217 protein-coding genes, 3 tRNA genes, 3 pseudogenes and 1 riboswitch (2 of these 224 only partly in view) are annotated in these 223,959 nt (G+C 71.4%); of the genes and pseudogenes, 152 read left to right on the forward strand and 71 right to left on the reverse strand.

All coding sequences use genetic code 11. The annotated features are described in order from the left end of the window. The 3 genes and pseudogenes from ESZ52_RS01595 to ESZ52_RS01605 all read right to left on the reverse strand — a co-directional run. Positions 1 to 197, reverse strand: partial view of a sodium:proton antiporter gene (locus tag ESZ52_RS01595; RefSeq protein ID WP_131103397.1) — the 5' portion only. The gene continues 136 nt to the left of window position 1, outside the view; the window shows 197 of its 333 coding nt (coding positions 1-197); it begins with the start codon at positions 195 to 197; its stop codon lies off the left edge, out of view. Beyond that, entirely contained in the window at positions 194 to 3,211 is a 3,018-nt protein-coding gene (locus ESZ52_RS01600) for a DUF4040 family protein (protein WP_131103398.1), read from the reverse strand. Before ESZ52_RS01600 ends, ESZ52_RS01595 begins: the two co-directional genes overlap by 4 nt. A gap of 99 nt (positions 3,212 to 3,310) precedes the next feature. After that, positions 3,311 to 4,680 (reverse strand): annotated as a pseudogene (locus tag ESZ52_RS01605) (L-serine ammonia-lyase). Between the two features lie 252 nt (positions 4,681 to 4,932). Here ESZ52_RS01605 and ESZ52_RS01610 point away from each other — a divergent pair. Genes ESZ52_RS01610 through ESZ52_RS01620 form a run of 3 tightly spaced genes read left to right on the forward strand, consistent with a single transcriptional unit; the run spans position 4,933 to position 8,555 of the window. Further along, the gene (locus tag ESZ52_RS01610; protein WP_131103399.1) at positions 4,933 to 6,666 is read left to right on the forward strand and encodes a sulfatase-like hydrolase/transferase; all 1,734 of its coding nucleotides are present in this window, start codon (positions 4,933 to 4,935) and stop codon (positions 6,664 to 6,666) included. A gap of 38 nt (positions 6,667 to 6,704) precedes the next feature. Further along, on the forward strand, positions 6,705 to 7,601 hold the full coding sequence (locus tag ESZ52_RS01615) for a formylglycine-generating enzyme family protein (RefSeq protein WP_238154311.1): 897 nt from the start codon (positions 6,705 to 6,707) through the stop codon (positions 7,599 to 7,601). Between the two features lie 12 nt (positions 7,602 to 7,613). After that, a complete protein-coding gene (locus tag ESZ52_RS01620; RefSeq protein ID WP_131103400.1) occupies positions 7,614 to 8,555 on the forward strand; it encodes an N-acetylglucosamine-6-phosphate deacetylase in 942 nt (313 codons plus the stop codon). On the opposite strand, the gene ESZ52_RS19060 is transcribed toward ESZ52_RS01620, so the two are convergent. From ESZ52_RS19060 to ESZ52_RS01635, 3 genes are read right to left on the reverse strand one after another with little or no spacing between them, the layout of a single operon-like run. Next, complete coding sequence (locus tag ESZ52_RS19060) at positions 8,552 to 9,814, reverse strand: hypothetical protein (RefSeq protein WP_181009790.1); 1,263 nt, start codon at positions 9,812 to 9,814, stop codon at positions 8,552 to 8,554. The genes ESZ52_RS01620 and ESZ52_RS19060 overlap by 4 nt on opposite strands. Further along, positions 9,811 to 10,674: a cytochrome c biogenesis CcdA family protein gene (locus ESZ52_RS01630; protein ID WP_131103401.1), complete on the reverse strand. Its 864-nt coding sequence runs from the start codon at positions 10,672 to 10,674 to the stop codon at positions 9,811 to 9,813. The genes ESZ52_RS19060 and ESZ52_RS01630 overlap by 4 nt, the downstream gene beginning before the upstream one ends. Before the next feature lie 3 nt (positions 10,675 to 10,677). Next, positions 10,678 to 11,448 (reverse strand): DsbA family protein, encoded by a 771-nt coding sequence (locus ESZ52_RS01635; RefSeq protein WP_131103402.1) that lies wholly within the window; start codon positions 11,446 to 11,448, stop codon positions 10,678 to 10,680. A gap of 91 nt (positions 11,449 to 11,539) precedes the next feature. On the opposite strand from ESZ52_RS01635, the gene ESZ52_RS01640 reads away from it, so the two are divergent. From ESZ52_RS01640 to ESZ52_RS01675, 8 genes are all read left to right on the forward strand, one after another. Next, positions 11,540 to 12,061: a hypothetical protein gene (locus ESZ52_RS01640; RefSeq protein ID WP_238154312.1), complete on the forward strand. Its 522-nt coding sequence runs from the start codon at positions 11,540 to 11,542 to the stop codon at positions 12,059 to 12,061. Further along, a complete protein-coding gene (locus ESZ52_RS01645) occupies positions 12,058 to 12,444 on the forward strand; it encodes a BlaI/MecI/CopY family transcriptional regulator (protein WP_131103403.1) in 387 nt (128 codons plus the stop codon). The genes ESZ52_RS01640 and ESZ52_RS01645 overlap by 4 nt, the downstream gene beginning before the upstream one ends. Beyond that, a complete protein-coding gene (locus ESZ52_RS01650) occupies positions 12,441 to 13,457 on the forward strand; it encodes a M56 family metallopeptidase (protein ID WP_131103404.1) in 1,017 nt (338 codons plus the stop codon). Before ESZ52_RS01645 ends, ESZ52_RS01650 begins: the two co-directional genes overlap by 4 nt. Positions 13,458 to 13,563: 106 nt before the next feature. Then, positions 13,564 to 15,129 carry a SulP family inorganic anion transporter gene (locus ESZ52_RS01655; RefSeq protein ID WP_131103405.1) on the forward strand — a complete coding sequence of 522 codons (1,566 nt, stop codon included), beginning with the start codon at positions 13,564 to 13,566 and terminating at the stop codon, positions 15,127 to 15,129. A 297-nt stretch (positions 15,130 to 15,426) separates the two neighbouring features. After that, the gene (locus ESZ52_RS01660; protein ID WP_202865393.1) at positions 15,427 to 16,554 is read left to right on the forward strand and encodes a tyrosine-type recombinase/integrase; all 1,128 of its coding nucleotides are present in this window, start codon (positions 15,427 to 15,429) and stop codon (positions 16,552 to 16,554) included. Between the two features lie 162 nt (positions 16,555 to 16,716). Further along, on the forward strand, positions 16,717 to 17,253 hold the full coding sequence (locus ESZ52_RS01665; protein ID WP_131103407.1) for a TetR/AcrR family transcriptional regulator: 537 nt from the start codon (positions 16,717 to 16,719) through the stop codon (positions 17,251 to 17,253). Then, complete coding sequence (locus tag ESZ52_RS01670; protein WP_131103408.1) at positions 17,250 to 17,594, forward strand: DMT family transporter; 345 nt, start codon at positions 17,250 to 17,252, stop codon at positions 17,592 to 17,594. The genes ESZ52_RS01665 and ESZ52_RS01670 overlap by 4 nt, the downstream gene beginning before the upstream one ends. After that, entirely contained in the window at positions 17,594 to 17,914 is a 321-nt protein-coding gene (locus tag ESZ52_RS01675) for a DMT family transporter (protein WP_131103409.1), read from the forward strand. The genes ESZ52_RS01670 and ESZ52_RS01675 overlap by 1 nt, the downstream gene beginning before the upstream one ends. Here the strand turns inward: ESZ52_RS01675 and ESZ52_RS01680 are convergent. Beyond that, positions 17,904 to 18,842 (reverse strand): annotated as a pseudogene (locus tag ESZ52_RS01680) (IS5 family transposase). The gene ESZ52_RS01675 and the pseudogene ESZ52_RS01680 sit on opposite strands and share 11 nt — an antisense overlap. Before the next feature lie 498 nt (positions 18,843 to 19,340). Here ESZ52_RS01680 and ESZ52_RS01685 point away from each other — a divergent pair. Together ESZ52_RS01685 and ESZ52_RS01690 are read left to right on the forward strand one after the other, a co-directional pair. After that, on the forward strand, positions 19,341 to 19,826 hold the full coding sequence (locus ESZ52_RS01685) for a hypothetical protein (protein ID WP_131103410.1): 486 nt from the start codon (positions 19,341 to 19,343) through the stop codon (positions 19,824 to 19,826). A 51-nt stretch (positions 19,827 to 19,877) separates the two neighbouring features. After that, positions 19,878 to 20,069 (forward strand): hypothetical protein, encoded by a 192-nt coding sequence (locus ESZ52_RS01690; protein WP_131103411.1) that lies wholly within the window; start codon positions 19,878 to 19,880, stop codon positions 20,067 to 20,069. Between the two features lie 244 nt (positions 20,070 to 20,313). Here ESZ52_RS01690 and ESZ52_RS01695 read toward each other — a convergent pair whose 3' ends face one another. Further along, the gene (locus ESZ52_RS01695; RefSeq protein WP_131103412.1) at positions 20,314 to 22,878 is read right to left on the reverse strand and encodes an AAA family ATPase; all 2,565 of its coding nucleotides are present in this window, start codon (positions 22,876 to 22,878) and stop codon (positions 20,314 to 20,316) included. A 265-nt stretch (positions 22,879 to 23,143) separates the two neighbouring features. Continuing rightward, entirely contained in the window at positions 23,144 to 23,356 is a 213-nt protein-coding gene (locus ESZ52_RS01700; protein WP_131103413.1) for a helix-turn-helix domain-containing protein, read from the reverse strand. Between the two features lie 165 nt (positions 23,357 to 23,521). Here ESZ52_RS01700 and ESZ52_RS20060 point away from each other — a divergent pair, with 165 nt between their 5' ends. The 27 genes and pseudogenes from ESZ52_RS20060 to ESZ52_RS01835 form a co-directional block, all read left to right on the forward strand. Continuing rightward, positions 23,522 to 23,953, forward strand: coding sequence for a helix-turn-helix domain-containing protein (locus tag ESZ52_RS20060; RefSeq protein WP_425600060.1), 432 nt, complete (start codon positions 23,522 to 23,524; stop codon positions 23,951 to 23,953). Between the two features lie 249 nt (positions 23,954 to 24,202). Beyond that, positions 24,203 to 24,814 (forward strand): hypothetical protein, encoded by a 612-nt coding sequence (locus ESZ52_RS01710; RefSeq protein ID WP_131103415.1) that lies wholly within the window; start codon positions 24,203 to 24,205, stop codon positions 24,812 to 24,814. A gap of 251 nt (positions 24,815 to 25,065) precedes the next feature. Then, positions 25,066 to 25,734 carry a hypothetical protein gene (locus ESZ52_RS01715; RefSeq protein ID WP_131103416.1) on the forward strand — a complete coding sequence of 223 codons (669 nt, stop codon included), beginning with the start codon at positions 25,066 to 25,068 and terminating at the stop codon, positions 25,732 to 25,734. Between the two features lie 76 nt (positions 25,735 to 25,810). Further along, positions 25,811 to 26,521 carry an SAF domain-containing protein gene (locus tag ESZ52_RS01720; protein ID WP_131103417.1) on the forward strand — a complete coding sequence of 237 codons (711 nt, stop codon included), beginning with the start codon at positions 25,811 to 25,813 and terminating at the stop codon, positions 26,519 to 26,521. 127 nt (positions 26,522 to 26,648) lie between these two features. Then, on the forward strand, positions 26,649 to 27,317 hold the full coding sequence (locus ESZ52_RS01725; protein ID WP_238154313.1) for a hypothetical protein: 669 nt from the start codon (positions 26,649 to 26,651) through the stop codon (positions 27,315 to 27,317). Beyond that, on the forward strand, positions 27,314 to 28,933 hold the full coding sequence (locus ESZ52_RS01730) for a TadA family conjugal transfer-associated ATPase (protein ID WP_131103419.1): 1,620 nt from the start codon (positions 27,314 to 27,316) through the stop codon (positions 28,931 to 28,933). Before ESZ52_RS01725 ends, ESZ52_RS01730 begins: the two co-directional genes overlap by 4 nt. Continuing rightward, positions 28,930 to 29,790, forward strand: coding sequence for a type II secretion system F family protein (locus ESZ52_RS01735; protein WP_131103420.1), 861 nt, complete (start codon positions 28,930 to 28,932; stop codon positions 29,788 to 29,790). The genes ESZ52_RS01730 and ESZ52_RS01735 overlap by 4 nt, the downstream gene beginning before the upstream one ends. After that, positions 29,787 to 30,707 (forward strand): type II secretion system F family protein, encoded by a 921-nt coding sequence (locus ESZ52_RS01740; protein ID WP_131103421.1) that lies wholly within the window; start codon positions 29,787 to 29,789, stop codon positions 30,705 to 30,707. The genes ESZ52_RS01735 and ESZ52_RS01740 overlap by 4 nt, the downstream gene beginning before the upstream one ends. 88 nt (positions 30,708 to 30,795) lie before the next feature. Beyond that, complete coding sequence (locus ESZ52_RS01745; protein ID WP_131103422.1) at positions 30,796 to 30,996, forward strand: hypothetical protein; 201 nt, start codon at positions 30,796 to 30,798, stop codon at positions 30,994 to 30,996. After that, positions 30,996 to 31,418, forward strand: a complete 423-nt coding sequence (locus tag ESZ52_RS01750) for a TadE/TadG family type IV pilus assembly protein (protein WP_131103423.1) — start codon at positions 30,996 to 30,998, stop codon at positions 31,416 to 31,418. Before ESZ52_RS01745 ends, ESZ52_RS01750 begins: the two co-directional genes overlap by 1 nt. Next, positions 31,415 to 31,855: a TadE/TadG family type IV pilus assembly protein gene (locus ESZ52_RS01755; protein ID WP_131103424.1), complete on the forward strand. Its 441-nt coding sequence runs from the start codon at positions 31,415 to 31,417 to the stop codon at positions 31,853 to 31,855. The genes ESZ52_RS01750 and ESZ52_RS01755 overlap by 4 nt, the downstream gene beginning before the upstream one ends. Positions 31,856 to 31,862: 7 nt before the next feature. After that, positions 31,863 to 32,309, forward strand: a complete 447-nt coding sequence (locus tag ESZ52_RS01760) for a pilus assembly protein (protein WP_238154314.1) — start codon at positions 31,863 to 31,865, stop codon at positions 32,307 to 32,309. Then, on the forward strand, positions 32,306 to 35,629 hold the full coding sequence (locus ESZ52_RS01765) for a LysM peptidoglycan-binding domain-containing protein (protein WP_131103425.1): 3,324 nt from the start codon (positions 32,306 to 32,308) through the stop codon (positions 35,627 to 35,629). Before ESZ52_RS01760 ends, ESZ52_RS01765 begins: the two co-directional genes overlap by 4 nt. Before the next feature lie 270 nt (positions 35,630 to 35,899). Next, positions 35,900 to 36,739 carry a hypothetical protein gene (locus tag ESZ52_RS01770; protein WP_131103426.1) on the forward strand — a complete coding sequence of 280 codons (840 nt, stop codon included), beginning with the start codon at positions 35,900 to 35,902 and terminating at the stop codon, positions 36,737 to 36,739. Positions 36,740 to 36,775: 36 nt separating this feature from the next. Continuing rightward, positions 36,776 to 36,988 (forward strand): hypothetical protein, encoded by a 213-nt coding sequence (locus ESZ52_RS01775; RefSeq protein WP_131103427.1) that lies wholly within the window; start codon positions 36,776 to 36,778, stop codon positions 36,986 to 36,988. After that, a complete protein-coding gene (locus ESZ52_RS01780) occupies positions 36,985 to 37,851 on the forward strand; it encodes a hypothetical protein (protein WP_131103428.1) in 867 nt (288 codons plus the stop codon). Before ESZ52_RS01775 ends, ESZ52_RS01780 begins: the two co-directional genes overlap by 4 nt. Continuing rightward, positions 37,841 to 38,149 (forward strand): hypothetical protein, encoded by a 309-nt coding sequence (locus tag ESZ52_RS01785; protein ID WP_131103429.1) that lies wholly within the window; start codon positions 37,841 to 37,843, stop codon positions 38,147 to 38,149. Before ESZ52_RS01780 ends, ESZ52_RS01785 begins: the two co-directional genes overlap by 11 nt. A gap of 1 nt (position 38,150) precedes the next feature. Continuing rightward, entirely contained in the window at positions 38,151 to 38,975 is an 825-nt protein-coding gene (locus tag ESZ52_RS01790; protein WP_131103430.1) for a hypothetical protein, read from the forward strand. A gap of 23 nt (positions 38,976 to 38,998) precedes the next feature. Continuing rightward, positions 38,999 to 40,456 carry a TrbL/VirB6 family protein gene (locus ESZ52_RS19845; RefSeq protein WP_131103431.1) on the forward strand — a complete coding sequence of 486 codons (1,458 nt, stop codon included), beginning with the start codon at positions 38,999 to 39,001 and terminating at the stop codon, positions 40,454 to 40,456. A gap of 70 nt (positions 40,457 to 40,526) precedes the next feature. Then, complete coding sequence (locus ESZ52_RS01800) at positions 40,527 to 42,029, forward strand: SCO6880 family protein (protein ID WP_131103432.1); 1,503 nt, start codon at positions 40,527 to 40,529, stop codon at positions 42,027 to 42,029. Between the two features lie 221 nt (positions 42,030 to 42,250). Further along, positions 42,251 to 43,573 (forward strand): ATP-binding protein, encoded by a 1,323-nt coding sequence (locus tag ESZ52_RS01805; protein WP_238154315.1) that lies wholly within the window; start codon positions 42,251 to 42,253, stop codon positions 43,571 to 43,573. Positions 43,574 to 43,580: 7 nt separating this feature from the next. Continuing rightward, positions 43,581 to 45,143: a peptidoglycan DD-metalloendopeptidase family protein gene (locus ESZ52_RS01810; RefSeq protein ID WP_131103434.1), complete on the forward strand. Its 1,563-nt coding sequence runs from the start codon at positions 43,581 to 43,583 to the stop codon at positions 45,141 to 45,143. A 67-nt stretch (positions 45,144 to 45,210) separates the two neighbouring features. Then, entirely contained in the window at positions 45,211 to 45,660 is a 450-nt protein-coding gene (locus ESZ52_RS01815; protein WP_131103435.1) for a hypothetical protein, read from the forward strand. Next, positions 45,657 to 47,183 carry a type IV secretory system conjugative DNA transfer family protein gene (locus ESZ52_RS01820; protein ID WP_131103436.1) on the forward strand — a complete coding sequence of 509 codons (1,527 nt, stop codon included), beginning with the start codon at positions 45,657 to 45,659 and terminating at the stop codon, positions 47,181 to 47,183. The genes ESZ52_RS01815 and ESZ52_RS01820 overlap by 4 nt, the downstream gene beginning before the upstream one ends. Continuing rightward, positions 47,180 to 47,836 carry a hypothetical protein gene (locus tag ESZ52_RS01825; RefSeq protein ID WP_238154316.1) on the forward strand — a complete coding sequence of 219 codons (657 nt, stop codon included), beginning with the start codon at positions 47,180 to 47,182 and terminating at the stop codon, positions 47,834 to 47,836. The genes ESZ52_RS01820 and ESZ52_RS01825 overlap by 4 nt, the downstream gene beginning before the upstream one ends. 80 nt (positions 47,837 to 47,916) lie before the next feature. Then, positions 47,917 to 48,867: an alpha/beta fold hydrolase gene (locus tag ESZ52_RS01830; RefSeq protein WP_202865394.1), complete on the forward strand. Its 951-nt coding sequence runs from the start codon at positions 47,917 to 47,919 to the stop codon at positions 48,865 to 48,867. A gap of 313 nt (positions 48,868 to 49,180) precedes the next feature. Further along, a pseudogene (locus tag ESZ52_RS01835) lies at positions 49,181 to 49,384 on the forward strand (integrase core domain-containing protein); the annotation flags it as partial. Positions 49,385 to 49,453: 69 nt separating this feature from the next. Here ESZ52_RS01835 and ESZ52_RS01840 read toward each other — a convergent pair. Next, a complete protein-coding gene (locus tag ESZ52_RS01840) occupies positions 49,454 to 50,095 on the reverse strand; it encodes a response regulator transcription factor (protein WP_131103439.1) in 642 nt (213 codons plus the stop codon). Beyond that, on the reverse strand, positions 50,092 to 51,960 hold the full coding sequence (locus tag ESZ52_RS01845; protein ID WP_131103440.1) for a GAF domain-containing sensor histidine kinase: 1,869 nt from the start codon (positions 51,958 to 51,960) through the stop codon (positions 50,092 to 50,094). Before ESZ52_RS01845 ends, ESZ52_RS01840 begins: the two co-directional genes overlap by 4 nt. 118 nt (positions 51,961 to 52,078) lie before the next feature. Here ESZ52_RS01845 and ESZ52_RS01850 point away from each other — a divergent pair, with 118 nt between their 5' ends. Beyond that, entirely contained in the window at positions 52,079 to 52,783 is a 705-nt protein-coding gene (locus tag ESZ52_RS01850) for a hypothetical protein (RefSeq protein ID WP_146040871.1), read from the forward strand. Positions 52,784 to 53,070: 287 nt separating this feature from the next. Beyond that, on the forward strand, positions 53,071 to 54,252 hold the full coding sequence (locus tag ESZ52_RS01855; RefSeq protein WP_131103442.1) for an IS110 family RNA-guided transposase: 1,182 nt from the start codon (positions 53,071 to 53,073) through the stop codon (positions 54,250 to 54,252). Between the two features lie 124 nt (positions 54,253 to 54,376). Here ESZ52_RS01855 and ESZ52_RS01860 read toward each other — a convergent pair whose 3' ends face one another. Further along, positions 54,377 to 54,661, reverse strand: coding sequence for a hypothetical protein (locus ESZ52_RS01860; RefSeq protein WP_131103443.1), 285 nt, complete (start codon positions 54,659 to 54,661; stop codon positions 54,377 to 54,379). A 262-nt stretch (positions 54,662 to 54,923) separates the two neighbouring features. Between ESZ52_RS01860 and ESZ52_RS01865 the strand changes: the two genes are divergently transcribed. Beyond that, positions 54,924 to 55,253 carry a DUF6228 family protein gene (locus ESZ52_RS01865; protein WP_145968817.1) on the forward strand — a complete coding sequence of 110 codons (330 nt, stop codon included), beginning with the start codon at positions 54,924 to 54,926 and terminating at the stop codon, positions 55,251 to 55,253. Positions 55,254 to 55,395: 142 nt separating this feature from the next. On the opposite strand, the gene ESZ52_RS01870 is transcribed toward ESZ52_RS01865, so the two are convergent. Further along, positions 55,396 to 55,902: a GNAT family N-acetyltransferase gene (locus ESZ52_RS01870; protein WP_238154318.1), complete on the reverse strand. Its 507-nt coding sequence runs from the start codon at positions 55,900 to 55,902 to the stop codon at positions 55,396 to 55,398. Positions 55,903 to 56,125: 223 nt separating this feature from the next. Here ESZ52_RS01870 and ESZ52_RS01875 point away from each other — a divergent pair, with 223 nt between their 5' ends. Continuing rightward, on the forward strand, positions 56,126 to 57,247 hold the full coding sequence (locus ESZ52_RS01875; RefSeq protein WP_181009793.1) for a serine hydrolase domain-containing protein: 1,122 nt from the start codon (positions 56,126 to 56,128) through the stop codon (positions 57,245 to 57,247). A 78-nt stretch (positions 57,248 to 57,325) separates the two neighbouring features. Here the strand turns inward: ESZ52_RS01875 and ESZ52_RS01880 are convergent, their stop codons facing one another. The 4 genes from ESZ52_RS01880 to ESZ52_RS01895 form a co-directional block, all read right to left on the reverse strand. Continuing rightward, on the reverse strand, positions 57,326 to 58,426 hold the full coding sequence (locus tag ESZ52_RS01880; RefSeq protein WP_131103447.1) for an ABC transporter permease: 1,101 nt from the start codon (positions 58,424 to 58,426) through the stop codon (positions 57,326 to 57,328). 28 nt (positions 58,427 to 58,454) lie between these two features. Beyond that, a complete protein-coding gene (locus ESZ52_RS01885; RefSeq protein ID WP_131103448.1) occupies positions 58,455 to 59,102 on the reverse strand; it encodes an ABC transporter ATP-binding protein in 648 nt (215 codons plus the stop codon). A gap of 6 nt (positions 59,103 to 59,108) precedes the next feature. After that, the gene (locus ESZ52_RS01890) at positions 59,109 to 60,224 is read right to left on the reverse strand and encodes a peptidoglycan-binding domain-containing protein (protein WP_181009794.1); all 1,116 of its coding nucleotides are present in this window, start codon (positions 60,222 to 60,224) and stop codon (positions 59,109 to 59,111) included. A gap of 124 nt (positions 60,225 to 60,348) precedes the next feature. Then, positions 60,349 to 60,792: a hypothetical protein gene (locus tag ESZ52_RS01895; RefSeq protein ID WP_131103450.1), complete on the reverse strand. Its 444-nt coding sequence runs from the start codon at positions 60,790 to 60,792 to the stop codon at positions 60,349 to 60,351. A 449-nt stretch (positions 60,793 to 61,241) separates the two neighbouring features. Here ESZ52_RS01895 and ESZ52_RS01900 point away from each other — a divergent pair, with 449 nt between their 5' ends. After that, positions 61,242 to 61,715, forward strand: coding sequence for a hypothetical protein (locus ESZ52_RS01900; protein WP_131103451.1), 474 nt, complete (start codon positions 61,242 to 61,244; stop codon positions 61,713 to 61,715). A 295-nt stretch (positions 61,716 to 62,010) separates the two neighbouring features. Here the strand turns inward: ESZ52_RS01900 and mobF are convergent, their stop codons facing one another. The 6 genes from mobF to ESZ52_RS01930 all read right to left on the reverse strand — a co-directional run bounded on the left by mobF (position 62,011) and on the right by ESZ52_RS01930 (position 71,924). Then, complete coding sequence (gene mobF / locus ESZ52_RS01905) at positions 62,011 to 67,734, reverse strand: MobF family relaxase (RefSeq protein ID WP_202865395.1); 5,724 nt, start codon at positions 67,732 to 67,734, stop codon at positions 62,011 to 62,013. A 271-nt stretch (positions 67,735 to 68,005) separates the two neighbouring features. After that, on the reverse strand, positions 68,006 to 68,602 hold the full coding sequence (locus tag ESZ52_RS01910; RefSeq protein WP_022921927.1) for a cadmium resistance transporter: 597 nt from the start codon (positions 68,600 to 68,602) through the stop codon (positions 68,006 to 68,008). Then, the gene (gene cmtR, locus ESZ52_RS01915) at positions 68,599 to 68,949 is read right to left on the reverse strand and encodes a Cd(II)/Pb(II)-sensing metalloregulatory transcriptional regulator CmtR (protein WP_029202581.1); all 351 of its coding nucleotides are present in this window, start codon (positions 68,947 to 68,949) and stop codon (positions 68,599 to 68,601) included. The genes ESZ52_RS01910 and cmtR overlap by 4 nt, the downstream gene beginning before the upstream one ends. A 67-nt stretch (positions 68,950 to 69,016) precedes the next feature. Further along, on the reverse strand, positions 69,017 to 70,480 hold the full coding sequence (locus ESZ52_RS01920) for a hypothetical protein (RefSeq protein WP_238154319.1): 1,464 nt from the start codon (positions 70,478 to 70,480) through the stop codon (positions 69,017 to 69,019). After that, complete coding sequence (locus ESZ52_RS01925; RefSeq protein WP_022921924.1) at positions 70,477 to 70,812, reverse strand: helix-turn-helix domain-containing protein; 336 nt, start codon at positions 70,810 to 70,812, stop codon at positions 70,477 to 70,479. The genes ESZ52_RS01920 and ESZ52_RS01925 overlap by 4 nt, the downstream gene beginning before the upstream one ends. Beyond that, the gene (locus tag ESZ52_RS01930) at positions 70,809 to 71,924 is read right to left on the reverse strand and encodes a tyrosine-type recombinase/integrase (RefSeq protein ID WP_131103452.1); all 1,116 of its coding nucleotides are present in this window, start codon (positions 71,922 to 71,924) and stop codon (positions 70,809 to 70,811) included. Before ESZ52_RS01930 ends, ESZ52_RS01925 begins: the two co-directional genes overlap by 4 nt. Positions 71,925 to 72,325: 401 nt before the next feature. On the opposite strand from ESZ52_RS01930, the gene ESZ52_RS19065 reads away from it, so the two are divergent. Continuing rightward, positions 72,326 to 72,760, forward strand: a complete 435-nt coding sequence (locus ESZ52_RS19065) for a hypothetical protein (protein WP_181009795.1) — start codon at positions 72,326 to 72,328, stop codon at positions 72,758 to 72,760. Between the two features lie 199 nt (positions 72,761 to 72,959). Here ESZ52_RS19065 and ESZ52_RS01940 read toward each other — a convergent pair whose 3' ends face one another. From ESZ52_RS01940 to ESZ52_RS01955, 4 genes are all read right to left on the reverse strand, one after another. Continuing rightward, the gene (locus ESZ52_RS01940; protein WP_131103453.1) at positions 72,960 to 74,369 is read right to left on the reverse strand and encodes an MGMT family protein; all 1,410 of its coding nucleotides are present in this window, start codon (positions 74,367 to 74,369) and stop codon (positions 72,960 to 72,962) included. A gap of 3 nt (positions 74,370 to 74,372) precedes the next feature. Then, positions 74,373 to 76,904 (reverse strand): DEAD/DEAH box helicase, encoded by a 2,532-nt coding sequence (locus ESZ52_RS01945; protein ID WP_181009796.1) that lies wholly within the window; start codon positions 76,902 to 76,904, stop codon positions 74,373 to 74,375. Then, complete coding sequence (locus ESZ52_RS01950; RefSeq protein WP_202865396.1) at positions 76,897 to 78,888, reverse strand: site-specific DNA-methyltransferase; 1,992 nt, start codon at positions 78,886 to 78,888, stop codon at positions 76,897 to 76,899. The genes ESZ52_RS01945 and ESZ52_RS01950 overlap by 8 nt, the downstream gene beginning before the upstream one ends. Positions 78,889 to 79,128: 240 nt before the next feature. Then, entirely contained in the window at positions 79,129 to 80,115 is a 987-nt protein-coding gene (locus tag ESZ52_RS01955) for a hypothetical protein (RefSeq protein WP_131103456.1), read from the reverse strand. Positions 80,116 to 80,337: 222 nt separating this feature from the next. Here ESZ52_RS01955 and ESZ52_RS01960 point away from each other — a divergent pair, with 222 nt between their 5' ends. Next, positions 80,338 to 80,628, forward strand: a complete 291-nt coding sequence (locus ESZ52_RS01960) for a hypothetical protein (RefSeq protein ID WP_131103457.1) — start codon at positions 80,338 to 80,340, stop codon at positions 80,626 to 80,628. Between the two features lie 230 nt (positions 80,629 to 80,858). Here ESZ52_RS01960 and ESZ52_RS01965 read toward each other — a convergent pair whose 3' ends face one another. Both ESZ52_RS01965 and ESZ52_RS01970 read right to left on the reverse strand, forming a co-directional pair. Continuing rightward, entirely contained in the window at positions 80,859 to 81,077 is a 219-nt protein-coding gene (locus ESZ52_RS01965; RefSeq protein ID WP_131103458.1) for a hypothetical protein, read from the reverse strand. Positions 81,078 to 81,234: 157 nt separating this feature from the next. Continuing rightward, positions 81,235 to 81,921: a helix-turn-helix domain-containing protein gene (locus ESZ52_RS01970; protein WP_202865397.1), complete on the reverse strand. Its 687-nt coding sequence runs from the start codon at positions 81,919 to 81,921 to the stop codon at positions 81,235 to 81,237. A gap of 1,137 nt (positions 81,922 to 83,058) precedes the next feature. Here ESZ52_RS01970 and ESZ52_RS01975 point away from each other — a divergent pair. The 5 genes from ESZ52_RS01975 (at position 83,059) to ESZ52_RS01990 (ending at position 85,465) form a co-directional block, all read left to right on the forward strand. Then, positions 83,059 to 83,718 (forward strand): hypothetical protein, encoded by a 660-nt coding sequence (locus tag ESZ52_RS01975; RefSeq protein WP_131103459.1) that lies wholly within the window; start codon positions 83,059 to 83,061, stop codon positions 83,716 to 83,718. Between the two features lie 86 nt (positions 83,719 to 83,804). Continuing rightward, positions 83,805 to 83,960 (forward strand): hypothetical protein, encoded by a 156-nt coding sequence (locus ESZ52_RS19070; RefSeq protein WP_181009797.1) that lies wholly within the window; start codon positions 83,805 to 83,807, stop codon positions 83,958 to 83,960. Then, complete coding sequence (locus ESZ52_RS01980) at positions 83,953 to 84,657, forward strand: hypothetical protein (protein ID WP_131103460.1); 705 nt, start codon at positions 83,953 to 83,955, stop codon at positions 84,655 to 84,657. The genes ESZ52_RS19070 and ESZ52_RS01980 overlap by 8 nt, the downstream gene beginning before the upstream one ends. A 95-nt stretch (positions 84,658 to 84,752) precedes the next feature. Beyond that, a complete protein-coding gene (locus ESZ52_RS01985) occupies positions 84,753 to 85,241 on the forward strand; it encodes a hypothetical protein (protein WP_131103461.1) in 489 nt (162 codons plus the stop codon). Next, the gene (locus ESZ52_RS01990; RefSeq protein ID WP_131103462.1) at positions 85,238 to 85,465 is read left to right on the forward strand and encodes a hypothetical protein; all 228 of its coding nucleotides are present in this window, start codon (positions 85,238 to 85,240) and stop codon (positions 85,463 to 85,465) included. Before ESZ52_RS01985 ends, ESZ52_RS01990 begins: the two co-directional genes overlap by 4 nt. On the opposite strand, the gene ESZ52_RS01995 is transcribed toward ESZ52_RS01990, so the two are convergent. After that, positions 85,446 to 86,375 carry a M48 family metalloprotease gene (locus ESZ52_RS01995; RefSeq protein ID WP_131103463.1) on the reverse strand — a complete coding sequence of 310 codons (930 nt, stop codon included), beginning with the start codon at positions 86,373 to 86,375 and terminating at the stop codon, positions 85,446 to 85,448. The two genes, ESZ52_RS01990 and ESZ52_RS01995, sit on opposite strands and share 20 nt — an antisense overlap. A gap of 92 nt (positions 86,376 to 86,467) precedes the next feature. Here ESZ52_RS01995 and ESZ52_RS02000 point away from each other — a divergent pair, with 92 nt between their 5' ends. The 3 genes from ESZ52_RS02000 to ESZ52_RS20065 all read left to right on the forward strand — a co-directional run bounded on the left by ESZ52_RS02000 (position 86,468) and on the right by ESZ52_RS20065 (position 89,027). Then, a complete protein-coding gene (locus ESZ52_RS02000) occupies positions 86,468 to 86,980 on the forward strand; it encodes a hypothetical protein (protein ID WP_131103464.1) in 513 nt (170 codons plus the stop codon). Next, positions 86,977 to 88,446 carry a hypothetical protein gene (locus ESZ52_RS02005; protein ID WP_131103465.1) on the forward strand — a complete coding sequence of 490 codons (1,470 nt, stop codon included), beginning with the start codon at positions 86,977 to 86,979 and terminating at the stop codon, positions 88,444 to 88,446. Before ESZ52_RS02000 ends, ESZ52_RS02005 begins: the two co-directional genes overlap by 4 nt. Positions 88,447 to 88,511: 65 nt before the next feature. Next, the gene (locus ESZ52_RS20065; RefSeq protein WP_181009798.1) at positions 88,512 to 89,027 is read left to right on the forward strand and encodes a MucR family transcriptional regulator; all 516 of its coding nucleotides are present in this window, start codon (positions 88,512 to 88,514) and stop codon (positions 89,025 to 89,027) included. 242 nt (positions 89,028 to 89,269) lie between these two features. Here the strand turns inward: ESZ52_RS20065 and ESZ52_RS02015 are convergent, their stop codons facing one another. Continuing rightward, the gene (locus ESZ52_RS02015) at positions 89,270 to 89,611 is read right to left on the reverse strand and encodes a histone-like nucleoid-structuring protein Lsr2 (RefSeq protein ID WP_181009799.1); all 342 of its coding nucleotides are present in this window, start codon (positions 89,609 to 89,611) and stop codon (positions 89,270 to 89,272) included. A gap of 762 nt (positions 89,612 to 90,373) precedes the next feature. Next, positions 90,374 to 90,450, reverse strand: a tRNA-Pro gene (locus ESZ52_RS02020). Positions 90,451 to 90,586: 136 nt separating this feature from the next. Between ESZ52_RS02020 and ESZ52_RS02025 the strand changes: the two genes are divergently transcribed. Continuing rightward, positions 90,587 to 92,035, forward strand: a complete 1,449-nt coding sequence (locus ESZ52_RS02025) for an AAA family ATPase (protein ID WP_131103468.1) — start codon at positions 90,587 to 90,589, stop codon at positions 92,033 to 92,035. Here ESZ52_RS02025 and ESZ52_RS02030 read toward each other — a convergent pair. Next, positions 91,926 to 92,924 (reverse strand): metallophosphoesterase, encoded by a 999-nt coding sequence (locus ESZ52_RS02030; protein WP_131103469.1) that lies wholly within the window; start codon positions 92,922 to 92,924, stop codon positions 91,926 to 91,928. The genes ESZ52_RS02025 and ESZ52_RS02030 overlap by 110 nt on opposite strands. 228 nt (positions 92,925 to 93,152) lie before the next feature. Between ESZ52_RS02030 and ESZ52_RS02035 the strand changes: the two genes are divergently transcribed. Then, positions 93,153 to 93,641: a GatB/YqeY domain-containing protein gene (locus tag ESZ52_RS02035; protein ID WP_131103470.1), complete on the forward strand. Its 489-nt coding sequence runs from the start codon at positions 93,153 to 93,155 to the stop codon at positions 93,639 to 93,641. A gap of 113 nt (positions 93,642 to 93,754) precedes the next feature. On the opposite strand, the gene ESZ52_RS02040 is transcribed toward ESZ52_RS02035, so the two are convergent. Beyond that, positions 93,755 to 96,379: a transglycosylase domain-containing protein gene (locus ESZ52_RS02040; protein WP_131103471.1), complete on the reverse strand. Its 2,625-nt coding sequence runs from the start codon at positions 96,377 to 96,379 to the stop codon at positions 93,755 to 93,757. A gap of 48 nt (positions 96,380 to 96,427) precedes the next feature. Next, positions 96,428 to 97,252, reverse strand: a complete 825-nt coding sequence (locus ESZ52_RS02045) for an alpha/beta hydrolase family protein (RefSeq protein ID WP_131103472.1) — start codon at positions 97,250 to 97,252, stop codon at positions 96,428 to 96,430. Positions 97,253 to 97,363: 111 nt separating this feature from the next. Here ESZ52_RS02045 and sp36 point away from each other — a divergent pair, with 111 nt between their 5' ends. Genes sp36 through ESZ52_RS02065 form a run of 4 tightly spaced genes read left to right on the forward strand, consistent with a single transcriptional unit; the run spans position 97,364 to position 99,802 of the window. After that, positions 97,364 to 97,528, forward strand: a complete 165-nt coding sequence (gene sp36, locus ESZ52_RS02050; protein WP_131103473.1) for a Sp36 family protein — start codon at positions 97,364 to 97,366, stop codon at positions 97,526 to 97,528. A 4-nt stretch (positions 97,529 to 97,532) separates the two neighbouring features. Further along, the gene (locus ESZ52_RS02055) at positions 97,533 to 98,024 is read left to right on the forward strand and encodes a RidA family protein (protein ID WP_131103474.1); all 492 of its coding nucleotides are present in this window, start codon (positions 97,533 to 97,535) and stop codon (positions 98,022 to 98,024) included. 6 nt (positions 98,025 to 98,030) lie between these two features. After that, complete coding sequence (locus ESZ52_RS02060; RefSeq protein ID WP_202865398.1) at positions 98,031 to 98,975, forward strand: NUDIX hydrolase; 945 nt, start codon at positions 98,031 to 98,033, stop codon at positions 98,973 to 98,975. Continuing rightward, positions 98,975 to 99,802, forward strand: coding sequence for an MBL fold metallo-hydrolase (locus ESZ52_RS02065; protein WP_131103475.1), 828 nt, complete (start codon positions 98,975 to 98,977; stop codon positions 99,800 to 99,802). Before ESZ52_RS02060 ends, ESZ52_RS02065 begins: the two co-directional genes overlap by 1 nt. Here the strand turns inward: ESZ52_RS02065 and ESZ52_RS02070 are convergent. The 4 genes from ESZ52_RS02070 to ESZ52_RS02085 form a co-directional block, all read right to left on the reverse strand. Then, on the reverse strand, positions 99,799 to 100,713 hold the full coding sequence (locus tag ESZ52_RS02070) for a carbohydrate ABC transporter permease (protein WP_131103476.1): 915 nt from the start codon (positions 100,711 to 100,713) through the stop codon (positions 99,799 to 99,801). The two genes, ESZ52_RS02065 and ESZ52_RS02070, sit on opposite strands and share 4 nt — an antisense overlap. Continuing rightward, positions 100,710 to 101,720 carry a carbohydrate ABC transporter permease gene (locus tag ESZ52_RS02075; protein ID WP_131103477.1) on the reverse strand — a complete coding sequence of 337 codons (1,011 nt, stop codon included), beginning with the start codon at positions 101,718 to 101,720 and terminating at the stop codon, positions 100,710 to 100,712. The genes ESZ52_RS02070 and ESZ52_RS02075 overlap by 4 nt, the downstream gene beginning before the upstream one ends. After that, complete coding sequence (locus ESZ52_RS02080) at positions 101,717 to 103,138, reverse strand: ABC transporter substrate-binding protein (protein WP_238154320.1); 1,422 nt, start codon at positions 103,136 to 103,138, stop codon at positions 101,717 to 101,719. Before ESZ52_RS02080 ends, ESZ52_RS02075 begins: the two co-directional genes overlap by 4 nt. 212 nt (positions 103,139 to 103,350) lie before the next feature. After that, a complete protein-coding gene (locus ESZ52_RS02085) occupies positions 103,351 to 104,028 on the reverse strand; it encodes a Crp/Fnr family transcriptional regulator (protein ID WP_131103478.1) in 678 nt (225 codons plus the stop codon). Positions 104,029 to 104,206: 178 nt separating this feature from the next. On the opposite strand from ESZ52_RS02085, the gene nth reads away from it, so the two are divergent. After that, the gene (gene nth, locus ESZ52_RS02090; protein WP_131106370.1) at positions 104,207 to 104,863 is read left to right on the forward strand and encodes an endonuclease III; all 657 of its coding nucleotides are present in this window, start codon (positions 104,207 to 104,209) and stop codon (positions 104,861 to 104,863) included. Between the two features lie 7 nt (positions 104,864 to 104,870). Further along, entirely contained in the window at positions 104,871 to 105,554 is a 684-nt protein-coding gene (locus ESZ52_RS02095; protein ID WP_238154321.1) for an NUDIX hydrolase, read from the forward strand. Between the two features lie 36 nt (positions 105,555 to 105,590). Here the strand turns inward: ESZ52_RS02095 and ESZ52_RS02100 are convergent, their stop codons facing one another. Further along, on the reverse strand, positions 105,591 to 106,085 hold the full coding sequence (locus ESZ52_RS02100) for a phage holin family protein (RefSeq protein ID WP_131103480.1): 495 nt from the start codon (positions 106,083 to 106,085) through the stop codon (positions 105,591 to 105,593). A gap of 433 nt (positions 106,086 to 106,518) precedes the next feature. On the opposite strand from ESZ52_RS02100, the gene ESZ52_RS02105 reads away from it, so the two are divergent. The 7 genes from ESZ52_RS02105 (at position 106,519) to ESZ52_RS02135 (ending at position 111,402) form a co-directional block, all read left to right on the forward strand. Beyond that, positions 106,519 to 107,388, forward strand: coding sequence for a Fic family protein (locus ESZ52_RS02105; protein ID WP_238154322.1), 870 nt, complete (start codon positions 106,519 to 106,521; stop codon positions 107,386 to 107,388). Positions 107,389 to 107,761: 373 nt separating this feature from the next. Then, positions 107,762 to 108,829, forward strand: a complete 1,068-nt coding sequence (locus ESZ52_RS02110; protein WP_131103482.1) for a TadA family conjugal transfer-associated ATPase — start codon at positions 107,762 to 107,764, stop codon at positions 108,827 to 108,829. Next, positions 108,829 to 109,638 carry a type II secretion system F family protein gene (locus tag ESZ52_RS02115; RefSeq protein WP_131103483.1) on the forward strand — a complete coding sequence of 270 codons (810 nt, stop codon included), beginning with the start codon at positions 108,829 to 108,831 and terminating at the stop codon, positions 109,636 to 109,638. The genes ESZ52_RS02110 and ESZ52_RS02115 overlap by 1 nt, the downstream gene beginning before the upstream one ends. Continuing rightward, positions 109,635 to 110,228: a secretion system protein gene (locus ESZ52_RS02120; protein WP_131103484.1), complete on the forward strand. Its 594-nt coding sequence runs from the start codon at positions 109,635 to 109,637 to the stop codon at positions 110,226 to 110,228. The genes ESZ52_RS02115 and ESZ52_RS02120 overlap by 4 nt, the downstream gene beginning before the upstream one ends. Positions 110,229 to 110,444: 216 nt before the next feature. Beyond that, positions 110,445 to 110,648 (forward strand): DUF4244 domain-containing protein, encoded by a 204-nt coding sequence (locus tag ESZ52_RS02125; RefSeq protein WP_131103485.1) that lies wholly within the window; start codon positions 110,445 to 110,447, stop codon positions 110,646 to 110,648. A gap of 32 nt (positions 110,649 to 110,680) precedes the next feature. Continuing rightward, the gene (locus tag ESZ52_RS02130; protein ID WP_131103486.1) at positions 110,681 to 111,007 is read left to right on the forward strand and encodes a TadE family type IV pilus minor pilin; all 327 of its coding nucleotides are present in this window, start codon (positions 110,681 to 110,683) and stop codon (positions 111,005 to 111,007) included. Continuing rightward, positions 111,004 to 111,402 carry an Rv3654c family TadE-like protein gene (locus ESZ52_RS02135; protein WP_131103487.1) on the forward strand — a complete coding sequence of 133 codons (399 nt, stop codon included), beginning with the start codon at positions 111,004 to 111,006 and terminating at the stop codon, positions 111,400 to 111,402. The genes ESZ52_RS02130 and ESZ52_RS02135 overlap by 4 nt, the downstream gene beginning before the upstream one ends. A gap of 64 nt (positions 111,403 to 111,466) precedes the next feature. Here ESZ52_RS02135 and ESZ52_RS02140 read toward each other — a convergent pair whose 3' ends face one another. After that, positions 111,467 to 112,018 carry a leucine-rich repeat flightless-interacting protein gene (locus ESZ52_RS02140; protein WP_131103488.1) on the reverse strand — a complete coding sequence of 184 codons (552 nt, stop codon included), beginning with the start codon at positions 112,016 to 112,018 and terminating at the stop codon, positions 111,467 to 111,469. A 119-nt stretch (positions 112,019 to 112,137) separates the two neighbouring features. Beyond that, positions 112,138 to 114,507, reverse strand: coding sequence for a DEAD/DEAH box helicase (locus ESZ52_RS02145; protein WP_131103489.1), 2,370 nt, complete (start codon positions 114,505 to 114,507; stop codon positions 112,138 to 112,140). 300 nt (positions 114,508 to 114,807) lie between these two features. On the opposite strand from ESZ52_RS02145, the gene ESZ52_RS02150 reads away from it, so the two are divergent. Then, positions 114,808 to 117,165, forward strand: coding sequence for a sodium-translocating pyrophosphatase (locus ESZ52_RS02150; RefSeq protein WP_131103490.1), 2,358 nt, complete (start codon positions 114,808 to 114,810; stop codon positions 117,163 to 117,165). Between the two features lie 119 nt (positions 117,166 to 117,284). Here ESZ52_RS02150 and ESZ52_RS02155 read toward each other — a convergent pair whose 3' ends face one another. Then, positions 117,285 to 118,208, reverse strand: a complete 924-nt coding sequence (locus tag ESZ52_RS02155) for a GNAT family N-acetyltransferase (RefSeq protein ID WP_238154323.1) — start codon at positions 118,206 to 118,208, stop codon at positions 117,285 to 117,287. 109 nt (positions 118,209 to 118,317) lie between these two features. On the opposite strand from ESZ52_RS02155, the gene ESZ52_RS02160 reads away from it, so the two are divergent. Further along, positions 118,318 to 119,886: a DUF7059 domain-containing protein gene (locus tag ESZ52_RS02160; protein ID WP_425600028.1), complete on the forward strand. Its 1,569-nt coding sequence runs from the start codon at positions 118,318 to 118,320 to the stop codon at positions 119,884 to 119,886. Positions 119,887 to 120,003: 117 nt separating this feature from the next. Here the strand turns inward: ESZ52_RS02160 and ESZ52_RS02165 are convergent, their stop codons facing one another. Further along, positions 120,004 to 120,705, reverse strand: coding sequence for a hypothetical protein (locus ESZ52_RS02165; protein WP_131103492.1), 702 nt, complete (start codon positions 120,703 to 120,705; stop codon positions 120,004 to 120,006). A 148-nt stretch (positions 120,706 to 120,853) separates the two neighbouring features. Here ESZ52_RS02165 and topA point away from each other — a divergent pair, with 148 nt between their 5' ends. Both topA and ESZ52_RS19075 read left to right on the forward strand, forming a co-directional pair. Continuing rightward, on the forward strand, positions 120,854 to 123,586 hold the full coding sequence (topA, locus tag ESZ52_RS02170; RefSeq protein ID WP_131103493.1) for a type I DNA topoisomerase: 2,733 nt from the start codon (positions 120,854 to 120,856) through the stop codon (positions 123,584 to 123,586). 169 nt (positions 123,587 to 123,755) lie between these two features. Beyond that, positions 123,756 to 124,337 (forward strand): hypothetical protein, encoded by a 582-nt coding sequence (locus tag ESZ52_RS19075; protein WP_181009800.1) that lies wholly within the window; start codon positions 123,756 to 123,758, stop codon positions 124,335 to 124,337. 54 nt (positions 124,338 to 124,391) lie between these two features. Here the strand turns inward: ESZ52_RS19075 and ESZ52_RS02180 are convergent, their stop codons facing one another. After that, complete coding sequence (locus ESZ52_RS02180; protein ID WP_131103494.1) at positions 124,392 to 125,564, reverse strand: trans-sulfuration enzyme family protein; 1,173 nt, start codon at positions 125,562 to 125,564, stop codon at positions 124,392 to 124,394. 86 nt (positions 125,565 to 125,650) lie between these two features. Here ESZ52_RS02180 and ESZ52_RS02185 point away from each other — a divergent pair, with 86 nt between their 5' ends. The 11 genes from ESZ52_RS02185 (at position 125,651) to ESZ52_RS02235 (ending at position 134,345) form a co-directional block, all read left to right on the forward strand. Beyond that, positions 125,651 to 126,376, forward strand: coding sequence for a winged helix-turn-helix domain-containing protein (locus ESZ52_RS02185; protein WP_131103495.1), 726 nt, complete (start codon positions 125,651 to 125,653; stop codon positions 126,374 to 126,376). 79 nt (positions 126,377 to 126,455) lie between these two features. Further along, positions 126,456 to 126,965 carry an Lrp/AsnC family transcriptional regulator gene (locus ESZ52_RS02190; RefSeq protein ID WP_131103496.1) on the forward strand — a complete coding sequence of 170 codons (510 nt, stop codon included), beginning with the start codon at positions 126,456 to 126,458 and terminating at the stop codon, positions 126,963 to 126,965. A gap of 42 nt (positions 126,966 to 127,007) precedes the next feature. Then, on the forward strand, positions 127,008 to 127,769 hold the full coding sequence (locus ESZ52_RS02195) for a MerR family transcriptional regulator (protein ID WP_131106372.1): 762 nt from the start codon (positions 127,008 to 127,010) through the stop codon (positions 127,767 to 127,769). 47 nt (positions 127,770 to 127,816) lie between these two features. Continuing rightward, on the forward strand, positions 127,817 to 128,509 hold the full coding sequence (tmk, locus tag ESZ52_RS02200) for a dTMP kinase (protein WP_131103497.1): 693 nt from the start codon (positions 127,817 to 127,819) through the stop codon (positions 128,507 to 128,509). Continuing rightward, positions 128,506 to 129,663: a DNA polymerase III subunit delta' gene (locus ESZ52_RS02205; RefSeq protein WP_131103498.1), complete on the forward strand. Its 1,158-nt coding sequence runs from the start codon at positions 128,506 to 128,508 to the stop codon at positions 129,661 to 129,663. Before tmk ends, ESZ52_RS02205 begins: the two co-directional genes overlap by 4 nt. A gap of 35 nt (positions 129,664 to 129,698) precedes the next feature. Then, positions 129,699 to 131,327: an alpha/beta hydrolase gene (locus ESZ52_RS02210; RefSeq protein ID WP_238154324.1), complete on the forward strand. Its 1,629-nt coding sequence runs from the start codon at positions 129,699 to 129,701 to the stop codon at positions 131,325 to 131,327. Positions 131,328 to 131,392: 65 nt separating this feature from the next. Beyond that, a tRNA-Thr gene (locus ESZ52_RS02215) sits at positions 131,393 to 131,469 on the forward strand. 221 nt (positions 131,470 to 131,690) lie between these two features. Further along, the gene (locus ESZ52_RS02220) at positions 131,691 to 132,356 is read left to right on the forward strand and encodes a hypothetical protein (RefSeq protein ID WP_131103500.1); all 666 of its coding nucleotides are present in this window, start codon (positions 131,691 to 131,693) and stop codon (positions 132,354 to 132,356) included. Continuing rightward, positions 132,353 to 132,655 carry a transcriptional regulator gene (locus ESZ52_RS02225; RefSeq protein ID WP_131103501.1) on the forward strand — a complete coding sequence of 101 codons (303 nt, stop codon included), beginning with the start codon at positions 132,353 to 132,355 and terminating at the stop codon, positions 132,653 to 132,655. Before ESZ52_RS02220 ends, ESZ52_RS02225 begins: the two co-directional genes overlap by 4 nt. After that, complete coding sequence (locus ESZ52_RS02230; RefSeq protein ID WP_131106373.1) at positions 132,655 to 133,566, forward strand: ABC transporter ATP-binding protein; 912 nt, start codon at positions 132,655 to 132,657, stop codon at positions 133,564 to 133,566. The genes ESZ52_RS02225 and ESZ52_RS02230 overlap by 1 nt, the downstream gene beginning before the upstream one ends. Continuing rightward, positions 133,563 to 134,345, forward strand: a complete 783-nt coding sequence (locus ESZ52_RS02235) for an ABC transporter permease (protein ID WP_131103502.1) — start codon at positions 133,563 to 133,565, stop codon at positions 134,343 to 134,345. The genes ESZ52_RS02230 and ESZ52_RS02235 overlap by 4 nt, the downstream gene beginning before the upstream one ends. Before the next feature lie 126 nt (positions 134,346 to 134,471). Here ESZ52_RS02235 and ESZ52_RS02240 read toward each other — a convergent pair whose 3' ends face one another. Both ESZ52_RS02240 and ESZ52_RS02245 read right to left on the reverse strand, forming a co-directional pair. Beyond that, positions 134,472 to 135,995, reverse strand: a complete 1,524-nt coding sequence (locus ESZ52_RS02240) for a DUF3352 domain-containing protein (protein WP_131103503.1) — start codon at positions 135,993 to 135,995, stop codon at positions 134,472 to 134,474. Positions 135,996 to 136,211: 216 nt separating this feature from the next. Then, complete coding sequence (locus tag ESZ52_RS02245; RefSeq protein ID WP_131103504.1) at positions 136,212 to 136,733, reverse strand: inorganic diphosphatase; 522 nt, start codon at positions 136,731 to 136,733, stop codon at positions 136,212 to 136,214. 92 nt (positions 136,734 to 136,825) lie between these two features. On the opposite strand from ESZ52_RS02245, the gene ESZ52_RS02250 reads away from it, so the two are divergent. From ESZ52_RS02250 to ESZ52_RS02290, 9 genes are all read left to right on the forward strand, one after another. Next, positions 136,826 to 138,349 (forward strand): D-alanyl-D-alanine carboxypeptidase, encoded by a 1,524-nt coding sequence (locus tag ESZ52_RS02250; protein ID WP_131103505.1) that lies wholly within the window; start codon positions 136,826 to 136,828, stop codon positions 138,347 to 138,349. A gap of 89 nt (positions 138,350 to 138,438) precedes the next feature. Next, positions 138,439 to 139,596: a zinc-dependent metalloprotease gene (locus ESZ52_RS02255; RefSeq protein ID WP_131103506.1), complete on the forward strand. Its 1,158-nt coding sequence runs from the start codon at positions 138,439 to 138,441 to the stop codon at positions 139,594 to 139,596. Positions 139,597 to 139,722: 126 nt separating this feature from the next. Continuing rightward, positions 139,723 to 140,889, forward strand: a complete 1,167-nt coding sequence (locus ESZ52_RS02260) for a tRNA lysidine(34) synthetase (protein WP_131103507.1) — start codon at positions 139,723 to 139,725, stop codon at positions 140,887 to 140,889. Between the two features lie 71 nt (positions 140,890 to 140,960). After that, entirely contained in the window at positions 140,961 to 141,512 is a 552-nt protein-coding gene (gene hpt, locus ESZ52_RS02265; RefSeq protein WP_131103508.1) for a hypoxanthine phosphoribosyltransferase, read from the forward strand. Between the two features lie 172 nt (positions 141,513 to 141,684). Then, a complete protein-coding gene (gene ftsH, locus ESZ52_RS02270; RefSeq protein WP_425600029.1) occupies positions 141,685 to 143,727 on the forward strand; it encodes an ATP-dependent zinc metalloprotease FtsH in 2,043 nt (680 codons plus the stop codon). Further along, complete coding sequence (folE, locus tag ESZ52_RS02275; protein ID WP_131103509.1) at positions 143,708 to 144,325, forward strand: GTP cyclohydrolase I FolE; 618 nt, start codon at positions 143,708 to 143,710, stop codon at positions 144,323 to 144,325. The genes ftsH and folE overlap by 20 nt, the downstream gene beginning before the upstream one ends. A gap of 29 nt (positions 144,326 to 144,354) precedes the next feature. Next, positions 144,355 to 145,266 (forward strand): dihydropteroate synthase, encoded by a 912-nt coding sequence (gene folP / locus ESZ52_RS02280; protein ID WP_131106375.1) that lies wholly within the window; start codon positions 144,355 to 144,357, stop codon positions 145,264 to 145,266. Further along, positions 145,250 to 146,152: a 2-amino-4-hydroxy-6-hydroxymethyldihydropteridine diphosphokinase gene (gene folK / locus ESZ52_RS02285; RefSeq protein WP_131103510.1), complete on the forward strand. Its 903-nt coding sequence runs from the start codon at positions 145,250 to 145,252 to the stop codon at positions 146,150 to 146,152. Before folP ends, folK begins: the two co-directional genes overlap by 17 nt. After that, on the forward strand, positions 146,149 to 146,646 hold the full coding sequence (locus ESZ52_RS02290; RefSeq protein ID WP_131103511.1) for a DUF3180 domain-containing protein: 498 nt from the start codon (positions 146,149 to 146,151) through the stop codon (positions 146,644 to 146,646). Before folK ends, ESZ52_RS02290 begins: the two co-directional genes overlap by 4 nt. Here the strand turns inward: ESZ52_RS02290 and ESZ52_RS02295 are convergent. Continuing rightward, positions 146,637 to 147,047 carry a glyoxalase superfamily protein gene (locus tag ESZ52_RS02295; RefSeq protein WP_238154325.1) on the reverse strand — a complete coding sequence of 137 codons (411 nt, stop codon included), beginning with the start codon at positions 147,045 to 147,047 and terminating at the stop codon, positions 146,637 to 146,639. The two genes, ESZ52_RS02290 and ESZ52_RS02295, sit on opposite strands and share 10 nt — an antisense overlap. 117 nt (positions 147,048 to 147,164) lie before the next feature. On the opposite strand from ESZ52_RS02295, the gene ESZ52_RS02300 reads away from it, so the two are divergent. Continuing rightward, positions 147,165 to 147,827 carry a class I SAM-dependent methyltransferase gene (locus ESZ52_RS02300; protein ID WP_131103512.1) on the forward strand — a complete coding sequence of 221 codons (663 nt, stop codon included), beginning with the start codon at positions 147,165 to 147,167 and terminating at the stop codon, positions 147,825 to 147,827. Between the two features lie 36 nt (positions 147,828 to 147,863). Continuing rightward, the gene (locus ESZ52_RS02305) at positions 147,864 to 148,634 is read left to right on the forward strand and encodes a VOC family protein (protein WP_131103513.1); all 771 of its coding nucleotides are present in this window, start codon (positions 147,864 to 147,866) and stop codon (positions 148,632 to 148,634) included. Positions 148,635 to 148,701: 67 nt separating this feature from the next. On the opposite strand, the gene ESZ52_RS02310 is transcribed toward ESZ52_RS02305, so the two are convergent. Both ESZ52_RS02310 and ESZ52_RS02315 read right to left on the reverse strand, forming a co-directional pair. Then, positions 148,702 to 149,871 carry an NADH-quinone oxidoreductase subunit D gene (locus ESZ52_RS02310; RefSeq protein ID WP_238154326.1) on the reverse strand — a complete coding sequence of 390 codons (1,170 nt, stop codon included), beginning with the start codon at positions 149,869 to 149,871 and terminating at the stop codon, positions 148,702 to 148,704. 10 nt (positions 149,872 to 149,881) lie between these two features. Next, positions 149,882 to 150,889, reverse strand: coding sequence for an SAM-dependent methyltransferase (locus ESZ52_RS02315; RefSeq protein WP_238154327.1), 1,008 nt, complete (start codon positions 150,887 to 150,889; stop codon positions 149,882 to 149,884). Positions 150,890 to 150,908: 19 nt separating this feature from the next. Between ESZ52_RS02315 and ESZ52_RS02320 the strand changes: the two genes are divergently transcribed. The 6 genes from ESZ52_RS02320 to ESZ52_RS02345 all read left to right on the forward strand — a co-directional run bounded on the left by ESZ52_RS02320 (position 150,909) and on the right by ESZ52_RS02345 (position 156,668). After that, positions 150,909 to 152,150, forward strand: a complete 1,242-nt coding sequence (locus ESZ52_RS02320) for a calcium/sodium antiporter (RefSeq protein WP_131103514.1) — start codon at positions 150,909 to 150,911, stop codon at positions 152,148 to 152,150. A 55-nt stretch (positions 152,151 to 152,205) separates the two neighbouring features. Further along, positions 152,206 to 153,873 carry a DNA-3-methyladenine glycosylase 2 family protein gene (locus ESZ52_RS02325; protein ID WP_272948394.1) on the forward strand — a complete coding sequence of 556 codons (1,668 nt, stop codon included), beginning with the start codon at positions 152,206 to 152,208 and terminating at the stop codon, positions 153,871 to 153,873. Beyond that, positions 153,870 to 154,388 carry a methylated-DNA--[protein]-cysteine S-methyltransferase gene (locus ESZ52_RS02330; RefSeq protein ID WP_131103515.1) on the forward strand — a complete coding sequence of 173 codons (519 nt, stop codon included), beginning with the start codon at positions 153,870 to 153,872 and terminating at the stop codon, positions 154,386 to 154,388. Before ESZ52_RS02325 ends, ESZ52_RS02330 begins: the two co-directional genes overlap by 4 nt. Positions 154,389 to 154,470: 82 nt before the next feature. Further along, positions 154,471 to 155,988, forward strand: a complete 1,518-nt coding sequence (gene lysS / locus ESZ52_RS02335) for a lysine--tRNA ligase (protein ID WP_131103516.1) — start codon at positions 154,471 to 154,473, stop codon at positions 155,986 to 155,988. Then, positions 155,988 to 156,167: a hypothetical protein gene (locus ESZ52_RS02340; protein ID WP_131103517.1), complete on the forward strand. Its 180-nt coding sequence runs from the start codon at positions 155,988 to 155,990 to the stop codon at positions 156,165 to 156,167. Before lysS ends, ESZ52_RS02340 begins: the two co-directional genes overlap by 1 nt. Positions 156,168 to 156,335: 168 nt before the next feature. Then, the gene (locus ESZ52_RS02345; RefSeq protein ID WP_131103518.1) at positions 156,336 to 156,668 is read left to right on the forward strand and encodes a histone-like nucleoid-structuring protein Lsr2; all 333 of its coding nucleotides are present in this window, start codon (positions 156,336 to 156,338) and stop codon (positions 156,666 to 156,668) included. A gap of 89 nt (positions 156,669 to 156,757) precedes the next feature. Here ESZ52_RS02345 and ligD read toward each other — a convergent pair whose 3' ends face one another. Both ligD and ESZ52_RS02355 read right to left on the reverse strand, forming a co-directional pair. Beyond that, positions 156,758 to 157,606: a non-homologous end-joining DNA ligase gene (gene ligD, locus ESZ52_RS02350; RefSeq protein ID WP_131103519.1), complete on the reverse strand. Its 849-nt coding sequence runs from the start codon at positions 157,604 to 157,606 to the stop codon at positions 156,758 to 156,760. Further along, positions 157,603 to 158,586, reverse strand: coding sequence for an ATP-dependent DNA ligase (locus ESZ52_RS02355; protein ID WP_131103520.1), 984 nt, complete (start codon positions 158,584 to 158,586; stop codon positions 157,603 to 157,605). Before ESZ52_RS02355 ends, ligD begins: the two co-directional genes overlap by 4 nt. Before the next feature lie 18 nt (positions 158,587 to 158,604). Between ESZ52_RS02355 and ku the strand changes: the two genes are divergently transcribed. Beyond that, positions 158,605 to 159,645: a non-homologous end joining protein Ku gene (gene ku, locus ESZ52_RS02360; RefSeq protein ID WP_131103521.1), complete on the forward strand. Its 1,041-nt coding sequence runs from the start codon at positions 158,605 to 158,607 to the stop codon at positions 159,643 to 159,645. Positions 159,646 to 159,684: 39 nt separating this feature from the next. Here ku and ESZ52_RS02365 read toward each other — a convergent pair whose 3' ends face one another. After that, positions 159,685 to 160,359 carry a hypothetical protein gene (locus ESZ52_RS02365; protein WP_131103522.1) on the reverse strand — a complete coding sequence of 225 codons (675 nt, stop codon included), beginning with the start codon at positions 160,357 to 160,359 and terminating at the stop codon, positions 159,685 to 159,687. A gap of 158 nt (positions 160,360 to 160,517) precedes the next feature. Here ESZ52_RS02365 and ESZ52_RS02370 point away from each other — a divergent pair, with 158 nt between their 5' ends. After that, entirely contained in the window at positions 160,518 to 163,043 is a 2,526-nt protein-coding gene (locus tag ESZ52_RS02370; protein ID WP_131103523.1) for an ATP-dependent Clp protease ATP-binding subunit, read from the forward strand. Between the two features lie 90 nt (positions 163,044 to 163,133). On the opposite strand, the gene ESZ52_RS02375 is transcribed toward ESZ52_RS02370, so the two are convergent. Beyond that, on the reverse strand, positions 163,134 to 164,423 hold the full coding sequence (locus tag ESZ52_RS02375) for a carboxylate--amine ligase (protein WP_131103524.1): 1,290 nt from the start codon (positions 164,421 to 164,423) through the stop codon (positions 163,134 to 163,136). A gap of 92 nt (positions 164,424 to 164,515) precedes the next feature. Between ESZ52_RS02375 and ESZ52_RS02380 the strand changes: the two genes are divergently transcribed. The 3 genes from ESZ52_RS02380 to ESZ52_RS02390 all read left to right on the forward strand — a co-directional run bounded on the left by ESZ52_RS02380 (position 164,516) and on the right by ESZ52_RS02390 (position 168,015). Further along, on the forward strand, positions 164,516 to 165,601 hold the full coding sequence (locus tag ESZ52_RS02380; RefSeq protein ID WP_181009801.1) for a lipid II:glycine glycyltransferase FemX: 1,086 nt from the start codon (positions 164,516 to 164,518) through the stop codon (positions 165,599 to 165,601). 99 nt (positions 165,602 to 165,700) lie between these two features. Next, the gene (locus ESZ52_RS02385; protein ID WP_131103526.1) at positions 165,701 to 166,882 is read left to right on the forward strand and encodes a DegT/DnrJ/EryC1/StrS family aminotransferase; all 1,182 of its coding nucleotides are present in this window, start codon (positions 165,701 to 165,703) and stop codon (positions 166,880 to 166,882) included. 29 nt (positions 166,883 to 166,911) lie between these two features. Further along, a complete protein-coding gene (locus ESZ52_RS02390; RefSeq protein ID WP_131103527.1) occupies positions 166,912 to 168,015 on the forward strand; it encodes a lipid II:glycine glycyltransferase FemX in 1,104 nt (367 codons plus the stop codon). A gap of 10 nt (positions 168,016 to 168,025) precedes the next feature. On the opposite strand, the gene ESZ52_RS02395 is transcribed toward ESZ52_RS02390, so the two are convergent. The 4 genes from ESZ52_RS02395 to ESZ52_RS02410 form a co-directional block, all read right to left on the reverse strand. Further along, positions 168,026 to 168,919: an HhH-GPD family protein gene (locus tag ESZ52_RS02395; protein WP_131103528.1), complete on the reverse strand. Its 894-nt coding sequence runs from the start codon at positions 168,917 to 168,919 to the stop codon at positions 168,026 to 168,028. Next, positions 168,919 to 169,995: a DNA integrity scanning diadenylate cyclase DisA gene (disA, locus tag ESZ52_RS02400; protein ID WP_131103529.1), complete on the reverse strand. Its 1,077-nt coding sequence runs from the start codon at positions 169,993 to 169,995 to the stop codon at positions 168,919 to 168,921. Before disA ends, ESZ52_RS02395 begins: the two co-directional genes overlap by 1 nt. A gap of 199 nt (positions 169,996 to 170,194) precedes the next feature. Then, complete coding sequence (gene radA, locus ESZ52_RS02405; protein WP_131103530.1) at positions 170,195 to 171,616, reverse strand: DNA repair protein RadA; 1,422 nt, start codon at positions 171,614 to 171,616, stop codon at positions 170,195 to 170,197. 47 nt (positions 171,617 to 171,663) lie between these two features. Next, on the reverse strand, positions 171,664 to 172,476 hold the full coding sequence (locus ESZ52_RS02410; RefSeq protein WP_131103531.1) for a DUF3109 family protein: 813 nt from the start codon (positions 172,474 to 172,476) through the stop codon (positions 171,664 to 171,666). 40 nt (positions 172,477 to 172,516) lie between these two features. Between ESZ52_RS02410 and ESZ52_RS02415 the strand changes: the two genes are divergently transcribed. The 22 genes from ESZ52_RS02415 (at position 172,517) to ESZ52_RS02520 (ending at position 192,482) form a co-directional block, all read left to right on the forward strand. Next, a complete protein-coding gene (locus ESZ52_RS02415) occupies positions 172,517 to 173,476 on the forward strand; it encodes a Ppx/GppA family phosphatase (RefSeq protein ID WP_131103532.1) in 960 nt (319 codons plus the stop codon). After that, positions 173,473 to 174,285 (forward strand): sugar phosphate isomerase/epimerase family protein, encoded by an 813-nt coding sequence (locus tag ESZ52_RS02420; RefSeq protein WP_131103533.1) that lies wholly within the window; start codon positions 173,473 to 173,475, stop codon positions 174,283 to 174,285. Before ESZ52_RS02415 ends, ESZ52_RS02420 begins: the two co-directional genes overlap by 4 nt. An 83-nt stretch (positions 174,286 to 174,368) precedes the next feature. Further along, on the forward strand, positions 174,369 to 175,334 hold the full coding sequence (locus tag ESZ52_RS02425) for a proline dehydrogenase family protein (RefSeq protein ID WP_181009802.1): 966 nt from the start codon (positions 174,369 to 174,371) through the stop codon (positions 175,332 to 175,334). 53 nt (positions 175,335 to 175,387) lie between these two features. Next, complete coding sequence (gene proC, locus ESZ52_RS02430) at positions 175,388 to 176,191, forward strand: pyrroline-5-carboxylate reductase (protein ID WP_131103534.1); 804 nt, start codon at positions 175,388 to 175,390, stop codon at positions 176,189 to 176,191. A gap of 75 nt (positions 176,192 to 176,266) precedes the next feature. Continuing rightward, positions 176,267 to 176,806: a GNAT family N-acetyltransferase gene (locus tag ESZ52_RS02435; protein ID WP_131103535.1), complete on the forward strand. Its 540-nt coding sequence runs from the start codon at positions 176,267 to 176,269 to the stop codon at positions 176,804 to 176,806. Positions 176,807 to 176,923: 117 nt separating this feature from the next. Continuing rightward, a complete protein-coding gene (locus ESZ52_RS02440) occupies positions 176,924 to 178,111 on the forward strand; it encodes an acetoin utilization protein AcuC (RefSeq protein ID WP_131103536.1) in 1,188 nt (395 codons plus the stop codon). A gap of 195 nt (positions 178,112 to 178,306) precedes the next feature. Next, on the forward strand, positions 178,307 to 178,507 hold the full coding sequence (locus ESZ52_RS02445; RefSeq protein ID WP_131103537.1) for a helix-turn-helix domain-containing protein: 201 nt from the start codon (positions 178,307 to 178,309) through the stop codon (positions 178,505 to 178,507). Between the two features lie 160 nt (positions 178,508 to 178,667). Beyond that, positions 178,668 to 178,766, forward strand: coding sequence for a 30S ribosomal protein bS22 (locus ESZ52_RS02450; RefSeq protein WP_003792170.1), 99 nt, complete (start codon positions 178,668 to 178,670; stop codon positions 178,764 to 178,766). Positions 178,767 to 178,810: 44 nt separating this feature from the next. Next, positions 178,811 to 179,227 carry a thioredoxin domain-containing protein gene (locus ESZ52_RS19080; RefSeq protein ID WP_181009803.1) on the forward strand — a complete coding sequence of 139 codons (417 nt, stop codon included), beginning with the start codon at positions 178,811 to 178,813 and terminating at the stop codon, positions 179,225 to 179,227. A gap of 106 nt (positions 179,228 to 179,333) precedes the next feature. Next, the gene (locus ESZ52_RS02460) at positions 179,334 to 180,002 is read left to right on the forward strand and encodes a redox-sensing transcriptional repressor Rex (protein WP_131103538.1); all 669 of its coding nucleotides are present in this window, start codon (positions 179,334 to 179,336) and stop codon (positions 180,000 to 180,002) included. Beyond that, the gene (locus tag ESZ52_RS02465) at positions 179,999 to 181,387 is read left to right on the forward strand and encodes a glutamyl-tRNA reductase (protein ID WP_131103539.1); all 1,389 of its coding nucleotides are present in this window, start codon (positions 179,999 to 180,001) and stop codon (positions 181,385 to 181,387) included. Before ESZ52_RS02460 ends, ESZ52_RS02465 begins: the two co-directional genes overlap by 4 nt. Then, positions 181,384 to 182,391, forward strand: a complete 1,008-nt coding sequence (hemC, locus tag ESZ52_RS02470; RefSeq protein ID WP_131103540.1) for a hydroxymethylbilane synthase — start codon at positions 181,384 to 181,386, stop codon at positions 182,389 to 182,391. Before ESZ52_RS02465 ends, hemC begins: the two co-directional genes overlap by 4 nt. Further along, the gene (locus ESZ52_RS02475) at positions 182,388 to 184,049 is read left to right on the forward strand and encodes a bifunctional uroporphyrinogen-III C-methyltransferase/uroporphyrinogen-III synthase (RefSeq protein WP_131103541.1); all 1,662 of its coding nucleotides are present in this window, start codon (positions 182,388 to 182,390) and stop codon (positions 184,047 to 184,049) included. The genes hemC and ESZ52_RS02475 overlap by 4 nt, the downstream gene beginning before the upstream one ends. After that, positions 184,049 to 185,098 carry a porphobilinogen synthase gene (gene hemB, locus ESZ52_RS02480; RefSeq protein WP_131103542.1) on the forward strand — a complete coding sequence of 350 codons (1,050 nt, stop codon included), beginning with the start codon at positions 184,049 to 184,051 and terminating at the stop codon, positions 185,096 to 185,098. Before ESZ52_RS02475 ends, hemB begins: the two co-directional genes overlap by 1 nt. Further along, positions 185,095 to 185,568: a MarR family winged helix-turn-helix transcriptional regulator gene (locus ESZ52_RS02485; protein ID WP_131103543.1), complete on the forward strand. Its 474-nt coding sequence runs from the start codon at positions 185,095 to 185,097 to the stop codon at positions 185,566 to 185,568. The genes hemB and ESZ52_RS02485 overlap by 4 nt, the downstream gene beginning before the upstream one ends. Before the next feature lie 78 nt (positions 185,569 to 185,646). Further along, on the forward strand, positions 185,647 to 186,969 hold the full coding sequence (gene hemL / locus ESZ52_RS02490) for a glutamate-1-semialdehyde 2,1-aminomutase (RefSeq protein ID WP_131103544.1): 1,323 nt from the start codon (positions 185,647 to 185,649) through the stop codon (positions 186,967 to 186,969). 190 nt (positions 186,970 to 187,159) lie between these two features. Beyond that, positions 187,160 to 187,891 (forward strand): histidine phosphatase family protein, encoded by a 732-nt coding sequence (locus ESZ52_RS02495; RefSeq protein WP_337590184.1) that lies wholly within the window; start codon positions 187,160 to 187,162, stop codon positions 187,889 to 187,891. Beyond that, complete coding sequence (locus tag ESZ52_RS02500; RefSeq protein WP_131103545.1) at positions 187,891 to 188,685, forward strand: TlpA family protein disulfide reductase; 795 nt, start codon at positions 187,891 to 187,893, stop codon at positions 188,683 to 188,685. The genes ESZ52_RS02495 and ESZ52_RS02500 overlap by 1 nt, the downstream gene beginning before the upstream one ends. After that, positions 188,682 to 189,512 (forward strand): cytochrome c biogenesis CcdA family protein, encoded by an 831-nt coding sequence (locus tag ESZ52_RS02505; RefSeq protein WP_131103546.1) that lies wholly within the window; start codon positions 188,682 to 188,684, stop codon positions 189,510 to 189,512. Before ESZ52_RS02500 ends, ESZ52_RS02505 begins: the two co-directional genes overlap by 4 nt. 2 nt (positions 189,513 to 189,514) lie before the next feature. Continuing rightward, on the forward strand, positions 189,515 to 191,194 hold the full coding sequence (gene resB, locus ESZ52_RS02510) for a cytochrome c biogenesis protein ResB (RefSeq protein ID WP_131103547.1): 1,680 nt from the start codon (positions 189,515 to 189,517) through the stop codon (positions 191,192 to 191,194). Continuing rightward, positions 191,191 to 192,240: a c-type cytochrome biogenesis protein CcsB gene (gene ccsB / locus ESZ52_RS02515; RefSeq protein WP_131103548.1), complete on the forward strand. Its 1,050-nt coding sequence runs from the start codon at positions 191,191 to 191,193 to the stop codon at positions 192,238 to 192,240. Before resB ends, ccsB begins: the two co-directional genes overlap by 4 nt. Beyond that, entirely contained in the window at positions 192,240 to 192,482 is a 243-nt protein-coding gene (locus ESZ52_RS02520) for a DUF4229 domain-containing protein (protein WP_131103549.1), read from the forward strand. The genes ccsB and ESZ52_RS02520 overlap by 1 nt, the downstream gene beginning before the upstream one ends. Positions 192,483 to 192,509: 27 nt before the next feature. Here the strand turns inward: ESZ52_RS02520 and ESZ52_RS02525 are convergent, their stop codons facing one another. From ESZ52_RS02525 to ESZ52_RS02550, 5 genes are all read right to left on the reverse strand, one after another. Continuing rightward, positions 192,510 to 193,382: a 1,4-dihydroxy-2-naphthoate polyprenyltransferase gene (locus ESZ52_RS02525; protein WP_131103550.1), complete on the reverse strand. Its 873-nt coding sequence runs from the start codon at positions 193,380 to 193,382 to the stop codon at positions 192,510 to 192,512. A gap of 9 nt (positions 193,383 to 193,391) precedes the next feature. Beyond that, complete coding sequence (locus tag ESZ52_RS02530; RefSeq protein WP_131103551.1) at positions 193,392 to 193,664, reverse strand: PLD nuclease N-terminal domain-containing protein; 273 nt, start codon at positions 193,662 to 193,664, stop codon at positions 193,392 to 193,394. Positions 193,665 to 193,712: 48 nt separating this feature from the next. After that, a complete protein-coding gene (locus tag ESZ52_RS02535) occupies positions 193,713 to 194,834 on the reverse strand; it encodes an AMP-binding protein (protein ID WP_131103552.1) in 1,122 nt (373 codons plus the stop codon). A 13-nt stretch (positions 194,835 to 194,847) separates the two neighbouring features. Beyond that, positions 194,848 to 195,519 (reverse strand): hypothetical protein, encoded by a 672-nt coding sequence (locus tag ESZ52_RS19085; protein ID WP_181009804.1) that lies wholly within the window; start codon positions 195,517 to 195,519, stop codon positions 194,848 to 194,850. A 302-nt stretch (positions 195,520 to 195,821) separates the two neighbouring features. Then, entirely contained in the window at positions 195,822 to 196,763 is a 942-nt protein-coding gene (locus ESZ52_RS02550) for a 1,4-dihydroxy-2-naphthoyl-CoA synthase (RefSeq protein WP_131103555.1), read from the reverse strand. Between the two features lie 116 nt (positions 196,764 to 196,879). Here ESZ52_RS02550 and ESZ52_RS02555 point away from each other — a divergent pair, with 116 nt between their 5' ends. Next, positions 196,880 to 197,413, forward strand: coding sequence for a hypothetical protein (locus ESZ52_RS02555; protein ID WP_131103556.1), 534 nt, complete (start codon positions 196,880 to 196,882; stop codon positions 197,411 to 197,413). 1 nt (position 197,414) lies between these two features. Beyond that, on the forward strand, positions 197,415 to 197,891 hold the full coding sequence (locus ESZ52_RS02560) for a hypothetical protein (protein WP_131103557.1): 477 nt from the start codon (positions 197,415 to 197,417) through the stop codon (positions 197,889 to 197,891). On the opposite strand, the gene ESZ52_RS02565 is transcribed toward ESZ52_RS02560, so the two are convergent. Continuing rightward, positions 197,824 to 198,237 (reverse strand): VOC family protein, encoded by a 414-nt coding sequence (locus ESZ52_RS02565; RefSeq protein WP_131103558.1) that lies wholly within the window; start codon positions 198,235 to 198,237, stop codon positions 197,824 to 197,826. The two genes, ESZ52_RS02560 and ESZ52_RS02565, sit on opposite strands and share 68 nt — an antisense overlap. A 125-nt stretch (positions 198,238 to 198,362) precedes the next feature. Between ESZ52_RS02565 and ESZ52_RS02570 the strand changes: the two genes are divergently transcribed. The 3 genes from ESZ52_RS02570 to ESZ52_RS02580 all read left to right on the forward strand — a co-directional run bounded on the left by ESZ52_RS02570 (position 198,363) and on the right by ESZ52_RS02580 (position 201,462). Beyond that, positions 198,363 to 199,379: an o-succinylbenzoate synthase gene (locus ESZ52_RS02570; protein ID WP_131106382.1), complete on the forward strand. Its 1,017-nt coding sequence runs from the start codon at positions 198,363 to 198,365 to the stop codon at positions 199,377 to 199,379. Between the two features lie 169 nt (positions 199,380 to 199,548). Beyond that, on the forward strand, positions 199,549 to 200,802 hold the full coding sequence (locus tag ESZ52_RS02575; protein WP_131103559.1) for an ammonium transporter: 1,254 nt from the start codon (positions 199,549 to 199,551) through the stop codon (positions 200,800 to 200,802). Positions 200,803 to 200,886: 84 nt separating this feature from the next. Continuing rightward, on the forward strand, positions 200,887 to 201,462 hold the full coding sequence (locus tag ESZ52_RS02580) for a hypothetical protein (RefSeq protein WP_131103560.1): 576 nt from the start codon (positions 200,887 to 200,889) through the stop codon (positions 201,460 to 201,462). A 31-nt stretch (positions 201,463 to 201,493) separates the two neighbouring features. Here the strand turns inward: ESZ52_RS02580 and ESZ52_RS02585 are convergent, their stop codons facing one another. After that, positions 201,494 to 201,964: a MarR family winged helix-turn-helix transcriptional regulator gene (locus ESZ52_RS02585; RefSeq protein ID WP_131103561.1), complete on the reverse strand. Its 471-nt coding sequence runs from the start codon at positions 201,962 to 201,964 to the stop codon at positions 201,494 to 201,496. 109 nt (positions 201,965 to 202,073) lie between these two features. Here ESZ52_RS02585 and ESZ52_RS02590 point away from each other — a divergent pair, with 109 nt between their 5' ends. Further along, positions 202,074 to 204,017 carry an ABC transporter ATP-binding protein gene (locus tag ESZ52_RS02590; RefSeq protein WP_131103562.1) on the forward strand — a complete coding sequence of 648 codons (1,944 nt, stop codon included), beginning with the start codon at positions 202,074 to 202,076 and terminating at the stop codon, positions 204,015 to 204,017. On the opposite strand, the gene ESZ52_RS02595 is transcribed toward ESZ52_RS02590, so the two are convergent. Continuing rightward, positions 203,954 to 204,718 (reverse strand): hypothetical protein, encoded by a 765-nt coding sequence (locus tag ESZ52_RS02595; RefSeq protein WP_131103563.1) that lies wholly within the window; start codon positions 204,716 to 204,718, stop codon positions 203,954 to 203,956. The two genes, ESZ52_RS02590 and ESZ52_RS02595, sit on opposite strands and share 64 nt — an antisense overlap. 159 nt (positions 204,719 to 204,877) lie before the next feature. Here ESZ52_RS02595 and ESZ52_RS02600 point away from each other — a divergent pair, with 159 nt between their 5' ends. Beyond that, a complete protein-coding gene (locus tag ESZ52_RS02600) occupies positions 204,878 to 205,279 on the forward strand; it encodes a cold-shock protein (protein ID WP_131103564.1) in 402 nt (133 codons plus the stop codon). Between the two features lie 4 nt (positions 205,280 to 205,283). Next, complete coding sequence (locus tag ESZ52_RS02605; RefSeq protein WP_131103565.1) at positions 205,284 to 206,027, forward strand: DUF3027 domain-containing protein; 744 nt, start codon at positions 205,284 to 205,286, stop codon at positions 206,025 to 206,027. A 23-nt stretch (positions 206,028 to 206,050) separates the two neighbouring features. Here ESZ52_RS02605 and ESZ52_RS02610 read toward each other — a convergent pair whose 3' ends face one another. Beyond that, entirely contained in the window at positions 206,051 to 206,290 is a 240-nt protein-coding gene (locus tag ESZ52_RS02610; RefSeq protein ID WP_131103566.1) for a DUF2530 domain-containing protein, read from the reverse strand. Positions 206,291 to 206,400: 110 nt separating this feature from the next. Here ESZ52_RS02610 and ESZ52_RS02615 point away from each other — a divergent pair, with 110 nt between their 5' ends. The 7 genes from ESZ52_RS02615 to ESZ52_RS02645 all read left to right on the forward strand — a co-directional run bounded on the left by ESZ52_RS02615 (position 206,401) and on the right by ESZ52_RS02645 (position 213,223). After that, entirely contained in the window at positions 206,401 to 206,823 is a 423-nt protein-coding gene (locus tag ESZ52_RS02615) for a MarR family winged helix-turn-helix transcriptional regulator (RefSeq protein ID WP_131103567.1), read from the forward strand. Positions 206,824 to 206,828: 5 nt separating this feature from the next. Continuing rightward, positions 206,829 to 208,103 (forward strand): MFS transporter, encoded by a 1,275-nt coding sequence (locus tag ESZ52_RS02620; RefSeq protein WP_131106383.1) that lies wholly within the window; start codon positions 206,829 to 206,831, stop codon positions 208,101 to 208,103. 87 nt (positions 208,104 to 208,190) lie between these two features. Beyond that, positions 208,191 to 210,041, forward strand: coding sequence for a gamma-glutamyltransferase family protein (locus ESZ52_RS02625; RefSeq protein ID WP_131103568.1), 1,851 nt, complete (start codon positions 208,191 to 208,193; stop codon positions 210,039 to 210,041). 84 nt (positions 210,042 to 210,125) lie between these two features. Then, positions 210,126 to 210,521 carry a hypothetical protein gene (locus tag ESZ52_RS02630; RefSeq protein WP_131103569.1) on the forward strand — a complete coding sequence of 132 codons (396 nt, stop codon included), beginning with the start codon at positions 210,126 to 210,128 and terminating at the stop codon, positions 210,519 to 210,521. A gap of 2 nt (positions 210,522 to 210,523) precedes the next feature. Beyond that, positions 210,524 to 211,216 carry a pyridoxamine 5'-phosphate oxidase gene (pdxH, locus tag ESZ52_RS02635; protein WP_131103570.1) on the forward strand — a complete coding sequence of 231 codons (693 nt, stop codon included), beginning with the start codon at positions 210,524 to 210,526 and terminating at the stop codon, positions 211,214 to 211,216. Between the two features lie 26 nt (positions 211,217 to 211,242). Then, positions 211,243 to 211,920 (forward strand): metal-dependent transcriptional regulator, encoded by a 678-nt coding sequence (locus ESZ52_RS02640; protein WP_131103571.1) that lies wholly within the window; start codon positions 211,243 to 211,245, stop codon positions 211,918 to 211,920. A 251-nt stretch (positions 211,921 to 212,171) separates the two neighbouring features. Continuing rightward, positions 212,172 to 212,326: riboswitch (cyclic di-AMP (ydaO/yuaA leader) on the forward strand. Further along, positions 212,324 to 213,223, forward strand: a complete 900-nt coding sequence (locus ESZ52_RS02645) for a C40 family peptidase (protein WP_238154328.1) — start codon at positions 212,324 to 212,326, stop codon at positions 213,221 to 213,223. Its footprint overlaps the riboswitch before it by 3 nt. Positions 213,224 to 213,319: 96 nt before the next feature. Here the strand turns inward: ESZ52_RS02645 and ESZ52_RS02650 are convergent, their stop codons facing one another. Further along, positions 213,320 to 214,396 carry a hemolysin family protein gene (locus tag ESZ52_RS02650; RefSeq protein WP_131103572.1) on the reverse strand — a complete coding sequence of 359 codons (1,077 nt, stop codon included), beginning with the start codon at positions 214,394 to 214,396 and terminating at the stop codon, positions 213,320 to 213,322. Beyond that, positions 214,393 to 215,868 carry a hemolysin family protein gene (locus tag ESZ52_RS02655; protein WP_131103573.1) on the reverse strand — a complete coding sequence of 492 codons (1,476 nt, stop codon included), beginning with the start codon at positions 215,866 to 215,868 and terminating at the stop codon, positions 214,393 to 214,395. The genes ESZ52_RS02650 and ESZ52_RS02655 overlap by 4 nt, the downstream gene beginning before the upstream one ends. 232 nt (positions 215,869 to 216,100) lie before the next feature. On the opposite strand from ESZ52_RS02655, the gene ESZ52_RS02660 reads away from it, so the two are divergent. Further along, complete coding sequence (locus tag ESZ52_RS02660) at positions 216,101 to 217,351, forward strand: metallophosphoesterase family protein (protein ID WP_238154329.1); 1,251 nt, start codon at positions 216,101 to 216,103, stop codon at positions 217,349 to 217,351. Beyond that, positions 217,348 to 220,056 (forward strand): AAA family ATPase, encoded by a 2,709-nt coding sequence (locus ESZ52_RS02665; RefSeq protein WP_131103574.1) that lies wholly within the window; start codon positions 217,348 to 217,350, stop codon positions 220,054 to 220,056. The genes ESZ52_RS02660 and ESZ52_RS02665 overlap by 4 nt, the downstream gene beginning before the upstream one ends. On the opposite strand, the gene ESZ52_RS02670 is transcribed toward ESZ52_RS02665, so the two are convergent. Next, entirely contained in the window at positions 220,053 to 220,532 is a 480-nt protein-coding gene (locus ESZ52_RS02670) for an OsmC family protein (protein ID WP_131103575.1), read from the reverse strand. The genes ESZ52_RS02665 and ESZ52_RS02670 overlap by 4 nt on opposite strands. A 124-nt stretch (positions 220,533 to 220,656) precedes the next feature. Between ESZ52_RS02670 and ESZ52_RS02675 the strand changes: the two genes are divergently transcribed. From ESZ52_RS02675 to ESZ52_RS02685, 3 genes are all read left to right on the forward strand, one after another. Further along, positions 220,657 to 221,124, forward strand: coding sequence for an SRPBCC family protein (locus tag ESZ52_RS02675; protein WP_131103576.1), 468 nt, complete (start codon positions 220,657 to 220,659; stop codon positions 221,122 to 221,124). A gap of 73 nt (positions 221,125 to 221,197) precedes the next feature. After that, positions 221,198 to 221,270: transfer RNA gene (locus ESZ52_RS02680), tRNA-Arg, on the forward strand. Positions 221,271 to 221,576: 306 nt separating this feature from the next. Continuing rightward, positions 221,577 to 222,521: a cold-shock protein gene (locus tag ESZ52_RS02685; protein WP_131103577.1), complete on the forward strand. Its 945-nt coding sequence runs from the start codon at positions 221,577 to 221,579 to the stop codon at positions 222,519 to 222,521. Between the two features lie 61 nt (positions 222,522 to 222,582). Here ESZ52_RS02685 and ESZ52_RS19090 read toward each other — a convergent pair whose 3' ends face one another. Next, positions 222,583 to 222,759 (reverse strand): hypothetical protein, encoded by a 177-nt coding sequence (locus ESZ52_RS19090; protein ID WP_181009805.1) that lies wholly within the window; start codon positions 222,757 to 222,759, stop codon positions 222,583 to 222,585. 191 nt (positions 222,760 to 222,950) lie between these two features. Here ESZ52_RS19090 and ESZ52_RS19095 point away from each other — a divergent pair, with 191 nt between their 5' ends. The 3 genes from ESZ52_RS19095 to ESZ52_RS02690 all read left to right on the forward strand — a co-directional run. Next, entirely contained in the window at positions 222,951 to 223,094 is a 144-nt protein-coding gene (locus ESZ52_RS19095) for a hypothetical protein (RefSeq protein ID WP_181009806.1), read from the forward strand. A gap of 105 nt (positions 223,095 to 223,199) precedes the next feature. Next, positions 223,200 to 223,334 (forward strand): hypothetical protein, encoded by a 135-nt coding sequence (locus ESZ52_RS19850; RefSeq protein WP_272948396.1) that lies wholly within the window; start codon positions 223,200 to 223,202, stop codon positions 223,332 to 223,334. Positions 223,335 to 223,512: 178 nt separating this feature from the next. Next, positions 223,513 to 223,959: the start of an NB-ARC domain-containing protein gene (locus tag ESZ52_RS02690; protein WP_131103578.1), read on the forward strand. Its footprint extends 2,022 nt past the window's final position; 447 of the gene's 2,469 nt are visible here — the first part of the coding sequence; its start codon is at positions 223,513 to 223,515; its stop codon lies off the right edge, out of view.

Below are 223,959 nucleotides of genomic sequence, written 5' to 3' on the forward strand. Positions count from 1 at the left end.
GGGTCGGTGGCCAGCGCGGTGTCGACCCGGTCGGGCAGCGGCTCGCCGCGCCAGGCGGTGACGCCGGTGGAGAGCAGGATGAGGTTGGCCGCGTGCCCGAGCATGGTGAGCCCGAAGATGATCCGGATCATCCCGCGCTGCAGGAGCAGGTAGACGCCGCCGGTGACCAGGACCGCGATGGTGATGGGCAGGATCATCGGTCGACTCCTTCCGCGAGCGGCTCGGCGCCTGGGGGCGGCACACCGTCGGCCAGGTAGGTACTTTTGGGACCCACCCTGGGCCGGGTCTTACCGTCATCGGGCGAACCGTCCTCCGCGATCTGCCTGGCACGGTCGCCGGCCCCGTCAACATCTCCGTCGACAGCCCCGCCCGCGGCCTCGTCGACGCTGACCGGTCCCGGCTCGTTGGGCGCCCCGAGCAGGTTGAAGGCGGCCATGACCAGGCCGAGCACGGCGGCGTAGACGCCGATGTCGAAGACGAGGGAGGTGGTCAGCTTGATGCCGAGCACCTCGCCGGCGATGGGCTGCAGGAAGGAGCCGGCACCGAGCAGGCCCCACAGGCCGGTGAGCACGGCGATCGCGACTCCGCCGCCGATGAGCAGGCGCGGCGCGGCCGCCGGGCCGATCGTCCGGTCGCGGGCAGCGGACAGGTACATCAGGGCCACCACGGCCGCCCCGATGAGGGCGGCGATGAAGCCGCCGCCGGGGGAGTTGTGCCCGCGCCAGAAGACGATGGCCGAGATGATCACCAGCAGGGGGGTGGTCGCGTGCACCAGCAGCTGCATCGGGACCGCGTTGCCCCAGGACCCCTCGATCGCCCGGTAGGCGGGGGTGCCGACCCCGCGCAGCGGGATCCGGGGCGGCGGCACGTAGTTGTGGTCCTCCTCGCGGGGCGGGTCCAGGTAGCGCCGGCCGAGGGTGGACAGGATGGCCACCACCGAGACGCCGGCCATGCCCAGGACGGTCAGCTCACCGAGGGTGTCGAAGGCGCGGAACTCCACCAGGATGGTGTTGACCACGTTGTAGCCACCGGTGATCTCCGGGCCCTCGGTGAGGAAGTAGTCGGCGACATCGCTGCGCTCCCGGCGGCCGGTCAGCGCCCACACCCCCAGCCCGACCGAGATGCCGACGGTGACGGCGAGGCCCAGCGCCCACCGCTGGCCGAAGCGGGGCTCGCGCCGGAAGGTCAGCGGTAGCTTCTGCAGCACCAGCATGATCATCAGGATCGAGAGGGCCTCGACGAGCAGCTGGGTCAGGCCGACGTCAGGCCCGCCCAGGCCGAAGATCTGCACGGTCATCGCCACCCCCACCGCGGACAGGCTCACCGCTGCTGCGAGCCGGGAGCGGGAGCGGCATACCCCGTAGACGCCGAGAGCCATGACCACCAGCACGACGGCGTCGACCGCGTGGGTCAGGCCGGGGTGCTGTGGGGCGAGGTGACCGCCGGAGAGCAGGATCAGCGAGCCGACGCCGAGGACGAGGCCGACCGAGCCGACGATCGGTGCGACGTGCCGGGTGGGGTTGTCGGCCCGCACCAGCAGGGCCAGCGACCGCCCGGCGCGGGCGACCCGGACGGTCAAATACTCCAGCACATCGGCGCCGTCCCACGCGGGGGTGGTCGCCTCGACGGCGGGGAAGAGCGTGCGGCGGCGGGCGATGATGACGGCGCCCACGGCGAGGATCAGCAGCGTGGCGCCCAGGGCGGCGTTGACACCGTGCCAGAGAGCCAGGTGCGGCGCGGCAGAGGTATGGGGCAGCCCGGCCCGGACCGCCTGCCCGACCGGCGTGTCCAGGACGCCGACGAACAGGGCGAGAGGAAGGCCGGCGAGGATCGGCAGGGCGGCCGGGATGCCGAGCGTCGGCGGGGTCGCGTGCAGAGGGCGGTCCTCGGGCCAGCGCGCGTGCCCGCGGCCGTCCACGAAGCCGTTGAACACCAGCTTGGCGCTGTAGGCGAAGGTGAGGACCGAGGCGAGAGCGCCCGCGACGAACGCGACCCAGCCCACCCAGGTGGCACCAGGGGCCTCGCCGAGGGCCTCCAGCACCGCCTCCTTGGAGACGAAACCGAGCATGGGCGGGATGCCCGCCATGGAGGCGGCGCCGAGCACGGTGGTCCAGAAGACCAGCGGCATCGCGGTCCGCAGCTGGGGCAGCCGCCGGACGTCGCGGGTGCCCGTCGAGTGGTCGATGACGCCGACCATCATGAACAGCCCGGACTTGAAGAGGGCGTGGGCGATGATGTGCAGCGTCGCGGCCGTCAGCGCCAGCTCGGTGCCGACCCCGATGGTGGCCACGATCAGCCCCAGCTGGCTGACCGTGGAGTAGGCCATCAGCTTCTTCAGGTCGGTGCGCTGCCAGGCGAACCAGCCGCCGAGGGCGCAGGTCAGCAGGCCCACCGTGATGAGCGCGATGTTCCAGACCGGGACGTCGTGGAAGGCGGGGGAGAAGCGCAGCAGCAGGAAGATGCCGGCCTTGACCACCGCGGCGGCGTGCAGGTAGGCACTGACCGGGGTGGCTGCCGCCATCGCGTCGGGCAGCCACGAGTGGAAGGGGAACTGTGCCGACTTGGTGAACGCCGAGATGAGCACCAGGAGGGCCACCGTGGACGCCAGCCCGGGTGAGGTGGTCCACGCGGTGCTGGCCAGCGCCTCGGAGATCCGGGTGGTGCCCGTGGCGGCGATGATGACGGCGACTGCGGCGAGCAGCGTGAGCCCGCCGACGAAGGTGATCAGCAGGGTGCGCATCGAGGCACCCTCGGCGCTGTAGCCGGACCGGGCGATGAGCAGGAAGCTGGCCAGCGAGGTCAGCTCCCAGAAGAGGAACAGGCTGATCAGGTCGTCGGTGAGGACCAGCCCCACCATGGAGACGGTGAAGACCGCCATGAACAGGTAGAACGACAGGTTGCGGCCGGCCTTGAGGTAGGCGGTGGAGTAGACCAGCACGACCGCGCCGATGACCAGCGCGATCAACGTGAACAGCACCCCGATGCCGTCGGCCCGCAGGGCGAGGTCCACACCGAGGTCAGGCACCCAGGCGACCGACCATTCCGGGGTCCTCCCGTCCATCACCTCGACCATCGCGGGCCAGAAGGCGGCGGCGGCGGCCAGGTAGATGACCGCCAGTGGCCAGCCAGCCTGCCGGCCCAGCCAACGGGTGAGGGGGAAGCTGGCCAGGACCGCCACAGCGGCGAGGCCGAGCGTCCACACCAGGCTCACGCGTCTGCCCCCGGCGCACCCTGGCCGCGCCAGCAGCACCCACCGTGGTCGAGCATGCGCGTCAGGTTAGCAACTGGCGCCCCCGCCACAGCGCAGGCCTCAGCACTCGATGACGTTGACGGCCAGGCCCGCCGAGCGAAGTCTCCTTGTACTTCTCGTGCATGTCCCGGCCGGTGTCCGCCATGGTGCGGAGCACCTGGTCGAGGCTGACGAAGTGCTCGCCGTCACCGTGCAGGGCCAGCCGGACTGCGTTGATGGACTTGATCGAGCCCATCGCGTTGCGCTCGATGCAGGGCACCTGGACCAGGCCGCCGATCGGGTCGCAGGTCAGCCCCAGGTTGTGCTCGATACCGATCTCCGCGGCGTTCTCGACCTGGTGCGGGGTGCCGCCCATCACCTCGCACAGACCGGCGGCGGCCATCGCGCTGGCCGAGCCCACCTCGCCCTGGCAGCCGACCTCGGCGCCGGAGATCGAGGCGTTCATCTTGCACAGCATCCCGATGGCGGCCGCGGTGAGCAGGAAACGCACGACCGCGTCGTCGTCGCTGCCGTGGCTGTCGTCGTGCCACCAGCGGCTGTAGTAGTGCAGGACCGAGGGGATGATCCCGGCCGTGCCGTTGGTCGGCGCGGTCACGACCCGGCCGCCGCCGGCGTTCTCCTCGTTGACCGCGAGGGCGTACAGGTTGGCCCAGTCGGAGGGGCCGATCGACGGGTCGTCGGCCATCTCCCTCAGCCGGCGCGCCATCCCGGGAGCCCGCCGTCGCACCTGCAGCCCGCCGGGAAGGACACCCTCGGTGCGGCAGCCGGCGTCGACGCACTTCTGCATGACCGCCCAGACCCTTAGCAGGTAGTCGCGCACCTCCTGCTCCGAGCGCCAGGTCAGCTCGTTGGCCAGCACCACGTCGCTGATCCGCAGGTCGTGCCGCAGGCAGATGTCCAACAGCTCGTCGCCGGTGGAGAACGGGTAGGGCACCTGCGTGGTGTCCTCGACGAGCCGGTCGGACTCCAGGGCGGCCTCGTCGACCACGAAGCCGCCACCGACGGAGTAGTAGGTGCCCTCGGCCAGCACGTCGCCCTCCCCGCAGGCACCGTAGGCGGTGAACCGCATGCCGTTGCTGTGGCCGGGCAGGGAGACACGCCGGTGCAGCACCACGTCCTGGTCCACGTCCACCGGCACGGTATGCCGTCCGCCTAGCTGCAGGCTGCCGCTCTCCCGGGTGCGGTCCACCACGTCCAGGGCCAGGGCCAGGGCGACGTCGACGGTCTCCGGGTCCTCACCCATCAGCCCAGCAGGACGCACGGTCGGTGCCGTGGCCCCGCCCCGTCGCACCCAGCGAGCCGAACAGCTCGGTCCGCACCCGGCATACCCGGTCCAGCTCGCCCGCCCCCTCCAGCGCGGCGACGAAGAGGGCGGCGGCCCGCATGGGCCCGCCTGCCGCACAGGTAGAGCCGTCCGCCTCCCTGGCCAGGTCCCGCGCGCCTTCACCATGTGCCCCTCTTGGTGCCTGTGCCGTGCCCTTGTCGTGCTCTTGTCAGGGTGCGCTGTCAGGGGGCGTTGGCCGGGGACGGCCGTTACCGTGAAGGCACGACAGAGGTCGGGTCACCGAACTTCCGGATGTGCGAGGACGCAGGTGGAGGAGTTCTTCCAGGCGCTGGGCGCGTGGGGTGTGACCATCTTCGTCGTCACCCGATGCTCAACGTGACGAGTCAGGAGCAGTGACATGGCCGACGAAGACACGGTGCGCGATGACCGGCCCAACATCCTGGTGCTGTGCATGGACCAGTGGGACGTGCACATGGACCTGCCGCCGGGCGTGGACCTGCCGGCCATCCAGCGGCTGGTCGGCGCAGGCGTCAGCCTGGGCAACCAGTACTGCACGGTTCCCCAGTGCACGCCCTCGCGGGCCACGATGTGGACGGGCCAGCACGCCAAGAACATCGGGCTGTGGGACAACACCAACTTCGCGTGGACCGACGTCCTCGACGAGGACGTCCCCACCATCGGGACCATGCTGCGCGACCAGGGCTACTACACCGCGTTCAAGGGCAAGTGGCACCTGTCCCACCCCGCCCGCCACCCCGACGCGCTGGAGGACTACGGCTTCTCCGACTACCAGTCCTGGGGCGACAACTGGGGCGCACCCCTGCACGGTGAGCAGCTGGACGGGGCGGTCGCCTTCGAGACCGTCGACTGGCTGCGGCATACCCGGCCCAAGGACCAGCCCTGGCTGCTCATCTCCTCGATGGTCAACCCGCACGACATCATGTTTCTGCGCGCCGGCGAGGAGGAGCAGGCGCACGAGAACGGCGCCATGGGAGCGCTGACCCACGCGCCGCAGCGCCTCGGCTTCATGCGCCAGTACGACGTGCAGCTGCCGGACAACTTCTACGACGACCTCGACGCCCAGCCCTACGGGGTGCGGTCCTACAAGCGCAACGCCGAGTGGAACTACGGCCGGATCCCGGAGGGGCGCGAGCACCTGTGGCTGGCCCGCCGCAACTACCTGATCAACTGCCTGCGGATGGTCGACCAGGAATTTCAGAAGATCCTCGACGAGCTGGATCGCCAGGACCTATGGCGCAACACCGTCGTGGTGCTGACCTCCGACCACGGTGAGATGAACGGGGCGCACGGTATGGCGCAGAAGGGCGCCATCCCCTTCCAGGAGGCCTCGATCGTCAACATGACGGTCGTCTCCCCCTGGTGCCCCAGCGGCGTGCAGTCGGACGCGGTCGGCTCGCACCTGGACCTGGCGACCACCTTCCTGTCGTACGCCGGGCTCGAGGATGGCGAGATCCAGGATCGCTACCCGGCCCTCAAGGGCCGCAACCTGCGGCCCGTCTTCGACGACCCCCGGCGGGCCGACCCGCCGCGTGGCTCCGCCTCGGAGCCCGGCGACGGCGCCCTGCTGATGTGGGACGGCCTGAACATGCTCGACCCCGAGTGGGCGATCCAGGGCGCGCTCAGCGACCTCGCGCAGCTGGGCGACGGCCCGGAGAGGACCTTGGAGGACTGCCTGCGGGCGGGGGAGAAGTACGGCGCGCCCGACATGGACAAACGCACCTTCTACCGGGCCGTCTCCGACGGCCGGCACAAGCTGGTGCGCTGGTTCTCGCCGACCCAGTACGGCATACCGGAGACTGTGGAGGGGCTGCACGCCACCTCCGACGTCGCCCTCTACGACCTGGAGGCCGACCCCGGAGAGATGCGCAACATCGGTGACCCTGGGCACCCGGACTACGACGAGGAGCTGGTCGCCGCGATGCTGGAGAAGCTGACGCGGCTCGTCGACACCGAGGTGGGCGAGGACGAGGCACCGTTCGACCTGAACCTCTTCGGCACCCGCGAGGTGCGCTACCGAAGAGATGACCTCGAGCCGGGGGCGCCGACCGCCGGCGGGTCCGGTGAGCTCCACCACCCGGGCACCGACGTCCAGCCCGAGGAGGAGACCTGAGCACCACAGGCAGCGAGCACGAGGTTCCGCCCGGGTTCGTGCTCGTCCCGGGGGGCCAGTTCGTGATGGGGTCGGACGACTTCTACCCCGAGGAGCGGCCCGCGCACCCGGTCCGCGTGTCGGACTACCTGCTCCAGCAGGCGCCGGTGACCGTGACGGAGTTTGCCCGGTTCGTGGCAGGGACCGGCTACGTCACGGTGGCGGAGCGCGTCCCGGACCCGCGCGACTACCCGGAGGTCGACGACCCCAGCGTGCTCGTGCCTGGGGCGCTGGTCTTCACCGGGACCTCCGGGCCGGTGCCGTTGAACGACCCCGGGCGGTGGTGGTCGTGGGTGCCGGGCGCGTCCTGGCGACACCCGGAGGGTCCCGGCTCGGACGCCCGGACCGACCGGGGTGACCATCCGGTCACGCAGGTCTGCCTGGAGGACGCGCAGGCGTACGCCAGGTGGGCCGGCCTCCGGCTGCCCACCGAGGCCGAGCACGAGCGCGCTTCCCGGGGGGACAGTGGGGAGGCGGCCTACGCCTGGGGCGAGGACCGGTACTCCGAAGACCGTCACCTGGCCAACACCTGGCAGGGATCCTTCCCCTACCGGAACACCGCCGAGGACGGGTGGGCCACGACCTCACCGGTCGGCTCCTACCCGGCGAACTGCTACGGCGCGGTCGACCTCATCGGCAACGTGTGGGAGTGGACCGCCGACCGCTGGACCCGCCACCCCGACGCCGCGGCGTCGCCGTGCTGCGTCCCTGCCGACCCGCGGCGTCCGCACACCGGGCCGGCGCGCCCCCGCGACGCGTTCGTGGTCAAGGGCGGGTCCCACCTGTGCGCCCCGGAGTACTGCCTGCGCTACCGCCCCCCTGCCCGCCAGCCCCAGGAGCGGGACTCGGCCACCACCCACCTGGGGTTTCGGTGCGCCGCGTCCCTCAACGGCTGAGTCGTCCTGATCATGGTGCTGGCTCCTGTGCACATCGACGGCCTGGTCGACATCCACTGCCACGGCGCGGTGGGCCACGAGTTCGGCCGGAGCGGGGCCGGCTCCCGGGCGGCCGTCCGCCACCACCAGACGTCAGGGACCGCGACGGTCGTCGCCAGTCTGGTCTCGGCCAGGCCAGACGAGCTCGAGCAGCAGGTGGACCGCCTCCTCCCCCTCGTCCGGGACAGCACGATCGCCGGCCTGCACCTGGAGGGGCCGTTCCTGTCCTCGGCCCAGCGGGGGGCGCACGACCCGGCCGTCCTCGCCGACCCGGACCCTGACCTGCTCGAGCGCCTCGTGGAGAGGGCGGCGCAGGGAGGCGCGCCGCACGCCATACGCCACCTGACCCTCGCCCCCGAGCTGCCTGGAGCCGAGCGGCTCATCCGCCGGTGCGTGCAGCTGGGTGTGCGCCCCGCTCTCGGCCACACGGACGCCGCCGCGGACCTGATGACCCGGCACCTGCAGCTGATCGCCGACCTGCAGGGGGCACCGGCCCTGGTCACGCACCTGTTCAACGGGATGCGCCCCTTTCACCACCGTGCCGGCGGGCCAGCCGCGGCCGGGCTCCGGGCCGCGGCGGCCGGCGAGGCGGTCGTGGAGCTGATCGCGGACGGCGTGCACCTGGCCGCCGAGGTGGTGCGCATGGTCTTCGAGACCGTCGGGCCCGACGCCGTCGCCCTCGTCTCCGATGCCACGGCCGCCACCGGCCTGGGCGACGGCCGGCACCGTCTCGGCACCCTTGAGGTCGTGGTCGAGGACGGTGTGGCCCGGCTTCGGGCGACCGGCGCCCTCGCGGGCAGCACCCGGACCCTCGCCCACGGCGTGCGCTGGGCGGTGTCCGTCGCGGGCGTCGCGGTGGCCGACGCGCTGCGTGCGGCACAGGTCACGGGGGCTCGTGCGCTGGGCCTGGACTAGGGTGCCGACGGTTCCTCCGGTGCGGTCGCCAGCAGGTGCCGATCGCCGTCGATGAGGCTGGCCGTGCCCAGGGACCCGAACCCCCAGGGCACCACGATCCGACCCTGACCGGCCGGGTCGTAGGCCTCGACGACGTCGCCGCCGACGACGTTCAGCGCACGCACCGTGTCTCCCTCCCGCACGTAGGCGAACACCCCTCCCACCCCGAGGAGGAGGACGTCCGGCGAGACCGACTGTGACCACAGCTCCATGCCGGCAGGGTCCACGCCGCGCAGCGTCGCACCCTCGTGCACGACGCGGACGCCTGTCGCCTCGTCGACGCCGGCCGACGTGGCGGCGGTGCCGAGGACGGTGCCGTCCGCCAGGTCCACGACAACCTTGCCGCCGCCGCCGCCGCCGTCGGCGTCGAGCAGGGCGAGGCCTGGCTCCTGCTCACCGGTGCCCGGTCGCAGGGCAGCGGGATCCAGACCATGGTCGGCCAGTTGCGTCTGCCAGCTCTGCCTGCCCGAGCGGGCGTCGGACGCGTGCAGGGCGCCCTCCTGCACGGTCAGCAGAACGCCGTCGTGCTGGCCGACCAGGCGGGCGCCGGGTGGGGCCGGGATCACGGCGCCCGTGTCAGGGTCCAGGGCGGCCGGGTTCGCGTCCTGGCCCCCTTCCTGGCCCCCTTCCTGGCCCTCGCTCTGGAGAACCAGCCCACCTCCCGGCAACGGCCCCGAGGACTGCACCGGTCCCCACACCGCCTCGCCCGTCTCCAGGTCGTAGGCGTGCACGGCGACGACACCCGGTCCGTCGTCGTGGGCCAGCACCGCGAGCGGACGACCGGTGCTGGTGCGGCTCAGCCAAGCGCGCGACCCGTCGGCCGGCCGCTCGGCGCGCCACAGCACGGTGCCGTGGATGTCCACGGCGATGTACGCCGTGCTGGCCCCCTCCTCGCTCCAGCCGAGGAAGACCCCCTCGGCGTGCAGCGGCGCGGCGTCCCAACCGGGTGCCACGAGCCGTCGCTCCTCCACGCTGCGCGGCAGCCACAGCTCCTCGGTGGCCACGTCGGGAAGCTGCTCGGAGACCACCTGCGGACCGGACACGACGGACGTCCTGGGCGCGGTGGCGCGGTCCGGCTCCTGGGTGTGCCCGGTGTGCCCGGTGTGCCCGGTGTTCCCAGTGCTCCCGGTGTGCCCGCTGTTCCCCGCGTCGCCGGTGCATGCCGAGAGCGCCAGGACGGCCGCCACCGCCGCGGCCGCAGGCCGGCGCAGCGCCCTCATGACGCCTCCGCCTTCGAGCGGCCAGGGGCGACACCATGCCGCGACCGTCGTCGCCGGTCCCAGATGAGCAGGACGAGACCGGCGACGGCGATGATGACCCCGATGTCCAGGACAGGGCCGGCCAGTCGGGCGGAGCGTGCCTGCAGCCAGGCCTGGGCGTCGTACGGCAGCAGTCCGGGTGCCTCGACCAACCCGTTGGTGGCCCAGAAGAGCACCCCCACCGCGATGATCAGCAGGCCTGTCACCACGGAGGTGGTATGCAGCTCGCGCCCCAGCACCGTGATGGTCCGGCCCCGCAGCATCGACTGGCCCCGCCGGCCCAACCGGCGCCAGGTGGCCGCGATGAGCAGCAGCGGCGCCACCATGCCCGCGCCGTAGACGGCCAGCAGGCCACCGGCGCCGAGCAGGTCGCCCCGCGCGGCGGCCAGGGTGAGGACGGCACCCAGGACCGGTCCGGCACAGAAGCCGGCGATGCCGCTGGCGGCCCCCAGCAGCAGGGTCTTGAGCAGCCCGGTGGAGCTGGCCGCCTGGGCCTGCAGCTGGGTGGCGCCCGGCAGCATGCGGGCCGGGTCGAAACCCAGTCCGGCCACCTGGGCCAGCCCCAGCAGGATGAGCAGCAGTGCCGAGCCGAGAACGATCTCCTGCCGGTGGGTGGCGAAGAGCGAGCCGAGGGCCCCGGCTCCGACCCCGAGGGGGATGAGCACGACGAGCAGCCCCGCGTAGAACACCGCGCCGTGCAGGAGCAGCCGGGGGCCGGAGCCGACCGTGGAGGCGAAGAAGGCGGGGAGCAGCAGGGCAGCGCAGGGGCTCAGCAGGGCCAGGGCACCGCCCACGAACGCGCTGAGCAGTCCGACGTCCACGAGCTACCGCGCCCCGGCGAGGGCCTCGTCGACCGCCTCGACGAAGACCTGGCTCGGCTGCGCCCCGACCAGCGGCTGGCCGCCCAGGACGAAGGTGGGGGTCGAGTAGGCGCCGAGGTCCAGCCCCAGCTGCGCGTTCTGTCGCACCTGCTCCTGGGTCTGTGCGGAGGACATGTCCTCGGCGAACTGCTCGGTGTCCAGGCCCAGCTCTCCCGCGAGCGCGACCAGCGCCTCGCCGGTGAGCCCGTCGGGCCGGCGGATCTCGCCGCCCGGGTAGAGCTCGTCGTGGTAGTCCCAGAAGGCCCCCTGCAGTGCGGCGGCGTAGGAAGCGCGAGACGCGCGTTCCGAGGCCTCGCCGAAGATGTTGAGGTCGCGCCACTCGATCCGTAGCTCTCCGGCCTGCGCCCGTTCCATCATCAGCGGCAGGGTCTCCTCGTGCCAGCGGGCGCAGTACGGACACTGGTAGTCGGAGAAGACGACGAGGGTGACGGGGGCGTCCACCGGTCCCGCCGTCAGCACGTCCTCCTCGTCCCGACGCTCGACATCGGTCAGGTCCGGCTGGACGGGTCCCTGGACCTCGGTCGGCGGATCCTGTCCGGCCGGGCCCGCATCCTGCTCCGCGGCTGTCGGGTCGGTCCCGGCCTGGCTGACACCGTCGGACGCCGCCCCGCCACGGTCGAGGGTGAGCACCAGGGTGACCAGGAGGGCGACCACCACCGCGACGACGGCAGGGAACGCCCACGTACGCGTGGTGGGGGAGGGCTTGGTGGGCATGGTGGCAGTTCCTTCGGATCGGTGGGGGACCCGTCGACTATGACACATAGTCGACTAGGTTCCATAGTCGTCGTCGTGCATGATGGGGCCCATGCGTCCGGACCCTGCACACCGATATCTGCGACCCGCACTCGCGGGTCTGCGCTCCTGGGGCCCTCGTCAGGTGCTCGTCGCGGTCCTGGCCGGCGCCGGCCTGGCGGTCCTGCTCGGCCTCGCCACCGTCCTGATCCCCAACCCCGTCTTCGGCCGGGACATCCCGCCGGTCTGGTGGAACTACCCCGTGTGGCTGCTGACCGCGGGCCTGTCGGGGATGCTGGTGGCGACCTACGTCCGGGCGACCGCAGGTCGGTCCGGTCAGCCGCCGGAGGACCAGCGCCAGAGCCGGTACGGCCTCGCCGGAGGAGTGCTGGCGTGGTTCGCCGTCGGCTGCCCCGTGTGCAACAAGATCGCCCTGCTCGCGCTCGGCTACAGCGGCGCGATCACCTGGTTCGCGCCGCTGCAGCCCTTTCTCGGCGTGCTGGGTCTGGCGCTGATCACCGTGGCCCTGGTCTGGCGCCTGCGCGGTCAGGTCGTCTGCCCGCAGCCCTCACGCGTTGCGGCGGTGGCCGGGTGAGCGCGGAGGCAGGGGTTCCTGGGGCTCCACGCCTGGGCGCGCTCGAGACCAGGGTGATGGATGTGCTGTGGGACCACGGCCCGGCCACGGTCAGGGAGGTCATCACGCAGCTGCCGACCACGCCGGCATACACCACCATCGCGACCGTCCTGCAGAACCTGGGCCGTAAGGGCATGGTCCGTCCTGACCGGCAGGGACGGTCGACCCGCTACGTCCCGTGCCTCAGCCGCCAGGAGCACACCGTCAGCCAGATCGACCGGCTGCTGGACACGAGCCAGGACCGTGCTGCCTCGATCCTGCACTTCGTCGACTCGATGCCGGAGAGCGACCTGGCCCTGCTGCGCGACTACCTCGCGGCGCGTGGGCCTGGGCAGGAGCGGTGACCGGCCCCGGCCTGGAGCAGGGCGTGTCCGCCGGGGCGGTCGCCCCACTGGCGCTGGTCGCCGTGCTCGTCCTCGTCCTGCTGGCGTCCGCCGTCCTGGGCCCGCGGGTGGTCCGCGCCGCGACCCCGGCACTGGTACGCGCACCCCGGGCTGCGTTGGGGTTGCTGATGGGTGGCGTCATCCTCTGGACCACGTCCCTGCTTGCCCTGGGCCCGCTCCTGGCGTGGGTCATCACCGGGCCCGGCATCCTGCCCGAGCCGGCCACCCGGGTCTGTCAGGCCTGCGTGCAGGCGGCCAACCCGTTCCTGGCGGGACAGATCGACGCCGGCGTGCCTGCAGTCCTGCTCATCGCGCCCTCGGTGCTGGCAGGGGGGTTGCTCGTGGCTGCGGTGGCGCGAGACTGGCGGCGCCGCGACCGGGCCTCCCGCGCCGCGGCCCGCACGGTGCTCGCGGGCGGCTCCCGGCAGCGCGTGCTCGGGTATGACGTCGTGGTCGTCCCTGACGAACGGCCGCTCGCCCTGACCTTCCCGGCCCGGCACGGTGGCATCGCGCTGTCCACGGGCACCCTGCGCCTGCTCGGGCCCGAGGAGCTGCACGCCGTCCTGGCGCACGAGGCGGCGCACCGCAGGCAGCATCATCACGCGCTGGAGGCCGTGGCCTCCAGCCTCGGGCGGCATCTGCGCTGGGTGCCGCTGGTCGCCGCCGTCGCGAGCGCGCTCCCGGGCTACCTGGAGATCGCCGCCGACGACGCTGCCCGCCGCCGGACCGGGACCGTGGCGCTGGTCAGCGCCCTGGCCCAGCTCGGCGAGCGTGCCGCGCCCGGCCTCCTGACCGAACCCGGTGCAGTGCTGCACGCGGCCGGGCCGGAACGGATCAAGCACCTGGTGCAACCGGCCCGGGGCTGGGCGGGCATGGTCCCGGTCGCCGGCTTCCTGCTCGTCCTGACGGCCCTGTCGACCGTCGGCGCCTCGATCGGCGTGCCGTACGCGGTGGCCGTGCTGCACGGTTGCTGACCTCGCACGTCGTCGGTGCTGACGGTGCGGTGGGACAATCCGGTCAGCACAGCGACATCGCGGACGGGTCGCCCAGCAGCCGCCGCACCCTGCCCGAAGGAGACCCATGACCGAGCCCCGCACCACCGAGGTGCGCCAGCAGCCGCATACCCGTGTCGTGCCGGAGGCGGGCGAACGTGAGACCTCCACGCGCGCCGCACTGCGCAACCCCCGCCGGCTCAAGACGGAGGTGCTGGCCGGCCTCGTCGTGGCGCTCGCGCTGATCCCCGAGGCGATCTCGTTCTCGATCATCGCCGGTGTCGACCCCCGGGTCGGGCTGTTCTCCAGCTTCGTCATGGCGGTCACCATCGCCTTCGTCGGTGGCCGGCCGGCGATGATCTCCGCGGCCACCGGGGCGGTCGCGCTCGTCATCGCGCCGGTGGCGCGCGAGTACGGGATGGACTACTTCATCGCCACCGTCATCCTGGCCGGGATCCTGCAGATCGTGCTGGCGGTCCTGGGCGTGGCCAAGCTGATGCGCTTCATCCCCCGCATGGTCATGGTCGGCTTCGTCAACGCGCTGGCCATCCTGATCTTCCTGGCCCAGCTGCCGTACCTCATCGGGGTGCCGTGGCTGGTCTACCCGCTGGTCGTGCTGGGGCTGCTCATCATGGTGGGCCTGCCGAAGGTCACCACCGTCGTCCCGGCCCCGCTGGTGGCCATCGTGGTGATCACCCTGCTGATGTGGGGAGCCGGGTGGGAGCTGCCGGACGTCGCGGACCAGGGTGAGCTGCCCGAGTCCCTCCCCGAGCTGTTCATCCCGAACGTGCCGCTGACCCTGGAGACCCTGCAGATCATCGGGCCGTTCGCGCTGGGGATGGCCCTGGTCGGCCTGCTGGAGTCGCTGATGACCGCCAAGCTGGTGGACGGCATCACCGACACGCACTCGGACAAGACCCGGGAGAGCTGGGGCCAGGGCGTGGCCAACGTGGCCTCCGGCCTCTTCGGCGGCATGGGTGGCTGCGCGATGATCGGCCAGACGATGATCAACGTCAAGGTCTCCGGCGCGCGGACCCGGATCTCGACCTTCCTGGCCGGCGTCTTCCTGCTCGCCCTCGTGCTCGGCGCCGGGCCGTTGGTCGGGATGATCCCGATGGCCGCGCTCGTGGCGGTGATGGTCATGGTCTCGGTGGCCACCTTCGACTGGCACAGCATCCACCCCGCGACCCTGCGGCGCATGCCGCACAGCGAGAACGTCGTCATGCTTCTGACCGTGGCCGTCACGGTCATCACCGAGAACCTGGCCTACGGCGTGATCGTCGGTGTCAACGCAGCGATCATCCTCTTCGCCCGCCGGGTGGCCCACTTCGCCTCCGTCGACAAGGTGGTCGAGACAGACGTGGACGGCGACGGCGACGGCGAGCCCGACGTACGCACCTACAAGGTCTCCGGCGAGCTCTTCTTCGCCACCAGCAACGACCTAGTCTACCAGTTCGACTACAGCGGCGACCCCGACCGTGTGGTGATCGACCTGTCGGACAGCCACATCTGGGACGCCTCCACCGTCGCGGCCCTGGACGCCGTCCAGACGAAGTACGAGCGGCTCGGGAAGAGCGTGGAGATCGTCGGGCTCAACTGGTCCTCCGCCGCCCGCCACGGGCTGCTGACCGGCCAGCTCGGCGAGGGGCACTGAGCCACGGGTGCCGGTCGGCACCGACGCTCACTGCAGTGAACGCACACTGTCGCAAACGCTCGGCGCCAGTGACGACAAGGACCGCTGGCCTGCAGGTCAGCGGTCCTCGTGTGTGGTCGGGGTGACAGGATTTGAAAAGATCACTCCCGCACGTTCACCGACTGGCTGACCTGCGTCGCAAGCATGTGACCTGCGATGACAGGTACAGTAGCGCGTGAAAGGTTCGGGCACAAGCGGACACGAGGTGACACTAGTTATGCCCCAGTTATGCCCATCTGTCGGCGAGCAGGAGGGGCTGTGACACGGGCCAAGCGTGACTTCGGAACGATCCGCCGCCGGTCGGGCGGGCGGTACCAGGCGTTCTACATGGGCCCGGACCAGGACTTCCACCGGGCTCCTTCCACGTTCCAGACCCGCGCCGACGCCGAGGCGTGGCTGGCCCACGAACGGCGGCTGATCCAGGACGACACCTGGTCCCCGACCCGTTCGCGGCGGGCCAAGGTCGCCCGTACCGCTGAGGCGTTCGGCCCCTACGCGACCGCCTGGTTGTCCCAGCGCGACCTCAAGCCGCGCACCCGCGCCCTCTACCAGCGGCTGCTGGAACGCTTCCTCCTCCCCGAGTTCGAGCACGTAGCGCTGAGGGACATCACCCCGGCCGTGGTGCGGGTATGGCACGCCGGCCTCGACCCCCACCGGCCCACCCAACGCGCCCACGCCTACGCCCTGCTGCGCTCGATCCTGGCGACCGCCGTAGCCGACGAGATCCTGGCCGCCAACCCCTGCCGGGTCCGCGGCGCCGGGACCACCACCCGGGCCCGCCGGGTCGAACCGGCCACCTTGGACCAGCTCACCGTCCTGGTGAAACACATGCCCGACCGGTACCAGGCCCTAGTCCTGCTGGGTGCCTGGTGCGGTCTGCGGTTCGGGGAGATGGCCGAGCTGCGCCGCGCCGACCTGGACCTGGCCACAGGGGTGGTGCACGTGCGCCGCGGCGTAGTCCGCATCACCGGACAGGTCTCCGTCGGCACCCCCAAGTCCGCCGCGGGCCTACGGGACGTGGCTATCCCACCCCACCTGATCCCCACCCTGACTGAGCACTTGGCCACCCACGTCGGACCTGCACCCGAGGCGCTGGTCTTTCCGTCGGTCACCGACCCCGAGGTTCAGGTCCACCCCAACACCCTCTACCGGCACTGGCACAAGGCGCGAGAGGTGGCCGGCCGGCCAGACTTGCGCATCCACGACCTGCGCCACACCGGCGCCGTCCTGGCCGCCCGCACCGGCGCCACCCTCGCCGAACTCATGGCCCGCATCGGCCACTCCACCCCCCAAGCCGCCCTCCGCTACCAACACGCCGCCCTGGGCCGCGACGCCCACATCGCCGAGCAGCTCTCCCAACTCGCCCAAGCCCAGCAATCCAGCTGACTCGAGGTGTGAAGGCGTCCGTTGTCGAGGTGCGTGACAGCGCGGATCCGCCGATGCCCGGATGCCTAGGGGCGGCCCTAGGAGGTGTTGCGAAACTCTCCAGAGCTGTAGCGCGCGTGTGCCACACTTGCAACTTTACCAACCGGTTGGTATAGTAGCTGCATGACCAACTCACGCGACGTGGTGATCGAGCGTTCGCTCGACCTCATCCGGGCCGGAGGCACCGTCTCGCTCGAATCAGCGGCACGGGCCAGCGGCTTGACCAAACCGGGAGTGATCTACCACTTCCCAACGAAGCACGCCCTAATGTGCGGACTCGTCGATGCCGTAGCTGACGACTGGCTCCACGGCATGGCGGCGCGGCTGCCCGCAGCACCCGAGTCCGTATCAGTCAGCGAACGGGTCGCCGCGTACTTGGATGAGTGCCTCGACCGGGAAGCCGACCCCTCGGACATCGTGATGCTCAGCGATCCGCGACTTCGCGACGAGCTCACGGCTCGATGGGCGGAACGTCTTCACGCATGGTTCAGCGGACTCGAGGCCTTGCCGGCAGCACAGCGCGGGCACCTGAGCGCAGTCCGGCTCATGGCCGACGGCATCTGGTTCGCCACGGCCACCGGCATCAACCCGCCCACACTCGAAGAGCGCCCGGCCATTCGCGCCGCGGCGCAAGAGCTCCTCGCGAAAGTCGAAGCATGAAGAAGTGGTTGTTCCTCGTCGGCGCCATCCTCAGCGAATCGGCCGGCTCATTGTCGCTGAAGGCCGCACTCGGCCACCCCGCCTGGTACCTGCTCGTCATCGCCGGATTCCTTGCAGCATTCGTGTTCCTCGCCCTCGTGCTTCGCGAAGGGATGGCGCTGGGCGTCGCATACGGGATCTGGGGAGCATCAGGCGTCGCCTTGACCGCCGTGCTGTCAGCACTCATCTTCGGAGAAGCGCTCACACCCCTCATGCTCGTCGGGATCGTGCTCATCATCCTGGGCGTACTCACCATCGAACTCGGCGCTCAACGAGCCGCCACGAAACGAGAGGCGAATTGATGGCCTGGCTCTTCCTCATCGGCGCGATCGCATTCGAGGTCGCCGCAACGCTCGCTCTACGCATGGCCACCCACGGTAAGAAGGTGTGGTTCATCGCCGTCGCCGTCGGCTACCTCGCCGCCTTCGGGTTCTTGTCCCTGACCCTGGATGCCGGCATCGGCCTCGGTGTCGCCTACGGCATCTGGGCGGCCTCGGGCGTTGCACTGACCGCACTACTGAGCAAACTGCTCTTCAAAGAACCGTTCACCTGGATCATGGGCGCCGGCGTGGCACTCGTCGTCGGTGGCGTGCTTCTCGTCGAGCTGGGAGTCACGCACTGACTACTGAAAGCAACCGTTCGCTCGGAGGAGGCGGCAGAGTCCGGACCCAGTGGAGAGCGGCAGCGAGGCAGAGCGCGGAGTGGTAGTTGCGGGCGGTCTTGTCGGAGCGCATCGCGATCCCTCGCCACTGCTTGAGCTTGTTGAAGGAGCGCTCTACGACGTTGCGGCCGCGGTAGCGTTGCCGCTGCTCAGGGCCGAACTCGATCGGCCGACCGGGTCGCTTGCGACGGTGAGCGATCTGGTCGGCCCGCTCGGGGATCGTCGCGGCGATACCGCGTTCACGTAGCCACGCCCGGTTCGCCCTGGACGGGTAGCCCTTGTCGGCGATGACCCGGTCCGGGCGGGTCCGTGGCCTGCCGAAGGCGCCGGGGACGCGGATCTGATCGAGCGTCTCGGCCAGCATCGACGTGTCGGCAACTTGACCGCCGGTGATGACGAACGCGAGCGGTCATCCCTTGCCGTCGCAGACCAGATGCGTCTTGCTCGTGAGCCCGCCGCGGGAACGGCCGATCGCATGGTCAGGAGGCTCGGGCCGAATTTCTTGTAGTTCGCTCTCGCCCCCTGTGGTGCGCGGAAGGGTCGCGCCATGCTGATGGACGCGCACGATCGTGGAGTCGATCGAGGCCACCCAGTCCAAGTCCTCGTTCGCCAGCGCGAGTGACTGGACGCGCTCGAGCACGCCCGCCCAGACGCCGGCCTTGGACCAACGGTCGAAGTTCTTGTAGACGGTGTTCCAGTTCCCGAACCGCTCCGGCGTATCCCGCCACGGCGCACCGGTCCGATAGTGCCAAGCGGTCGCTTCCACGACCAGGCGGCGATCCACCGGAGGACGCCCGGTCTCCGCCGCGGCCGGGAACACTGGACCGATCACGGCCCACACCTCATCCGAGATCACATCGCGAGACACGTCATCAAGGATCGCCGACAAGCACCCTACGAGTTTGGCAACACGTCCTAGTCGCGGTCGAACACGCTGATACAGGATGGCGAAGGAGGCGATCGGGACCGGCTGCCGACCCAATGAATGTTCGCGGTGGGCTCGGCCCCTTAGGATGGGCGCGTGCTCGTGCTCGTGCTCGAAACATTCTTGGGTCGTGCGTTAGTTAGTCGACTAACGCGGCCCCAGATCTAATGGGAGGGAAACCGTCTGGTGTGGAGCGAGGTATTGTCTGGCGCCGCCGGGGCGGTCCTCGGCGGGGCTGGCATCGAATTGTGGCATCGAAAAGGACGTCGCGCGGTGGGTCACGTAACACGCGACACTGGACTTGACGCGTACATCAGCACGGACTTCGGGACAGTCTGGGCCGGAGCGCCTGCGGGATGGATCACACAGTACGCCTTCTTTCCCGAAGGGTTACCAGACGAAACACCACCGAGGGCACGCCGGCAATGGAATGACTGGGTATCCCAAAACGGTGGACTCCTGATGGGCAGCCAAACAGTCACTGTTCACCTGATCGGACGATCCCCCTCTACCGTCATAGTCAAAGCTCCGGAGGTTGAAGTGCTAGATTCCTGGGACCTCGCTTCAGGAGACGCAGCTATCTGGATGGCTGCTGGTGGAGCATCAATCATCCCTAACGGTTACACAGTCGATCTGGACGAACTCGGCCCACAAGATCCGGTGGTCAAAATCATCCACCCGAGCGGTGACATGTACGAGCCAACGCCCCGGTCCTATTCGCTGGCTCCTAACGAAGCCGAACGGTTCGACATCGACGTCGTCAGTAAAGTGCCGCGCGGGTACCGGTGGCGTGTGCGCCTGCCTGTCCTGGTAGATGGGAGGAGCGAGTTCCTCGATCCGCATCCTACCCGCGAGCCCTACCTAGAGTTTGCAGGCGGGGCGCCCGAGAGTTTCTACTCCTGGGACGAAAGCGTATCCGAGTGGCAAGAGATGAAACGGTGGTGGTGAAGTTGAGCCAGCGACAACCAGAGCCCATCGGCCCCAACTAGAATGCGGGACATGTCAAAGCGCGAGATCAAGATCGTGTTGACCGACGTCGATGACGACGGGTACGCCGAGGTGGCCAACGCCGCCTGGATGCTTCTCCAAGTGACCAGCCGCGAGGGCCACATAGAGCACGACGGCAAGACCGCGGCGGCAGACCTAGACGCTTGGTGGCAATCCGCCGTTGACGAACGCCATTGGGACTAACCTCGGAGCCACTTCCCCTTGCGGAGCATGGCCGCGCTCGTCCAATCCCGGCCCGAGGCGGGCAAGCCAGACGCCGTCGTACCGAGGGCTTGCGCGCGACCTTCCAGCAGGGTCTCGGTACGTGGCCAGTGTTCCGAGCTCGCGGCTTAGCCTCAATCCGAGGGATAGCCGAGCCACGCTAACGGGAGGGTGGGGACGCGTGGGATGGGACGTCGCAGTAGAAGTGGAGCGAGGTTCTGGTGCCCTATTTTCTGTACCCCTTTACCCGCTTGTACCACGCCTCCGCACGGTCGAGTTCCGCTGAAATTTCGTCTAGCGTGGGAGGCACGTAGTTCAGGGAGACATCTTGGTCATGGCGGGTCCAACCCGAGCACCGACCGTAGGACTCCTGAAGTTCACGGTTGTCGGCCTCCGTGATCTGCTCAGCAATTTTCACCATGGTGACGCTGACGTGCAGAGTGGATCTGTCGAATAGGAGGTCTGCTACCTCCTGACTGATGATGCGCTCCCAAGTCTGTGAGAGGCGCCCCGCCCACTTGCTCACCGCGTCCTCATACTCGTCCTGGGTCCACTCGCCTGCATTGACTTTCTTGGTCATGCGAGCAAGCTCAGCACGCAGGTCGTGGATGCGCGCAGGTGTGTCTTTGATGGTCCACGGGTGCTTCTGCTGAACAATCCCCGGCTGTCCGTCCGCCAGCCGGCGTTCGATGGTCCGTTCGGTGACCTCGACCCCATTGGCGCGAGCGCGCCTTTTCAGGCTCGCCGCGAATGCCACGTCATGGGTGAACACGATGACCTGGCGGTCCTTCGCAAACCGCGCCAGCCTCTGGGCCACCACATCGCGGCGCAGATGGTCCAGGCTCGTGACGGGATCGTCCAGCACGATGGCCGACTTGGATGCGTCAAGGTGCGCTTCCACGAAGTAGCCGGAGAGCCCGAGCGCTGTCTGCTCCCCTTCCGAAAGCACACGCGGGAGCTCCGCCTGGATGGCCGCTCCCACGAATGCGGGCTTGTGCAGGATCGATCCCCGCCTGACGCCCTGACCAAGCAGGGTCACCGTGTCGACGTGAAGGTCCTGAGACTCACGAGAGAAGCGGTCCTGGACGACGACCGTAACGTGCGAGGCTGTCAGGTCGCCCAACGCGCGGGAGATGCCCCGTGTGTCTGTCTGACGGCGTGCTTCGTGAAGCAGGCTTTCTTCTCGGCGCCGGTCACGCTCGGCACGGGCATTCTCCGCTGCCTCAGCGAGTCGCACCTTGGCGCGAAGTTCCTTCTGCACTGTTGCGAGTTCAGAAACCCTGTCGTTGAATGCGGTCGGGTCGATCAACCTGGCATCGACCGCGTAAGCCTTTCCCGCGGTGTCTAGCCGAGAAGACAGATCACGGCTGGGAACCGCTGGTACTTCAGTTGACGCGAGGAGCGCCTCTCGCCTCGCCTTCCAGCCCTCCATCGCCGCGAGTGCCTCGGAGTGTGACTGGTCGGCCTCATGCTGGATGTCGCGCAGGGCGATGGTGACGTTCGTCTGGTCGATCTGGACCGCCTCCACGCTGCTGATCCGTGCGGCGAGTCTGGCGGCAGCGGCGCGGGCGTGGTCCTCAGTAGTGTCGACCATCATCTGGTGAAAACGCTCGAGCCTCGCCCTGGCGTCGGCGCTCAGGGGCTGGTGGCAGAGCACGCAGTGGCCTCCGTCCCCCGTATGAGGAAAGCCCTTCTGCGGATAGGCGACCTCCTCGGAGTATTGGCGCGCAGCCGCCCAGAGCGCCCGCCAGGCGGTGCTGCCCACACCTTCCAAGGGTTCATCCGTAAACCGCGACGAGGCAGCCTCGTCGGCCAGTGCCCGAGTCTGCTGGGCTGTTTCCCGATCGGCGGCGAGCTCTTGCTCGAACTGGGCCCCAAGGGTGTTCTCTAGACGGGTGAGATGAGCCGAAATGATGGTGAACGCCCCTGCGATCTGATCGAGCCGGGCTGCTTCCTTCTCGGGGCTGGTCGCTCGCAGCCGACTCTCCTCCTCCCGCGCGACCTCGATCCGTTCCTCAGCGTCGTCTGGCGCCTTGCACATCTGATCCAGCGTCGTGTCGTCCGTCTCTCCGCTAAGGGTGGACAGCAACCTCCCCGCCGCCGTGTCGGGTTCGAGGGCGGGAAGCCCGACCGTCCGCTGCGCGTTCGCTGCGAGGCGGCCGTCGAGCACCTGCCGGACGCCGTCACATACGTCGATCAGTCCGTCCAGTAGACGCAAGGCCGATGGCCGGTAGACCGCCTCCCCCTCCTTGGTCACGTACAAGTCGCCGCATCGCTCGTCATAGAAACTGACCTGCTGGAGCTCAGATGGTGCGGCGTCGGAGAGAAGGACGGTGCGAGCCTGCCCATCCCACTCATATTCCAAGCAGGCAGCCTGGACGCCGCCCCCAGTAGAGAAAATGTCCGGAAGCACTCGCTCCTGATGCCGGGTGTGCACGAGGCTCTTCACGAGGCGCGCGTAGCCAGACTTGCCCGAGCCGTTGTTGCCGTAGACGACGGTGATTCCGGTGGGGCTGAACGTAAGTGTCTCTCCTGTAGCGAGGCGGTTGACGTTGCTGACGTCACGGATAGCTGTCAGAGTCACTGCCGGGGAAGCGACTTCGGCAGGCTGTTGAACACCAGCGAGCCAACCGCCATCGGGCTCGGACGGTTCTGGAAGCAGAAGAGCACCAGCAATCGCCTCGTAGTCCGCATCGTTCGGTGGGGTACCTGAAGCAAGTTGGACGATGGCCCTTTGTTGCCACCAGGGGCGGGTCGCCGCCCAGGCGATGATGTCCGCGTAAGCCGTCATGCCTTGTCTCCCCTTGCGTGAACGCCCGACCATCCAACGCCAGGCCGGCGCGAGGCTGGTCCCTCTTAAGCGAAGCATGCCAGGAGGCGCTGACGCGCCCGGGCCCCCTTGTCATGCGGCGGGTCTGCGTACTGAACTGCGGCGTTTGGTTACGTACCGAGGCGCTGCGGAGGCACAGCGCCGTGTTGCGCCGTGCCGGCAGGCGGGTCGACGGGTGAGGGACGTTCTCGGTGCTCCAGCCCGGCCGTCCCGCGGCTTGGGATCTTCACACCGTCGGCACACGAACCATCAAGCGATCCACGTCCTCCGGGTTCACCCGAAGGACTCGCTGCCCAACTCTGTAGGCAGGCAAGCGTCCTTCGGCGATTCTGCGGCGAAGCGTGCGGGTGCTTAGGCCGGTCCGTCTGGCCGCTTGGGTCAGCGACTCGAATTGGAGGCGTCGGCGAGGGGTCGATTCAGTTCTACCTGGAGTGCTCATGCCCCCAAAAGCGGCGGGGTGCTGCCCAGGGTCTCAGCAGATCTGCAGGATGCCGGGCCGATCGCCCCCTGGCAGCAGCCGAATCTCGCCTGACGACCGGAGCCTATAGTGCAGCGAGTGGGCGCCTTGGCCGCAGAGAGTTCTGCTGCATACGCGAGAGTGCCGGTGAGCGCCGCGCGTCTGCGCGATCTGCGACTAAGCAACGGTTGGACGCAGCACGCGCTCTCCGAGATGGTCGGTGTCAAGGGGTCTGCTGCGGTTTCGGCATGGGAGAGGGGTCTCGCGGTGCCGAGGCCGGCCACACTACTGCGTATAGCGCGGGCCTTAGGGGTGGAACCCGTCGACCTGCTGCAGCGAGACGGTGTCGAGGCCCTAGCGCTCCGAGAGTTGCGAGTCATCCAAGGGATGAGCCTGAGAGAGCTCGCCGCTGCCGCCAGCACGTCGACGTCCACCCTGAGGAGGTGGGAGAGCGGCAGCTACGTGAGGGCACCGGGCGCGGATGTTGTTCGCGCCCTAGCTCAGGCCCTGGATGTCCAGCCTGAACGGGTGAAAGAGGCGTTGGCGAAGGCTCGCGACCTCGCCAGCGGGCGGCCCTGATCTCGCGGGTGGGCGTGGGCAGCCGCGGGTAAAGGTTTGGTAAGAACCCTCGGAGGCGCCAGATCTGGGCCCTAGGCTCGACTGGGACAAGGTCAAGAGGGGGTCGCCCGTGCGCTGGTTCATGTTGTCCACAGGCTCCTGGCTTGCGCCGGTTGGACGTCACCAACTAGCGGTAATGTGCCAAGTTATCCGCGCGTGAGACCCAGACCGCACGTCGGCCGCTTTGGTAGGCATGGAAGGAACCGAGACATGTCGAGCACTCGAGTGAGACTGGCGAGCCTGGTCGCAGCGGGGGTGCTGAGCCTTTTTGGGTGTGCCGGTGGCCTCGATGACGAGCGCACGACGCCAGCGCCGACCACGGTGGCTCCCTCGCGCCCGGAGCCCGGCCCGACGTCTGAAGAGCCGGCCGACGACGTGCAGACCACCACTGCGCCGCCGGAACTCTCGGCCGAGGAACAGGACCAGGCGGACATCGTGGAGACGTTGCTGGCCTACGGCCACGCCCTGGATCGAGCCCGCATCGGTGAGGACTCGATCGAGGGGATCTACCCATTTTCCAGGGACACGGCCCGAGAGCAGTGGGTGACGCAGCTGATGGCCTACGAAGCGCAGGGCATCACCTTGACTGGTATGTCTGAGTTGCAGGTGCTGGAGATCTCGGTCGATGGAGGCACTGCCGAAGCGAAGGCTTGCGTGGACGTCTCTCAGGTTGATGCGGTGGACGCCAACGGTGACTCGGTCATCTCGGAGGAGCGGTTGGACCGGACGCTCAAGGACTTCGTTCTAGAGCGAGACGACTCCGCCGAAGTCGGCTGGTATGTCGTCGAAGACACAAACAGGAACGAGCCGTGCGACGGTTAAGCCTCCTGTGGCTCGTCCTAGCGATGATCATGAGCTCAGGACTGGTGGCCTTGATCGGCACGCCAGCACAGGCTCAGCCAGCGGAGTGCAAGGTGCGCGACGAAACTACCGGCTGGTGCATGATCTACGTCCCCCCGCCCCCGCCGGACTATCCGGCACCGCCAGGTGGCGGCGGTGGTGGCGCCGGCGGGGGAGAGCCTGGAGATCCCGTCTGCATAGACCACCTGACCGGGAGCGAGTACCCGTGCATCGTGGGCACGTGGTACTGGTCCTACAACTGGGCCTGCTACACCAAGTACGCCGAGCCGCAGCCGCCCAGGTCTGATCCGGTCTGGAGCGGTCGCACCGATGGCGCGATCTTCTGGTGTTCCCGCGGTGTGACCCTGTCCGACCCGTTCCCTGCGGACACGGTCCCTCGGTGGGCGCCGAGCCCGCCGTGGGGTGCCCCTCCGGACCCGGAGGAGCTGGCGCGGGCTGCGGTGGAGTCCATGAACCTGAGGGCGATCGAGATCGGAATCGTTCCCGAGCAGGGACCTGGTCGCGTCGGCCTGGTGGGGATGCCGACGTGGATGTGGGTGCAGGACCGGAGCGGGTCCACGTGGGGACCCATTAGCCGGACGGCGACCAGCGGGCCGTGGTCAGTGACGGCGACAGCCGAGGTGGACCGGATCGAGTGGGACATGGGGGACGGGACCACAGTGGTCTGCACCACCCCGGGCACTCCGTACGAGGACCGGTTCGGTGACTTGGATAGCCCGGACTGTGGCCACCGGTACGAGGTGCAGGGGCATTACCCGGTCTCGGCCACCTCGTACTGGGTCATCAACTGGGCCGGCATCGGCCAGTCAGGAACCATCGAGATGGACCTGGTCCGGGACGGGCAGATCGTGATGGGGGAGGCCCAAGTGCTGAGCCAGTAGGGGTAGAGCGCCAGCCAAGTTCGGGGAGGGGAGACCTCGAGCAAGTCAGCAAAGGTAGAGACGGGGAGTGACGCACATGGCGAAGAAGTTCGACACGACGGAGGGCCAGGGCGGCACCGGCGGGTCCTTGCCGCCTAACACCACACCACCCACAGCCGAGCCGACCGCGGTGGCGGCGCCACCGAAGTTGCGCCGCCGTCCGTTGCTGGCTCTGGCGGGTCTGGGCCTGGTGGTGATGGGCGCACTGCTGGCGGTGTGGGTGTACCTGTCCAACACCGATGCCACGAGTGCGGTGGCGGTGCGGGACACGGTGCTGCGGGGGGAGACGATCACCGCAGCGGACCTGATGACGGTCCAGGTGTCCCCGGACCCGGCCCTGCAGCTGGTGCCGGCCGGCGATCTGGACTCCTTCGTCGGTAAGCGTGCCGCCCGCGATCTGTCCGCTGGTGCGCTGCTGACCCCCGATGCGGCCGCCGAGCAGGTCGTGCCCGGGGCTGGTGAGTCCGTGGTGGGTCTGGCGCTGACGTCCGGGCTGATGCCTGGGGAGCCGTTGATGGTGGGGGACCGGGTGCGGGTGGTGGCCACCCCCGGCCAGGCCGGGGACCCTGCGGTGTTCGAGTCCGCCGACGCCGTGTTCGGGGCTGAGGTGGTCGGAGTGACTGCCTCGGTGGAGTCGCCGCAGACGGTGGTGTCGGTCCTGGTCCCGGAGCAGGACGCGGCACGGATCGCGCAGTGGGCCTCCGCGGGGCGGGCCGCGGTGGTGCTGGACAGCCGGGAGGGCGACTGAGATGGCGGTCATCGCGTTGACGTCGGCCTCCGGTTCTCCGGGGGTGACGACGACCGCACTGGGGTGGGCGCTGTCCCGTGGGCGGCCCACTGTGCTGGTGGATGCCGACCCCACGGGGGGTGCGTCCGTGTTGGCCGGGTACCTGCGCGGGCAGATGGTTCCCCCGGATGCGCTGCTGGAGCTGTGGGCGGCCCACCAGCAGGGTCGGCTGCGGTCGGCCCTGCCGTCTCTGACCATGTCCCTGCCCGACTCTCGAGTGGGGCTGCTGCCGGGTACCCGTTCGCACGGTCAGGCCCGAGGGCTGGTCGGCCTGTGGGAGCCGTTGCTGGCGGCGCTGAAGGCGTTGGAGGGCACGGGGCAGGACGTCATCGTCGACGTGGGGCGCCTGGGCCTGGCCGGGTCGCCCACGCCGTTGCTGTACGGAGCGGACCTGGCCCTGGTGGTGTGCCGGGCCGACCTGGTGTCGTTGTCCTCCCTGCGGTCGTGGCTGGCGACCCTGCACACCGAGCTCGAGGAGGTCGGTGGGGCGACGTCGCTGGGCGTGGTGCTCATCGGCCCCGGCCGGCCCTACAGCGAGGTCGAGGTCGGCAAGGTCCTGGCCCCGGTGTGCGGCGGGCGGTCCCCGATCCTGGCGTCCGTGGCCTGGGATCCCAAGGCCGCGTCCGCGTTCTCCGCCGGCGCCCAGGTGCGCCGCCTGGAGTCGAGCAAGCTCGTCCGCAGCCTGCAGAACCTCGACGAAGCCGCGCGGAAACGGATCGCGAGCAATACCAACGACCTGAGCGAGGTGCGGGCATGAGCATCGAGAACTACGCCGAGCAGCCCGAAGTGACAGCCAGCTCCGACCCGACCGGGCTGCCCCTGTTCACCACCCCGCTCACCACGGAGGCCGCCCCCGGATCGTCCCGTGGCCGCCGACGCGGGGGATTCGCCCTGAACCAGGACACGGGCGAGCAGTCCGGCCACCCCTCGGCACGTGCTGCTGCCTCCCAGCCCGAGCCGGGTCGGGGCGACAACGTCGTGCCGCTGCAGACCAGGGACGCGGGCCGGTCGGGCCTGCATGGCTGGTCCCAGGACGGACTGGACTGGGAGCTGGTGGCCACCCTGCGGCAGCAGACCGCGGACCGTCTGTCCCAGGAAGGGACCCCCACCGGTGAGGACGACCGGGAGACCCAGCAGGAGCGGGGACGGGCGATCATCACCGAGCTGCTGGGTCAGGAGGCCACCGAGCGGCTCCGGGCCGGGGAAGCCGCCTGGGACGCCGAGGTCCAGGACGGGTTGGCCCGGGCCGTGTTCGACGCGGTGTTCGGGCTGGGCAGATTGCAGCCGCTGGTCGATGACCCGCAGGTGGAGAACATCATGATCTTCGGCCACGACCAGGTCACCGTCGAGCTCACCGGCGGCCGGCAGGTCATGGCGGCGCCGGTGGCCGACTCCGACCAGGAGCTGGTGGACTTTCTGTCTTTCGTGGCCTCCCGCTCGGAGGTGAACGCCCGCCCGTTCTCCCCGTCCCACCCCGAGCTGCACCTGCGGCTGGACGGCGGTGCCCGTCTGGCGGCGCAGGCGTGGGTGACGCCGCGACCGCAGGTGGTGATCCGTCGGCACCGGTTGACCCAGGTGTCCCTGGAGGACCTGGTCGACCTTGGCGCCATGACCCCGGTCGCGGCCTCCTTCCTGGCCGCGGTGGTCCGCTCGGGCCGTTCGGTCGTGGTCTCCGGCGCCCAGGGTGCGGGCAAGACCACGATGGTGCGGGCCCTGTGCAACGAGATCCCCCGGTACGAGGTCATCGGCACCTTCGAGACCGAGCACGAGCTGCACCTGCACCACATGCCCGAACGGCACCCCTACGTCTTCGCCTGGGAGGCCCGGCCCGGATCGGGCGAGGTTGGTCCGGACGGGTCGCGTGCGGGGGAGTACACGCTGGACCAGGCGCTGCACGGCAGCTTCCGGATGAACCTGAACCGGCAGATCGTCGGTGAGGTCCGCGGGCCGGAGGCCGCGGCGATGCTCAAGGCCATGCAGTCGGGGTCGGGGTCGATCTCCACCACGCACGCCGCTCACGCCGTCGGTGCGGTGGAGAAGCTGGTGACCTGCGTCATGGAGGCCGGGCAGCACGCGACCCACGACTTCGCACTGCGCTCGGTCGCCTCCGGTGTCGACGTCGTCGTCCACGTCAGCAAGGAGACCCACCCGGCACCGGATGGCACGGCCCAGGTGACCCGGTACGTCTCGGAGATCATCGCCGTCGCACTGGGGGAGCAGCAGACCGGCTACGCGATCACCCACGTGTTCAAGGCCGACGCGGGCTCGACCACGGCCCGTCCTCACGTCCTGCCCGACGACTACCGAGACCTGGTCCGGTTCGGCTTCGACCTGGCCGGGTTCACCGACGGACAGGAAGGGACCGGGGCATGAGCACCTTGCTCGTCGCTGTTGCCGGCGCTCTGGTCGCTGGTGGCCTGCTCGCACTAGTGGCCGGGCTGGCGGCCCGGCCCGTCCCACCGGCCCGGCCGCAGCGGAGCAGCACCCGGCGTCTGCGCCGGATGAGCCCGCGGACCCGGATGCTGGCAGGCGCCGGTCTGGGTATCGGTGCTCTGCTGGCGGTGCTGACCGGGTGGGTGATCGCCGTGGTCATCGCCCCGCTGGCCCTGGCCGGTATCCCGGTGCTGCTGGCCGCGCCCCCCGCGCAGCGGGAGGTCCAGCGGCTGGAGGCGATGGAGGAGTGGGTGCGGACAGTGGCCGGCACCCTGGGCGCAGGGGTCGGTCTGGAGCAGGCTCTGCTGCGGTCCTTGCGTTCTACCCCTGAGCCGATCAAGCCGGAGGTGACCCGCCTGGCAGGACGGTTGCGGGCCCGGTGGGGGACCGAGGACGCGCTGCGGGCCTTCGCCGATGACCTGGACGACCCGACCGGGGACCTGATCGCCGCCAACCTCGCCCTTGGTGCCCGCCGCCGCGGTGGTGGCCTGGCCACCGTGCTGGGTGCGCTGGCGCAGTCCGTGGGTGAGGACGTGCGCGCCCGGCGCGAGATCGAGTCCGACCGGGCCAAGCCGCGGGCCAACGCTCGCCTGATCACCGGCATCACCCTGTCGGTGCTGGTCTTCCTGTCCTTGTCCGGGGACTACATCGCCCCCTACGGGACCCCGATCGGGCAGGTGCTGCTGGGCACCTTCCTGGCGATGTACGTCGGGATGCTGATCTGGCTGCGCAAGATGGCCCAGGGCAAGCCGATGCCGCGCTTCATCGGCACCTCTGTGCGGGAGCGTGCGGCGTGACCGCGCTGCAGCTGCTGCTGGCCGCCGGCGGGCTCGTCGGGGCGGGTCTGGCGCTGGTGCTGTTCCAGCTGGTCCCGTCCCACCCCGACCTAGGGCAGACGCTGGCCCGGCTCTCACCGGCCGGTGCCCGCGAGGCCCAGAACGCGGCCAAGGCCGTGGCCCAGCCGAAGGTGAAGGGCGACGACGACATCCGCGACGTGCTCGGCGCCTGGGGCGCCCGGCACCTCCCGGCCCGTCTGTGGGGCAAGGTGGCACCGGCCGACCTGGCCGTCTTGGGCATGACGCCGGCACGGTTCTGCGGCGAGAAGATCATGTACGCCTTCATCGGCCTGATCGCCGGACCGGTCCTGTCGGCCGCGGTGCTGTTCTCGTTTTCCTTCCCGCTGTACGTCCCGGTGGCCGCCACCGTGGCCCTGGTGGTGGCGCTGTGGTTCATCCCGACCTACAACGTGGTCACCGACGCCCACGAGGCACGGGTCGATTTCGCCCGCTCCCTGGGCGCGTTCGTCGACCTGGTCGCCCTCGAGATGGCCTCCGGTTCAGGCCCTCGACAGGCGATGGAGGCCGCTGCCGCCGTCGGGGACTCCTGGGTCTTCCGCCGGATGCGCGAAGAGCTGGCCCGCACCCGCTGGTCGGGGATCACCCCCTGGGATGCGCTGCGGCAGCTGGGCGACGAGATCAACATGCCCGACCTGCACGAGCTGGCCGACATCATGCGCCTGTCCGGGGAGGACGGAGGACGGGTCTACCCCCAGCTCAAGGCCCGCGCCGCCAGCATGCGCTCGGCGATCCTGTCCGCGCAGAAGACCCGCGCAAACGAGGTCAGCGAACGCATGACCCTGCCGATGACCCTGCTCGGGATGATCTTCCTGGTCATCCTCATCACCCCACAGATCCTGCGCATGGTGGGGAGCTGATCGACACGACCCCCCAACTACGCGCCCGGCGCACATCTGGACACGAAGCCAGCTTGCACACCCATCACGAGCACGAAGGGGAAACCCCATGAAGAAGTCCACTCTGAGGTACAGCCTCTCGGCGCTGACCGTTCCGCAGCGGCTGCGCCAGGAGCTCACGGCACGCGGTGAGCGCGGATCCATCTCGGTGGAGACCGTCGTCATCGCCCTGGGCCTGTTCGCCCTGGCCACCTTGATCGTCGGCCTGCTGACCGCCTGGGCCACCGGCAAGCTGAGCGGCCTGACCTGATGACCCGCCGACTCGGATCCCGGACCCGGGCGGTGGCGCGTGTCCTGCGCGCAGCCGGCCGGGACCGTGGTTCGAGCTCGGTCGAGGTCGTCGTCCTGCTGCCGCTGGTCTTCCTGATGATCTTCGCGATGGTGCAGGGCGGCCTGTGGTTCCACGCCCGCGCGGTCGTCCTGGGTGCGGCCCAGGAAGGTGCCCGCGTCGCCGCCGCGGAGAGCTCCTCGGCCGGTGCCGGGATCTCCGCGGCCACCTCGTTCATCGCCGACGCCGGCAGCGGCGTGGTGATCAACCCTGCCGTCACCGGGTCGCGGTCGGCCACGACCGCGACAGTGACCGTCACAGGGCAGGCGCAGAGCCTGGTCCCCTTCCTGAACCCCTCGGTGGCCCAGTCGGCCAGTTTCCCGACCGAGAGGATCACCGGATGATCCGCGCGCGCAGGGCCGGGTGCGACCGGGGATCGGTGTCGGTGGAGATGGTGATCCTGGGCCCGGTCCTGCTGTTCTTCGTCCTGGCCGTGTTCTTCGCCGGCCGGTACGCCCTGGCCCAGCAGTCCGTCCAGGCCGCGGCTGCCGAGGCGGCCCGGGCCGCCTCGATCGCCCGGTCAGCCGGGGAGGCGTCCGGGTCGGCGACCGGGGCAGCGTCGGCGTCCCTGGCCAACCAGGACGTGCGCTGCGCGACCCAGTCGGTGTCGGTGGACACCAGCGCCTTCGCGCAGGGCCCCGGCACACCCGGGCTGGTCACAGCGACCGTGTCGTGCCAGGTCGACATGTCCGATCTGGCGTTCCCAGGAATCCCCGGCAACCGCACTTTGGTGGCGACCATGTCTTCGCCCCTTGATACGTACCGCTCGAGGCAGGGGTGAGACGGTGATGAGCACCGGCACGGTGAGAAGGCCGCTGCGGGACGGTGCCGAGCGCGGCTCGGTGGGGGTGTTCGTCATCGTCATCGCGGCCTCGTTCCTGATCATCGCGGGGCTGGCTGTGGACGTCTCCGGGCACCTGCACGCGATGCAGGAGGCCCGAGCCACCGCCCGCGAGGCGGCCAGGGTCGGTGGGCAGCAGCTCCAGGCGCCCGCCGGGGTCCGCGGCCTGGGGGCGGTGGCCGACCCCGGCCAGGCCGCGGAGGCCGCGCAGGCGTACCTGTCCAGTGCCGGAGTCACCGGTTCGGCGTCCGTCACCGGCCCGGCCAGCATCAGCGTCGACGTCACGTCGGTCTACCCGACCCGATTCCTGTCGATCGTCGGCGTGCCCAGCCTGAGTGCCACCGGCACGGCGCAGGCACGGATCACCCGGTCCGTGGAAGGAGTGGAGCAATGAGATCCCGTCAACGCCTCATCGGCCTGGGCGCACTGGTCGTCCTGGCCGGCATCCTGGTGGGGCTGCCCGCCCTGTTGCTGGCCCTGGGCGGCAATTCGCTGCCGGAGACCCTTCCCAGCGTGGAGCAGGTCCGCGACGCTTTGTTGACCCCCGACGACGGCACCCTGGCCCTGACCGGGGCCAAGCTGCTCGGCTGGGTGGTCTGGGCCGCACTGAGCCTTAGCATCGTCGTCGAGGCCGTCTCGGCGCTGCGCGGCGTCCGACCCCCGAGGCTGCCTGCCCTGTCCCTGCCCCAGTCCGGCATGCGGCCCCTGGTCGTCGCCGCGCTGGCCCTGTTCATCGCGTCCCCCGGCGGGGTCGTTCCGGCGGCCTCAGCGGCACCCGCCCCGGTCACCGTGCCGGCGGTTGCTTCTGCCCCAGTGACAGCCGGGGCCGACACGGCTCCCGCCCCGGTCACGGCGACCCCTGCAGCCACCACAGAGCAGGAGCCCACGAACCCCTACGTGGTGCGCCCTGGGGACACGCTCTGGTCCATCGCTGCCCAGCACCTGGGGTCCGGGCACGACTACCCCCGCATCGTCGACCTCAATCCCGAGCGCCTGGCCGGTGGTGCCGACTGGGTCACCCCCGGCATGGTGCTGCAGCTCCCCGCGACCGAGACCGGGACAGGCGCCGCCGAGCAGGCCGGCCAGGAGCAGGAGGTGGTTGTCGAGACCGGCGACACCCTCAGCGGCCTGGCTGCTGAGCACCTGGGCGAGGCCGACCGGTGGCCGGAGATCTACGAGGCCTCCACCGGCACCGTCCAGACGGACGGGCGACGCCTGACCGACCCCGACCTGATCCATCCCGGCTGGCGCCTGGGCCTGCCCGCGGCGGCCGGAGGCGAGGACCAGGAACGGCCGGCGCCGGCCACCGCTGGTGCGCGGACTGCCGCCGACGTCGGCACTGCCCTGGGCGCCCAGCCAGACACCTCCGACGCAGCCGAGCCGGAGCAGCCGGTCGGGGCGAGCCCGACAGGTGGTGCGGCCGCCCGGTCGGGCATCACCCTAGGTGCCGCCGCGGGCGCCACCTCAACCGTCGACAGCGCCCCGCAGGCCGGGTCCGACACCGGTGGAGTCGTCGGTCGTGGCGTCGGTGGGGACGCTGCTGGAGACGGCAGAGACGCTGCCGGGGACGTCGAGGAGGACACCCCTCCGGCGTGGCTGCTGGAGGGCATCGTCGGGTCCGGGGCCCTGCTGGGAGGGGCGCTGTTCCTCGCGCTGACTTTGCGCCGCCGTTCCCGGTTCCGGACCCGCCGCCCCGGGCGTGCCCTCGCCTTGCCCGACCCGGTCCTGGGGCCCGTGGAGAAGACGATCCAGACCCGGGGCCGGTCGGCGGCTCACACCCTAAGGCAGCTGGACCAAGCCCTGCGCCGCCTCGGTGGGGCGTGCGCCGCGACCGGGGCCCCCGTCCCGGCCGTGGCGGCCGTGCAGCTGGCCGGTGACGGCATGTGGCTGCACCTGTGGCAACCGGCTGACCTGAGCGCCCCGTGGGAGGACACCGGGGACGGCCAGCGCTGGTTCCTGCCCGCGAGCACCGCGGTGGAACGGATCGGCCCGCTCGAGCAGGACGCTCCTGCACCGTTCCCGCTGCTGGTCTCCATCGGCGGCGGAGACGACGGGTCGGCGTGGCTGCTGAACCTGGAGGACCTGGAGGTGGCCCTGACCGGGGAGGCCGAGTACGTGGACGACCTGGCCCGCTACCTGGCTGCGGAGGTCGCGGTGAACCCGTGGTCGGCCGGGGTGAGGCTCGACTGCGTCGGTATCGCCTTCGAGGTCGCTCCGATGAACCCGGCCCGGGTGCGCGTCGCGGACGCCGGCGCCGTCGAGGACCTGGTCGCCGAGGTTGTCGGCGTCATCGACCGGGTAGGGGAGGGAGACGTGCCCACCGCCCGGGTGCGCCAGGACGGTGAGGACACCTGGCCGGCCCGGCTGGTCCTGCTCAGCACTGACGGTGCGGCGCCTGCGGCCACCGACCAGCTGCGCCAGCTGCTGGCCCAGCACGCCGGGAGCACGGGCGCCTCGGTGGTCGTCCGCAGCGGCACCCCTACCGACACCGCGATGCACATCGAAGCCACCGCCGACGGGCGGGTCCGCATCCCCGCCACCGGGCTGGACCTGGTCGGCGTGGGCCTGACCGCCGACGAGGCGGCGGGATGTGCGGCGCTGCTGGCCCAGTCGCACGCCGAGCCCGACGTGCCGATGCCGGCAGCCACACCCGACAGTGATGAGTCCGAGGACGACTGGAGGGGCTGGACCGACCAGGCCGGTGCTATCCGCCCTGAGCACAGCGCCGGGCGGGACGCGGCTGTCGACCACCAGGACCTGGCGACGCTCCTGCCCGAGGGTGACGAGGTCTACGAGCAGGAGGCGGCCACCACGGCGCAGGACCTCTCGGTGCTGGCCCCGCGGGTAGAACCGGACGTCGCCCGCCAGGTGCTGCAGGCCGATCCGGCCCTGGATGCCGACCTGGCCGCGTGGTGGGACCCGGCTGTCCGCGTGCCCCGGCTCACCCTCCTAGGCCCGGTCCAGGCCAAGGCGTGGGGCAAACCGTTGGCCGAGCGCAAGGGGTACATGACCGAGCTGCTGGCCTACCTGGCGGTGCACCCCCGCGGGGTCACCACCGCGCAGACGGCGGAGGCGTTCGGGATCACCGAGGCCAGGACCCGCGACTACATCGGCCGCTGCCGTGACTGGCTCGGCACTGACCCGGTCACCGGAGAGCTGCACATTCCGCACGCCCAGGAGGCCCCCGCGACCCGCGCGCGCGGCGTGAACGTCTACCAGGTGCTCGGCCTGCTGTTCGACGTCGACCTCTTCCGCCGGCTCCGCACCCGGGCGGTCGCCCGCGGCGGCACCGAGGGCATCGGGGACCTCAAGGCTGCGCTGCGCCTGGTCCAGGGACGTCCCTTCGACCAGCTGCGCCGTGGAGGATGGGGCTGGCTGTTCGAGGGGGACCGGCTCGACCACCACATGACCTGTGCGGTGGTCGACGTCGCCCACATCGTCGCCACCCACGACCTGCAGACCGGCGACTTGGCCGGGGCACGGGCAGCGGCGGAGATCGCCTTCCTCGCCGCCCCAGAGGAGGAGATCCCCACGCTCGACCTGGTCGCGGTCACCGCACGGGAGGGCAACACGGCCGAAGCGGTCCGCCTGCTGCAGACCGACGTCTGCAACCGCACCGACGACCCCGACCTCCCGCCGGGCGACCTGCCCGAACGCACCCAGCGGATCATCGATGGTCACGGCTGGCTGGAGGACAGGAAAGAAGCCGTCTAACCCAGCGAACCTCACCGGCAGCAACCCCCACGCAACTCTCCCCAGAGTCTCCCCCCGCGTGGGGGTTGCTCTATGCCCAGGAGTGAGGACCCGTGGCGCGTCCGGGGTCGGGGTGCGGGCAGTTGGCAAGGGGTCCGCACGAACATCTCCAGAGACGTTCAGAGACGCCCGCTGACCGGCGGTTTCGTGGCGTCTCCCCCCGGGGGGGCCCGGCCAGATCGGGCCTAGCAGAGACGGAACCGGGAGCGTTGTTTGGCGACCTTTCTCGTCGTGATCGCACGACGAGAGGAGCTCGAGGTGAGCCTGGCGACGCAGCTTGGTCTGGAGCAGCCGCACGGGGACCTGCTGGTCTCCGCGTGTGCCCGATGGCATGAGTGGCAGCGCACCCACCCGGTGCTGGGTGTTTGTGACGACCTCCTGGAGCTACCGGGGTGGGTCAAGCAGGCGACCCCGGATGAGACGAACGAGGTTCTGCTGGCGCTGGCCGAGCTGGGGGCGGCGGACGGTGGGGACGACCCGGCCGCGACGGCCGCGCTGTTGTGGTTGCTCCTTCCGGGCGCGGTGGGGATCGCCCGCGCCCTGATGCCGTTGAGCGAACGGATCGACGAGCTCGTCGCGGCGCAGCTGTGGATCTGCGCCCGCACCGTCAGCTGGGCCAAGGGGATCTGGGTCGCCGCGACGGTCCTGATGAACACGCGCCGGGAGGTGATGACCGACCTGGGGTTGTCGATGGACCCGCGGGCGGCCCGCGCCGAGCTCCCGTCGGCGGACCCCGAACTACTGATGGCACCTGGTGTTGGCGCGCGTCCGGTCGGTACCTGCGTACCGCAGGGTGCCGCGGCGGCCCACAGCGGCGTGCTGCACGAGCTCTTGGAGGACGCCACCGGCGCCGGCGTGGTGAACGAGGACGACTGCCACCTGCTGCTGCGCCTGGCCGAGTACGCCGACACCCCCCGCGGCGGCCGCGGCCGGGGCGGCCTGTTCGCCCGATCGAGTGCTGCCGACGTGGCCAGGGAATGGAGCGTGTCCCGAGCGACCGTCACCCGCCGGGCCGAGCGGGCACTGCGGGCACTGCAGGACACCTACGCAAGAACAGTTCGCTCGGCGTGAGACCCAGAACCTCGCCACTGCGCTTTAGGAGGCGTGATGAAGCAACCGGAGCCTGGAGCCGACGTCGAGCAGCTGCTGCAGCTGTCGGCGTCTGGCCCCCAGGTGCTGGCCGAGCTGGACGACTGTGTCCGCCGTCTTCGACAGGTGCAGGAAGCCAAGACCGCTCTTGCCCAGCTGCCTACCGAGGACGTGCGACAGGCGATCGCACGTCGACACCAGCGCATGGCAGGACCAGGGGGCCAGGCGTGAGCGTGGTCAGCGTGGCCGAGCTGCAGCGCGCCTGGCTGGCCGTTCAGGACGGCCGGTTCCGCCCCGGGGCCACCGACCTGCCGCCGCGCCGCAGGCACGCACCCCAGGACGGAGCGGGCGAGGGATCGACCTGGGACCCCGGCGTGCCTGTGCTGCCCGTCCTGGGCTGCCACGGGTCGGCCGGGGCTACCACGGTCGCGGTCGCAGTCGCGACCGCGCTGGAGCTCCAGGTGCGGGTGGTCGAGGCTAGTCCGGCCGGATCGAGCGGCCTGACCGGGTTCGCCACCGCCGAGCTGGGGGAGACCGGGTCGGGCTGGGTCCGTGGCCACCGCGACCTGCTGGTCCTGGACCGGCTGCTGGACGGGTACGCCTCACCCGACCAGATCCCCGTCCCGGACCCCGACCCTGGTCTCGACCCGCGGGCCGCTCCGCAGCTGACTGTGCTCGACGCCGGATGGCCGATGGGCCCTCTGGTGCGGTCCGCCGGCTGGCTCCGCGCGAGCGTGCTGGACTCCGACCGGGTGGTGCTGGTCACCACCGCCACCGTCCCCGGTCTGCGACGGCTCGAGGGGGTCCTGCACGAGCTCGACCCGCATCCCGAAGCGGTGGTGGTGGCCGTCCAGGGCCCGAGACGTCGACGTTGGCCCCGCGAGGTGGTCTCTTGCATCGGCCCGCGGACCAGGTCCCTGCTCGAGGAGGACCTGGTCGAGGTACCCCACGACCCGGGCCTGGCCGTCCGCGGCCTGGACACCTCACCCCTGCCCGGCGGCGTGCTGAGCGCTGCCACCACGATCGCCCAGCTCCTGCAGCTGGCTGGCAGTTCTATCCACCACCAGAAGGGAAGTACCCAGCATGTTCGCTAACGTCTCCGACGCCGGCCTGCACGCCGCCACGTTCGTCGCCGCCGTCTGCCCCCAGGCGCCCCCTGGCGCGCAGGTCCACGTCGACAACATCCTCGGCTACGTCCTGTGGGGCGTGGGCATTCTGTTCTTCCTCGGCCTGGTCATCGGCGTGGGTGCCATCGCCGGCGGCCGGATGTTCGGCATGCCGCACGCCAGCACCGGCGGCATCATCGGGCTGGTCATCGTCTTCATCGCGGTGATCGCCTACCTGATCCTGCCGGGGATCCTGGACGCGATGATGGGCACCGGGTGCGTCTGAGATGTCGACGACGACACCGCAGGCGTGGGGACGGACCAAGCTGTGGGGCATCCTCGCCGCAGCCCTGGGTGCAGGGCTGGCGCTGCTGGCCGGCCTGGGTCTGTTCATCTGGCAGGTCCTGGCCGACGAGCCTCCCCAGAGGCCGGCCGCGCAGGAGGTGGCAGCCTCACCGGTCGGGCTGGACGAGGCCACCCTGGCCCAGGAGGGGCCTGCCCGCCGCGAGCAGATCGCGGGCGCGCCGATGTTGACCGTGGACGACCCCCGCGCCTACCGGCAGGGGCAGGTGGCCCCCACCGTCGCCGCACCCTTGGGCGTCCCCTCACCCTCGACGACCGGACCGGTGGGCGTTCCCACCGGGTACCCCCAGACCCCGGAGGGTGCGGTGGGCCAGCTGGCCGCGATCGACGTGGCCGTCATCGGTGCCATGTCGGTGCCGGGCACGCACGAGATCTACCGGTCCTGGTCAACCGGTGATGCCGACCCGGCGAGGTGGGTGATGACCGGCAACGTCACCGACTTCCTCACCGCCGCCGGCCAGAGCGGGCAGACCAAGGAGGTCGGCCTGGTCGTGACCGCGGTCCCGGCCGCCGGCCAGGTGAAGGGGACTGACGGGCAGGACTGGGTGGTGGCGTGCGTCCTGCTGGAGCTGCACGCACGCCTGGTGGAGGAGGCGCGCGTCGCCTACGGGCACTGCGAGGCCATGACCTGGACCGGCGACCGTTGGGTGATCGACACGACCCGTCCGGTCGCACCGGCGCCCTCGACGTGGCCCGGGACCGAGCTGGCCGCCCAGGCCGGGTGGCGGCCCTGGGTCGACAGCCACTGAGAAGACCAGAGAGGGCCTGACTCATGTTCGGTATCCCGAACCCGTTCGAGTACCTGGCCGGCAAAGCGGTCGGTGAGCTTGCCGCCGACGTGTGGACCTCCGTCATGCTGGGGATCTGGGCTGCCGGGCTGTGGTTCCTGCGCACCGTCCTGGGCTTCGTGGACGCCTTCCTGACCCCCGACGTCACCGCTGCCGGACCGGCCGGGCAGGTGTACCGGACCACGTTCTGGCTGGCCCTGGCGCTGGTCCTGATCCTGGCTATGGCCCAGCTGGGCCTGGCCGCGTGGCGCCGGGACGGCGCAGACCTCGCCCAGGCCGCGGTCGGGGTCGCGCAGTTCGTCGTCGTTTTCGCCGGCTGGATCGGGTACTGCGTGATGATCCTGGCCGCCGCCCAGGGTCTGACCCGGTCCTTGATGCAGGCCATGTTCGGGGTGGAGCTGTTCGCCCACTGGGAGCCCTCCGAGGTCTTCATCATCGCCACCGAGGACATCACCGACACGGTGCTGGCCACCGTCCTGGGGTTCATGGGCCTGTTCCTGTGGCTGGCCGGGATCGGGTTCCTGCTGGTCATGCTGACCCGGGCCGGGGCCCTGCTGGTGCTGGTCGCCACCGGACCCATCGCCGCGGCAGGCCTGGCCAGCGGGTTCTCACGGTCATGGTTCTGGAAGTCGTTCCGGTGGTTCCACGCGGCCGCGTTCACCCCGGTGCTGGTCGCTCTGGTCCTCGGCCTGGGGATCTCGTTGACCACCGGCATTGTCGAAGGCGAGGCCGATGGGCTGGCCAGGACGATCGGCACCGCGATCCCCGGGGTGTTCCTGATCTGCATTGCCGCGTTCTCCCCCCTCGCACTGTTCAAGCTCCTGGCCTTCGTCGACCCCGGCACCTCCTCCGGGGCCGCGATGCGTGCCGGGTACGAGGCTCAGGGCGGGTTGCGTGGGTTAGCCGGCCGGGCCGTGGGGACGTCCAATGCCGCCTCGAGCGTGGACAGTCACGGCCGTTCGGCCAGCGAGGTCTCCGCCGAAGGAGAGGCCAACCAGCGGGCCGCCAAGGCCACGAGCAACGCGGCCTCCAAGGGCGGCTTCGCCATCGGCCCGGCAGCCGGCGCCGTCGGTACGGCGATCGGTCTCGGCGTCGAGGCGATGGTGTCCGCCGGCACCCGGGGCGCGGCCATCGGCGCGGACGTGTCCAACCAGATGGGTGCCGGGCACAACACCTATGTCCCCGACTTCCAGCCGGCCAGGACGGGCGGTGGCCGCCGACGAGCCAGCCACCCCGAACAACGCGGCGAGGACACCGGCGGTGGCAGCGGTGGCAGCGGTGAAGCCGGTGGGGGAGCAGTCCAGGCGCCACCCCCGGCGCAGACCAACCCGAGCACCGGCGCTGGTCCGCTCCCCCCGCCCAGCGGCGGCGGTGCGGCCGGTGCCGCCGGAGGCGCCGGCGGCACCGGAGCGGCCGGAGCGGCCGCAGGAGCAGCGAAGTGATGAGTCCCTGGTGGCTGCAGCGCCGCTTTAGGAAGCGACCCACCCAAGCCGCCCGCAGGAGGACCCCACGATGACCGTCTACCGCGACCACACCCGCGCCCGCATCGGGTGGTTCTTCGGCCTCACCGGCCTCCAGCTCGGCCTCCTGGCCGCAGCCGTCCTGCCGGTGGCCTGGTCGATCTCCAAGCAGGACTGGGCCGCGGTGGGCCTGTCCATCCTCGGCTGGGGGTTGCTGTTCGGTGTCGTGGCCGTCCCGGTCAGGGGTCGGTCGATGACCGGGTGGATCACCTCGACCGTGTCCCTGGCGGCCGGGACCCTGGCCGGGTGGACCCGGTTCCGGGCGCGGGCCACCACCGGGCAGGCCCAGGAGCAGGAGCAGGCGGACCTGCCGGGGGTCCTGGCCAGCGTCGTGATCCACGAGGGCCCACCGACAGGGCACTCCCACCGTCGGGTCGCGTTGATTCAGAACCACTCGATAAGGACCTGGGCGGTCACCGCCTCGATCGTCCATCCGGGGCTGGGCATGGCCGAGCTCGAGGATCGGCAGGTCTACGGGCAGGGCCTGGCAGAGCTGCTCGACGCGGCCGTGCGGGCCGAGCTGGTCTCCGAGGTCATCTTCATGGTCCGCACCGTTCCTGAGGACGGTGCCGAGCGGACCGACTGGGTGCGACGCCACCGCACGGGCAACGCCCCAGCCCAGGTCACGGCGATCAACGACGACCTGCACGAGTCGCTGACCGCCGCGACGGTGCGTACCGAGCAGTACGTCACCGTCGTGGTGCCCGAGTCACGGCTGGGCAAGGTGGCCCGGGAGTACGGCGGGGGAGTCAACGGTCGCGCCAGGGCCCTGTACGGCGCGATCGCCGAGGTTGAGTCCCACCTGCGCGGCGGCCTGGGCGTCTCGAGCGTGGAGTGGCTGACCAGCCCCCAGCTGGCTCATGCCTGCCGCACCGGGTTCGCCCCAGGGGACCGGGCGACCATCATCGACGCGCTGGCTGCCGCGCAGACCGAGACGGGCGTGAACACCGACGTGCCTTGGGAGATGGCCGGCCCTTCCGGTGCTGACGCCGCCGTGCGGCACTACTCCCACGACGCCTGGAACTCGGTCTCCTCGACGATCAAGCTGCCGGTCAAAGGGGCCGCGATGGGGGCGCTGGCCCCGGTCCTGTCGGCGCACCAGGACGGGGAGCGGCGCTCCTTCATGGTCTGCTACCCCCTGGTGCCGCCGGGCCGTGCCGACCGGCAGTCGGCCAACAGCGAGTTCGGCGCCGACCTGGGGCAGTCGTTGCGGGTCGCGGCACGGATGAAGCAGCGCACCAAGGACGTCGACGAGTCCGAGAAGGTGCGCCGGCTGGAGTCCAAGCTGGCCCGCGGCAACTCCCTGACCGTCCCCTACGCGGTGGCCACGGTCACGGTGCCCAAGACGGTCCGGGCCGCCGAGGCGGGCCGCCGCCTGGACTCCTCGATCCGCCGGGCCGGGTTCGCCCCGCTGCGCCTGGACCTGGCCCACGACGTGGCCTTCGCCGCCTCCGTGGTGCCGATGGGCATCAGCCTGACCCGGAAGGCGGGCTGAACGTGAGCGCCTCACGCAGTCGAACCCCTCACGGCCGCCGGGGCAGCACCGGCCGGGACGTGGCTCGCCTGCTGGCCGACTTCGGCCACGACGCCCCACCAGCACCAGTGCCCGCAAAGCAGGAGCGGGAGCCGCGGGTGTTCCGGCCCACCAGCACCAAGGGACCTCGGGCTGCTGGCCGGGGGTGGGCCCCGGCGAGAGCGCCGGTGGCGACCTGGCGAATGACCAGTGACCAGGCGCCGGCGTTCTGGCCGTTCATCCCCACCCCCGCGCTGCCGCCAACCGGGGCGCAGATGGGCATCGACGTCTCCTCCGGGGCGGCGTTCCACTGCGACCCGCTCGGTTGGGTGGTCCGCGGCGATGTGCCGATCAGCAACCCGAACATCATGTGCTTCGGCAAGCCCGGGATGGGTAAGTCCGGGACCACCAAGGCGTTCATCCTGCGGATGATGGACTTCGGGTACCGGGCCCTGATCCTGGGCGACACCAAGGACGAGTACGAGGGGGTGTGCCGGTTCCTGGGGGTGGAGCCGATCGCCCTCGGTGCCGGCCTGGGTGCCCGGGTCAACCCCCTGGCCCTCGGCCCGCTGGCCCACGGGTGGGAGCAGCTCGACGCCGTCGAGGCTCAGCGGCGCGCCCAGTCCGTGTTCTCCCGGTGGCTGACCCTCATCCGGGCCCTAGTCGGCTCCCAGCAGATCGGGGAGAACCTGGTCCCGTTCGGGCCCAGCGACGAAACGGTGGTCCGCGCCGCACTGGCCGACCTCACCGGCTACGCCGCCGGCGCCACCCGGCTGACCGAGACCACCCTGCCCGGGCTGTGGCACGCACTGGACAACCCCGCCCCCGAGATGGTGGCGGCGACCCGGTACGAGACCCGCCGGCAGTTCACGGACGAGACCCGGCTGCTGCGCGATGCCCTGGGCCAGCTGGTCAACGGCGCCCTGGCCGGAATGTTCGACGCGCACACCAACTTCGACATCGACTGGCTCGCACCGATCCAGTCCCTGTCCCTGTCCCGGCTGCCCCAGGAAGCCGTGGGCATCGCCCTGACCTGCCTGGGCTCCTGGGGCGCCGGGCAGCGCGAAGTCGTCTCCCGGGCCGACCAGCGCGTGGTCGTCCGCGACGAGGCGTGGCGGCAGCTGCGGCTAGGCCCAGAAGCCGTCAAGGCCTTCGACGCCGACATGCGCCTGTCTCGCGGCTTCGCCGGCCAGGGCGGGGACATCCAGTACGCGGTCGCGCACAAACCCTCCGACCTGCTCTCCGCCGGTGACGAGGGCTCGGTGGCTCAGACCATCGCCCGGGACATGCTGCACCTGGCCGACATCAAGATCCTTCACGGCCAGGGCCCCAAGGTGGCTAAGGAGCTCGACGAGATCCTGGGCCTGGGCCCGCTGGCCGTGCACGCCATCACCACCTGGGCACGCCAGGAACCAGGCCGCGCCGTGTGGCAGGTGGGGGACCGCCTCTACAAGGTGCAGACCGTCCTGCACCCCCTCGAGGCCGCACTGGCCAACACCAACACCGGTATCGAATCGACCCGGTGATCCAGCCGTGAAAGGTGCCCTCGCCGTCCTGGCCGCCCTCGCGCTGCTGGCCGGGGTGCCGCTGTCCACCGCGGTGCTCGTGGCCTCGGTGGCCACACCCGCGCTGGCCGAGGAGCACCGCACCCTCTTCTGCGAGGGGACCCTGCCCGTCACCGGGGACTGGCGACCACCGTACGAGACCGCCTATGCCCTGACCCCAGGCTCGGGGTTCGGACAGCGTTTCCACCCGATCCACAAGGAGTGGCTCCTGCACGCCGGGGTCGACATGACCTCCCAACCGGCGGGCGCCCCGGTGGTCGCCGCCGCGGCCGGCACGGTCACCGGATCCGGGTGGACCAGCGGGGGAGGAAACACCGTCACCATCGACCACGGCGGCGCGATCAGCACCCGGTACCTGCACCTGGCCACGCCCAGCCCGCTGACCGTCGGGCAGAGCGTCCACCAGGGTCAGCGGGTCGGCGTCGAGGGGTCCACCGGTGACTCCACCGGTTCGCACCTGCACTTCGAGGTGCGCTCCGCTGGGGAGCCGATCGACCCGGTGCCGTTCATGCTCGAGCGCGGTGCCCCCCTGACCGGTGTCGCCGTGGCTCCCTCCGCCCCGCCCGAGGTGGCCCCGGACCTGCCGCGGGACGGGGAGGGTGGCATCGGGTTCGAGCTCCCCGCCCCCGGGCAGCCTCGCCAGGACTCGCTGCACAACCGGCCGCTGCCGATCCCGCCGGGCATCCAGGAGCTGTACGAGCAGGCCGGGGCCGAGTACGGCATCCCGTGGGCCCTGCTGGCCGGGATCGGGATGGCCGAGACCGCGCACGGGGCCAACACCGGCACCAGCTCGGCGGGTGCGCGGGGCCTCATGCAGTTCATGCCGGCCACCTTCGCCGCCTACGGGGTCGACGGGGACGGGGACGGCTTGGCGCAGATCGACAACGATGCCGACTCGGTCCACTCCGCGGCCAACTACCTGACCGCCTCAGGGGTGCACCGTGGCGAGGAGTGGGTGCGTGTTGCGCTGTTCGCCTACAACCACGCCGACTGGTACGTCAACGACGTCCTGTACTACGCGCAGCAGTACGGGGGTGGTCTGGTCCTGGGAGACCCGCTGCACTGCGACGGCCAGGGCGGCAACCCCGACCTGCCCCCGGTCAGCAGCGAGCGGGTCGCTCAGATGCTGGCCTTCGCGGCCGGACAGGAGGGGGACTCCTACATTCTGGGCGCCGGTGGGCCCGACGCCTGGGACTGCTCCTCACTGACCCAGACCGCGATGGCCCAGATCGGGATCACCGCCCCCCGCACCGCCCAGGCCCAGCGGGACTGGCTGGCGATGGGCAACGGGTTCCGCGTCCCGCTCGACCAGGCCCAGCCAGGGGACCTGTTCTTCTTCGACTCCTACCTGGGCCCGCACACGATCGGGCACGTCGGCTTTGTCTGGGACCCGGCGACCTACACCAGCATCGAGGCCGCCAACCCCACCAAGGGAGTCGGCTTCTTCAGCTACGAGCACGTCCTGGACAACAACATCTTCGAGATCTGGCGCCTGGGCAACATCGACGACAACCCGAAAGCACCCAGTTGAGTCCCTGAGCCGTCCTCGTCCGCTTTAGGACGCAGAACAGTTCCCCGCCGGTGGAGATGAGGAAGCGATGCAGCAGGACAGACTCAAGAACCCGCACCCGTGGACCTACGAGATCCCCCTGGCGATCGTCCTCACCCTAGTGCTGGTCGCGGTGCTGGGCGTGCACACCGGGCGGGCCGTGGCCAACCTCCTCGCCGGCGGCGGATGGGGCTGGCCGCCAGCTACCGAGCTGTTCCGCAGCCTGCCTGGCCTGTGGCGCGGCGACGCCGGCGCCGGACTGACCAACCCCGGCGACCTCGCCGAACCGGGGGCGTTGCGGGCCTGGGTGCTCATCACCCAGGCCGTCAACCTGCTCGTCGCTCTGGTCCTGTCCGTGGTGGCCTACCGGCGCTGGGGACCGGGTCGGCTGCGGGGCATGGCCTCTAGGTCCGAGGCCGCGTCGCTGCTGGGTCTACCCCGGATGCGCAAGCACCGGGCCGTCATCCGGCCCGACCTCTACGGAAAGGCCGCACGATGAATCTCAACCTGCCCGGCTTCTTCCAGCGCCGCGGCCCCGCCCAGGCCGGGGAGGCGAACCGTTCTCGGCGGGCACGGACCAGGTTCGATCCTCGGGACGTGGGGTGGAACCTTGGACGGTCCACCGCCCCCGCCGGGGTCGACCTGTGGGTGCCTTGGGACCGCACCGCAGGGGTCATCGGACCCCAGGGATCGGGCAAGACCCTGGACCTGCTAACCCCCGCCCTGCTCGACGCACCAGGGGCGGCCCTAGTCACCCTCACCAAACCCGACGACCTGCTCCTGACGTTCTCCGCCCGCTCCAGCGACGGGCGACCGTGCGTCGTGCTCGACCCGTTCGGGTTGGTACCCGGGCTCCCGGAGCTCGTGTGGGACCCGATCGAGGGGTGCGTGGACGCGGTCGTGGCCGAGCGTCGCGCCAAGGCGTTCACCGCCGGCACCATCAAGGGTGCTGTGGCCGAGGGGTACGGGGACCAGGCCGCCCGGTTCTACGCCGCCGAAGCCGCCAAGGTCATCCAGGCCTACTTCCATGCCGCCGCGCTGACCAACCGCACCCTGGACGACGTACTGGAGTGGGTCGCCGACCCCCGCTCCACCATCGAACCCGCCGAGATCCTGCGCACCCACCCCCAGGCCGCGCAGTTCTGGCACGGACTGCTGCACGGGGCCCTCCACGGAGACGAACGGACCGCCGGCAACACCGTCACCACGGTGCAGCAGGCCCTGTCGCTGTTCTTCCAGGAACCGATGCGCAAACGGTGCGTCCCCGGCCCCGGGCGACCGGGGACCAACATCGCCGAGGTTCTTGCCGTCGGCGGCATCATCTACCTGCTCGGCCGCGAAGACCCCTACGCCTCGGCCTCCCCGCTGATGACTGCCCTGGCCGAGCACGTGCTGGACACCGCCCTGGGCATGGCCCAACGGTCCCCGTGGGGCAGGCTGTGCCCGCCGCTGCTCGCGTGCCTGGACGAGCTGCCCTCCACCGCGCCGCTGCCGACTCTGCGCACCCGCATGGCCAACGAACGAGCCCTGGGCCTGTCCTTCATCTGGGCCGCGCAGACTCGCGCCCAGCTCGACTCGATCTTCGGCCAGGCCGAGGCCCGCGCCGTGCTGGGCCTGACCAACAACCTCATCCTGTTCGGCGGCTCCAAGGACGTCGCGTTCAACCAGGAGGTCTCCGACCTCGTCGGCAAGGTCCGCGTCGGACGCGCCACCTGGAACACCGGGCACCGCGGCGGGCGCACCTACTCAGCCGAGGACATCCCCGTCCTGACCGGATCGGAGATCCGCCAGATCAAGGAACGGCACGCACTGGTCATCTCCGAGAACGGCAAACCCGTCATGGCCCGGCTCCACCGCTGCATCGACGGCAAACCCGGCAAGCGACTCCTGGCCGACCAGGCCATGCTCCGGGACCAGATCGGGGGCCACCGGCGTGCCACGATCAGCCCCGAAGCCCGCGCCACCGCCGCCCTGGCCGCAGCCCGTCAGCACGGCCTCATCACAGCGGAGCACGACCGGTGAGCACGACCCACCCGGCAGGAGAACAGGGACGGGGGCGCTACCCGCTGGCCAGGCCCTTCCCCGCCCCCGGCCCGTTGATCGTCCACGCCTACCGGGAGCTCGACATCGCCCTCAACGGGGACGACGCGGCACGCAAGGCGGTCGGCCAGCCCAGCATGCTGCCCCGCCCCTGGGACCCCGGATCCATCGGCGACCCGCCCATGCGGGCCGAGCTGTGGGAGTGGCTCGAGGCCGTCGTCGAATGGGTCAACAGCGAGCACGTCTGGGACCCCTCCTACCTGATCCCGCCGTGCTGGCCCACCCACCCCCACCTGGTTCACGAGATCGCCGTCCTGGCCGATCAGCGCCGCAATGCCGGCCAGGCCATCGCCAGCGACGCCCTCGAGGAATGGCACCGCTACGCACTGCCCGCCTTCTTCGACCGCCGCAAGACACGGCTACGCACAGCCTGCGACAGCCGCCACCACGACTGGCCCGCCCGACCCGCCCACGTCCGCTTCCAGGCCGCCGACGAACAGCGGCACGAGGACTATGCCCGCGACGTCGACCACCACCGCCGGCTGTTCGCAGCCGCCGACCAGACACCGCAAGGCCCGCGCCTGCACGTCGTCGACGGTCACCGGGTCGACCCGCTCACCGGCGAGGTGCATTAACAAGCGGCAGGCGGCATGAGAGTGAGACGGGTGCGGCCTTGGGGGTCAGCCGTTGGCCGTCGGTAAGTATGGTGCTAGGCGTGCGAGTTCCTGAGGTTGTGGACTATGCCGCCTTCCTGCCCGCCGCTTGGGGTGAGCGGGTGGATTACGCTCCCGAGCAGGACCGGTGGGAATGGCACGGCCACGACGTTCACGTCTACCGCCGCCGCAGCCCCGAAGCGCGGGTCCGGGTCATCGTCGTGCATGGTGCCGGAGGAAACAGCAGCGCCTTGTGGCCCATTGCCTCTCTACTGCCGCCGGAGCAGTTCGACCTGTCAGCCGTGGATCTGCCCCTGTACGGCAAGACGGTATCGCCGGACCCGTCCTCGGTGCGGTACCAGCACTGGGTCGACATGCTCTGTGACTTCGTGGCTGCTGAGGACGACGGGAGACCGCTGCTCCTTCTGGGCGCCAGCGTGGGAGGCATGCTCGCCTATGAGGTCGCCGCACGCTGCGGGCGTGTTGCGGTCGTCGTGGCCACATGCCTGCTCGACCCTCGCGACCGGCGTGTCCAGCGGGTGCTGACCAGGTTCGGCCCTGCAGGTGTGCTCGCCGGGCCTTTAGCGAGGCGGCTTCCTGACAGGCTGTCGGGGCTGCGGGTGCCCATGTCGTGGGTAGCCGCGCTGGACAAGATGAGCCGCAACGCCGGACTGTCGAAGCTCTGCGCCAGCGACCCCCGGGGCGGAGGGGCACACGTGCCTCTTGGCTTTCTCGCCTCCTACATGACGTACCAACACGTCCAGCCCGAGCAGATGCGCACCCCCGTCATTCTCGCGCACCCGGACAAGGATGCCTGGACGCCCCTGGAGGTGAGCATCCGATGGTTCCAAAGAATTGCAGGTCCGACCGAACTGGTCAGGCTGCGTGGCTGCGGCCACTTCCCCATAGAAGAGCCCGGACTCTCCAGCCTCCTAGGCAGACTCACAGGCCTGGCACCGGACATCGAGACGGCAATCGAGCACGCGACGGGCAGCCCTCCCAACTCGCGCTGAGCCCGGATCCCCCGTCGCGGCAGATGAGAGCATCCCTGTCGCGCTCGGGCCTACACAGTCATCAGGGTTCGCCACAGAGCAGAGGCGTGCCCTGCGTCGAGCCGAGGTCACAACGCGTGCCGCATCGGGGCCGGACCACTAGCCTCGGAGAGATCACCGAATGAGGAGCGGCATGGTGGAAGACCGGCATTGGCCATCGTTCCATGAAGCAATAGTGATCTGGGAACACTTCTACACAGCGCACAATGTCGTGTCACGCAATACCGAGGAGTTGGTGGTGTTCCTCAGGACGATTTGTTTCCCGAGCGACATGGGCCTGTACAAGAGCGAGCGCATCGAGACCAGTGTCTTCCACGACGGCCCCTGGCGGTCGCTGGCCGACGTCGAGGCAGCGACCGCTGCCTGGGTCACCTGGTACAACCACGAGCGCTTGCACGGCACCCTCGGTATGGTTCCACCCATCGAGTTCGAAGCCGCTCACTACACCACCCGCGCCTCGACCCAGAAGGGCGCGTAACCCACCATGACAGCGGCATCAAACCGTGAACGCTTCAGGTTGGTCACGCAGCGCCCTCCACCGTCGGGTTCAGCTGCCGCCCAGTCCTGACTGTCGTGCTTTGACGATGGCGGCCGACCTATCGGACACCTGGAGCTTGGTGAAGATGTTCGAGACGTGGTTGCGTACGGTTTTGAGGTTGATCATCAGCTCGTGGGCGATGCTGGCGTTGCCTTTGCCGGCGGCGATGAGCTCGAGCACCTGCCGTTCGCGTTCGGTCAGAGCAGGGAACGCTGTGGTTTGCGGGCCTGCGCTGTTGGTGAAGTGGTCGATGACGCGCTGGGCGATCTCGGGGCCGAAGATCGCCTCGCCTGCAGCGGCCGCGCGGATCGCTCGGATGATCTCGTCCTGCTCGGCGCCTTTGAGGACGTAGCCGCGGGCGCCGGCTCGCATCGCGGCGAGGACGGAGTCGTCGTCCTCGAACATGGTCAGGACGACGATCGCTGGCGCGGGGTTGTTGCGGCTGAGCCGGCGGGTTGCCTCGATGCCGTCCAGGTTGGGCATCCGCAGGTCCATCAGGATGACGTCTGGAGCGAGCTGCTCACCGAGCTCGACGGCCTGGGCGCCGCTGGCTGCTTCACCCTCGATGCTTATGTCGTCGGTGTCGGCGAGCATGAGTTGGAGTCCGCGCCGGAATGCGGGGTGGTCGTCGGCGACGAGGACCCGGATCATCGCTCGGCCTTGATGTCGGCCAGATGGTGCGTTGTGTCGTTGAGCGGCAGGACGGCGTGCACGATGAGGCCTTCGTTGGGGGTGCGAGGTGAGATGGTGCACGTGCCGCCGAGCTCGGCGGCGCGTTCCCGCATGGAGGTCCACCCGAGGCCGTCCTTGAGGGATTGTTCGACGCCGCGCCCGTTGTCGGCGACGGTGAGCTCTAGCGAGCCGTTCACGGCGATGGTGACTCGGCACCGGGACGCCCCGGAGTGCCGGGCGACGTTGGTCATGGCCTCGGAGGCGATGCGGTACGCGGCCACCTCGACTGCTGCGGGCAGCGTGGGCAGGGATGGGGGTCCGGCCACCTCGATGGGAAGCTCACCGGAGAGGGCCGCGGCACGCTGACGGATCGCGCCGAGGAGGCCGACCTCGTCGATCGCGGCGGGGCGCAGGTCGTCGACGAGTCGCCGAACCTCTGCAATGGCGTCTTTGACCTCTGCGCGGGCCTCGTCGAGGAGGGCGCTGCGTTCGGTGCTGTCGGTGCGGGATCCAGCCGCGTTGAGCATCAGCACGATCGCCGCCAACGACGGGCCGATCCCGTCGTGCAGGTCTCGGCGCAGCCGGCGACGTTCCTCCTCGCGGCCGGCGACGATCCGGGACCTGGACTCACGAAGCTGGTCGCCCGCGCGGCTTGCTTTGACCAGGACCGCGGCGTATCGCGCCAGGTCATCGAGCAACGCCCGGTCGGCAGGTGAGAGTCGCCGACCGGGTGGCACCTCGAGCGCCAGGTCGCCCAGTCTCTGACCGCGGTGTCGCAGAGGGACCCGGACGACGTGCTCACCGTCGATGGCGTTGTCGGTTTGGACCCACACCTTCTCCACCCGCAGCGCCTCCGCCACGGCCTCGGTGATGGAGGTGGCGAGCGTCTCGGGCTCAGCGGCCTCGGCGCGTGCGGCCAGCAGCCGCAGTGCCCGATGCGGATCAGATCGGTAGCCGTAGACGGCGCGTTCGATCCGCTGCCGCAGCCAGGAGTGCGCCGGGGAGACCGCCACCGCGACGACACCCACTGCCAGCAACCCGCCAAGGGTGCTCGTACCGCCTATTGTCTCGGCGGCCAAGAGCACCACGGCGTACACCACGACCACGCCCACCATCAGGGCTGCATAGGTCAGCGTTCGGCTCAGCACGACCTCGATGTCGAAGAGCTGATGACGCAGGATGGCGATCGTGATGACGCTGGGCAACGCGACAGCCACGACGGTCAACGCGGCATAGGTCAGCCAGGCGTGGTCACCGAGGAGGAAGTGGTTGGTCCAGCCCACCACCAGTCCGAGCGGAACAGCCACAGCCCCCCAGACCAGCCACAGCAGCTGCGTCCGCACAACGCCGGTGGCGGCGCGCAACCTGGCGCGCACCGCTACCGCGGAGCCGATGAACAGCAGCACCACCAGGGCCAGACCGACCACGCCGAGAACGTCGGCGAGCGGCTCAGGAAGCGCGCCCAGAGGAGGGTTCTGGCGGGGGTGCTCCTGCCGGAAGCTGTCCGCGTCACCGGCGGCGCCGACCAGGAACAGCACCACGCCGACCAGTCCGGCGCCCACCCACAGCCGCCAGCGCGCGGAGAGCAGGTGGCCATCTGGCACGAGGTAGGCCACCAACACCAGCCACAGGGAGAGGAAGACCCAGCCGCCCTGCGCCAGCTGGTCGAGCGCCAGCGCTGTCGTGCCCGTGCCGGTGACCTGCGAGGCACCCAGCAGCAACCCGACCGATGCGCCATGGGCGAGCAGCAGCCACGCGATCCGAGCCTGGGTACTGCGCAACGCCAGGAGAATCCCCAAAGCGACCGGGACCCCAGCGCCCACCGCAACGGCTGCGTAGACCATGTCGCCATTGTGGCGGCAGCGCCAGCAGCCGTCAGCCTTCCCGGGAACTGTTCCCGACCCGACCGGGACTGCTGCATCATGCGGCTGGGCCAGATCGCGGTGGAAGGTCGAACCGCCGGTGAGAGCCGCCGGCGGTACACATCGACACAAGGAGCCGGCCATGCCGCGCAACACTTTCGAGAGGTTCCTGCCATACAGCGGCGCTGTCGCAGGCGTGTGCTGGATCGGCCAGTCAGCGTTGCAGAGGACTACATCCCGTGACGAGCCAGGAGCAGCGACCACCACCGTCATCCGCGACAACCTCGCGACCAACTACGCCAGCGTGGCATGCCTGGTCCTGATGGGAATGAGCCTGCTGATCTTCGCCACCGCCGTGCGCAACCTGCTGCGCTCAGGCGAACCCAGCGAGGCGACCTTCTCACACATCGCCTACGGCGGCTGGCTCGTGGTCGTGGCCGGCATCTCGCAGATGGTCACCTGGAACTGGGGTCTGATCAACGGCGCAGCGGCCGCCGCGGACGATGCGGCACTACAGGCCCTGAGCTACGTCCATTTCTTCGGCTGGGCCGGCATGGGCATCGGCCTGGCCACCGCATTCATCGCGACCGGGCTCGGCGGACAGCGCGCGGCTCTCCTGCCGAAGTGGTTCACCATCCCCACCATCGCCTTCGGCGCCCTCGGCGCCCTCGGCACCGCCGGCATCCCACCCGGCGGCCTCGTCACCTACCTCCTCCTGCCCCTCTGGCTCATCGCCGCCTCAATCATCATGGCCCGACAGCAACACGCCCACACCCCAACCCAACCCATCGACCTCACGACCTAACCCACCACGCGCGACAGGCGGCGGTAAAACGCGGGGGTGTGAACGCGCGACTTGCGGCTACGTGTTTCATTGACGGCAGGATCGGGCCCGGCCAGGCTCGGTCTCAGGTGACCGGGGCGGTCGTTCTCTTTGCGGCTGCCCACGCTCTTGGCGTGAGGCTCACAATTGGCGTGCGTCGTCCCGGTCACCGCCAGGGCTGCGAGAGGCTCAAGAGGGGTATGCCCAGCCGCACGTAGCGGTGCCCTCCCAGCTCGACATCACCGTTGTCCGAGCAAGGGAGCACAGCAATGGACGAGCAAGGCGCACGGGTCGTGATCGGGATGGATCCGCACAAACGCAGCGTCACGATCGAGGTCATGACCGCTAGCGAGTCGATCGTGGGCGGTGGCCGGTTCTCCACCGACGCCGACGGGTACGGTCGGCTGCTGGCCTATGCCCGTCAGTGGCCACAGCGGGTGTGGGCGGTCGAGGGCTGCGCCGGTATCGGCAAGCACGTCGCCGACCGGCTCGTCGCCGACGGTGAGGAGGTCGTGGACGTGCCGGCGAAGATGTCGGCGCGGGTGCGGATCTTCGCCACCGGGCAGGGCCGCAAGACCGACGCGACCGACGCCCACTCCATCGCCCTGGTCGGGGTGCGGATGTCCGGCCTGCGCCCGGTCATCAACGACGAGCAGCTCGAGGTGTTGCGGATGTGCGTGGACCGGCGCCGCTCCCTGGGCGAGGAGCACACCCGCAAGGTCTGCCAGCTGCACAAGCTCCTGCTTGAGCTCATCCCCGGCGGAGCCAAGACGTTCCTGTCCGCGGCCCAGGCCAAGGAGCTGCTCAAGAAGGTCCGCCCCACCACACCGGCCGGCAAGGTCCGCAAGGCCCACGCCCTGGAACTGACAGCTGACCTGGCCACGATCTACGCGCGGACCAAGGCCGCGGACAAGGAGCTCAAGGCCCTCGTCGCCCACACCGGGTCCTCGCTGATGGATCTGCACGGTATCGGGCCCTCCGGCGCCGCACGCCTGCTGGTCGAGGTCGGCGACATCACCCGCTTCCCCGACCGCAACCACTTCGCGTCCTGGACCGGCACCGCCCCCATCGACGCCTCCTCCGGTGAGCACGTCCGCCACCGCCTCTCCCGCGGCGGGAACCGTCAGATCAACCGGGTGCTGCACGTCATGGCCATCGTCCAGCTGCGCACCAGGACCACCGAGGGCCGTGCCTACTACGACCGGAAGAAGGCCTCCGGGAAGACGTCGATGGAAGCGCTGCGCTGCCTCAAACGGCGACTGTCCGACCTTGTCTACAAGCAGATCCTCGACGACCTCGCCGGGCACACGGCGACGGGCCCGGGAGGGCAAAGAGGTAGCGACTCTGACTCCAGCGCGACCGGCTCACAACCCAACGCCGGCTCTTCGGACAAGCCTCTTCCCGGACCCGCCGCTCCCAAGCCTAGAACCACCCTCCCAGCGGCGTCTTGACATAGAGGGGTGCCAGTTGAGTGCGAATGGCACCGGTCGTCTCGATGAAGGCGTGTCGCTCAAAGACCTCGACCATCTTGCAACCAAGGTGTCGAATGCACGAGTGCCTACTCCGACCTGGGGATCACCGCTTCCTTAGTGCCCCACGCTCCCACCAATCGATTGACGGCCGGTTGCCGATGATAAGGGACACGGTCAGGTCCACCGACCGGCTGTTGCAGAACTTCCACAGCTCCCTCGCCGCGCGCGAGTACTGGAAGAAGGCTTCGTCGACCGCGAAGGCGTCGAGTTTGCCCGATCGGAAACCGTCTATGGCCTCACCGACCCCTTCGACCAATCGGGCCAACTCGGCCTCGTGGTAGGCAGCGACGGCCTCCTGGGCAGTTCGTCGGTCCGCCTCACTCGACACGTTTCAAGGCTACCGTGGATCGCCGACCCAGGCCCAGCGTTGTGGTCCTCGGGCTCGACTCGGCTCGCCGCGAAGTAGGACGCGCCGCAGGCAAGCATCGCTCGTCGCAGGATGGGAGTATCGCGTCATGCTTCAAATCTCTGAGGATGGCTCCGCGGTGGCTCTGCGCTGGAGCAACGGCGGTCGACATGCCCAAATCGAGCTCACATCCCCCAAGCTCCGCTATCACGATCCCTCCCCTGCGGGGCTGGCCATCAATGACATGGTCGAGTACACCGTCGCCCTCTCGGGCAACGGATTGTCGGCAGAGGTGCTCGTACTAAGCCTTGACAAAGCTGGTCATGGCTTACCCGCCTTCATTGAGGAACTAGCCGAGGATTTCCGCGGCTGGGATGGCACCCGTATGTGGGAGAACGCCGATCACGACTTCGGCGTCGAGGCTGAGTGGACCACACGCGGGCACGTCGACCTCCGCTGGTGGATCACGCCCAGCATCTACGACAAGTGGACGGCATCAGTTGTCGTCGAGGTCGAAGCCGGCGCTGAGATGTCGGGTCTCGCTCACGCCCTAGCATCGTTCTTCGCCATCTGATCTCCACCTTCCGAGGGCACGCACACCGCCGGGACCGTCGCACCACGCTGCACGCGGCAGTAGCGTGCGGCCACGCTCAGTGCGGCAGGAGCGGACGCTACCGCGTCCGCAGTGCGGCATGTCCGGATGAGTCTGGGATGGTCTACGAGGCCGTCAGGGGAAGCTCTGGGGTGCTCGGCCGAGGGTCACTGCGCAGGCGTCCATACGTCAGCACATCTACGCGCTCACCACCGACGAGGAACTTCTCCCGCTCGATGCCCTCCTGGACGAACCCTGCGGCGCGCGCAACGGCCCCGGAGGCGGGATTGTTGGCGCGATGCCCCAGCTCGAGACGTTCGATACCTCCGTCGCGCAGCGCCCAGTTGGCCACGGTCGCCGCGGCGCGCTTGGTCAGGCCGCGATGGCGGTGCGAATCGTGAGTCCAATACCAGAACCAGCCCAGTCGGTTTTCGTGGTCGACATTGAGCGCCACGACCCCAAGGAGCGAGCCGTCGGCATCCAAGGCGAAGGCGAAGGGGTTCTCGGAGAGATGCCGCGCATAGGTGGCGGCAGAGGCGAGATCGCGGACGTCACCTTGTCGCGACATGTCCTCCGCCTTGAAGGCTTCGAGGATCGCTTCGTCGTCGCTCGGCAGGACGTGGCGGAGCACCGCGGGAGGTCTCGTAGTCATCGGTTCTGAGGTTAACAAGCCCGCGGTCGACACAAGCTCTGCTCGCGGCAGTTCCGGATGGTTCGGCGGCTGCTACCAGGACGCGGACGCACCGCTCCTTCGTGAGCTGGGGGCGTGGTGCGGCGTTGTGCGGGGCGCGGGGGTGGGTGCACCATCGAGGGAGACGGTGCAGGGCGGTGGGCGGCTGATGATTCGGGCGTGGATGGCAGTGCTGGTCTCGGGCGTGTTGATTACCGGGTGCTCATCCGAGGGGCCGGTGACCTCGGACGCGGGTGCCGCAGCGTCGCAGCAGAACCAACCACTGGACTGCGAGGCCCCCCTCAGCGGGGCGAGCACGGCCGGAACCGCAACCCCGGTGTCTGTGCAAGCCCACCTTGAGAAGGCCACCCGGTCCACGTCCGGGGGCGTGGTGGTCGCGCTCGGCACCGCTCAGGGCGTGTTGCATTGCGCTGCCGGACGCGCGGACACAGCCGGTGCTCCGCTGAGCACCGACGACGTGTTTCGGATCGCTAGCGTCACCAAGACGTTCACCGCCGTTCTGGTGATGCAGCTGGTCGAGGAGGGACGCGTGAGCCTTGAGGACCAGGTGACGGACGTGCTGCCCGACCTGACGATGGCGAAGGGCGTGACGGTTCGACAGCTGCTCAACCATTCCAGCGGCCTGCCAGAGTTTCTCGACACCTCCTTCGAGCAGGCTGTGCGAGAGGACTTCGACCGCAGTTGGACCGCGGCCGAGGTCGTCGCACAGCTGGACAAGGGGGAGCGCGAGTTCGAACCGCCGGGCGCCCAGCACCGCTACTCCAACACGAATTACCTGGTGGCCGGGATGCTGGTGGAAGAGCTCACCGGACAATCCTTGTCAGAGGTCCTGCGGGCCCGCATTACCGAGCCGTTAGGCATGAGCCACACGGGGTTGGGGCCGGACCGGCCAGAACCGGTCACCGGCTTCGCCCCCGCGCTACCTGGCGGGAACACCGAGGGCTTTTCCTACCGGGCGTTGGAGAGCGCCGCAGGCGCTGCCGGCGGGATGGTCTCTACTGCAGCGGACCTTGTCACCTTTGCCACCGCCCTGGCCGATGGTCAACTGGTCTCTGCCGAAAGTCTGGCTGAGATGACCGAATTCTCCCTGGCCGAAGACGGGATGGGCGTCGGGTTGGGACTCATGCAGGACGAGGGCGGACTGATTCACCACGAAGGGCGGCTCGGCGGGTACGGATCGCTCATGATCCTGTCGTCCCCGAACAATGACGTGGTCGTCGTCCTCAGCAACGACATGTACGTCAACGTCGCCGGCCTCGCCGAAGATCTCATGCCCACCTCCTGAATCGCCGGAGAGCGGCACTAGCGGATGTTTCCGACGGCCATGTGAAGATTGGCAGCGGGATCTGGTGAGCCGGTTTCCTCAAGGTGTGCGTAGGACGCGTACGGGGTCGCGGGTGGCGGCGTAGAGGGCGGGCGGGACGGCGGCAGTGGCGGCGGCGAGGAGGGCGAGGGTGGCGGTGCCGGTCGTGAAGTCCCAGGGGGGTGTCGCGTCGAGTCGCCGGGTGAGCAGGATGCCGACGGCCGTGCCGAGGGCGGCGCCCACCGACGCCGGGAGGAGGGTGCGCAGGAGGACGAGGGTGATGATGGTGGTGCGGGTGGCGCCCAGTGCGCGGCGGCGGCCGAGGTCGGCGCGGCGCACGAGGACGTCGGCCAGGGTGACGATGGCCACGAGTAGCGCGCCGGCGCCGAGGACGCCGAGGAGCAGGGTGCGGCCGAAGAGGGCGAGGTCGCCGGTGACCTGGTCCTGCAGCTGGGCGAGGGAGACCGGGGAGGTGATGGTCAGCGCGTCCGGGGCGGGTGGGTCGATGAGCCGCAGCACCTGGGACTGGGTGACCTCGGCGGCGTCCGCGGTGGTGAGGACGACGTGCAGGGCGTCCAGGTCACGTCCCTCGGGTGCGGCGTACAGGACGCCGGTGGCGTAGTCGCCGAACGGTTCTCTGGGGGTGAAGGAGCCGACGACTGACCAGTCGTCGACGACGGTGGTGGAGGCCTGCGCGACCCACCCGACGGGGTAGTCCATCCCGAGGCGGTCCATCGCGGTCTGGGTGACGATCGCCTCACCGGGCCCGGGCCAGCGTCCGCCGGTCAGGGTCGCCACCGTGGACAGGTCGCCGTGTACGCCCCAGGCGGGGACCCGGGTGCCGCCCTGCCCGATGACGCCGTTGACCACGTCGATCGGGATGAGCGTGCCGACGGCGCGTTCGGCAGTGGACAGGCCGGTGGCCTGGTCGATCACGGTCGGGGACAGCAGGCCCTCGCCGCGGGCGTCGGCGACGACCAGGACGCGGGAGCCGGCCGAGTCCAACCGGGCCTGCAGCTGCTGCTCGGCGGCTGCGGTGCGCCCGACCGTGGCGATGGTAGCCGCGCACATCGTCGCCACGAGCAGCAGCACCAGGACGGTGGGCACCTTGGTCGCCCACGCCGTGGCCAGGGCCTCCCGGACCAGCAGCAGCGGCCTCACGAACGGCGCCCCCTTCTCGTGGGAGGTGTCATAGGGCGAGGACCTCGTCGGCGTGCTCGAGCACGAACGGGTCGTGCGTGGCCACCACGACCGTGCGGGCGGTGCCGCCGTCGCTGGCGGCGGCCGCTGACAGCGCCGCCAGGACACCTGTGGCGTTGTCCCGGTCCAGGTTGCCCGTGGGCTCGTCGGCCAGGACGACGGCGGGGTCGGTGACCAGGGCTCTTGCGACCGCGACGCGTTGGGCCTGCCCGCCGGAGACCTCCCCGGGTCGGTGGTCGGCGCGGGCACCGACGTCGAGCTGGTCCAGCAGCTCCTGCCCCCGCACCCGTGCGGCAGCCAGGGTCCAACCGGCGTAAAGGGCGGGTTCGAGCACAGAGTCCAGCACCGTGCGGGTGGGGTCAAGGGCGGAGTCCTGAAAGACGAAACCGACCCGGTGCGCCCGCACCCGTGAACGGGTCGCGTCCGCCGCCGAGGACACGTCCTGGCCGTCGAGGAGGACAGCCCCGCGGGTCGGGGTGAGCATCAGCCCGAGCACGTACAACAAGGTCGACTTGCCCCGCCCGGAGGGCCCGGTGACCGCGGTCAACGCGCCCGCGGTGAAGCTGTGCGACAGGCCGTCGAAGAGCTCCTCCCCGCCACGGGTGTAGGCAAAGGCCAGGTCACGTACCGCCAGCACGCACCCTCACCCGTCCTCGGTGGCCTCGGCGCCGTCAACCGGTGCCTGGGCGGGCTGAGGTCCTGGGGTGCCGTCGAGGACCTGGACGCGGGTGCCCGCCTCGATCCCGTCGACGACGGCGATGCCCTGCCCGGACCCGGTCACGGCCACGTCGACTTCGCCGGAGTCGGTGATCACGTAGGCGGTGCCGTCAGCACGGGTGCGGACCGCGGCGGCCGGGACCGTGGTGCCCTCCACCTGGGGCACGATCACGACCTCCGAGCGCAGCGTCACCTGTGCGTCGTTCGGCAGCACACCGCACTCACCGCCGCAGACCTCACCGCCGTCGGGGCCGGTGAGCTGGAACGTGGTTGAGCCGAACTCATCCAGTTCCGTCGACGCGATCACAGCGTCCCACGTGTGGTCCTCGTAGCTGATCTCCACCGTGGCCTCGGCCGGGATCAACCGTGCCTGGTCCTGCGTCACGACCAGGACGAACTCCCGGTCCCCGGTCGGCGCGAGCACAGCGTCCTCACCGCCGCCCAAGGTCTGACCGACCACGATGGCCTCGCCGAGCTGGACCACCGCGGGCAGGTCCGGTACCGCGATCAGCTCGCCCAGCGGCACCGTCCCGGTCTGCTCACGTCCTTCGGCCTTCTGCCAGGCTCGGACCGCCCGCAGCGTGCCCGGTCCGAACTCGCCGTCGGCCTCACCGTCCAGGTGGCCCTGGTCGATGAGCAGTACTTGCAGGGCGGTCACGTCCTCACCCTTAGCACCGGTGGCCAGGTCCCGCCAGAACGGCCCCTCGCCCTGCACCACACGCACGGGCGTGTCCCCGACGACGTACACGACGTCTCCCTGGTCCACCTCCCCCGGTGACACCCGTGTGACGACCCCGGTCAGGGTGTTCTGCGCAACGGGCACGGCCGGCTGCCGCAATGTCGACGACAACGGCAGAGACCGCCCCACCGACCCCTCAGTCGCCTCAGCCCACACCACCGCCTGGGACACCGGTTCCCCCTCGGCAGGAACTGTTGAGGTCAGCGTCGCACGAGAGGCCCACCAGCCCATTCCCGCCGCGGCCGCTACCAGGAGCAGGGCCAGCACGATCCCCAGCAACCGCCGCCCGCCCGACTCACCCATGCGACCCCCACCCGTCATACCGACCAGACCTCTCACCTTCGAAACGGTCACCGCACCCTACCCACGAACACGCAGGTCACGCCTACCAGGCACGCCGGATTGCCGGGTCACCGGGCCCGAGGCCCTAGGGGTAGAGCACCTCCTCCGGAGGACCGGGACAGACGCCGTAGAGCGCCTCGTCCATGGACGCGATCCGGCCTGTCTCGACCTCGGCCTGCGCCTGCTCGACGACCTGCTCCGCAGGCAACCACTGCGGGTTGGCGAGAAACACCTCACGCGTCGGCACCTCGCCCACATCCCAGCCCCGCTGCTCGAAACACGGCACCGTGTGCTCCACCCACCAGTCGTACAGGACCCCGAGCCGGTCGGCAGTCAGCGGCTGCGTGTACTTCTCCTCAACGGGGTACTGCTGCGTGCAGACGTAGTAGGCCAGGTTGAACGACTCTTCCTGGTCCGGTGGGATCTCGATGCCCTCGTCCGGCCCTGACTCGTCCCAGCCCGCGTCCCGCAGGCACGCCGTCCACACCTCCTGCGACTCCTGAGGAGTGATGAGACGAACGACGGCCACATCAGGAGGATCGGCCAGTCCTAGGTCCGCGGCCAGACGCTCACCCTCAGCTGCGCCATCCTGAGTTCCCGCCCGCGTAGGCACATCGACATGGGTCTCGGTCGCAACCGGTCCGTTCTGGGCACACGCGCCCAGGAAAAGGCCCGATGCCACCGCGACGGTGCTGCGCCGTCCGAGAAGAGGCATAATCGGACTTTACCTCCACGCAGCATCCCTTCGGCCACCGCTGGATCGCAGGAGGTTGCGATGCCAATCAGCAGGGACCCAACGCCGACTACGAGAAGAAGAGTGACAACCCAAGGATCAGGATGAGAGCCGCCCCCATCGGATTCGCCTGTCTCATGTGTCTGACGTCCTGCTCGCAGCCAGACACTGCGCCAGCGCCAGCGAACTCACAAGTCACTAGCGAGCCGATGACGCGGGAAGAGTACCTAACCGAGCTTGCGGGCATGTACAACATCGACGACCCGTCACAGGTCGACATCGTCCAGGAGATCACGCTCGACCAGGATGGGATGCGGCAACGCCAACAGTGTCTTGCCGACCGTGGCTGGCCAGTGACCCTCGAGGAAGGCGGGATGAGCATCGACGTCATTCCCGTCGAACAGCAGCAGGCACTCAACCTCGATCAGTACATCTGCGAGGCGGCATACCCAGTGGCTGCAAAGTACCAGAGCATAACTTTGGAGGAGCAGCAACGCCGGTGGTACCACTACCTCGTCAGCACCTACGTGCCCTGCGTCGAGGCCCTCGGATATGCGGTCACCGAGCCGCCCACGCTCGAGCGTTTTCTGGCCACCCAGACCACGGCGTGGCGGCCGGCGGCCGAAGTTGCCGACCAAACTCGAGACGACGGCACAGCGTTCCACACCATCGATGAACAATGCCCCCAATCCATGCCCGTCGAAATGCTCGAGCCTTAAGACACGAGCGCTGACAACCCGGCGACACGGAACAATCTTCACCCCATCATCGTCCCCCGCATGACGAGGCAAAGCAGACTTCAAGACAGGTCTTCGGGCCACAAGTTCACCCCCCGATCGACGCTCACCCAACGCACCGAAGACGCTTCTCAGCAAAGATTTCGCGCGCGGCCACCCATTGTCGCGCCCATGCCTGCGAGCGGGCGCCGCCAAGCGCCCGCTCATCGGCGGATCCGGTCTGTCACGAGCCTTTCGAAGCGCGCCGAGCTGCCTTGGGCCACTGGGACTGGGGGTGTCATCGTCCGGGACCGGCGGGATGGCGAGAAGTCATGTTGGCGGGGGCCCGCTCGGTCTCTGGACGTGTAGGCGTTGCGGGTGCCGCGTCCCTTGGCCGGGGTGGGCTGTCCGTGGGTGGAGCGATGACGGCGAGGCGGAAGCGCAGCGCCTGTGCCGGGCTGGAGGACACCAGGGGCTCGTTGGTGCTGCTGGCCTGGGCCAGGGCCTGGACGTCGTGGCCTTCGTCGTGCAGGTGCTGCATGACATGGGCCAGGGCCGGCCAGTCCTCCTGTGCGGTGAGGCGGGGATCCAGGCGGTCGGCGAGGGGAGCCCAGCGCTGTTCGGGGGTCTGCCGGGCGGCCGCGTCGAGCCGTGCACGCACGTCGCGGGCGTTGTCGAGCTGCTGGGTGGCGACCGCGTGCGGGTCGTCGTGCCAGGCGCGGACGGCCTGGTGCAGGGCGCGGCGGGTGGTCGCCTCGTCGGTGCCGAGCCGGTCGACGATCTCGGTGCAGGCGCGGTCCCAGCTGGACGGGTCGGCGGTGGCCAGCACCCGAGCCGCCGGCTCAAGCGCCTCGTCGACGGGCAGGTTGGTCAGCCGCTCTTCCAGCAGGAGGTCGGACAGGGGGGAGGAGCCCAGGATCGCGCCGGTCACAGCGTCGGCGCCCTGGTCGTGGAGCATGGCGGCGGGGTCGGTGCCTTCGGGCAGGGGTGCGGCGAAGGTGGGGACGTTGTGTTGGGCGAGGAGCCAGTGGGCCCGTTCGGCGGCCATGCGACCGGCGAGGTCGGCGTCGGTGGCCACGATGACCGGGCTGCCGAGCTGGGCGAGTTGCGCGGCCTGGTCTTCGGTGAGGGCGGTGCCCAGGGGAGCGAGGCCGGCGTACATGCCGCGGGTGGCGAGGGTGATGGCGTGGGCGTCCATCGGGCCCTCGACGAGCACCGGGGTGGCTCCGGCCTTGAGCAGGTCGGGGTCGGCGCCGTAGAGCTGGTGGCCCTTGGAGAACAGGGGGGTGGTGGGGGTGTTGAGGTACTTGGGACCGGCGTGCGGGGCGTCATCGGTAACGGAGGGGTTGCGGCGGCCGACGAACCCGAGCACCTGGCCGTTGGTGTCGGTGATGGGGAAGACGGCACGGTCGCGGAACCGGTCGATGAGGCGGCCGTCCTTGGTGGTGGTGGCCAGCCCGGTGGTTTGGAGCTCGGTGTCGGTGACGCCCTGGGCGCGCAGGTGGTCGGCCAGCCGGGTCCACCCGGCCGGGGCGTACCCGGGGCGGATGTGCGGGTGGCCGGCGACGTCCTGGCCGAACCGGCCGGCCAGGTAGTCGCGGGCCCAGCCACCTGCGGTCAGTTGCTGCTCGTAGTAGTGCAGCGCCATCGCGTTGACCTGCGCCAGCCGCTGTACCGAGACGGGCGACTCCTGCGCCTGCACCGCGCGGTCGTAGGCCCGCTGCAGGTCGGCATCGGTCGGGTCCAGCGGCCCCATGAGTCGGCGGTACTGCGCGGCCAGGGTCAAGCCAGCGTTCACCTCTGCCTGGTCCAGGTCGTCCTGCTGGTCGGAGTGGCTGCTGGCAGGGGCAGCTGCAGTCATGGTGTCGAGGTGCTGGCGGTACTCGGCGTCGGTGGCCTGCACCGAGACCGGGTGCGGGTCGACAGCGGCCAGCTCGAGGTCCTCCTCGTGGGGACCGACGGCCTGGTGCAGGTGGGTCGGGTCGACCAGGAGGGTGCTGATCGCCCAGGTCATGGCGGCGGCGTCGTCGACGTCAGCCCCCGGTGCGGGGGTGGTGGCGGCGAGGTCGTCCAGGGACCAGCCGCGTTGCAGTGCGTGGTCGACGGTGGTGACCAGCGCCGGCCACCAGGTGCTGGTCTGCATCGCCTGGGCCCGGTCGGCTCCGAGCTTGCTGGCCAGGGTCGGCACCCATGCGGTGGCCAGGAGCTGGTCGGGCCCGGCGGTGTTGTCCACGGACGGGGTCAGGTGCTCGGCGACGCGCCACCACAGCGCGGCCGCGGCGTGGTCGTCCGGCAGTGCCCGCGTGGCCGCGGCGTGCCGGACCAGGGCGGCGGCGTCGATCCCGGCCCGGGTGGCGGCGGCCAGGCGCTCGGCCAGGACCGGGACGAAGGAGTCCTTGACCGTCCCCGGCGCGACCTCGGACAGCAGCGGTCCCCACTCGGCCAGGGCGGGGGAGCGGTCGCCCTGGATCTGGGACCGCAGCTGGCGTTGGTAGGTCGCTGCGGCCTTGGAGGCGTGGGGTGGGCCGGTGGGGCGCAGGTCGGTGGCCTCGACCTGGTTCGCGGCCCGCCAGACGGCGACAGCTGCGAGGACGTCGTCAGCCGGGCGGGCAGTTCCTTGTGCCGCCCACTCGGGGGTGGCGGCGGTGACCGCGTGCTCGGCGACCTCGGTGACGAGGTCGGTGACGCGCTGGGCGCGGGCGGTCAGGTAGGGCCCCCAGGTCGGGTCGGCTGTCAGGGTGGCAGGGATGCCGGGGATCCACGGCAGGGGCCCGGAGGCGGTGTTGCGCATCCCGGTGTCGTCCAGGCGCCAGTCGAGCACGGCGGCGGGATCAGCAGCGGTGTCGACCTCCCGCGCGGTGACCGCGCCGGTCAGCACATGCACCGGGTCCTGCCCGCCGGCGGCGAGAAGGGTCAGGTGTGCCCGCAGGGTCGGCCACGCCGGCGCGTCGCTCATGCCGGGGACCAGGTGCTCGGCGGCCTCGTCGAGGCGCTGGAGGCGCTCGGTGCCGACCGTGGTGGCCGCGGCGGTGTAGAGCGCGTCGACGTACCTGGCGGTGGACTCACCGAGCAGGACGGACGGGTCGTCGGCCTCACGCAGCAGGGTGGAGGCCGAGGCCGGTGCCTCGTCCCGGGCCAGGATGGCCTCGAGCAGGTCGGTGGCGGTGCGCGGGCTGACCGTGTCCGGCTTGGCGGCGTCGTGCTCGTCGCCGGTGCCGACGACCTCCAGGTAGACGTGGTTGGCGTCCCGGCCGCGAGTCATCATCGTGTAGAGCTGCTGGCGCGACTCGGCCCCGGTGGCCAGGCCGTGTGTGACGTCGACCGACACTCCCTGGGCGGTGTGCACGGTGGAGGCATACCCGAGCTCCACCGATTCCCGTACGTAATGGGCCGGCAGGGCGATCTTGCGGGCGGTGCGAATGTGCTGCACGACCAGTGCCCCGGCCTCGTCGGTGTCCAGCACGGTCCACCGGTCACCGTTCTTGACCCAGTCCGTGGGTGCCGTCTGCAGGCGGCGGTCGTTGCGGCGGGTGATGACGGTGTCCCCGACCGAGGCGTGGTTGCCGTCGGACAGGGCGACCTCGTCGGCGGGCCGGGGAGCCCCGTCCAGGCGGTGATCGCGGGCCCGCTGGTTGAGCTCGGCGACAAGCTCCCGGGTGGGGGCGAGCATGATCGCGTCCTTGCCGTGCGCCCGGTCGGCCGACCAGGCACCGAAGACCTCTTCGGTCATGGTGGCCAGGTCCCCGACGTGCACCCGCCCGGCGTCGAGGTAGAACCCCAGCGCCGAGGGGCGTCCGTCGCGCAGCTCCAGGGAGGCGCCTCCCTCGGCCACCCCGGTGAAGCGCATCAGCTCAGTCAGGTGCAGAGCGCCGTGGGTGGCGCGGATGTCGCGCAGCACCCCACCGGCGCCGACCGCGGCCAGCTGCTGGTCGTCCCCGACCAGGCGCACCGAGGCGCCCCGGGAGGTGATGAACGCCACGGCTTTGTCCAGGGACAGGGTGTCGACCATCCCGGCCTCGTCGATGACCACCAGGGCCCGTTCGTCGATGTCCGTGGCCCACCGGGGCAGGTGCTCGGGGTCGTGCTCAAGGTGCCAGACCAGCTTGGCCAGGGTGTCGGCCTGGGTCTCGGCGTTCTCGCGCAGCACCGCGGCGGCCGCCGCGGAGGGGGCGAGCCCGACGACGGTGCCGCCGGAGGACTCCCAGGCACGGGCCAGGGCCCGCATGGCGGTGGTCTTGCCCGACCCGGCGGGCGCGATCGCCAGCTGGACCCGCGCCCCCGAGGTCGCCATGCCCTTGACCAGCGCTGCCTGCCCGGCGTTGAGGTGGACCCCGTTGGCGACCGATTCCAGCAGGGCCACGTCCACGTCGGCCTCGCTGGCACGGCGGCCGTCCGCGACCCCGGCAGCGGCGACCAGCCGCTGCTCGGCCTCCAGGACCGCGCTGGAGGTGAACAACTGAGAGCCGGCGACGGTGTAGACACTGGACCCGTCGGCCCGGCGCAGCAGTTCCGGCTCGACGATCGTGTCCGCCTTGGCCGACGTCATCGCCTTGCAACGTGTCAGCGCTGCCTGCGTGAGGTGCTCGACCAGGTCCTGGACCCGCTCCAGCGGGACGTCCGCAGCGCGGACGCGACGCTGGGCCTCGGCGCGCACGTGCCACACCTGCCAGGTGGACCGGGACCCATGCACGGTGTCCACCACCCGCGTCGCGGTCCTCTCCACCCACGCCTCGTCGACGGCCTCCCCGAACCCGTGGGTGCGAGCCCCGGACAGCGCCGCGTCCACCATCGAGGCCAGCGCGTCCTGGTCACCGAGCACGGTCAACGCCTCGACCCGCCACGTCTGTCGCTGCTCGGCCTCGGAGCGAGGTTCGTGCTTGGCATCGCGGGTCTCCAGGGTGGCCTGCTGCGCCAGATGGATCGACTCCACCGGGGTCGGTGGTCGGCCATGCTGAGCCTGGAACGCTTGGGCCAGCGCGCTGCACCGGGCCTGGATGCTGGCCCGGCGGGTCGACCAGGCCTGGTTGAGCCGGTCGTCGACGCCGACGATTTCGCGCACCGGCCGCTTGCGGGCCTCTGGCCCTGTGGCCGGGGTCCTCGGGGCGAAGGTGAGCCCGAGTGGACGCAGGTGCTTCTCCAGGGCCGTGTTGTACGCCTCGGAGGCGGAGACGGTCGCCTTGTGCAGCAGGCGGCTGTCGATCGAGAGCCACCGCCCGTCAGCCGCGGTTTGCACCTTATTCGCGACGGCGACGTGGGTGTGCAGGTCCGGGTCCCCGGCGCGGGAGTCGCGGTGGGTGAACGCCGCGGCGACCAAGCCACGCACGTCCACCTGCTGCACGCCGTCCTTGCCGGTTCGGGTGAACAGGGCGTGCTTCTCGATGTAGGCCAGGGCGTCGCGGACCGCGGCCTGGTGCGCGGCCTCGATCCGCAGGGCCAGGGGACGCTCGGCCACCGCCCACAGGGTGGAGACCGACTTCACGGGGGAGAAGGTCAGGTCGAACCCGGCGACGGCGGTGGTCCGCGGCCGGGACTGCTTGGCGATGAGCCCGGCCAGCTCCCGCTCGTCGAACGGCTCGCGGCCGTGCTCGACGCGGAACATCTCTAGGGCGACCTGGGTGCGGATGCTCGCGCGTTCCTCCACCGGAATGGGGTGGTCCACCGGCAGCCCGAGAGCTTTGTTGTGCTTCTCGAACCGGCGCGCCACCTCGATGCGGAACGGAGTCACGTCATCGCGGCCGCCGTACACCCGGAACGGACGGCCCAGGCTCTGTCCGTCCTGCAGCGGGTGCTCCCCGGTGCCGAACAGGCGGGTCATGTGCTCGGCGGTGACCTCCTGACCGGCGGCCAAGCCCTCGATCCCGGCCATACCGGCGCCGACCCACACCCCCGGAGCCTCACCCTTGGCGGTGTAGTAGCTGCCCAGTCCGCTGTGGCCGACCTCGGTGGCGTCCTGCCGGGCGACATGGCGGGTCAGATAGTCATACCCCGACCCGGCAGTCAGCCGGTGGATCGTCATCGCCATACCTATACAAAGCGGAGATTCGAGGCTCAGGGACTCATTCTCGGGCAACTTTTTGGTCTCGATCTGGGCACATCTCGACCCGGTGAACGGCCACGGCGCGAGTCGTGGGCGCACATGTTCTGTGGTGCGGTTCTGGGCAGGGTACTGGTGGACAGCCCTATCGGAACCAGTCCTTATAGCTGGCCCGAAGCAGGCGACGCCCCGCAGGTCAGGCGCCCGGAATGGGAGGCGTCACGCTCCGTCGTTCGGCGCTTCGTAGGGTCCCGGTTTGTCAGAGTCCGAATGCGCCGCCGCTGACGAGGATGGCTATGCCGAGGCCGATCAGGACGATCGGGAAGAGCACGTGTTCCCATCGCTCGAGCACCTCGGCGATAGGCCTGCGGGTGGCGACATACCTGGCGAGAAGGACCAGCACGCCGACGAGCAGCAGGAACACGACGCAGAAGATGACCACGGTTGCCGTGCTGACATTCAGGAACACCGGGACGTAGACGCCGATGTTGTCTCCGCCGTTGGCGAAGGTGACCGCGGCGACAGTCAGGATGCCGACCTTCTTGCCCTCGACCTTCTCGTCGTCGTCGTCACCGTCGCCTCGCCATGCCTGCCACGCCGCCCAGATACCGAGCGCCAGGGGGATGAGCCCGAAGTAGGGAATGGCGCTGGACGGCAGGACCAGCCCGGCCCCCCAGGCGACCAGCAGCGCAGCACCGAGGATCCCGACGAACCCCAGGTACTGCCCCAGCGCGATCCGGGTGGTGGTGCCTCGTTGGCCGGCGCCTCGGGCGAAGAACAGAGAAAGAATGATGATGTCATCGATGTTGGTGGCCATGAACAGCCCGATCGCCTGCAGGACCGTGGTGAGGATCACCGGCTGACCTCGCAGCCGGCGACGGGGCACTGCGGATCCAGGCACGGGGCGTCCTCGTTCACGGCGAGGGTCACCTCGACCAGCGCGAGCAGCGCGTTGGTGAGGTGCGGGTCGGCGATCGCGTAGAGGGTCTGTCGTCCCTGCGGTTCGGCCACGACGATGCCGCAGTCGCGCAGACAGGTCAGGTGGTTGGACACGTTGGGCCGCGTCAGGCCGAGGTCCTCGGCAAGTCCAGCGGGATAGGCAGGCCGTTCGAGCAGCGACAGCAGGATCCGAGCCCGCGTCGGATCTGCCAGGGCCCGGCCGATCCGATGCATCGCGTCCAGCCTGGAGGAAGTAGTCAGCACGGGCTGAACTATACAGTTTGTGCTGAACCGTCCGTGAGGTCGGGGGTGCAACGGGAAGTCATCAGCTTCAGCGTCGGAGGTGGGTGTCGCGTTGGGCGGTGTAGGCGCTCCAGTCTCGTGAGGCCAGGGCGGCCCACCGGGTGGCGGTGTTGGGGGCCAGTCCGAGCACCTCTGCCAGGATCGGGGTGGGCATGCTCGCAGCAAGCTGGAACATGGCGGCGTTGCGGGCGGCCATGGGCTGGATGCCGCGTTCGACGAGCTGGGCGCGGACGTTCTCCGTCGCCAGGTGCTTGCCCGGGATGCCGCCGGGGAAGAGCCAGGTGTCGGGACGGCTGACGTAGGAGGCCTGCCCGCGACGGGTCAGGTGGGTGCGGACGAGGCGGTCGAGCGGGCCCGGCAGCTCGACGGGGAAGGTGTCGAACGTGGCCGTGGTGACGCCGACGGCGTCAACGGTGATCTGGTCGGCGCGCATGCGACAAACCCGGGCCAGGGGTTGGGCGTAGAGCAGGACGAAGAGACCGGCGACGCGGGCGTAGAGGCGGATCGTGTCGTCGTGCAGGAGCAGCTGGACGTGCGACCACCTGTCCTCGTCGGAGAGGGTGACGGCGGGCTGCGTGGTGGGGCGGGTGGCCGCGGACAGATCCCCTCCGAGGCCGGTGCGGGCACACCAGGCCAGGAACGGTCGCAGCGCGAGGGCGCGGGCGCGGTGCTCCTCGGCGAACCGGTCCAGGTCACCCTGTTCGATGTCGGCGAGGTCCGTGCCGTGCTCGGTGAGCCAGTTCATGAAGCGGGCGGTGACGACGATGGTCGCTCGGGCTGCGGAGATCGCGCCGTGGGTGAGGGTCCCGTGCTGCTCCTGGCGGCGCAGCCTGCTCAGCACCTGCCAGCGGGCGAACCGGGCCAGTACCTCGGACTGCCCGGCCGGCAGGGTGCCCAGCAGCTCCTCCAGCCACGGGCTGACCCGCTCGAGCTCGGCGTGGAAGGGCGGCAGGACCCCCAGGGCGGTGAGCAGGTCGCGCAGGTAGGTGTTGGTCCTGTCGGCCGGGAGCGTGTCGAAGGTCGCGTGGGAGATTTCGAGCTCGTCGCGGGCCATCGCGCCCAGGGTGGCCGGGCCGGTGGAGCGGGTGAACCAGTACAGGGTGGTCTGCGGTCGTGGCCCCGAGATCAGGGCTTCGTACACCGGCCGCAGCCGGGGGTGGATGACCCCGTCGGGGCCGGACAGCAGCACGGTGGCCTTCTCCTGCAGCGCGCAGTGCCCGCACAGCCGGCCCCACGGGGAGTCCTCCCGCCCGCAGGCGGTGCAGGCGTAGACGGTCTCGTTGCCGGTGCAGGGCGCGCACGCCGGCCGGCGCCGGTCGTCGTAGAAGGCCAGCACCCTGATGTTGGCGCAACCGGGGCAGGGTTGGGCTGTCCGGGCGAAGCGCAGGGTGCAGCGCTGGCAGACCGCCTCCTCCAGGACGATCCGGGTGCACCGGTCGTGTCGCCCGCAGTGCGCGCAGTCCTGGCGCGGCAGCCGCGGACGTGGGCTCACCGGCCCTCGGGCGGGCGGCGGACCCGGGCCCGGATCGGGCGCAGGTCACCGATGCCCGGACCGCGGTCCCCGGTGCCGGTCTTGGCGGGTTGGTCCTCGACGACGGTGGGGACCAGCAGGTCGTTGGGTTCGCAGTCCAGGATGTCGCACAGGGCCGCCAGGACGTCCATGTTCAGCCGTTGCGGGGTGCGGGCCACCAGCCGGTAGACGTGCTCACGGGACAGGTGGACCCCGCGCTCGGCCAGCAGCGGGACGAGCTCGGAGGTCTGGTACATGCCGTGGGTGGCCATCACCTGGCGCAGGTTCCACCCCATCACGGTGCGGACGGTCATCCCTGGTCCTCCTCATCGGTGGGTGCGTAGACGCGGGCCAGCGCGGCCTTGAGGGTCTTGTCCTTGAAGTCGTTGCTGACCGAGGCGTAGATCGCGGTGGTCGAGGCGTAGGCGTGCCCGACCTGCTCCTGGACGAACCGTTCGGGATAGCCGAACTCGACCAGGTGGGTCACGTAGGAGTGGCGCAGGCAGTGCAGCGACAACGCCGGGTCCAGGCCCGCCTGGTTGCGGACCGCCGCGAAGCGGGCGTCGAAGTGGCGCAGCGAGACCCGCGAGAGCCGCTCGGTCACCCACAGGGCCGGGTGGCCAGGCACGCCGAACAGCGGACGGGCCTGCTCGACCCACTGCCGCATCCCCTCGATGGCCCAGTCGAACTCCGGCACCGCCAGGACCGTGCGGCGGCGCGGGGTACCGCCGCGAACGGCCTTGCCGTAGCGGACGTGCACCGAGCCGTACGTTCCCCACCTGGGCACGTGCGGGTTGGGTCGCAGGTCGGCCACGTCCAGGCGGCACAGCTCGTTGCGGCGCAGGCCGAACGCGTAGGCGGTCTTGAAGACCTGCGCGTCACGCAGCGCGCTCAACGCTCCCTTGCGGCCCGAGGACGCGGCGCGTTCGACCTGGGCGTCCAGGTGGTCGAAGAGATCCTGCAGCTCGGCGTACGTCAACGGTCGCCGTGCCGGACGGCCCTCGTACTCGTTCAGATGTGTCACCGTGTTCCACTCGTGGCACACCTGCGAGGGCACCGAGCCGAACCGGTCGCGACACTGCCGGGGCCACTCGTACCGCGCGTCGGTGAGGTAATCGCAGAACATCCGCAGTCCCAGGTGGTACCCGCGGATCGTCGAGGGTGACCGCCGACCGTCCCCGCTGGCCAGGGATACCGTGAAGTCCTCCACGTCCCCGGGACCCCAGGACCACGGGTAGGACTCGGCGAACTCGGTGAACCGACGGACCAGCCGGACCCGGTCGCTGATGGTCTTCTCACCCAGCAGCCGGGAGGCCTGCTGACGACCCCACCCGGTCAGCATCGCCTCGAAGACGGCGCTCTCCTCGTTCAGATGAGCCACCCCGGCGACCAGGACCAGCCCCGCCGAGCCCGGTATGCCGACCATCAGGACCGCCGATCCGTCGTTGCCTCAGAAGCCATATTGTTGCTCCTGACGTTACACCTAGTTAGGCGTCCCTGGTCAACGGGCCCGCGGGGGGCCGTCGAAGTCCCTACTAATCCGCAGACCACCCAACGGGTGTGACTTCTGACGCGATAATGCTCGCTTGGTCCGGGAATGCCAGAGGTGTGTGGGACATGAGCCGTGCGGTTTCGGTCGGGCTCAGGGTCGTTCTCGGTCAGGTTCAGGGTCGTTCTCTGTCGGGCTCGGGTCGGTGAGTCGGTGCGGGTCGGGGTCGGCTCGGGTGGTTTGAGGGTGATCGGTCGGGGGTGAGTCCCTGGGCGGTGTTGGTCCGCTTTAGGTGGTGTCCGGAGGTTCTTTGTAGATCGAGGAAGGATGCACTGCTGATGCAGAAGCAGACGGTGAGGCAGCGGGCGCGGGCGCGTGCTCGGGAGGCTCGGGCGAAGGTGGTCCAGGATCAGGCGAAGCGAGAGCGGCGGCTGGCGAGGTGGGGCGAGGCGGTGGCCGTGGCGCTGGCTGAGCGGGACGCGGTGGTGAGCGACTGCGAGCAGCGAGCAGGGCGGGCGCTGCGGTCGTTGATTGAGGAAGAGGGGCTGAGCACGCAGGAGGCGTTGGTGTGGTGCGGGGGTGGCACGTTGACGGGACGGGAGGTCTACCGGCTCATTCGGGGCGTCGTTGACGAGGACGAGGGCGGCGCTGGGGGTGATGGGGACCAGGGCGAGGAGCAGGGCGGCGCCGCCGGGCGTGGTGAGGAGCAGGGCGAGAACTCGCGCGAGGTTGCGCCGGCCTCGGTGGTGCCGGCTGAGAGCATGCCGGGGTGAGTGCGCGGCGGCCGTCAGAGGCCGGCCTGGCGGCTATGTCGGCAGCGCTGCGGGATGGGAGCCCCTCCCGCTCCCAGGCCGCCAGAGTTCATTGATGCACTCGGGGCAGTACCGGCGCTCAGAGTGGCTTGGACAAGTACTCGCTGAGCTCCCCCCAGGGCACCTCCGGGGTCCCGGTCTCAACAACGGGCGCCCAGCGTCATGAATGCTGTGGTAGCAGGCGCGTGGGTGATGTCAGTTCTTTCTCGGTCCGCCCCTCCATCGCTGCGGTCAACTGGTCCTCAGAGAGCCGCTGCGCTGGATCCGCACGGTCCCCGTCGAACCGGACACCCTCGGACTCAAGGACCTCGCGCTGGGTCCGCGCGTCATTCTGGTCGGTCCATCGGAAACCCGGTCGGGGCAGCCCGGATGCGTCTAGGATGCGCCAGGCGTTCGAGCATTCCGGGCACGAGGCGACGTGTCTGCCCAGGGGGTGAGCTGCCGTACCGACCACCTCGGCCAAGTCGCCGTACGTCGTCCAGCGACTGGGCGGCAGGGTCTGCAGGATTCCATGCAGCCGGCTCCAGTCGAATGGCGATCGCTCCAGCAGCTGGCCGGCCAGGTCGACCAGGGACAGGTCGTCCTCCGTGACCCACCACGACGTGCCGCGGACCGAGCGGGCGAGCTGGGCGGCCTCCTGGAGGACCTGGGACACGATCCCGGTGGGCCGGTAGGACTGGCCGTCGTACTCCCAAGTCAGCGGCTTGGCCACGTCGTTGCGCCACGAGGCCCGGCCTCGCCTGGGATCCTCGGCAATCCAGTCCTCGACGAGCTCCCGGGCATCGGCATCGACCTCCATAGTGGTCCGGAAGGTCAGCTGGGTCCCGTCGGGCAAGGCGCGGGAGGCGACCAGCTTCTGCACGGCCGATCGCTCCCTGGTCTTGCGCTTCCGGCTCTGGGTCGCGACAGCCTCGGCCCGCTGCGGCGAGATGGTGAACTCCTCCACGTCCGGGACCGGGAAGAGCTGGGAGACGGTCACAATGACCCCCTCAGCGCCGATCCGGTACGCCTGGACCCGCTGCATCGTGATGTCCAGACCCATCTCGGTTAGCCACACGACGCTCGCGCTGGTGGACTTAGTGAACGAACCGGCCACCAGAACGATCCGCGGCTGGCGCAGCTGGTCGGCGTCCAGCTCACCGGCGTGGTCGAGCAACCTGGCCCGGGCCACGTCCTCGGAGACGGTCTGCCCGCCACGGTCGGAAAGGAACCGCGCGTGGTAGGTGACAAGGTCGGCCTCGGTGAAGCGTGATGCCATCGCGGCGTACTTGACCGCTTGCATCTCCACCGTGTCCGGTGCCTGGTCCCGTTTGAGCTCGGCCAGCACCAGACGGCCGTCGGCGTCCAGGCCCAGCACGTCGAGCCGGTCGCGCTGACGGTCGCCACGTGCGTCCTGCCACCGGTCGAACTCGAACGCCACGAGGATGACGTCAGGGCCGAGGATCTCCGGCCGGGCGAGCACCCATTCCTGAAGGTCCTGACGCTCCCTCAGGCCCGCCTCGGCCAGACTCACGGGCTGCAGGGGCACCGCTGCGCCGCCCTCGATGGTGTATACGCGCTCACCGCTCATGGGTCACTTTCCAATCCGCTTGAGGAACTGCCAGCTGCCCTGGGCGTCGTTCACGTCACGCTCGCTCAGCAGCAGATAGTGCCACTCGACGCCTTCAACGGCGGGTGAGGAATTCACCACATTCACCCAGCGTCGGGCAGCCTTGCGCTTGCTGACGACCTCGGCGGCGTTCATGTCACGGTCCGCCTTGGTCTCGACGAGCCATCCGTGCCGCTTGCCGTCCACCGTCTCGACTACCACGAAGTCAGGGTTGTACCGGCGGCCGTCAGCGTTCCAGGTGATGGGGACATCGTTCCGGTGCAGGCGGGCCCAGACCTCCACCGCCTCCGCCGCGTCGATCGCCGCGGCTGCCTTGTACTCCGGCTGCGAGTCGAACCAGGCGTGGGAGTAGAGGTTCCTGGCCCATCCGTCGAAGGCGGTGGCACGGTCGAACCCTGTGTCCGGATGACCGTCGTGCTGCCTCTTCGCGGCCGACCGGGCGCTGTCCAGCCTGACCATGTCCACCTGGTCCTCGTAGGAGACCTGCGAGTTGCTCGCCTCGCGGATAGCCTCCCTGACCCCGTCGGCCAGTCGCTGACCGCACCGCTCGCCGAACGCCGACAGTGTTGTTGCCGCGTCGTCGCCCATGGCCGCGATCAGACGGTCCACGATGCGCTCGGCGGCCCCGTGCTCGGTCGGGCGAGGCTTTACCCCGGGGACGTCCATCACGCGCTTCAGGAGCATCTGGCGAGAGGCCGACAGGGGAATGTCGAGGGCGATCGTCGCGGCGATCTCGTCCTCGGCCTCCGCCACGCCGACCTCGACCGACCTGCCCTTGCGCGTGGCAACGATCTTCGTGCGCTTCAGGTCGTTGGACAGCTCGGAGGACAGAGCTTGCCCGATCCTGTCAAACCGACCGTAGTCGTCCGGGTCGATGTCGTTGAGGCTCACCTCCACCTTCTTCGCGACCGAGGTCACTCGCGGAATCTCCACGCTGGGACGGTCGGGCAAGGGCGTGTAGGTGACGAGGGGAGCCTCCTCCCCGAGCTCTGTCTCAGCATCCTTCCTCCTGGTCTCCAGGTCGGTCACGGAGTCACCCCGCGCGGTCCCGTCACCGGGAGCCGGGGCGGGAGCATCACCATCCGTGTCCGAGCCACCCGGCGTAGTCCCCTGCGCCGGGTCCTGCGGGTAGGGCAGGACGTCGCTCTCCACCTGGTCGTGCTTCGTCTCGACCGTCTTGCTGCCGTCAGGCCGGGTCCGTGTCTCGGCGTAGGTGAAGTAGTCGATGAACTGCTCGTTGAGGGCCTTCCGCTTCTTGAGCAGCTCCTCGTACCGCTCGTGGGCGATGACCTCGAGGGTGTCGAGGAACTCGATCTCGGTGTACCCGCCGAACGGTAGGCGCAGTCCTCGTCCCAGTGTCTGCTCCGTCAGCACGTCCGACACCGAGGGGCGCCATGAGGCCAGGACATAGACGTTCTTTACGTCCCACCCCTCCTTGAGCATCCCAACGCTGAAGATGATGCGCACCTGAGAGTTGGGATCGTCGACTGCTTCGAGGTCGGCCAGTGCCTTCTCCTTCTCTTCCCCTGTGAGCCTGGAGTGCACCAGCAAGGTCTTGCCGGCCCACGCTCCACCGTCGAACGCAGTGGAGTCGAGGATGTCCCGGAGGCTCTCGGCCTTCTCAATGCTTCCCGCGACGATCATCATCACCGGGTTAACTGGTGCCAATCCGTTCTCCTTGCAGTACCGCTGGGCGAGCCGCTCCTTCGCCCGCAGGAGATTCACCCCGTCCAGAAGCTTCGTCTCGTCGTCGTTACGGTCGTCCCTGCGACCGACCACCACCGGCGTCTTCACGAACTGGTCGGCGATGGCTGCGGCGAGCGGGTACCGGTAAACCACCAGGTCCTCGTCCTGACTCGCCGGCGTGGCGGTGAGACCCACGACCACCTCGGGGTTCATTTCGCGGATGGTGCGGCTGAACGCCGGCCCGCGGTAACAGTGGTGCTCGTCGGCGAAGATCACCAGGTCGTCCAGCTGGGAGAGCCAGGAGTAGAAGTCGGTCCCTAGTCCTTCGACAAACTCGTGCGTCTGGCGTCCCTCACCTGTCCTCGATGTGAGCGCCTGGACTGTGAACACGTAGACCTTGGTCTTCGTCGGGTCTGACATGACCGCCCGGGTCGCCGGGCTGTTGAAGTTGTCGGCCGTAATAAGGTGCGGCTGCGACCTCATCGTGGTCGTGAGCGCCTTCTTGTCGCCGGGCGTGAAGTTTCGGACCGTCTTGTCGCGAATGGTCCGCCCCGGCGCCAAGACCAGAAAGTTCTTCGCCGGAGGGTCTGCCAGGGCGAGGTACTCGATGAGCCCGGCGAGGACATAGGTCTTGCCGACACCAGTGGCGGAGTCCACGACGCACTCGAACGGGCCGTCCTCGCCGTCCACGTCGAAGTGCAGCGAGGTGCGTAGCAGGACCGTCCTCACGGCCTTGCGGTTCGGCTCGCGCAGGTCGAGCCGCTCGCTGACGTCTTCGAGCAGGTCCTCGTCGAGCCGGACATCACCCATCGATCTCCCCATCTTCTTCGGTGGTCTTGCTGGCGAACGGGCTGTGCGCTGCCTTCTTGCGGCGGTAGGTGTCGATAACTGCGGAGGGGATGCGGTGCAGCCGGGACCGCGGGCGGACCTGCTGGAGATGCGCCGTCGCGTCATCGGAGAGCTGGGTGGCCCAGATCTCGACATTCTCCCCGTCGAGGAGCTGGTCGACGATCGCGTCGATCGTCCCGGGGCCCACCATGCCGTCGACCACCGCGATCCGGACGCGACCGGACCTGCCGGCGAACACCCCCTCGGGCTCGTACCGGACGCTGAGTTGGGCGCACATCGCCTCGGTCAGTGCACCCTGCGTGGCCCACTCGGCCAGCAAGACCATCCCGCCGACCTCGGTGAACATCGACGGTCTGACCTCCAGGTGGGTGAATCCACCACCGCCGTGCCAGAGCTTTGTAACCTGGTCACGGGTCTTCGTCGCCCGGGCGAGCTGGGACTTGGCCTCCTTAGTGACGTCCATCTGGCCGGCGTCCCCGAACTTCTTGAGCAGGCTCAGGAGCGCCTTCGTCTCGTTTTCGTCTAGCGGCCCGTCGCCAGCTGTCTTGGCGAGCGTGGCTAGCTCCTTCGACAAGTCGACCGTAAGCCTGACGTCGCCACCGCCGATGATCCGAGTGAGAGTGGTGTTGAACCCCTGGGCTTCCTCGGGCGTCACATTCTCCGGCAACTGGGTGTCGTCGGCGGCGACTCGCTCCTTGCTCAAAGTGATGCCGCCCGGGTCTTCGTCCTCCACTACCTTGCGCAGCCGCGGCTTGGTAAAGGTCGTGACCGTCTCGTCCACGAGCTCCGAGGTCACCCAGCGACGGCCCATCTTCTGGGCGACAGCGGCAGTGGTTCCAGACCCAGCGAAGCAGTCCAGCACGATGTCACCCGGGTTGGTGGCGATGTGAATCACGCGCTGGAGCAACCGCTCGGGCTTTGGGGTGTCGAAGGGATTGGGGACGTTTGGGAACATCTTGTTCAGGTGATCGCGCTTGGCCTCCTGGTTGTGCCCAGCGTCGTCGGCCGTCCACCACGTCCGCGGTACCAGCCCCTGCTGTACGTCTGTCAGGTAACGCTTGATGACGGGCAGCGAGTCTCCATCCCTGCCGAACCACACGCGGCCCTCGGACTTGGCCAACTCGAGACTCTCAGGTGTGAATGGCCAGTACCTCCCCTTAGGAGTTACGACTCGCCCGGACGGGAGGACGACAGGGAACCGATTCTTCTCTGTCCCGCTCTTTGTCGTGCCGTTATCACCCTGAAGCCAGGGGCCGCGGGGGTCCTTATCCGGGTTTCGGTATCGCTGATCTTGCGCGCCACGCGGCAGCAGGTTCCTGACCGACTTCCACTTGGTTCCCAGTGAGGCGTAGATGAGCAGGTAGTCGTGCGCGCTAGAGATGTCGGTGTCGTTGCGTCGTCCCTTGTCCTTCTCCCAGACGATCGTCGCGACGGCCTTGTCGAAGCCGAGTTCCTCGTCCATGACAGCGCGGCATCGGTGCACCTCTACGTCATCGAGGTGCACCCACACCGATGCGTCTGGTGCGAGGAGCGGCTTGATCTGCCTCAGGCGGTCACGGAGCATTGTGAGCCAGATCGAGTGCTCGATGTTGTCCTCGTAGTTGGAGAACGCCTGCCCCGTGTTGAACGGCGGGTCGATGTACACCAACTTGACCTTGCCAAGGTACCTCTCGGCGTACTCCGGGATCTTGGCCAGCGCGTCGAGCACGTGCATGGCGTCGCCTGTGATGAGCAGGTTGTCAGTCGTCGGGGCCGGGAGATCCTCGGGACGGCCAGCCGGTGTCACCGCGTCAATGCGCTCGACCTCCCGCAGGAGCCTCACCTCGGCGACACGTCGGTCGGCCGGATCAACGAACGCGTAGTCGTACTTGCCGTCGCCGGTCGACAGGAGCGCCTTGTCCTTGTTTGTCCACGTCAGCTCTAGCCGACCTTCGTGCCCGCTCACGCCTCGACCCCTGCCCGCACTACTGACCTGCTTCCTTGCATTTCGTCCTTGCACCAAAGCCACTCGCAACCTACATGGCTGTGACGACAAGCCCCTCCGGACCCGCACAAGATCCGCATCGAGCACGGGTCGAGTGCCAGCCATGTAGGTTCTGGATCGACTAGTCACAGGAGCAGGCCGCTGACCTGCGGGCAGACCCGACGACGAGATGGGCGTCGTCTCACAACCTTGTACAGATCCTCAGCACTCGGCCCTTATGCGGTCCAGCGCCTCCAGTGCGAAGTCATATGCCTTCTCCTCGAATGCCTCAGGGACAAGCTTGAGCCGATGGAGGCTCGGTCCTTCGCTGCGGAAGTCGATGACGCGGCCGTCGCTGTGACGGCCGACGCTCTGGACCTCCAGGAGCCCCATCTCTCGGAGGACCGGGTGCGCGGCGCTGAAGGCGTCGCGGCTGAGTCCGTAGTTCAGCAGCCGTTCCCCTGCGGGGATGGCGACCCAGCCCTCGGAGTCCGGAAGTTTGCCGAGCCCGCACATCACCATCAGCAGCAGGGCGATCTCGGAATCCTCCAGGACATGCACCCAGCCCTTGTGCAAGAACCCGGGGGGGACCAGGACGGTTGACTCCTTTGAGGTGGGAACCCGGTACGTCAACCGGTCCGTGGGGGACGTCGCGCGCTCGTCCAGCAGGAGGAAGCCTTCGCGCCTTCCTCTGTCGTCCCCAGTCCGTGGGTAGTCGACCAGACCAGCATTCGCCAGGACGTCCAAGGCGTCAGTCAGGCTGCGCCTCCGTTTCGTGAGGGGGGTGGCCCGGACATTGCCGGCGCCGGCGTACTGAGCGGGGGTGGTGATGAGCTGCGCCCATGCTGCTGAGCCGCCGTGGGTGTACCCAGGCGCCAGGGGTAGATCGTTCTTGAACTCACTGCCTGCCTTGCGGCGCTGCGCAACGCCCAGGGCGATCAGCTCGAGGCGCAGCGCACTACCGCGCGGCGACAGCAGCCGTGTCGCCGGGGGCCTCTCGGTAGGTGGAGGGACCCTTCGGTCGCTGTAGTCGACAGCGGCGGGGTCGTGCGGCCGGTAGACGAAGCCGGTACGCACCTGCAACGGCGTGGGCGAGCGGATGCTGTTAAGGCGTTCCGTGGCTGCCTCGATCTGTGCCTCCCCGATCTGCTGCAGGCGGCGGTGACGGCGCTCGACCTGATCCTGGAGCTTCTCCGCCCTCGTCGACATCAGAATGCACCCCTTGTTCTGAGCGTTTTAACCCGCCAGAAGGCATCTCCGCCAGCTCCATCGATGAGGAAGCGTCACTGGCGGGTCAACCCGTCGCTCCAGTGTAGTGGACACAACACCCGGTGGTCGCCCAACCTTCCAGGACAAGGGGACGGCCCGAGTCGGTCAGGACTCGAGCCGTCAAGCAAACCAGACCCGCTGATGCACAGAGAAAGGCCAGCCGTGACCACCCTAGACCGGATCGAACCGGCCGCCGAGGCCCCACCGCCCAGGGACGCCACGCAGCTCCCGCTCACTGTCGTGCGGTGGCTGCTGATCGGCGCACTCACCCTCGCAGCCTGGGCCGGGGCCGCGACCATGGCCGTCAGCGCGGCGCACGAGTGGACGGACCTGCACACCGTGTGGGCGTGGATCGCCGGCGTGGCAGCGACGCTGCCGGTCGCGGTAGGCATGTTCACCGCGATTGACCGTCTCATCGAGGCACCGGCACGCCCGAAGACGAGCGGTGAGTAGGTGCACCGCGGGCAGGCGACAGTCCGGGCGACCCGTCGGCTGGCCAATGCTCGGAGTAGCGCCGTTGCTCCGGCATGAATCAACATGCGTAAACGCCGCCACGAGGGCATGACCCATCGCGCCACGGCGATGCGCAGCATCGCGAAAGGGCACCAGGCCAGTGCGATCGTCAGGGACAACCTGCGCCATCCGGCGGCGCCCGAGCCGAGACAGTGGAAGTCACTTCAGTCCTACATCCCGCCCGAAAGCAGCCGGATCAGATCGCGCCGCTGGGCACCCCGCAGCGCGACGAAGTCCTGAACCAACTCCCGCTGACGACAGTGATCCAGATGACGCTCGACCTGCCGGATGGCCACGCGCATGACCAAGAGCGCCAGCACCGTGAGCGCCGTCTTTACCGGGTCCACTGAGGCGACCAGCACCTCGGTGACGTCGATGAGCTCCTTCATCGGAAGCTCCCTCCCGCCCGTGTCCGGGCATGACAAAGGCCCGGACAAAAGCCGTCCGGGCCTAGTGGTTTCAGAAGATCAGTGGTGGATAGAAAGCGAAGAGGGCATAGCTGCGCCTAGGGAGGTCTCAATGGACACCTCCCTCCGAGGAGTGGAACTAGGGCATCGGGTTCTTCTGACGCGGCCTGTAACCGCTCGCACGGGCCCGAGTCAGGACATCGCCGAGACGGACGAGGGATTCACGGTCGCGTCGACCATGGACACGGAGATGGCCGCGCCTGATCCAGGACCTGACCGTCGAGCGGGCCACGCCGGCGACCTCCGCTGCGACTCTCGCCGGCACCAGGGCACCGACGTCAGGCGTCCCGCGGGTCAGGGTGTGGGCCTGCAGGGGACCACAGTCGGAGTGGAACGAACGAGTCTGGGCCAGGCGCTCAGCGGCGGCGGCGCGGACGTCCTCAACGCGGAAGGAGTGAGTGTTGCCGAGGCGCCCCATCGGTTTCAGGTGTCCCCGGCGGACCCACTGTCGGATCGTGGCGGGACGGACGCCGACGAGGTGAGCGGCCTCGCGGGTGAAGATGACCTGGCTGGGAGGGTGACGCACTAGCCGACCGTCCCAATCGTCGTGCTCGTACCAGTCCTCGAAGGATTCATGATGCTCGCGCCATGCCTGCGGAACGGCCTCCCGCTTGATCAGGCCCGGGTGCAGGGAGCGGGCCAGGCTCACCTGTTCATCAGTGAGCGATTCGAGGGCGCTCCACACGTCGTGGTTGCTGGCTCGTAGGAAGGCGAGGAGCTCTCGGCTGGTGACGTCGAGATCGCGGGCCAGTTCGTACGCGCGCACTGTGGCAGCGTGACAGTGCATCAGATAGGGGCGCCGGAGGACTCGCGGGCGAGTAGGCCGATGAGGGCTGTTTGTGCTGATGGGAACGCTAAAGGCCCCGTCCTGAGATCGGGGCCTTTCCGGGCTGAGGGTGCAGTTCTCCCAGCCGGTGTCATAGTAACAAAGCATCTGTCCGGTTTTGGGGCGGACACGCGGGGCGTGTCGCGCCTCCTGGGATCCCTAGACATGCTGCTGCCGCTGCGACCAGAACAGCAGCAGCGTCGTCGTCTGTCGTCGTCGCATCATGGTGATAGATAGGTTGACTGCCAGTCAGGCCGGGGTAAGCAGGAAGCGTGGGGCGCGGTGCAATCTTGATTACTCAACCGTGATGGACGGAATCGTGTCGAATAGCACAGAGTGCCGGGTGGCGAGGGAAGCGGCGCGGTCCGTGCCTAGCGTCCACCACACCCGGCTGCGTGGATCAACGGCGTCGCCAACTGAAGGACTCACCCGAACGCCAGTTCGATTAGATTGTTCTCATGGCGGGCGGCATGTACGGGCGACGCGGCGCAGGGTTGCCGCTCACGGACCGCGGCTCGGGCATACCGTCCTCCCCCATTGCTCTGTCACTCCCCCCTGTCCCGCCGGCGCGTTCACGGACACGGCATGCGTGGGCACGTCTGCAGCCGGGAGCTGCGGAGGTGGAGGCGTTGGTGGTCAGCTGGCAGAGCACCCCTGATGGGTGGGCGGCCTGGGTGGTGTGTGCGGTTGAGGAGGACCAGGTGGTGACTGTGCGGCTGCCTGCTTCGCAGCTGCGTCCGGCCATCTGAGGAACGTCTCTGCTTCGAGTGAGTCCCTGAGCCCGCCTGCGCCGCTTTAGGGGATAGGGAGTCTGGCCCGTTGCCGGACACCCCTGACCCAGGAGGTGGCCATGATCTGCGAGCCGTGCCGGCCCGCCCATACGCCGGCGGACTGCATCGACTCCAAGGCGGGACGGGAGTACCCGTGGCGGCACTGCGTCTGCCAGCACCGCCCCCGCCTCCAAGTGAGCGTCTGCGAAGTGGTGGAGGACGAGCCGGAGGGGGCGGTCCGCGGATGAGTGAGAGCCAGAATCTCAGGCTCCGGCAGGTTGACCGGGCCGAAGGGTGGGGTCGGTCATTGGATGCCCTGGCCGAGTCCCGACGGGTCCTGGTGGGGGCGCGTGACGGGGTCCAGGCGATGCAGGACGAGCTCGCTCGCGCGTCCCGGCTGCTGGAGGACGTCGACTGGGCGCAGCGCGGCGGCCAGTGGCCACCGTCCGAAGACCGGCGGGCCGTGCTGCGTGCATTCGCTGACCAGTGCGAGACCGCGGCCGCCCAAGGCGAGGACACACAGAAACGGCTAGCTTCCGCGCAACGGTTTCTCACCGCAGGGCGACAGGGGGCCGAGGCGATCGACCTAAGGACCGAGCAGGAGCAGGAGGACCAGGCGCGTCTTCGGCATGTCGCGACGGGCTTGCACCGGTCGCTGGAGGAGGCACGGGTGGAGCTGGAGCGCACCCAGGCTGCACTGCTCAGGTCCGCTGCCGCGGCGCGGGAGTCCGCCCCGACCAAGGGGTCGGTAGAGACCGTTCACACCGACCTGCTGAACCGCACGCTGCGCGCGGCGTCCACGGAAGGGCACCGGGTTGATGAGGTGGTCTCCCGGGTGTCGAGCCAGACCAGCACCGTGCTGGGGGCGATCGATCCCGTGGGACAGGCAGCACGCGAACGGATAAGGGCCCACCGGGACCTGCCGGGTGGTGGAGCCGGTCCACCCGCGCCAGGGGTCGATCGGTGAGAGGTGAGACCCAGGGGCCTCCTCGGCCGCTTTGGTAAGTAGGCGGGTTCACGTATGAGCCCGGTGCGAGAGAAGGGACAACTGCCATGACACAACCGAACACCTATGGGCTCGTCACCGCCGCCGAGGAGCTGCGCGAGGCCCAGGCGGCCACCGACAGGGTCGGCGACCTGCTGGACCAGGCCACCGCGCAGCTCGATGACCTCCTGACCGACCCGGGGGTGACCGGTTCCCATGAGTGAGATCACCACAGACACCAGGAATGACCTCGCCGACACCCGGTGGATCCTGGCCGAGACCCACCGTGCCCTGCAGGATGCCCGCCAGCAGCTTCGGCAGATGGACAAGAGCACGAATGACGCACGGTCCTGGCTGTCCCTGGTCGAGGGGGTCCAGCAGGACCGGGTCAAGAGCATGGACCGTGAGAGCCAGGGTGAGGCACTTCGCTCGTTCGCGGGCGCCTGCGAGGAGGCCGGCGAGGCCGGCCTGGGTGTGGACCGTCGGACCTCACGCGCGGTGGCCAACCTGAAGGCCGCGGTGGTGATGGTCGACGGTCTGCACCCGGGCAGCACCCGCGAGCAGATCGATACTGGCCGGCTGCGTCGCCAGCTCATCTCGCTGCAGGAAGACCTGGAGACGACCCGACCGGTGATCCAGCGCGCCAGCGAACGGCTGGGGGCCGAAGCAGACCGCGCCCGCCAGTCTCTGCCGCGCCCCGGCCGGGACCGGACCGGGCCCGATCCCACCTTGGTCTCCGGTTCTCTCCTGGCCGCCTACTCAGACGGTCGGTACGTCGACCAGGAGCTCGACCGCGCGCAGGGCGTGGCCATCCAGGCGTCGCGGGACGTCGACGTCATCGCGCAGGCAGCCCGGGAACGGATGCGCACCCACCGAGAACCCTCCCGCGAGTCCACCCCCGGGCCATCGATGCAGCGATGACCGGCATGCCCCTCGTAGCCTCCCCGATTGCAGGGTCTCCACCTGACGGCCTGGTTGAACGACTGGAGGAACGACTGAACGGTCTGCACATTGCGGTGTCGACCTGCCAGGACGAGCTGGAACGCTGGGGAGCGCATGCCGTGCGGGAGCAGGTGGCCGCCCAGGTGGTCCTCGACCAGGCCGGCCTGTTGCGGCACCAGGTGCGCGACGCAGCCTCGGAGGCCGCCTGGCTGCTGGCCCGGGTGCGAGATCTCGAACGGCGTCCCGGGGTCGCGCGGATCGCCATCTCTCCGGTGACGCTGGCCGTGGCAACAGCGGCGTCCTCGCTGCACGCGACGGTGCATGCGATGAGCCCGGCGTCCTCAGGCCTGTGCCGCGGCGAGCAGTTTATGGCGACGGTGGACACCTCCCTGGGCGCGTCACGGCGCTTCCTGCGCGTCGCCTGCAGCGCCCTCCTGGACGCGACACGACTCCTGCGCACCACCCAGCCAGGGGAGGGCGGTCCCGCTTCGACCGGTGACCACCGACCACACCTGCGCCTGGTGCCTGACACCGGCGCAAGCATCGAAGGAGATCCACGATGAAGAGTCCCCCGACCGACCACCGCTCCGCTCACGCCGCAAGAGCCGCGCTGGAGGCCCAGCGTGCCGCGCGCACGCAGGACGCCGCACGCGCCGAGGACCTCGAGAACGCCCGGCGGCTCCAGGAAGCGCAGGCGCACCGGGAGCACCAGGAGCTGGTCAGGGAGAGCGCCGGCCGAGAACGGCGTGACGCAGGGAACACCACTCTCAGCGGCCCGTCGTACTGAGCTCGGCACTCGCCACCGGCGGACCGTCACCGACGACCGGGGGCCCGGGCTGCAGCTGCGGATGCCGCAGCCGCACCGCGCGGTCGCGGGTGTAGTCGTCGGTGAAGGTCGCCGTCAGCAGGTCGGCGTAGACCCCGGCCAGGTCGTGCTGCAGGAGGTACTGGTCACCGACCTGGGCACGGGCACGGTCCCAGGACCGGATGGCCCACCAGGTGGTGAGCACCACAGCCATGACGACGGTCGAGACGTACATGGCAGGGTCCTCGGTGGCTCCCAGCCAGATACCCACGCCGGCGTGGATGACCAGGCACGCCACCATCACCCGGTGGCTCAGGAAGGCCGCAGCGATGCCCCACATGATGGCGATCCACGTGATCCAGACCGTCCACGGGGCCAGCAGGACCATGATGGCTGGGTCGTGACGGGTCAGCCCGGAGCGCATCACCCCGACCTCGTGCGTGATGACCGCCGCCGCTTGCTGTGGTCGCAGCTGCCCTGACCAGAGCGCGTCGATCAAACCCCTGCTCACCACCACGGTGCGCCGGCCGAGCGCGGTGACGTCGACCTGCTGGCCGGGACCGACCAGCAGCTCGAGCCGCTGCGGGGGGATGCCGTGTCGCAGCAGGACCTGGGCCACCGGCGCCAACGTGTGCCGCTGGTGGAGCCGGGGTGCGCGTGCGCGCAGGACGAGGCGGGCCAGCCATCTCTCGCCTGGCCCGGTGTCGGCGGCCGCGGCCAGCAGGAGCAGGACCACCAGCGTCAGGACCGCGGGACCGTACCGCCCCAGGTGGCGGACGGGGTCGTACCAGCCCAGCGTCAGCTCACCGACGACCAACCACATCGGGGCACTCATCAGCATCGGCACGACCAGTGCGCGCGCCCGTGCCCGCCGCGCTCTGCCCAGTGTCATCGCGCCACCTCCCAAGCGACCCACTGCCGCTTTTCCGGCAGCTGATTTCGGATCGGTGAGTCCCAGGCCTTTGGTCCCCCGCTTTAGGGGGCATGAACAGCAGCCTGCACGTCGACACCGACAAGGCAAAAGGGTTGTCCACAGGCCGGCCCGTCCGGCCGCTCCTCCCCAGAAATGGCAGCAACAGGCCCGAGCCGCTCCCCAACCACGTAGCCATGAACCGGACGCCGTCCGGAACGGCCAAACCGAAGGAGATCGACCACATGAGCGACACGACACCCGAAGCCGCCCGGGTCCTGGTGCACATGCACCAGCTGCTGTGGCAGGCGGGCAGCGAGGCCGACCGGCGGGCTCACCAGAGCCGCGACCTGGACACGGTGGCGCTGGCGAACAACCTGACGTACGCCCGCGACCTGGTGTTCCACCTGGTCCCGGAGTCTCACCGAGATGCGCTCCTGGATCGGCCGGGCGCGGACGGAGCCGATCCCGTCGAACTGGCCCGTCGTGCGGAGGAGCTGAGCCGGACAGCACCGGTCCACCACTTTCCCCCCGGCATCGTGTCGGTCGTCGACCTCCTCATCGAGACGGTGGGGGAGTTCTCATGAGCCGGCGACGCCAGCCCACGATCTACCCGCCCAGCGCCGGAGAGCTGATGGACCGCGCCAACGTCCTGGCCCGCGACCTCCTGTATGAGGCACCACACCGGGACGGTCGGGCGATGCTCCGGGCCTGGGGCGAGATCGTCGAAGGAGCCAGCGAACTGTGGCACCAGCTCCCGCAACGCTCGGACCTGCCCGGTAACGGCAGGCCGGTCATCGACCAGCTTGAGCGATCAGCCAGGACGCTGCACCGTTGGGCCGGTGGTGGGATCGATGTCGACCCCAGCCTGCAGGAGATCGGCCAGTTGTTCACCGAGGCTGCCGCACTGATCACCCGCAGCGGCGTCATCGAGCGCCGCGAGCCGAACCGGTGGACCGACGCCCAGCTGCGCGACTCCTTCGCCGCGCGCGTCAACATCATGCACACCCTCTACGTCGCTTCTCATGCCGTCTCCGTAGGTCTTGCCCAGACCGCGGTAGAGGAGAAGGGCGACCCCCGTCTGCGGGTGCACCGGGTCACCGCTGAGGAGCTGCGGCACCAGGTCCTCGGCATCGAGCAGATCACCCACTCCTACATCAACGGGCACTACCCACATGCGCTGGACGGCAGACACCGTGAGCCGGCGGACGACACCAGGATCCCCGGCGCCATCGCGGCCTGGGACGTCTACGCCCAACGGGCACTCACCCGGGAACCGACGACCCACGCGATGACCAGGGTCGCTGGAGCAGCCTTCAAGGCATCCGTGCACGTGCACGCGCTGTGGCGGGCTACCGTCGAGTCCGGGCAGGTTGACCCGCGGACGTTCGAGAATGAGATCGGTCCCGCCCTGGACGCCATGATCGAGAGGTGGGGCGAGGCCCATCAGCACTTCCAGCAGCTCACGCACCCGCACGACTCGAGCCCTCTCGTGTTGAGCAAGGCAGGCTGGGAGCTGGTCGACTCGATGCGCGAGGTCACCGCGGCCACGCGCATGGCCGCCTCGGCCGAGGACATGAGCGGGCGTGTAGACGGGGAATCTCTGGTGAGGTCGCTGTTTCGGTTCCACGCCACCATGGCCGGCGTGGCCAGCGTGTTCCACGAGGCAGCCCGGAACGCCCCGCTGCTCGTGGACGCCCGAGCAGCCAACAACAGCGCGCGAGCCATCTCAGCAGACGACGGACCGGGAGCACTTCCGAGTCAGGACACGATCGTGGCACCGCGCGACGTACTCCTGAAGCGGGCTATCCCGATCCCGGACGGCATCCGAAATGGCGGGGAAGACGCCGGCCGGCGGGCCGCCCTGGCGTCGAGAGCGTCGCTGCGATCGACCTTGACGGTCAGCGACCGCCGGAAGGCCGCCACGTCCCTCCCCACGAGCTCGACGCGTCCCCTCAGCTCGGCGAGCAGGCTCGCCGCCGGTAAGAGGCACGAACACGCGAGCTTGGCAGCGAAGCCACAGAGCGAGGGAGACCTGCACCTGTCTCGATGAACCGCGAGCCTGTTGTCGTTGACGCCAGGGCTGAACCAGCCGAAAGAGTGGGCCACCATAGGCGCATGGCATCACGGGTAGGCGATCCTGATGGGTTCGGACACTTCGGCATCGTCGACAGTGACCCCGAGGGGGTGCTGTGCCACGAGTGCGGACGGCGGTTCGCGCACCTCGGCCTGCACGCCTGGCGGGGCCACGGGATAACGGCGGACCAGTACCGGGAGCAGCACGGGCTACCCCGCAAGGGGCTCGTCGCTGACACCACCCGCGAAGCGGTCGTGGCCAACGCGCGGCGGACCCTTGCGGACAAGCCCGCCTTCGTGGCCTCCCGTGACCCGGTCAGGGCCAGCCGGGCCCAGCGCCGCGGAGAAGCGGCTATCTCACCGGCCGGCCTCGAAGCCATTAGGGACACTGCCCGGCGACTCCGGGGCCTCAGACGGCACGGGATCGTCGTGGCCTGCGAATGGTGCGGGGTGCAGTTCTGCCCGCTGCTGGCGCCGGGGAAGAGGCGGTTCTGCACAAGGTCTTGCGCCTCTCGGCACAACCGAGCATCGCGGGCTGCCCGCCGCTCGCCGGGCTGACGTAGAGAGGCAACCCGGAGGTCAGCGATTGTGGCTGCTTGATGAACGAGCACGCGGTGATCTACGACACCCGGACGGAGCTGGGTGACGACGTCGGAACGCCCGGAAGGATCTTGTGAGGCTCCCTGAGCGTGCTGGGACTTGCATCGCCTGACGCTTCGACGGCTGCACCTCCGGGGCCGGATGCTGCTGGAGATACGACAACCCCCGGCGGCGGCGGCCACCGGGGGTTGCTCGCCTGCTCAGGACTTGTGGGCGGCTTCCCACTGGTCGATCAGGTTCTGGGGGAGCCTGCCACGATTGGGGTACTCGATACCCTGTGCGTCCAGCCACGACTTGATGTTCCTGGTCTGCGAGGGGTCACGACGGGTGGTGCTGCCGGGTCCGGACTGGCGACGTCCGCCGACGCGACGGCCGGCGTCGACGTACTTCTGGATGGTGTTGGCGAAGTCGTCGGCCTCCTTCTGAGAGAGGTCGATCTCGTAGTCAGCGCCGAGGAAGCCGAACTTGACGGTCTGGCCGCCCTCACCGAGCTCCTCCCCGGACAGGTCCGAGACAAGGATGGTCTGCACCTTCTGCGCCACTATGGCTCCTACACGTTCAGATGATTGGGTCGCGTCATCTTACGCGGGCATCGATCGCCTGGGCAGGGTGCGGAAATGTGGCAAGATGCACGCCGAGCGAGCGACCCGACCGCAACCCGGGATTCACGGGAGACGGACTTGACCGCAAGCTCCGCAGACCCGCGCCCCCGCTGACTGACGGCTGAGTCACCCCAGCAGACACGTGGGTCGGGAGTGTGACAGCGGGGAGCCCGGTGACCTGTCCAAGGCACACTTATGGGAATCCCCCCCAAAGGCCAACCTCGCGTTGATTCCAACCCACGCCGAACGGCCCGCCCTCGAAACGAGAGCGAGCTGGTCGCAACCCACCGTGAGCCGTGCACTGCTGCGCGGGAGGCGGCCCGTGCCGGTTCACAGGCCTGGAGATCAATCACCGGGGCGTCGTCGTTTTGTTCACGCGGCTGAGGCCGTGTCCAGCGCCGCGTCCTGCGGTTAGTAGCTACCTCATGGCCGGCCTCCTTGCGCGCGTGCCGAGGGGCGGGGCAGGACGGGAGGTCGGTGGCACCGAAGGGAGGGGCTCTACGCCCTTCACGGGCGGAGCGATGGCGGCTAGGATAGGAGCCACGTCAGCACCCACTTTGCTGTCGTCCGACCCCCGGAGGTTGCCGCCTCGCGGGGGTCATTCATGGCCGCAGCCGACCCAGTTATGCCCCAGTTATGCCCACTCGGGACAACGAAAACCGGCCCTGACTGCGTTTCCGCAGGTCAGGGCCGGTATCCTAGTGGTCGGGGTGACAGGATTTGAACCTGCGGCCTCTTCGTCCCGAACGAAGCGCGCTACCAAGCTGCGCCACACCCCGTGGCAGACCCGGTCCAGTGGACCAGGCAGCGTCCGCAAGGATAACCCACGTCGCCGGGCTGACCTAAATGCGTTCCGGTCGACAGGGTGGCCGCAGGTTCCAGGGGGGTGTCGGAGGGGCCCGCTAGGTTGCTCCCATGACGGACGAGGACGTGCCGGCCTTCATGAGGGCCTTCCGGGAGATCGCCGAGATGGCGCACCGGGTGATGGGTGACGGTGATGGTGAGCGGTTCGCCGACGTGGTCGGCGAGCACCTCGGCGGCCCGGCAGGAGCGTTCGCGGTGGTGACCGAGGAGGTGATGAACCACCGCTATGCCGACTGGGACACCGCGTTGGCGCTCCTCGCGAGCCGCGACCCGGACGCGCGCGAGCTGGGCATCGGGGGTGGTGACATGCGCTACCACCAGACGCTCACCGACTTCGTCGCCGGCACGCACGGTCGCTTCCCCGTCGGTCAGGTCGACTACTACTCGGTCCCGGTCGGGCCGGAGGAGCGGCGCAGGGCCATCGGCTTCGGCATGCGGCTGTTCCGGTATGCCGATCAACCGGTGGGGGTCTTCCAGCGCCGGGCCAACCCGCGTTACGGGCAGGACAAGGGCACGGTGGAGGTGATGTGCCCCGACGGCGAGGTCTCGGTGGCGCTGCTCGACGAGGCGCGCGAGCTGTCGGTCGAGCACAGCGTGCTACGGGGACAGGTCGTGTCGTTCGAGTCGAGCGGCTACGGCCCCGAGAGCCAGGGCGTCACCTTCCTGCCCCGGCCCGACGTGAACGCCGACCAGGTCATCCTGCCGGCGCAGTCGCTGGAGCGGATCGTCGCCCACGTCAGCGGCATCGCCGAGCACGCCGAGGTGCTCCGACGGCACGGGCAGCACCTCAAACGAGGTCTCCTGCTCCACGGCCCGCCCGGCACCGGCAAGACGCACACGGTGCGGCACCTCATCAGCCGCAACCCACGGCATACCGTGGTGGTCCTGGCCGGCGAGTCGTTGGCCTTCATCTCCCTGGCCGCCAGCCTGGCCCGTGCGCTGCAGCCGGCCATCGTCGTGCTCGAGGACTGCGACCTGGTCGCGGAGGACCGTGGGATGGGTCCGTCGGGCCGGCCGCTCCTGTTCGAGGTGCTGGACGCCATGGACGGGCTCGACGCGGACGCCGACGTGACCTTCCTGCTCACCACGAACCGGGCTGAGTCGTTGGAGCGCGCCCTGGTGCAGCGGCCTGGCCGGGTCGACCTGGCCGTGGAGGTGCCGCTCCCGGACGCGGAGGGACGGCGGCGGCTGCTCGACCTCTACCGCGGTGACGTCGACTACGGCGAGGAGGTGATGGCTGAGGCGGCTGAGCGGTCCGCAGGCATGACCGCGTCGTTCATGAAGGAGCTGATGCGCCGCGCGGTGCTGGAGGCGGCCGTGGAGGGTGTCGACCCGGATGATGCGCACCTCCGCTCGGCCCTGGACGGGCTGCTCCAGGGGCAGGAGGAGCTCACCCGCGTGCTGCTGGGTCGCTCGCGCGGGCCTGGTCCTGCGGACGAGACCGCTCCTGCGTGGGACGCGCCGTCAGCGTCAGCAGAGTGGCCTCCGGACGACAGCTGAACCGGAACGGCGTGTAGGGGTTGCCGCCGAGGCCGGCGGAGACGTGCATCCAGGCGGCCCCGGGAGGGGCCAGCGAGGAGGGGGTCGACCCGGCACCTGGCCACCAGCGCGACAGTCCCCGGGCCCGGGAGGTGTCCAGGTCGCAGTTGGTGACGAGCGCTCCATACCCGGGCACCCGCAGCTGCCCGCCGTGGGTGTGCCCGGCGATGAGCAGACCGGCACCGTCGGCGGCCATGGCGTCCAGGACCCGCTGGTAGGGGGCGTGCGTCACCCCCACGGTCAGCGCGGCGTCGGGGGAAGCGGGCGCGGAGACGGAGGCGTAGTCGTGGCGTTCCAGGTGGGCGTCATCGGTGCCGACCAGTTCTAGGGGTATGCCGCGGACGTCGAGCAGGGTGCGTCGGTGGGTCAGGTCGATCCAGCCCCGGTCGGTGAGCCCGTCGACCAGATCGTGGGTGGGGAGGACCAGCGGCGTGAGGTCGGCGCCCTTCTTGTGCGAGCGGGTGAGGTAGCGCAGCGGGTTCTTGCGGGTGGGTGGGTAGTAGTCGTTGGAGCCGAGCACGAATGCCCCGGGACGGTCCAGAAGAGCGCCGTAGGTCTCCAGGGCCGCCGGGACGGCGTCCATCGCAGCGAGGTGGTCGCCCGTGTGCAGCACGAGGTCCGGCTCGAGGCTGGCCAGCCCTCGCACCCACGACCGTTTGCGCTCCTGGCTCGGCACCAGGTGCAGGTCGGACAGGTGCAGCACGCGCAGGCTGGGTGAGCCCGGCGGCAGGCACGGCACCGCACGGCGGCGCAGCGCGAACCACCGCGGCTCGACCCACGTCGCGTAGGCCGCGGCACCCGCTGCCGCGCCCGTACCCAGGCCGAGCGTGCGCCATGCCGCAGAAGTCATGGGCCCGATCCTCGCAGGCGGACGGGCCGCGGTGCTCTGGGGGCCAGGGGTTCTGGCAGGCGATCCGCGTGTTCTGTCGGGCCTTTGGCACGTGTCCTGTCGCGGCTTCTTGCGTGTTCTGCCGGGCCTTGGCACGTGTCCTGTCGGGCCTTGGCACGTGTTCTGTCGGGCCCTCTTGCGTGTTCTGTCGTGGGGGAGGGGGAGCGGCTGGGGTGGGAGACTGGGGGGATGAGCGAGCAGACGCGAACCGAGACGACGGGGCAGACCGGACTGAAGGCGACCCTGCAGGCGCACCTCACCGAGGCGATGCGCAGCAAGGACCGGGTGCGGGCGGGCACCCTGCGGATGGCGCTGACCTCGATCACCAACGAGGAGGTCGCAGGCAAGGAGCACCGGGAGCTGTCCGAGGAGGAGGTGCTGCGGGTGGTGACCAAGGAGGGCAAGAAGCGCAGGGAGGCCGCAGAGGCCTACCGGCAGGCGCGCCGGCCCGAGCTGGCGGAGGCCGAGGAGGCCGAGCTGGCGGTGCTGGAGGAGTACCTGCCCGCGCAGCTGTCCGACGAGGATCTCGAGACCCTGGTGCGCGAGGCCGTCGCGGAGAGCGGGGCCAGCGACATGCGGGGGATGGGCCAGGTGATGAAGGTGCTGCAGCCGCGCATCGCCGGGCGGGCCGAGGGCGGCCGGGTCGCCGCGATCGTCAAGCGGGCGCTCGCCGGCTGAGCGGGTCCGACGACGACGCCGCGACGAAGGGCGCGGGTGCCGGTGCACCCGCGCCCTTCGCCGCGGCACTCAGCAGACGCGTCCGTCGGCCGGTCAGGTTCTGCTGACGACTCTCAGTAGTCGTCCGGGGGATCCGGGATGCCGGGGTTGGTCGGCGGCGGGGCCGGAGCCGGTCCTGGTGAGGGGGGCGGCGACGGTGAGGGCGACGGGCTCGGCGACGGGGAGGGCGACGGGCTCGGCTGCGGGTTGGGTGTCGGCTGCGGACGAGGCGTCGGCTGCGGTGCAGATCGCGACGTCGGCGGGGTGGCGCCGGACGACACGTGCAGCACCACGGGGTCAGCGGTCACGACCGAGCTGCCCACGCCCGGGGTGGTGTAGACGACCTGCCCCTCGGGAGCCCGGGATGCGATCCGGGTGACGCTGGCCGTCAGGCCAGCCTCGCCCAGCCGGTCCCGCGCCTCGCGCACGTCCATCCCCACGACGTCGGGGATGCTCACCCGCTTGCCGTTGAGCAGCTCGGACGAGGGCGGGTCCCAGTCCTCGGTGGGGAGGTCGCGGGAGGCCCAGTCCATGATCCGCTTCCACGTCGGGGCCGCCACGGAGGACCCGTAGAGCGGTCCGTCGACGACGATGTCGCCGATCGTGAGGTCGACCAGGGTGCCCTCGTAGGCGGCTGCCCCGGGGATGTTCCCGACGAAGACCGCGGTGGACAGCTGCGGTGTGAAACCGGCGAACCAGGTGTGGCTGGCGTTGTTGTTGGTGCCGGTCTTGCCCGCGGCCGGACGGTTGCCGTCGAGGACGGCCTTGTAGCCCGAGCCCATCGGGTCCACGACGTCCTTGAGCAGCTCGACCGCCCCGAGCGCGATGTCCTCGTCGATCGCCCGGTGGCACTCCTCGACCTCCAGCGGCAGCTCGTTGCCGTCGGCGTCCAGCACCCGGGTGACCGGCAGCGGCGGGCAGTAGATCCCGCCGGAGGCGAAGGCGGCGTAGGAGGCGGCGACGGTCAGCGGGCTGGACCAGTCGGAGCCGAGGACCAGCGAGGTCGCCAGCTTCTGGTCGGGGTCGTCGGGGGAGACGCCGTAGACGCCGCCGGAGGCGTTGGTCAGTCCCATGGCGGTCATCGTCTCGCCGATGTCGCAGGTGCCGACCTGGGAGGCCAGGGCGGCGAACGCGGTGTTGATCGACTGCGCGGTCGCCCGGCGCAGCGGCATGGTCTCCGGCACCACGTTGTCGCCGGCGTTCCGCACGGCCCAGTGCTCCTCGCCGATGGTGCAGCCTTCCTGGAAGTCCTCCGGGAAGAAGACCACCGCGTCGAAGACGTCATCGGGGTCGGTGGGCCACTCGGACCGGGGGACCGGGTTCTCCGGGTCCTCCAGCCACACATTGCCCCAGGTGGCCTTCTGCGCCTCCGGGATCGCCAGGTCGCCCTCGATCGGCACGCCCTTCTCCAAGGCGTCGACCAGGGTGTAGGCCTTGGCGACCGAGCCCAGCTCCATCCCGCCCGGCCCGCCGTAGCGGGAGTCGACGTTCCAGTTCACCGAGGTCTCCCGGATCCGGTCCTGGGTCTCGTTGAGGGAGTACTTGCTGGACTGGTTGAACGCCAGGATGTGCCCGGTGCCGGGCTCGACGACGCTGGCCGCGGAGGCCAGGTAGTACTCGTTGTCCAGCGGCGTGGCCTCCTGCAGCGTCTCGTGCAGCTGGTCGGAGAGCTCCAGGTCCAGGGTGGTCTCCACGGTCAGGCCGGTCGTGGTCAAGGTCGACCGCCGCTCCTCCCGGGTGTCACCCAGCGCGGGCTGCTCCATCAGCCACGCCTCGACGTAGTCGCAGAAGTACGGGTTGCGCGAGTTGAAGCAGGAGCGCTGGCTTTCGGTGACCTCCAGCATGTTCGCCACCGGCAGGTCCAGAGCCGCCTGGTACTGCCCCTCGGTGATCATCTCCAGCTGGTACATCTTGCCCAGGACCAGGTTCCGCCGCGCCTCGGCAGCCTCCGGGTTCGCCACCGGGTTGGTGACGCTCGGCTGCTGCACGACCCCGGCCAGCAGGGCGGACTGCGCGATGGTCAGGTCGGCGGCGCTGGTGTTGAAGTAGTACCGCGCGGCCGCCTCGACGCCGTAGGTGCGCTGACCGTAGAACGCCAGGTTCAGGTATCCGGTGAGGATCTGGTCCTTGCTCAGGCGCTCCTCGAGCGTGATCGCATACTTCAGCTCACGCAGCTTGCGGACGTAGCCGGCCATGCCGGAGCGGGCCTGGGCGGCCTCCCACGCCTCGCCGTCACCCTCCTTGAGCGCCTGGTCCTGCAGGGCCAGCTTGATGTACTGCTGGGTCAGCGTCGAGCCACCCTGGGTGCTGTCGGTCGTGACGTTCTGGAAGACCGCGCGTCCCAGGCCCTCGACGTCCATGCCGCCGTGGTCGTAGAAGCGCTCGTCCTCGATCGCGACCTGCGCCTTCTTCATCCACTCCGAGATGTCCTCGCTGCCGACGATGATCCGGTTCTGCTCTGCGGGCGTCGCCAGCACGGTGCCGTCGGCCGCGAGGATCCGGGACTGCTCGGCGAGAGGGTTCTGCTCCAGGTCCCCCGGGAGGCGTTCGAACATGCCCACGCCCTCGCGGGCGGCGATTCCGGCGGCCCCGACGACGGGCGCGGCCAGGCCGGCCCCGATGAACCCCATGAGGACGGCGACGGCAAGGAACACCCCCAGCAGGGACGTCACCCGGGCGACGGTGAGAGCAGAGCGCATAGCACCACGGTACGGGAGATTCCTGGCAGTTCCTGGCGCCCGCGCGTATCACGGACGGGACAACAGGTCCTCCACGCCGTCCAGCAGGGCGGCGTAGGCCGCCGCCTCGGGGTCGATGAGCTGGAAGTGGCCGGCACCGGGCAGCAGCACCAGCCGGTCCCGGCCCGGTGTCGCCGCCTGCTCCCACCAGCTCTGCGAGACCGTCTCCGGCACCCGCTCGTCCTCGTCCCCGTGCAGGACGACCACGGGGTATGGCGTGCGCCCCAGCCGGGCCGGGTCGGCAGCGGCCCAGCCGTCCGGCTCCTCCTCCGGGTGTTGCCCCATGAGGTTCAGTGCCGCGCCGTCGCCCAGACCGAGCTCGTGCACCAGGCGCAGGTCGAGGCAGCCCGCCAGGGAGACCGCCCCGCGCACCCCCCGTCCCTCCGGCCGGTGCAGCAGCCAGACCGCGAGGTGGCCACCGGCGGAGTGGCCCGCCAGCACGACCGGTGCCGTGTCGCCGCTGCCGGCCCTCTCCGCTGCGTCCGACCCGTCGGCCTCCTCACGCAGGACGGCGGCCACCGCCGCGGCGACATCCTCCCCGGTGCCCGGCCAGCCGCCCCCAGGCAGGCCCGGACGGGCGTACTCGACCAGCGCCACGGCATACCCGTCCCGGGTCAGGGCACCGGCCAGGGGGCGCAGGTGGGTGCGGTCCCACTCGGCCCGCCAGAACCCGCCGTGGATGAGCACCACCCAGGCTCGGGGAGAGCCGGACGGCTCGTGCACCTCGTAGACCTGGTGCGCCGCCGGGCCGTAGGGCACGGTGCGCGCCGGGTCGGGGCCGGTGCGCTCCAGGACGGAACGGTCCTCGGCCCGGGGCGTGGGAGGCTCGGTCATGGGTCCGTCCTACCACGGCCCCACCGTGGTGGGAGGGTGCGTCCCGGTGCCTGCGCGCGGAGGTGCGACGGACGCGGGCGCCCTCGCGGGCCCGCCTTGTAGGGTCGGGCCATGACGAACCAGCAGTGGGAGTACGCCACCGTCCCCCTTCTCATCCACGCCACCAAGCAGATCCTCGACCAGTGGGGCGAGGACGGCTGGGAGCTCGTCCAGGTCGTGCCCGGCCCTGGCGAGGGCAGCAACCTGGTCGCCTACCTCAAGCGCCCGAAGGGCTGAGCACGTGACTACCTCGAGTTCTGCGAGCGGGGTGGAGCAGCGCCTGGCCGAGCTGGGGCTGACCGTGCCCGACGTCGTCGCGCCCGTCGCCGCCTACGTGCCGGCCGTGCGCCACGGCGACCTGGTGTTCACCTCCGGCCAGCTGCCCTTCGTCGACGGAGCCCTGCCGGCGACCGGCAAGGTCGGCGAGCGCGAGGGTCTGGTCAGCCCCGAGGAGGCCGCCCGGCTCGCCGGCATCTGCGCCCTCAACGCCATCGCCGCGGTCCGCGCCCAGGTGGGCGACCTGGACCGGGTGACCCGGGTGGTCAAGGTCGTCGGCTTCGTCGCCAGTGACCCCGCCTTCACCGGGCAGCCAGCGGTCATCAACGGGGCCTCCGAGCTGCTGGGGCGAGCCTTCGGCGACGCCGGCGTGCACGCCCGCTCGGCCGTCGGTGTCGCGGTCCTGCCGATGGACACCCCCGTCGAGGTGGAGATCACCGTCGCCGTCCGCGACTGACCCGCGATGACCGAGCACGCCGCGGGCCCGCGCCTCGCCCCGCCCGACCGGACGGCGGCATACCGCGACTTCGTCATGCCGCCGCCCGTGGACCGGCACTCCCAGGAGTGGCTGGACACCCCGCAGGAGCAGCGCACGGTCGCCGTGCCGCGCGCCTCGGCGACGGTGATGCTGCTGCGCGAGCCGCAGGGGCGTACCGGCACCGCGCCGCCGGAGGTGTTCGTGCTGCGCCGGGTCCTCGGTATGCCGTTCGCGCCCGGCATGATCGCCTTCCCCGGCGGCGGTGTCGACCCGCGCGACGCCGATCCGGAGCTGCCGTGGACCGGCCCGTCGCCGCTGGACTGGGCCGCGCGGCTGGGGACGGACGAGGCGACCGCACGCGAGCTGGTCTGCGCGGCCGCCCGGGAGCTGTTCGAGGAGTGCGGCGTCCTCATCGCCGGGCCCGGTCCGGGCGAGCTCGTCGACGACCTGACCGACCCGCAGTGGCGGCAGGAGCGGGAGGCGCTGCTGGACCGCTCCCAGGGGTTCGCCGAGCTGCTCACCCGGCGAGGCCTGGTGCTGCGCACCGACCTGCTCTCGTTGCGGGCGCACTGGACCACCCCGGTGTGCGAGCCGCGTCGCTATGACACCCGCTTCTTCGCGGCGCGGATGCCGCAGGGGCAGCGGGCCGATGACGCGACCAGCGAGGCGGAGAGCGTCCGCTGGGACGACCCGGCGTCGCTGCTGGCCGCCCAGGCCGCGGGGAAGGAGATCATGCTGCCGCCGACCCAGGTGATGATCGAGCAGCTCGCGCAGATCCGGGACCTCGACGCCTGGCTGGGGGAGGACGTCCCGGTCCACCGCGTCCAACCCTGGCCGGCCTGGCGGGCCGGGAAGCTGTGGATGCGCTCGCCGGTGGGTCCCGACGGGCACGGCCTGCCGGGGTCGCGGGCGCCGGAGGGGCTGGGCTGATGCGGTCGGCCGGTCCCGCGGACCCGTCCTGGCGCGGCGGGAGCTGGGGCGAGCGTGCGCACGCCGTGCTGTGCCCCAACCCGTCCCCGATGACCCTCGAGGGCACCAACACCTGGGTGCTCGCCGAGCCCGGCAGCGAGGAGGTCGTCGTCGTCGACCCCGGCCCGCTGCACGAGGGCCACCTGCAGACGGTGCTGCAGCACGTGCGCGACCGCGGTGCCCGCGTCGCGCTCACCCTGCTCACCCACGGGCACGCCGACCACGCCGAGTCGGCGGACCGCTGGGCCGAGCTCACCGCCGCGCCCGTGCGAGCCGTCGGCCGCGGCCACGATGACCTCGCCGAGGGCGAGCTGCTCAGGGTCGGCGGGCTGGAGCTGCTCGTGGTCCCTACGCCCGGCCACACCGCGGACTCGGTCTCCTTCCTGCTCCCGGCCGAGCAGGTGCTGCTGACCGGGGACACCGTGCTGGGGCGGGGCACCACGGTGGTCGCCTACCCAGACGGGGACCTCACCTCGTACCTGGAGTCGCTGGAGCGCCTGCGCGACCTGACCGGCTCGGGCACGGCGGCCAGCATCGCTCCCGGTCACGGGCCGGTCGTCCCCGACGCCGCCGGCACCGTCGAGTACTACTGGCAGCACCGGCACCAGCGCCTGGACCAGGTGCGTGCGGTGGTGCCGACGCTCCGGCCCGACGACGGCCGTGACCTGGCGGACCTGGTGGTCGAGCGGGTGTATGCCGACGTGCCACGGGCCGTGTGGCCCGCGGCCCGGCTCTCGGTGCTCGCGCAGCTGGACTACCTGGGCCTGCTGGACGGACCGGCGGACTAGCCCTTCGACCCGGTCGTCGCGATGCCCGAGACGAAGTGCCGCTGCGCCAGGAAGAACAGGATGATCATCGGCACCGTGGTGATGACGCTGGCGGTGACGATGATCTCCCAGTGCCACTCCCCGCCGAAGCCGTAGCGGTCCAGCAGCGCCTTGAGGCCTCGCGGGATGGTGTAGTTCGTGGAGTCCCGCAGGTAGATCAGCGGGCGCATCAGGTCGGTCCACGCCGCCTGGAACTCGAAGATCAGCGTGACCACGAGGGCGGGGCGGCACAGGGGGATCGCCAGGCGCCAGAACATGGTCCAGTGCCCTGCGCCGTCGACCCGGGCCGCCTCGAAGATCTCGCGGGGCAGGCCGAGGAAGAACTGGCGCAGCAGGAAGATGTAGAAGGCGCTGCCGAACAGGTTGCCGGCCCACAGCGGCGTGAGGGTGTCGATCTGGCCCAGTGAGTTCCAGATGAGGAAGACGGGGATCATCGTCACCGCGCCCGGGAGCATCATCGAGGCCAGCACCAGGCCGAAGAGCAGGTTGCGTCCGCGGAAACGGTAGTAGGCGAACCCCCACGCGACCATCGCGCTGCTGATCGTCACGGCGACCGCGGCGAGGACCGTGACCAGCACCGTGTTGCCGATCCACAGCAGCATCGGCGCTTCCTGCCACACCGAGACGTAGTTGGCCAGGGTGGGGTTCTCGGGGACGAGCCGGTTGTCGAAGACCTGCTCGCGCGGCTTGAGCGAGGCGCTGACCAGCCACACGAAGGGGTACATGAAGAGCACGCTGAAGGCCAGCAGGAGCAGCACGACCACGCCCCGGACCAGTCGCGAGCCCCAGGAGCGGCGTCCGTCGGGGACGCGGGTGTCCTCGACCGGCACGGTCGCGGCCGCCTGGTCCAGACCGAGCCGTGGGGTGGTCATCGGTTCTCCCCCTCGTAGAAGACAAACCGTTTCGACACCACGACCTGGATCGCGGTGATGATCATGATCACCACGAAGAGGAGCCAGGCCAGGGCGGAGGCGTAGCCCATCCGGAGGAACTCGAAGGCCTCCCGGAAGATGTGGATGGCGTAGAACTCGGCGGCGTCGTTGGAGTAGGTCGAGGTGCCCACGCCGAAGAAGGCGGTGTAGGCCTCGGTGAACGACTGCAGCGCGGCGATGGTGTTGACGATGATCACGAAGAACAGGGGCCCGGAGATCATCGGGACGGTGACGCTCCAGGTGCGACGCCAGAAACCGGCACCGTCGACCATGGCGGCGTCGTAGAGCTCCTGGGGGACGTTGCGCAGGGCCGCGAGCAGGATGATGACCGACCCGCCCACGGACAGCAGGCTCATCAGGATGAGGCCGGGCTTGACCCACTGGGGGTCCGTGGTCCACGCGGGCCCGTTGATGCCGAACCACCCCAGGACCTCGTTGACCAGGCCGTCCTGGCCGTTGAAGAGCAGCAGCAGCAGCACGCCGGTCGCGACCGGCGGGGTCATGTTGGGCAGGAAGAACACCGTGCGGAAGAAGCCCGAGGCCCTCCCGGCCTGGTTGAGCAGGAGCGCGAGGAAGAGCGAGAAGAGCACGTAGAGCGGCACCTGCAGGGCGGTGTAGAACAGCGTGTTGCCCATCGCTCGCCGGGCCCCTGCGTCCTGGACCAGCCGCTCGTAGTTGTCCAGGCCCACGAACGTGGGTGCGTTGATGACGTCGTAGTCGGTCAGCGACAGGTAGGCCGTGTAGAACACCGGCCAGGCCGTGAACACGGCAAAGCCGACGATCCACGGGAGCAGGAAGAGCAGCGCCGGCTTCCAGTCGCCCCGGTTGACGCGGGGCCGGGGTCGGCTCCTGCCCGGCCAGGGCCATCGACGACGAGCGACCTCCTGCAGCGGTGCGGTGCCATGGGTCGGGACCGCGACCCCGCGCCGCCCGTCCTGGACCGTCATCGCTCGTCGTCCTGCCGGCCCTCCCAGTTCTCCCACGCCTTGTCCAGCGCTGACTGCGCATTCTCCTGGGCCTGGGCCAGCGCCTCCTCGGGCTCCTGCTGGCCGTTGAGCACGCGGTTGACGCCGTCCTGCCAGGCGGTACGGAAGTCCGCATCGGCCGGGTTGGCCGGCATGCCGAAGGCGTGGTCGTTGGCCTCGTACAGGACCTCCACGGCCCGGTCCCAGTTCTCCTCGCCGCTCGGCGTGACCAGCTCCTCACGGATCTGCTGGTCCACCACCTGGTTACCGGTGAGCAGGCCGGTGAACTGCAGGCCGTCCGCCTCCCGGGCCTCCGCCCGGGCCCGGGCGGCTTCCAGCCACGACTCCGCCTCCACCATGGTCGCCGCGAACTGGCACGCGGCGCCGGGGTTGGGGCTGCCGTTGGGGATCGCCCAGGCGGAGCCGGAGGCGTAGGCGAGGGCATCGCCGTCCTCGCCGCGGACCGCGTCGAAGATGACCGGCGCGTCGGAGGACACCTCGTTCAGGACGTTGACGTACCACTGCTCCATCGGCATCGCGCCGAGCGTGCCGACCGCGAACTGGTTGCCCGCGCCGAAGAAGTCCGCCGAGTCGCGGAAGGCCTTGACCCGGCCGAAGCCGCCCTGCTCGTCATAGATCGCCACCGCCCACTCCAGGGCCTCGAGCACCTCCGGGCTGTCGAGCTGGGCGGTGCGGCCGTCGTCGGAGATCATCGCGCCGCCCCGGGCGTGCACCCACAGGGGAAGGAACTCGGGCAGCTTGCTGTCGTAGCCGATGACGTTGAGGCGCCCGTCGGAGGTGTCTGCGAGGGCCTGGTTGGCCTGCGTCACCGCCTCGGGGTCGGAGCCGTTGACGTCCTCGATGCTCAGCCCGGCCTCGTCCAGGAGCTCCTGGTTGGCCATCGTGAGCTGGACGGTGTTGAACTCCGGGAGGCCGTAGACCTGCCCGTCGAAGGTGACCTGCTCCAGCGCGGCCTCGACGAAGTCGTCGGTCGGCACCGACTGGGCCTCGATGCAGGCGTCCAGCGGGACGATCGCCCCACGCGAGGCGAGGGTGCCGATCTGGTTGCGGTCGGCCCGGATCAGCGCCGGGACGTTGCCCGAGGCGACGGAGGACAGGAACTGCTGCATGTCGAGGCCGCCCTCGGACAGGCGCACATCGGTGCCGGTCACCGCCTCCACGGCGCGGTCGTAGCGGACCTGGGCGATCTCGTCATCGGTCCCGAACCCCATGATGGTCAACGGCGTGTCCGAGGCCGAGGTGCTGGCGAAGTCGTCCGCCGACAGCTCCGGCGTCGAACCTCCTCCGGTGCCTGTGGCGCACGCCGTGAGGCCGACCGTCAGGCCTGCTGCCACCGTTGCCGCGCCCCGTCTGCTCGCCTTCACCCAGAACCGTCCCACGGTGCCTCCTTGCCCGTCCGGGTGCCGTCGGCCCCGGGCCTCTCACCTCCGGTCTGTGCCGACCGGGGGTCATCGAGTCGTGCTGCGCGTGGGTCCCCACGTGCTGGGGATAGCATCGGACCACACGTCGACTTTCGCCACGCGAACTGCCGGGTGGTCCCGAGATGGCAGCAGGCCACGCCCCAGGCGCAGCTACCGCACCGGTCCCTGCGTCAGCGGGCGCGACGCCGCAGCCGGTCCAGGTCGACCAGCGTCACGGCCTTGGCGCCCAGGACCAGCCAGCCCCGGTGCGCGAAGTCGGCCAGGGCCTTGTTCACGGTCTCCCGGCTGGCACCGACCAGCTGGGCGAGCTCCTCCTGGGTCAGCTCGTGGGCGACCAGGACCCCTCCGTCGACACGTTGGCCGAACTTGTCCGACAGGTCCAGCAGGGCCTTGGCGACCCGTCCCGGCACATCGGTGAAGACGAGGTCGGACAGCCCCTCGTTGGTCCGACGCAGCCGGTGCGCCAGGCCGGCCAGCATCTGCATGGCGACCTCGGGATGCTCGGCGAGGAAGGCGCGCAGGGCCTCGTTGCCGAGAGAGATGAACTCGGTGTCGGAGACGACGTAGGCGGTGGTGAGGCGAGGACCGGGGTCGAACAGGCTCAGCTCGCCGAACATCTCCCCCGGGCCCAGGACCGACAGCAGGTTCTCCCGGCCGTCGCCGGAGGTGCGGGCCAGCTTCACCTTCCCGGTCATGATGACGTAGAGCGAGTCCCCGGCGTCGCCCTCCTGGAAGACCACCTCGCCGCGGGCCAGGCGTCGAGGTGTCATCGACGCCATGAGCCGCTCGGCGGTCTCGTCGTCGAGGGCGGCGAACAGCGGTGCTCTCTTCACAACATGCCGGTCCACGCCCTCATCGTGCCACGTCAGTGCGTCGGTGGTCGGACCCAGTGTGTCGGAGGTCACGTCTAGGCTGGGGCGGGTGAGCTCACCACCCAGCGACCGTCCCGTGGACCCGGTTTCCACCGCCGTGCCGCCGACACCGACGGGCGAGAGCCCGCTGGCCCTGACGCGACGGGCCCGCAGGATGGCCCGGATCCTGGCCGAGCGCTACCCGGACGCCGACTGTGAGCTGGACTTCCAGGACGCCTACCAGCTGCTGGTCGCGACCGTCCTCTCCGCCCAGACGACCGATGTGCGGGTCAACGGCGTCACCCCGGCGTTGTTCGCCCGCTATCCGGACGCCGCGGCCCTGGCCGCCGCCGACCGGGAGGAGCTGGAGGCGATCATCAGGCCGACCGGTTTCTACCGCGCCAAGACCACCTCGCTGCTCGGTCTGGGCGCGGCGCTGGTCGAGCGCTTCGACGGTCAGGTGCCTCGGCGGCTGCGCGACCTGGTCACCCTGCCCGGGGTGGGCCGCAAGACCGCGAACGTCGTGCTGGGCAATGCCTACGGCGTGCCCGGCATCACGGTCGACACGCACGTCGGCCGGCTGGCCCGCAGGTTCGGGTGGACCGCCGAGGAGGACCCGGTCAAGGTCGAGCACGCCATCGGGGGCCTGCTGCCGCGCAAGGACTGGACCCAGATGTCGCACGTGCTGATCTTCCACGGACGCCGCACCTGCCATGCCCGCCGGCCGGCGTGCGGAGCCTGTCCCGTCGCGCGCCTGTGCCCCTCCTACGGGGTGGGCGAGACCGACCCCGAGGCCGCCGCCGCGCTCGTGCGCACGGCCGGGCGCGGGTAACGCACGCGTGACGACATACCCGCAGGCCGACGCCTCGCCATACCCTCCGCCGGAGTGGTTGACCGACCTGGCGCAGCGGCTGCCGAGCCTGCCCGGCGAGCGGTTCAGCCGGTTCCTGCCACCGCCTGAGGGTGGGCGCCGGCACTCGGCGGTGCTCGTGCTCTTCGCCCCCGACGTCCACGGCCGGGGTGGCACGGACGAGACGACGGTGGTGATCACCGAGCGGGCGCACACCATGCGCTCACACCCGGGGCAGCCCGCCTTTCCGGGCGGGGGGAGCGAGGAGGGCGACGCCGGGCCGGCCGACACCGCGCTGCGGGAGGCGTGGGAGGAGGTCGACCTGGACCCCGCCTCGGTCGACGTCCTGGCACTCGCGCCTACCCTGCACATCCCGGTGAGCGGGTATGACGTCACGCCGGTCCTGGGCTGGTGGCGTGAGCCACGGCCCGGGAGCCTGTGGGCCAAGGACGAGACCGAGGTGGCGCGGGTGGTGCAGCCGACGCTCAGCTCGTTGCTGGACCCTGCGGCCAGGTTTCAGGTGGGCCACCCGAGTGGTTATGTCGGTCCGGCGTGGGACGTCGACGGGCTGCTGGTCTGGGGGTTCACCGCCGGGCTGCTGGACACCCTGCTGGACCTCGCCGGGCTGACCCGGCCCTGGAAGGAGGGTGCCGCCACCCGGATGATCAGCTGAGCCGGACGCCCGGGGGCGCTGGCGCGCCGCCCGAGGTCAGCGGAGGGGGGCGGTGGCGCCGTCGCGCGTCGGCGGGACGGGCTCGGGGATCTCGGCGCGGTGCGGGGACTGGGCGGCGCCCTTGAGCGTGTCGACGGTCTGCTGCGCCTGGTCGATCGTCTTCTCCGGCTTGCCCTTGACCCGCTGCAGGGCGTTCTTGCCGATCAGGGCCAGGATGCCAGCGGCGACGAACAGGACGCCGGCGACGATGAGCAGGCCGGCCCACCAGGACAGCCAGATGGCGATCACCCCGGCCAGTCCCAGGAACAGCAGGCCCAGGCCGTAGAGGCCGAAGACGGCCGCGCCGGCGAGCATCCCTGCGCCCTTGCCGGCGTGCGACACGTCCTGCTTGATCTCGAGCTTCGCCAGCTCCAGCTCGCCGCGCACGATCTGCGAGATGTCGGTGGAGACATCGGCGACGAGCTGTCCCAGGGTCCGGGAGCTCGTGGCGTCGGTCCGGGACTGCGGTGCGGGATCTACGGGGGTAGCCATGCCTGGGATGCTAACGCGGCTGCGGCGGCGATGCTTGTCAGAGGACGTCCCGCCCGAGCGGCGCGCGGGAGCGGCGCGCGGTGGCCCGCGCGGAGGCACTCTCACCTCAGCGACCGGGGCGCGCGTACTACCCTGGAAACCACGATGCCCGCCCAGCACCCCCTGTTAGTGCCGGGCGGACACCGTGTCGACGAACCGGTCCCGTGACAGCCGGTGGGGCCTCTGCCCTTGCGGGGGGCCTCCTGTGGTCGATGCATCCAGTGTCCCACGCGTGCAGCAATACACCAACTCACTCCGGGTCAAGTTTGGGTAAAGACCTTTGGGTAACATCTGTGGCCCCTGTGACGAGGGTGGCAGGTGAGTGCTCGACCAGATCGGGGGGTGCTGAGTGGGTGCCGCGGTCGTTGACTGCGCCAGCCGTAGGGTGGATCCGGTGAGCACACGGACGGTAGCGGCGGTGCGGTCCCTCGGGGACCTGCCCGGGGTGGCCGAGGCGGTCGACGAGGCGAGGGAGGCCTGCACGACCCTGCGCTGGCACGAGGGTCTGCGGCGACGCATCCCCGAGGCGGCTGCCGAGTCGAGGATCCGTGGCGCGACCGCGTCGGCGATGCTCGAGGGGGCCGAGCCCGCTGGGTCCGAGTCGAGCCTGGCACTCGTGCGTGACCTGGTCCGCGGTGCGACCTCATGGGCGGAGCGGGATACCGACCCGGTATGGCGTGTCCTCGCCGGCGCGGTGCGGGCGACGGCGGCAACCGAGCACGTGGCCGCGGCGCACCTCCGGGCACCAACGCAGCTCCTCGCCACCCTCCATACCGCATCCTCCGCCGGCCTGCTGCCAGAGGACCAGCTGGGCCGCCCGCGCGCAGCCGGTGAGCGGACCACGGGCCAGGAGGTGCTCGGGCCCGCCCCGGACCCCATCGAGGCCCGCGACCGGCTGCACCTGGTCCACGAGCTGGTCGGGGCGGTGCCGGACGGCGGCGCGCCGATCCTGCTGGTCGCGGCGGTGGTGCACGCCGAGGTGGCGGTGGCCAGGCCTTTCGCCGCAGGCAACGCCGTGGTGGCGCGGGCGCTGGAAAGGGTGGTGGTCAGGGTCGGCGGGCTGGACCCGACCGGCGTGGCGGTGCCGGAGGTGGGGCATGCCGACCGGGCCGGCACCGACTACCGGGGGGCGCTCGCGGCCTATGCGAGCGGGGACCCCGAAGGGGTGCGCCTCTGGCTGCTCCACTGCGCCGAGGCGCTGGTGAGGGCGGCGGCCGAGGGTACCCGTGTGGCGGACGCGGTGCGAGCCGGCCGGCTCTCCTGATGGCGAGCGGGCACTTGGCCCGAGGTGAGGCCCGAAGTGTGCGCTCGGCGGCGCTCTGAGCTGCACTCAGGGCTTGGTCGGCGGCGCACGTTGCCGGTACCGCACGTACTTGCTATTGGCGCCCCTGCTGGTGCATACTTTTCAGTACAGCGCTCCTCGCAAGAGTCGTAGCGCGGGTGTTCAGGGTCATCCCCCCCTGGCCTTGAGCACCGACGGCCCCGGCTCCCCCCCGCCGGGGCCGTCCCCTTTCCCGGAGCTTTCCCTCTGCTCCTTCCGGTGCATCGGTCGTCCACAGCCGGGCGGCCCGGGCCGCTTGTCCACAGGTGCCCGCAAGCCGCTGGCGAGCGGGAGTGGGGTCCGAGAGTGTGGGGCCATGTCCGAGCGAGGCGGGCCCGAGGGCGGGCTGGGTCCGGCGTTGGGGCCGCTGGCCGCGCTGCTGGAGGACCCGCGCACCACCGACGTGCTCGTCAACGGCACGGGTGCGGTCTGGGTGGACCGTGGCGAGGGGGTGGAGCCGGCCGGTGTCGGTCTTGCCGACGAGCGCAGCGCCCGCCGGCTCGCGGTCCGGCTGGCGGCGCTGGCCGGCCAGAGGCTGGACGAGAGCTGTCCCTTCGTCGACGGCCTGCTTCCGGGCGGGGTCCGCCTGCATGCCCTGCTGCCCCCGTTGGTGGAGGGGGGCCCTCATGTGAGCCTGCGGGTCCCGCGCCGTCGGGTGCCGGGTCTGGAGGACCTGCACGGGTGGGGGATGGTCGACGAGACGGGGGCGCGGGTGCTGCAGGGGGTGGTCGCCTCACGCTCCTCCTTCGTGGTGACCGGGGGCACGGGGTCCGGCAAGACCACCCTGCTGGCCGCCATGCTCGGGCTGGTCAGCGGACACGAACGGATCGTGGTGGTGGAGGACGTGCGCGAGCTGCGCGTCGACCATCCGCACGTGGTGCACCTGCAGGGCCGGGCCAACAACGTCGAGGGCCGGGGTGAGGTGACGTTGACCACCCTGGTCCGCCAGTCGCTGCGGATGCGACCCGACCGCCTGGTGGTCGGGGAGGTGCGCGGGGCCGAGGTGCGTGAGCTGCTCACTGCCCTCAACACCGGTCACGAGGGCGGGGCGGGCACGGTGCACGCGAACACGGCCGGCGACGTGGTGTCCCGGTTCGAGGCACTGGGGGCGCTCGGCGAGATGTCACCGGCCGCGGTGCACGCCCAGCTTGCCAGCGCGATCCAGGTGGTGCTGCACGTCGACCGCTCCGGCGGCCGGCTGCTGCGCGAGGTCGCGGTGCTGCGGTCCGTGGAGGGTGGACGGGTCCAGTGCGTCACCGCGCTGGAGGGCGGCCCCGGTCAGTGGCGGACCGGCGCGGGGTGGCCGCAGCTGTGCACCCGGACGGGGCTGGACCCTTGCGTGCCGCTGGGGCCTTCGTCGCCGGGGGTGGTGGGATCGGGGTGATGATGCTGCTGCTCCCCGCGTTGTGCGGGCTCCTCGCCGCGGCGGCGGTGCTGGTGTGGACCCAGGCCTCGCCGCCGCAGGCACCGGCCGGTGCCCGCACGGCTGGCTCCACCGTCCCTTCGCGACCCGGCGAGACGTCCCGGCAGGGCGGATGGTCATCGGGCGCGGTCGCTCCCGCTCCCAGGACCTCGGTGCGCGAAGACGTCCGCAGGCTCCTGCGCCGTGCGGGCGTCGGCCGCGCCGAGCGACGCCGCGACCTGGAGCTGCAGGTGCTCGACGGGCTGGCCGCCGCGTTGGAGGCCGGGCTCCCCGTTCCGCAGGCCGTGACCCTGGCCGTCACACAGGTCGATCGGGGCTCGGACCGGCAGGACGACGCCCACGCCGGGGAGTGGGACGAGCTGGCTCGTGCAGCGAGGGAGGGGCAGGCCCTGGGCCAGGCATGGCACCGGCTGGCTCGCCGTACGGGGAGTCCGACCCTGCACTCGGTGGCCCGTGCGTGGCGGGTCGCCACGCTGACGGGAGCCCCGCTGGCCGGAGCCATCAGGGTCAGCGCCCACGCCTCGCGCGAGCGTCGTCGCCTGGAGCGGGCGGTGCAGGTGACCACGGCGGGCGCCCGGGCCACCGTCACCGTGCTCACCCTGTTGCCGCTGGCGGGGGTCGGGCTTGCTGCGGTCCTCGGTGTCTCGCCGGCGAGCCTCTACTCCCACCCCGTCGCCCTGACCGGTGCCGGGGCAGGCGTCGCGCTCATCATCATCGGTCAGGCCTGGTCGCGACGCCTGGTCGGCCGCGTGCTCCACGCGCTGACATGACTCCACTCCTCGTCGCCCTGGCGGCCGTGGTCGTCGTCCTGCTGTGGCTGCCACCCCGTCCTCCGGCTTGGACGCCCCCCAGCGGGCACGGCGGTCGGCCGTGGGCCGACCGCACCTGGGTCGGGAGCAGCAGGCGTGGGCGAGGTCACCAGACCGGGTCGCCTCAGGCGGTCGTCCCGGAGGCGTTGGAGCTCCTGGCCCTGGCGCTCCTGGGTGGGGGCGCTCTCGCGGAGGCGGCCCGGACCGTCTCCCGGGTGCTTGCCGAGGGCGACGGCGCCGGCCTGGCGCGTGTGGCGTCGGCCCTGCACCACGGCCAGGACACCGACCAGGCGTGGGCCGCGGCCGGGCCAGGGTGGGAGCCGGCGCGGCGAAGCCTGGAACTGGCCCGGGTGGCCGGCGTCGCTCCGGGACCGGCCCTTCGACAGACCGCCGCAGACCTGCGCGCCGCTCAGATCACCGACGTCGAGGTCGGCACGGCCCGGCTGGGGGTACGCCTGGTGCTGCCGCTCGGACTGGCCTTCCTCCCCGCCTTCGTGCTGACCACCGTGCTGCCGCTGGTCCTGGCGTTGACCCGCGATCTGTCCTGGTGACCGACGACCATCGCGGTCGCGCCGGTCGAGGTGCCCGCGGGCGGACGTGGCCCCGGTCGCGCCGTCGACCCGGTGGGTTGTCCACACCTGCAGAGCCCGGCCGCCCCCGTCCACAGATCCCGCACCGAGGCTGGTGCGGGTCGCGTGGCGGTCGCAGGGTGGACAGATCGAAGGGTGTGCCCCACCAGGGGGTGCGTCCGCCACGAGGAGGGGAACATGAGAAAGAGCACCATCCGCTGGCGGTCGGCGCGGCAGCAGCTGCGCCGGCACCGCGAGTCGGGCATGAGCACGGCCGAGTATGCGGTGGGCACCATCGCCGCCTGCGCCTTCGCGGCCGTGCTCCTGGCCATCCTGAAGTCCGGGACGATCCAGGGCCTGGTGACCTCCGTCATCACCACGGCGATCTCGGTGTCGTTGTGACCGCAGGCGGGCACCGGGGACGGGACCGGGGCATGGTGAGTGCAGAGCTGGCGCTCACCGTGCCCTCGATCCTGCTGGTGCTCGCGATCTGCCTCACCGCCCTGGCCCTGGCGATCGACCTGGTCCGGGTCACGGATGCGGCACGCGTGGGCGCGCGTGCCGCATCCCGCGGTGAGGCCCCGGCGGAGGTGCAGCGGCTGGTCCTGGACCGGGCGCCGGAAGGTTCGCACCTGCACGTCGGCCACGAGGATGAGCTCGTGGTGGTCCGGGTGGAGGCGCCGTCCCGGTCCCGCCTGATCCCGCTGCCGCAGGCCCAGGCACAGGCCTCGGCCGTCTGGGAGCCGGGGGCCGGGCCATGAGGGCAGTCAGCGACCAGCGCGACCACCGGAGCAGCGACCGGGGATCCGCGTCGGTCATGGCCGTCGGTGTCGTCGCCGGTCTTGCCGCCGTGCTGGTGGCGGCGCTCGCGTTGGCGGCCGTCCTGGTCGCGGGTCAGCAGGCTCGCACCGCAGCCGACCTCTCCGCGCTGGCCGCAGCGGGCCAGGTGCTGACCGGGGCCGGAAGAGACCGGGCGTGCGCGGAGGCGGACGCGGTGGCGGCGCGCAACGGCGGCCGGCTGGAGAGGTGTGAGCTGAGGCTCGCCCCGGGGCAGCCGTGGCCCACGGTGCTGGTCGCCGTGCGTCGGGATGTGGCGCGGACGCCGTGGTCGCTCACGGCGCGGGCCGTTGCGGGAGCCACCAGCCCAGCCGCGTAGGTGCGGCGGGAGCAGGGAGGCGGTGCCGACACGGGAGAAGACCGACGACACGCGAGCACGAGGCTCAGCGGTCCGGGCCAGACCCCCCGGCCCCGGCCCCTGGGTCGCCGGTGCCGCGGATCTGGTCCCGGCCTGAGCGGGGCAGGATCGGCTGCTGCCCGCTGTCGGAACCGGTGCTGCGCGGAGCCGACCCCGTGCCTGTGCCTGCCGCGGCCTGGCTCGTGCCACCTACCGCGCTCGATCCCGCCCGCGAGGTGGAGCCCCCTCCGGGTCCCCCCGCGGCACGGTCGGGGTGCGAGGCGCCGCTGCGACGGCCCAGGCCCGCCCGGTCACCGTCGCGCTCCGTCCGGCGGTCTGACTCCTTGGCCTGACGGCGCAGCTCGCGGACCTCCTTGGCCTTGCGGGCGGAGGTCTTGGCTCCCACGCCCATCAGCCACAGGCCCGACGTTGCCACCGCCAGGGTGATCCCGCCGGCGAAGAAGAACCAGAGTGGGCTGAGCTCGACGTTGAGGACGCCGTAGTCGATGGAGATCTGGGACATCCCGGCCGTGGCCAGCCAGACGTAGGCGATGACGATGAGCGCCAGGATGAGCAGGACCGCGCCGAAGACGATCATGGCTGACCTTTCCGTCGGTGCCGGCGCCCGGAGGGGCGGACACGTCCGTGCGTGAGCGGCAGCGCCGGTGGGCGTGCTGCCCCGAGGGTAGCGAAGGGTCATCGGGACTGCCGTGCAGGTCAACCCGTAGGGACGCGCACGATCCGCTCGCTGAGCAGGTGGTCCAGCACCGCGTCCGCCCCCGCGCGGTCGAGGGGGTCGTTGCCGCTCCCGCACTTCGGCGACTGCACGCAGGCCGGGCAACCCGAACGGCAGCGGCACTGCCTGACCATGTCCCGGGTGGCTGCCAGCCAGGTCTGGGCGACGTCGAAACCTCTGCGTGAGAACCCGGCCCCGCCAGGGTGCCCGTCGTAGACCATCACCGTCGGCAGGCCCGTGTCCGGGTGGGCGGGTGTGGAGACGCCGCCGAGGTCCCACCGGTCGCAGGTGGCGAGCAGGGGCAGCATCCCGATGGAGGCGTGCTCCGCGGCATGCAACGCGCCCGGTATGTCGTCCTCCCCGACGCCGGCCAGCGCCAGCTCCTCGACCGGCAGCGTCCACCAGACCGCCTGGGTGGTCAGCGAGCGCTCCGGCAGGGCCAGGGGGTGGGTGCCGATCACGGTGCCGTCGGGCAGGAGGCGCTGGAACGCGGTGACCCGGGTGGTCACCTCGACCCGTCCGCGGCAGACGGTCGCCGCGCCCCAGACCTGCTCCTCGTCCACCTGCCGGATCGCGAAGGAGCTCTGGCTGCAGGCCCGGGTGCCCCAGCCGGGATCGCCGGCCACGACCAGGGCGACCCCGGACTCCAGGTCCAGCTCGGTGACCACGTGCGGCTGCCCCTGGTGGACGTAGACCGCCCCCTCGTGCACCGTGGTCAGCGCACGGGCGTCGTCGACGGTGCCCAGCACCCGGCCGCTGCGGGAGTCGACGATCTGCACCGTGTGGCCGGCGTCCCGCAGCTGCAGGTGGTCCGTGGGCCGGTCCGGCCGGCACCAGTACCAGCCGGTGGGGCGGTGCCGCAGCAGCCCACCGACGACCAGCTGCTCCGCGAGGGCCGGCACGCTGGGGCCGAACCAGCGCACGTCCTCCTCCGTCAACGGCAGCTCCGCCGCCGCGGCCGCGAGGTGCGGACCCAGGACGTAGGGGTTCTCCGGGTCCAGGACGCAGCTCTCCACGGGGGCGTCGAAGACCAGCTCGGGATGGCTGAGCAGGTAGGCGTCGAGCGGGTCGTCCGCGGCCACCAGCACGGCCAGGGAGGCCGCTCCCCGGCGGCCGGCGCGACCGACCTGCTGCCAGAAGGAGGCGCGCGTGCCCGGCCAGCCGGCCATCACCACGGCGTCCAGCCCGGCGATGTCGATGCCGAGCTCCAGCGCGCTGGTGGCCGCCAGACCCATCACCGAACGGTCCCGGAGCGCGCCCTCCAGCTCGCGGCGCTCCTCCGGGAGGTACCCGCCGCGGTAGGCGGCCACCCGCGGACCGCCGGACCCGCCGCCTCCCACGCTGCCCTCCAGCGCCTCCCGGGTGCGGGAGGCCACGGACTCCACCCCCAGCCGGGAGCGGGCGAAGGCCACCGTCTGGACGTCGGCGCGCACCAGGTCGGTGAGCAGCGAGGCGGTCTCTCCCAGGGTGCTGCGGCGCTGCCCCTCCTCGTCCTCCGGCGGGGACCACAGCGCGACCACGGTCTCGGCGCGCGGGGAGGCGTCCTGGGTCACCGCCGTCACCGGCTGCCCGAGCAGCGCCTGGCCTAGCTCGGCCGGCTCGGCGACGGTCGCGGAGGCCAGGACCACGGTGGGCTGCGCGCCATACCGCGCGGCCACCCGCAGCAGCCGGCGCAGGACCGCGGACACGTGGGCCCCGAACACCCCGCGGTAGACGTGGCACTCGTCGACCACGACGTAGCGCAGCGAGCGCAGGAAGGCGCGCCACCGCTCGTGACCGGGCAGCAGCGTGTGGTGCACCAGGTCGGGGTTGGTGAGCACGTAGTGCGCGTGGTCGCGGATCCAGCGCCGTTCCTCGGTGGGGGTGTCGCCGTCCAGGGTGGCGACCCGCACACCCGGGACCGCGAGGGTATGCAGTCGTGCCGCCTGGTCGGCGCCCAACGCCTTGGTGGGGGCCAGGTAGAGCGCCGTCGCGCCGCGCCCGCCCAGTGCGGAGGTGCCTTCGCTGATCGCCGTGAGCACCGGCAGCAGGTAGCCGACGGACTTGCCCGAGGCCGTGCCGGTCGCCACCAGGACGTGCTCGCCCTCCCGGGCCAGCCGGGCCACGGTCTCCTGGTGCTCCCACAGGGCGCTGACCCCACCACCCTCGAACGCGGCCACCACCTCGGGTGCGACCCAGTCCGGCCACGGGTGGGTCCGGCCCTGGCGGGCGGGCAGCGTGCGCACGTGCACCAGCCGCTCGCCCCTCGGCCCGCGGGCAAGGTGGGCCAGCGCCCGGTGGGGGTCGAACCCGCCCTCGGGCGTGGTGGGCGGAGCGGCCGTCGGCCGGTCCGGGGCAGGTGCTGCAGACATCGTGGACCACGCTACGCGCCCGGACCGACAGACCCCGACACCTCGGCCTGGACCGGACCGTGACGGGCCAGTCGCAGACCCAGTTCGGGCCCAGTTCCAGGGCCAGTCGCAGACCCAGTTCGGGCCCAGTTCCAGGGCCCGTCGCAGCATCAGCGACCGGACGACTTTCCGTCCCCTCCCGCGAGGGGTGTTGGACCGAGGGGGCGTCCTCACTACAGTGACGGTCGTCCAACGCATAGTTGCGCGAGTCCGTCGCGCTCCGTCGCCCGCACTGTCGCGGGCCGCCCCAGGAGGCTGTACATGGTCCCACTCCGAGCAGCCGCGAGCGATCTGTCGCTCTCGGGAACCGATACCTCGATCGTGGTCGTGGTGCTCGCCATCGCCCTCGTCGCGCTGGTCTTCGGCTTCATGTTCCGCAAGCAGGTGCTGGCGACCCCGACGGGGACCGACAGCATGCGCGAGATCGGCGCCGCGGTGCAGGAGGGGGCCTCGGCCTACCTGGCGCGCATGTTCAAGACGCTGGGCATCTTCGCCGTCGTCGCCTTCCTGCTGCTGCTGGTGCTGCCCGCCGACGACATGTTCGTCCGGATCGGGCGGTCGGTCGCCTTCTTCTTCGGCGCCGGCTTCTCCGCCTTCATCGGCTGGCTGGGCATGAACCTCGCGACCGCCGCCAACATGCGGGTCGCCGAGGCCGCCCGCCACGGCGACCGTGACCAGGGCATGCGCATCGCCTTCCGGACCGGTGGCACGGTGGGTATGGCGACCGTCGGGCTCGGCCTGCTGGGCGCCGCCATGGTGGTGCTGGTCTTCCAGGGCGACGCTCCGACGGTGCTCGAGGGCTTCGGCTTCGGCGCCGCGCTCCTGGCCATGTTCATGCGGGTCGGTGGCGGCATCTTCACCAAGGCCGCCGACGTCGGTGCGGACCTGGTCGGCAAGATCGAGGCCGGCATCCCCGAGGACGACCCGCGCAACGCCGCGACCATCGCCGACAACGTCGGTGACAACGTCGGTGACTGCGCGGGCATGGCCGCGGACCTGTTCGAGTCGTACGCCGTCACCCTGGTCGCCGCCCTCATCCTGGGCACCGCCGCGCTCGGCGCCAACGGTGGCCTGACCTTCCCCCTGATCATCCCGGCGATCGGGGTGCTCACCGCGATCATGGGCGTCTACATCACCAAGGCCCGCCCGGGACAGAACGCCCTGCAGGCGATCAACCAGTCCTTCTACATCTCGGCGGCCGTGGCGGCCGTCGCCTCCGGCATCGCGGCCTTCGTCTTCCTGCCCACCGACTCCGCGGAGCTCACCGGCGGAGAGACGTCGGGCACCGTCACCGGCGGGGCCCTGGCCCTGCTGGGCGACACGTCCGACCTGGACTTCAACCCGGCGCTGGGCTCCGCGGCCGCCGTGGTGATCGGCATCGTGCTCGCCGCCTTCATCCTGTGGCTGACCGGCTACTTCACCGGCACCGAGTCCAAGCCCACCAACGACGTGGCCCGCACCTCGCTCACCGGTCCGGCCACCGTCATCCTGTCCGGGATCGGCATCGGTCTGGAGTCCGCGGTCTACACCGCCGTCACCATCGCCGCGGCCATCTTCGGTCTCTTCCTGCTGGCCGACGGCTCGCTGATCGTCGCCCTGTTCTACGTCGCCGTCGCCGGTTGCGGCCTGCTGACCACGGTCGGCGTCATCGTCGCGATGGACACCTTCGGCCCGGTCTCCGACAACGCGCAGGGCATCGCCGAGATGTCCGGTGACGTCGACGAGGAGGGCGCCCAGATCCTCACCGAGCTGGACGCCGTCGGCAACACCACCAAGGCGATCACCAAGGGGATCGCGATCACCACCGCCGTGCTGGCGGCGACCGCCCTGTTCGGCGCCTACTGGCAGTCCATCAGCGACACCATGGGCGATGTGGCCACCGACGAGGCCAACGCGGACGTCTTCCAGTCCTTCCTCATCATCGACCCGCGGGCGCTGGCGGGCGTGCTGATCGGGGGTGCCGCGGTCTTCCTGTTCTCCGGCCTGGCCATCAACGCGGTCACCCGGGCTGCCGGCGCCATCGTCTTCGAGGTCCGCCGCCAGTTCCGGGAGAAGCCCGGCATCATGGACTACTCCGAGAAGCCGGACTATGCCCGCGTCGTCGACATCTGCACCCGCGACTCGCTGCGCGAGCTGACCACTCCGGGCCTGCTTGCGGTCTTCGCCCCGATCGCCGTGGGCTTCGGCCTGGGTGTGGGCGCACTGGCCGGCTACCTGGCCGGCGCGATCGGCACCGGCGTGCTGATGGCGGTCTTCCTGGCCAACTCCGGCGGCGCGTGGGACAACGCCAAGAAGATCGTCGAGGACGGCCAGTACGGCGGCAAGGGCACCGAGGCGCACGCGGCCACCGTCATCGGTGACACCGTCGGAGACCCCTTCAAGGACACCGCCGGCCCGTCCATCAACCCGTTGATCAAGGTGATGAACCTGGTCGCCCTGCTCATCGCCCCGGCCATCGTCAGCCTGACCTACGGCGAGGACAGCAACGACCTCATCCGCTGGGGCATCGCCCTCGTGTCGATCCTGGTGATCGTCGGCGCGGTCGTCGTCTCCAAGCGTCGCGACATCGCCATCGGCGAGGCACCTGACGAGGCCCACATCCTCACCGAGAGCAAGTAGCCCGACAGCTTTCGCAACGACACGACCGCCGGCGTCCCCCTCGGACGCCGGCGGTCGTGTGTCCGACCAGGCTCGCCGCTCGTGCGGCCGGGCTCCTCGCCCAGAGGGCTGATGAAGCCTCAGGCAAGGCCGATCGCCCGGTGCACCCAGGTCTGGGTCACCACCATGCCGACCTTCTCGTAGAGGCTCAGGGCCCCGGTGCGGGAGTCGGTCGCCAGCCCGACGGCGGGGGCCCCGTGCTCCCGGGCGAGGGCGAAGGCGTCGACCAGCAGCGCCTGGGCCAGCCCCTGACCCCGCTGATCGCGTCGCACGGCGAGCTTGTCCACATACCCCTCCACGGGGGCGCCGTCCTCGTCCCGAGCCATCACCAGGACGGCCGCACCGACGACCCCGTCCGGACCGACGACCACCCGGACCTGCCACGGCTCGAACCCCGGCCGGTGCAGGACGCCGGCCTCGAAGTCCTCGAAGGTCTGGGGCTCGCGGTCCGCCCACTCCAGGAACGCCTCGTCGACGACCTGGTGGACCGCCCGGTACTCCTCGGCCCGCGCCGCGCGGACGTCCTGCCCCTCGGGCAGCGAGCGGGGCTCGATCTGCGCACCCTCCGGCAGGCGGAGCACCCAGGAGGTCCAGGCCACGTGGTAGCCCAGGGCCTCGAGAAGCCGATCGCCGGTGCCCCCCTGCGGCACCGGCATCCCGACCGTGCGCGCCCCCAGCTCACGGGAGCGGTGCTGCATCCACCGGGCCAGGGCCGTGCCGATGCCACGCCCGTGCCAGTCGGGGTGGACCGCTGCGTCGCATCGTCCGTCCCGGGCTGCCTCGGCATACCCGACCATCCGGTCCCCGGCGAAGACGCCCAGGGTGACGGCCGGCACGTCGACGCTGGGCCGCTGCCAGTCGGCGACGATGTCGGCCTCCTCGATGTCCGCCGAGCCGATCTCGGCCCGCTCCAGATCCGCCATCACCTGGTAGACGGCCCGGGCGTCGGCGATCGTCAGCGGTCGGGCGCTCAGGCCGGGCGGGAGGCTCTCCTCGATGCTCACGTCGCCAGTGAAGCGCCCGGGTGGGCGGGTGCGCCACGGGTTTTCGCGCCGCGGCCCGGTCACGACCACCGGGTTGGCGAGCGGGCACCTCCCCCGGCACAGTGGTGCGGTGAGCAGCGACCCCACTCCGTCCCACCCTCGGACCCACCCCGCCCCCCTGCCCCCACCGACCGCGACCTCCCCCCTGGTGCTGGCCGGGCTGCGCGAGGACCTGCGCAGGGCCGCCTACACGGTGGAAGGGCTGGACGGGCTGCTGGGCCCGGTGGCCGCCTCCGCCCTGCACCGCGAGCAGCCGCTGCCGGCCACGAGGGCCACGGAAGGCACGGCGGGAGGCGCCGCCGCCACGCTGGTGCGCTGCTTCGTCCTCGGGCTGCCGGTCGGTTCGTTGGACCTGGAGGTGGCCCTGCCCAGGACCGGGGTCGGGGGGTTGCTCGGCCTCGGGCTCGTCCGCCGGAGCGCCGACGGAGAGGGTGGTCACCGGGTCACTGTGCGGGCGACGTGCGACCTGCGGCCCTACGGGACCGAGCAGGAGACCTGGTGGGTGGCCTCGGACCTCTCCGAGCTGGCCGTGGGTGGGCCGCTGCCGACCGACCACGTGCTGGGGATCGGCGGTGCCTCGACCACCCTCGCGTCCTGGACCCCCCGTCCGCGGGTCGGCCGTGCGCTCGACCTCGGGACGGGGTGCGGGGTGCAGGCGCTGCACCTGGCCGGGCACACGGGCGAGCGGACCGTGACCGACCTCTCGGACCGGGCGCTGGCGTTCGCGCGGTTCACCCTGGCGCTCAACGGGGTCGACGCGGACGTGCGGCACGGCAGCCTGCTGGAACCGGTGCAGGGGGAGCGGTTCGACCTCATCGTGACGAACCCGCCCTTCGTCATCACCCCCCGCCGTGCCGACGTGCCTCTCTACGAGTACCGCGACGGCGGGGAGGCGGGTGACGCCCTCGTCGCCGGTCTGGTGCGTGACCTTCCGGACCACCTCGAGCCCGGCGGTGTGGCCCAGCTGCTGGCCAACTGGGAGCTGCGGACCGGGGAGGACTGGCGGGAGCGGGTCGGCGGATGGCTGGCCGGCACGGGGCTGGACGCCTGGGTGGTGCAGCGGGAGGTGCAGGACGTGGCCGAGTATGCCGAGACGTGGGCCCGCGACGGCGGGCACCGGCCGGGCACGCCCGGGTTCGAGGTCCTGTATGCCGCGTGGCTGGACGACTTCGCCGCACGGGGCGTGGAGCGGGTGGGCTTCGGCGTGCTCACGCTCCAGCGCCCCGCCACCGTGCGGGAGCCGTGGCTCGACCTCGTCGAGGTCCCGCACCCGGTCGCCGCGCCGATGGGACCCACGATCCTGGCCGGGCTGCAGGCCCGGACCTGGCTGGCGGAGCACGACGAGGATGACCTGCTGGACGTCGCCTGGCGGGTGACGGACGACGTCACCGAACAGCGGGTCGGCCGACCCGGAGCCGTCGACCCTGCCGTGATCCAGCTCCGACAAGGCGGCGGGCTACGTCGGGTGGTGCGCCTGGACACCCTGGGCGCGGGCCTGGTGGGGGCCTGTGACGGCGAGCTGACCGCCCGCCAGCTCTGCTCGGGTCTGGCGGTGCTGACCGAGGCGAGCGTGGACGACGTGGTGCCGGCCGTGCTGCCGCTGCTGCGCGAGCTGGTGGCCGACGGCCTGCTGCGGTGATCCGGGCGGCCGCGAGCGCCTCCGCGGGCCCTGCCGGCGGATGCCGTGCTCGGTCGGGCCTTTTGACGTGTCCCGTGGGGCTCTTCGACGTGTCCTGTCGGGCGCGCAGGGGGAGGTTCAGTAGCGGCGGATCCAGTAGGTGTCCCGGGCCAGCACGATCTCCCGGTTGCCCAGCTCGCTGTGCCGGCAGGTGACGCCGCTCTCGCTGGCCGCGCAGGAGACGGGGCCGTGCACCATCGTGCTGCCGTAGGGCAGGACGGCCAGCGGGCCACCGTCGGCGTCCAGGGTCTCGCCCTCCAGCTCCTCTGCCCACCAGCCCAGCCGGTCCACCCCCGCCGAGGGCGCGAGGTCCTCGGGAGCGCAGGTCCACGCCGCCGGCTCGTTGGTCATCGTCATGGTGTCGGCGTTCTCCACGGTGCAGTCGCCCAGCACGTCGGGCATCATGAACTCCGCGCGGACGTCGTAGGACTTCTCGACGATCTGGCAGAAGGCGTTCTCCTCCGACAGGACGCAGGCCACATTGCCGCTGGGCAGCACGAACGCCGCCCGGTCACCCTCGACTCGCACGGTGCTGCCGTCCTCGCTGACGCTGCGCTCCGGCGGCACGGGCGCGATCTCGGCCGGCTCCGTGGGTGGCGGCACGGGCTCGCCCGCCTGGGTGGCCCCCTGCCCGCCGTCACCGTCGGCGGCTCCCGCCCCGTCGGCGTCGCCGGTCACCGCTTGCTGGTCGGCCCCGTCCCCGTCGTCGGAGTCGCACCCGGTCAGCGCCAGCGCACCCACCGCCGTGGCCAGCAGGACGGCTCGCGTCCGACGCCGCATACCCGACCCTGGGCGACCTGCACCTGCGCGCACCTTCATGGGGATGCAGCGTAGCCGGTGCGTCCCGATGGGTTACGGTGACGCCCGGAAGCCCCGTGCCACGAAGCTGCGACGAATCCGCGGCACACGGGGGAAAGAGGAGCTGAACATGGCCGCAGGCAGCAAACTGGTGATCGTCGAGTCGCCGGGCAAGGTGAAGAGCATCGGGGAGTACCTCGGGCCGGAGTACCACGTCGACGCCAGCATCGGTCACATCCGGGACCTGCCCAACCCCTCCGAGCTGCCGCCGGAGATGAAGAAGGGCCCCTACGGCAAGTTCGCGATCGACGTGGACAACGGCTTCGACCCCTACTACGTCGTCGACGCCGACAAGAAGAAGAAGGTCACCGAGCTCAAGCGGGCGCTCAAGAACGCCGACGAGGTCTACCTGGCCACCGACGAGGACCGCGAGGGGGAGGCCATCGCCTGGCACCTGCTCGAGGTGCTCAAGCCCAAGGTCCCGGTCAAGCGGATGGTCTTCCACGAGATCACCAAGGAGGCCATCCAGCGGGCGGTCCACGAGACCCGCGACCTGGACATGGACCTGGTCGACGCGCAGGAGAGCCGCCGGATCCTGGACCGCCTCTACGGGTATGAGGTCTCGCCCGTGCTGTGGCGCAAGGTGCGCCAGGGGCTCTCGGCCGGGCGGGTGCAGTCGGTCGCGACGCGCATGGTCGTGGAGCGCGAGCGGGAGCGGATGGCCTTCCGGTCCGCCTCCTACTGGGACGTCGAGGGCGAGTTCGCCCCCGGTGGCAACAGCGGCCAGGCCTTCGAGGCCAAGCTCAGCTCCGTCGACGGGGCCAAGGTGGCCACCGGGCGGGACTTCCGGGACGACGGGACGCTGCGCACCGCGGGTGCGGTCCAGCTGGACGCCGCGGCCGCCCAGGCGATCGCCGCCGGCACCCTCGAGGCGGACGTCGTCGTCAGCAACGTCTCCGAGAAGCCCTACACCCGCCGCCCGTCGGCGCCGTTCACCACCTCCACCCTGCAGCAGGAGGCCAGCCGCAAGCTGCGGCTGAACAGCCAGAGCACGATGCGCACCGCGCAGCGGCTCTACGAGAACGGCTACATCACCTACATGCGCACCGACTCCACGACGCTGTCCAGCTCGGCCATCAGCGCGGCACGGTCCCAGGCCCGGGACATGTACGGCGCCGACTACGTACCCGACACCCCTCGTGCCTACGGGAAGAAGTCGAAGAACGCGCAGGAGGCGCACGAGGCGATCCGGCCCGCCGGCGACCGGTTCCGCACCCCCGCCCAGGTCGCGGGCGAGCTGCGCGGCCAGGAGTACGCCCTCTACGAGCTGATCTGGAAGCGCACGGTCGCCTCGCAGATGGCCGACGCCAAGGGCTCGACGGCCAGCGTGCGGCTCACCGCCGCCCTCCCTCAGGGCACCCAGGCAGGCGGTACGGCATACCGCAGCGCGGAGTATGCCGCGTCCGGCACGGTGATCACCTTCCGCGGCTTCCTCGCCGCGTACGAGGAGGGTCGGGACGAGTCTCGCTACGGCGACGACGCGCAGATGGACCGCCGCCTGCCCAAGCTGTCCGAGGGGGTCGGCCTGGAGACGCTGCGCGCGGAGGCGCAGGGACACCAGACCAGCCCGCCGGCCCGCTACACCGAGGCCACGCTCGTCAAGGCGCTGGAGGAGAAGGGCATCGGCCGACCCTCCACCTATGCGGCCACAGTCAGCACCATCCAGGACCGTGGTTACGTGCGGACGCGCGGCTCGGCGCTGATCCCGACCTGGCTGGCCTTCGCCGTCACCCAGCTGCTGGAGCAGCACTTCCCGCGGCTGGTCGACTACGACTTCACCGCCTCGATGGAGCAGGACCTGGACCGGATCGCCGGCGGTGACGAGCAGCGGGCGGCCTGGTTGCAGCGGTTCTACTTCGGCGACGAGGCCCGCCGGACGGAGGGGCTGCGCGACCTGGTCCAGGACCTCGGCGACATCGACGCCCGGGCCGTGTCCGCCGTGCAGATCGGCGACGGGTCGGTTGTGCGCGTCGGGCGCTACGGGCCCTACGTCGAGGTCGAGGAGGACGGCGAGGTCAAGCGGGCCACCGTGCCCGACGACATCGCGCCGGACGAGATGACCGCGGAGAAGGCGGCCGAGCTCCTGGCCGCCGCCGCCGACGACGGACGCGTGCTCGGCACCGACCCGGAGACCGGGCGGGAGATCGTCGCCCGCGCCGGCCGTTACGGCCCCTACGTCACCGAGGTGATCCCGGAGGAGGAGGCGCCGGCGGGCACGAAGAAGAAGGCCGCCAAGGTCAAGCCCCGCACCGGCTCGTTGTTCAAGGACATGGACCTGGCCACCATCGACCTGGAGACCGCGCTGAAGCTGCTGTCGCTGCCGCGCGTGGTCGGGGTCGACGCCGAAGGGGTGGAGATCACCGCCCAGAACGGCCGCTACGGTCCCTACCTGAAGAAGGGCACCGACAGCCGCTCGCTGGAGTCGGAGGCGCAGATCTTCGACATCACCCTGGAGGAGGCGCTGGCGATCTACGCCCAGCCCAAGACCCGCGGTCGTGGTGCGGCCAAGCCGCCGCTGCGCGAGTTCGCCGAGGACCCGGTCTCGGGCAAGAAGGTCGTGGTCAAGGACGGGAGGTTCGGTCCCTACGTCACCGACGGCGAGACCAACGCCACCCTGCGCAAGGACGACGACCCGGAGACGCTGACCCAGGAGCGGGCCTTCGAGCTGATCGCCGAGAAGCGCGCCAAGGGCCCCACCACCCGCAAGCGGGCAGCGAAGAAGACGACCGCGAAGAAGACGACCGCGAAGAAGACGACCGCGAAGAAGACGACGGCGAAGAAGACGGCGACCAAGAAGGCCTGACCGGCGACACGCTTTGCCCGCGACCGGCGACACGCTTTGCCCGCGACCGGGAGGGGGCCGGGACCTTGGTCCCGTGAAGGTCCGGACTCTCGCCTCTACTACGGCTTGTCGGATGTTGGGATGCTGGAGTCAGCCACCAAGAAACACACCACTCAAGGAGCTGGCTGACATGACCACCACCGCCCCCCGTCCCGACATCGCCCGCAACCCTCGCGAGCACACCGTCGAGCACACCCTGGGGCACACCGGGGAGCGCAGCACCGGCGAGCACGTCCTGCCGACCGCGGGCGGGTACGCCCTGGGCGCGGTGCGGATCGCGTTCGGGTTCTACTTCCTGTGGGCGTTCCTGGACAAGACCTTCGGCCTGGGCTTCGCCACCCCTGCCGAGCGGGCCTGGCTCAACGGCGGCAGCCCCACCACCGGCTACCTGTCCGGCGTGGAGGGTCCGCTGGCCGGTTTCTACAACGCCCTGGCCGGCAACGTCGTCATCGACGTGCTGTTCATGCTGGGTCTGCTCGGTGTCGGCCTGACGCTGCTGCTGGGCATGGGTGCCCGGGTCGGTGCCCTGGCGGGTGCGCTGATGTACGTCTTCATGTACGGCGCGTCGCTGCCGATGGTGACCAACCCGGTCCTGGACGACCACGTCACCGGTGCGATGGTCCTCATCGCCATCGCCCTCATCCCGGCCTCCTGGGCCTACCTGGGCCTGGGCAGGCTGTGGACCCGCACCGCCCCCAAGTACCTCTGGTGAGCTAGGCCACGACCAGAGACACCTCGAGAGACCCGGGCGCCTGAGGCGCCCGGGTCACGCGTTCGACAGGGCCTTGTCGAGATCGGCGATGAGGTCCGCGGAGGACTCCAGCCCGATCGAGAGGCGCAGGAGGCCCTCGCCAGGCCTGGCGTCGGCGGTGACCGGGCGGTGGGTCAGCGCCGCAGGGTGCTGCACCAGGGTGTCGACGCCGCCGAGGGACACGGCGTGGGTGATCAGCTCGGTCGCCTCCGCCACGGCGGCGGCCCCGTCGTAGCTGCCGACGTCGAAGGCGAGCACCGCGCCCGGTCCGGACATCTGGGTCCCGACCAGCCCGGCAGGGTCGGCGCCCTCCAGGCCGGGGTAGTGCACCCGCTGGACGGCCGGATGCTGGGTCAGCCAGTGCGCTACCACCTGGGCTGTGTCCTGCTGGGCCAGGACCCGCACCGCCAGGGTCTGCAGCCCACGGTGGGCCAGGTAGGCCGACAGGGGGTGCAGCACGGCGCCGGTGATGGCGCGCACCGGCCGGATCCGCTGGGCCCACTCCGTGGACGTCACCACCGCGCCCGCCAGGACGTCGCCGTGCCCGGCGAGAAACTTGGTCACCGAGTGCAGGACCAGAGTGACGCCCAGCTCCAGAGGGCGCTGCAGGATGGGAGTGGCGAAGGTGTTGTCGACCATGACCGGCACCTGCCCCGCGGCCGCCACGACCGTGCGCAGGTCGACCAGGTCCAGGGTGGGGTTGGCCGGAGTCTCCACCAGCACCAGCCCGGTGTCCGGCTCGATGGCCTCACGGACCCCGGCCGCGTCTGTCCAGGTCACGCGGGTCCCCAGCAGCCCGCCGGCGAGCAGGTGGTCGGAGCCGCCGTAGAGCGGCCGCACCGCCACCACGTGGGGAGTGCCGGCCGACACGCAGGCCAGCAGTACGGCTGAGAGCGCCGCCATGCCCGAGGCGAAGGCGACGCCGTGCTCCCCGCCCTCGAGGTCGGCCAGCGCCTCCTCGAAGCGGGCCACGCCCGGGCTCCACAGCCGCTGGTAGACGGCGGTCTGGCCCTCGGCCCGGACGCCGCCACCGGCCATCTGGTCGTACGCCTCGCCACCCTCCTCGACGCTGGGCAGGGGATAGGTGCTGGAGAGATCGATCGGGGGCACGTGGACGCCCAGGGCGGTCAGGTCCGCGCGTCCTGCGTGGACGGACCGGGTCTCGACGCTGAGATGTTCGGCAGGCATAGGACAATGGTGCAGAGCCTGCGGCCCAGAGTCAATATCTCCGAAGGGGGCGCGCGGAGTCCGTCACCCGGTCTATCCTGCTCCTCATGGGGGTCACCACCCACGAGGCACAGCGGCCGGCCCGCACCCCGCTGGAACTCGCCCGGTCCATCGCTGCACCGGCGTCGACGCCGAGACAGCAGGTGTCCTTGGCGTCCCCGGCGTCGCCTGCTTCGCCTGTCTCCCCGGCGGCGCAGAGACACCCGACCGCGGCCCCGAGCCTGATCGTCATCGTCGCGGCCAGCCGAGCCGAGCAGCAGCGGCTGCTGGCCAGCATCCCCGCGGACGTGCCCGTCCTGGTCACCACGAGCGCGGAGCAGGCCGAGGCGCTGCTGCACACCCTGCCCTTGCGCACCGCTCCCGGCGCTGGTCCCACCCACGGTCCAGGCACGGCGCCCGTCACCCTTCTCACCTCAACGCCCACCCCAGCGCCCACCTCAACACCCACCGGGATGACCCCCAGCCTCCCAGGGCCGACGGTGAGAGCGGCGGAGCGGACCGTCTCGTGGGCGGGCGGGCACAGCGTCAGGCTGACCCCGCTGGAGTTCGCGCTCCTTCAGACGCTCATCTCGGACCAGGGCCGGGTGTGGTCCTTCGCCGAGCTGTCCACCAAGGTCTGGGCCACCGGCTTCGTCGGCGACGGTGCCCAGGTGCGGGCGGTCGTGAAACGGCTGCGCCGCAAGCTCGGCGAGGCCCAGGCCCCGGTGATGGTGGAGACGGTCCGGGGGTCCGGATTCCGTCTCGCCTCCCGCCCCAGCCCGTGCGTCACCTGAGCGCAGCGGCCGGACGCCTCGACCGTCGGGCGCGGTGCGGCGCAGGGTATGCCGCCCGCGTGCGGCATACCCTGGCGTCGTGCCGAAGAATCCTCGTGACCACAAGCCCCTGGACCCCGTCGACCTGGCGCTCGTGCGTCTGCTCGAGCAGGACGGGAGGATGTCCAACGCGATGCTCGCCCGGGAGGTGGGGATCGCCGAGTCCACGTGCCTGGTGCGGGTGCGCAGCCTGCGCGAGCGGGGCGTGATCCGCGGCATCCACGCCGACATCGACCCGGTCGCGGTCGGTCGACCGGTCGAGGCGATGATCGCCGTCCGCTTCGGCGGCCACCGCCGCAGCCACTTCGAGCAGTTCACCGAGGAGGTCCCCGCCCTGCCCGGGGTGCTCGGCGCGTTCCACGTCTCCGGCGCCATCGACTACTACGTCCACGTCGCCTGCCCCAGCGCGGACGCCCTGCGCGACTTCGTGCTCGACCACCTCACCAACCGCCCCGGGGTGCTGCACGCCGAGACCTCGCTGATCTTCGAGAGCCAGCGCGGACGGGGCACGATGACCCGCCCGGACGACCTGCCGCGCGAACCGGCTTGACCCTCACGCATCGTCAGGGCCCACGCTGATCGGGTGATCGAGATGACGGAGCAGCTCTGGACGGTCGGCCAGGTCGCCGACGAGGTCGGCGTCACGGTGCGCACCCTGCACCACTACGACCAGATCGGCCTGGTGCGGCCGTCCGAGCGCAGCCGGGCCGGCTACCGCCTCTATACCGAGGCGGACCTGCAGCGGCTGCAGCACGTCGTCGTCTACCGCCGCCTGGGCTTCTCCCTCGACCAGATCGGGGAGATCCTCGCGGCGGGCGCCGATGTCACCGCGCACCTGCGGCGGCAGCGGGCAGCGGTCACGGACAGGCTGACCGAGCTCACCGGGCTGGTCAGCGCGATCGACAAGGCCCTGGAGGCACAGATGAACGACTACCAGATCACTGCGGAGGAGCGGCGCGAGCTGTTCGGCGACGGGTTCGACGACGGCTACGCCCGGGAGGCCGAGGAGCGCTGGGGTGGCACCGAGGCCTGGGAGCAGTCCCAGCGGCGGGCCAAGAACTACACCAAGGAGCAGTGGGAGCAGATCAAGGCGGAGGGTGAGGAGGTCAACGCCCGGTTCGTCGAGCTGCTCACCTCCGGGGTGCCGGCCGACTCCCAGGCGGCGATGGACGTCGCCGAGGCCGCGCGCCAGCAGATCTGCACGTGGTTCTACGACTGCCCGCGCGAGCTGCACGCCAACATCGCCGAGATGTACGTGGCCGACCCGCGCTTCACCAAGACCTACGAGGACATCCACGAGGGTCTGGCGCGATACGTCCGCGACGCTGTCGTGGCCAACGCCGCACGCGGCTGACTGTGGACGGGCCGGCACCGTCGGTGCCGTCCCGTAGGCTTCCCCACGTGACCGAGCAGATCCCGCCGCCGCCCGCGACACGCGGCCACGGCGGCGGGCTGTTCGTCGCCTTCGAGGGTGGCGACGGGGCCGGGAAGTCCACCCAGTCCGGGCTGCTGGGCCAGTGGCTGACCGACCAGGGGTATGCCGTGCGGCATACCCGTGAGCCCGGGGGCACCGCCCTGGGACGCCAGGTCCGCGAGCTGCTCCTGCACGGCGAGGACGGCTCGGTCAGCCCGCGCGCGGAGGCCCTGCTCTTCGCCGCAGACCGGGCGCACCACGTCGCGTCCCTCGTGCGACCCGCACTCCTGGCCGGGCAGGTGGTGCTCTCCGACCGCTACCTCGACTCCTCCGTCGCCTACCAGGGGGCGGCGCGGGCGCTGGGCCATGACGAGGTGCGCGAGCTGTCGCTGTGGGCCGTGGAAGGCCTCGTGCCCGACCTCACCGTGCTGCTCGACGTCAGCGCGCGCGAGGGCCGGGCGCGTCGAGGCGAGGTGCACGACCGGCTGGAGCGCGAGACGGACGAGTTCCACGACCGGGTCCGGCGGGGTTTCCTCGACCTCGCCGCTCGCGAGCCCGGCCGCTACCTGGTGCTCGACGCCTCCCGGCCCGTGGCGGAGCTGGCCGCGGCGATCCGCCGGCGGGTCACCGAGCTCCTGTCGCAGCGCGGCAAGGTCGCGGCGCAGGAGCGGCTCGGGTGAGCGTCTTCGACCAGCTGGTCGGCCAGGAGCGGGTCGTCGGCACGCTGCAGCAGGCGGCCACGGTGCCCGGCGCGATGACGCACGCCTGGCTGTTCACCGGGCCACCGGGTTCCGGGCGCTCGGTCGCGGCCCGGACCTTCGCGGCTGCCCTGCAGTGCGAGAGGCACCCGGACGGGGCCGGGTGCGGTGAGTGTCAGCCGTGCCGGATGGTCCTCGCCGGCAGCCACCCGGACGTGCGGGTGGTCGACACGGAGCAGACCTTCATCAAGGTCGAGGAGGCGAGGGCCCTCGTCGTCGAGGCCCAGGCCCGCCCTAGCCTCGGCCGTTGGCGGGTGATCATCGTGGAGGACGCCGACCGGCTCAACGACTACTCCGCCAACACCTTGCTGAAGTCCTTGGAGGAGCCCACTGCGCGGACGGTGTGGATGCTGTGCGCGCCGACGCTGGAGGACGTGCTGGTGACGATCCGCTCGCGGTGCCGGCACGTGCGGCTGGGGACGCCCCCGGCGGCCGCGGTCGCCGACCTGCTGGTGCGCCGGGACGGCATCGACCCGTCGATGGCCCACTACGCCGCCCGTGCGGCGCAGAGCCACATCGGCATCGCCCGACGGCTGGCCACCGACGAGCACGCCCGCGCCCGCCGGCGCGAGATCGTCTCGATCCCGCTCACCCTGCGTTCCCTCGGGGATGGGCTACGGGCCGCGGCCGACCTCGTGCAGGAGGCCGGCGAAGGGGCCCGGGCAACCTCGGACGACTACGCCGAGCAGCAGCGGCGTACGCTGCTGGAGCAGGTCGGGGCCGACCCGCAGGCGCGGACCCAGCCGCCCTCGGTGCGGGCGCACCTGCGCCGCCTGGAGGACCGGCTCAAGGCCGAGGCCCGCCGCCAGCAGCACGACAGCATCGACGCGGCGCTGACCGACCTGGCCTCGGCCTACCGCGACGCCCTCATCGTGGCCACCGGCGCCCAGGTGGCCCAGGTCAACACCAGCGACCCGGACCAGATCGACAAGCTGGCCCTCGCGATGACTCCGGAGGAGCTGCTGGGTGCGCTGGAGACGATCGGCCTGGCCCGCCAGCGCCTCATCGCCAACGGCTCGCCCCTGCTGGTCCTGGAGGCGATGATGATAGGCCTGACCCTGCCGCGCGGCGCATGAGCCGACCCGCGGTGGACCACCCGGAAGGACGACACGTGTCGAGACTGCACACCCCCCGCGCCAGGCTGGTCGCGGTCGCGGCGAGCCTGGCCCTGCTGGCAGGGTGCCAGCAGGGCGACGACGCGAGCCCGGACGGCACCGGCCCGAGCGGCAACCAGGACGGCACGAGCGCCGAGGAGGCCGGCGACAGAGGCGAGACCGGGGAGGCGGGCTCCTCGGCCTCATCGGCGCCCGCCGGCACCGCGCGGCCCCCGGCGGACGAGGACGCCCCGGAGGGGCTGGAGGACTTCTACGGCCAGGAGCTGGGGTGGAGCAGCTGCGAGGGCAGCTTCGAGTGCGCAGGGCTCATGGTGCCGCTCGACTACCAGGACCCCGGTGGCGCCACCATCGAGCTGGCGCTGCTGCGCTCGCCGGCCGTCGGCCAGGCCCAGGGCTCGCTGGTCGTCAACCCTGGTGGTCCCGGTGCGTCCGGGGTCGACTACGCGATGCTGGCGCCGATGGTGGTCTCCGCCGAGGTGCGCGAGGTCTACGACGTGGTCGGCTTCGACCCGCGCGGCGTCGCCCGGTCGGCACCGATCGAGTGCTTCACCGATGAGCAGATGGACACCTTGCTGGGCGCCGACCCCACACCGGAGACCCCGGAGGAGGAGGCGGAGTCCAGGGAGCTGATGCAGCAGTTCGCCGCCGCCTGCGCGGAGAACGCCCCGGAGCTGGTGGGCCACGTCTCGACCGTCGAGGCCGCCCGCGACATGGACATCCTGCGCTCGGCGCTCGGCGATGACCAGCTTGCCTACCTCGGCGCCTCCTACGGCACCTTCCTGGGCGCCACCTATGCCAGCCTCTTCCCCGAGCGCGTGGGCCGCCTGGTGCTCGACGGCGCCATCGACCCCACGATCAGCGGGCTGGAGGTCGGCCTCGGCCAGGCGGAGGGGTTCGAACGCGCGACCCGGGCCTACGTCGAGGACTGCGTCGCCGGCGGCGACTGCCCGCTGGGTGACGACGTGGACACCGCGATGGCGGCCATCCCCGCCTTCCTCGACGACCTCGACGCCACCCCGCTCCCCGTGCGCGGCGACGTGGTCGAGGAGCTCACCGAGGGCTGGGGGATGTACGGCATCATCGTCGCGATGTACGACCAGGCAGGTTGGCCGATCCTGTCCCAGGCCTTCGCCCAGGCCCAGGAGGGCGACGGGACGATGCTGATGTTCCTGGCCAACCTCTACGCCTCGCGCAGCAGCGACGGCAGCTACGACGGCAACGGCATGCAGGCCATCTATGCCGTCAACTGCCTCGACCGGCCGGCCGGCGAGGAGGAGCTGGACCCGGACGCGGTGCTGGAGCAGTTCGAGGAGGTCTCCCCGACCTGGGGCCGCTACCTGGCGGGGGAGGGCGCCTGCCAGTACTGGCCGGCCGAGGCTCAGGAGACGATCGAGGACTACTCCGCGTCCGACGCCGATCCGATCGTGGTCATCGGCACGACCCGCGACCCGGCGACCCCCTACGAGTGGGCGGTGAGCCTGGCCGACATCCTCGACCCCGGGGTGCTGGTCTCCTTCGACGGTGACGGCCACACCGCCTACGGACGCTCCAACGACTGCGTCCAGGACGCCGTCGACAGCTACCTCGTGGAGGGCACCGTGCCGGAGGACGGGCTGAACTGCTGAGCTGCTGAGCTGTTTGGGCGCTCCGCGGGGGTCAGGTATCCTCGTCTGGCTGCCTCGCGCAGTACGCCGCCTTAGCTCAGTCGGCCAGAGCGATTCACTCGTAATGAATAGGTCAAGGGTTCGATTCCCTTAGGCGGCTCCAACCAGGTGCAGGTCAGGCCGTGTCCAAAGGACACGTGCTGGCCTGCACTTCTGCGTTGGCCCTCAGGAGGCGACCGCGGACCGGGGGCGGGGGCCCCGACGGTCCTGCCGGTCCTGCCGGTCCTGCCGGTCCAGGTTGCCTGGCGATACCCGTTGCCGTACGCAGGTGCCGTGTGGCAAAGTACTTTGCAAGACAAAGTAGTTGACGGAAGCGAGGGTGTGATGGCTCAGTTCGACCAGGCCTGGAGACGGGAGCCCAGCGACGGTGACGACGTCCTGCCCGCCCGGGACGACCCCGCTGCGCTGCTCGCGCTCATCGCCGCCCAACGAGAGAGCACCCGGCGCCGGACGAGCCCGACGCTGGCCGTCATCGCGACCGCCTGGGGCCTGGCCTGGCTCATCGGCTACCTCGCCCTCTACCTGACCTTCGACGACGGCTCCTCGCCCTGGTGGGCCTTCGCCATCTTCGTGGGTCTGCTCGCCTCGGCCGTCGCCGTCACCGCGGTGCACACCACGCGCCGCGCCTCGGGGGTCGGCGGTGACTCCGCGACGGTCGGTGCGATGTACGGCGGTGCGTGGGCGATCGGCTTCGTCGCGGCGGGTCTCATCTTTGCGGGCGCCGTCCGGGCCGGCGCGAGCCCAGAGGTCATGGCTGTCCTCAGCAACGGTGTCAGCTGCCTGGTCGTCGGACTGCTCTACCTGGCCGGCGGCATCGTCTGGCGCGAGGGCCGCATGTTCGCCCTGGGGGCCTGGGTCGCGCTGGTCGCCGGTCTGGCCTCGCTCGCCGGCGCGCCGACCAACTACCTGCTGATGGCGCTCGCTGGTGGGGGTGGGTTCCTCGTCGCGGCCACGGTCGAGGCGGTCACCAGCAGACGGCCCGCGTCATGACCGACATCGAGCTCGACCCGGTCATCCACGCCCAGTCCCGGTTGCGGGTGATGGCGGCGCTGGCCGCGCTGGGGCCGAAGGACCGGCTCACCTTCACCAAGCTGCAGCAGGTCCTGGACATGACTCCGGGGAACCTGTCCACCCACCTGCGCAAGCTCGAGGACGCCGGCTACGTCGACGTCGAGAAGCTCATCGAAGGCCGCAGCCCGGTCACCTATGTGTCGTTGAGCACAGGGGGCCGCCGCGCCTTCGAGACCTACACCGAGTCCCTGGAAGCCCTACTGAGAGGCACCCCATGATGGAGACGATCATCAGCGTGCAGCACGCACGCAGGACCTTCGGCCAGGTCGTCGCCCTCGACGACGTCAGCCTGGAGGTGGGGGCCGGCGAGCTGGTCGGCCTGCTCGGGCCCAACGGCGCCGGCAAGACGACGCTGCTCTCGCTGGTCAACGGCCAGCGCCGCCCGGACTCCGGCAGCGTGCGCATCTTCGGCGCCGACCCCCGGAACCCCGCCGCGCGGCTGTCGCTCGGGACGACGCCTCAGGAGACGGGCCTGCCTCCCACCCTCAAGGTGGGCGAGGTGGTCGACTTCGTCGCCGGGCACTACGCCGACCCGATGAGCCGGACCGAGGCGCTGCAGCGCTTCGAGCTCACCGGGCTCGTCGACCGCCAGACCGGTGGTCTGTCCGGCGGGCAGAAGCGGCGGCTGGCCGTGGCGCTCTCGCTCGTCGGCCGCCCCCGCCTGGTGCTGCTCGACGAGCCGACGACCGGCCTGGACGTCGAGGCGCGCCGGGGGCTGTGGCAGGCGCTACGGGACTACCACGCCGACGGCGCGACGATCGTGCTCACCAGCCACTACCTGGAGGAGGTCGAGGCGCTGGCCGAGCGCGTCGTCGTCATCGGCGAGGGACGGGTGCTCGTCGACGGCGCCATCGGCGAGGTGCTCGCCCAGGTGAACGTCCGCCGGGTGTCGTTGCAGACCGACGCTCCTCGCGAGCAGCTCGCCGCACTGCCGGGCGTCACCGAGGTCACCGACGAGGGGGCCGTCCGGCGGCTGCTGACCAGTGACTCCGACGCCCTCGTCCGAGCCCTGGTCCAGGACCTGATCCCCTACCGCGGGCTGGAGGTGCGCGGCGTCTCGCTGGAGGAGGCGTTCCTCGCCCTGACCGGTGACGCGGCCAGCACGACCGACAAGGAGATGGCGGTATGACCAGCACCACGGCACCGACCCGGGCGCCGGGGCCCCTGCGGCTCGTCTGGCTGCATACCCGGTTCAACGTCCTGGAGACGGTCCGCATCCCGATCGCCGTCATCGGCAACCTGCTGTTCCCGAGCCTGGCGATGGTCTTCTTCGTCGTGCCCAGCCCGCAGGTCGCCGCCGACCCGACCGCCGCCACCACCGCGGTCGGGCAGCTGGCGTTGTTCGCCGTCATCTCGGCCTACCTCTTCACCTTCGGCACCGGTGTGGCCGAGGACCGCGCCCTGCCCTTCGACGGGTATGTCCGCACGCTGCCCGCCGGCGTCCTGCCGCGCCTGGCCGGCCGGGTGGCGACCGGCGTCCTCTTCGCGCTCACGGCGCTGGTCCCCCTCATCCTGCTGGGCTGGTTGCTCACCGAGGCACGGGTGACGGCCACCACCCTGCTCCTGGGCGTCGTGGTGCTGCTCGCCACCGCGCTGCCCTTCCTCATGCTGGGCCTGGCCATCGGCTACCGGATGAGCAACAAGGCGGCGATCGCCGTCGTCCAGGTCGTGCTCTTCCCGCTCGCCTTCGCCGGCGGCCTGTTCCTGCCTCCCCAGACGTTCCCCGACTGGCTCGAGACGCTGTCCCGGGCACTGCCCAGCCGGGCCGGGCGGGACCTGCTCGTCGAGGCGCTCACGGGCGTAGGCGCCTACCCGCTCGCGCTCCCGGTGCTCGTGGCCTGGGGCGTGCTGTTCACCGCGCTCGCGGTGCTGGCCTACCGGCGCGACGAGGGGCGTCGCTTCCGCTGAGCGGCCCCGGGTCCGGGTCGAGCACCTCCCCTCGGTGGTCGAGGCCTAACGGCTCCGACACGCACGAGCGCCCCAGGTCGTCGGCCTGGGGCGCTGTCGTCCGTGCTCAGCGCAGACGCCGACCGGTCACTCCGGGTCGGCGATGAAGCGGACGGTGAAGTGCCCGTCGCTGTCGCTCTCGTTGGTGCCCGACATCCCGACCGCGCCCAGCTGCTCCAACGCGGAGCGGGTGTTGGCGTCGGTGACCTCCGGCAGGTAGTACTGCTCGAAGGGGTTGACGTTGACGAAGAGCACCATCTGGGCGTTGTCGGCGTCGGCCACGGCCGCGGTGAAGAGGTCGCTCTCGCCCAGGGTCTCGCCGGAGCCTTCCGCCAGGGTGTCGACGTAGCCCTGGTCCACGCCCAGGGTCAGCACGCCGTCGTCCTCGCGCAGGGCCAGCACGCCCGCACCCAGCCCGTTCTCGGTGAGCATGGTCTGCAGCCGCTCGGTGTCCGTCGCCGCGCGGTAGCCGATCGGCAGGGCCGGCATCCCGCTGTCCGTGGGGCTGACGTTCATGAAGGCCTCGACGATGTCGGAGCCGGCGGAGAGCGCCATCGAGTCACCCAGGACCATCTTGATGTCGTCCGGCAGGGAGAAGCCCGCCGCGGCGGCCTCCTGGGTGATGTCGGCGACCTCCTCAGGGCTCTGCTCCGCGTAGTAGTCCCAGGCCGACTGGATCATCGCCGCGCCGTTCTCCAGGGAGAGAGCCACTGCGGTGTCCGCCGGCAGCTGGGTGACCAGGGAGTCGACGTCGCTGTTCTCGGGGATCGCCACGCCCTCGGCGCCGCGGGTGACGCCGTGCAGCTCGATCGCGTCGGGCGTCATCCGCACGGTGGCGGCCGTACGGCCGGCCACCTCGGGCATCTCGGAGTCGACCATGTCCCCGGTCATCGCCATGGCCGGGTTGGCACCCGCGACCAGCATGTCGTCCAGCTCGGCGGTGTCGGCCCAGAACGCCATGATCCCCGCCTCGCCCAGGTCGTCCATGTCGGAGGCGAAGGTCTCGTTCTCGGCCAGGGTGCCCTCGGCGATGGCCGCCTGGACGGTCTGCTGCGCGTCCTGCTCGGTGAAGAGGACGTAGTCGCTCTCCAGCCAGTACGCCACGTCGGCCTCGTTCTGCGCGTGCTCGTCGAAGAACGCCAGGGCGGCGTCCCCGTCCTGCACCTGCAGCGCGATCGTCACCAGGGGGTCCTCGCCCTCGCCCTGGGGCAGCAGGGCGAGGCCGGCGCGGTCACCCAGCCAGGGCTCGATGTCGGTCTCGAAGTCGATGTCCTCCCCGCCGTCGAGCTCGTCGCGGAGCTGGTTCCAGGCCCACTCGCGCCACTGGCCCTCGCTGAACTGCTCGCGCAGCTCGGGGTCCAGACCCTGGAAGAAGCGCACCGCGGAGATCTTCTGGCCCGCCTCGGGGTCCAGGTCGACCTGCGCGTACATGGCGGCGCCACCGGGCAGGACGCTGGCCGGCCGGTCCCCGCCGCCGCCCAGCATGGTGACGGCGTAGGCGCCGCCGCTGATCAGGACGGCGGCGGCCACGCCACCGCCGATCAGCAGCCACGGCTTCTTGCCACGGCTCTCGGCGAGGTCTCCGCCGGGGTTCTCGGTCACAGTCGTCATGGTTTCCCCTTGGTCTCGTGCGGGCCGGTGCCCACGCCTCTGGAGCGCCGCGCCTCGCGGTACACCCCCGCCCCATGCTAGTGCGTGCGGCTGGTCGACATGACTAGTCGCGACGGCTAGGCCGTGCGGTGGTCCCCGTGGGGAGCAGCGGTCCTACGACGGCGGTCCGCTCGCCCCGGTTCCCGACGTCTTTCCCGGCAGGGTCGGGGATGGTGGTCAGTCGTGCTGCGGCAGCGGCCAGCGCGCGGTGGACAGACCTGCGTCCTTCGCCCGCTGGACGGCCTCGTGGTAGACGCGCTCGGCGTCCTCCTTGCCGGCCCAGTGCGCGCCCTCGACCGACTTGCCCGGCTCCAGGTCCTTGTAGACCTCGAAGAAGTGCTGGATCTCCAGCCGGGTGTGGGTGCCGATGTCGTCGAGGTCCTGGATGGCCAGCTTGCGCGGGTCCTCCGCCGGGACGCAGATGATCTTGTCGTCGCCGCCGGCCTCGTCGCGCATGTGGAACATCCCGATCGGGCGCGCGGCCACCAGGCAGCCGGGCCACGTCGGCTCGTCGAGCAGCACCAGCGCGTCCAGCGGGTCACCGTCCTCGCCCAGGGTGTCCTCGATGTAGCCGTAGTCCGCGGGGTAGCGCGTCGCGGTGAACAGCATGCGGTCCAGCCGGATGCGACCGGTGGCGTGGTCCACCTCATACTTGTTCCGGCTGCCCTGCGGGATCTCGATCGTGACGTCGAACTGCATCGGTGCTCTCTTATCTGTTGCACGGGGAACGGCTTAGGCTCGGACCCCAGTGTCCCTCATCGTGGGGCGCGGGTGCCATCTGGAGGTCAAGGATGAGGTATGCGGTCACCTCCGCCGTCGTCGGCGCCCTCCTGCTCGGGGCCGTCCAGGGGGGTGGGGCGGCCGCCTCGACCGACGCAGAGACGACCGAGCCTGTCGTCTCCACCCATGAGCCGGCAGCCACTGGGACCGACCCCGCGGAGACCACCACGGCCGACGCGCGTCCCCGCCCCAACGCCTTCCTCGACCCGCTCGGGGACGTGCGCGCAGCCCCGGTCCCCGAGCGGGGGCCGCTGGCGCTGCAGATCGCCGAGGAGCTGGACAGCCGTTGGCTGGGCCCCAGCAACCGCCGCAGCATCGCGATCCGCGACGCGCTCACGGGTGAGAGCCTGGCTGACCGGCACTCCGGACGACCGGTGACACCGGCCTCCACCACCAAGCTGCTCTCGGCCGCGGCCATCGTCTCCGCGCTGGACCCGGCCACCACCTTCACCACGCGCGTGGTGACGGGGGAGCGACCGGGAGAGGTCGTCCTCGTGGCCGGCGGTGACATGCTCCTCGCCGACGGCGAGGGTGACCCGGAGGCCGTGGCCGGGCACGCGGGCATCGGCGACCTCGCGGCGCAGACCGCCGCCGCCCTGCGCGCAGGAGAGAACGTTGCCGACGGCGCGGCGAGCACCGCCAGCGCCGAGGCCGGCACCGGCGGTCCGGTCACGGTGAGCCTGGACCTCTCCCACGTGTCCGGCCCGCACGTGATGCCGACCTGGAGCGACCACTGGGTCGACGAGGGCTGGACCGGGCGGATCGTGCAGCTCGGCCGCGCCGGGGACAGGGCACTGCCGTACGACCCCTCCCCGCGCGAGCCGGAGCAGGAGGTGGCCCGCGTCTTCCGTGAGGCGCTGGCCGGGCAGGGTCTCGACGTCACCGGGGCCGGCGGCTCCGACGGCGAGAGCGTGCGTGCCGAGGTGGTGACCGCGCCGGCGGCGGCCGTCGAGCTCGCCGCCGTCGAGTCCGCCGCCCTGCGTGATGTGCTGGCACTGGCGTCCGCCACCAGCGACAACGCGATGTTCGAGCAGCTGGCCCGCCAGGCGGCGGTCGCCGCCGGCCGGAGCCCCGACCAGGAGTCGGTGATGGCCTGGGTCCGGGAGACGATGACCGAGGACCTGGGCCTTGACCTCACCGGGATGCGGATCGCGGACGCCAGCGGGCTCTCCGACGGCACCCTGCTGTCGATGGAGGTGGTGGCCGAGGTGCTCGTCGCGGCTGCGGACGGTTCGCACCCCCACCTGCAGGAGGTGCTGGCCGCTGGCGGTCTGCCCATCGCCGGCTACACCGGGACCCTCGGCAACGGCATGCGCTTCCACCTGCCCGTGCACGCGCCAGCCGTCGGCAACGCCAGGGCCAAGACCGGGACCCTCCCGGGCGTGACGGCGCTCGCCGGCACCGTGGTCACCGCGGACGGCAGGCTGCTGGCCTTCGCCGTCGCGGCCGACGACATCGAGTCCGGCTCGGCCGCCCTGGAGGCGGCGTCCGTGCTCGACGAGATCGTGGCCGAGCTCGCCCGCTGCGGCTGCTGACGCCCGCGAGCAGCGCTTGCTGCCCCGCCGCGCTTGCTGCCCCGCCGCCCGAGTCGCCAGCCGGTGGCGGCACGACATACCGTCGAGAGATGACCGAACCCACGCCGAGCCCCACCGCGACCTCCACGGAGACCTCCGTCCGCCCCGAGCCCACGGACGTGTCCGGCAGCGCGCTGGTCGACTGGGACTTCGCCGGGGCCGCGGCCAGCCGGCTGGCCCCTCCCGGACCCAAGGCGGACCGTCGGGAGATCACCCAGCTCGTGGCGGAGCTGCGGCAGGCGGGGGAGCGTGCGGTGGACCTGGTGGCTCGGACCGCACGCCTGGAGACTCCGCCCGGGGCGCCACCGGCGCTGGTGGTGGACCGGGCCGGGTGGATCCGGACCAACGCTGCGTCGATGGGAGCCATGCTCGCCCCGGTCCTGGACGACGTGGTGGCGCGCAAGCGGGCGGCTGACCGGGAGAGGGCCGAGCGGGCCGGTCGCACGCTGCCCGACCTGGGCTCCGCCTCGCAGGCCATCTCGGGCAAGGTCACCGGCACCGAGGTGGCTGGGATCCTGTCCTGGGTCTCGACCAAGGTGCTGGGGCAGTACGACCTCGCGCCGCAGGGGACGCCCCGGCTGCTGTTCGTCGCGCCGAACATCCTGGCGGCCGAGCGCGAGCTCAAGGTGAACCCGTCGGACTTCCGGCTGTGGGTCGCGCTGCACGAGGAGACCCACCGGGTGCAGTTCACCGCGGTGCCGTGGCTGCGTGAGCACCTGATCGCCGAGGCGCGCTCGATGGGCAGCCAGGTGCTGCCCGAGCCGGAGAACATGGGTCAGCGGATGAGCGAGATCGTCAGCAGGCTGCCCGGCGTCCTGCGGGGCGAGGAGGACATCACCCAGATCGTCGCCACGCCGGAGCAGCGGGCCCGGCTGGCCGAGGTCACCGCGGTGATGTCGCTGCTGGAGGGCCACGCCGACGTGATCATGGACGAGGTCGGGCCCAGCGTGATCCCCAGCGTCAAGGAGATCCGCCGCAAGTTCACCCAGCGTCGCAAGGGCGCGGGGAACGTCGACAAGATGCTGCGCCGGCTGCTGGGGATGGACGCCAAGATGCGGCAGTACCACGACGGTGCCATCTTCGTCCGCACGGTCATCGACGCCGTGGGCTTCGACGGCTTCAACGCGGTCTGGAGCTCCCCCGACACCCTGCCCCGTGCTGCCGAGATCCCCGACCCCCAGGCCTGGGTCGACCGCGTCCACGGCTGACCCGACAGAACACGCCACAAGGCCCGACAGAGCACGGCACAAGGCCCGACAGAACACGGCACAAGGCCCGACAGGACACGTGAAGGGGACTGACAGAGCACGTCCATCACGACCTAGGCTCTGAGCATGCCCGGCCCACCGCCTGCGACCGCCGCCTGCCGTGTGGCCGTGCGGCGGTGGCTGGCCCAGGAGTCGTTCCCGGCAAGGGCGCTGGTCGTCGTGGGCTGCTCCGGCGGGGCGGACTCCCTCGCCCTCCTCACCGCGGCCGCTTTCGTGGTCCCTCGGGCCGGGCTACGCGTCGGCGCCGTCATCGTCGACCACGGCCTGCAGGTGGGCTCGAGCGAGGTCGCGGACTCCGCCGCCGCCGTCGCCCGCAGGCTGCTCCCCGAAGAGGGGCCGGTGGAGGTGGTGGGCGTGCAGGTCGAGCAGACCGGCGCCGGGCCCGAGGCGGACGCACGGCGGGCGAGGTATGCCGCGCTCCGCACCACCGCGGACCGGCTGGGCGCCTCAGCTGTGCTCCTGGGCCACACCCTCGACGACCAGGCCGAGCAGGTTCTGCTGGGACTTGCGCGAGGATCCGGCTCGCGGGCGTTGGCGGGAATGCCCGCATCGCGTGTTCTGTCGGACTCCTCGGCGTGCTCTGTCGGGGCTTCTGACGTGTCCGGTGGCGGCTTTTCGCGTGTTCTGTCGGGACCTATGACGTGTTCTGTCGGGGATGAGGGCGGGACAGATGGTGAGGGCGGGGATGAGGGTGAGGGCAAAGCAGAGGGTGAGGGCGGGGACGAGGACTTGGGCGGGGTGGTGCTGGGGCGGCCGCTGCTGGGGGTGAGCAGGGCGCAGACGCGGGCGGCGTGCGCGGAGCTGGGGCTCACCCCGTGGGAGGACCCGCACAACGAGGAGCCCAGGTTCGCCCGGGTCCGGGCCCGGCGGGCGCTGGCGCAGCTGGAGGAGGACCTCGGCCCGGGTCTGGCGGCCAACCTGGCCCGCACCGCTTCGCTGCTGCGGGACGACGTCATGGCGCTGGACGAGGCCGCCGAGGCGGCATACCGGGAGCTGGGTGACCAGCCGTGGCAGGTGGGCCGGCTGGCCGCCCTGCCCCGCGCCGTGCGCACCCGGCTGTGGCGACGCCTGGCGCTGGCAGCCGGGAGCCCCGGCACCGACCTGACCAGCGCGCACCTGCTCGCGGTCGACGGCCTGGTCACCGCCTGGCGGGGACAGGGACCGCTGCCCCTGCCGGGCGGGGTCCGGGCCTGGCGCCAGGGGGACCGGGTACGGCTGGAGCGGCCGACGTAGTTGAATGGGCCGATGACGGGCGGCCCGCGCCCGCGCACCGACCCGCCCCCGACCTGTTGAGGAGCCCGCGCGTGGACGCCGAACACATGGGAGACGACCTTGCCACGGTGATGTTCACCGAGGAGCAGATCCAGCACCGCCTGCGCGAGCTCGCGGAGCAGGTCTGGACCGACTACCACGACAAGGACGTCCTGCTCATCGGTGTGCTCAAGGGGGCGGTGATGGTCATGGCCGACTTCATGCGCGCCCTGCCCGGCAGCGCGGAGATGGACTGGATGGCGGTGTCCAGCTACGGCTCGGGCACCAAGAGCAGCGGCGTGGTCCGCATCCTCAAGGACCTCGACACCGACATCACCGACCGGCACGTGCTCATCGTCGAGGACATCATCGACTCGGGCCTGACCCTGTCCTGGATCAGCGCCAACCTGCGCTCGCGGGGGCCGGCCTCCCTGGAGATCGTCACCCTGCTGCGCAAGCCGGAGGCGGCCAAGGTCGAGATCGACGTGCGCTACGTCGGGTTCGACATCGCCGACGAGTTCGTGGTGGGCTACGGGCTGGACTATGCCGAGAAGTACCGCAACCTACGGGTGATCGGCACCCTCGCCCCGCACGTGTACTCGTGAGTGCGACCGTGAGCACGACCGTGCGCCCGCGCTCGCGCCGGGCCCCCGCCGAGGCGGCGGCGCGGAACAAGCGGGGTCCTGCCGCACGTTGTCGGCAGGAGATGTGTCAACCTTCAGCACGACGGACCAGGAGGACCGGGTCGGCGCCTGACGCCGGCCCGAACGCGCCAGCATGAGCCAAGCAAAACCGCGGCCCCGCACCAGGCCCAGCCCGTGGATGTGGATCTTCCTCTTCCTCGCGCTCGGCATCCTCTGGTACACGCTGCTCTCGCAGAGCCCCTACACCCGCATCGACACCGCGGACGCGCTGGACCTGCTGCGCGAGGAGAAGGTCGCCTCGGCCACGATCGGCGTCGACCAGATCGAGATGACCCTCCGGGAGGGGGAGACCTTCGCGGACGAGGAGGAGGGGATCGGGGCCACGGACCAGGTCCAGGCCTACTACGTCGAGGCCCGTGGCGAGCAGATCACCACGCTGGTCGAGGAGCATGTCCCGGCCGGGGAGTGGACCGACAACGTCTCCCAGCCCAACCTCTTCGTCAGCATCCTGGCCAACTTCCTGCCGCTGCTCATCATCCTGGGACTGTTCCTCTGGCTGATGATGCGGATGCAGGGCGGCAACCGGGGCGTCATGCAGTTCGGCAAGTCCAAGGCCAAGCTGGCCACCAAGGACATGCCCAAGGTCACTTTCGCCGACGTCGCGGGGGCGGACGAGGCGGTCGAGGAGCTGCACGAGATCAAGGAGTTCCTCCAGGAGCCGCGCAAGTTCCTCGAGGTCGGCGCCAAGATCCCCAAGGGTGTGCTGCTCTACGGCCCGCCTGGAACCGGCAAGACCCTGCTGGCGCGTGCGGTCGCCGGTGAGGCGGGCGTGCCGTTCTACTCCATCTCCGGCTCCGACTTCGTCGAGATGTTCGTCGGTGTCGGTGCCTCCCGGGTCCGCGACCTGTTCGAGCAGGCCAAGGAGAACGCCCCCGCGATCATCTTCGTCGACGAGATCGACGCCGTCGGCCGCCACCGCGGCGCCGGCCTCGGCGGCGGGCACGACGAGCGCGAGCAGACCCTGAACCAGCTGCTCGTGGAGATGGACGGCTTCGACGTCAAGACCAACGTCATCCTCATCGCCGCCACCAACCGTCCCGACATCCTCGACCCGGCGCTGCTGCGCCCCGGCCGCTTCGACCGGCAGATCGCCGTCGAGGCCCCCGACATGCTCGGTCGTCTGCACATCCTGCAGGTGCACGGCCAGGGCAAGCCCCTGGCTCCTGACGTCGACCTCATGGCGATCGCGCGGCGCACCCCCGGCTTCTCCGGTGCCGACCTGGCCAATGTGCTCAACGAGGCGGCGCTGCTGGCCGCCCGCCAGAACGAGAAGATCATCGACGACCACGACCTGGACGAGGCGATCGACCGGGTGATGGCCGGCCCGCAGAAGCGGACCCGCGTGATGAGCGCCAAGGAGCGCAAGATCACCGCCTACCACGAGGGCGGGCACGCGCTGGTCGCGGCGGCGATGAACCACACCGACCCCGTGAGCAAGGTGACGATCCTGCCGCGCGGACGTGCGCTGGGCTACACCATGGTGCTGCCGGCGGACGACAAGTACTCGACCACCCGCAACGAGCTGCTCGACCAGCTCGCCTACGCCCTCGGTGGCCGGGTGGCCGAGGAGATGGTCTTCCACGACCCGACCACCGGCGCCGCCAACGACATCGAGAAGGCCACCAGCCTGGCCCGCAAGATGGTCACCCAGTTCGGGATGTCCGAGCGGATCGGCGCGGTCAAGCTGGGCTCCGGCTCCTCGGAGGTCTTCCTGGGCCGCGACATGGGCCACGAGCGGGACTACTCCGAGAACCTCGCCGGGGTCGTCGACCAGGAGGTGCGACGCCTCATCGAGGCCGCGCATGACGAGGCCTGGCACGCGCTCAACGACAACCGGCACCTCCTGGACAAGCTGGTGCTGGACCTGCTCGAGCACGAGACGCTCAACGCCGCCGCCCTGGCCGAGCTGTTCAAGGAGGTCCGCCGCCGTCCGGAGCGTCCGGTCTGGCTGTCCTCCGACGCCCGTGGCGTCCACGACGACGGGCCGGTGCTCACCGAGTCCGAACGCCGGGCGATGGCCAACGGTCACGACCCGATGGCGAGCGACGGCAAGGAGCACCCGCCGGTCGAGGTGATCCAGGTCCCGGACGGTGGTCATGTCGACCCCGGGAACTGAGCCCGACCCGGCGACCGCCGCGGCGCCCCAGGTCGACCAGGCGCGGATCGCGGCCGCCGTGCGCGAGATCCTCGAGGCGATCGGCGAGGACCCGCAACGGGACGGCCTGCTCGACACGCCCGCGCGGGTGGCGCGGTCCTACGCCGAGATCTTCGGCGGCCTGCACCAGCATCCGCGTGAGGTGCTGGGCACCACCTTCGACGTCGACCACAACGAGATGGTCCTCGTGCGCGACATCGAGCTCTACAGCGTCTGCGAGCACCACCTGCTGCCCTTCCACGGGGTCGCCCACCTGGCCTACATCCCGGCCAGGGACGGCCGGGTCGCGGGTCTGTCCAAGATGGCGAGGCTCGTCGACGTCTTCGCCCGGCGCCCTCAGGTGCAGGAGCGGCTGACCACCGAGATCGCCGACGCACTGGAGGAGCATCTTGCGCCACGCGGGGTGCTGGTGGTGGTCGAGGCCGAGCACCTGTGCATGTCGATGCGCGGCATCCGCCGGCCGGGGGCGCGCACCGTGACCTCGACCGTGCGCGGTCAGCTGCGCAATCCCGCCACCCGCGCCGAGGCGATGAGCCTGGTCACGGGCGGGCGGTCGTGACGAGCGGCCCCGGCGCGGTCACCCGGCTCATGGGGGTGCTCAACGTCACTCCCGACAGCTTCAGCGACGGCGGGCGGTGGCTCGACACCGACGCCGCGGTCGCCCACGGGCGCCGGCTCGCGGAGCAGGGCGCCGACCTCGTGGACGTGGGCGGGGAGTCGACCCGGCCCGGCAGCGTCCGCCCCAGCGTGCAGGAGGAGCTGGACCGGGTCCTCCCCGTCGTCCGCGCCCTGGCCGCCGACGGGCTGGTGGTCTCCGTCGACACCATGCGTGCGGAGGTCGCCCGCGCCTGCGTGGACGCCGGCGCCGCCCTCGTCAACGACGTCTCCGGAGGGCTCGCCGACGAGGAGATGCCCGCCCTGCTCGCCCGCACCGGGGTGCCGTTCGTGGTGATGCACTGGCGCGGGCTGCTCACCGACCCCCACGAGCAGCCGCACTACGAGGACGTCGCGGGGGAGGTATGCCGTGAGCTCACCGAGCGGGTCGACGCGCTGGTCGCCGCGGGGGTGGGCCGGGAGCAGCTCATCCTGGACCCGGGCTTCGGTTTCTCCAAGGACGCCGCCCACAACTGGGAGCTGCTGGCCGGGCTCGACCGGGTGATCGACCTGGGGCTTCCGGTCCTCTTCGGCACCTCCCGCAAGCGCTTCCTCGGCCGCCTGCCGGTCCGGCCCGGTGCGGAGGCGGACCTGCGGGCCGAGCCGAGCCCGCCCACCGACCGCGACGTCGCGACCGCGGCCACCAGCCTCCTGGCCGCACAGGCAGGCTGCTGGGCGGTCCGGGTGCACGACGTCCCCGCGAGCAGGGACGCGCTCGCGGTGTGGGAGATGACCCAGCGTCACCGGGCGGCGACCACCCCCGGAGGGGGTCGGCACCGCGCTCCGGCCATGGCGGAGCAGGGGGAGCAGGAAAACCAGGAGGTGCACCGTGGCGCACCGCGCTGACGTCATCCGGCTCACCGGCGTCCGGGCCCGCGGCTTCCACGGCGTCTTCGCCCACGAGCGGCGCGACGGGCAGGACTTCGTCGTCGACGTCGCCATGTCGGTCGACCTCTCCCGGGCGGGGGCCAGCGACGACCTGCGGCACACCGTCCACTACGGCGAGGTCGCGGCCGACGTCGTGGCGGTCGTCGAGGGGGAGCCCTACGACCTCGTCGAGAGCGTCGCGGAGCGCATCGCGGCTGTCGTCCTGGCCCGTCCGCTCGTCGAGACCGTCGAGGTGACCGTGCACAAGCCGCAGGCGCCGGTGGGTGTGCCGTTCGGCGACGTCGAGGTGGTGGTCCGCCGCACCAAGGACGTGCCGGTCGTCATCGCCCTGGGGGCCAACCTCGAGCGGGACGGCGAGGCGCCGGGCGGCACGCTGCGGCAGGCCGTGCGGCACCTGCACCGCACCCGCGGCCTGCGCGCCGTGCGCGTCTCCCGGCTCTACGTCACCGCCCCGGTCGGCGGCGACCTCGTCGAGGGCCAGCCGGACTACGTCAACGCCGTGGCCGTGGCCCGCACCAGCCTCGCGCCGGCCAGCCTGCTGGCCCGGCTGCACCGGATCGAGGCCGACCACGGCCGCACCCGCGAGGTGCGCTGGGGCGCCCGCACGCTCGACCTCGACCTCGTCCAGTACGGCGACCCGCGCCACGACAACGACCTGCGCTCCACCGACCCCGAGCTCCTGCTGCCGCACCCCCGTGCGCACGAGCGGGCCTTCGTCCTTGTCCCGTGGCTCGACGTCGACCCGGAGGCGACCCTGCGCACCGGCGACGACGTGACGGCGGTGGCGGACCTCATACCCCTCCTGCAGGACCAGGCCGTGCACGAGCTGGAGGGGCAGCGGTGAATCCGGCCCAAGGAGTGCGCCCCGCCAGCGGGGTCATCGTCGCCGTGCTGTCGGCGATGGCGTGCTGGCTCCTGCTGCAGGTGATGCGCTCCCTCGGCGGGGCCTACCCGGTCATCACCTGGATGGGGCTGGTCCCCCTGGTGGCCCTGACCGGGCTGGTGCTGGTGATGTCCTGGCAGATCCGGCGCTACGTGCGCGGCAAGGGCAGCCTGCGCCCCAGCCCGCAGCGGGGCCGCGGGACCCTCGTGGGCGCGCAGGCCGCCGCGCTCGGCGGGGCGGCCCTGCTCGGCTGGTATGCGGCCAACGCCCTGGTCCACCTGCCCGACGCCGACGTCTCCAGCCAGCGGGACCACCTCGTCTGGGCCCTCGTGCACGCCGGCGCGGCCCTGGCGCTCTCGATCGCCGGGTACGTCGGCCAGGCCTGGTGCCGGATCCCGCCGGGCGAGGACGACGACGGCGACGGCGCACCCGAGGGCGATCTGGCCTACGGCTGACCCGTCGGCTGGCAGAACCGCAGCACGTTGCCGAACGGATCGGTCAGCTCCAGGGTCGGCCCACCGGGTGCGTCGGGGTCGAGGCCGGGGCGCAGCCGCGGGTGCGGCCGGGAACGAAGCTCGGCCAGGAGGCCCGTCACGTCGCGCACGGGGATCCACACGACCGTCCCGGGTGTCCCGTCGCCGTGGTGCTCGGACAGGTCCAGGACCGTCCCGCCACGGGCGAGCCGCAGGTAGAGGGGGAGGCCGTCGGCGAAGCGGTGCTCCCACTGCACCTGGAAACCGAGGTGGTCGACGTAGAACTCCCGGGCCAGGGCCTCGTCGAAGATGCGCAGCACCGGGACGGCCGCCCCGGAGCCGGAGGCGCCGGGGTCGCGTCCGGTGTCCGCGTCGGATCGCATGCGGTCATCGTCCCGCCCGGACGGCGCCGTCCGCAACCGGTGCGTCAGCGGCTCTTGACGGGCGTCGGGCCCCGCTGCTCGGTGGGCAGCTGACGGCGCACCCCTTAGAGTGCCCGGATGAACGACCAGCCCTATCGCGCCCCGGTCGAGCCAGCTCCGGGTGCCCTGCCCACCTCGTACTGGCCCGGTCTGGAGGACCATGAGCACTCGCGGTGGTACACCGAGCGGTTCCGCACGATGGCGCGCCACGGCGAGGACCTGCAGGGGGAGTCGCGGCTGGTCGACACGCTCGCCCCGCGCCGGGCGCGCCTCCTCGACGCCGGCTGCGGTCCCGGACGGCACGGCGGCCACCTGGCCCGGCTGGGCCACCAGGTCGTCGGGGTGGACATCGACCCGCTCCTGGTCGAGGCCGCCCGCGAGGACCACCCGGACGCCACCTGGCTGGTCGGTGACCTGGCCAGCCTGGACCTCGCCGCGCAGGGGGAGGGCGAGCCGTTCGACGGGGTGCTGGTCGCCGGCAACGTGATGGACTTCATCGGGGAGGGCTACCGGGCGGCGGCGGTCGGGCGCCTCGCCGCCCACGTCCGACCGGACGGGTTCATGGTGGTCGGCTGCCGGGTCGAGCGCGGCTTCACCCCTGACGAGCTGGACGCGGCACTGCCCGGGACGGGGTTGGTGCTGGAGCACCGGTTCGCGACCTGGGATCTTCGGCCGTTCCAGCCCCACAGCGACTTCTGCGTGAGTATCCTGCGAGCAGGGGACCGCGGCGGCGGACGCTGAGCCCGCCCGGGACGCGCCCCTGGCAAGGAGCATGTGATGAGCGAGCAGCAGCCCGTCCCCGCCCGGCCGGTCGGAGCCCCGGCCTGGGCGGACCTCTCGGTCTCGGACATCGAGCGCAGCAAGGCCTTCTACGCCCGGGTCCTCGGCTGGGAGTACGAGGGCGGTGACGCAGAGTTCGGGGGCTACGTCAACGCCACGGTCGGCGGCCGGCCCGTCGCCGGGTTGGCGCCGCCCATGGAGGGCCAGGAGGAGACACCGCATGCCTGGATGGTCTACCTCGCGGTGGAGGACAGTGCAGTCACCCAGGAGCGCATCGCCACGGCGGGTGGCTCCACCATCCTGCCGCCGATGCAGGGCGGCGCGTTCGGGACCATGAGCGTCTACGCCGACCCGACCGGTGCCGCCTTCGGCACCTGGGAGCCGGCCGCGCACACCGGTTTCGGGGTCAGGGACGAGCCCGGGTCGGTCAGCTGGACCGAGGCCATGGTCGGTGACTTCGAGCGGGGCAGGGAGTTCTACACCTCGGTCTTCGGCTGGACCTACCAGGACCTGTCCTCCGAGGAGATGAAGTACGCCATCTTCACCACGAGCGGTGGGGAGGACGCGCAGGCCGGCGGCATCGGCGAGGTCGAGGCCGAGGAGCAGCCCTACTGGTCCGTCGTGTTCCAGGTGGAGAGCACCGACGCAGCGGCGCAGCGGGTCACCGAGGCCGGCGGCGCGGTGACGGTCGAGCCGTTCGACTTCGAGTACGGCCGGCTGGCGGTCTGCACCGGTCCGGACGGCGAGCTGTTCGCGGTGATCACCTGACCCGGCGCGGCCCGGCCCTGCCCGCCCTGGTCTGCGGCTGGCCGGATGGGTCGATCCCCAGCCAGGCTCAGCGGTCGATGTCCCCGACGACGAAGAACATCGACCCCAGGATCGCCACCATGTCCGCTACGACCGTGCCGGGGAGCATCTCCCGCAGCGCCTGGACGTTGTTGAACGACGCGGAGCGCAGCTTGAGCCGGTGCGGTGCCTTCTCCCCCCGGCTCACCAGGAAGTAGCCGTTGAATCCCAGGGGGTTCTCGGTGGCCAGGTAGTGCTCGCCCTCCGGGACCTTGAGCACCTTGGGCAGCTTGGTGTTGATCGGCCCTGCGCCGAGATCGCGCAGCCGGGCGGTGCAGGCCCGGGCCAGGTCCAGGCTCACGTCGACCTGCTCGGTGAGGACCTCCAGCCGGGCCAGGCAGTCACCGGCGTCGCGGGTGACGACCCTGCCAGGTCCGCCCTCGGTGAACAGCTCGCCGTAGGCCAGGTAGGGCGCGTCGCGGCGCAGGTCGACGTCCAGGCCGGATGCGCGCGCGATCGGGCCGGAGACGCCATACTCCAGGACCTTCTCCAGGGGGAGCACGCCGACCCCGCGGGTGCGGGCGTGCACGATCTCGTTGCCCAGGACGAGGGAGAGGAGGTCCGGCATGCGGTCGCGCACCTGCTCGACGGCCGCGTCGACACGGTCCAGCCAGCCGTCGGGCAGGTCGTGCAGCAGGCCCCCGATGCGGTTCGCCATGTAGTGCAGGCGACCGCCGGAGTACTCCTCCATGACGGTCTGGATCTCCTCGCGCTCCCGGAAGGCGTAGAACATCGGGGTGATGGCGCCGAGCTCGTGCAGGTAGGAGCCCAGGAACATGAGGTGGTTGAGCACCCGGTTGAGCTCAGAGAGCAGCGTGCGCGTCCACGTGGCCCGCTCGGGAACCTCCATGCCGAGCAGGTGCTCGACGGTCAGCGCGGCCCCCACCTCGTTGCTGAACGCCGAGAGCCAGTCGTGCCGGTTGGTCAGCACCAGGATCTGCCGGTAGTCGCGGGCCTCGAACAGCTTCTCCGCCCCGCGGTGCATGTACCCGATGACCGGCTCCGCGGCGGTGATCCGCTCGCCGTCCGCGGTGATCCGCAACCGGAGCACGCCGTGGGTGGCGGGGTGCTGCGGGCCGATGTTGAGTACCATCTCGGTGGTCTGCAGGCCGCCGACGCCGGCGGCGCCGAGGGTGACGTCCAGGTCGCGGGAGCTCACCTCGCCCACCTTAGGCGGGAGAACGTCGACGCGGGGCGAGGAGCCAGCGGAAGTCGCCCAGGCCGCCGCGCGTCGTGAGCGCGGTGAGAGCGGCGCGCCGGGCCACGGCGGCCAGATACCCCTGCGGGTCGGTGGAGGCGAGGTGGTGGGGCACCGGGTCCGTCGGGTCACCGACGAGCTCGCGCAGCACCGCACCCTGCCGGGTGAGGCGGCATGCACCTGCCTCCTGCGCGAGGGAGTCGAACGCCACGTGAGCGGTGAGGTCGCAGCCGCCGTCCGGGACGGGGGCGACCTCGCGGCCGTCGCGGAAGCCGGTCAGGGTGCCGTGGCGCGGGCGGTCCTCCGCGGTGTGGCCGTAGTCGACGACCACGACCAGGCCGGAGCGGACCCGGGACAGCAGGTCGGCGAACGCCCGGTCGCGCGACCGGCCGATCTCCGCCCGCCGCACTTCCGGCGAGAGCCACCGCCGGGCCCAGCCCAGGTCCGGACCGACCGGTGCCGGTCCGGGGTGCTCGTCACCGTCGACGGTGACGAGCACCGATCGCCAACCCGCCGCTGTCCCTTCCTCCCGCTCCACCACGTGGCAGGGGACGACGTCGAGCCACTCGTGCGCCAGCACCAGCGTGTCGTGCAGGTCCTCGAGGGCGTCCGGCAGGGTGGCCCCGCCGGGGGAGACCAGCCACCGGTCGACCTCGAGGGCCGCCGGAGCCGGCACGACGTCCACCCCGGTCAGGTGCAGGTCCGGGGCGAGGGAGCGCAGCTGCGCGAGCAGCTCGCCCCGCCCGGCCCCCAGGTCGACGACACGTCGGCAGCCGTACGTGCGGGCCAGCGCCAGCACCGCCTCGGCCAGGATGCGGCCCGCACCCGGCAGGCCCTGCGCCGAGGTCACGAAGTGCTCGGCCGGGGCGTGGTGGCGATAGAACCCGCCCGGGCCGTAGAGCGAGTCCTGCCACGCCACCTCCCACGGCCGGGCGCCCGCCACGGGGGATGCGTCCTGGTCCTGCGTCGCGTCGGGCACGGCACTAGGGTGCCTCACCGTGGACCTGCTCGACGTCGGACGCATCGTGCTGGGCATGGTCCTGCTCGTCGGGGGTGCCGAGCTGCTGGTGCGGGGAGCAGCCTCGCTGGCGACCCGGGCCGGGTTGTCCTCGTTGGTGGTGGGGCTGACCGTCGTCGCGGCGGCGACGTCGACACCGGAGCTGGCGGTCACGCTCGGTGCCGTCCTGGACGGGGAGACCGGGCTGGCCATCGGCAATGTGGTGGGGTCGAACATCGCCAACATCCTGCTCATCCTGGGCGTCTCGGCCCTCGTCGCCCCCCTGGTGGTGCGGCGGGTGCTGGTCCGGATGGACGTCCCTGTCCTGGTCGGCCTGTCGGTCCTCACCCTCGTCTTCGCCCTGGACGGGCGGATCAGCCGGCTGGAGGGCGTGATCCTGGTCGTCCTGCTCGCCCTCCACACCGGGCTCGCCGTCTGGCTCAGCCGCCGGGATGGGGACGGGCAGCCCGACGGGGGCAAGGACGCCCCTGGCCGGGAGTCCTCGGTGGAGCGCACCGCTGGGAAGTCGACCCAGGGGCAGGGGGCGACCGCCACCACGCCCCGAGGCTCGGCCAGGGGCCCCTGGCAGGTGATGCTGGCCGCATACCGCAGCCCGGGCGTGCTCGTCTCGGTCCTGCTGGTGGCTGCCGGGGTCGGGCTGCTCGTGCTCGGGTCCCGCGTCCTGGTCACCGGCGCGGTGAACATCGCGTCGGCCGTGGGGGTGAGCGGCCTGGTCATCGGGCTCACGGTGGTGGCCATAGGAACCTCCCTCCCGGAGCTGGCGACCTCGGTCATCGCGACCCTTCGGGGCGAGCGGGACCTCGCCGTCGGCAACATCGTGGGCAGCTGCATCTTCAACCTCGGTCTGGTGCTCGGCCTGCCGGCTGTCCTCGCCCCGGGCGGTGGTCTGGAGATCCCGGCCCCGGCGATCGCGCTGGACATCCCGCTGATGATCGCCGCGGCCGTGGCCCTCCTCCCGGTGGCGTTCACCGGGTACCGGGTCGGCCGGCGCGAGGGGGCGCTCTTCGTGGCCCTGTACGCCGCCTACGTCGGCTTCCTCGTCCTCAACGCGACGCAGCACCAGGCGCTCGAGGGTTTCACCACGGTCATGGTCGTGCTCGTCCTGCCGCTCGTGCTGCTCACCCTGGTCGGGACGGTGGCCTACGACCTCGGCCGGCGCCGGGAGCGCAACCTGGGCTCTGCCGATCCCGACGAGGAGGTCGACCGCGTCTGGCGCAGCTGACGGTGATGTCGTTTTCCTGCTAGACGTGCGGTCGTCCGGGGCGCAGGATGGAGAGGTGACCGGCCGCATGCACCTCGACCACGACCGCTGCTCCGCGGTCGTGCGCAGCAAGGACCCCCGGTACGACGGGTGGTTCGTCACCGGGGTGCTGTCGACGAGGATCTACTGCCGGCCCAGCTGCCCCGCCATCACTCCCCGGGTGCGCAACATGCGCTTCTACCCCAGCGCGGCCGCCGCCCAGGCGGACGGCTTCCGCGCCTGCCGCAGGTGCCTGCCCGACGCCACCCCCGGGTCGCCCGACTGGCACGTGCGCGGGGATGTCGTCGCCCGCGCCGTGCGGCTGCTGTCCGACGGCGTCGTCGACCGCGAGGGCGTCGGCGGCCTCGCGCGCCGTCTCGGCTACTCCACCCGTCAGCTGGAGCGCCTGCTGCGGGCCGAGCTGGGCGCCGGACCCCTGGCGCTGGCCCGGGCGCAGCGCGCCCAGACCGCTCGCCTGCTCGTGGAGGGGAGCACGCTGACCATGGCCGAGGTGGCGCTCGCCGCCGGCTTCTCCAGCATCCGCTCCTTCAACGACACCGTGCGCAGTGTGTATGCCGCCACCCCGACCGAGCTGCGCACGGCCGCCCGTCGACGCGGGCGGGTCCCGGAAGGCCGTGACGTCCGGGCCGGTCGGGCGCCGGGACCGGGAGGCGAGGCCCCTGTGACGATCGCGCTGCGGCTGCCCTTCCGGGCGCCGCTGCACGCGCCCAGCCTGTTCGGGCACCTCGCCGCCACGGCGGCCCCGGGCGTCGAGAGCTGGGCCGACGGTGCCCTGGCCCGGAGTTTGCGCCTCCCGGGCGGCCCGGGCGTCGTGGTGCTGCGGTCACCGGGTGCGGGCGACCGGCACGTCGAGGCGACCGTGCGGCTCTCGGACGTCGCCGACCTGGCCACCGCGATCGGGCGCTGCCGGCGACTGCTCGACCTGGACGCCGACCCGGAGGCCGTCGACGAGCATCTGGGCGCCGACCCGGCCCTGGCCCCCTTGGTGAGCTCGACGCCCGGGGTCCGGTTGCCGGGCGCGGTCGACGGGGCGGAGATGGCCCTGCGCGCGGTGCTGGGCCAGCAGGTGTCCACCGCGGCCGCAGCCACCCAGACCGGGCGCCTGGCGCGGTCTCTGGGGACCCCGCTGCCGGAGGCGTTCTGTGCGGTCGGTGCGGCCAGTTCGGCTGCGGCCGACGAGGTCCCGGACGGACCGACGTACGTCTTCCCCGAGCCGCAGGTCGTGGCGCAGGCGCCGGACGAGCTGCTGCCGGGGATGCCCGCGACCAGACGCCGCACCCTGCGGGCCGTGGCGGCCGCGCTGGCCGACGGCGCCGTCGACCTCGGCCCAGGCAGCGACCGGCGCGCCGCCGCGGAGCAGCTGCTGGCCCTGCCCGGCGTCGGCCCCTGGACGGCACAGATCGTCCTGCTCCGGGGGCTCGGCGACCCGGACGCGTTCCCCGCCTCGGACCTCGGGGTCCGCATCGCCGCGGCGGCGGCCGGGCTACCGGCTGACGCCCGCGCGCTGGGCCTGGTCGCCGACCGCTGGCGGCCGTGGCGTTCCTACGCCGCCGCCCTGCTCTGGGCCTCCACCGACCACGCGGCCGCCCGCCTGCCCGGCACGGCACGACCCGCTCGGCCCCACCGCACCGCTCGAGATCACGGCCGCAACCGAACCACCCGCACGCCCCAGGAGACGCGATGACGCCCCATACCCAGCACCTGTTCCTGCGCGACGGCGACTCCCCGGTGGGCGCCCTCCGGCTGGCCACCGACGGGCAGCACCTCACCGCCGTCTACTTCGACGAGCACCGCCACGCGCCGGAGGACCTCGGCGAGGAGGTCCCCGAGGACCAGGCCCCGCCCGTCCTGCAGGAGGCGGCCCGCCAGCTGCGGGAGTACTTCGCCGGCACCCGCACCGACTTCGACCTGCCGCTGTCCGCCCGCGGCACCGACTTCCAGCGGCGGGTCTGGGAGGCACTGGCCACGATCCCCTACGGCTCCACCTGGTCCTACCGGCAGCTCGCTGACGCGGTCGGCAGCTCGGGGGCCGCCCGCGCGGTCGGGATGGCCAACGGACGCAACCCCATCTCGATCGTCGTCCCCTGCCACCGGGTCGTCGGGGCCAGCGGCGCGATCACCGGGTACGGGGGAGGCGTGGAGCGCAAGCAGGTGCTGCTCGACCTCGAGCGGAGGGTGGCCGGCGACACGCTCTGGTGAGCCAGACCGGCGGAGCGGCCACGGTGCGCGTCCTCCTGGCTCCGCTTTGGGGGCCCGGTGCGGCCCCGACTACCCTGGGAGGGTGACCGGTCCCCGAAGCGATGCCCTCCCCGACGCCGCCGCCGACGCAGAGCTGCCCGAGCAGATCCGCGTCCGCAAGGGCAAGCGGGCAGCCATGCTGGAGGCCGGGATCGACCCCTACCCGGTGCAGGTGCCGGTCACCCATACCCTGGCGCAGGTCCGTGAGGCGTGGGGCGGCCTGGAGGCGGGGGAGGAGACCCAGGAGCTGGTCGGTGTGGCCGGCCGCGTGGTCTTCGTCCGCAATACCGGCAAGCTGGCCTTCGCCACGCTGCAGGCCGGTGACGGCACCCGCCTGCAGGCGATGCTCTCGCTGGCGGAGATCGGGGAGCAGGCGCTGGAGCGGTGGAAGGCGTGGGTGGACCTCGGGGACCACGTCTTCGTGCACGGGCGGGTGATCAGCTCCAGGCGCGGTGAGCTGTCGGTCATGGCCGACGAGTGGCGGATGGCGGCCAAGGCGCTGCGTCCCCTGCCGGTCCTGCACAAGGAGCAGTCCGAGGAGCAGCGGGTGCGCCAGCGCTACGTCGACCTGATCGTGCGGGAGGAGGCCCGGCAGATGGTCCTGGACCGGGCAGCCGCGACGCGGGCGGTGCGCCGGGTCCTCGAGGACGAGGGGTATGTCGAGCTCGAGACCCCGACGTTGCAGCTCGTGCACGGCGGGGCTAATGCCCGGCCCTTCCGTACCCACCTGAATGCCTTCGACCTGCCGATGACGTTGCGTATCGCGCTCGAGCTGCACCTCAAGCGCGCGGTGGTCGGGGGAATCGAGCGGGTCTACGAGATCGGGCGGATCTTCCGCAACGAGGGCATCGACTCCACCCACTCACCGGAATTCACCATGCTGGAGGCCTACCAGGCCTACGGCGACCAGCGCACCGTCGCCGATCTCACCCGGCGGATGATTCTCGCGGCGGCGGAGGCGCTCGGAAAGGGCACGCGGATCGAAACGCCCGTCGGCGTGGTGGAGCTTCGCGAGGAATGGCGGTGGCTGCCGTTCTACGAAGGCCTTTCCGAGGCGGTGGGCCAGCAGGTATCGGTGGGCAGTTCTCGCGAGGAACTCGCGGCCTTGGCCGAGCGGCACGACATTCCTGTCCAGCCCGGATGGGGCGCGGACAAGATCGCGCTGGAGATCTTCGGCGACGTCGTCGAGCCGACGCTGATTCAGCCCACCTTCGTCTGTGACTATCCCGCGCTCGCCCAGCCCCTGGCCCGGCCCCACCCGGAGCGGCCGGGCCTCATCGAGGCGTGGGACCTGGTCATCGGCGGCGTGGAGCGCGCGACCGGCTTCACCGAGCTCATCGACCCCGAGGTGCAGCGCCAGCGGCTGACCGAGCAGTCCCTGCTGGCGGCAGGTGGTGACCCCGAGGCGATGCAGCTGGACGAGGACTTCCTCCGCGCGCTCGAGTATGCGGCACCGCCGATGGGCGGCCTGGGGATGGGACTGGACCGCGTGCTCATGCTGCTCACCGGCACCGGGATCCGCGAGACGATCCTCTTTCCGTTCCTGAAGCCGGAGGCGTGATGTCGGAGCTGCTCCACGAGGGGTGGATGATCCTGGCGGCCCTGCTGCCCTCCATCGGACTCCTTTATCTATTCTTCGTCATCGTCAAGCACATGATCGAGGGTGACCGGCGCGAACGCGCCGCGCAGCGCGAGCTCGACCGGCTGGAGAGCGCGCCGGAGGATACGGCGCCTCGCTGAACCTCGGCTGAAGATATCTGCGCTGCAGAGGGCGGATTGTGCCGGTGGAGAAATGTGGGCCGGAAAAGGCGTTGCAGGGAGTTGCCGTGAATGCAACGGTATGCGCTACTGTGATCACGCCTGTCGGTCACCCGGCAGAATCAATCCCACCTCCCAAGGAGATAACGAATGGCACAGCGCGTCCAGGTGATCCTCGTCGACGATGTCAGCGGCGGTGACGCCACCGAGACCGTCGAGTTCGCGCTCGACGGTGTGACCTATGAGATCGACCTCAACGACGAGAACGCCACGCGGCTACGTGAGGACCTCGCTCCCTGGATCGGTCAGGCCCGTCGCTCCGGCGGCCGCCGGCAGACCCGCCGCCGTGGTTCCTCGGCCTCCGCCGGTCCGAGCGAGGACCTGAGCAAGATCCGCGAGTGGGGGCGCGAGAACGGCTTCAAGGTCAGCTCCCGGGGCCGCGTGTCCCAGGAGCTGCGCGACGCCTACGCCGCCGCGCACTGACCTCTGACCCTCGGTCGTCGACTTCCGAGCCCGGGCTGCCCTGCGGGGCGGCTCGGGTTCGCCCGTCCCCGGCCTCCGCGGGACCGGAGCTAGACCTCGTCCAGCGCGACCTGTGTCAGCTCGACCTCGCCGGCCGCCGCCGCCTCGACCTCGTCCCACGCCCGGGGCAGCGCCACCTGGGGGCGCTCCCGGCCACGCAGTGACCAGGGACAGATCGTCGTCTTGGCACCGTTGTTCTGGCTCCAGTCCAGAAAGATGCGGCCGGGCCGGACCGACTTGGCCATCTTGGCCGTGACCAGGTCCGGGTGCTCAGAGGCCAGCTCCTCGCCCAGGGCCTTGGCGACGGCGCTGACCTCGTCGGAGGTGCGGGTGCCCTCCAGGTCGGCGTAGAGCTGCATCCCCTTGGACCCGCTGGTCACCGGCCGGGTCTCCAGCCCGACGGCCTCCAGCTGTTCACGCACCATGAGCGCGACCCGGGCGCACTCCGCCAGGCCCGTCCCCGGCCCGGGGTCCAGGTCGACCACGAGCCGGTCCGGCAGCAGCGGCCCGCCCTGCTCGTCCACCCGCCACTGCGGGACGTGCAGCTCCAGGCTGCCCAGGTTCACCAGGTAGACCAGCGCCGCCAGGTCGGTGACCAGCGGGAAGGTCAGGTGCGAGTGGCCCCGCGAGGAACCCGGGGTCGGCACCGTCACCCGCGGCAGCCAGTCGGGGGCCCCCGACGGCAGGTTCTTCTCGAAGAAGTGCGCCTTCTCCACCCCTTCGGGCCAGCGGATCCGGGTGACCGGACGCCCTTCCAGCTCCGGCAGGATCTGCTCGGCATGGGTGACGTAGTAGGTGAGCACCTCCCCTTTGGTGGTGCCGGTCCTGGGGTAGAGGACCTTGTCCAGGTTGGAGACCTTGAGGGTCCGCCCGGCGACGCTGACGCTCTGGCTGCTCACGGCAGCTCCAGCAGGTCAAGGGGCGTGAGGTCCTCGCGCACGCCCTGGAAGCTGGGTTGGCGCAGCCGGCCCTCGCCGGGGGTGAGCCCGAGCGAGGCGACGTCGATGACCACTCTCGGCTCCAGCCACGTCGAGGCGGTCGCCTCCGCGCGCGGGATCGCCGTGGTGAAGGGGTATGGCGTGCCCGGCACCTGCGCCAGCCGCTCGGCCAGCACCAGCCCGGCGCGGCCGGCCAGCCCACTTCCCACCCGGCCCGCGTAGACCAGCTGGAGCCGGCCGGCCTCGTCCCGCAGCGGTCGGCCCTCGGCGTCGACGGCGGGGAGTCCCACGTGCACCGCTCCCAGTCGGGTGGCGGTGCCGGTCTGCGCCCGCCAGCCACCGATCACGACGCTCATGGTGTCGCGGTGGGGGAACTTCAGCCAGTCGGTGGAGCGCCCACCCTCCAGGTATGGAGCGGCCCGGCGCTTGCTCACCACGCCTTCCAGCCCCTGGTCCGCCGTCGCCGCGAGCAGCTGGACCCCGTCGTCGTAGACGGGGGAGACGAGCACCCCGGGGACGTCGTCGAGCAGGTCCTCCAACGCCGCCCGCCGGGCCGACCAGGGCAACCCGGTGAGCTGCATACCGTCCACGCGGAGCAGGTCGAAGGCGATGTAGGTGGCCGGCCGGGCCGCGGGCAGCTGGGCGGCGGCGGTGACCGAGCTGGTGTGCACCCGCTCCACCACGTGCCCGAACGACGGCCGGCCCCCGACCATCGCGACCGCCTCGCCGTCCAGGAGCAGGTCCTCCCCGACCTGGGCGATGGCGGCCAGCTCCGGGAAGGCCGCGGCGATGTCCCGGCCGCTGCGGGTCAGCAGGCGCTGGCCACCGCCGCGCACGTCCGCCAGCAGCCGGATGCCGTCCCACTTGATCTCGTGCGCCCAGCCCCGGCCACCAGGTGGGCCGGTGCGAGGGTCACCAGGGGTGGCGAGCATGGGGCGCATGGGTCCATCCTGGGGGGCGTGAGAGCGATCTGGAAGGGTGCCGTGTCGTTCGGGCTGGTCAACGTGCCCGTGCGGCTCTACTCCGCGACCGAGAACCACGACCTGAGCTTCCGTCAGGTGCGGGCCTCGGACGGCAGCCGCATCCGCTACAAGCGGGTGGCGCAGGCCGACGGCGAGGAGGTCGCCTACAAGGACATCGCGAAGGCCTACGAGACCGACGACGGCAAGACGGTGGTCCTCACCGACGAGGACCTGGCCAGCCTGCCCAACCGCAGCAGCAAGGAGATCAGCGTCGACCGGTTCGTTCCCGCGGACCAGATCGACCCCATCCTCTACGACAAGGCCTACTTCCTGGAGCCGGACGCGATGGGCGCCAAGGCCTACGGCCTGCTGCGGGAGGCCCTCCGCGAGACCGACCGCGTGGCCGTGGTGACGGTCTCGGTGCGGACGCGGATGACGATGGCGGTGCTGCGGGTCATGGGCGAGGCGATCGTGCTGCAGACCCTGCTCTGGCCCGACGAGGTGCGCGACGCCGGCCAGCTGGACCACCTCGGCGACGTCAGCGAGCCCAAGAAGGCCGAGATCGACATGGCCCGGATGCTGGTGGAGTCGATGGCCGGCGACTTCGAGCCCGAGGGCCACGTCGACGACTACAAGGAGGCCGTGGAGGCCCTGGTCGCGAGCAAGATCGAGGGCGGCGAGGTCACCGAGAGCCCCGACGCCGAGGACGAGGCGGAGTCCGGCGAGGTGGTGGACCTCCTGGCAGCGCTCCAGCGCTCCGTCGACCGGGCCAAGAAGGGCCGCGGCACGACGGCCGGGTCGGACCCCGGCCAGCAGTCCGAGGACGGCGGCGACGCCCACCAGGCCGAGGACACGGACGACGAGGCTGACGACGACGCCGACGAGGACGGGAAGGGCGGCAGCAAGGCCCCCGCGAAGAAGTCGACGGCCAGGAAGAGCACCTCGAGGAGCGCGGCCAAGAAGACGACGGCCAAGAAGACGACCGCAGCCAAGAGCCCGAGCAAGAGCACGTCAGGCCGGGCCAAGAAGGCCGGGTGACCGCCGTTCAGCGGGCCGCGAGGGCCGGCTGAGCCCTCCTCAGGAGGACGGGGTCGGTCCGGGCACCTCGCCGCGAGCCATCTTGGGGCTGCAGCCGAGCACCTGGTCCAGGGAGCGCGCCAGGGTCGCGGCTGTCGTGGTCAGGACTGGGGAGACGTCCTCGTCCGAGTCCGTGACCGCCTCCACCACCAGCGCGTAGGGCTCGTGGGTCCGCTGCCCGTCCACGACGCCGGCGCACATGGTCAGCCCGGTGACCCGCCGGGGGGACTGGTAGGCCTCGCCGAACCACTCCGGGCCCTCCGTGACGCCCTCCTGCTCCTGGGCCAGGGTCCGCTGGGGGCCCCAGGTGTCCCCGCCGCGCAGGACCGAGACCTGGATCACGCCTGCGTCACCGTCGCGGACCTCACAGACCCAGCTGTCCTCGTCGTTGGCGACGATGAGCTGGTAGGGGTCGCTCAGGTCGTGGCCGGCCACGGCCGCCTGGGTCTCCGGGTCGACGTAGCGGCACAGGAAGCCGCGCGCGGCCGGCGCGGCGGTGCTCCCGGCCAGCTCCGGCTCCGGGTCGCCGGGTGTCCCCGTGGTCTCCCCGGCGTCGAGGGTGTCGGGGGCGCCGGCCGCCGAGCCCGGCTGGGGGTCCACGCCCGAGGAGCAGGCGCCCAGGAACAGGGTGAAGGAGGCGGTCAGGGCCGCAACGATCGCGGGACGGGTGCGCATGGGGCGACATGGTAAAGGCCTTCGTTGGGAGCCTGGCGGGTTCCGCCGGAGGCGAACACGGGCAGCCGATGGAACACCGGTGGCGGACGGCGACGTTGTGATGACCAGACGCAACGTAGAGTGGCGTAGAGGACGACTCGGCCGAAGGAGACTCCACAATGTTCGAAAGGTTCACCGACCGCGCACGGCGGGTGGTGGTGCTCGCGCAGGAAGAGGCGCGCATGCTCAACCACAACTACATCGGCACCGAGCACCTGTTGCTGGGCCTGATCCACGAGGGTGAGGGCGTGGCCGCGAGGGCCCTGGAGTCGCTCGAGATCTCCCTGGACGCCGTCCGCCAGCAGGTGCAGGAAATCATCGGTCAGGGCCAGCAGAGCCCGACCGGACACATCCCGTTCACCCCCCGGGCCAAGAAGGTGCTGGAGCTCTCCCTCCGCGAGGGCCTGCAGCTCGGGCACAACTACATCGGCACCGAGCACCTTCTGCTCGGCCTCATCCGTGAGGGCGAGGGCGTGGCAGCGCAGGTGCTGGTCAAGCTGGGCGCCGACCTCAACCGGGTGCGCCAGCAGGTCATCCAGCTGCTGTCGGGCTACCAGGGCAAGGAGTCGGCGACCGCCGGCGTCGGGCCCTCCGGTGGCGCCGAGGGCCAGCAGGCCGGCTCGCTGGTCCTGGACCAGTTCGGTCGCAACCTGACCCAGGCCGCCCGCGAGGGCAAGCTGGACCCGGTCATCGGTCGCCAGCAGGAGATCGAGCGGGTCATGCAGATCCTCTCCCGCCGCACCAAGAACAACCCGGTGCTGATCGGCGAGCCCGGCGTCGGCAAGACCGCCGTCGTGGAGGGCCTGGCCCAGGACGTCGTCCGGGGCGACGTGCCGGAGACGCTGAAGGACAAGCAGCTGTACACCCTCGATCTCGGCGCGCTCGTGGCCGGGTCCCGCTACCGCGGTGACTTCGAGGAGCGGCTGAAGAAGGTGCTCAAGGAGATCCGCACCCGCGGTGACATCATCCTGTTCATCGACGAGATCCACACCCTGGTGGGTGCCGGTGCCGCCGAGGGCGCGATCGACGCCGCCAGCATCCTCAAGCCGATGCTGGCCCGTGGCGAGCTGCAGACCATCGGTGCCACCACGCTCGACGAGTACCGCAAGCACATCGAGAAGGACGCGGCGCTGGAGCGCCGCTTCCAGCCGATCCAGGTGGCCGAGCCCACGCTCAAGCACGCCATCGAGATCCTCAAGGGCCTGCGCGACCGTTACGAGGCCCACCACCGGGTGACGATCACCGACCAGGCGCTGGTGGCGGCGGCCTCGATGGCCGACCGCTACATCAACGACCGGTTCCTGCCGGACAAGGCGATCGACCTGATCGACGAGGCGGGTGCGCGGTTGCGGATCCGCCGGATGACCGCTCCGCCGGACCTGCGCGAGTTCGACGAGAAGATCGCCCACGCCCGCCGGGAGAAGGAGTCCGCGATCGACGGACAGGACTTCGAGAAGGCGGCCCGGCTGCGCGACGAGGAGCAGAAGCTCACCCAGGCGCGCGCCGCGCGGGAGAAGGAGTGGAAGAACGGCGACATGGACGTGGTCGCCGAGGTCGACGAGGAGCTGATCGCCGAGGTCCTCGCCGCCGCCACCGGCATCCCGGTCTTCAAGCTCACCGAGGAGGAGTCCAGCCGGCTGCTCAACATGGAGGCCGAGCTGCACAAGCGGATCATCGGCATGGACGACGCGATCATCGCGCTGTCGCAGGCGATCCGCCGCACCCGTGCCGGCCTGAAGGACCCGCGCCGCCCCGGTGGCTCGTTCATCTTCGCCGGCCCCACGGGCGTCGGCAAGACCGAGCTGGCCAAGACGCTGGCGGAGTTCCTCTTCGGTGACGAGGACGCGCTCATCACCCTGGACATGTCCGAGTACTCCGAGAAGCACACCGTCTCCCGGATGTTCGGCAGCCCGCCCGGGTACGTCGGCTACGAGGAGGGCGGCCAGCTCACCGAGAAGGTGCGGCGCAAGCCGTTCTCGGTCGTCCTCTTCGACGAGGTCGAGAAGGCCCACCCGGACATCTTCAACAGCCTGCTGCAGATCCTGGAGGACGGTCGCCTGACCGACAGCCAGGGCCGGGTGGTCGACTTCAAGAACACCGTCATCATCATGACCACCAACCTGGGCACCCGGGACATCTCCAAGGGCGTCTCGCTCGGCTTCTCCGCCGGGACCGACACCCAGAGCAGCTACGACCGGATGAAGAACAAGGTCACCGACGAGCTCAAGCAGCACTTCCGGCCCGAGTTCCTCAACCGCGTGGACGACATCATCGTCTTCCCCCAGCTGACCCAGGCCGAGATCGTCCAGATCGTGGACCTGATGATCGCCGGTCTCGACGAGCGGCTCAGGGACAAGGACATGGGGGTCGAGCTCACCCCGGCGGCCAAGGAGCTGCTGGCCAAGAAGGGCTACGACCCGGTGCTCGGTGCCCGGCCGTTGCGTCGTGCGATCCAGCGCGAGATCGAGGACCAGCTGTCCGAGAAGATCCTCTACGGCGAGATCGGTGCCGGCGAGATCGTCCTGGTCGACGTCGAGGACACCGGTGGTCGGGACAAGACCTCCGAGAAGGTGTTCACCTTCACCGGCCAGGAGAAGCCCTCCGAGGTCCCGGACACGCTGCCGGTCGAGGAGCAGACCGGCTGACCTGCGGGTCGACCCACCGCGCAACGCCAGCGGGCCGCATACCTCGTGGAGGTATGCGGCCCGCTGGCGTGTGCGGGACCGGGGTCCGGGCTAGAACCCCGACTCGGTCGGGCGGGGGTAGTACCGGGCGAACTTGCGCACGTGGTTGGCCTGCTGGACCAGGACGTAGGCGCGGCGGCGCAGGTTGAAGCGTTCGTAGAGCAGCGGGTGGACCGTGCGGCGGCGGGCGGCGGCCAGCACCCGGCGGCGCAGCTGGGGGTCGCGGACGTAGTGCAGGAGCATCAGCGGGGAGACGATGCAGTAGAGGATCTCGCGCATCCCACGGCGCGGCGCGCGCTGCAGCCCATGGACCACGTCGTCGACCACCGCGCCGACGATGTCGGCGCCGGCCGCAGTGGCGTAGTAGTTGTTGCGACCCATCCGCGGGTTCATCTCCATGAAGCAGGTCGTGCCCGTGCGGGGGTCGATCTTGGCGTCGATGTTGGCGAAGCCCCAGTAGTCCACCTCGCCCAGGATCCGCTCGGCCGCGTCCATCAGCTCGGTCATCGGCGTGGTGATCATCGCGGCCGGGTTGCCCAGCGCCATCGGGTGGTGCTCGCCCAGCAGCACCTGCGCGGTGGCCAGCGCGGTGACGGTGCCGTGCCGGTCGACGTACGCCACCACCGAGAGCTCGTGGGTGTCGTCCCCCGGGATCAGCTCCTGCACCAGGAAGTCGCCGCGGAAGCCGGCCCCCGCGAGGGTGCGTGCCAGGTCGGCCCACTCCTCCGGGGTGTCGAGGAACCAGATCTTGCGGTAGCCGGGGAAGCGCAGGTTCTCGTAGGAGGCGCCGTTGTCCGGCTTGGCCACGACCGGGAAGGGCACCTGCACCGGGTCGGGGGTCCAGCCGGGCTCGCCGGCGGCGGCGAAGCTGATCACGCTGGTGCGCGGGGTGGCCAGACCGAGTCGCTCGCAGATCTGGGCGAAGTGCGTCTTGTCGGCCACCTGGGCGAGCGTCTGCTCGGACAGGTGGGGGAAGACGTAGAGCTCGCCCAGCTCCTCGGCGTGCTCGGCGAACAGCTGGGCGTGCGAGTCGGCGTTGCACAGCAGCAGCAGCGGCACCTGGGGAGACTGCTCGCGCAGCAGCCGACCCTGCGCGAGCAGCGTGGAGATGACCTCCTCGCGCCCGCCGTCCGGGGTGAGCTCGACGACGTTCGCGATCCGGGACCAGGCGATGCCGCCGGTGACCGCCCGGGCCACGATCGTGGACCGGACCCCGTAGGCCTCGTGGAAGGCCCGGGCCAGGGCGTAGATCCCCTGGTCGGTGCCCAGCAGCACGGGGTGGAAGGGCGCGGCGGCGGCACCGGTCGAGCCGGCGGAGGCGGCCGGGGCGGGGGTGGTCATGGATCAGGATGCTAGTGGGGCGTGGGCTCGCGGGTGATCCCGGGCACGGACGCGCTCCGGCCACCTGCCCAGGAAGCCTAGACTCGGGGACCGTGACGGTGAATATGCACGTGCACCACATCGGACCGGACGACCGCGGGCGCTACGAGGACGTCCTCGACTCCCTCGGCCCCTGCGAGCAGCTGACCTTCTACCACTCCTGGGAGTGGGGTGAGGTGATCGCCGAGCGGACCGGTCGCCTGGAGCGCGTGGCGCTCGAGCAGGACGGGGAGCTGGTCGGCGTCGCCCAGGTCGGGCTGCACGAGGACCACAAGGTGGTGTTCTGGTACGCCCCCCGCGGGCTGGCCATGGACCACTCCGACCCCGAGCGGGTGACGGCGGCCTACGGTGCCCTGCGCGACCACTTCCGCGGCCGCGAGGGTGCCGCCTTCCTGCGCGTCGACCCCACCGTGCTGCAGGGGACGCCGGCCGAGGCGGCCCTCGATGCCGCCGGCGGCAAGCGGGCCGCGATCTTCACCCAGGTCGAGCGGTGCTGGGTCGCCGAGGTGCAGCCCACCCCGGAGGCGCAGCTGGAGTGGCTCAAGGCGCACGGCCTGAAGAGCAACACCCGCCGGTTGTTCAACAAGTCCCGCAAGGCCGGCGTCACCGTCCGCGCCAGCGACGACCCTCAGGACCTGGAGACGCTGATCACCATGCTCCGCGAGCTCGACGCACGCAAGGGCGGCATCGGCAAGCACGACGACGAGCACTACCGGACCCAGTTCGCGCACATGGCGCCGGCCGGGTACCAGAAGGTGTTCCTGGCCGAGAAGGACGGCCGAGTCGGCGCGGCCTCGCTGATGGCGATCTACGGCGGCGAGGCCAGCTTCCTGCACGGCGCCAGCTCGGCGGACGAGGACTTCCGCCGGCTCTCGCCGAGCTACCTCCTGCACCAGGAGACGATGGCCTGGTTGGCCGCGCACCGGCCCGAGGTCACCCGCTACAACTTCTGGGGCATCGTCTCCGACGAGAACCGCCGACCCGAGCACCCTCGGCACGGCTACTCGGAGTTCAAGCGCAGCTTCGGCGGTTACAAGGTGGAGTACGTCCGGGCGCGGGAGTTCGTCTACCACCCGCTGCGCCGCTCCGCGCTCTACCTGCTGGAGACCTACCGCACCAGGCGCTACCAGAACGACTGAGCTCACCTCAGACACCTGAGGTCGCCCGAGAGCAGCTGCGGTCCCCTGCGATCAGCCGAGGTCGTCCTCGGGCCGCGTCACCCTGCCTAGACTGGCTGGGTGAGCTCCACGAAGACCGACCGACTCTCCGCCGATGTCCGCGTGCAGCTGGCCGGCCTGTCCGGCACCGACCCCACCGACTGGCACCTGCTCTCCAAGGGCCGGCACGCGATGATGCTGGCGATGGCCCAGCAGCCGGCCGGTGAGGTGCTCAACCAGCCGCTGACCTGTCTGACCGCGGTGGCGCCGGCGATCTCGGCCGGTCACCGGCCCACCTACGCCGACATCGACGCCGACACCCTGGCGCTCGAGCCCGCCCGGGCCGCCGAGGCCATCACGGAGCGGACCCGCGTCGTCGTCGGCCAGCACACCTTCGGCGCCGCGGCCCCCATGGAGGCGCTGCGCGCGCTGCTGCCCGACGGGGTGATGCTCATGGAGGACTCCGCCCACTGCCTGGGTGAGATCGCCCGGGGCGCCGACGGGGCGCCGGTGGCCGACGTGTCCATCCACAGCTTCGGGCTGGAGAAGATGCTTCCCACGCGCACCGGTGCCGCGGTCTGGGTGAACCCGGATGCGGCCGGACAGCCCTGGCACGCGCCGCTCCTGACGGTCCTGCGCGGCCTGGACGCCGCCGGACGGCGGCAGCGGGTCGCCGACGTCATCTCCCCCCAGGTCCGCCGCGTCGCCCGCAAGCTCGGTGCGCCCGGCGCCAGGGCGGTCTCCCTCGCCGCCCGGACCGGTCTGGTGGAGGAGGTCATCATGGCCTCCGAGCGGGACGGCCTCATCGCGGGGACCCCGAGCCGGCTCACCGGCACCGCGCTCACCGCGGTGGCCCGGGAGCTGCCCGGGCTCGCCGCCTCGCAGCGGCACCGCAGGCGGGTCGCGGACATCTACCGGGAAGGGCTGGCCGAGGTCGACGGGGTCACCCGGCCCGCGGCGCTCGACGCGCCGGAACGCTCCCTGGTGCGCTACCCCATACTCCTGCCCTCCCTCGCGCAGGCGCAGGCCTGCTTCACCGCGCTCCAGGACGAGGGCCTGGTGCCGGGCCTGTGGTACCGCCCGCTGCTCTTCCCCGGCCCCACCGACCCCGCGCCGTTTGCCTACGACCCCGCCACCTGCCCGGTCGCGGAGGACGTCAGCAGCCGGATCCTCAACCTGCCCACCGCACCGTTCGTCACCGAGGAGATGGCCCGCCGCGCCGTGACGGTCGTCCTGGCCGTCCTGCGCGACCACGCGCGATGAGGCTCTCCCTGCAGGGATAGGTTGGACCGGTGCCCGTCCTCGACCTCACCGACCCTGCCGCCGTCGAGCGGTATGCCGACTTCGTCCGCTCCCACCCGCTGCGGGCGGTGAGCCAGGACCTCCGGTGGGGGATCGTCAAGGACGACTGGGGGCAGGAGGCGGTCTACGTCGAGGAGGACGGGCGGATCGTCGCGGCGATGACCCTGCTCGTGCGCCGGCTGCCCGGTCGCTTCTCCGTGCTGTACGCGCCCCGGGGCCCGCTGGTGGACTGGGCGGACAGGGACCTGGTGCGCCGGATCCTGGCCGAGGCCGAGCCGCTGGCCCGCAAGCACCGGGCGATCATGACCAAGGTCGACCCGGAGGTGCGCTTCAGCGAGGAGCTGGACGGCTGGCTGCGCGCGCAGCCCGGCTGGGTCGTCAAGAACGTCGGCGCCGGGAAGGACGACCTGGTCCAGCCGCGCTACTGCATGATCGTCCGCCTGCAGGACGAGGCCGGCGAGCCGCTGACCGAGGACGAGCTGCTGGCCAAGTACGACGGCAAGGCTCGCAACCGCGTCCGCACCGGACGCAAGAAGGGTGTCACCACCGAGGCCGTGGACACCCCGGAGGGGCTGTCCACCTTCCACGACATTTACACCTTCATGGCCCGCCGCAACGAGATCACCGCCCGCGGCCTGCCCTACTTCCACCGGATGCGCGAAGCCTTCGGCGAGCGGATGCGGGTCACCCACGCCCGGCACGAGGACGACGTGCTGGCGGCCTCGGTCACCATCGACTACTGGGGCAAGCTCTACTACCTCTACGCTGGCTCCACCGACGTCAAGCGCAACCTCAGCGCCAACCAGGTGATGAACCACGAGCTGATGGCGTGGGGGCTGTCCACCGGAGCGGAGTCCTACGACATGGGCGGCGTCTTCACCCTGGACACCTCCGACGGCCTCTACCTGTTCAAGCGGGCCTTCTGCAAGGGCGACGGCGGCGCCACCGAGTTCATCGGTGAGGTCGACATCGTCCACCACAAGGCCATGTATGCCGTGCTCCAGCGCCTGGTGCCCCGGGTGCAGAAGGCCCGCCGCGACCTCGCCGGGAGGGTCTCGCAGGTCCGCAAGCGGATCGCGACCGCCCGCTCCTGAACCGCGTCGCTCAGGAGGGCAGCTGGAAGCGGTCGTCGGCCAGCGCCTCGACCAGGCCCTCGTGCAGCAGGGCGCCCAGGCAGCGCTCGTGCTGCGCGCCGTCCGGCCACAGCGCGGCGAGCGCCGCTCCGGGGACCGGACCGTGGGCCTCCCGGAGCGCCTGCACGATCCGGCCGCGGCACTGGCGGTCGGTGCCCTCCCAGGCCTGGCCGCGGCGTGGTGGCCCGTCGTAGGGCGGGTAGCCGGCCAGCCGCCAGGCGCACAGGTGCGCGACCGGGCAGTCGCCGCAGCGCGGGGCCCGGGCGGTGCAGACGAGCGCGCCCAGCTCCATGACCGCGACGTTCCAGGTGCTGGTCTCGACGTCGTCGTCGGGCAGCAGCGCCGTCGCCAGGTCGACCTCGGCCCGGGTCAGGCTCGGCGCGGGCAGCGCCGTCCCGGTGACCGCGCGGGCCTGCACCCGGCGCACGTTGGTGTCGACCACGGTGGCGCGCCGGCCGAAGGCGAAGGCGGCCACCGCGGCCGCGGTGTAGTCGCCGATGCCGGGCAGGGTCCGCAGGGTCGCCTCCTCGGCGGGCACCTCGCCGCCGTGCTCCTCCCGGATCGTGGTGGCTGCGGCGTGCAGGCGCAGCGCCCTGCGGGGGTAGCCGAGCCGCCCCCACTCGCGGACCGCCTCGCCGGGGGACGCCGAGGCCAGCGCCGACGGCGTGGGCCACAGCGTCATCCAGCGCGTCCACACGGGCAGGACCCGGGCGACGGGCGTCTGCTGGAGCATCACCTCCGAGACCAGCACCCCCCAGGGCGAGCACTCGGGGTGGCGCCACGGCAGGTCGCGGCGCGCTTCGGCATACCACTGCAGCAGGGGGGTATGGAGCGCCCCGTACCGCTCCCCGCGGGGGTCGGGCATCAGGAGTAGCGCTCCAGGATGGAGTTCTCCGCCAGCCGGGACAGCCCCTCGCGGACGGCCCGGGCCCGGGTCTCACCGACGCCCTCCACCTGCATCAGGTCCTCCAGGCTGGCCGACAGCAGGGCCTGGAAGCCGCCGAAGTGGCTGACCAGGCGTTCCACGATGGCGCCGGGGAGGCGGGGGATGCGGTGCAGCAGCCGGTAGCCCAGCGGGCTGAGCTGCTGGTGGTCCATGCCGTCGCCGATGACGTGGATGCCGAGCGCGCGGGCCACGGCGGCCAGGTCGATGAGCTCGGTCGAGTCCAGGCCGGCCAGGGCCTCGAGCACCTGGTCGGGGGCGTGCGGGCCGTCGTCGTGGGCGGCGTAGTCGTGGATGAGCAGCTCACGCTCCCGCGTGACACCGCCGGTGAGCTCGTCGAGCTGCAGGCCGATGAGCCGGCCGTCGACGCCGAGCTGGATGACGTACTGCTCGATCTCCGCGCTGATCCGCCGCACCATCTCCAGGCGCTGCAGCGCGGTCGCCAGGTCGCGGACGGTGACGAGGTCCTCGATCTCCAGCGCGGACAGGCTGGCGTTGACCTCGTCGAGGCGGGTGCGGTAGCGCTCCAGCGTCTGCAGCGCCTGGTTGGCCTGCGCCATCACCTGGATCCGGTCCTCGAGGATGTGCCGGGCGTGCCCGACGTAGAGGGAGATCGTCGACATCGACTGGCTGACGCAGATCACGGGGGCGCCCGTCTGCTTCGCCGTGCGCTCCGCGGTGCGGTGCCGGGTGCCGCTCTCCTGGGTCTCCAGGCCGCGGTCCGGGGTGAGCTGGGTGCCGGCACGGACGAACCTGCCGTCCTTGCTGATGAGGATGGCCCCGTCCATCTTGGCCAGCTCGCGCAGCCGGGGGGCGGAGAACTCCACGTCCAGCTGGAAGCCACCGGAGCACAGCGCCTCCACGGACCGGTCGGCCTCGAGGACGATGAGGGCGCCCGTGCGCCCGCGCAGCACCCGCTCCAGGCCGTCGCGGAGCTCGGTGCCGGGCGCGACGGCCGCCAGGGTCTGCAGGATCTCGTCGTCGAGGCGCTGCGCCACGTGTCACCAGCCTTCCCATGGGTGCGCCCGACCGGCGTGGCGCCCACTCTGCGCCCCGATGATAGGTCGCGCCGCGGTTCCGACGGCCCGCCCGGCGGATTCTTTACAGATTCTTGATCTTCGGTGCGATTCCTGGCTGCCGCCACCGTGCCGGCCAGTGGCCCCGCCGGTCGGTGCCCCGCTGGTGTGACCCGCCTGCTCAGCGACCAGCCATCGTGCCGGCCGGGGGACCTGCGATGGTCGCGGTGGCGTGCGCGGCCGCGAGCACGAGACCGACCGCGTCGGCGAGGGTGGCGACCTCGTGGATCCGCATCCCCGCCGGTGGCCGGCCCTCCGTGAGCGAGCCTTCCGGGACCACGGCCTCGGTGAAGCCGATCCGGGCCGCCTCGGTCAGCCGTCGGGGGAGCCCGGTCACCGGCCGCAGGTCGCCGGAGAGCCCGACCTCGCCGACGGCGATCGTGCTGAGCGGCAGCGCCAGGTCGGCCCGGGCACTGGCCAGTGCGAGCGCCAGGGCCAGGTCGACGGCCGGCTCGCCCAGCCGGACACCGCCGACGGTCGAGGCGTAGCAGTCGTGCTTGGCCAGGGGCACCCCGCCGCGCTGGCTGAGCACGGCCAGCACCATCGCCAGCCGGGCGGAGTCCAGCCCGCTGGTGGTGCGCCGGGGCGAGCCGGTCTCCTCGGCGCTGACCAGGGCCTGCACCTCGGCCACCAGCGGGCGGCGGCCCTCCAGGGTGACGGTGACGCAGGTGCCGGGGACGGGCCGGTCGCGGCTGGTCAGGAACAGGCCGCTGGGGTCCGCCAGCCCGCGGATCCCGCCGTCGCCCAGGTCGAAGCAGCCGACCTCGTCGGTGGGGCCGAACCGGTTCTTCACCGCCCGGACCATCCGCAGCCGGCTGTGCCGCTCGCCCTCGAAGCCCACGACGACATCGACCAGGTGCTCCAGCACCCGCGGGCCCGCGATGTTGCCGTCCTTGGTGACGTGGCCGACGAGGATCGCGGCCGTGTTGGACGACTTCGCCACCTGGATGAGTGCGGCGGCCACCTCCCGGACCTGGCTGACGTTGCCGGGGGAACCGTCGACGTCGGCGCTGGCGACCGTCTGGACCGAGTCGATGACGAACAGGCTCGGCGCCACGGAGGAGATCTGGCCGAGCACTGTGGCCAGGTCGGTCTCGGAGGCGAGGTAGAGGGTGTCGGCGACCGCACCGATCCGCTCCGCCCGCAGCTTGACCTGCGCAGCCGACTCCTCCCCGGAGACGTAGAGCACCCGCTCGCCCGTGCGGGCGGCGCGGGCGGCCACGTCCAGGGCCAGCGTGGACTTGCCGATGCCCGGCTCGCCGGCCATCAGCACGACCGCTCCCGGCACGATCCCGCCGCCGAGCACCCGGTCAAACTCCTCCACCCCGGTCGAGCGGGCCTGCGCCTGCTCCGCGTCCACCTCGGCGATCGGCACAGCCGGTCGTGCGGGCGCGACCGCGCTGGTCCGCGCCGAGGTGGGTGCACCGACCTCGGCCACCGTCCCCCACGCCTGGCACTCCCCGCACCGGCCCACCCACTTCACGGCCGCCCAGCCGCATTCGGTGCACCGGTAGGAAGGCCTGGTCCCGCTCTTGCTCGCCACGCCCCCGAGGGTATGCCGTGCCACCGACACCCCCCGCGCGCCCGGGTTCAGTGACCGGCGGCGCGGGTGGCCGGATGGACGTGGAGCGGCAGCAGCCGGCGACCACCGGGGGTGGCTCGCAGGGCCGCGGCCGCGGCGAGGTGGTCCTCGCACAGGGTGACGAGCTCGGCATACCCCTCCGGCCCGATCAGCTCCACGAGCTCGTCGCGCAGCGAGAGGTAGACCGGCTCGGCGGCGGTGTGCGCGTCGGGGTGCCCGGTGCAGTACCAGTCGAGGTCGTGCCCGCCCGGCCCCCAGGCGCGGCGGTCGAACTCGCCGATCGAGATCTCCAGGTAGGAGGTGCCGTCCGCGAGCTCCACGTCGCGGTAGTCCCGCTTGAGCGGCAGCTGCCAGCACACGTCCGGCTTGGTCGTGTGCGGAGGGACACCGGTCGCGACGGCGTGCTGGTGCAGCGCGCAGCCGGCGCCGGCGGGGAAGCCGGGGCGGTTGAGGAAGATGCAGGCGCCGTCCACCACGCGGGTCGCGACCTCCGCCCGGTCGTGCTCCCCGTCCTGCACGCCGTGGCGCACCGACCAGCCCTCGTCCCGGCCTGGACCGTGCAGCTGCCACTCGTCGGGCCCCAGCTGCTCGACCACGGCCGCCACCCTGGCCACGTCGTCGGCGTCGGTGAAGTGGGCGCCGAGGGTGCAGCAGCCGGCGTCGGGCTGGTCCGCGTCGATGCCCGGGCACCGGCCCTCGCCGAAGAGGCAGTGCCAGCGCGAGGTGAGCCAGGTCAGGTCCAGCCGGAGCCGCTGGGCGGGCTCGGCAGGATCGGTCAGCTCGACCCACAGGCGAGGGGTGTCGAGCGGGGTCTCGGTCACCGGTTCAGGGTAGAGGGGAGGGAGAGGGGATAATGAGCCCATGCGCCTAGGTGTCATCGACGTGGGTTCGAACACGGTGCACCTGCTGGTCGTGGATGCCTACCACCCGGGTGCGCACCCGATGCCGGACTACTCCCACAGCACCGTGCTGCGGCTGGCCGAGCACATGACCCCAGGCGGCGACATCTCCGCCGAGGGGGCGCAGCTGCTCTCCCGCTTCGTGGGCGAGTGCGTCGAGGTCGCCGAGGAGCGCGGGGTCAAGCAGCTCATGGGCTTCGCGACCAGCGCGATCCGCGACGCAGGGAACACCGAGGACGTGCTGGCCCAGGTCAAGGCCTCCTCAGGAGTGGACCTCGACGTGCTGGAGGGTGACGCCGAGGCGCGGGTCACCTTCCTGGCGGCACGGCGCTGGTTCGGCTGGTCGGCGGGCCGGCTGCTGCTCATCGACATCGGCGGGGGCTCCCTGGAGCTGGCTGCCGGGCTCGACGAGGATCCGGACGTCGCCCTGTCGGTTCCCCTCGGCGCAGGCCGGCTGACCCGCGAGCTGAGCAAGGACCCACCCGGAGCCGGCGAGCTCAAGGTGCTGCGCAAGCGGGTCCGCTCCGAGATCGCCAGCCTCCAGCCCCGGCTGGCCCGGGTGGGCGAGCCGCAGCTGGCCGTCGGTACCAGCAAGACGATCCGCTCCCTGGCCCGGGCCTGTGGTGCGGCACCGCGGGCCGAGGGCCCCTACGTGCCCCGGACCCTGGCCCTGGCCGACCTCACCGAGCTGGTCCAGAAGCTGGCCCTGATGCCGGCGGCCAAGCGCGCGAACCTGCCCGGGGTCTCTGCCGCCCGCGCCCCGCAGCTGCTCGCCGGCGCGGTCGTCGTCGAGGCGTCCATGGACCTGCTCGGGCTGGACACGCTCACGGTCTGCCCCTGGGCCCTGCGGGAAGGTCTGATCCTGCGTTTCCTGGACTCCCTCACCGGCCGTGACGACTCCACGAACGGGTACCGGGCATGAACCACATCCCCGTGCACCTGTCGACCTCCTCGGTCTACCCCGAGAACGCCGCCTACGCCTTCGACCTGGCCCAGCGCCTGGGCTACGACGGCGTGGAGATCATGGTCTGGACCGATCCGGTCACCCAGGAGGCCGGCGCGCTCAACGCCCTGGCCGAGCTGCACGAGCTGGCGATCGGGGCCATCCACGCGCCCACCCTGCTCCTCGCCCAGCGGCTCTGGGGCTGGGAGCCGTGGGGCAAGATCGAACGCGCCCTGGACCTGGCGGCCGAGGTCGGCGCCCAGTGCGTCGTGGCCCATCCTCCCTTCCGGTGGCAGCGGGGGTATGCCGAGGGGTTCGTCGAGGGGGTGGCAGAGCGGGAGGAGCGCTGGGGCGTCCCGATCGCGGTGGAGAACATGTTCCCCTGGCGTACCGGGGCCTCGGCGATGCAGGCCTACCTGCCCGGGCCCGACCCGCGCCCCTATCCCTACGAGCACGTCACGCTGGACATCAGCCACGCCGCGACCGCCGGCACCGACGCCCTGGAGCTCGCCCGGGACCTGGGACCGCGGATCCGCCACGTGCACCTCGGCGACTCCTTCGGCTCGTTCAAGGACGAGCACCTGGTGCCCGGCCGGGGCGGTCAGCGCTGTCAGGAGGTGCTGGAGTTCCTCGTCGACCAGGACTTCACCGGCATCGTCAGCCTGGAGGTCGGCACCCGCCGCATGTCCTCCCCGTCGCGGGAGGAGGCGCTCGCCGAGTCCCTCGCCTTCGCCCGCGAGCACCTGGGCCAGCACGACCTGCCCGGCGCGCGGCGGCATACCTCCTGAAGGCACCGGGCAGTCCTCAAGGCGCTGTGCAGGCGGCAGCCTCGCGCGCGGCCCTGAGCACCCGCAGGCGTAGCCTTGCGCCCATGGACCTCGCCGATCTCAACCCCTCGGCCGTGCTGCGGCAGACCCTGCTGGGCGTGAGCCGCAACGACCAGCTCCGGCAGCTCATCCAGCAGGCGCCGGTCAGCCGGGACGTGGTCAAGCGCTTCGTCGCCGGCGAGGAGACGCCGGACGCCGTCCGCGTCGCGGGCGAGCTGGTCGAGACGCGGCGCCGGGTCACCATCGACTACCTCGGCGAGGACACCCTGGACCCGGAGCAGGCGGCCAGCACCAGGGACGCGTACCTGGAGCTGCTGGGTGCGCTCTCCGACGCCGGCCTGACCGCCGACGGGACCGTCGAGGTGAGCCTGAAGCTGTCCGCGCTGGGTCAGGCCCTGGGCCGCGACGGTCACCGCATCGCGCTGGACCACGCGCGCGCGGTCTGCCAGGCCGCCGCCAACGTCGGCACGACCGTGACCGTCGACATGGAGGACCACACCACGACCGACCTCACCCTGGCCACGGTGCGGGAGCTGCGCCAGGACTGGCCGTGGGTGGGGGTGGCCCTGCAGAGCTACCTCTACCGGACCGAGGAGGACTGCCGCGACCTCGCCCACGAGGGTTCGCGGGTGCGCCTGTGCAAGGGCGCCTACAAGGAGCCGGCGAGCGTGGCCTACCAGGACTCCGGCGATGTCGACCGGGCCTACGTGCGGTGCCTGAAGATCCTGCTGCAGGGTCAGGGCTACCCGATGGTGGCCAGCCACGACCCGCGGCTGATCGAGATCACCAGCGTGCTGGCGGCCAAGGCCCAGCGCTCCGCGGACAGCTTCGAGTTCCAGATGCTCCTCGGCATCCGACCGGAGGAGCAGCGGCGCCTCGCGGGTGCCGGCGCCCAGATGCGCGTCTACCTGCCCTACGGCCAGGACTGGTACGGGTACCTCGTCCGGCGGATGGCCGAGCGCCCCGCCAACCTGAGCTTCTTCCTGCGCGGCCTGGCGAGCCGGGGATGAGCAGGGGTGTGCAGGGGGACGGGCACAGGGATGAGCAGAGGGACGAGCAGGGTATGACGATCGCCGTCCTGGGCGCGGGGGTGATGGGCGGGACGTTGGTCGCCGCACTGGTCCGCTCCGGCCACCGGCCCTCCGACATCATCGTCGCCGACAAGTCCGCCGAACGGGCCGCGCAGGTGGCGCTGCCCCACGGTGCCCGGCACGACAGCGCCGAGGAGGCCGTGGCCGCGGCGCAGACCGTCGTGCTGGCCGTCAAGCCGCAGGACATGTCGGCGCTCATCGACCAGATCCGTGATCAGATGCGGCCGGAGACCCTCGTCGTGTCGATCGCCGCCGGGATCAGCACGGCGTTCCTGGAGGCCCGGCTGGCCGAGGGCACCTCGGTCGTGCGGGTGATGCCGAACACCCCGGCCCTGGTGGACCAGGGCATGTCCGCGCTCAGCCCGGGACGGCACTGCACGCCCGAGCACCTGGCTCAGGCCAGGGCCCTGCTGGAGCACGTGGGCCGCGTGATCGTGCTCGACGAGGGCCACCAGGACGCGGTCACCGCCATCAGCGGCAGCGGACCGGCCTACATCTTCTACGTGGTCGAGGCGATGATCGAGGCAGGGGTCCTGCTGGGGCTGCCCCGGGACACCGCGACAGAGCTCGTCGTCCAGACGTTGTATGGTGCCGCCACGATGATCCGCGAGACGGGGCACCACCCCACGGTGCTCCGTGAGCAGGTCTCCAGCCCCGGCGGCACCAGCGTTGCTGCGCTCCGGGCGCTCGAGGATCACAAGGTCAGGGCAGCCTTCCTCACCGCGATGGAGGCGGCCGCGGTCCGGTCCCGGGAGCTTTCTCCTCGGCCCGAGTGAGCCAGGGTGCAGGTCACCTCAGAGTTCACCCTGCCGGGCGAGGGACGCCGGAACCCGTATGACAGAGTAGGGAACATGAGCGAGATTCACGTGCGCGTCCTGGACGAGGACGAGTGGCAGACCTACAAGAGTGTGCGTCTGCGGGCGTTGCGTGAGTCTCCCGAGGCCTTCGTCGCCTCCGCCGAGGAGGAAGAGAGCCTGGAGGACGCGGTCTGGCAGGAGCGGCTCGCCCGCTCCCAGCGGCTGCTCGCCGAGGAGAACGGCGACGTGATCGGCGTGGCCAGCGTCGGCGGTGTCCACCGCACCCAGTCCGACGACATCGGCGAGCTCTTCGGCCTGTGGGTCCAGGCGGACCGCCGCGGCAGCGGCGTCGCCCGGCGGCTGCTCGAGCACGCCGCCGTCGTGGCCCGCGGCGCCGGCCTGAAGCAGCTGGTCTACTGGGTCGGGACCGACAACGGCCGCGCGGTCGCCTTCGCGTCCAGCTTCGGCTTCCGTCCGACCGACGACCGCCGCCCGATGCGGATCCACGGCGTCGACGCGGAGGACGCCGAGTCCGAGGAGATGAAGATGGTCTACCCCCTCGGGGACGCGGCCGGGGTTCCCACCTCTCTGTGACCTCCCACCCCTGAGCCCGGCCACGCCGGTCGGTGCCGGCCCAGGGTGGGCCATGCCGGCCTCTGTGCAGTCTCGACCGTCGGCGGGTCGGCCCCGGGCGTGGACTACGTTGGGCCCATGAGCGGCTCATGGGTGATGTGGGACGAGCGCTACACGGCCTACGACTTCGGACCGGGCCACCCCATGCACCCCAGCCGGCTCGATCTCACCTACCGGCTGGCCACGGCGCTGGGCCTGCTCGACCACGACGACGTCGAGGTGGTCCCCGTGGAGCCGGCCCGGGTGGCGGACCTGCTCACCGTGCACAGCCCGGACCATGTGACCGAGGTCAAGAAGGTCTCGGCCGACCCGAGCCTGGCCCGCGGCCGGCACGGCGTCGGCACCGAGGACACCCCCGCGTTCGCCGGCATGCACGAGGCCTCCTCCTACGGCGTCGGCGGCACCCTGGCGGCCTGCGAGGCCGTGTGGTCGGGGCGGACCAAGCGGGCGGTGAACATCGCCGGCGGGATGCACCACGCGATGCCCGAGGCGTCGGCGGGCTTCTGCGTCTACAACGACATCGCCGTGGGGATCAAGCGGATGCTGGACCTGGGCGCGGAGCGCGTGGTGTACCTCGACCTGGACGTGCACCACGGCGATGGCGTGGAGCGCGTCTTCTGGAACGACCCCCGGGTGCTGACCGTGTCGATGCACGAGAGCGGCCGGGCGCTCTACCCCGGGACCGGTTTCCCCGGCGACACCGGCGGCCCCAAGGCGCAGGACACGGCCGTCAACATCGCGCTGCCGCCGGGCACGGGCGACGAGGGGTGGCTGCGCGCCTACCAGGCGGTGGTCCCCACCATCGTCCGGGCCTTCAACCCGCAGGTCGTCGTCAGCCAGCACGGCTGCGACTGCCACTATGCCGACCCGCTGGCCCACCTGACCGTCTCGATGGACGCGCTGGCGGTGGCCTGCGGCTGGGTGGCCGAGCTGGCCGAGGACACCGCCGAGGGCCGCTGGGTCTCCCTGGGCGGTGGGGGGTATGAGCTGGTCGACGTCGTGCCCCGGGCCTGGACCCACCTCATCGGCGTGGTCACCGGTCGCCCCGTCGACCCCTCGGCGCCCGTGCCGCAGTCCTGGCGCGACTACGTCCTGGAGGTCTACGGCAGGGAGGCGCCGACGCTCATGGGGGACCGTGGTGGCCGGCCGATCCGCTACGGACGCTGGGAGGACGGCTACCAGCCCGAGGACCCCGTCGACTCGGCCATCATGGCCACCCGCCGCGCCATCTTCCCCGGCTGGGGACTCGACCCCTACTTCGACTGAGGACCTCGCGCCACGTGCGCCACAGCTGACTCGTTGGTCACGCCCGGCGTGTCAGGCTGGACTTTTCTTCCACAACGACTTTCGCAAGGACCACATCTGCCCCTATGGTTAGGCCCGACAACCAAGAGTCGGGTCAGCGTGCCGGAGGGGAAGCCGAGTTCGCACACCCGCGTGAAGAGAGACGGGATGCGTCCTATGGCAGATGAGCGCCAGCTCGCTGAGATGACGTTCATGACCGTGGCCGAGGTGGCCGCCGTCATGCGCGTGTCCAAGATGACGGTGTACCGCCTGGTGCACTCCGGAGAGCTTCCCGCCGTGCGCGTGGGCCGCTCGTTCCGTGTCCCGGAGCAGGCGGTGCACGACTACCTCCAGGACTCCTACCACGGCACCGCCTGAGGGCCTGCCCTCCGCAGCCGACCCCCGCCCCCGCACCGTCGCGTCTGGGTGGGCACGTTTGGGCGGTCCTGTCCCGCCGCGTTAGGCTGATCCAATCCGTTGTGCGCACCGGCCCGCGTCGAGAGCGCATGCACCACGACCGACGAACAAAGGACTGCCTATGGGCTCCGTGATCAAGAAGCGCCGCAAGCGCATGGCGAAGAAGAAGCACCGCAAGCTGCTGCGCAAGACGCGTCACCAGCGTCGCAACAAGAAGTGACTGAGAGTCCGGTCGCTGTCAGGTGGCCGGACCACCGCACAGGCATGGCGCCCCACCCCTCCGGGTCGGGCGCCATCGTCGTGCCCGGGAAGGAGGTCGGCATGTGGGACCGGTTGTGGCGGCGACGCCCTGAGGCCGCGAGCCGCCGGGCGGCGCAGCCCTCACCCGAGGTGGTCGTCGTGACCCGGGCGGGCTGCCACCTGTGCGAGGAGATGCTGGCGGTGGTGGGAGCCGGGCTTGGCCCCGGGGGGGAGCCCCGCACGCTCGACGTGGACGCCGCCCTGCGCGCCGGGCAGATCAGCGCCGAGCAGCACGAGCGGTGGACCACGCTGGTGCCGGTGCTGCTGGTCGACGGCCGGGAGGTGGCCCACTACCGGGTGGAGCCGGGGCAGCTCGCCGGGCTGCTGGGCCGCGACGACAAGGGTCGTGGATCCCCTGGATCCCGCCGTTTTGGAGGATGAGGGGGTCCCGCCATACAGTGAGGGGGTCCGCGTCGCCGTCGTGCAAGGGTCTGATATAAGCCCTCCCGGTCGACGCCGTCCAACGAGAGGAGCCGGTGCCGCCGTGATGGCCGAGTCCACCCGACGGGGGGTGCCGGAAGCCACCGTCGGACGACTCCCGGGTTATCTCCAGGCACTCTCCGGCCTCGCCGACCAGGGGCGGCGCTCCGTCTCCAGCGAGGAGCTCGCCGCCCTCGCCGGTGTCCGCTCGGCCCAGGTGCGCAAGGACCTGTCCCACCTCGGCTCCTACGGCGTGCGTGGCGTGGGCTACGACGTCGCGCGGCTCTCGGAGCAGGTCTCGGCCGAGCTGGGGCTCTCCCAGGACTGGCCCGTCGTCATCGTCGGCATGGGCAACCTGGGTCGTGCGCTGGCCGCCTACGGCGGTCTGGCCACCCGCGGCTTCCGCGTGGTCGCCGTGGCCGACCGCGACCCGGCCGTGGTCGGCACCACGGTGGAGGGTATGCCGGTCTGCCGCCTGGAGGACCTGGACCCGCTCACCACGCCGGTCTCGGTCGGTGTCATCACGACCCCGGGGGACCAGGCCCAGTCCGTCGCCGACCAGCTGGTCGCGCTCGGGGTGCGGTCCATCCTGACCTTCGCCCCCGGGGTGCTCACCGTCCCGGCCGATGTCGACGTGCGTGCCGTCGACCTCGGCACCGAGCTGCAGATCCTGGCCTTCCACCAGCACCAGCGCTCGCTGGTGACCGCCGAGGCCCAGACGGGGGTGGTCTCGTGAGCGTCCTGGTCGTCGGCATCTCCCACCACAGCGCTCCCATCGACCTGCTCGAGCGGGTGGCCCTCGACAACCAGGGCGCCGACGCACTGGCTCGGCAGGTGCATTCCGCCGGGAACGTCGAGGAGGCGATGGTGCTCGCCACCTGCAACCGCCTCGAGGTGGTCGTGGAGGCCAGCACCTTCCACGGTGCGGTGTCCGAGATCGGCGAGCTGCTGTGCGAGCTGAGCGGGCTGGACCACGACCAGCTGTCGCCGCACCTGTACGTGCACCACGACGAGCGCGCGGTGGCCCACCTGTTCAACCTGGCCTGCGGCCTGGACTCGATGGCGGTCGGAGAGAGCCAGATCCTGGGCCAGCTGCGCGCCGCGCTGGCCGCCGCCCAGCGGGACGCCCGCCTTGGACCGGCCCTGAACCCGCTGCTGCAGAAGGCGCTGCGGGTCGGCAAGCGGGCCCACGCCGAGACCTCCATCGACGAGGTGTCCCGCTCCCTGGTGACCCTCGGGCTAGACCAAGCCAGGCAGGTCCTGGGCGACCTGACCGAGGTCCGGACCGTCGTGCTGGGGGCCGGAGCCATGTCCGGTCTCGCCGTCGCGACCCTGGTGCGGGACGGGATCACCGATGTGACCGTCGTCAACCGCACCGGCGCCACCGCCAGGCGGCTCGCCGACCGTCACGGGGTGCGCGCGGCCGGCTGGCCGGAGATGGCGGCCCGAGCCGGTTCTGCCGACCTGCTCATCACCACGACCGGCGCGGTGGGTCAGGTGCTGGACGCGGCCGCGCTGGCCCAGGCCCGGCTGGACGCCGGCCGCACGGGTGCTCCCCAGGTCGTCCTCGACCTGGCCCTGCCCCGCGACATCGACCCCGAGGTGGGCCACCTGGCGGGCGTGCACCTGTGGGGCCTGGCCGAGCTGCAGGCCGAGGCCGAGCACGCCCGGCCCGCGACCCAGGACGCCACCCAGCAGGCCCAGGAGCAGGACGCCCTCGCCGCGGTGCGTGACCTGGTGACCGCCGAGGTCGCCGGCTACCTGACCGAGCGACGGGCTGCCCGGATCGCGCCCACCCTGGCTGCGCTGCGCTCCAGGGCCGCGAAGGTCGTCGACGCCGAGATGGCCCGCCTGGACCAGCGCCTGCCGCACCTGCCCGAGGACGAGCGCGCCGAGGTCCGGCGCACGGTCCAGCGGGTCGTGGACAAGCTGCTGCACACCCCGAGCGTCCGGGCCAGGCAGCTGCAGTCGGTCGACACCGGCGGCGTGGGCGACTACGGCCACGCCCTCCGCGAGCTGTTCGACCTCGACCCGCACGACATCGCGGTCGTCTCCTCCCCGCCGCCCGACATCGCGGTCGTCTCCTCAGCGCCGCCGACCGACCAAGGAGGTGCCCGGTGAGCGCCCGGTCCCTGCGTCTCGGCACCCGCGCCAGCGCGCTGGCCACGAGCCAGTCCGAGTGGGTCGCAGACCGGCTGCGCGCGGCCGGCCACGAGGTGGAGCTGGTGCTGGTCCGCACCGAGGGCGACGTCTCCCGGGCCAGCCTGCAGGAGATCGGCGGCACCGGGGTCTTCGCCTCCGCGCTGCGGGACTCCCTGCGACGCCGGGAGGTGGACCTGGCGGTCCACTCCCTCAAGGACATCCCCACCGCGCCCGAGCCCGACCTGACGATCGCGGCGGTCCCCGAGCGCGAGGACCCCCGCGACGTGCTCGTGGCCCGTGACGGCCTCACCCTGGCCGAGCTGCCCGCGGGCTCCGTCATCGGCACCGGCTCCCCGCGCCGGGCGGCCCAGCTCGCGCTGGCCCGCCCCGACCTGCAGGTCCGGGACATCCGCGGCAACGTCGGCACGCGGATCAACCTTGTCCACGACGGTGAGCTGGACGCGGTGGTCCTGGCCCGTGCCGGCCTGGCCCGCCTGGACCGGCTGGCCGACGCCACGGACACCCTCGAGCTGGGCATCATGCTCCCCGCGCCCGGCCAGGCCGCCCTCGCGGTGGAGTGCCGGGAGGACGACCTCGAGCTCGTCACGCTCCTGGCGCAGACCCTCGACCACGCTCCCACCCGGGCCGCGGTGACCGCCGAACGCGCCGTGCTGGCCGCCCTCGAGGCCGGCTGCACCGCCCCCATCGCCGCGCTGGCGACGCCGGCCGACCCGCCCGTCCCGGCCGAGCACCCCTCGGACGCCGCCGCCGGCGCGCTGTCCCTCTCTGTCTTCGTGGCGCTGCAGGACTTCACGCAGCGCCACGAGGCGACCGGCACCGATCCGGTCGCCCTGGGCCACGAGGTGGCCCAACAGCTGTTGACCGAGCAGTTGACGTCCCGTCCCGACCCCGCCGGCCTCGAGGCCGACCGTAGCCGCGGTGCGGCTGCCCGCGGGGCCTTCGAACCGGAGCCAGATCTGTGAGCACCGAAGCCTTCTCCATCCACCCCTCCCACCTGCCGACCCACGTGGCGGCCGCCCGCGTCGCCTTCGTCGGCGCCGGCCCCGGCGACCTCGGACTGCTCACCGTCCGGGCCCGGGACTACCTCGCGGCGGCTGACACCGTGGTGCTCGACAGCGCCGAGCTGGTCGAGCAGCTGGGTCCCTGGACCCGGGACGACGCCGACTTCGTCCTCACCACGACCGACAGCGGACGCGAGCGCACCGACGCGGCGCGCGTCAAGCTGCTCGTGCGCACCGCGACCCGGTACGCCGACCCGAGCCACCTGGTCGTCCGGCTCCTCGAGGGCGACCCGGTCGCCGACCCGGCCCTGACCCGCGAGGCGAGCGGCTGCCGCGAGGCCGGCATCCCCTTCGAGATCGTGCCGGGCGTGGCGACCGTCTGGTCGGTGCCGGCCTACGCCGGGATGCCCCTGTCCGGCACCGTCGGCAAGGGCGGCGCTCTGCACCTCATCGACGCCGAGGACTCGGGCACCGACTGGAGCCGTTCGGTCGACGACGAGATCACCGTGGTGGTCATGGGCTGCGGTGACCCGCTGCAGAAGGCCTTGACCGGCCTGCTCGAGGCCGGCCGGGACCCGCAGACCCCGGTCGCGCTCACCGAGCACGGCACCACCGTGCGCCAGCAGACGAGCGTGCTGTCCCTGGGCGAGACCGTCGAGGCCCTGGCGACGGGTGCCGCCGCCTGTCCCGACGCCTCGATCGCCGTCGTCGGGCACCCGGTGGAGCTGCGCTCCGAGCTGTCCTGGTGGGAGAGCCGGCCGTTGTTCGGCTGGTCGGTGCTGGTGCCCCGCACCAAGGAGCAGTCCGGCTCGATGACCGCCCGCATCGCGGCCTACGGCGCCACGTCCTCCGTCGTGCCGACGATCAGCGTCGAGCCGCCCCGCACCCCGCAGCAGATGGACCGCGCGATCAAGGGTCTCGTCACCGGCCGCTACGAGTGGATCGGCTTCACCTCCGTCAACGCGGTGAAGGCCATCCGGGAGAAGTTCGAGGAGCTGGGCCTGGACGCCCGGGCCTTCGCCGGGCTCAAGCTGGCAGCCGTCGGCGGCGTCACCGCCGACGCCCTGCGCGAGTGGGGCCTGGAGCCCGACCTGGTGCCCACCGGCGAGCACTCCGCCCGCGGCCTGCTCGAGGTCTGGCCGCCCTACGACGAGGTGCTGGACCCGATCGACCGGGTCTTCCTGCCCCGCGCGGACATCGCCACCGACACCCTCGTCGCGGGCCTGCAGGACATGGGCTGGGAGGTGGACGACGTGACGGCATACCGGACCGTGCGTGCCTCCCCGCCCCCGGCCCCGGTCCGGGAGGCGATCAAGGGCGGTGCCTTCGACGCCGTCTGCTTCACCTCCTCCTCGACCGTGCGCAACCTGGTCGGGATCGCCGGCAAGCCGCACCCCAACACCGTCGTGGCCTGCATCGGTCCGGCTACCGCGCAGACCGCGCAGGAGCACGGGCTGCGGGTCGACGTGGTGGCGGGCGAGGCCAGCTCGGTGGCGCTGGTGGACGCCCTGGCCGAGCACGCCCGGCACCTGGCCGAGGCGGCTCAGGCCGCCGGCGAGCCGGTCGTACGGCCCAGCCAGCGCAAGGCCACCGCCCGGCGCTCGCGGTCCCGCCGGTGATGCCCCAGCCGATCCAGCCGATCCAGCCGGTCCAACCGAGCCGGCCGGTCCCGCCGGTCTCGCGTCCGCACGAGCGGCCCCGCCGGCTGCGCACCACCCCGGCCCTGCGCCGGCTGGTCGCGGAGACCAGCGTGCGGCCCGCCGAGCTGATCCTGCCGGTCTTCGTCCGTGACGGGATCGAGGAGCCGGCGCCGATCGGCTCCATGCCGGGCGTGCTCCAGCACACCCCCGACAGCCTGGTCGCCGCCGCCCGGGAGGCGGTAGCGCTGGGTGTCGGCGGCATCATGGTCTTCGGGGTGCCGCGGCCCGAGGACAAGGACGCCACCGGCTCCTGCGGGCTGCGGCCCGACGGGGTGCTCAACGTCGGGCTGCGCCGGCTGCGGGACGAGCTGGGCGACAGCACGGTCCTGATGAGCGATCTGTGCCTGGACGAGTTCACCGACCACGGCCACTGCGGGGTACTCACCGACGACGGGCGCGTCGACAACGACGCCACCCTCGAGGTGTACGCGCAGATGGCGGTCGCCCAGGCGGAGGCCGGTGCCCACGTCGTCGCCCCCAGCGGGATGATGGACGGCCAGGTCCGCGTGGTCCGTGAGGCCCTCGACCAGGCCGGGCACCAGGACGTCGCCGTCCTGGCCTACACCGCCAAGTACGCCTCGGCCGCCTACGGCCCGTTCCGCGAGGCGGTGGCCTCCACCCTGCAGGGCGACCGGGCCACCTACCAGCAGGACCCGGCCAACCGCACCGAGAGCCTGCGCGAGCTGCGCCTCGACCTCGCCGAGGGTGCCGACATGGTCATGGTCAAGCCGGCCCTGCCCTACCTCGACGTGCTCTCCGACGTCGCGCAGGCATCCGACGTGCCGGTCGCGGCCTACCAGGTCAGCGGGGAGTACGCGATGATCGAGGCCGCCGCGGCCCAGGGCTGGCTGGACCGGGACCGGATGGTCCTGGAGACGCTGACCTCGATCCGTCGCGCAGGGGCCCAGAGCGTCCTCACCTACTACGCCGTGCACGCGGCCCGCCTGCTGCAGGGCCAGGGGCGATGACCCGCTGGCTGGACCCGCAGGAGCAGCACGCATGGCGGGCGATCCTGCGCTCGGCCCACGTGCTGCGGGTCGCGATGGACGAGGCCCTCGCCCCCCACGGGGTGTCCCTGGGGGAGTACGAGCTGCTGAGCATGCTCTCCGAGGCGCCCGGGTGCCGGATGCGGATGTCGGTCCTGGCCGACCTCATCGTCCAGTCCCGCAGCCGGGTCAGCCACACCGCCACCCGGCTCGAGCGGCAGGGCTGGGTCGAACGGGCACCCAGCCGCGAGGACGGCCGGGGCGTGGAGCTGGCCCTCACCGCGGAGGGACGGGCCCGGCTCAGCGAGCTGGCACCCATCCACGTCGAGAGCGTGCGGACCGCGTTCCTGGACCACCTGATGCGGGAGGAGCTGCTGGCCCACGGAGAGCTGATGCGCCGCGTCCTGGTCGCCACCCGCCGCAGCGACGACGAGGCCAGCGACGCCGTCTGAGCCCGTGCCCGGCCGGGGCCGCGCGGCGTCGGTGCCCCGACCCGGCGCCCCTCCCGCCCCGCGCCTACCCTGGAGGGTATGACGCACCCGGTCACCCCCTACCCCCTGGACGCACCCATCTCGGAGGAGCTGCTCGGCCGGGCCCGGGAGGTCATCCCCGGCGGGGTCAACTCCCCAGTCCGTGCCTTCCGCTCGGTCGGCGGCACGCCGCGGTTCATGGAGCGGGCGCAGGGGCCGTGGCTGTGGGACGCCGACGGACGTCGCTACGTCGACCTCGTCTGCTCCTGGGGGCCGATGATCCTGGGCCACGCCCACCCTGACGTGCTGGCCGCGGTCAGCGAGGCCGCGGCGCAGGGCTTCTCGTTCGGGACGCCCACGGCGCGGGAGGTCGCGCTGGCCGAGGAGATCGTCGCGCGGGTCGAGCCCGTCGAGCAGGTGCGGCTGGTCAACTCCGGCACCGAGGCGACGATGAGCGCGCTGCGCCTGGCGCGTGGGTTCACCGGCCGTTCCGTGGTCGTGAAGTTCGCTGGGTGCTACCACGGTCACGTCGACGCGCTGCTGGCGCAGGCCGGCTCGGGGGTGGCGACCTTCGCGCTGCCCGACAGCTCCGGCGTGCCGCAGAGCGCGGCCGGCGAGACGGTCGTGCTGCCCTACAACGACGTGCCCGCCCTCGAGCAGCTCTTCGCCGAGCGCGGCGACCAGGTCGCCGCGGTGATCACCGAGGCGGCCCCCGGCAACATGGGGGTCGTGCCGCCGGAGCCCGGTTTCACCGACGCCCTGCGCCGGGTGACCCGCGAGCACGGCGCGCTGCTCATCAGTGACGAGGTGATGACCGGGTTCCGGTGCTCGCGAGCCGGCTGGTACGGGTTGGAGGGTGCTCCGCAGGGCGGGGCCCCGGACCTGTTCACCTTCGGCAAGGTCATGGGCGGCGGCTTCCCGACCGCGGCCTTCGGCGGTCGCGCCGACGTGATGGCGCTGCTCGCCCCGGAGGGGCCGGTCTACCAGGCGGGGACCCTGTCCGGGAACCCGGTCGCCTCCGCCGCGGGCCTGGCCACCCTGCAGGCCTGCACCGACCAGACCTACCACCGGCTGGACCAGGTGAGCCAGGCGCTCGCCGGTGCGGTGACCGAGTCGTTCACGCGGCACGGCGTACCCCACCGGATCCAGTGGGCCGGCTCGATGTTCTCCGTCTTCTTCCGCGAGGGTGCGGTGCGCAACTACACCGATGCGCAGGCGCAGGACCAGGAGCGCTTCGCCCGGTTCTTCCATGCCATGCTGCGCCGCGGCGTCCACCTGCCACCCAGCTGCTTCGAGGCGTGGTTCGTCTCCGCCGCGCACGACGACGAGGCGGTCGAGGTGGCGGTCGCGGCGATCCAGGAGAGCGCGGCGGAGGTCGCCTGAGCGGGTCCGGCGAGCGGCGCCAGACAGGTCCGCCGCCACCGACCAAGGCGCCAGGGTCGTACTCCTGCGCGCTGAGCGGCTGCACGTCGAGACTGCAGGTGAGTGCGCCGGCCGCGGCATAGGTCCTCGCGCGTCCGGCCAGCGGTCGTGCGCTCAGAGGGTGCCCAGAGTCTCGTGGGACAATCGGCACATGACCTCTGCCGACCGTGACGCCGCCCTGAGCGACGACGCCGGCCGGTCGGACCGCGCCGACACTCGCCGGACCCTGTACGACGGGATGCCGGTGACGCTGGTGCACGTGGTGCGCCATGGCGAGGTCCACAATCCCGGCAGGATCCTCTACGGCCGGCTGCCCGGCCACCACCTCTCCGAGCGAGGCCATCAGATGGCCCGGGCCGCGGCCGACCACCTGGCTCAGCGGGACGTGGTCCACGTCGTGAGCTCGCCCCTGGAGCGCGCGCGGGAGACCGCGACGCCGATCGCGGAGGCGCACGGCCTGCCCGTCGCCCTGGATGACAACCTCATCGAGAGCAGCAACGTCCTGGAGGGTCTGGTCGTCGATGCCGCCGCCCTGCGCTCCCGGTGGCGGCACCTGCTCAACCCGCTACGCCCGTCGTGGGGTGAGCCGTACCGGCAGATCGCCGCCCGCATGCAGGACGCGCTGGCTGACGCCCGGCGGCGCGCCGAGGGGCACGAGGCGGTCATGGTCAGCCACCAGCTGCCGATCTGGATGCTGCGCCGCTCCATCCAGGGCCGACGGTTGGTCCACCATCCCCGACGCCGCGAGTGCAGCCTGGCGTCGGTGACCAGTGTCCTCTTCCACGGCACCTTCCCGGTGCGGGTGATGTATGCCGAGCCCGCCGCCCACCTGCTCGCCGGGGCGGTCGACGTCACCGGTGCCTCCCGGGAGGCGCTGCCCTGATGACCAGACACTTCACGCACAGGCTGGCCGAGGCCAGGAGCACGGCCCGGAACGAGGCCAGGAGCACGGCCCGGAACGAGGCGACGCGCACGGCCAGGAGCAAGGCCAGGAGCAAGGCCAGGAGCAGGACGAGCCGCACGGCGCTGGTCTCCGCCGCCGCGGCGCTCCTGCTGCTCTCGGCCTGCTCCGACGACGGCACGAGCATCAACGACCAGATGCGCCAGGGTGACCAGAAGGGCTACGTCGCCGGCGACGGGCGGATCGAGCAGCTGGCCCCCGAGGACCGCAGCACGGTCATCGAGCTGTCCGGGACCACCCTCGAGGACGACCCGTGGACCTCGGCGGAGCACCTGGGGGAGATCGTGGTCATCAACGTCTGGGGGTCCTGGTGCGGGCCCTGCGACGCCGAGGCACCCGACCTGGTCGAGGTGTCCGAGGCCTTCGCCGAGGCCGGTGAACCGGTCACCTTCATCGGTGTCAACCACCGCGACAGCGTCCAGAACGCGATCGCCTTCGAGCGCCGCCACGGGGTCCCCTACCCCTCCCTCCTCGACGACGGCGGCCGCACCCTGGCGCAGCTGCAGGGTCTGGCCACCTCCCGGCCGACGACGATGCTGCTCGACGGCGAGGGCCGCGTCGCCGCCCGCGTCAACGGGCAGGTAGACGCGAGCACGCTGCGCGGGCTGGTCGAGGACGTGCTCGCCGACGAGCCCGCCGCAGAGGCCGCCACGCAGACCGCCGACGAGACAGTCCCCGGGGCCGCCGACGAGACAAGCCGCGGGGCTTCCCGATGAACGAGCTGGTCCTCTCCGGCCCGCTGCTCCTGGCCGCTCTCGTCGCCGCGCTGGCCGGCCTGGTCTCCTTCGCCTCCCCGTGCGTGCTCCCGCTCGTGCCTGGCTTCCTCGGGTATGTCGGCGGCATGGCACCGGTCGCGACGCGCGGCACTGCCACCGACACCGCGTCAGCTTCGGCAGGGGCGTCCTCGGCCGGCACGTCGACGGCCACCTCCACCCGCACGCGGGCCGCAGCCCCCACCGGTCGCGGGCGCCTCATGCTCGGGGCGGTGCTCTTCGTGCTCGGCTTCACCGCCGTCTTCCTGTCGATGAGCGTGGTCATCTCCGGGCTCGGGCTGGTCCTCACCCGGCACCAGGGCCTGCTCCTGCAGGTCGCCGGGGCCCTCGTCATCGTCCTGGGTCTGGTCATGGTGCTCCAGCCGGGCGCCAGCTGGCAGGTGCGGTGGCGCCCGGCTGCCGGGCTGGCCGGCGCACCTCTCTTGGGCGTCGCCTTCGGGCTGGGCTTCACCGCCTGCACCGGACCGGCCCTGGTGGCCATCCAGACGCTGGGCACCTCGATCATCCCGGGCCAGGACCAGGTGGGGCGCGCGCTGGTGCTGGGCACGGCATACTCCCTCGGCCTGGGCCTGCCCTTCCTGCTCATGGCGGCCGGCCTGGGCTGGGTGAGCCGGGCCTCGCGCTGGGTGCGTGACCACTACCTGGTGATCCAGCGGACCGGCGGTGGCCTGCTGATCCTGCTCGGCCTGCTCATGGTGACCGGCTTCTGGGCCGAGGCCACCGCCTGGGTGCAGACCCGGTTCGTCTCGGGCTTCGAGACGGTGCTCTAGGCATGGCGACACCGACCGGAGAGCAGCAGCGGATCGAGCCGGACTACCCCAAGGACCGCACCCAGCTGGGTGGTCCCCGGCTGGGCGTGGTCGGCTGGGCGCGGTGGGCCTGGCGGCAGCTGACCAGCATGCGGACCGCGCTGGCCCTGCTGCTCCTGCTCGCCGTCGCCGCGATCCCGGGGTCGATCTGGCCCCAGCGCAGCGTGGACCCGGTCCGGGTGCGCGCCTTCTTCGATGACAACCCGGAGCTGGCGCCGTGGCTGGACCGGCTCTACCTCTTCGACGTCTACTCCTCGCCGTGGTTCGCGGCGATCTACCTGCTGCTGATGATCAGCCTGGTCGGCTGCATCCTGCCCCGGATGCGGCAGCACCTGGGCTCGCTGCGCGCCGAGCCCCCCAGGGCGCCGCGCCGGCTCGGCCGGATGCCCGTGCGCCGGCACGCCACCCTCGACGCCACCCCGGCAGAGGTGGTGGCCGCGGCGCGCGCCGCGCTGGGGGACAAGCGTTTCCGGCTGAGGGGCGAGGACGAGGACGCCCTCGCCGTCTCGGCCGAGAAGGGCTACCTGAAGGAGACCGGCAACCTCGTCTTCCACCTGGCGCTGCTCGGCATCATCGTGGCGGTCGGTGCCGGCAGCCTGTTCGGCTGGCGCGGGGAGATCATCATCAAGGAGGGGGAGGCGTGGACCGCCGACGCGGGCACCTTCGACACCCTCAACCTGGGCCCGCTGGTCGACGAGCTGGACATCCCCGCGTTCACCCTGACCCTGGAGCGGCTCGACGTCGAGTTCGAGAGCCAGGCCGAGGGCGCGCAGTTCGGTCAGCCCCGCCGGTTCGAGGGTGTGGCGACCGTCGAGGTGCCCGGGCAGGAGCCGCGGCAGCAGGACTTCGCGGTCAACCAGCCTCTGTCCGTCGACGGCGACTCGGTCTACCTGCTCGGCAACGGCTATGCCCCGGTCGTCACCGTCCGCGACGCGCAGGGCGAGATTCTCTTCTCCGACGCGGTGACCTTCCTGCCGCAGGACAACAACTACGGCAGCGAGGGTGCGGTCAAGGTGCCGGGGCGCGACCCCGGCCTGGGCCTGGTCGGCGGCTTCTTCCCGACGTTCACCGCCACCGAGGACGCCATGGGCTCCGCCTTCCCCGGCCTGGCCGACCCGCGGCTGATCCTCACCGCCTTCGAGGGTGAGCTCTTCCCCGACGGCCGACCGCAGTCGGTCTTCTCCATCGACACCGAGGAGATGACCCAGCTCACCCTGGACAACGGCGACCCGGTGGCCTTCGCCCTGCAGCCGGGGGACACCTACGAGCTCCCGGACGGGACCGTCGTGGAGTTCGAGGGGATCATCCGCTGGGGCGGGCTGCTGGTCCGCCACGACCCCGGCCGGATGCCGGCGCTGGTGATCTCGATGCTCGCGCTGGCCGGCCTGGCCCTCATGCTGGGGGTCAAGCGCCGCCGCGTCTACGTGCGCGTCGAGCCGGGCTCGGCGGGGCCGGGCGGGCAGCGGCATACTGGAGTGACCGTCGCCGGCCTGCCCAAAGGCACCGACCCCGGCCTGGACGGCGTGGTCGAGGACGTGCTGGCGCGGATCGCCCAGGCCGTCGATTCGCAGCAGAGCAGCACGACACCGGCACGGACGGCACGACAGACTGCAGAACACACTCAGAACAAGGACGAGGCATGACCGACCCCACCATGGCCATGACCAGCGACATCGCGATCTGGGTCGCGATCGCGGTGCTGGCCCTCGCGCTGATCGCCTTCTCGGTGCACCTGGCCCTGGCCGGGGCGGCCACCGACCGTCGCGCTGACGTCAAGGCCCGGCAGAAGGTGGGCGCTGCCGTGGCCGGTGGCAGCACGGCCGGTGGCGCGCTGACCACCACCTTCCCCGGCGAGCCGGTCGACGAGCAGACCTCGACCGGGCCCACGGCCACGAGCACCGCGCTGGCGCCCCCCACCGACGGCGCCACCAGCCCCGCGGCCCGGCGCTGGGGCGTCATCGGGCTGCAGCTGACCTGGTTGGCGACCCTGCTCGTCGTCGCCGGCACGGTCTTCCGGATGCTCTCGGTGACCCGGGCCCCCCTGGGCAATATGTACGAGTTCGTGCTGGTCACCGCCTCGTTCGCCCTCCTGGTCTACTCCGCGTGGAGCCTGCGCCGGGCGCGGCTGTGGCTGGGGATCTTCGTCGTCCTGCCGGTCACCCTCATGCTGGTCGCGGCCAAGCTGTGGTGGTACACCGAGGCCTCCCAGCTGATGCCGGCCCTGGAGAGCGCCTGGCTGATCATCCACGTGACGATCGCCACCCTCTCCATCGCGTTGTTCGTCATCGGTGCGGGCCTGGCCACGGCCTACCTCGTCAAGGACCGCGCCGAGACCAAGGGCAGCGTCCGCGGGTGGCTGGCGGCGCTGCCGGCCGCGCCCGCCCTGGAGCGGATGACCTACGGCATCCACGTCCTGGCCTTCCCGCTGTGGACCTTCACCGTCATCTCCGGCGCGATCTGGGCCGAGCAGGCCTGGGGCCGCTACTGGGGCTGGGACCCCAAGGAGACGTGGTCCTTCGTCATCTGGGTGGTGTATGCCGCCTACCTGCACGCCCGCGCGACGTCCAGTTGGTCCACCCGCAAGGCGACCTGGGTCGCCATCGTCGGCTTCCTCTGCATCGTCATCAACTACACGATCGTCAACCTGCTGATGACCGGCCTGCACTCCTACTCGGGGGTGGCGAGCTGATGCTGCTGGCGCGCTACACCGCGATGCGCTTCCTGCTCTTCGTCGGCTTCTTCGCCATCTTCATCCTCTTCCTGCCGCCGCTGTGGGCCGTGGTCGCCGGGCTGCTCGCCTCGATGGCCGCCTCCTTCTTCATCCTGCGGCCCGACCGCGACCGGCTGGCGGCGAACCTGGAGCAGCGGGTGGAGAAGCAGATCACCCGGCGGCGCGAGCAGATCGACTCCGAGCGCACCGCCGAGGACTGAGCGCCCCGCTTCACAGGCGGGACGGCCTCAGGCGAGCACCAGCCCGACGGTGAGGGCGACGGCATACCCGAGCTGCAGGACCCCGGTCTGGACGAGCGCGGGGATGAGCCGCCGCCCGGCGGCCCCGCGGAGCACGACGCGCACGGGGCGGATCGCCAGGGGCAGGGCGACGAGGCCGACGAGCGCGGTCGGGTGCGCGATGGCGGCGAGGCCGACCGCGAGGAACGCTACGACGACCAGGGCGACGTAGAGCAGCCGGGTACGGTGGTCGCCGAGCCGCACCGCGAGGGTGCGCTTGCCGGCGGCCTCGTCGGTCCGCAGGTCGCGCAGGTTGTTGGTGACGAGGATCGCGCAGGCGAGGGCGCCGCAGCCGATGGCTCCGCCGACGGCGCCGAGGGTGAGCGCCTGGGCCTGGGTCCAGGTGGTGCCCAGGACGGCGAAGAGCCCGAAGAAGAGGAAGACCATCACCTCGCCCAGGCCGCGGTAGCCGTAGGGGTTCTTGCCGCCGGTGTAGTGCCAGGCGGCCCACAGCGCGGCGATCCCGACCAGCATCAGCCACCAGGCGTTCGACAGCGCGACCAGGGCCAGACCGGCCACCGAGGCGGCGAAGAAGCAGGCGAAGGCGGCGGCCTTGACGTTGGCCGGGTCCGCGAGGCGCTGACCGACCAGGCGCACGGGTCCGACCCGGTCCTCGTCAGTGCCGCGGATGCCGTCGGAGTAGTCGTTGGCGTAGTTGACGCCGACCTGGAAGCCGAGCGCGACGAGCAGGGCCAGAAGCCCCAGCCCGAGGTTGGCGTTGCCCGCGGCGTGCGCGGCGGCGGTGCCCACCAGGACGGGGGCGATGGCTGCGGGGAGCGTGCGCGGACGCGCCCCCTCGGTCCACTGGGCGAGGGTAGCCATGGGTTGCGGTCAGAGGCCTCTCAGGAAGTCAGGGTCGTCGTCCGGACCGAGGGGGCCCCTGGGGCCGCCCTGGTCGCGACCGCCGAAGAGCACGTCGAGGATGCTCGTGGGGCGTCCGGCGATGAGCCAGGCGAGGCCACCGACGAGCGGGAAGAGCAGCACCAGCACGATCCACAGGATCTTCGGCAGCCCGCGCACCTGGTGCTCATCCGACTGCACGGCGTCGACGACGCAGTAGACGGTGAAGACCAGCAACGCGACGGCGGCCAGCACGCGGATCACGAGGTGCCCCCTTCAGGTGGGTGAAGGACCATTCTGCCACCGCGAGGGCTAGATCAACGATCGGGACAGCAGGCCCCTGATGTGCTGCAGGTCCGGCTTGCCCGACGGCAGGAGGGGTATGCCGTCACGCACCACCACCCGTCGCGGCAGGGCATGGTCGGGCAGGGCATGGGGCGGGAGGGCGCGGCGGAGCCTCTCGCGCCAGGCGTCAGTGCCCTCGGGGAGGTCGCGCGCCGCCGCGGGCACGACGAGCGCGGCCACCGCCTGGCCCCACTCGGCGTCGGGGACACCGAGGACGACCGCGTCGTCGACAAGGGAGAGGGCGCGCAGAGCCGCCTCCACCTCGCGGGGCTCGACCTTGTGCCCGCCGGTGATGATCACGTCGTCCACGCGGCCCAGGATCCGCAGCCGCCCGTCGGCGTCGACCTCACCGCGGTCGTCGGTGCGGAACCAGCGGGCGCCGGCGATCTCGGCGAAGCGTTCGCCCGTCCGCCCGACGTCGCGTCGACCGTCCGCCTGGACGTAGCCGTCGGCCAGCATCGGCCCGGACAGCAGCACCCGCTCGTCGTCGAGCCGCACCCGCAGCCCAGCGAGGGGGCGGCCGTCGTAGACGCAGCCGCCGCAGGTCTCGCTCATCCCGTAGGTGGTCACCACGCGGACACCCGCATCCCGGGCGCGCGTGAGCAGGCCGGGGTCGGCCGCCGCACCGCCGAGGAGGATCGCGTCCAGCGTCGCCGCCGCCCGGGTGCCTTCCTCGTCCGCCAGGAGCCGGTGCAGCTGCGTCGGCACCAGCGAGGCGTAACGGGGACCGTCCCCCTCCTGCACCAGCTGCCCGAGCGCCGCGGCGAAGGCGGCGGCGGTGAACGGCATACCGGGGGAGAGGGCGACCGGGACGGTGCCGGCCAGGACCGAGCGGGCGAGCACCTGCAGCCCGGCCACGTGGTGCGTGGGCAGGGCGAGCAGCCACCGGCCATGACCGCCGAGGAGGTCGGCCGTCGCCTCGCCGCTGGCTCGGAGCGCGGCGCCAGTCAGCCGGACGCGCTTCGGGTCGCCGGAGGAGCCGGAGGTCGCCACCACCACGGCCTCGTCCGGTGCCTCGAGCAGGATGCGCCGTAGCCGAGGAGACAGCTGCGCCCAGGTCGCGCCCTCGGGCACGTGCAGGTCGGTCACGCTGGAGACCGGGTTACTCGGTGGCCAGGTAGGCGTCGAGGTCGACGTACCACTCGTCGTCGATGCGCTTGAGGGTGATCGTCGAGTCGCCCATGGCCTCGGCGAACAGCGGCGAGTAGTTGTCGCGCCCGACGACGGCGGTGTCGCCCTCGACGTCGGCGCCGCGGATCTGCATGGACTCCAGCACCGCGATGCCGTCCTCGCCCAGCCCCTGCGCCTCCACGGTCGCCTCCATGGTGGCGGGCAGCTGGGTCCGGCACAGCTCGAGGTCGGAGGGGACTGCGACCATCGGCCGCTCCGGGTCGCTGAAGGAGAGCAGCAGCTCGCAGGCCTCGGGGTCCGCTGTCACCAGCGCCATGAGGAACTCCTTGGCGCGGGCGGCAGCCGCCTGCCCGTCCTCACCGCCCATCACCGAGTCGCCGCCGGGGGCCTGCGTGGCCTCAGCGTCGTCGGTGACGGCGGCATCGTCCACCGGCGCGGTGGTGGCGTCGTCGTTGTCGGGGGTGTCATCGGGGGCGTTGTCGGGGCTGTCGTCGGGTGCGGGCCCGCCGGTCTGGGTTGCGGCAGGTGCGACCGCCTCGTCCGTGGCAGCCTCACCCGTGGCAGCGTCGTCAGCGGCGTCACCATTGCACGCCGCCAGGAGCAGCGCTGCGCTGGCGACCACGGCTGTCAGGGTGCGTCGCATCGGTGGTACCTCCCCGTTCGGCTGGCGACCTGCGTAGGCCTCAGTGTGGCACGCGGTATGTCGCGCCGCCCCGCGCGCTGAGGCGCTCGCCCGGCCTCTGCACAACCTTGCCCCCAGGTTGTGCTGAGGGATCACCGTCGGGTGCCTCGCTTCCTCGACACAAGGTGGGGGCAAGGTTGTGCGCGTTCGCGGGAAGGCGTGACAGGGGTCAGAAGGGCCCGGAGTGGCCGCTGAACTGGCACAGCGAGCCCGGTGGAACGGGACAAAGCGTGTCGCCGGTCGGGGGCAGAGCGTGTCGCCGGTCAGAAGTACCACGGGAACGGTGACCAGTCCGGCTCCCGCTTCTCCAGGAAGGCCTCCTTGCCCTCCACCGCCTCGTCGGTCATGTAGGCCAGCCGCGTCGCTTCCCCGGCGAAGACCTGCTGGCCCACCATCCCGTCGTCGGCGAGGTTGAAGGCGAACTTCAGCATCCGCTGGGCGGTCGGTGACTTGCCGAGGATCTCCCGGGCCACCTGCACCGCCTCGGTCTCCAGCTCTGCGTGGTCAGCGACGATGTTCACCGCGCCCATCCGGTGCATGGCCTCGGCGTCGTAGGCGCGACCCAGGAAGAAGATCTCCCGCGCGAACTTCTGCCCCACCATCTTGGCCAGGTAGGCCGAGCCGTAGCCCCCGTCGAAGCTGCCCACGTCGGCATCGGTCTGCTTGAACCGGGCGTGCTGCCGGGAGGCGATCGTCAAGTCGCAGATCACGTGCAGCGAGTGGCCACCGCCGGCCGCCCAGCCACCGACGACCGCGATGACGACCTTGGGCATGGTGCGGATCAGCCGCTGCACCTCCAGGATGTGCAGGCGTCCGCCCTCCGCCTTGACCCTGGCCTCGTCGACGCCCGAGGCGGTGACGTCGTCGGTGTCATCGCTGGCGTACTGGTAGCCGCTGCGACCCCGGATCCGCTGGTCCCCGCCCGAGCAGAAGGCCCAGCCGCCGTCCTTGGGGGAAGGGCCGTTGCCGGTGAGCAGCACCACCCCCACGTCGGGGCTCATCCGGGCGTGGTCCAGCGTCCGGTACAGCTCGTCGACCGTGTGCGGCCGGAAAGCGTTGCGCACCTCCGGGCGGTCGAAGGCGATCCGGACGCAGCCGAGCTCCACGTGCCGGTGGTAGGTGATGTCGGAGAGCTGTGAGAAACCCTCGACCTCCTGCCACTGGGCGGGGTCGAACGGGTTGGCGTCGGGCTGGGTCTGGGTCACGCCGACAGACTAGATCCTGCACGTCAGGGACGGTCCCCAGCCCGGCGTGGAGGGTGGCCGCAGCAGTCACACCGGGGCTAGGCTGCCGGGCAGTTCGCACTATCGAAGGGGATACCGTGACCACTCCGACCGGATCGAGCCCGGAGGGGCAGCAGGGACAGGGGTACCAGGGGCAGGCCTCCGTGCCGCCGGGGCAGCAGCCGCGGGCCGGCCAGACCCAGACGGGCCCGACGCAGCCCGGGCCAGCAGGTCAGGCCGGCTCCGCGACCAGCACGGCCAGCACCACCACCAGCCCGACGACCAGCACCCGGGACGTGGTGCGCATCGTGCTGCACGTCCTGGCGCTGATCCTGGTGGTGCTCGGCATCTCCCTGGACCTCGACGACGGAGGCGGTGGCTTGTGGGGCGACACCTGGACCTGGGCCGGGTTCGCGACCCTGATGGCTCTCGCGCAGGTCGCGGCGCTCCTGCCCCGGTCTGCCGCCTCGGGGGCCGGGTGGACGATCGGCGCGGTGGGCGCCGGTGGGCTGCTGCTCTTCTGGACCCTGCTCATGTTGCCGATGATCAGCACCAACATGGCCTTCCTGGTCACCCTCGGCACGGCGTGCGCCGTCGCCGGCGTGCTGCTCAGCCCCGACCGCAGGGTCTGAGGTGGTCTCCCGCCTGGTGCGCGGCCAGCCCTTGGTGCTTGCGGCTGGCCTACTGGTCGCGCTGGCGCTCGGTCTGCCGTGGGCGATCTCCTCACGCACCTACGTCCCGGGCTGGATCACGCCGTCCTTCTGCTATCCCGCATCCGACGGCACGATCTCGTGCAGTCCCAGCTTCATCTCCCCCGCGCTGAGCTACGGCTCGGCGGCGCAGAGCGGCGCGTCCTCGGTGGCCAGGGTCTTCCTGGTGGCCGCCCTCATCCTGATCATCATCAGCCGGGTCACAGAGCAGACGAGATGGCTGGGCTACGCCGCCGCGGGCCTGGCGCTGTCCGTGTTCCTCGCTGGCCTGACCATGCAGGGTGGGCAGCTGGCGGCGCTGGCGGCCGCGGCGCTGCTGGCCTACGCGGCGTTCACTGGTCGCGGCTGGACAGCACGCAGAACTCATTTCCCTCCGGGTCGGCCAGCACCGTCCACGTGACCTCCGCCGCGTCCTGACCGACGTCGATCCTGGACGCACCCAGGTCCAGCAGCCGCTGGATCTCGGCGTCGCGGTCCTGGGAGACGTGTGGCGCAAGGTCGATGTGCAGCCGGTTCTTCACCTGCTTGCCCTCGGGGACGGGGACGAAGACCAGCCCCTGGCCCCGGCGCATCCACGTCTCCAGGTCGGCCACCCTCCCCTCGCCCTCCAGCGCGTGCCGGGGGACCACCACAGCCTCCTCCGGGGTGTCGAAGACGACCACCCAGTCCAGCGCCTCCGCCCACCACCTCGCCTGGGCCTGGGGGTCGCGGCAGTCGACGACGATCGTGTACCACTTCAGTGCCATCTGCCCAGGGTGCACCCCCGAGGAGGTGTCGTGCGGGGAACGGGCGGGGTCGCGGACGGAAGGTGTCCGCGACCTGCACCGGCCGCGCCGCATACCCTGATGCCGTGCCTGACCTGCCCGCTGCCATGGACGTGCCCGAGCCGCCCGGACTGCCGGATCTGCCGGAGCTGCTGGCGGGCGCGCACGTGGTGGCGCTGCCGATGCGGGTGCGCTTCCGCGGCGTGGACGTGCGGGAGGCGGTGCTCCTGCGGGGGCCGCGGGGCTGGGCGGAGTGGGCGCCGTTCCCGGAGTATGACGATCGAGACGCCGCGCGCTGGCTCGCCGCTGCCCTCGAGCTGGGGTGGGGCGAGCTGCCGAAGCCGGTGCGGGGGCAGGTGGGCGTGAACGCCACGGTCCCCGCGGTTGCCGCGGCGCAGGTGGAGGGTGTCCTGGCCCGCTACGACCGGTGCCGGACCGCCAAGGTGAAGGTGGCCGAGCGGGGTCAGACGCTGGCCGACGACGTGGAGCGGGTCACGGAGGTGCGGCGGCTGCTCGGTCCGGACGCGCGGGTCCGGGTCGACGCCAACGGTGCCTGGTCCGTGGACGCGGCGCGTGATGCGCTCAGCGCGCTGGCGCCGCTCGGGCTGGAGTATGCCGAGCAACCCTGCGCCACCGTCGAGGAGCTGGCAGCTCTGCGTCTGGCCCTGGCCCGCGCCGGGGTGGACGTGCCGATCGCCGCCGACGAGTCGATCCGGCGGGCCGAGGACCCGCTGCGGGTCGCGCGGGAGGGTGCGGCGGACCTTGTGGTGGTCAAGGTCGCACCCCTGGGCGGCGTGCGCCGCGCCCTGGAGATCGTCGCCGACGCCGGCCTGCCGGCGGTGGTGTCCTCGGCCCTGGACACTTCCGTGGGGCTCGCGGGCGGGGTCCGGCTCGCAGCGGCGCTGCCGCAGCTCGACCACGACTGCGGTCTGGGGACGGCGGCGCTGCTCGCGGCTGACGTCGTGCCGGAGCCGCTCGTGCCCCACGCCGGGTCCCTGACCACCACCCGCGCGGACGCGGCACGGTCCGCCGTCGACCCGGCGCTGCTCGCCGCATACTCCGCACCCTCTGAACGCGTCACCTGGTGGCGACAGCGGCTGGCCCGGGCCCACGCACTCCTCTAGGACTATCCGGCGAGGACTATCGGGCGCGGAGCCGCGCACTCCTCCGGCGCAGAAGTTTTACCTCGCCGAAACGGACGCAACGCAGCCGAAACACTGACGCGTCGTCTGCCGTAACACCGGCCCCCTTGACTGCAGGGACGCAACATTGCGCATCCCAGGAGGTAGTCGGATGGAACTCACTGCAGGTGACGTCTGGGTCATGGTTTCGGCGGCGCTGGTGCTGCTGATGACACCCGGTCTGGCGTTCTTCTACGGCGGTCTCGCCAGGGCCAAGGCCGCCCTCAACATGATCATGATGAGCTTCGTGGCCGTCGGTGTCGTGGGCGTCGTCTGGGTGCTGTGGGGCTACGGCATGACCTCCGGCCCGGCGCTGCTCGGCGGGCTGGTGGGCAACCCGGCCAGCGACCTCGGCCTCAGCGGCCATGTCGGCAGCGCAGACCTCATCGGGATCGGCTACGGCGCCACCTTCGCGATCATCACCGTCGCGCTGATCTCGGGGGCGGTCGCTGACCGGACACGGTTCGGGCCCTGGACGCTGTTCGTGGCGATCTGGGCCACGCTCGTCTACTGCCCGCTGGCCTTCATGGTCTGGGGCGGCGGTCTGCTCTCGGCGGAGGGGGCCGTCGGCCGGGTGTTCGGCGAGGCCATCGACTTCGCTGGCGGCACGGTGGTGCACATCAACGCCGGGCTGGCCGCGCTCGTGCTGGTCTACATCATCGGCAGCCGGGCCGACTTCGGGAAGGCCAAGGGCTACCACCGTCCGCACAACGTCCCGCTGGTGATGATGGGCACGGCGATGCTCTGGTTCGGCTGGTTCGGCTTCAACGGCGGCGCGGCCGGCTCGGCCGAGGAGGCGGGCCTGATCTGGGTCAACACGCTGGCCGCCCCGGCCGCGGCGATGCTGGCCTGGCTGCTGGTCGAGCGGCTGCGCGACGGCCGCCCCACCTCGGTCGGCGCTGCCTCCGGCGTCGTCGCCGGCCTCGTCGCGATCACCCCGGCGTGTGCCAACGTCTCCCCGCTCGGGGCGCTGGCCATCGGGCTCCTCGCCGGCATCGGGTCCTGCCTGGCCGTGGGATGGAAGTACCGGTTCGGGTATGACGACGCGCTCGACGTGGTGGGCGTGCACCTGGTCGCGGGTGTCATCGGCACGGTTGCCCTCGGCTTCCTCGCCCTGCCGGTCGAGGGTGAGGGTGGCGGGCTCCTCTACGGCGGCGGCGTCGGTCAGCTCGTCGCACAGCTGGCGGCGACCGTGTTCACACTCATCTTCACCGGGGTGCTGACCGCGCTGATCGGCCTGGCCATCGCCCGGACGATCGGGTTCCGGGTCAGCCCGGAGGACGAGGCCCTCGGCGTGGATCGCTCGGAGCACAGCGAGTCGGCCTACCACTTCGACCCGGAGCGGGAGCCGACTGTCTCCGCCTGAGTGGCTGCCGCGTCCTTGAGGGTGGCTGCCTGAATCCTCGAGCGTCTGGCGCGCATCCCTCGAGCGGCCGCCCCGCGTGTCCCTGTGGCGCGGGGCGGCTGCTCCGTCACCTGGACCACCACGCTGTCCCGGGTCTACCGCACCCGGGTGCATGACTACCGGGAGCTGGTCACCCTCATGGTCGACGCCCTCGACCGCGTCGCCACCGTGCCGGAGTACGACGTGGCCGACCAGATCAACCGCGAGGTCTTCCAGGCCCTGTGCTACCGGGGCGCCGGGGAGCGGTTGAACGAGGGAGATGACGACACCTACGACGAGGCGCACCTGACCCGGTTCGGGGGCGACATCACCATCGGCCTGTCCCACCGCGACCCCCTCACCGGACGCCGTACCCCCGGACCCTCACCCGCCGCCCAGGACCGGGCCGACGCCGCAGCGGCACTCGCCCGCACCACCCCACCCAGCGCCGTGCCCGGCGATACCCGTGCAGGAGACTCACCCGGAGGCGACACCAGCTCCGGGGACGGCGTCGGTGACCGGGACAGGCCCCGCTACCCCGGCGGCCACCGGTGGGGACTCACCGACCGCCCCAACCGCCCCGAGCAGGACCGGCAGACACCCTGGAGCCAGCGCAGCGACGACGGCCCACCACCCTTCTGAGGCGCCCCGGGGCGGTTGGCGGATCTGCGAGTCAGTCAGCCAAGAGCTGCATCAGGATCCGACGCAGGTCCGCCCGGTCGTCAGGGGTTAGGGCGGACATCGCCTCCTCGGCGGCCGACCGTCGCCGGTCGCGGACCTCCGCGACTGCGTGTCGGCCGCTCTCGGTGAGGGTGAGCAGCACCGCACGTCGGTCGGTGGGGTCGGGGGAGCGCTCAACGAGCCCGGCAGCCTCCAGGGCGTCAGCGACCTCGGTGGCCGAACGGGGAGCTATCCCGAGGTGGTCCGCGAGGTGCGAGACGCGGACCCCCGCCGCATGGTCCCCTTCGGACCGTCGGCCAAACCGGGCCAGCGCGAGAAGCCCTCGCTCCTGGTGCGGAGAGAGCCCTTCCTCGCTCATCGCCTCGGCACCGAGCCGACGCCAACGCCGGGCCAGGCGTAGCAGCAGGTCGACCTCGGACAGCTCCGCGTCGGGCCGGGAGGGCTGCTGCTCATAGCGGGCCATCAGGTCAGCATAACGAGGTTCGGAAATAAAGAGGTAACCTCAGTAGTTATCTCTGCTGTCACAGCGTGGACCGGCCGTGGGAGGCCGGCATGAACGGAAGGAGAAGTGCATGACTGACTTCTCGACATACACCTCTGGACCCGGCGAGGGCCGCGACGGCGGTCGCGGGCCCGACCGTGGCGCCCCTCGTGGCGGCGGGGGACGTGGCGGCGACGCCGGCGCCCGGCCGGACCCTCGCGACCAGGCGCAGCTCGCCGCTCACCCGGTGAGCGGGCGCCGCATCCTGGCTCTCTTCGCCCCCCACCGCTGGTCCATCGCCACGGTGCTCGTCCTCATCGTGGCCAGCTCCGCCCTCGGTCTGGCCAGCCCGTTCCTCGTCAAGGAGATCGTCGACGTCGCGATCCCTGAGCAGGACGTGCGACTGCTGCTGGTGCTGGTGGGCACCATGGTCGCCGTCGCGGTGCTCTCTGCCGTGCTCGGTGTGCTGCAGACCTGGATCAGCACCACCACCGGGCAGCGGATCATGCACCGGCTGCGCACCGAGCTCTTCACGCACCTGCAGCGCCAGCCGTTGTCCTTCTTCACCCGCACCCGCTCCGGCGAGGTGCAGTCCCGCCTCACCCACGACGTGTCCGGCCTGCAGGGTGTGGTGACCTCCACGGCGACCTCGCTCGCCGGCAATGTGGCGACCGTCATCGGCACCCTCATCGCCATGGTGGCGCTCAGCCCGACGCTGGCTCTGCTCTCGCTGGTCGTCATCCCGCCGGCCGTGCTCGTCACCCGTTCGGTGGCGCGGCTGCGGCGCGACGCCACGGAGAAGCGGCAGCGCGCCCTCGCGGGTCTGCACGGCCAGGTCGAGGAGTCGCTGTCGGTCAGCGGTGTCCGCCTGAGCAAGACCCTTGGAGCGGGTGAGGCGCTGCAGCAGCGCTTCCACACCACCAGCGCCGGTCTGCTCGACCTGGAGGTGGCCGCACAGATCGCCGGCCGCTGGCGACAGGCCACGATGGGCATCGTGTTCGCGGTGGTCCCCGCTGCGCTCTACCTCGTCGCCGGCCTGCCGGTCACCGGTGCCGGCATCTCGATCGGCACCCTCGTCGCCTTCGTGGCTCTGCAGGCCGGGATCTTCCGACCGGTGATGGGGCTGATGTCGATCGGGGTGCAGGTGACCTCCTCGATGGCGCTGTTCAGCCGGATCTTCGAGTACCTCGACCTCCCGGTCGCGGTCGCGGAGCCGGAGCTGGCCCACGCACGTCACCTGGATCCGGCGACCGTGCGGGGCGAGCTGCGGCTGGAGGGCGTGACCTACGCCTACGGCGGTGCCGCCGGCGAGCGAGCCGACACGTCAGCCACCGTCCTGCGCGACATCGACCTGACCATCCCCGCCGGCTCGACGGTCGCCGTGGTGGGTCACACCGGGTCGGGAAAGAGCACGCTGGCCGCGCTGCTGGCCCGGCTCGACGACCCGACCCACGGACGCGTCACCCTCGACGGAACCGACCTGCGCGATCTGCCGTCCGCCGAGCGGGCGGCGATCGTGGGCGTGGTGTCCCAGGAGACCTACCTGCTGCACGCCACCATCCGGGAGAACCTGCGCTTCGCCCGCGCCGACGCCACCGACGCCGAGATCGAGCAGGCCGCGCGGGACGCGCAGATCCATGACCTCATCGCCGCCCTGCCGCACGGCTACGACACCGTCGTCGGCGCCCGCGGCCACCGCTTCTCCGGCGGCGAGCAACAGCGCCTGGCGCTGGCCCGCACCCTGATGCGCAACCCCCGAGTCCTGGTCCTCGACGAGGCCACCAGTGCGCTGGACACCCGCACGGAGGCCGCGGTCCAGGCCGCCCTGGAGCGCGTGGGGCGGGACCGCACCGTGGTCACCATCGCGCACCGGCTCTCCACGGTCCGGTATGCCGACCGGATCGTCGTGCTCGAGCAGGGGCGCATCGTCGAGCAGGGTAGCCACGAGGAGCTGCTCGCCCTGGGTGGTCGCTACGCCTCGCTCGTCGCCGCGGGCGACCGGGAGAGCCCCGGCGAGGTCGTGCTCGCCGCCTGAGGGACGGCCCGGTATGCCGTGCGGCTGACCACGTGCCAGACCACCAGCACGGCGGCGACCACCACCATGGTCGAGCGCAGCAGGCCGGTGCCGGGCGGGGCGTCGTAGGAGGCGTGGAACAACGAGAGCACGAAGAACTCGGTGATCGGCCATCCCACCGCCATGGCAAACCAGGCGAGCGCGAGCGGCCGGTCAGGGTGCAGCCAGCGGGGGCCCGGTCCGACGGCGGACCGGGCGAACAGGACCACGGCCACGCCCACCATGACGACTGGCGCGGCGAAGACCACCAGCGCGAACAGGGCGTCCAGCACGTGGGGCTCGGCGGGCCCGGGGGCCACGGTCCGGCCCACCCAGCTGAGAGTGTCTGCGCCGATCAGCGCGTAGGTCGGCCCGACCGTCAGGGCGACCACCCGCCAGCCCCGGGGCAGACTGCCCAGCAGCGCCAGGCACAGCAGGGCCCCGCCGAGCAGCAGCAGGCTGACGCCTTCCGGGTGGGCCAGCTCGGGCAGCCTCTCGGTCTCGTGCGCCTGCGCCACGACGCACTCGGCACTGTCGAAGTAGTCGGTGCAGGGCACCCATCGGCGTGCCCCCGCGACGAAGCCGTACCCGGCGCTGGCTGCCAGCAGTACCACCGTGCCGACCCGCGCCAGGCCCGTCAGCACTACTGCGCCGACGCGCGCCAGGGCCTCGAGCACGCGCATGCCGACCTCCCTCTCGTGAGAGTAGGAAAGCACGACGGGGCCGTCGTCGTCTACGGCCTGACGATGCTGCTCGGCAACGCATTAGCCCGGCTGACGCGAGCGCTATATCCTGGGTGGTCCCACCGTTTTCCCACCACCGCGACGATCACGAGGTGCACCGTGCCCACCGGCAAGGTCAGGTTCTACGACGAGGAGAAGGGCTTCGGCTTCTTGTCCAGCGACGAGGGCGACGACGTCTTCGTCCCGCGCTCGGCGCTGCCCTCGGGCGAGACCGCACTCAAGCGCGGCACCCGGGTCGAGTTCGACATCGTGGCGGGCAAGCGCGGTGACCAGGCCCTGCACGTACGGCTGCTGGAGCCGGCCCCCTCCGTGTCCCGCGGCCTGACGCTGCGCGACCGCAAGCCCGCCGAGGACATGGTGGTCGTCGTCGAGGACCTCATCGCCCTCCTTGACCAGGCCTCCACCAGCCTCCGGCGGGGCCACTACCCCGACCGGCAGCTCGGCTCGGCCATGGGCAAGGCGCTGCGGGCCGTCGCCGACCAGTTCGAGGCGGGGAAGTAAGCAGATGGCCACAGCCAGGACCGATGCCGTGCTGACCGCCGCCGTCGAGGTTGCGCGTGCGGCCGCGGAGGAGATTGCCGAGCCGGGGACGGTCGGCGACCACCTCGGCGCTGTCGTGGAGGACGACCGGGTGGTGACCCACTCCTTCGCCTGCACCGCCACGGCATACCCGGGCTGGCGGTGGTCCGTGACCCTCGCCCGGCCTCCGCGTGCCCGCAAGGCGACCGTCAACGAGGTGCACCTGCTGCCGGGGGAGGGAGCACTGCTCTCACCCGAGTGGGTGCCCTACGCCGAGCGACTTGCCCCCGGTGACGTCGGCCCGGGTGACCAGACGCCCTACGTCGAGGACGACCCGCGCCTGGAGGCGGGCTTCGAGGCCACCGGCGAGGAGGACGTCGACCAGGTGGCGCTCTGGGAGCTGGGCCTCGGCCGCGAGCGCGTGCTCTCCGCAGAGGGTCGGGACGCCGCGGCCACCCGCTGGATCGCCGAGCGCGGCCCCGAGAGCGAGCTGGCGCGCAAGGCGCCCAAGCCCTGCTCCACCTGCGGTTTCTTCGTGCCGATGTCCGGCGCCCTGCGCTCGGTCTTCGGCGTCTGCGCCAATGAGTGGTCACCGGCCGACGGCAGCGTGGTCGCCCTTTCCTTCGGGTGCGGCGCGCACAGCGAGGTCGACGTCGAGAGGGCCCCGGCCGAGCGGGTGGAGCCGCCGGTGCTGGACGACGACAACGACGTCATCTACGTCGAGCGCTGAGCCCTCGCCGGCTCACGCCCCGCTCACGCCTCTGAGGCGTTGCCCTTCCCGCGGCGCAGGTAGCCGTAGCCGACGGCGCCCAGCGCGATCCCGGCGACGGGCACCCAGACCCACCACGAACGGTCTCCGCTGCGCAGGGACGGCACGAGCAGCAGCACCGCCAGCGCCACGACCCAGGCGAGGATCCCCCAGCCGACGAGGGTGACGGTGCGCAGCGTGACCTCGGGCGGGCGGACCTCCGTGCCCGGCGTGTGCGTGCTCACGGGTCCACCTTACCGAGGGAAGCCGCCTCGGAGATCGTTAGCCCAGGTAATGAGTTAACCTCAGGGATTGTGTCCGCAGGTCGGCGGACCAGGAGCGAAAGGGGAGGGGCATGCCGCACCGGGAGACGGCCGAGCTGGCGCACGACCTGCGCATCGCCTGCATGCGCGTCGCACGTCGGGTGCGCTTCGACGCCGACAACACCATCGCGCCGCACCACTTCAGCGTGCTGGTCCGGCTGCAGCCGGAACCGCGCACGCTGGGGGAGCTCGCGGACATCGAGCAGGTCAGCCCGCCGAGCATGAGCAAGGCGGTCGGCCAGCTGGTCGAGCAGGGGTATGTCGAGCGCTCCGCCGACCCCGACGACGGGCGCCTCGTGCGGCTCTCGCTCACCGCCGAGGGGCGGGCCACCGTGGAGCGCGAGCGGGCCCACCGGGACGCCTGGATGACCGCCCGGCTGGAGGGCCTCGCCGAGGCCGACCGCGACCTGCTGCGTCGCGCCACCGACCTGCTCGAGGAGCTGGTGCGCCGGTGAGCGCCATGTTCTCCGCGCTGTCCGTGCGCAACTACCGCATCTACGCCACCGGCGCGATCATCTCCAACACCGGCACCTGGATGGGCCGCATCGCCCAGGACTGGGTGGTGCTCACCGAGCTCACCAACAACTCGGCGCAGGCGCTCGGCATCGTGACCGGCCTGCAGTTCCTGCCGATCCTGCTCGTCACCCCGATCGCGGGGGCGATCAGCGACAACTTCCCCAAGCGGAAGGTGATGCTGGTCAGCCAGTCGTTCATGGCCTTCTTCGCCCTGGTCATGGGCATCACGGTGCTCACCGGGCACATGGAGCTGTGGCACATGTACGTGCTGGCCTTCCTCTCTGGCACCGCCTCGGCCATCGACGCACCTGCCCGCCAGTCCTTCGTCTCCGAGATGGTGCCGAGGGACAAGCTGACCAACGCGGTCGGCCTGAACTCCGCGTCCTTCCACTCGGGCCGACTGATCGGCCCCGGCGTGGCCGGCCTGCTCATCGCCGCGGTCGGTACCGGCCCGACCCTGCTGATCAACTCCCTGACCTTCGTCGCGGTCATCGTCGCCCTGCTGGCGATGGACCCGACCCAGCTGGACACCCCGCCACGGGCCACCACACGGGGCGGCGTCCGCGAAGGCCTCGCCTACGTCCGGGGCAGACCGGACATCATGCTGATCCTGGTCATCGCGTTCATGCACGGGACCTTCGGGATGAACTTCCAGCTCTTCAACGCGCTGATGTCCACCGAGGTCTTCGGCAAGGGCGTGCAGGACTTCGGCGTCACCGGGTCCGTGATGGCGATCGGGTCCCTGGCCGGGGCGCTCATGGCCGCCCGCCGCGACCGGCCCCGGTGGCGTCTGCTGCTGGGCTCGCTCAGCCTGTTCTCGCTGACCACGCTGGCCCTGGCCTTCGCGCCCACCTTCACCGCATACACGATCCTGCTGATCCCCACCGGGCTGTTCGCCCTGACCGTGATGGTCAGCGCCAACGCCATGGTGCAGCTGTCGACCGACCAGCACGTCCGCGGCCGGGTGATGGCCCTCTACATGGCGGTCTTCATGGGCGGCACGCCGCTGGGCGCGCCCTTCCTGGGGTGGGTCGGTGACCAGTTCGGGGCCCGCTGGACCGTGCTCATCGCGACCGTGATGTGCGGGGCGACGGCGATTATGGTGATCATCTACCTGATGCGCCACGACCACATCCGGCTGCGGATCCGCCGCAGCTGGCGACGCCCGCTCGTCCTCCAGCGCGACGTCATCGAGCCCGTCCCCGAGAAGGTGAACTAGTTGAGCGCCCACACCCGCCGCGTCGTCGTCCTGCTGGCCCTGGCTGCCCTGATCCTGGTGCCGGTGCTGGCCACCCTCGGCTGAGCCATGACGTTCACCACACGACCCACGCTGACCGGCACCGTCGGCATGATCTCCAGCACTCACTGGCTGGCCTCGCAGGCGGGTATGCGGATGCTCGAGCTGGGCGGCAACGCCGCCGACGGTGCGGTCGCCGCGGGCTTCGTCCTGCAGGTCGTCGAACCGCACCTCAACGGCCCGGGCGGCGACGCGCCGATCATCGTCGCCTCCGCCGACGACCCGGAGCCCCGTGTGCTGTGCGGTCAGGGCCCCGCCCCGGCCGGAGCGACCCCCGAGCACTTCGCCTCGGTGGGGCTGGACCGGGTGCCCGGCAGCGGACCGCTCGCCACCGCGGTGCCCGGCGCCGTGCAGGCCTGGCTCGTGCTGCTGCGGGACCGGGGGACGCTGAGCGCCCGCACCGTGCTGGAGTCGGCGCTGCACTACGCCCGGCACGGTCACCCGCTGCTGGCGCAGGCCAGCGCCACCATCGACCGGGTCCGCGACCTCTTCGTCGAGGACTGGACCACCTCGGCCGACCAGTGGCTGGTCGACGGGTCCGCGCCCCAGCCCGGCACGCTCGTGCGCAACACCGCCTGGGCCGACACCCTGGAGCGGCTGCTCGCCGCCGAGGACGACGCCGTGCGGGACGGCGGCAACCGGGAGCAGGGGATCGACGCCATCCGCCGGGCCTGGTCGCACGGCTTCGTCGCCGAGGCGCTCGAGGCCTTCTCCCGGCGAGCCTTCCGGCACGGCGACGGGCCCGTGCTGCCCGGGGTGCTCACCGCGGAGGACGTCGCCGGTTTCGAGCCGACCTGGGAGCGGGCCGCCACGCTCGACTTCGCCGGGTACACGATCGCCAAGACCGACGTCTGGGGGCAGGGCCCAGCCCTGCTGCAGGTGCTGGGCATGGTCGAGGAGCTCGCCGGCGACCTCACCGTGGTCGGCGAGGACGAGCAGGCCGGCGTGGGGGCACCGGTGCCGCCCGTGGCCGACCCCTCGACCGTCGAGGGCGTGCACACCCTGGTCGAGGCCTGGAAGCTGGCGATGGCCGACCGGGAGGCCTGGCAGGGCGACAGCCTCGCGGACCCGGTCGGTGTCGCGGCACTCACCGACCGGGACTACCTGCGCCAGCGGGCCGGGCTCATCGGCGAGCAGGCCTCGCGCGAGCTCCGCCCCGGGTCGCCGGGTGGCCGGGAGCCACGGATCGCCGCGCAGGCCCTGGTGACCGAGGGGGCCGGCGCAGCCGACGCCACCTCCGGCGAGCCGACGGTGCGGCGGGACGGCGCCACCCGGGGCGACACCTGCCATGTCGACGTCGTCGACCGGTGGGGGATGCTCGTGTCGGCCACCCCCAGCGGGGGCTGGCTGCAGTCCAGCCCGTTCGTGCCAGAGCTCGGGCTGGCCCTGGGCAGCCGGCTGCAGATGATGTGGCTGGAGCAGGGCCTGGCCAGCTCGCTGGTCCCCGGGCGCCGACCCCGCACCACCTTGAGCCCGACGCTCGTGCTGCGCGACGGCATACCCGTCCTGGCCTGCGGCACCCCGGGCGGCGACCAGCAGGACCAGTGGCAGAGCGTCTTCCTGCTGCACCACCTCGTGGGCGGCCTGAGCCTGCAGGAGGCGATCGACGCGGCCGCCTTCCACACCACCAGCTTCCCGAGCAGCTTCCACCCGCGCGCCAGCGAGCCCGGGGTGATGGTGGCCGAGTCGCGGCTGGGCCAGGACGTCCTGGAGGAGCTGCGCGCCCGAGGGCACGAGGTGCTCGACGCCGGCCCGTGGAGCCTGGGCCGGCTCAGCGCGGTGGCCAGGGACCCCAGGACCGGTGTGCTCAGCGCGGCCGCCAACCCGCGGGGGATGCAGGGGTATGCGGTCGGACGCTAGCCCCGTCCATCGCCTACCGTGGTGCAGCGGAGACGCGCACGTGCCCACGTCGACGTCCGCCGCAGACATCCCGCAGGAGGATCGGTGCCCCGCAAGGTCAACCTCGCCACCCTGGCGATCAAGTACGGTCCCGTCGTCTACGCCCTCGCGCAGAGGTACGGTCCGGCCGTGGTCGAGCAGATCATGCGGCAGCGGGACCCCGCGCAACGGCTGATCCAGGACCGCCAGGCCCGGGTGCGCACCAACCCCCGCAAGCTCGCGCTGGCGCACGCGGACAGCGTGATCCAGGGCGCGGTGCAACAGGTCTTCCACTCCGGCCGGCCCTACTGGGTGGTGTTCTCCCGCGGCGAGCCCGTGGGCGTGCACCCGCACACCAACATCCCCTACGACACCCTGCTGCTCAACGCCGACCCCGCGCGCCGGATACGACCCGAGGAGCTGCGGCGCACGATCCACGTGCCCCGTCGCAAGAAGGGCTGAGCGTGGTGGCCGACCGGCTCGGGGCGGCCCGGGTGGACTACGACGGGGAGGGCCTGTCCGAGGACCGCTGTCCGGCTGCGCCCCTGCCCATCGTGCGTGCCTGGATCGAGGCGGCGGTCGCGCGGTCGGTCGCGCAGGGGGACGTGCCGGAGCCGACCGCCCTCTCGGTGGCCACCGTGGACGCCGACGGCGCGCCTGACGTGCGCACGGTGCTCCTGCGCAACCTCGACGAGCGTGGGCCCTGCTTCTTCGGCGGGCTGGACTCGGCCAAGGGTCGCCAGCTGGCCGCCCGGCCGCTCGCCGCAGTGTCGCTGACCTGGCCCTCGATGTACCGAGCGATCCGTATGCGAGGTGCCGTCGAGGAGCTGGACAGCGAGGAGGTCGAGGCCTACTTCCGGACCCGGCCGTGGGGGTCGCGGATCGGCGCGCACGCCTCGCGGCAGAGCGAGCGCCTCACCGACCGGTCGGTGCTGGAAGCCGCCTACGAGGAGTGCGCCCGGCGATGGCCCGACACCGGGTCCCCCGACGACGTCCCGCTGCCGTCGCGGTGGGGTGGCTGGCGGGTCGTCGCCGACCAGGTCGAGCTCTGGGCCGGGCGGCGCAGCCGGCTGCACGACCGGATCGTCTGGGACCGGGTCGCCCCGGGAGGACTGGACGAGCCGGCCGCCTGGCGCCGCTCACGCCGGTGGCCCTGACCGGCCCCGCCCGTAGGATGAGCGGTGTGAGCGAGCTGATCGACACCACCGAGATGTACCTCAAGACCGTCCTGGAGCTGGAGGAGGACGGCGTGGTGCCGATGCGGGCCCGGATCGCCGAGCGGCTGGGGCAGTCGGGCCCGACCGTCTCCCAGACGGTGGCCCGGATGGAGCGCGACGGGCTGCTGGAGCTGACCCGGGACCGCCGTCTGGAGCTCACCGAGGAGGGGCGGCTGGCGGCCGTGCGGGTCATGCGCAAGCACCGGCTGGCCGAGCGGCTGCTGGTCGACGTGATCGGCCTCGACCCGGCCTACGTGCACGAGGAGGCCTGCCGCTGGGAGCACGTCATGAGCGATGAGGTCGAGCAGAAGATCCTCGGCCTGCTCGAGGACGGCACCACCTCGCCCTACGGCAACCCGGTTCCCGGTCTCGACGAGCTCGGGCACCCGGCGGCGCCGCCGGCCCAGGGACGACCCAGCAGCGAGCTCGCCGCGCAGGGGGGCCGGCTGCAGGCGACGGTGACCCGGATCGGTGAGCCCGTGCAGGTCGACCCGGAGGTGCTCGGGCTGCTCCTGGAGTCCGGCGTGCGTCCGCGGGCTGCGGTCACGGTATGGGGCGAGGAGGGTCGGACGATCATCGAGCCGGCCAGTGGCGCGGCGGTCTCCCTGCCCCCCGACGTGGCCGCGCACGTCTTCTGCAGCTGACCTCCGGACGGCTTGCAGCAGGGCGTGTCGCCCTGTGAGATGGGTCACCCACAGGCTGGGAGTTTGGTCAAGCCGAAGCGCATCGTCGCAGGTCAGGTCGGCTGTGACCAGTGTGACGCTCACTCGTTGTGCACAGTTTCGTTATCGTTGCGTGACATTTGCCGGACCACGTGTGTATGGTCAATCTCGGCCTTCTCCCCTGGAAGACCTACCTGAGCACGCAACTGCCGAGTCCTGTCGGCGTGCCCGGGCAGAACAACTCACCACATACCCGTGACAGGAACGGGGGAACCACCTCTGGAGCCGTCCCGGCTCCTTGGGGCGAAGTGATCCGGCGCCCACCGGATCCAGAGGTTCTCCACCTCGAGCCCGACAGCTCACCCCGTAGGCGCTGGAGGAACACATGACCATGCGCATCACCGGCCGTCACCGGCGGCCCGGTCGTCTCAGCACGGCCACCAACAACCTGACCCGGTCGGCCGCGATCGCCGCGACGTCGACGGGTCTGCTCGCCGGCACCGCCGTGAGTGCCAGCGCGACCCCCGAGGTCGGCCAGGAGCCCGTCTCCCTGGTCCAGGAGCCGGCGACGGCCCCGACCGAGAGCCTGCAGCGGCTCATTGACGCCGGCCTGCTCACCGACCGGGCCGTGACCTTCGACAGCCCGGCCCGCGCCGTTGCCGCCCCGGACGACGTCGAGGGTGCCGACTTCGGCACCAGCGGCTTCACCGCCGTGACCCGGGTGGCGGAGCCCGCACCTGAGGCTGCCCCGGAGGCGGAGGCGCCCTCCGCGGCCGAGTCCCAGGCCGCTGCTGCGGTCGAGTCCCGGACCGAGACCTCCGCGAGCCGCGACAACGCCCGCACGGCCCCGGCACCGTCCACCCCGGCACCGTCCACCCCGGCTCCGGCCCCCCAGCCCGCTCCGGCTCCCGAGCCGGCCCCGGCTCCCGAGCCGGCCCCGGCTCCGGGCGGCGGTGGCGTCCTCGGTGTGGCCGCGGCCTACACCGGTTACCCCTACCTCCTGGGCGGCGCTAGCCCGTCGACCGGTTTCGACTGCTCTGGCTACACCTCCTTCGTGTTCGCCCAGGTGGGCATCTCGCTGCCGCGCACCGCGGCCGCCCAGCAGGCGTCGGCCACCCCGGTCAGCAGCCCGCAGCCCGGCGACCTGGTGTTCTTCGGCTACCCGGCCTACCACGTCGGCATCTACGCCGGCGGCGGCATGATGTACGACTCGGGTCGCCCCGGCATCCCGACGCAGTACCGCGCCGTGTTCTCCGGCGTGTCTGGCTACGGCCGGGTGCTCTGACCCGCCACCCCGCGCGCAAAGACACGCGAAGGCCCCCACCGCTTGCGGTGGGGGCCTTCGTCGTTCCTGGGGGGTTCAGCCGGCGCTGCGCGCCCGTCAGGAGAGCGCGGCCACGGCCGTGGCCTCGTCGCTCTCGTCGTTGAACTCGCCGAGGATCTGCTCGAGGATGTCCTCCATCGAGACCATCCCGACGACCCGGCCCTGCTCGTCCCGGACCAGGGCCAGCTGGCTGCGCTGCTGACGCAGGCTGGACACGGCGTCGATGAGGGTCATCGACTCGGGCAGCGAGCCGACCGGCTGGAGCAGGTCGCCCAGGGAGGCGTCACCTCTGCCTTGAGCGGTGGCCAGGATGGCCTCGCGCACGTGCACGATGCCGCGGATCCGCTGATGGCCGGACCGTCCCACCGGCTCCACGACGAAGAGCCGTGAGCGGCCGCTCTCCAGGCTGATCCGCTCCACGTCGGCCGCGGTGCTCGAGCGTGAGACGGTCACCGCCTCGCTCGTCGGGAACATCACGGAGGCGACGGTCTCCTCCGCCAGGCGGAGGGTGCCACTGAGGATCTGGTGGTCGGCATCCTCCAGCACGCCGTGCTCGTAGGACTGAGCCAGCAGCAGCTGCAGGTCCGCAGGGGTGTGGGCGTTGCCGAGGGTATCGACCGGGTCGACGCCACCGATGCGCAGCAGCACGTTGGCCAGGGTGTTCATCACCCACAGCAACGGCTTGACCAGGACGGTGAAGGCGCGGAAGGGGACGGCCAGGAGCATGGCCGAGGACTCCGGGTGGGAGATCGCCCACGACTTGGGCGCCATCTCGCCGACCACCATGTGCAGGAAGACCACGACCGTCACGGACACCGCCACGGCCACGGGGTAGGCGGCCTGCTCCGGCATACCGAGCTGCTGGAAGAGCGGGTCGAGCATGTACGCCACGGCAGGCTTGGCGATGGCGCCGAGCCCCAGGGTGCACAGGGTGATCCCCAGCTGCGCCCCGGCGAGCATGAGCGAGAGCTGGCGGGAGGCGTCGACCGCGACACGTGCGGAGCGGCTGCCCTCGGCGGCCCGCTCCTCGAGGCGGTGCCGCTTGGCGGCGACGATAGCGAACTCGGCGGCCACGAAGAAGCCGTTGAGGGCGAGGAGGACCAGGCTGACCAGGATCGCCATACCGGTGCTCATCGGACACCCTCCTCGGAGAGCTCGGACGGCTCGGACAGTGGTGCGGGCTGGGGCGCGGGGATCACCAGGCCGGCGTCAGGCGGGGAGAGCGCATCCCGGTCCTCCTCCGACAGGGTCGCCCACTCCTCCAGGGTGCGGGTGACCATCGGGTGCAGGGTGACGACGTCCGGGACGTGCCGATGGGTGCTCACGACGTCGATCCGGGTCTGGTGCGCGTACTCGTCGCCCTCACCGTCACGGCTGGTCCAGCGGACCACCACGCTGTCTCCCTCCTCCACGACGCGGCCGAGGTGCTCCAGCACCAGCCCGGAGAGGGTGTCGTAGTTCTCGTGCTCCGGCAGCTCGACCCCCGTCACCTCGGCGGCCTCGTCGATGCGCAGGCGGGCAGAGAGCTCCCAGGTGCCGTCGCTGCGGGCGGCGCTGGTGGCCTCGTCGTCCTCGTCCTCGTCCCAGATCTCCCCGACGACCTCCTCGGCGACGTCCTCGAAGGTGACGACGCCCGCGAAGCCGCCGTACTCGTCGACCACGACCGCCATCTGGGTGTGGCTCTCCCGCAGCGCCTCCAGCACCTTGGGGAGGGGGAGCGACTCGGGCAGGATGAGCGCCTCGTCCGCGATGTCCCGGACGGGGGCGTCCGCGCGGTCCGCCGGGTCGACCTCGAGCAGGTCGTGCAGGCCGACCACCCCGACGATGTCGTCGATGTCCCGGCCCACGACCGGGAAGCGCGAGTGACCGGACTCCATGGCCGCCAGGACCGTGGCCGCGGTCTCGTCGGCCTGGATGGTCTGCACCGAGGTCCGCGGCGTCATCACTTCCTCCGCGACCCGCTCGCGGAAGGCCAGCCCGCGGCCGAGCAGCAGCGACAGCTCCTCGTCCAGGGTCCCGCCGCTGTGCGACTCGGCGATGATGCGGGTCAGGTCCTCGGGGGTGGCGCCCTGGGGGAGCTCCTGCACGGGCTCGATGCCGACGGAGCGCAGCAGGGCGTTGGAGGCCTTGTCGAACAGGGTGATGATCGGGCCGAAGATGGTCAGGTAGAGCAGGGTGGTGCGGGACAGGGCCCGGGCCAGCGGGACCGGCATGGAGATCGCCCAGTTCTTGGGCGCCAGCTCACCGATGACCATCTGCAGCACGGTCGAGAACGCCAGGGTGCCGGCGGAGAACAGGCTGATCATCGCTGCGCGGGCCAGCGGGCCGGAGTCGGCATACTGCTCGGACAGCCCGTTGACGACCAGCTCCTCCCCGAGGAAGCCGACGAGGAGGGCGGTGACGGTGATGCCGAACTGTGCCCCGGAGAGGGTGAAGGAGAGCCGGGAGGTGACCTTCAGCGCGCGCTCGGCGGCAGCGTCACCCTGGGCGGCCAGCTGCTGCAGCTTGCCCCGGTCGACGCTGACGTAGGCGAACTCCTGGGCCACGAAGTAGCCGGTCATCAGGGTGAGGACGACGATGACCGTGACGCCGGTCGCGATCAGCACCGGCGGCCCCGACCACCGTGCGACGTCCCCCCGTGCAGCCGGGCACTGCCCGGCGAGGGACTGTCAGAGGGAGATTCAGAACTCGCAGTCATCCCACCATGGTAAACCGCGGTCCATGCGCTCCGCGGAGGTGACGGTCGGGGTATGCCGGGCGGCAGGTCGCCGTGGGCGACACGGTGGGCGTGCTGCGCGGGTCTGTCGGTGCGCTCTCCTACGGTGGAGCCACGACCTGATGGGCAGGTCGGTGGACTGCCGGACGGTCGGCGAGGTGGAGGTGAGTGCCATGGTGCGGCTGCTGCACACGGCGGACTGGCAGATCGGGATGACCCGGAGCTACCTGCCGCCGGAGGCCCAGCAGCGGCTCACCGCGGCGCGGACGGAGGTGGTGCGCCGGATCGGGACGCTGGCGCTGGAGCAGGGGTGCGACCTGGTGGTGGTGGCAGGGGACGTCTTCGAGCACAACCAGCTGACGCCGCAGACCGTCCGACGAGCGTTGGAGGCCTTGCGGGAGGTGTCCGTGCCCGTCTACCTGCTTCCCGGCAACCACGACCACCTCGGGCCCATGTCGGTCTGGTCCTCACCCCTCCTCCGCGAGGAGCTCCCGGGGCACGTGCACGTGCTCGACACGGCCGGCGTGGTGCAGGTCGCTGAGGGGGTTGAGCTGGTCGCGGCCCCCTGGACCGGCAAGCACCCCGTGTCGGACCCGGTGGCCGGAGTTCTCGACCTGCTGCCCGACGGACCGGCGCCCGAGGGCACGGTGCGGATCGTCGTGGGACACGGCGGGGTCGACCTGCTGGACCGGGACCAGCACAACACGGCACCGGTCGCGGTGGGACCGCTGGCGAGCGCCCTGGACGACGGTCGCGTGCACTACGTCGCCCTCGGCGACCGACACTCCTGCACCCAGGTGGGGGACCCGGCCATCTGGTACTCCGGTGCCCCCGAGCCGACCGACTGGCGTGAGCAGCGCCCGGGTGAGGTCCTGGTCGTGGACGTCGAGCCCGGCCCGGCGGGGAGCCGCGGACGGGTGGAGGTGCGCCCGCAGCGGGTCGCCCGATGGACCTACCGGGCGCTCGCCCGGCGGGTGGACTCCGACGACGACCTCGAGGCCCTCGACCGCGAGCTCGGCGCACTGCCGGACAAGGAGCGGACCGTCCTCCGGCTCGGTCTGCACGGGACCCTGGGTCTGGCCCAGCACGCCCGGCTGGAGGAGATCCTCGAGCGGCACGCCGACCTGCTGGCGGCCCTGCACCGGCCCGAGCAGCACAACGACGTCGTGCTCGTCGGCGACGACGACCTCGGCGAGCTGGGGCTGGGCGGGTTCCTCGCCAGCGCCCTGGAGGAGATCCGCGGGGTAGCTGCGGCGGGAGACGGACCGTCCCCGGAGGCCGGGGCCTTCCGGCCGGGCCTGCCCGATGACGAGGGCAGCGCCCGCGACGCCCTGTCCCTGCTCTACCGGCTGACGCGGGGAGGTTCACGGTGAGGCTGCACCGACTCACCCTGCGTGACGTCAAGGGCGTGCGCGAGCGCACCGTCGACTTCCCGGAGCGGGGTGTGCTGGTCATCGAAGGACCCAACGAGATCGGCAAGACCACCCTGCTGGACGGCTTCGACGCCTTGCTCACCCTGAAAGCGACCTCCAAGGCGGCCGCCGTCCGGGCGCTGGCGCCGGTCGACCGCGACGTGGCACCCGTGGTGGAAGCTGAGCTGACCATCGGAGGTCAGCGGGTGCGCTACGCCAAGCGGTGGCTCAGGTCGCCCTCCACGACCCTCGACATCCTCGGGACCAGGCCCGAGCACCTCACCGGCGACGCCGCCCAGCAGCGGCTGGACGCGATGGTCGAGCAACACCTGGACCGCACGCTCTGGGACGCCCTGCGGCTGACCCAGGCGGGGGACGGGAGCGTGGCCCCGCTGGTGTCCAGCACGGTGCTCACCGCAGCGCTGGACGCTGCCGCCGGAGCCCAGCAGCACGCCGACGGAGCAGACGCCCTGCTGGACAAGGTGGCCGCGGAGGCAGCCCTGTACTTCACCCCGACCGGCCGGCCGACCGGCGTCTACCGGGAGGCGCTGACCCGGTACACCGAGGCGCAGGACGATCTGGCCGAGGCGCACCGCAGGCTGGAGGAGGGCGCGGCGCTGCTGGAGCGGCTGGGTCGGGCACGGGAGCGGACGGCCGGGGCCGACTCGGAGGTCTGCCGAGCGGCGGAGCGGCTCGCGACGGCCGAGCGTGCGGCCGGTGAGGCGGAGGTGGTCGCGGCGGCGCACAAGGTCGCGCTCGAGCGGCTGGCGCACGCGCAGGATCGGCACCGGCTCACCCGCCGTGCGCTGACGCGGCGGGAGGAGCTCGTCGCCGAGCGGGATGAGTCCTCGCGATCCCTGGCCCAGGCCAAGGAAGACCATCGAGCAGACCTGGAGGCGGCCGAGGGTCAGGCGGAGGCGCTCGTGGCGGCCGAGGCAGCGGCCCAGGCCGCCGGCACACAGGTGGAGGAGGCCACCGACGAGGTCGCTGCGGCCCGCGCCGACGCCGATCACCTCGCGGCGGTCCGTGAGCTGGCGTCCTGCCAGGACGTGCTGGGCCTGGCCGCCGAGCTCGTCGAGAAGGTCCGCGCCGCCCGGGCCGAGGTCGCCGCCCGAGAGGGTTCCGGTCGACCATCGGTCGGGCGCGAGCTGGCCCGCAGGGTTCGCGCCCTCCAGGACCGTCTGGACGCCATGACGCTGCAGCACGACAGCGCCATCCCGACCCTGGACGTCGAGGCCTGGGGCTCCGCCGTGGAGATCGATGCGGGCGACCAGACCGCGATCGACCCGGTGCTGCCTGGGGAGCGCTTGCGTCTTCAGGTCGCTCACGACACCGCCCTGGAGATCCCCGGGCACGCTCGCGTCCGGGTGCGCCTGCACGCGGAGGCCAAGGACCGGGTGGCCGAGATCGACCGGCTGCGCGTCGAGCTGCGCCGCACGCTGGCGGACCTCGGCTGCGCGGACGTGGACGAGGTGGATGCTCTCGTCGAGGTCACCGAGGCGACGCAGGCCCGGCTCCGGGAGGCCACCCGCGATGTAGAGGCGCTGCTGCGGCCCTGGGGCCCTTCGCTCACCGCTGAGGCCAACGCCGGTGTGCTGCCTCGCCGCCTCGAGGAGGAGGTCGAGCAGGCTCGTGCACGGGTGGCTGACGGGCTCACCTCCCGCACCCCGGGTCGCGAGCTGCCCGTCGACGAGGCCGGTGCTCGCCAGCTCGTCCGAGCGGCCGAGGCGGCGCTGCGTGAGGCCCGGGACCGGCATCAGCGCGCCTGTGCCGCCCTGGACCGGCGCCGTGCTGACGTGGCCGCCCTGACCACCCGGCTGGACCGGGCCCAGGGCCACATCTCGGCCGAGGAGGCCAGGGTGCGGACGCTCGAGGCCCAGCTGGCGGGCGACCGGCAGGACACTCCCGACGAGGCGCTCGTCCAGCAGGTGGACAGCTGCGCAGTCGAGGTCAGCGAGCGCACGCGAGCCGTCCGCGAGGCAGCCGAGGCGATGGCCGCCGCGGATGTCGAAGGCACCCGCGCCGAGCTGCGCTCCGCCCGGCACCAGCACGTCCTGGCTTCCCGGGCCCGGGAGGAGGTCCACGCGGAGCTCAACCAGGTCAAGGGCCAGGTGGAGATGGCGGCGGGGGAGGGGCGCCAGGAGCTGTACGACCTCGCCGTCGCTCACCTCGACGACGCCGAGCGCGACCTACGGGCGGTCGACCGACGGGCCCGCGCGGCCCGCCACCTGCACACCACGCTCAGCCGGCACCGGGACAACGCCCACCGTGCCTACGTCCGGCCCTACACCCACGCGCTGGAGGAGCTGGGTCGCCAGGTCTACGGACCCGGCTTCGCGGTCACCGTCGACGAGGACCTGTCCCTGTCCGCCCGCACCCTGGGCGGGGTGACCGTGCCGTTTGCCGAGCTGTCCGGCGGGGCCAAGGAGCAGCTGGGCATCCTCGCGCGGCTGGCCGTCGCGCGGCTCGTGGACCCGACGCAGGGCGTGCCCGTCGTCATCGACGACGCCCTCGGGTACTCCGATCCGCAGCGCCTGCACCAGATGGGGGTAGTGCTGGGGGCTGCCACCGAAGGGACCAGCGACGTCCAGGTCATCCTGCTCACCTGCACCCCCCAGCGCTACGCCGCCATCCCCGACGTGCACACGGTCCGACTCACGGCCTAGCCGGTCCGGCCGTCCGCGACCGCGGTCACCGGCTCGTGCTCCACGGGGAAGTTCACCGATGAGGCGATGAAGCAGGCGCGGTGTGCCTCCGCGTGCAGCTGAGGCAGCCGGTCGACGTCGGCGGCGATGGCGACGGTGACGTGCGGGCGGAGCAGCACCCGGCTGAACCGTCCACCGATCCCTTCCTGTTCCATCCAGCCCACGGGCTCGTCGCGGTATGCGGTCACCGTCACCCCGTGGCTGACCGCCACGTGCAGGAAGGAGAGCAGGTGGCACTCCGCGAGGGCGGCCAGGAGCAGGACCTCGGGGTTCCACCGGCCCGGGTCGCCGCGGAACGGCTTGTCGGCGGACAGCTCCAGGTCGGGGCGCCCGGTGCTCCGGGCGAGCACGTCCCGGGAGTAGTCGCGGTAGCCGGAGGTCCCGGTGCCGCGGTTGCCGGTCCAGGTCAGGTCGAGCGCGTAGGTGTGGGTGGCCATGGCGTCACTGTGGCAGAGACGGAGGAGGTGATGTCCGCGGCGGCGTACAGCGGCGGCGCGCGGCCGTCCCCGGGCGAGCGTCCTCGGCTCGCGGGCCGGACACCGGCCTACTAGCGTCGCGAGCATGAACGACGACACGAGCATCACCGTCAGCCGCACGATCGACGCCTCGGCCGCGGAGATCTTCGAGGTCCTCTCCCTGCCGGAACGGCACGTCGAGCTGGACGGCTCCGGCTTCGTCCGCTCCGTGGACCACGCAGACCGGATCACCGGCACCGGCCAGGTCTTCACGATGAACATGACCGGGGACCACATGGGCGGCGACTACCAGACCGACAACCACGTGACCGGCTACGACAAGGACCACCTGCTGGCCTGGGAGACCGCGCCCGCCGGTACCGAGCCGCCCGGCTGGCAGTGGGTGTGGGAACTCGTCCCCCAGGGGCCGGACAGCACCGAGGTCCGGCACAGTTACGACTGGGGCAAGGTGACCGACCAGGAGCTGCTGAAGAAGGTCTCCTTCCCGCTCGTGACCGAGGAGCAGCTGGAGGACACTCTCGCTCGACTGGCCGCGGCGGTCTCCGGCAGCTGAGGCGGCGCGTGCGGTGCCGGACCGCAGGCCGACCCGTGAGAGGATCGTGGTCGCGCCGGCGGTCCGTCGGCCTGCCCTCGTAGCTCAGGGGATAGAGCACCGCTCTCCTAAAGCGGGTGTCGCAGGTTCGAATCCTGCCGGGGGCACGTTGCATCGGCGTGTCTGCACATGTGCCGATGAGGCCTGCGGCGTGTCGCACGCCTGGACAATCACATCGCTACGAGCACATCGCCGCAACCGTCCGCCCGGTCCTCCCCCCTCACTCGCATCTCGCGCTCGGGGTTGCGTGAGACTGAGTGGTGGAGCCGACCACAAGGTCGGGATCGACGGGCCGGGGTCATGGCCCCGTTGCGGAAGCAATACCTGAACCTGGGTGCACGGTCCTTCATCGCCGGTGTCAGGTACTACACACTGGGGGGAGTACCGACCGCAACGTCGACAAGGAGTCACACGTGACCGAGGGAACCGTCCGCTGGTTCGACGCCGATCGTGGGTTCGGCTTCATCGCCCTCGGGCAGGAGGCCGAGGACCTGTACGTGCATGCGTCCGAGATCGTCAGCGACGCCGCGATCAAGCTGCTCCGGGAGGGGCAGGTGGTCGAGTTCGAGATGGGCGAAGGGGAACGAGGCCCGCAGGCGCGCCGCGTCCGGGTCATGGCCGACCGGGCCGCCGATACACCGCTGGGCCTGCTCGGCACCGTCTCCTGGTACGAGCCTGCCAAGGGGTACGGCTTCATCACGCCCGACGGCGGTGGTGCCGAGATCTTCCTGCACAGCTCGGCCATCGTGGGCGGCGGCGTGGTGTGGGAGGGGCAGCGGGTGGCGTTCCTCGTCGTCGAGGGGGAGAAGGGCCCGCAGGCTGATCACCTGCTCCCCCTGGGAGACCAGGCCGGCCAGCAGGCCGCGGCAGACGACGGGGCGGACGGCACCGTGTCCTGGTACGACGCGGACAAGGGCTTCGGGTTCATCACCCCCGAGTCGGGCGGCCCCGATGTGTTCGTCCACGTCCGGGCGCTGTCCGACGGGCTCCCCGAGCTGGGCGAGGGCGACCGGGTGACGTACGACGCGGTCATGAGCGAGAAGGGCCCGCAAGCTCGGGACGTGCGCCTCGCGCGCCGCTCGACACCACGGGGCGCACCCGCGCCGTCGACGGTCCGCGCTCGGTCGGGACAACGGGAGGCACCGGCCGTCCCGGCGCGTGGGGGCGAGGGAGTGGTCGTGCGCTACGACGCGGAGCGCGGGTTCGGCTTCATCGCCCCGGACACGGGAGGCGCGGACCTGTTCGTCCACGTGTCCGTTCTCCGAGGCGTCGAGGCGCTGTACCAGGGCGATCGGGTCCGGTACCAGGTGCGACAGAGCGATCGAGGCCCGCAGGCCGACCGCGTCGAACTGGTGTGAGCGGGAGGGCGGCCCAGCCCGGGCGACGTGGTCAAGCCTTGCCGGGGAGCACTGCGACGTTCTAGCCGGGGCTCTGCGTGGACGAGCGTTGGGTGCCCTCGGGGTCCTCGGTCCTCTCGAGGGACTCCTCCAGGATGATCTCCGCCTGCTCGTGGGGGCTGTCACTGCCGACCGCCTGCTCCTCGGGCAGCAACCGCGCGCGGGTGTCGACGTCGTGCTCGTCCGGAGTCTGCGTCATGCGGTGACGATACTCGCGCCCTGCCCAGGGTGCGGGTTCGTTCGGGATCGTTCGGGATCGATGCATGTGCCGTCCGCCCCGACGACAGTGTCCGAGGACGGGTTCCCGTCACCACGGCGCTCACGCAGGGACGCGAGGTATGCCGTGCGGTCATCGTGCGTGACCACATCCACCAACGAAGGGAAGTACCCATGAAGCGCATCGTCCGTACCGTCCTCGTCGGCACCGCCACCGTCGGCATCGCCGTCGGGATGGCCATGCCCGCCAGCGCCGTCGAGCTGCTGCCCGGCGGCTGTCACATCCTCTTCGAGCGGGTCTACTGCCAGATCCGCTGACCAACCACACGTGCCGCGCACCGCAGCCCGTCGCGGTGCGCGGCACCTGCCTCAACCCACTGCACGGCCCGGCGTCGAAGCCGGCCACCACCATCAGGAGGATGTATGAAGAAGCGCACCATCTCTGTTCTCACCGCCGCGGCCCTGGCCCTCGGGCTGTCCGTCGGGGCTGCTGGGGCGGCCCAGGCCACCCTCTGTGGTCACTGGACCGGCCAGGGGATCGTCTGCGAGATCCGGTGATCCGCTGACCCGAGCACCGGACGCGGGGCCCGAGCCGTAGGGGGGCTCGGGCCCCGCTTTGGGCTGGGTGGGTTGACCTGTTCCCCTTGCCGACGGAAGATCGACGCCGGGTCCCCTGCTGGGTTCAATGCCGAGTCCAGGGTCGAGTCCCTTGGCGGACCCGCTCGGGAGGAGAACCATGACGTCACCTGCGCAGCCGGGTCTCGGCGCGCCGCCAGCGCCCGTCGGGGCGGCCACCATCGACGACCTGACCGGCGTCCTGCGCGAGCTGAGAGCCTGGGCGGGCAACCCGTCATACGCAGCGCTCGCCCAGCGCGTTGCCAGGGCCCGGCTGGCCCGCGGTGTGCCCCGCAGCGAGGCGGTCCCGGGCCGGGTGACCGTCTACGACTGCTTCCGTGAGGGGCGGCGGCGCCTCGACATGGAGCTCGTCCTCGACCTCGTCACCGCTCTGGGGGCCGGTCCGGACGACCGGGTCCGCTGGCGCCAGGCCGTTCGGGCGGTGCTGACGCCCGGCGCGGGACCGGTTCAGGCCCAGGTGGTGGCCGACCCACCGGTGCCATCCGTCGTCGGCCGCGGAGCGCAGTGCACGCAGGTGCTGGACGCGGCGGCGCACGGTCCCGTGGTC

The sequence above is a fragment of the Ornithinimicrobium sufpigmenti genome, assembly GCF_004322775.1.
GTDB lineage: Bacteria > Actinomycetota > Actinomycetes > Actinomycetales > Dermatophilaceae > Ornithinicoccus > Ornithinicoccus sufpigmenti.

Bases quoted from the DNA above. Each gene is read 5' to 3' on its own strand.
- ESZ52_RS02505 (WP_131103546.1), top strand. From the start codon at position 188,682: ATGAACGAGCTGGTCCTCTCCGGCCCGCTGCTCCTGGCCGCTCTCGTC.
- folP (WP_131106375.1), top strand. From the start codon at position 144,355: ATGGGGGTGCTCAACGTCACTCCCGACAGCTTCAGCGACGGCGGGCGG.
- ESZ52_RS01930 (WP_131103452.1), bottom strand. From the start codon at position 71,924: ATGGTCGGCATACCGGGCTCGGCGGGGCTGGTCCTGGTCGCCGGGGTG.
- ESZ52_RS01730 (WP_131103419.1), top strand. From the start codon at position 27,314: ATGAGCATCGAGAACTACGCCGAGCAGCCCGAAGTGACAGCCAGCTCC.
- ESZ52_RS02145 (WP_131103489.1), bottom strand. From the start codon at position 114,507: ATGTCTGCAGCACCTGCCCCGGACCGGCCGACGGCCGCTCCGCCCACC.
- ESZ52_RS01955 (WP_131103456.1), bottom strand. From the start codon at position 80,115: ATGTCGACGAGGGCGGAGAAGCTCCAGGATCAGGTCGAGCGCCGTCAC.
- ESZ52_RS01610 (WP_131103399.1), top strand. From the start codon at position 4,933: ATGGCCGACGAAGACACGGTGCGCGATGACCGGCCCAACATCCTGGTG.
- hemB (WP_131103542.1), top strand. From the start codon at position 184,049: ATGCCCCAGCCGATCCAGCCGATCCAGCCGGTCCAACCGAGCCGGCCG.
- resB (WP_131103547.1), top strand. From the start codon at position 189,515: ATGGCGACACCGACCGGAGAGCAGCAGCGGATCGAGCCGGACTACCCC.
- ESZ52_RS02150 (WP_131103490.1), top strand. From the start codon at position 114,808: ATGGTCCCACTCCGAGCAGCCGCGAGCGATCTGTCGCTCTCGGGAACC.
- ESZ52_RS02375 (WP_131103524.1), bottom strand. From the start codon at position 164,423: ATGACCACCCCCGCCCCGGCCGCCTCCGCCGGCTCGACCGGTGCCGCC.
- ESZ52_RS02395 (WP_131103528.1), bottom strand. From the start codon at position 168,919: ATGCCCGACCCCCGCGGGGAGCGGTACGGGGCGCTCCATACCCCCCTG.
- ESZ52_RS02585 (WP_131103561.1), bottom strand. From the start codon at position 201,964: ATGGCCCGCTATGAGCAGCAGCCCTCCCGGCCCGACGCGGAGCTGTCC.
- ESZ52_RS02140 (WP_131103488.1), bottom strand. From the start codon at position 112,018: ATGATCGTCTTCGGCGCGGTCCTGCTCATCCTGGCGCTCATCGTCATC.
- ESZ52_RS01820 (WP_131103436.1), top strand. From the start codon at position 45,657: ATGAATCTCAACCTGCCCGGCTTCTTCCAGCGCCGCGGCCCCGCCCAG.
- ESZ52_RS01640 (WP_238154312.1), top strand. From the start codon at position 11,540: ATGCGTCCGGACCCTGCACACCGATATCTGCGACCCGCACTCGCGGGT.
- ESZ52_RS19080 (WP_181009803.1), top strand. From the start codon at position 178,811: ATGGCGCCCCACCCCTCCGGGTCGGGCGCCATCGTCGTGCCCGGGAAG.
- ESZ52_RS02065 (WP_131103475.1), top strand. From the start codon at position 98,975: ATGCGGTCGGCCGGTCCCGCGGACCCGTCCTGGCGCGGCGGGAGCTGG.
- ESZ52_RS02670 (WP_131103575.1), bottom strand. From the start codon at position 220,532: ATGGCCACCCACACCTACGCGCTCGACCTGACCTGGACCGGCAACCGC.
- ESZ52_RS19095 (WP_181009806.1), top strand. From the start codon at position 222,951: ATGAAGCGCATCGTCCGTACCGTCCTCGTCGGCACCGCCACCGTCGGC.
- ESZ52_RS02125 (WP_131103485.1), top strand. From the start codon at position 110,445: ATGAGAAAGAGCACCATCCGCTGGCGGTCGGCGCGGCAGCAGCTGCGC.
- hemL (WP_131103544.1), top strand. From the start codon at position 185,647: ATGACGCACCCGGTCACCCCCTACCCCCTGGACGCACCCATCTCGGAG.
- ESZ52_RS01855 (WP_131103442.1), top strand. From the start codon at position 53,071: ATGGACGAGCAAGGCGCACGGGTCGTGATCGGGATGGATCCGCACAAA.
- ESZ52_RS02355 (WP_131103520.1), bottom strand. From the start codon at position 158,586: ATGCGCCCCATGCTCGCCACCCCTGGTGACCCTCGCACCGGCCCACCT.
- ESZ52_RS02030 (WP_131103469.1), bottom strand. From the start codon at position 92,924: ATGACTTCTGCGGCATGGCGCACGCTCGGCCTGGGTACGGGCGCGGCA.
- ESZ52_RS01750 (WP_131103423.1), top strand. From the start codon at position 30,996: ATGACCCGCCGACTCGGATCCCGGACCCGGGCGGTGGCGCGTGTCCTG.
- ESZ52_RS20065 (WP_181009798.1), top strand. From the start codon at position 88,512: ATGGCATCACGGGTAGGCGATCCTGATGGGTTCGGACACTTCGGCATC.
- ESZ52_RS01815 (WP_131103435.1), top strand. From the start codon at position 45,211: ATGCAGCAGGACAGACTCAAGAACCCGCACCCGTGGACCTACGAGATC.
- ESZ52_RS19075 (WP_181009800.1), top strand. From the start codon at position 123,756: ATGACCACCACCGCCCCCCGTCCCGACATCGCCCGCAACCCTCGCGAG.
- ESZ52_RS01775 (WP_131103427.1), top strand. From the start codon at position 36,776: ATGAAGCAACCGGAGCCTGGAGCCGACGTCGAGCAGCTGCTGCAGCTG.
- ESZ52_RS01695 (WP_131103412.1), bottom strand. From the start codon at position 22,878: ATGACGGCTTACGCGGACATCATCGCCTGGGCGGCGACCCGCCCCTGG.
- ESZ52_RS02060 (WP_202865398.1), top strand. From the start codon at position 98,031: ATGACCGAGCACGCCGCGGGCCCGCGCCTCGCCCCGCCCGACCGGACG.
- ESZ52_RS01685 (WP_131103410.1), top strand. From the start codon at position 19,341: ATGGGCAGCCAAACAGTCACTGTTCACCTGATCGGACGATCCCCCTCT.
- ESZ52_RS19085 (WP_181009804.1), bottom strand. From the start codon at position 195,519: ATGCGACGCACCCTGACAGCCGTGGTCGCCAGCGCAGCGCTGCTCCTG.
- ESZ52_RS02300 (WP_131103512.1), top strand. From the start codon at position 147,165: ATGAACGACCAGCCCTATCGCGCCCCGGTCGAGCCAGCTCCGGGTGCC.
- ESZ52_RS01945 (WP_181009796.1), bottom strand. From the start codon at position 76,904: ATGGGTGATGTCCGGCTCGACGAGGACCTGCTCGAAGACGTCAGCGAG.
- ESZ52_RS01670 (WP_131103408.1), top strand. From the start codon at position 17,250: ATGAAGAAGTGGTTGTTCCTCGTCGGCGCCATCCTCAGCGAATCGGCC.
- ESZ52_RS01620 (WP_131103400.1), top strand. From the start codon at position 7,614: ATGGTGCTGGCTCCTGTGCACATCGACGGCCTGGTCGACATCCACTGC.
- ESZ52_RS01785 (WP_131103429.1), top strand. From the start codon at position 37,841: ATGTTCGCTAACGTCTCCGACGCCGGCCTGCACGCCGCCACGTTCGTC.
- mobF (WP_202865395.1), bottom strand. From the start codon at position 67,734: ATGGCGATGACGATCCACCGGCTGACTGCCGGGTCGGGGTATGACTAT.
- topA (WP_131103493.1), top strand. From the start codon at position 120,854: ATGGCCGCAGGCAGCAAACTGGTGATCGTCGAGTCGCCGGGCAAGGTG.
- ESZ52_RS01875 (WP_181009793.1), top strand. From the start codon at position 56,126: ATGGCAGTGCTGGTCTCGGGCGTGTTGATTACCGGGTGCTCATCCGAG.
- ESZ52_RS02035 (WP_131103470.1), top strand. From the start codon at position 93,153: ATGAGCGAGCAGACGCGAACCGAGACGACGGGGCAGACCGGACTGAAG.
- ESZ52_RS02135 (WP_131103487.1), top strand. From the start codon at position 111,004: ATGAGGGCAGTCAGCGACCAGCGCGACCACCGGAGCAGCGACCGGGGA.
- ESZ52_RS02230 (WP_131106373.1), top strand. From the start codon at position 132,655: ATGGAGACGATCATCAGCGTGCAGCACGCACGCAGGACCTTCGGCCAG.
- ESZ52_RS02660 (WP_238154329.1), top strand. From the start codon at position 216,101: ATGGGCAGGTCGGTGGACTGCCGGACGGTCGGCGAGGTGGAGGTGAGT.
- ESZ52_RS02615 (WP_131103567.1), top strand. From the start codon at position 206,401: ATGCCGCACCGGGAGACGGCCGAGCTGGCGCACGACCTGCGCATCGCC.
- ESZ52_RS02495 (WP_337590184.1), top strand. From the start codon at position 187,160: ATGACCTCTGCCGACCGTGACGCCGCCCTGAGCGACGACGCCGGCCGG.
- ESZ52_RS02500 (WP_131103545.1), top strand. From the start codon at position 187,891: ATGACCAGACACTTCACGCACAGGCTGGCCGAGGCCAGGAGCACGGCC.
- ESZ52_RS01980 (WP_131103460.1), top strand. From the start codon at position 83,953: ATGAGTGAGATCACCACAGACACCAGGAATGACCTCGCCGACACCCGG.
- ESZ52_RS02595 (WP_131103563.1), bottom strand. From the start codon at position 204,718: ATGCGCGTGCTCGAGGCCCTGGCGCGCGTCGGCGCAGTAGTGCTGACG.
- ESZ52_RS02365 (WP_131103522.1), bottom strand. From the start codon at position 160,359: ATGCGCACCCGTCCCGCGATCGTTGCGGCCCTGACCGCCTCCTTCACC.
- ESZ52_RS01990 (WP_131103462.1), top strand. From the start codon at position 85,238: ATGAAGAGTCCCCCGACCGACCACCGCTCCGCTCACGCCGCAAGAGCC.
- ESZ52_RS02195 (WP_131106372.1), top strand. From the start codon at position 127,008: ATGACGGAGCAGCTCTGGACGGTCGGCCAGGTCGCCGACGAGGTCGGC.
- ESZ52_RS01710 (WP_131103415.1), top strand. From the start codon at position 24,203: ATGTCGAGCACTCGAGTGAGACTGGCGAGCCTGGTCGCAGCGGGGGTG.
- ESZ52_RS02305 (WP_131103513.1), top strand. From the start codon at position 147,864: ATGAGCGAGCAGCAGCCCGTCCCCGCCCGGCCGGTCGGAGCCCCGGCC.
- ESZ52_RS02520 (WP_131103549.1), top strand. From the start codon at position 192,240: ATGCTGCTGGCGCGCTACACCGCGATGCGCTTCCTGCTCTTCGTCGGC.
- ESZ52_RS01760 (WP_238154314.1), top strand. From the start codon at position 31,863: ATGAGCACCGGCACGGTGAGAAGGCCGCTGCGGGACGGTGCCGAGCGC.
- ESZ52_RS02570 (WP_131106382.1), top strand. From the start codon at position 198,363: ATGGACGTGCCCGAGCCGCCCGGACTGCCGGATCTGCCGGAGCTGCTG.
- ESZ52_RS01655 (WP_131103405.1), top strand. From the start codon at position 13,564: ATGACCGAGCCCCGCACCACCGAGGTGCGCCAGCAGCCGCATACCCGT.
- ESZ52_RS01800 (WP_131103432.1), top strand. From the start codon at position 40,527: ATGACCGTCTACCGCGACCACACCCGCGCCCGCATCGGGTGGTTCTTC.
- folE (WP_131103509.1), top strand. From the start codon at position 143,708: ATGTCGACCCCGGGAACTGAGCCCGACCCGGCGACCGCCGCGGCGCCC.
- ESZ52_RS02025 (WP_131103468.1), top strand. From the start codon at position 90,587: ATGACGGACGAGGACGTGCCGGCCTTCATGAGGGCCTTCCGGGAGATC.
- ESZ52_RS01635 (WP_131103402.1), bottom strand. From the start codon at position 11,448: ATGCCCACCAAGCCCTCCCCCACCACGCGTACGTGGGCGTTCCCTGCC.
- ESZ52_RS01690 (WP_131103411.1), top strand. From the start codon at position 19,878: ATGTCAAAGCGCGAGATCAAGATCGTGTTGACCGACGTCGATGACGAC.
- ESZ52_RS02440 (WP_131103536.1), top strand. From the start codon at position 176,924: ATGAGCGGCTCATGGGTGATGTGGGACGAGCGCTACACGGCCTACGAC.
- ESZ52_RS02260 (WP_131103507.1), top strand. From the start codon at position 139,723: ATGCCCGGCCCACCGCCTGCGACCGCCGCCTGCCGTGTGGCCGTGCGG.
- proC (WP_131103534.1), top strand. From the start codon at position 175,388: ATGACGATCGCCGTCCTGGGCGCGGGGGTGATGGGCGGGACGTTGGTC.
- ESZ52_RS02220 (WP_131103500.1), top strand. From the start codon at position 131,691: ATGGCTCAGTTCGACCAGGCCTGGAGACGGGAGCCCAGCGACGGTGAC.
- ESZ52_RS02165 (WP_131103492.1), bottom strand. From the start codon at position 120,705: ATGCGGCGTCGGACGCGAGCCGTCCTGCTGGCCACGGCGGTGGGTGCG.
- ESZ52_RS02000 (WP_131103464.1), top strand. From the start codon at position 86,468: ATGAACAGCAGCCTGCACGTCGACACCGACAAGGCAAAAGGGTTGTCC.
- ESZ52_RS01865 (WP_145968817.1), top strand. From the start codon at position 54,924: ATGGTCGAGTACACCGTCGCCCTCTCGGGCAACGGATTGTCGGCAGAG.
- ESZ52_RS02435 (WP_131103535.1), top strand. From the start codon at position 176,267: ATGAGCGAGATTCACGTGCGCGTCCTGGACGAGGACGAGTGGCAGACC.
- sp36 (WP_131103473.1), top strand. From the start codon at position 97,364: ATGACGAACCAGCAGTGGGAGTACGCCACCGTCCCCCTTCTCATCCAC.
- ftsH (WP_425600029.1), top strand. From the start codon at position 141,685: ATGAGCCAAGCAAAACCGCGGCCCCGCACCAGGCCCAGCCCGTGGATG.
- ESZ52_RS01965 (WP_131103458.1), bottom strand. From the start codon at position 81,077: ATGAAGGAGCTCATCGACGTCACCGAGGTGCTGGTCGCCTCAGTGGAC.
- ESZ52_RS02675 (WP_131103576.1), top strand. From the start codon at position 220,657: ATGAACGACGACACGAGCATCACCGTCAGCCGCACGATCGACGCCTCG.
- ESZ52_RS02185 (WP_131103495.1), top strand. From the start codon at position 125,651: ATGGGGGTCACCACCCACGAGGCACAGCGGCCGGCCCGCACCCCGCTG.
- ESZ52_RS02605 (WP_131103565.1), top strand. From the start codon at position 205,284: ATGGCCACAGCCAGGACCGATGCCGTGCTGACCGCCGCCGTCGAGGTT.
- ESZ52_RS02330 (WP_131103515.1), top strand. From the start codon at position 153,870: ATGACGCCCCATACCCAGCACCTGTTCCTGCGCGACGGCGACTCCCCG.
- ESZ52_RS02005 (WP_131103465.1), top strand. From the start codon at position 86,977: ATGAGCCGGCGACGCCAGCCCACGATCTACCCGCCCAGCGCCGGAGAG.
- ESZ52_RS01940 (WP_131103453.1), bottom strand. From the start codon at position 74,369: ATGAGCGGTGAGCGCGTATACACCATCGAGGGCGGCGCAGCGGTGCCC.
- ESZ52_RS19090 (WP_181009805.1), bottom strand. From the start codon at position 222,759: ATGACGCAGACTCCGGACGAGCACGACGTCGACACCCGCGCGCGGTTG.
- ESZ52_RS19065 (WP_181009795.1), top strand. From the start codon at position 72,326: ATGCAGAAGCAGACGGTGAGGCAGCGGGCGCGGGCGCGTGCTCGGGAG.
- ESZ52_RS19070 (WP_181009797.1), top strand. From the start codon at position 83,805: ATGACACAACCGAACACCTATGGGCTCGTCACCGCCGCCGAGGAGCTG.
- ESZ52_RS02340 (WP_131103517.1), top strand. From the start codon at position 155,988: ATGTCGGAGCTGCTCCACGAGGGGTGGATGATCCTGGCGGCCCTGCTG.
- ESZ52_RS02255 (WP_131103506.1), top strand. From the start codon at position 138,439: ATGACCGAACCCACGCCGAGCCCCACCGCGACCTCCACGGAGACCTCC.
- ESZ52_RS02225 (WP_131103501.1), top strand. From the start codon at position 132,353: ATGACCGACATCGAGCTCGACCCGGTCATCCACGCCCAGTCCCGGTTG.
- ESZ52_RS02575 (WP_131103559.1), top strand. From the start codon at position 199,549: ATGGAACTCACTGCAGGTGACGTCTGGGTCATGGTTTCGGCGGCGCTG.
- ESZ52_RS02100 (WP_131103480.1), bottom strand. From the start codon at position 106,085: ATGGCTACCCCCGTAGATCCCGCACCGCAGTCCCGGACCGACGCCACG.
- ESZ52_RS02450 (WP_003792170.1), top strand. From the start codon at position 178,668: ATGGGCTCCGTGATCAAGAAGCGCCGCAAGCGCATGGCGAAGAAGAAG.
- ESZ52_RS19060 (WP_181009790.1), bottom strand. From the start codon at position 9,814: ATGAGGGCGCTGCGCCGGCCTGCGGCCGCGGCGGTGGCGGCCGTCCTG.
- ESZ52_RS01665 (WP_131103407.1), top strand. From the start codon at position 16,717: ATGACCAACTCACGCGACGTGGTGATCGAGCGTTCGCTCGACCTCATC.
- ESZ52_RS02485 (WP_131103543.1), top strand. From the start codon at position 185,095: ATGACCCGCTGGCTGGACCCGCAGGAGCAGCACGCATGGCGGGCGATC.
- ccsB (WP_131103548.1), top strand. From the start codon at position 191,191: ATGACCGACCCCACCATGGCCATGACCAGCGACATCGCGATCTGGGTC.
- ESZ52_RS02115 (WP_131103483.1), top strand. From the start codon at position 108,829: ATGATGCTGCTGCTCCCCGCGTTGTGCGGGCTCCTCGCCGCGGCGGCG.
- ESZ52_RS02460 (WP_131103538.1), top strand. From the start codon at position 179,334: ATGGCCGAGTCCACCCGACGGGGGGTGCCGGAAGCCACCGTCGGACGA.
- ESZ52_RS02045 (WP_131103472.1), bottom strand. From the start codon at position 97,252: ATGACCGAGCCTCCCACGCCCCGGGCCGAGGACCGTTCCGTCCTGGAG.
- ESZ52_RS02445 (WP_131103537.1), top strand. From the start codon at position 178,307: ATGGCAGATGAGCGCCAGCTCGCTGAGATGACGTTCATGACCGTGGCC.
- ESZ52_RS02295 (WP_238154325.1), bottom strand. From the start codon at position 147,047: ATGCGATCCGACGCGGACACCGGACGCGACCCCGGCGCCTCCGGCTCC.
- ESZ52_RS02180 (WP_131103494.1), bottom strand. From the start codon at position 125,564: ATGCCTGCCGAACATCTCAGCGTCGAGACCCGGTCCGTCCACGCAGGA.
- ESZ52_RS02370 (WP_131103523.1), top strand. From the start codon at position 160,518: ATGTTCGAAAGGTTCACCGACCGCGCACGGCGGGTGGTGGTGCTCGCG.
- ESZ52_RS01765 (WP_131103425.1), top strand. From the start codon at position 32,306: ATGAGATCCCGTCAACGCCTCATCGGCCTGGGCGCACTGGTCGTCCTG.
- ESZ52_RS01675 (WP_131103409.1), top strand. From the start codon at position 17,594: ATGGCCTGGCTCTTCCTCATCGGCGCGATCGCATTCGAGGTCGCCGCA.
- ESZ52_RS01995 (WP_131103463.1), bottom strand. From the start codon at position 86,375: ATGACACTGGGCAGAGCGCGGCGGGCACGGGCGCGCGCACTGGTCGTG.
- ESZ52_RS01805 (WP_238154315.1), top strand. From the start codon at position 42,251: ATGACCAGTGACCAGGCGCCGGCGTTCTGGCCGTTCATCCCCACCCCC.
- ESZ52_RS01745 (WP_131103422.1), top strand. From the start codon at position 30,796: ATGAAGAAGTCCACTCTGAGGTACAGCCTCTCGGCGCTGACCGTTCCG.
- ESZ52_RS01790 (WP_131103430.1), top strand. From the start codon at position 38,151: ATGTCGACGACGACACCGCAGGCGTGGGGACGGACCAAGCTGTGGGGC.
- ESZ52_RS19845 (WP_131103431.1), top strand. From the start codon at position 38,999: ATGTTCGGTATCCCGAACCCGTTCGAGTACCTGGCCGGCAAAGCGGTC.
- ESZ52_RS02110 (WP_131103482.1), top strand. From the start codon at position 107,762: ATGTCCGAGCGAGGCGGGCCCGAGGGCGGGCTGGGTCCGGCGTTGGGG.
- ESZ52_RS02075 (WP_131103477.1), bottom strand. From the start codon at position 101,720: ATGACGGTCCAGGACGGGCGGCGCGGGGTCGCGGTCCCGACCCATGGC.
- ESZ52_RS01700 (WP_131103413.1), bottom strand. From the start codon at position 23,356: ATGAGCACTCCAGGTAGAACTGAATCGACCCCTCGCCGACGCCTCCAA.
- ESZ52_RS01845 (WP_131103440.1), bottom strand. From the start codon at position 51,960: ATGGTCTACGCAGCCGTTGCGGTGGGCGCTGGGGTCCCGGTCGCTTTG.
- ESZ52_RS02565 (WP_131103558.1), bottom strand. From the start codon at position 198,237: ATGGCACTGAAGTGGTACACGATCGTCGTCGACTGCCGCGACCCCCAG.
- ESZ52_RS01890 (WP_181009794.1), bottom strand. From the start codon at position 60,224: ATGGGTGAGTCGGGCGGGCGGCGGTTGCTGGGGATCGTGCTGGCCCTG.
- ESZ52_RS02250 (WP_131103505.1), top strand. From the start codon at position 136,826: ATGAGGTATGCGGTCACCTCCGCCGTCGTCGGCGCCCTCCTGCTCGGG.
- ESZ52_RS01925 (WP_022921924.1), bottom strand. From the start codon at position 70,812: ATGACCGTCCGCACCGTGATGGGGTGGAACCTGCGCCAGGTGATGGCC.
- ESZ52_RS02070 (WP_131103476.1), bottom strand. From the start codon at position 100,713: ATGACCACCCCACGGCTCGGTCTGGACCAGGCGGCCGCGACCGTGCCG.
- ESZ52_RS02650 (WP_131103572.1), bottom strand. From the start codon at position 214,396: ATGAGCACCGGTATGGCGATCCTGGTCAGCCTGGTCCTCCTCGCCCTC.
- ESZ52_RS01900 (WP_131103451.1), top strand. From the start codon at position 61,242: ATGTACAACATCGACGACCCGTCACAGGTCGACATCGTCCAGGAGATC.
- ESZ52_RS19850 (WP_272948396.1), top strand. From the start codon at position 223,200: ATGAAGAAGCGCACCATCTCTGTTCTCACCGCCGCGGCCCTGGCCCTC.
- ESZ52_RS01735 (WP_131103420.1), top strand. From the start codon at position 28,930: ATGAGCACCTTGCTCGTCGCTGTTGCCGGCGCTCTGGTCGCTGGTGGC.
- ESZ52_RS02235 (WP_131103502.1), top strand. From the start codon at position 133,563: ATGACCAGCACCACGGCACCGACCCGGGCGCCGGGGCCCCTGCGGCTC.
- ESZ52_RS01720 (WP_131103417.1), top strand. From the start codon at position 25,811: ATGGCGAAGAAGTTCGACACGACGGAGGGCCAGGGCGGCACCGGCGGG.
- ESZ52_RS02120 (WP_131103484.1), top strand. From the start codon at position 109,635: ATGACTCCACTCCTCGTCGCCCTGGCGGCCGTGGTCGTCGTCCTGCTG.
- ESZ52_RS02645 (WP_238154328.1), top strand. From the start codon at position 212,324: ATGACCATGCGCATCACCGGCCGTCACCGGCGGCCCGGTCGTCTCAGC.
- ESZ52_RS02040 (WP_131103471.1), bottom strand. From the start codon at position 96,379: ATGCGCTCTGCTCTCACCGTCGCCCGGGTGACGTCCCTGCTGGGGGTG.
- nth (WP_131106370.1), top strand. From the start codon at position 104,207: ATGGCCCGGATCCTGGCCGAGCGCTACCCGGACGCCGACTGTGAGCTG.
- ESZ52_RS02245 (WP_131103504.1), bottom strand. From the start codon at position 136,733: ATGCAGTTCGACGTCACGATCGAGATCCCGCAGGGCAGCCGGAACAAG.
- ESZ52_RS01840 (WP_131103439.1), bottom strand. From the start codon at position 50,095: ATGATCCGGGTCCTCGTCGCCGACGACCACCCCGCATTCCGGCGCGGA.
- ESZ52_RS02525 (WP_131103550.1), bottom strand. From the start codon at position 193,382: ATGGCTACCCTCGCCCAGTGGACCGAGGGGGCGCGTCCGCGCACGCTC.
- ESZ52_RS02415 (WP_131103532.1), top strand. From the start codon at position 172,517: ATGCGCCTAGGTGTCATCGACGTGGGTTCGAACACGGTGCACCTGCTG.
- ESZ52_RS02420 (WP_131103533.1), top strand. From the start codon at position 173,473: ATGAACCACATCCCCGTGCACCTGTCGACCTCCTCGGTCTACCCCGAG.
- ESZ52_RS02590 (WP_131103562.1), top strand. From the start codon at position 202,074: ATGACTGACTTCTCGACATACACCTCTGGACCCGGCGAGGGCCGCGAC.
- ESZ52_RS02620 (WP_131106383.1), top strand. From the start codon at position 206,829: ATGTTCTCCGCGCTGTCCGTGCGCAACTACCGCATCTACGCCACCGGC.
- ESZ52_RS02425 (WP_181009802.1), top strand. From the start codon at position 174,369: ATGGACCTCGCCGATCTCAACCCCTCGGCCGTGCTGCGGCAGACCCTG.
- ESZ52_RS02130 (WP_131103486.1), top strand. From the start codon at position 110,681: ATGGTGAGTGCAGAGCTGGCGCTCACCGTGCCCTCGATCCTGCTGGTG.
- ESZ52_RS02625 (WP_131103568.1), top strand. From the start codon at position 208,191: ATGACGTTCACCACACGACCCACGCTGACCGGCACCGTCGGCATGATC.
- ESZ52_RS02345 (WP_131103518.1), top strand. From the start codon at position 156,336: ATGGCACAGCGCGTCCAGGTGATCCTCGTCGACGATGTCAGCGGCGGT.
- ESZ52_RS01755 (WP_131103424.1), top strand. From the start codon at position 31,415: ATGATCCGCGCGCGCAGGGCCGGGTGCGACCGGGGATCGGTGTCGGTG.
- ESZ52_RS02240 (WP_131103503.1), bottom strand. From the start codon at position 135,995: ATGACGACTGTGACCGAGAACCCCGGCGGAGACCTCGCCGAGAGCCGT.